Annotated in this window: 204 protein-coding genes, 7 tRNA genes and 3 pseudogenes (1 of these 214 running past the window's edge); 143 read left to right on the forward strand and 71 right to left on the reverse strand. The window is 57.3% G+C overall.

Annotated elements, in window-relative coordinates; genetic code table 11:
- Positions 1–46 precede the first annotated feature (46 nt).
- Positions 47–961 carry a DUF3824 domain-containing protein gene (locus tag HMPREF1627_RS07095; RefSeq protein ID WP_034502456.1) on the reverse strand — a complete coding sequence of 305 codons (915 nt, stop codon included), beginning with the start codon at positions 959–961 and terminating at the stop codon, positions 47–49.
- A gap of 246 nt (positions 962–1,207) precedes the next feature.
- Between HMPREF1627_RS07095 and HMPREF1627_RS07100 the strand changes: the two genes are divergently transcribed.
- Entirely contained in the window at positions 1,208–2,728 is a 1,521-nt protein-coding gene (locus HMPREF1627_RS07100; RefSeq protein WP_034502459.1) for an amino acid permease, read from the forward strand.
- 92 nt (positions 2,729–2,820) lie between these two features.
- Here HMPREF1627_RS07100 and msrA read toward each other — a convergent pair whose 3' ends face one another.
- The gene (gene msrA, locus HMPREF1627_RS07105; protein WP_034502461.1) at positions 2,821–3,615 is read right to left on the reverse strand and encodes a peptide-methionine (S)-S-oxide reductase MsrA; all 795 of its coding nucleotides are present in this window, start codon (positions 3,613–3,615) and stop codon (positions 2,821–2,823) included.
- Between the two features lie 152 nt (positions 3,616–3,767).
- Positions 3,768–4,031, reverse strand: a complete 264-nt coding sequence (rpsT, locus tag HMPREF1627_RS07110; RefSeq protein ID WP_034502464.1) for a 30S ribosomal protein S20 — start codon at positions 4,029–4,031, stop codon at positions 3,768–3,770.
- A 236-nt stretch (positions 4,032–4,267) separates the two neighbouring features.
- Here rpsT and lepA point away from each other — a divergent pair, with 236 nt between their 5' ends.
- The 14 genes from lepA to leuA all read left to right on the forward strand — a co-directional run bounded on the left by lepA (position 4,268) and on the right by leuA (position 21,293).
- Positions 4,268–6,181: a translation elongation factor 4 gene (gene lepA / locus HMPREF1627_RS07115; protein ID WP_052040925.1), complete on the forward strand. Its 1,914-nt coding sequence runs from the start codon at positions 4,268–4,270 to the stop codon at positions 6,179–6,181.
- A gap of 122 nt (positions 6,182–6,303) precedes the next feature.
- Positions 6,304–7,053: a tRNA (guanosine(46)-N7)-methyltransferase TrmB gene (gene trmB, locus HMPREF1627_RS07120; RefSeq protein ID WP_199805885.1), complete on the forward strand. Its 750-nt coding sequence runs from the start codon at positions 6,304–6,306 to the stop codon at positions 7,051–7,053.
- Between the two features lie 426 nt (positions 7,054–7,479).
- A complete protein-coding gene (locus tag HMPREF1627_RS07125) occupies positions 7,480–8,700 on the forward strand; it encodes a CynX/NimT family MFS transporter (RefSeq protein WP_234305282.1) in 1,221 nt (406 codons plus the stop codon).
- Positions 8,697–9,968: a radical SAM family heme chaperone HemW gene (gene hemW / locus HMPREF1627_RS07130; protein WP_034502472.1), complete on the forward strand. Its 1,272-nt coding sequence runs from the start codon at positions 8,697–8,699 to the stop codon at positions 9,966–9,968. The genes HMPREF1627_RS07125 and hemW overlap by 4 nt, the downstream gene beginning before the upstream one ends.
- An 87-nt stretch (positions 9,969–10,055) precedes the next feature.
- Positions 10,056–10,940 (forward strand): DUF3097 family protein, encoded by an 885-nt coding sequence (locus HMPREF1627_RS07135; protein ID WP_081940821.1) that lies wholly within the window; start codon positions 10,056–10,058, stop codon positions 10,938–10,940.
- Between the two features lie 112 nt (positions 10,941–11,052).
- Positions 11,053–12,069, forward strand: coding sequence for a heat-inducible transcriptional repressor HrcA (gene hrcA / locus HMPREF1627_RS07140; RefSeq protein ID WP_034502473.1), 1,017 nt, complete (start codon positions 11,053–11,055; stop codon positions 12,067–12,069).
- A 22-nt stretch (positions 12,070–12,091) separates the two neighbouring features.
- Positions 12,092–13,210 carry a molecular chaperone DnaJ gene (gene dnaJ, locus HMPREF1627_RS07145; RefSeq protein WP_034502475.1) on the forward strand — a complete coding sequence of 373 codons (1,119 nt, stop codon included), beginning with the start codon at positions 12,092–12,094 and terminating at the stop codon, positions 13,208–13,210.
- Between the two features lie 13 nt (positions 13,211–13,223).
- The gene (locus HMPREF1627_RS07150) at positions 13,224–14,054 is read left to right on the forward strand and encodes a 16S rRNA (uracil(1498)-N(3))-methyltransferase (protein WP_034502477.1); all 831 of its coding nucleotides are present in this window, start codon (positions 13,224–13,226) and stop codon (positions 14,052–14,054) included.
- 1 nt (position 14,055) lies between these two features.
- The gene (locus HMPREF1627_RS07155) at positions 14,056–15,063 is read left to right on the forward strand and encodes a PhoH family protein (RefSeq protein WP_052040884.1); all 1,008 of its coding nucleotides are present in this window, start codon (positions 14,056–14,058) and stop codon (positions 15,061–15,063) included.
- A gap of 3 nt (positions 15,064–15,066) precedes the next feature.
- The gene (gene ybeY / locus HMPREF1627_RS07160) at positions 15,067–15,516 is read left to right on the forward strand and encodes an rRNA maturation RNase YbeY (protein ID WP_034502481.1); all 450 of its coding nucleotides are present in this window, start codon (positions 15,067–15,069) and stop codon (positions 15,514–15,516) included.
- Positions 15,513–16,823: a hemolysin family protein gene (locus HMPREF1627_RS07165; protein WP_034502483.1), complete on the forward strand. Its 1,311-nt coding sequence runs from the start codon at positions 15,513–15,515 to the stop codon at positions 16,821–16,823. Before ybeY ends, HMPREF1627_RS07165 begins: the two co-directional genes overlap by 4 nt.
- 2 nt (positions 16,824–16,825) lie before the next feature.
- Positions 16,826–17,998 (forward strand): GTPase Era, encoded by a 1,173-nt coding sequence (gene era / locus HMPREF1627_RS07170; RefSeq protein ID WP_034502485.1) that lies wholly within the window; start codon positions 16,826–16,828, stop codon positions 17,996–17,998.
- 179 nt (positions 17,999–18,177) lie between these two features.
- Positions 18,178–19,470, forward strand: a complete 1,293-nt coding sequence (locus HMPREF1627_RS07175) for a threonine/serine ThrE exporter family protein (protein ID WP_034503572.1) — start codon at positions 18,178–18,180, stop codon at positions 19,468–19,470.
- A gap of 62 nt (positions 19,471–19,532) precedes the next feature.
- Positions 19,533–21,293, forward strand: a complete 1,761-nt coding sequence (gene leuA, locus HMPREF1627_RS07180) for a 2-isopropylmalate synthase (RefSeq protein WP_034502487.1) — start codon at positions 19,533–19,535, stop codon at positions 21,291–21,293.
- A 210-nt stretch (positions 21,294–21,503) separates the two neighbouring features.
- Here the strand turns inward: leuA and HMPREF1627_RS07185 are convergent, their stop codons facing one another.
- Positions 21,504–22,499, reverse strand: coding sequence for a Dyp-type peroxidase (locus HMPREF1627_RS07185; RefSeq protein WP_234305283.1), 996 nt, complete (start codon positions 22,497–22,499; stop codon positions 21,504–21,506).
- A 20-nt stretch (positions 22,500–22,519) separates the two neighbouring features.
- Complete coding sequence (locus HMPREF1627_RS07190) at positions 22,520–23,122, reverse strand: TetR-like C-terminal domain-containing protein (protein WP_034502489.1); 603 nt, start codon at positions 23,120–23,122, stop codon at positions 22,520–22,522.
- 162 nt (positions 23,123–23,284) lie between these two features.
- Between HMPREF1627_RS07190 and HMPREF1627_RS07195 the strand changes: the two genes are divergently transcribed.
- The 3 genes from HMPREF1627_RS07195 (at position 23,285) to HMPREF1627_RS07205 (ending at position 25,953) form a co-directional block, all read left to right on the forward strand.
- Positions 23,285–24,208, forward strand: a complete 924-nt coding sequence (locus HMPREF1627_RS07195) for a DUF5692 family protein (RefSeq protein ID WP_034502491.1) — start codon at positions 23,285–23,287, stop codon at positions 24,206–24,208.
- Between the two features lie 174 nt (positions 24,209–24,382).
- Positions 24,383–25,123: a DNA repair protein RecO gene (gene recO, locus HMPREF1627_RS07200; RefSeq protein ID WP_034503576.1), complete on the forward strand. Its 741-nt coding sequence runs from the start codon at positions 24,383–24,385 to the stop codon at positions 25,121–25,123.
- Positions 25,120–25,953, forward strand: coding sequence for an isoprenyl transferase (locus tag HMPREF1627_RS07205; RefSeq protein ID WP_034502494.1), 834 nt, complete (start codon positions 25,120–25,122; stop codon positions 25,951–25,953). The genes recO and HMPREF1627_RS07205 overlap by 4 nt, the downstream gene beginning before the upstream one ends.
- A 321-nt stretch (positions 25,954–26,274) precedes the next feature.
- Here the strand turns inward: HMPREF1627_RS07205 and HMPREF1627_RS07210 are convergent, their stop codons facing one another.
- The 6 genes from HMPREF1627_RS07210 to HMPREF1627_RS07235 form a co-directional block, all read right to left on the reverse strand.
- A complete protein-coding gene (locus HMPREF1627_RS07210; RefSeq protein WP_034502496.1) occupies positions 26,275–26,787 on the reverse strand; it encodes a membrane protein in 513 nt (170 codons plus the stop codon).
- A complete protein-coding gene (locus HMPREF1627_RS07215) occupies positions 26,784–27,179 on the reverse strand; it encodes a Fur family transcriptional regulator (RefSeq protein WP_034502498.1) in 396 nt (131 codons plus the stop codon). Before HMPREF1627_RS07215 ends, HMPREF1627_RS07210 begins: the two co-directional genes overlap by 4 nt.
- Positions 27,180–27,223: 44 nt before the next feature.
- Positions 27,224–28,156 carry a metal ABC transporter permease gene (locus HMPREF1627_RS07220; protein ID WP_034502501.1) on the reverse strand — a complete coding sequence of 311 codons (933 nt, stop codon included), beginning with the start codon at positions 28,154–28,156 and terminating at the stop codon, positions 27,224–27,226.
- Positions 28,153–28,920, reverse strand: a complete 768-nt coding sequence (locus tag HMPREF1627_RS07225) for a metal ABC transporter ATP-binding protein (protein ID WP_034502504.1) — start codon at positions 28,918–28,920, stop codon at positions 28,153–28,155. The genes HMPREF1627_RS07220 and HMPREF1627_RS07225 overlap by 4 nt, the downstream gene beginning before the upstream one ends.
- Before the next feature lie 91 nt (positions 28,921–29,011).
- Positions 29,012–29,998: a metal ABC transporter substrate-binding protein gene (locus HMPREF1627_RS07230; RefSeq protein ID WP_107066776.1), complete on the reverse strand. Its 987-nt coding sequence runs from the start codon at positions 29,996–29,998 to the stop codon at positions 29,012–29,014.
- Between the two features lie 33 nt (positions 29,999–30,031).
- Complete coding sequence (locus tag HMPREF1627_RS07235) at positions 30,032–31,048, reverse strand: LacI family DNA-binding transcriptional regulator (RefSeq protein WP_034503578.1); 1,017 nt, start codon at positions 31,046–31,048, stop codon at positions 30,032–30,034.
- 169 nt (positions 31,049–31,217) lie between these two features.
- On the opposite strand from HMPREF1627_RS07235, the gene HMPREF1627_RS07240 reads away from it, so the two are divergent.
- The 6 genes from HMPREF1627_RS07240 to HMPREF1627_RS07265 all read left to right on the forward strand — a co-directional run bounded on the left by HMPREF1627_RS07240 (position 31,218) and on the right by HMPREF1627_RS07265 (position 37,230).
- Positions 31,218–32,444, forward strand: coding sequence for a sugar ABC transporter substrate-binding protein (locus tag HMPREF1627_RS07240; protein WP_034502508.1), 1,227 nt, complete (start codon positions 31,218–31,220; stop codon positions 32,442–32,444).
- A 109-nt stretch (positions 32,445–32,553) separates the two neighbouring features.
- Entirely contained in the window at positions 32,554–34,140 is a 1,587-nt protein-coding gene (locus tag HMPREF1627_RS07245; protein WP_034502509.1) for an ABC transporter permease subunit, read from the forward strand.
- Positions 34,140–35,036, forward strand: a complete 897-nt coding sequence (locus HMPREF1627_RS07250) for a sugar ABC transporter permease (RefSeq protein ID WP_034502510.1) — start codon at positions 34,140–34,142, stop codon at positions 35,034–35,036. Before HMPREF1627_RS07245 ends, HMPREF1627_RS07250 begins: the two co-directional genes overlap by 1 nt.
- 192 nt (positions 35,037–35,228) lie before the next feature.
- A complete protein-coding gene (locus HMPREF1627_RS07255; RefSeq protein ID WP_034502511.1) occupies positions 35,229–35,618 on the forward strand; it encodes a GntR family transcriptional regulator in 390 nt (129 codons plus the stop codon).
- Complete coding sequence (locus HMPREF1627_RS07260) at positions 35,615–36,511, forward strand: ABC transporter ATP-binding protein (protein WP_034502512.1); 897 nt, start codon at positions 35,615–35,617, stop codon at positions 36,509–36,511. The genes HMPREF1627_RS07255 and HMPREF1627_RS07260 overlap by 4 nt, the downstream gene beginning before the upstream one ends.
- On the forward strand, positions 36,508–37,230 hold the full coding sequence (locus tag HMPREF1627_RS07265; protein WP_034502513.1) for a hypothetical protein: 723 nt from the start codon (positions 36,508–36,510) through the stop codon (positions 37,228–37,230). Before HMPREF1627_RS07260 ends, HMPREF1627_RS07265 begins: the two co-directional genes overlap by 4 nt.
- Before the next feature lie 94 nt (positions 37,231–37,324).
- Here HMPREF1627_RS07265 and HMPREF1627_RS07270 read toward each other — a convergent pair whose 3' ends face one another.
- The 3 genes from HMPREF1627_RS07270 to HMPREF1627_RS07280 are packed head-to-tail and all read right to left on the reverse strand — an operon-like array spanning position 37,325 to position 40,009.
- The gene (locus HMPREF1627_RS07270; RefSeq protein ID WP_034502514.1) at positions 37,325–38,284 is read right to left on the reverse strand and encodes a hypothetical protein; all 960 of its coding nucleotides are present in this window, start codon (positions 38,282–38,284) and stop codon (positions 37,325–37,327) included.
- A 19-nt stretch (positions 38,285–38,303) separates the two neighbouring features.
- A complete protein-coding gene (locus tag HMPREF1627_RS07275) occupies positions 38,304–39,092 on the reverse strand; it encodes a hypothetical protein (RefSeq protein ID WP_234305284.1) in 789 nt (262 codons plus the stop codon).
- Positions 39,092–40,009 (reverse strand): hypothetical protein, encoded by a 918-nt coding sequence (locus tag HMPREF1627_RS07280; protein ID WP_034502519.1) that lies wholly within the window; start codon positions 40,007–40,009, stop codon positions 39,092–39,094. Before HMPREF1627_RS07280 ends, HMPREF1627_RS07275 begins: the two co-directional genes overlap by 1 nt.
- A gap of 167 nt (positions 40,010–40,176) precedes the next feature.
- On the opposite strand from HMPREF1627_RS07280, the gene HMPREF1627_RS07285 reads away from it, so the two are divergent.
- From HMPREF1627_RS07285 to aroD, 3 genes are read left to right on the forward strand one after another with little or no spacing between them, the layout of a single operon-like run.
- Positions 40,177–41,571, forward strand: a complete 1,395-nt coding sequence (locus HMPREF1627_RS07285; protein WP_034502521.1) for a glycine--tRNA ligase — start codon at positions 40,177–40,179, stop codon at positions 41,569–41,571.
- Positions 41,572–42,894, forward strand: coding sequence for a tRNA dihydrouridine synthase DusB (dusB, locus tag HMPREF1627_RS07290; protein ID WP_420705312.1), 1,323 nt, complete (start codon positions 41,572–41,574; stop codon positions 42,892–42,894).
- Positions 42,895–42,919: 25 nt separating this feature from the next.
- Entirely contained in the window at positions 42,920–43,777 is an 858-nt protein-coding gene (aroD, locus tag HMPREF1627_RS07295; RefSeq protein WP_034502525.1) for a type I 3-dehydroquinate dehydratase, read from the forward strand.
- Between the two features lie 12 nt (positions 43,778–43,789).
- On the opposite strand, the gene HMPREF1627_RS07300 is transcribed toward aroD, so the two are convergent.
- The 5 genes from HMPREF1627_RS07300 to HMPREF1627_RS07320 all read right to left on the reverse strand — a co-directional run bounded on the left by HMPREF1627_RS07300 (position 43,790) and on the right by HMPREF1627_RS07320 (position 48,515).
- A complete protein-coding gene (locus HMPREF1627_RS07300) occupies positions 43,790–44,053 on the reverse strand; it encodes a hypothetical protein (RefSeq protein ID WP_034502526.1) in 264 nt (87 codons plus the stop codon).
- A gap of 138 nt (positions 44,054–44,191) precedes the next feature.
- A complete protein-coding gene (locus HMPREF1627_RS07305; RefSeq protein WP_034502528.1) occupies positions 44,192–44,647 on the reverse strand; it encodes a Dps family protein in 456 nt (151 codons plus the stop codon).
- Positions 44,648–44,824: 177 nt separating this feature from the next.
- On the reverse strand, positions 44,825–46,741 hold the full coding sequence (locus HMPREF1627_RS07310; RefSeq protein WP_034502530.1) for a helicase HerA-like domain-containing protein: 1,917 nt from the start codon (positions 46,739–46,741) through the stop codon (positions 44,825–44,827).
- Positions 46,742–46,773: 32 nt separating this feature from the next.
- Positions 46,774–47,349, reverse strand: a complete 576-nt coding sequence (locus tag HMPREF1627_RS07315) for a type II toxin-antitoxin system PemK/MazF family toxin (RefSeq protein WP_034502532.1) — start codon at positions 47,347–47,349, stop codon at positions 46,774–46,776.
- A gap of 53 nt (positions 47,350–47,402) precedes the next feature.
- Entirely contained in the window at positions 47,403–48,515 is a 1,113-nt protein-coding gene (locus HMPREF1627_RS07320) for a hypothetical protein (RefSeq protein WP_034502533.1), read from the reverse strand.
- Positions 48,516–48,565: 50 nt separating this feature from the next.
- Here HMPREF1627_RS07320 and HMPREF1627_RS07325 point away from each other — a divergent pair, with 50 nt between their 5' ends.
- A complete protein-coding gene (locus tag HMPREF1627_RS07325; protein ID WP_034502535.1) occupies positions 48,566–49,828 on the forward strand; it encodes a deoxyguanosinetriphosphate triphosphohydrolase in 1,263 nt (420 codons plus the stop codon).
- A 73-nt stretch (positions 49,829–49,901) separates the two neighbouring features.
- Positions 49,902–51,863 (forward strand): DNA primase, encoded by a 1,962-nt coding sequence (gene dnaG, locus HMPREF1627_RS07330; RefSeq protein ID WP_034502537.1) that lies wholly within the window; start codon positions 49,902–49,904, stop codon positions 51,861–51,863.
- An 8-nt stretch (positions 51,864–51,871) separates the two neighbouring features.
- On the opposite strand, the gene HMPREF1627_RS07335 is transcribed toward dnaG, so the two are convergent.
- Both HMPREF1627_RS07335 and HMPREF1627_RS07340 read right to left on the reverse strand, forming a co-directional pair.
- Entirely contained in the window at positions 51,872–52,354 is a 483-nt protein-coding gene (locus tag HMPREF1627_RS07335) for a hypothetical protein (RefSeq protein WP_034502538.1), read from the reverse strand.
- Positions 52,351–53,358 carry a hypothetical protein gene (locus HMPREF1627_RS07340; protein ID WP_034502539.1) on the reverse strand — a complete coding sequence of 336 codons (1,008 nt, stop codon included), beginning with the start codon at positions 53,356–53,358 and terminating at the stop codon, positions 52,351–52,353. Before HMPREF1627_RS07340 ends, HMPREF1627_RS07335 begins: the two co-directional genes overlap by 4 nt.
- A gap of 70 nt (positions 53,359–53,428) precedes the next feature.
- Here HMPREF1627_RS07340 and rimP point away from each other — a divergent pair, with 70 nt between their 5' ends.
- From rimP to infB, 4 genes are all read left to right on the forward strand, one after another.
- Entirely contained in the window at positions 53,429–53,899 is a 471-nt protein-coding gene (gene rimP, locus HMPREF1627_RS07345) for a ribosome maturation factor RimP (RefSeq protein ID WP_034502541.1), read from the forward strand.
- Between the two features lie 8 nt (positions 53,900–53,907).
- On the forward strand, positions 53,908–54,960 hold the full coding sequence (nusA, locus tag HMPREF1627_RS07350) for a transcription termination factor NusA (protein ID WP_034502543.1): 1,053 nt from the start codon (positions 53,908–53,910) through the stop codon (positions 54,958–54,960).
- Complete coding sequence (locus HMPREF1627_RS10240; protein ID WP_081940792.1) at positions 54,950–55,276, forward strand: YlxR family protein; 327 nt, start codon at positions 54,950–54,952, stop codon at positions 55,274–55,276. The genes nusA and HMPREF1627_RS10240 overlap by 11 nt, the downstream gene beginning before the upstream one ends.
- A 109-nt stretch (positions 55,277–55,385) precedes the next feature.
- A complete protein-coding gene (gene infB / locus HMPREF1627_RS07355; protein ID WP_034502546.1) occupies positions 55,386–58,268 on the forward strand; it encodes a translation initiation factor IF-2 in 2,883 nt (960 codons plus the stop codon).
- A 76-nt stretch (positions 58,269–58,344) separates the two neighbouring features.
- On the opposite strand, the gene HMPREF1627_RS07360 is transcribed toward infB, so the two are convergent.
- Positions 58,345–59,937, reverse strand: coding sequence for an aspartate:alanine exchanger family transporter (locus HMPREF1627_RS07360; protein ID WP_034502547.1), 1,593 nt, complete (start codon positions 59,935–59,937; stop codon positions 58,345–58,347).
- A 474-nt stretch (positions 59,938–60,411) separates the two neighbouring features.
- Here HMPREF1627_RS07360 and HMPREF1627_RS07370 point away from each other — a divergent pair, with 474 nt between their 5' ends.
- The 4 genes from HMPREF1627_RS07370 to HMPREF1627_RS07385 all read left to right on the forward strand — a co-directional run bounded on the left by HMPREF1627_RS07370 (position 60,412) and on the right by HMPREF1627_RS07385 (position 66,572).
- Positions 60,412–62,172 (forward strand): acetolactate synthase large subunit, encoded by a 1,761-nt coding sequence (locus HMPREF1627_RS07370; RefSeq protein WP_034502549.1) that lies wholly within the window; start codon positions 60,412–60,414, stop codon positions 62,170–62,172.
- Entirely contained in the window at positions 62,172–62,678 is a 507-nt protein-coding gene (gene ilvN, locus HMPREF1627_RS07375; protein ID WP_034502551.1) for an acetolactate synthase small subunit, read from the forward strand. Before HMPREF1627_RS07370 ends, ilvN begins: the two co-directional genes overlap by 1 nt.
- A gap of 2 nt (positions 62,679–62,680) precedes the next feature.
- Positions 62,681–63,706: a ketol-acid reductoisomerase gene (ilvC, locus tag HMPREF1627_RS07380; protein WP_034502553.1), complete on the forward strand. Its 1,026-nt coding sequence runs from the start codon at positions 62,681–62,683 to the stop codon at positions 63,704–63,706.
- A gap of 538 nt (positions 63,707–64,244) precedes the next feature.
- Entirely contained in the window at positions 64,245–66,572 is a 2,328-nt protein-coding gene (locus HMPREF1627_RS07385; protein ID WP_034502555.1) for an exo-alpha-sialidase, read from the forward strand.
- Between the two features lie 147 nt (positions 66,573–66,719).
- On the opposite strand, the gene HMPREF1627_RS10875 is transcribed toward HMPREF1627_RS07385, so the two are convergent.
- Together HMPREF1627_RS10875 and HMPREF1627_RS07395 are read right to left on the reverse strand one after the other, a co-directional pair.
- On the reverse strand, positions 66,720–68,345 hold the full coding sequence (locus HMPREF1627_RS10875) for an InlB B-repeat-containing protein (protein ID WP_034502558.1): 1,626 nt from the start codon (positions 68,343–68,345) through the stop codon (positions 66,720–66,722).
- A gap of 247 nt (positions 68,346–68,592) precedes the next feature.
- Positions 68,593–68,994: a hypothetical protein gene (locus tag HMPREF1627_RS07395; RefSeq protein ID WP_034502561.1), complete on the reverse strand. Its 402-nt coding sequence runs from the start codon at positions 68,992–68,994 to the stop codon at positions 68,593–68,595.
- 88 nt (positions 68,995–69,082) lie between these two features.
- Here HMPREF1627_RS07395 and HMPREF1627_RS07400 point away from each other — a divergent pair, with 88 nt between their 5' ends.
- On the forward strand, positions 69,083–69,595 hold the full coding sequence (locus HMPREF1627_RS07400) for a PH domain-containing protein (protein ID WP_034502563.1): 513 nt from the start codon (positions 69,083–69,085) through the stop codon (positions 69,593–69,595).
- A gap of 89 nt (positions 69,596–69,684) precedes the next feature.
- Here HMPREF1627_RS07400 and HMPREF1627_RS07405 read toward each other — a convergent pair whose 3' ends face one another.
- The 7 genes from HMPREF1627_RS07405 to HMPREF1627_RS07435 form a co-directional block, all read right to left on the reverse strand.
- Complete coding sequence (locus HMPREF1627_RS07405; RefSeq protein ID WP_081940793.1) at positions 69,685–71,442, reverse strand: DUF2075 domain-containing protein; 1,758 nt, start codon at positions 71,440–71,442, stop codon at positions 69,685–69,687.
- Positions 71,429–71,749, reverse strand: a complete 321-nt coding sequence (locus tag HMPREF1627_RS07410; RefSeq protein ID WP_034502564.1) for a nucleotide pyrophosphohydrolase — start codon at positions 71,747–71,749, stop codon at positions 71,429–71,431. The genes HMPREF1627_RS07405 and HMPREF1627_RS07410 overlap by 14 nt, the downstream gene beginning before the upstream one ends.
- 61 nt (positions 71,750–71,810) lie before the next feature.
- Positions 71,811–72,800 carry a nucleoside hydrolase gene (locus HMPREF1627_RS07415; protein WP_034502567.1) on the reverse strand — a complete coding sequence of 330 codons (990 nt, stop codon included), beginning with the start codon at positions 72,798–72,800 and terminating at the stop codon, positions 71,811–71,813.
- A gap of 2 nt (positions 72,801–72,802) precedes the next feature.
- On the reverse strand, positions 72,803–73,813 hold the full coding sequence (locus HMPREF1627_RS07420; RefSeq protein ID WP_034502569.1) for a LacI family DNA-binding transcriptional regulator: 1,011 nt from the start codon (positions 73,811–73,813) through the stop codon (positions 72,803–72,805).
- Positions 73,814–73,837: 24 nt separating this feature from the next.
- On the reverse strand, positions 73,838–75,193 hold the full coding sequence (locus HMPREF1627_RS07425; protein WP_034502572.1) for an MFS transporter: 1,356 nt from the start codon (positions 75,191–75,193) through the stop codon (positions 73,838–73,840).
- A gap of 267 nt (positions 75,194–75,460) precedes the next feature.
- Positions 75,461–76,051, reverse strand: coding sequence for a hypothetical protein (locus HMPREF1627_RS07430; protein WP_034502575.1), 591 nt, complete (start codon positions 76,049–76,051; stop codon positions 75,461–75,463).
- A 65-nt stretch (positions 76,052–76,116) separates the two neighbouring features.
- Positions 76,117–76,881, reverse strand: coding sequence for a hypothetical protein (locus HMPREF1627_RS07435; RefSeq protein WP_052040885.1), 765 nt, complete (start codon positions 76,879–76,881; stop codon positions 76,117–76,119).
- Positions 76,882–77,702: 821 nt separating this feature from the next.
- Between HMPREF1627_RS07435 and HMPREF1627_RS07440 the strand changes: the two genes are divergently transcribed.
- The 8 genes from HMPREF1627_RS07440 (at position 77,703) to HMPREF1627_RS07475 (ending at position 88,506) form a co-directional block, all read left to right on the forward strand.
- Positions 77,703–78,761: a 3-isopropylmalate dehydrogenase gene (locus tag HMPREF1627_RS07440; protein WP_034502578.1), complete on the forward strand. Its 1,059-nt coding sequence runs from the start codon at positions 77,703–77,705 to the stop codon at positions 78,759–78,761.
- 223 nt (positions 78,762–78,984) lie between these two features.
- A complete protein-coding gene (locus HMPREF1627_RS07445; RefSeq protein WP_034502581.1) occupies positions 78,985–80,136 on the forward strand; it encodes a branched-chain amino acid aminotransferase in 1,152 nt (383 codons plus the stop codon).
- Between the two features lie 291 nt (positions 80,137–80,427).
- Positions 80,428–82,035: an ABC transporter ATP-binding protein/permease gene (locus HMPREF1627_RS07450; protein WP_034502584.1), complete on the forward strand. Its 1,608-nt coding sequence runs from the start codon at positions 80,428–80,430 to the stop codon at positions 82,033–82,035.
- On the forward strand, positions 82,032–83,837 hold the full coding sequence (gene cydC / locus HMPREF1627_RS07455) for a thiol reductant ABC exporter subunit CydC (RefSeq protein WP_034502586.1): 1,806 nt from the start codon (positions 82,032–82,034) through the stop codon (positions 83,835–83,837). Before HMPREF1627_RS07450 ends, cydC begins: the two co-directional genes overlap by 4 nt.
- A gap of 98 nt (positions 83,838–83,935) precedes the next feature.
- Entirely contained in the window at positions 83,936–85,126 is a 1,191-nt protein-coding gene (gene manA / locus HMPREF1627_RS07460) for a mannose-6-phosphate isomerase, class I (protein ID WP_034502588.1), read from the forward strand.
- A gap of 68 nt (positions 85,127–85,194) precedes the next feature.
- On the forward strand, positions 85,195–85,875 hold the full coding sequence (locus HMPREF1627_RS07465) for a DedA family protein (RefSeq protein ID WP_034502590.1): 681 nt from the start codon (positions 85,195–85,197) through the stop codon (positions 85,873–85,875).
- Positions 85,876–85,948: 73 nt separating this feature from the next.
- Entirely contained in the window at positions 85,949–87,796 is a 1,848-nt protein-coding gene (ilvD, locus tag HMPREF1627_RS07470) for a dihydroxy-acid dehydratase (RefSeq protein ID WP_034502591.1), read from the forward strand.
- A gap of 20 nt (positions 87,797–87,816) precedes the next feature.
- Positions 87,817–88,506 carry a Pr6Pr family membrane protein gene (locus HMPREF1627_RS07475; RefSeq protein ID WP_034502593.1) on the forward strand — a complete coding sequence of 230 codons (690 nt, stop codon included), beginning with the start codon at positions 87,817–87,819 and terminating at the stop codon, positions 88,504–88,506.
- On the opposite strand, the gene HMPREF1627_RS07480 is transcribed toward HMPREF1627_RS07475, so the two are convergent.
- Positions 88,489–89,199: a YggS family pyridoxal phosphate-dependent enzyme gene (locus HMPREF1627_RS07480; protein ID WP_034502595.1), complete on the reverse strand. Its 711-nt coding sequence runs from the start codon at positions 89,197–89,199 to the stop codon at positions 88,489–88,491. The two genes, HMPREF1627_RS07475 and HMPREF1627_RS07480, sit on opposite strands and share 18 nt — an antisense overlap.
- A gap of 120 nt (positions 89,200–89,319) precedes the next feature.
- Here HMPREF1627_RS07480 and HMPREF1627_RS07485 point away from each other — a divergent pair, with 120 nt between their 5' ends.
- The 3 genes from HMPREF1627_RS07485 (at position 89,320) to HMPREF1627_RS07495 (ending at position 90,730) form a co-directional block, all read left to right on the forward strand.
- Positions 89,320–89,709 carry a YccF domain-containing protein gene (locus HMPREF1627_RS07485; protein ID WP_034502599.1) on the forward strand — a complete coding sequence of 130 codons (390 nt, stop codon included), beginning with the start codon at positions 89,320–89,322 and terminating at the stop codon, positions 89,707–89,709.
- A gap of 116 nt (positions 89,710–89,825) precedes the next feature.
- Positions 89,826–90,338 (forward strand): Cys-tRNA(Pro) deacylase, encoded by a 513-nt coding sequence (ybaK, locus tag HMPREF1627_RS07490; protein WP_034502603.1) that lies wholly within the window; start codon positions 89,826–89,828, stop codon positions 90,336–90,338.
- A gap of 179 nt (positions 90,339–90,517) precedes the next feature.
- Positions 90,518–90,730: a type II toxin-antitoxin system RelB/DinJ family antitoxin gene (locus HMPREF1627_RS07495; RefSeq protein ID WP_234305286.1), complete on the forward strand. Its 213-nt coding sequence runs from the start codon at positions 90,518–90,520 to the stop codon at positions 90,728–90,730.
- Positions 90,731–90,814: 84 nt separating this feature from the next.
- Here HMPREF1627_RS07495 and HMPREF1627_RS10940 read toward each other — a convergent pair.
- The 3 genes and pseudogenes from HMPREF1627_RS10940 to tet(W) form a co-directional block, all read right to left on the reverse strand.
- A pseudogene (locus HMPREF1627_RS10940) lies at positions 90,815–91,462 on the reverse strand (DUF4368 domain-containing protein); the annotation flags it as partial.
- Position 91,463: 1 nt separating this feature from the next.
- A pseudogene (locus HMPREF1627_RS10945) lies at positions 91,464–91,835 on the reverse strand (class I SAM-dependent methyltransferase); the annotation flags it as partial.
- 50 nt (positions 91,836–91,885) lie between these two features.
- The gene (gene tet(W) / locus HMPREF1627_RS07510) at positions 91,886–93,805 is read right to left on the reverse strand and encodes a tetracycline resistance ribosomal protection protein Tet(W) (RefSeq protein ID WP_034502607.1); all 1,920 of its coding nucleotides are present in this window, start codon (positions 93,803–93,805) and stop codon (positions 91,886–91,888) included.
- A gap of 713 nt (positions 93,806–94,518) precedes the next feature.
- On the opposite strand from tet(W), the gene HMPREF1627_RS07515 reads away from it, so the two are divergent.
- The 4 genes from HMPREF1627_RS07515 (at position 94,519) to HMPREF1627_RS07530 (ending at position 96,765) form a co-directional block, all read left to right on the forward strand.
- Positions 94,519–94,821 (forward strand): type II toxin-antitoxin system YafQ family toxin, encoded by a 303-nt coding sequence (locus HMPREF1627_RS07515; protein WP_081940795.1) that lies wholly within the window; start codon positions 94,519–94,521, stop codon positions 94,819–94,821.
- Between the two features lie 90 nt (positions 94,822–94,911).
- Complete coding sequence (locus HMPREF1627_RS07520) at positions 94,912–95,355, forward strand: bleomycin resistance protein (RefSeq protein WP_034502611.1); 444 nt, start codon at positions 94,912–94,914, stop codon at positions 95,353–95,355.
- A gap of 188 nt (positions 95,356–95,543) precedes the next feature.
- The gene (locus HMPREF1627_RS07525) at positions 95,544–96,107 is read left to right on the forward strand and encodes an NAD(P)H-dependent oxidoreductase (RefSeq protein ID WP_034502614.1); all 564 of its coding nucleotides are present in this window, start codon (positions 95,544–95,546) and stop codon (positions 96,105–96,107) included.
- 34 nt (positions 96,108–96,141) lie between these two features.
- Positions 96,142–96,765, forward strand: coding sequence for a TetR/AcrR family transcriptional regulator (locus HMPREF1627_RS07530; RefSeq protein WP_034502617.1), 624 nt, complete (start codon positions 96,142–96,144; stop codon positions 96,763–96,765).
- Here the strand turns inward: HMPREF1627_RS07530 and HMPREF1627_RS07535 are convergent.
- A complete protein-coding gene (locus HMPREF1627_RS07535; RefSeq protein WP_034502618.1) occupies positions 96,746–99,508 on the reverse strand; it encodes a DEAD/DEAH box helicase in 2,763 nt (920 codons plus the stop codon). The genes HMPREF1627_RS07530 and HMPREF1627_RS07535 overlap by 20 nt on opposite strands.
- Positions 99,509–99,668: 160 nt before the next feature.
- Between HMPREF1627_RS07535 and HMPREF1627_RS07540 the strand changes: the two genes are divergently transcribed.
- From HMPREF1627_RS07540 to HMPREF1627_RS07615, 14 genes are all read left to right on the forward strand, one after another.
- A complete protein-coding gene (locus HMPREF1627_RS07540; RefSeq protein WP_034502619.1) occupies positions 99,669–101,147 on the forward strand; it encodes an alanine/glycine:cation symporter family protein in 1,479 nt (492 codons plus the stop codon).
- Between the two features lie 27 nt (positions 101,148–101,174).
- A complete protein-coding gene (locus HMPREF1627_RS07545) occupies positions 101,175–101,942 on the forward strand; it encodes a fumarylacetoacetate hydrolase family protein (protein ID WP_034502621.1) in 768 nt (255 codons plus the stop codon).
- 79 nt (positions 101,943–102,021) lie between these two features.
- Positions 102,022–102,516 (forward strand): hypothetical protein, encoded by a 495-nt coding sequence (locus tag HMPREF1627_RS10025; protein ID WP_052040887.1) that lies wholly within the window; start codon positions 102,022–102,024, stop codon positions 102,514–102,516.
- 20 nt (positions 102,517–102,536) lie between these two features.
- Positions 102,537–102,866, forward strand: coding sequence for a hypothetical protein (locus HMPREF1627_RS07555; protein WP_034502623.1), 330 nt, complete (start codon positions 102,537–102,539; stop codon positions 102,864–102,866).
- On the forward strand, positions 102,866–104,389 hold the full coding sequence (locus HMPREF1627_RS10030) for a TNT domain-containing protein (RefSeq protein ID WP_052040888.1): 1,524 nt from the start codon (positions 102,866–102,868) through the stop codon (positions 104,387–104,389). Before HMPREF1627_RS07555 ends, HMPREF1627_RS10030 begins: the two co-directional genes overlap by 1 nt.
- On the forward strand, positions 104,376–104,900 hold the full coding sequence (locus tag HMPREF1627_RS07565; RefSeq protein WP_034502627.1) for a hypothetical protein: 525 nt from the start codon (positions 104,376–104,378) through the stop codon (positions 104,898–104,900). Before HMPREF1627_RS10030 ends, HMPREF1627_RS07565 begins: the two co-directional genes overlap by 14 nt.
- 13 nt (positions 104,901–104,913) lie before the next feature.
- On the forward strand, positions 104,914–105,462 hold the full coding sequence (locus HMPREF1627_RS07570) for a hypothetical protein (RefSeq protein WP_034502631.1): 549 nt from the start codon (positions 104,914–104,916) through the stop codon (positions 105,460–105,462).
- 49 nt (positions 105,463–105,511) lie between these two features.
- Positions 105,512–105,949: a glycohydrolase toxin TNT-related protein gene (locus tag HMPREF1627_RS07575; protein ID WP_034502634.1), complete on the forward strand. Its 438-nt coding sequence runs from the start codon at positions 105,512–105,514 to the stop codon at positions 105,947–105,949.
- Positions 105,946–106,470, forward strand: a complete 525-nt coding sequence (locus HMPREF1627_RS07580) for a hypothetical protein (protein ID WP_034502638.1) — start codon at positions 105,946–105,948, stop codon at positions 106,468–106,470. Before HMPREF1627_RS07575 ends, HMPREF1627_RS07580 begins: the two co-directional genes overlap by 4 nt.
- Positions 106,471–106,603: 133 nt before the next feature.
- On the forward strand, positions 106,604–107,086 hold the full coding sequence (locus HMPREF1627_RS07585) for a hypothetical protein (RefSeq protein WP_034502640.1): 483 nt from the start codon (positions 106,604–106,606) through the stop codon (positions 107,084–107,086).
- Entirely contained in the window at positions 107,083–108,651 is a 1,569-nt protein-coding gene (locus HMPREF1627_RS07590) for a TNT domain-containing protein (protein WP_034502642.1), read from the forward strand. Before HMPREF1627_RS07585 ends, HMPREF1627_RS07590 begins: the two co-directional genes overlap by 4 nt.
- Before the next feature lie 982 nt (positions 108,652–109,633).
- Positions 109,634–109,774 carry a hypothetical protein gene (locus HMPREF1627_RS10520; RefSeq protein WP_158705817.1) on the forward strand — a complete coding sequence of 47 codons (141 nt, stop codon included), beginning with the start codon at positions 109,634–109,636 and terminating at the stop codon, positions 109,772–109,774.
- 818 nt (positions 109,775–110,592) lie between these two features.
- Positions 110,593–112,056 (forward strand): purine-cytosine permease family protein, encoded by a 1,464-nt coding sequence (locus tag HMPREF1627_RS07610; RefSeq protein WP_034502650.1) that lies wholly within the window; start codon positions 110,593–110,595, stop codon positions 112,054–112,056.
- Positions 112,057–112,075: 19 nt separating this feature from the next.
- Positions 112,076–112,879 carry a purine-nucleoside phosphorylase gene (locus HMPREF1627_RS07615; RefSeq protein WP_034502652.1) on the forward strand — a complete coding sequence of 268 codons (804 nt, stop codon included), beginning with the start codon at positions 112,076–112,078 and terminating at the stop codon, positions 112,877–112,879.
- Between the two features lie 4 nt (positions 112,880–112,883).
- On the opposite strand, the gene HMPREF1627_RS07620 is transcribed toward HMPREF1627_RS07615, so the two are convergent.
- Positions 112,884–114,047 carry a MalY/PatB family protein gene (locus HMPREF1627_RS07620; protein WP_034502655.1) on the reverse strand — a complete coding sequence of 388 codons (1,164 nt, stop codon included), beginning with the start codon at positions 114,045–114,047 and terminating at the stop codon, positions 112,884–112,886.
- Positions 114,048–114,249: 202 nt separating this feature from the next.
- On the opposite strand from HMPREF1627_RS07620, the gene gltX reads away from it, so the two are divergent.
- From gltX to HMPREF1627_RS07645, 5 genes are all read left to right on the forward strand, one after another.
- Positions 114,250–115,758, forward strand: coding sequence for a glutamate--tRNA ligase (gene gltX, locus HMPREF1627_RS07625; protein ID WP_034502657.1), 1,509 nt, complete (start codon positions 114,250–114,252; stop codon positions 115,756–115,758).
- A 228-nt stretch (positions 115,759–115,986) separates the two neighbouring features.
- Positions 115,987–116,061, forward strand: a tRNA-Gln gene (locus HMPREF1627_RS07630).
- Between the two features lie 22 nt (positions 116,062–116,083).
- A tRNA-Glu gene (locus HMPREF1627_RS07635) sits at positions 116,084–116,156 on the forward strand.
- 53 nt (positions 116,157–116,209) lie between these two features.
- A tRNA-Glu gene (locus HMPREF1627_RS07640) sits at positions 116,210–116,282 on the forward strand.
- A gap of 88 nt (positions 116,283–116,370) precedes the next feature.
- Positions 116,371–117,504, forward strand: a complete 1,134-nt coding sequence (locus HMPREF1627_RS07645; protein WP_034502659.1) for a glycosyltransferase family 4 protein — start codon at positions 116,371–116,373, stop codon at positions 117,502–117,504.
- Here HMPREF1627_RS07645 and HMPREF1627_RS07650 read toward each other — a convergent pair.
- On the reverse strand, positions 117,501–118,241 hold the full coding sequence (locus tag HMPREF1627_RS07650) for an IclR family transcriptional regulator (RefSeq protein ID WP_034502660.1): 741 nt from the start codon (positions 118,239–118,241) through the stop codon (positions 117,501–117,503). The two genes, HMPREF1627_RS07645 and HMPREF1627_RS07650, sit on opposite strands and share 4 nt — an antisense overlap.
- A 95-nt stretch (positions 118,242–118,336) precedes the next feature.
- On the opposite strand from HMPREF1627_RS07650, the gene leuC reads away from it, so the two are divergent.
- The 5 genes from leuC to HMPREF1627_RS07675 all read left to right on the forward strand — a co-directional run bounded on the left by leuC (position 118,337) and on the right by HMPREF1627_RS07675 (position 123,616).
- On the forward strand, positions 118,337–119,755 hold the full coding sequence (gene leuC, locus HMPREF1627_RS07655; RefSeq protein WP_034502663.1) for a 3-isopropylmalate dehydratase large subunit: 1,419 nt from the start codon (positions 118,337–118,339) through the stop codon (positions 119,753–119,755).
- Positions 119,756–119,775: 20 nt separating this feature from the next.
- Positions 119,776–120,420 (forward strand): 3-isopropylmalate dehydratase small subunit, encoded by a 645-nt coding sequence (gene leuD / locus HMPREF1627_RS07660; RefSeq protein WP_034502665.1) that lies wholly within the window; start codon positions 119,776–119,778, stop codon positions 120,418–120,420.
- A gap of 94 nt (positions 120,421–120,514) precedes the next feature.
- Entirely contained in the window at positions 120,515–121,840 is a 1,326-nt protein-coding gene (gene murA, locus HMPREF1627_RS07665; protein WP_034502667.1) for a UDP-N-acetylglucosamine 1-carboxyvinyltransferase, read from the forward strand.
- 20 nt (positions 121,841–121,860) lie between these two features.
- Positions 121,861–122,829 carry a diacylglycerol/lipid kinase family protein gene (locus HMPREF1627_RS07670; protein WP_034503598.1) on the forward strand — a complete coding sequence of 323 codons (969 nt, stop codon included), beginning with the start codon at positions 121,861–121,863 and terminating at the stop codon, positions 122,827–122,829.
- Positions 122,830–122,893: 64 nt separating this feature from the next.
- Positions 122,894–123,616 carry a lysophospholipid acyltransferase family protein gene (locus HMPREF1627_RS07675; RefSeq protein WP_034502669.1) on the forward strand — a complete coding sequence of 241 codons (723 nt, stop codon included), beginning with the start codon at positions 122,894–122,896 and terminating at the stop codon, positions 123,614–123,616.
- A gap of 14 nt (positions 123,617–123,630) precedes the next feature.
- On the opposite strand, the gene HMPREF1627_RS10525 is transcribed toward HMPREF1627_RS07675, so the two are convergent.
- Entirely contained in the window at positions 123,631–124,251 is a 621-nt protein-coding gene (locus HMPREF1627_RS10525; RefSeq protein ID WP_034502671.1) for an AMIN-like domain-containing (lipo)protein, read from the reverse strand.
- Between the two features lie 63 nt (positions 124,252–124,314).
- On the opposite strand from HMPREF1627_RS10525, the gene HMPREF1627_RS07685 reads away from it, so the two are divergent.
- The 5 genes from HMPREF1627_RS07685 to HMPREF1627_RS07705 all read left to right on the forward strand — a co-directional run bounded on the left by HMPREF1627_RS07685 (position 124,315) and on the right by HMPREF1627_RS07705 (position 128,870).
- On the forward strand, positions 124,315–125,337 hold the full coding sequence (locus HMPREF1627_RS07685; RefSeq protein WP_034502673.1) for an NAD(P)H-dependent glycerol-3-phosphate dehydrogenase: 1,023 nt from the start codon (positions 124,315–124,317) through the stop codon (positions 125,335–125,337).
- Between the two features lie 49 nt (positions 125,338–125,386).
- Positions 125,387–126,523: a D-alanine--D-alanine ligase family protein gene (locus HMPREF1627_RS07690; protein WP_034503600.1), complete on the forward strand. Its 1,137-nt coding sequence runs from the start codon at positions 125,387–125,389 to the stop codon at positions 126,521–126,523.
- Positions 126,524–126,532: 9 nt separating this feature from the next.
- Entirely contained in the window at positions 126,533–127,450 is a 918-nt protein-coding gene (locus tag HMPREF1627_RS07695) for an ATP-grasp domain-containing protein (RefSeq protein WP_034502674.1), read from the forward strand.
- Between the two features lie 186 nt (positions 127,451–127,636).
- Positions 127,637–127,709, forward strand: a tRNA-His gene (locus tag HMPREF1627_RS07700).
- A 117-nt stretch (positions 127,710–127,826) separates the two neighbouring features.
- Positions 127,827–128,870, forward strand: coding sequence for an NAD(P)-dependent alcohol dehydrogenase (locus HMPREF1627_RS07705; RefSeq protein ID WP_034502675.1), 1,044 nt, complete (start codon positions 127,827–127,829; stop codon positions 128,868–128,870).
- 189 nt (positions 128,871–129,059) lie between these two features.
- Here the strand turns inward: HMPREF1627_RS07705 and HMPREF1627_RS07710 are convergent, their stop codons facing one another.
- Positions 129,060–130,304, reverse strand: coding sequence for a S8 family peptidase (locus tag HMPREF1627_RS07710; protein ID WP_052040892.1), 1,245 nt, complete (start codon positions 130,302–130,304; stop codon positions 129,060–129,062).
- A gap of 58 nt (positions 130,305–130,362) precedes the next feature.
- Complete coding sequence (locus HMPREF1627_RS07715; protein WP_034502678.1) at positions 130,363–130,902, reverse strand: hypothetical protein; 540 nt, start codon at positions 130,900–130,902, stop codon at positions 130,363–130,365.
- A gap of 151 nt (positions 130,903–131,053) precedes the next feature.
- Here HMPREF1627_RS07715 and HMPREF1627_RS10430 point away from each other — a divergent pair.
- Positions 131,054–131,158 (forward strand): annotated as a pseudogene (locus HMPREF1627_RS10430) (NAD(P)-dependent alcohol dehydrogenase); the annotation flags it as partial.
- Positions 131,159–131,242: 84 nt separating this feature from the next.
- Here HMPREF1627_RS10430 and HMPREF1627_RS07720 read toward each other — a convergent pair.
- A tRNA-Gly gene (locus HMPREF1627_RS07720) sits at positions 131,243–131,313 on the reverse strand.
- Positions 131,314–131,400: 87 nt separating this feature from the next.
- On the opposite strand from HMPREF1627_RS07720, the gene HMPREF1627_RS07725 reads away from it, so the two are divergent.
- The 10 genes from HMPREF1627_RS07725 (at position 131,401) to HMPREF1627_RS07770 (ending at position 139,816) form a co-directional block, all read left to right on the forward strand.
- Positions 131,401–131,474 (forward strand) — tRNA-Pro (locus HMPREF1627_RS07725).
- A gap of 164 nt (positions 131,475–131,638) precedes the next feature.
- Complete coding sequence (gene tig / locus HMPREF1627_RS07730; protein WP_034502681.1) at positions 131,639–132,985, forward strand: trigger factor; 1,347 nt, start codon at positions 131,639–131,641, stop codon at positions 132,983–132,985.
- A gap of 236 nt (positions 132,986–133,221) precedes the next feature.
- On the forward strand, positions 133,222–133,830 hold the full coding sequence (locus tag HMPREF1627_RS07735; RefSeq protein ID WP_034502683.1) for an ATP-dependent Clp protease proteolytic subunit: 609 nt from the start codon (positions 133,222–133,224) through the stop codon (positions 133,828–133,830).
- Positions 133,830–134,477, forward strand: a complete 648-nt coding sequence (locus HMPREF1627_RS07740; protein ID WP_034502685.1) for an ATP-dependent Clp protease proteolytic subunit — start codon at positions 133,830–133,832, stop codon at positions 134,475–134,477. Before HMPREF1627_RS07735 ends, HMPREF1627_RS07740 begins: the two co-directional genes overlap by 1 nt.
- A 196-nt stretch (positions 134,478–134,673) precedes the next feature.
- Positions 134,674–135,927: an ATP-dependent Clp protease ATP-binding subunit ClpX gene (gene clpX, locus HMPREF1627_RS07745; RefSeq protein WP_034502687.1), complete on the forward strand. Its 1,254-nt coding sequence runs from the start codon at positions 134,674–134,676 to the stop codon at positions 135,925–135,927.
- 8 nt (positions 135,928–135,935) lie between these two features.
- The gene (locus HMPREF1627_RS07750) at positions 135,936–136,262 is read left to right on the forward strand and encodes a chorismate mutase (RefSeq protein WP_034502688.1); all 327 of its coding nucleotides are present in this window, start codon (positions 135,936–135,938) and stop codon (positions 136,260–136,262) included.
- A gap of 92 nt (positions 136,263–136,354) precedes the next feature.
- Positions 136,355–136,840, forward strand: coding sequence for a hypothetical protein (locus tag HMPREF1627_RS07755; RefSeq protein ID WP_034502690.1), 486 nt, complete (start codon positions 136,355–136,357; stop codon positions 136,838–136,840).
- A 50-nt stretch (positions 136,841–136,890) separates the two neighbouring features.
- On the forward strand, positions 136,891–137,925 hold the full coding sequence (locus HMPREF1627_RS07760; RefSeq protein ID WP_420705316.1) for an efflux RND transporter periplasmic adaptor subunit: 1,035 nt from the start codon (positions 136,891–136,893) through the stop codon (positions 137,923–137,925).
- Complete coding sequence (locus HMPREF1627_RS07765; RefSeq protein WP_034502691.1) at positions 137,922–138,611, forward strand: ABC transporter ATP-binding protein; 690 nt, start codon at positions 137,922–137,924, stop codon at positions 138,609–138,611. Before HMPREF1627_RS07760 ends, HMPREF1627_RS07765 begins: the two co-directional genes overlap by 4 nt.
- Positions 138,608–139,816, forward strand: a complete 1,209-nt coding sequence (locus tag HMPREF1627_RS07770) for an ABC transporter permease (protein ID WP_034502694.1) — start codon at positions 138,608–138,610, stop codon at positions 139,814–139,816. Before HMPREF1627_RS07765 ends, HMPREF1627_RS07770 begins: the two co-directional genes overlap by 4 nt.
- 63 nt (positions 139,817–139,879) lie before the next feature.
- Here HMPREF1627_RS07770 and HMPREF1627_RS07775 read toward each other — a convergent pair whose 3' ends face one another.
- Together HMPREF1627_RS07775 and HMPREF1627_RS07780 are read right to left on the reverse strand one after the other, a co-directional pair.
- The gene (locus HMPREF1627_RS07775; protein ID WP_034502696.1) at positions 139,880–141,808 is read right to left on the reverse strand and encodes an AMP-dependent synthetase/ligase; all 1,929 of its coding nucleotides are present in this window, start codon (positions 141,806–141,808) and stop codon (positions 139,880–139,882) included.
- A gap of 4 nt (positions 141,809–141,812) precedes the next feature.
- A complete protein-coding gene (locus HMPREF1627_RS07780; RefSeq protein ID WP_034502698.1) occupies positions 141,813–143,651 on the reverse strand; it encodes a chloride channel protein in 1,839 nt (612 codons plus the stop codon).
- Between the two features lie 250 nt (positions 143,652–143,901).
- Between HMPREF1627_RS07780 and HMPREF1627_RS07785 the strand changes: the two genes are divergently transcribed.
- Entirely contained in the window at positions 143,902–144,891 is a 990-nt protein-coding gene (locus HMPREF1627_RS07785; protein WP_034502699.1) for a malate dehydrogenase, read from the forward strand.
- Between the two features lie 113 nt (positions 144,892–145,004).
- Here HMPREF1627_RS07785 and HMPREF1627_RS07790 read toward each other — a convergent pair whose 3' ends face one another.
- From HMPREF1627_RS07790 to HMPREF1627_RS07805, 4 genes are read right to left on the reverse strand one after another with little or no spacing between them, the layout of a single operon-like run.
- A complete protein-coding gene (locus HMPREF1627_RS07790) occupies positions 145,005–145,898 on the reverse strand; it encodes a metal ABC transporter permease (RefSeq protein ID WP_034502701.1) in 894 nt (297 codons plus the stop codon).
- Complete coding sequence (locus HMPREF1627_RS07795) at positions 145,892–146,764, reverse strand: metal ABC transporter permease (RefSeq protein WP_234305287.1); 873 nt, start codon at positions 146,762–146,764, stop codon at positions 145,892–145,894. The genes HMPREF1627_RS07790 and HMPREF1627_RS07795 overlap by 7 nt, the downstream gene beginning before the upstream one ends.
- Positions 146,733–147,485 (reverse strand): metal ABC transporter ATP-binding protein, encoded by a 753-nt coding sequence (locus tag HMPREF1627_RS07800; protein WP_107066771.1) that lies wholly within the window; start codon positions 147,483–147,485, stop codon positions 146,733–146,735. The genes HMPREF1627_RS07795 and HMPREF1627_RS07800 overlap by 32 nt, the downstream gene beginning before the upstream one ends.
- Positions 147,486–147,491: 6 nt before the next feature.
- Complete coding sequence (locus HMPREF1627_RS07805) at positions 147,492–148,661, reverse strand: metal ABC transporter substrate-binding protein (protein WP_034502706.1); 1,170 nt, start codon at positions 148,659–148,661, stop codon at positions 147,492–147,494.
- 264 nt (positions 148,662–148,925) lie between these two features.
- Between HMPREF1627_RS07805 and glyA the strand changes: the two genes are divergently transcribed.
- The 10 genes from glyA (at position 148,926) to HMPREF1627_RS07855 (ending at position 161,195) form a co-directional block, all read left to right on the forward strand.
- Positions 148,926–150,215, forward strand: coding sequence for a serine hydroxymethyltransferase (glyA, locus tag HMPREF1627_RS07810; protein ID WP_034502707.1), 1,290 nt, complete (start codon positions 148,926–148,928; stop codon positions 150,213–150,215).
- Positions 150,212–151,114 carry a bifunctional methylenetetrahydrofolate dehydrogenase/methenyltetrahydrofolate cyclohydrolase gene (locus HMPREF1627_RS07815; protein WP_034502708.1) on the forward strand — a complete coding sequence of 301 codons (903 nt, stop codon included), beginning with the start codon at positions 150,212–150,214 and terminating at the stop codon, positions 151,112–151,114. The genes glyA and HMPREF1627_RS07815 overlap by 4 nt, the downstream gene beginning before the upstream one ends.
- 306 nt (positions 151,115–151,420) lie before the next feature.
- Positions 151,421–152,644 (forward strand): arginine deiminase, encoded by a 1,224-nt coding sequence (locus HMPREF1627_RS07820; RefSeq protein WP_034502709.1) that lies wholly within the window; start codon positions 151,421–151,423, stop codon positions 152,642–152,644.
- Positions 152,645–152,698: 54 nt separating this feature from the next.
- Positions 152,699–153,709: an ornithine carbamoyltransferase gene (argF, locus tag HMPREF1627_RS07825; RefSeq protein WP_034502710.1), complete on the forward strand. Its 1,011-nt coding sequence runs from the start codon at positions 152,699–152,701 to the stop codon at positions 153,707–153,709.
- A 1-nt stretch (position 153,710) separates the two neighbouring features.
- On the forward strand, positions 153,711–154,634 hold the full coding sequence (gene arcC / locus HMPREF1627_RS07830; protein ID WP_034502712.1) for a carbamate kinase: 924 nt from the start codon (positions 153,711–153,713) through the stop codon (positions 154,632–154,634).
- A 246-nt stretch (positions 154,635–154,880) separates the two neighbouring features.
- Complete coding sequence (locus tag HMPREF1627_RS07835) at positions 154,881–156,008, forward strand: serine/threonine protein kinase (RefSeq protein ID WP_034502716.1); 1,128 nt, start codon at positions 154,881–154,883, stop codon at positions 156,006–156,008.
- Between the two features lie 224 nt (positions 156,009–156,232).
- Positions 156,233–157,249, forward strand: a complete 1,017-nt coding sequence (locus HMPREF1627_RS07840; RefSeq protein WP_034502717.1) for a DMT family transporter — start codon at positions 156,233–156,235, stop codon at positions 157,247–157,249.
- Positions 157,246–158,634 carry an MFS transporter gene (locus HMPREF1627_RS07845; RefSeq protein WP_052040893.1) on the forward strand — a complete coding sequence of 463 codons (1,389 nt, stop codon included), beginning with the start codon at positions 157,246–157,248 and terminating at the stop codon, positions 158,632–158,634. Before HMPREF1627_RS07840 ends, HMPREF1627_RS07845 begins: the two co-directional genes overlap by 4 nt.
- Before the next feature lie 175 nt (positions 158,635–158,809).
- Positions 158,810–159,412, forward strand: a complete 603-nt coding sequence (locus HMPREF1627_RS07850) for a TetR/AcrR family transcriptional regulator (RefSeq protein ID WP_052040894.1) — start codon at positions 158,810–158,812, stop codon at positions 159,410–159,412.
- Between the two features lie 223 nt (positions 159,413–159,635).
- Positions 159,636–161,195 carry an amino acid permease gene (locus HMPREF1627_RS07855; RefSeq protein WP_234305288.1) on the forward strand — a complete coding sequence of 520 codons (1,560 nt, stop codon included), beginning with the start codon at positions 159,636–159,638 and terminating at the stop codon, positions 161,193–161,195.
- Between the two features lie 131 nt (positions 161,196–161,326).
- Here HMPREF1627_RS07855 and HMPREF1627_RS07860 read toward each other — a convergent pair whose 3' ends face one another.
- The 3 genes from HMPREF1627_RS07860 to HMPREF1627_RS07870 form a co-directional block, all read right to left on the reverse strand.
- Positions 161,327–162,424: a hypothetical protein gene (locus HMPREF1627_RS07860; protein ID WP_034502720.1), complete on the reverse strand. Its 1,098-nt coding sequence runs from the start codon at positions 162,422–162,424 to the stop codon at positions 161,327–161,329.
- 132 nt (positions 162,425–162,556) lie between these two features.
- On the reverse strand, positions 162,557–162,979 hold the full coding sequence (locus HMPREF1627_RS07865) for a hypothetical protein (protein ID WP_034502722.1): 423 nt from the start codon (positions 162,977–162,979) through the stop codon (positions 162,557–162,559).
- A gap of 38 nt (positions 162,980–163,017) precedes the next feature.
- Positions 163,018–163,269, reverse strand: a complete 252-nt coding sequence (locus tag HMPREF1627_RS07870) for a hypothetical protein (RefSeq protein ID WP_034502725.1) — start codon at positions 163,267–163,269, stop codon at positions 163,018–163,020.
- Between the two features lie 541 nt (positions 163,270–163,810).
- Between HMPREF1627_RS07870 and HMPREF1627_RS07875 the strand changes: the two genes are divergently transcribed.
- The 4 genes from HMPREF1627_RS07875 (at position 163,811) to HMPREF1627_RS07890 (ending at position 167,327) form a co-directional block, all read left to right on the forward strand.
- Positions 163,811–164,092, forward strand: coding sequence for an HU family DNA-binding protein (locus tag HMPREF1627_RS07875; RefSeq protein WP_034502727.1), 282 nt, complete (start codon positions 163,811–163,813; stop codon positions 164,090–164,092).
- 267 nt (positions 164,093–164,359) lie between these two features.
- Positions 164,360–165,133: a glucosamine-6-phosphate deaminase gene (nagB, locus tag HMPREF1627_RS07880; protein WP_034502729.1), complete on the forward strand. Its 774-nt coding sequence runs from the start codon at positions 164,360–164,362 to the stop codon at positions 165,131–165,133.
- Positions 165,134–165,195: 62 nt separating this feature from the next.
- Complete coding sequence (locus tag HMPREF1627_RS07885; RefSeq protein WP_034502730.1) at positions 165,196–165,531, forward strand: DUF3039 domain-containing protein; 336 nt, start codon at positions 165,196–165,198, stop codon at positions 165,529–165,531.
- Complete coding sequence (locus HMPREF1627_RS07890) at positions 165,528–167,327, forward strand: DEAD/DEAH box helicase (RefSeq protein WP_052040895.1); 1,800 nt, start codon at positions 165,528–165,530, stop codon at positions 167,325–167,327. The genes HMPREF1627_RS07885 and HMPREF1627_RS07890 overlap by 4 nt, the downstream gene beginning before the upstream one ends.
- Positions 167,328–167,426: 99 nt before the next feature.
- Here HMPREF1627_RS07890 and HMPREF1627_RS07895 read toward each other — a convergent pair whose 3' ends face one another.
- Positions 167,427–168,758: a nicotinate phosphoribosyltransferase gene (locus HMPREF1627_RS07895; protein ID WP_034502731.1), complete on the reverse strand. Its 1,332-nt coding sequence runs from the start codon at positions 168,756–168,758 to the stop codon at positions 167,427–167,429.
- An 87-nt stretch (positions 168,759–168,845) separates the two neighbouring features.
- Between HMPREF1627_RS07895 and HMPREF1627_RS07900 the strand changes: the two genes are divergently transcribed.
- From HMPREF1627_RS07900 to HMPREF1627_RS07915, 4 genes are read left to right on the forward strand one after another with little or no spacing between them, the layout of a single operon-like run.
- Complete coding sequence (locus HMPREF1627_RS07900; RefSeq protein ID WP_034502732.1) at positions 168,846–169,136, forward strand: ATP-dependent Clp protease adaptor ClpS; 291 nt, start codon at positions 168,846–168,848, stop codon at positions 169,134–169,136.
- Positions 169,133–169,708, forward strand: a complete 576-nt coding sequence (locus tag HMPREF1627_RS07905) for a DUF2017 family protein (RefSeq protein ID WP_034502733.1) — start codon at positions 169,133–169,135, stop codon at positions 169,706–169,708. The genes HMPREF1627_RS07900 and HMPREF1627_RS07905 overlap by 4 nt, the downstream gene beginning before the upstream one ends.
- A 9-nt stretch (positions 169,709–169,717) precedes the next feature.
- A complete protein-coding gene (gene murI / locus HMPREF1627_RS07910; protein WP_034502735.1) occupies positions 169,718–170,560 on the forward strand; it encodes a glutamate racemase in 843 nt (280 codons plus the stop codon).
- On the forward strand, positions 170,557–171,366 hold the full coding sequence (locus tag HMPREF1627_RS07915) for an MBL fold metallo-hydrolase (protein WP_034502737.1): 810 nt from the start codon (positions 170,557–170,559) through the stop codon (positions 171,364–171,366). The genes murI and HMPREF1627_RS07915 overlap by 4 nt, the downstream gene beginning before the upstream one ends.
- 83 nt (positions 171,367–171,449) lie before the next feature.
- Here HMPREF1627_RS07915 and rdgB read toward each other — a convergent pair whose 3' ends face one another.
- Together rdgB and rph are read right to left on the reverse strand one after the other, a co-directional pair.
- Positions 171,450–172,085 carry an RdgB/HAM1 family non-canonical purine NTP pyrophosphatase gene (gene rdgB, locus HMPREF1627_RS07920; RefSeq protein WP_034502738.1) on the reverse strand — a complete coding sequence of 212 codons (636 nt, stop codon included), beginning with the start codon at positions 172,083–172,085 and terminating at the stop codon, positions 171,450–171,452.
- Positions 172,082–172,861: a ribonuclease PH gene (rph, locus tag HMPREF1627_RS07925; RefSeq protein ID WP_034502740.1), complete on the reverse strand. Its 780-nt coding sequence runs from the start codon at positions 172,859–172,861 to the stop codon at positions 172,082–172,084. Before rph ends, rdgB begins: the two co-directional genes overlap by 4 nt.
- Positions 172,862–172,921: 60 nt before the next feature.
- On the opposite strand from rph, the gene nudC reads away from it, so the two are divergent.
- Both nudC and HMPREF1627_RS07935 read left to right on the forward strand, forming a co-directional pair.
- Positions 172,922–173,902 carry an NAD(+) diphosphatase gene (gene nudC / locus HMPREF1627_RS07930; RefSeq protein ID WP_234305289.1) on the forward strand — a complete coding sequence of 327 codons (981 nt, stop codon included), beginning with the start codon at positions 172,922–172,924 and terminating at the stop codon, positions 173,900–173,902.
- Positions 173,899–175,980 carry an ATP-dependent helicase gene (locus HMPREF1627_RS07935; protein ID WP_034502744.1) on the forward strand — a complete coding sequence of 694 codons (2,082 nt, stop codon included), beginning with the start codon at positions 173,899–173,901 and terminating at the stop codon, positions 175,978–175,980. Before nudC ends, HMPREF1627_RS07935 begins: the two co-directional genes overlap by 4 nt.
- Here the strand turns inward: HMPREF1627_RS07935 and HMPREF1627_RS07940 are convergent.
- Entirely contained in the window at positions 175,977–176,759 is a 783-nt protein-coding gene (locus HMPREF1627_RS07940) for a hypothetical protein (protein WP_034502745.1), read from the reverse strand. The genes HMPREF1627_RS07935 and HMPREF1627_RS07940 overlap by 4 nt on opposite strands.
- A 134-nt stretch (positions 176,760–176,893) precedes the next feature.
- Positions 176,894–178,423 (reverse strand): zinc-dependent metalloprotease, encoded by a 1,530-nt coding sequence (locus HMPREF1627_RS07945; RefSeq protein WP_034502746.1) that lies wholly within the window; start codon positions 178,421–178,423, stop codon positions 176,894–176,896.
- A 143-nt stretch (positions 178,424–178,566) separates the two neighbouring features.
- Between HMPREF1627_RS07945 and HMPREF1627_RS07950 the strand changes: the two genes are divergently transcribed.
- Entirely contained in the window at positions 178,567–179,748 is a 1,182-nt protein-coding gene (locus tag HMPREF1627_RS07950) for a PDZ domain-containing protein (protein WP_234305290.1), read from the forward strand.
- A gap of 41 nt (positions 179,749–179,789) precedes the next feature.
- On the opposite strand, the gene HMPREF1627_RS07955 is transcribed toward HMPREF1627_RS07950, so the two are convergent.
- Entirely contained in the window at positions 179,790–180,335 is a 546-nt protein-coding gene (locus HMPREF1627_RS07955) for a PPA1309 family protein (RefSeq protein WP_034502750.1), read from the reverse strand.
- A 94-nt stretch (positions 180,336–180,429) separates the two neighbouring features.
- Here HMPREF1627_RS07955 and HMPREF1627_RS07960 point away from each other — a divergent pair, with 94 nt between their 5' ends.
- Positions 180,430–183,432: a UPF0182 family protein gene (locus HMPREF1627_RS07960; RefSeq protein WP_034502752.1), complete on the forward strand. Its 3,003-nt coding sequence runs from the start codon at positions 180,430–180,432 to the stop codon at positions 183,430–183,432.
- 135 nt (positions 183,433–183,567) lie between these two features.
- Here the strand turns inward: HMPREF1627_RS07960 and HMPREF1627_RS07965 are convergent, their stop codons facing one another.
- Positions 183,568–185,028, reverse strand: a complete 1,461-nt coding sequence (locus HMPREF1627_RS07965) for a sensor histidine kinase (protein ID WP_034503616.1) — start codon at positions 185,026–185,028, stop codon at positions 183,568–183,570.
- 123 nt (positions 185,029–185,151) lie between these two features.
- Between HMPREF1627_RS07965 and HMPREF1627_RS07970 the strand changes: the two genes are divergently transcribed.
- From HMPREF1627_RS07970 to HMPREF1627_RS07985, 4 genes are all read left to right on the forward strand, one after another.
- A complete protein-coding gene (locus tag HMPREF1627_RS07970) occupies positions 185,152–185,667 on the forward strand; it encodes a DUF2505 family protein (RefSeq protein WP_234305291.1) in 516 nt (171 codons plus the stop codon).
- A gap of 52 nt (positions 185,668–185,719) precedes the next feature.
- Positions 185,720–186,190 carry an OsmC family protein gene (locus HMPREF1627_RS07975; protein ID WP_052040896.1) on the forward strand — a complete coding sequence of 157 codons (471 nt, stop codon included), beginning with the start codon at positions 185,720–185,722 and terminating at the stop codon, positions 186,188–186,190.
- 85 nt (positions 186,191–186,275) lie between these two features.
- Complete coding sequence (locus HMPREF1627_RS07980; RefSeq protein WP_034502754.1) at positions 186,276–187,079, forward strand: thymidylate synthase; 804 nt, start codon at positions 186,276–186,278, stop codon at positions 187,077–187,079.
- 50 nt (positions 187,080–187,129) lie between these two features.
- Positions 187,130–187,684, forward strand: a complete 555-nt coding sequence (locus HMPREF1627_RS07985; protein WP_034502755.1) for a dihydrofolate reductase — start codon at positions 187,130–187,132, stop codon at positions 187,682–187,684.
- On the opposite strand, the gene rmuC is transcribed toward HMPREF1627_RS07985, so the two are convergent.
- Complete coding sequence (gene rmuC, locus HMPREF1627_RS07990; protein ID WP_034502757.1) at positions 187,637–188,869, reverse strand: DNA recombination protein RmuC; 1,233 nt, start codon at positions 188,867–188,869, stop codon at positions 187,637–187,639. The two genes, HMPREF1627_RS07985 and rmuC, sit on opposite strands and share 48 nt — an antisense overlap.
- A 124-nt stretch (positions 188,870–188,993) precedes the next feature.
- Here rmuC and HMPREF1627_RS07995 point away from each other — a divergent pair.
- Positions 188,994–189,067, forward strand: a tRNA-Met gene (locus tag HMPREF1627_RS07995).
- A gap of 139 nt (positions 189,068–189,206) precedes the next feature.
- Here the strand turns inward: HMPREF1627_RS07995 and HMPREF1627_RS08000 are convergent.
- Together HMPREF1627_RS08000 and HMPREF1627_RS08005 are read right to left on the reverse strand one after the other, a co-directional pair.
- The gene (locus tag HMPREF1627_RS08000; protein ID WP_034502758.1) at positions 189,207–190,247 is read right to left on the reverse strand and encodes a DUF11 domain-containing protein; all 1,041 of its coding nucleotides are present in this window, start codon (positions 190,245–190,247) and stop codon (positions 189,207–189,209) included.
- A 29-nt stretch (positions 190,248–190,276) separates the two neighbouring features.
- Positions 190,277–191,305 (reverse strand): hypothetical protein, encoded by a 1,029-nt coding sequence (locus tag HMPREF1627_RS08005; RefSeq protein ID WP_034502760.1) that lies wholly within the window; start codon positions 191,303–191,305, stop codon positions 190,277–190,279.
- Between the two features lie 191 nt (positions 191,306–191,496).
- Between HMPREF1627_RS08005 and HMPREF1627_RS08010 the strand changes: the two genes are divergently transcribed.
- Complete coding sequence (locus HMPREF1627_RS08010) at positions 191,497–192,216, forward strand: hypothetical protein (RefSeq protein ID WP_034502762.1); 720 nt, start codon at positions 191,497–191,499, stop codon at positions 192,214–192,216.
- A complete protein-coding gene (locus HMPREF1627_RS10045; protein ID WP_052040898.1) occupies positions 192,217–192,999 on the forward strand; it encodes a hypothetical protein in 783 nt (260 codons plus the stop codon).
- A 64-nt stretch (positions 193,000–193,063) separates the two neighbouring features.
- Here HMPREF1627_RS10045 and valS read toward each other — a convergent pair whose 3' ends face one another.
- The gene (gene valS / locus HMPREF1627_RS08020; RefSeq protein WP_034502764.1) at positions 193,064–195,823 is read right to left on the reverse strand and encodes a valine--tRNA ligase; all 2,760 of its coding nucleotides are present in this window, start codon (positions 195,821–195,823) and stop codon (positions 193,064–193,066) included.
- Positions 195,824–196,069: 246 nt separating this feature from the next.
- Between valS and HMPREF1627_RS08025 the strand changes: the two genes are divergently transcribed.
- From HMPREF1627_RS08025 to HMPREF1627_RS08050, 6 genes are all read left to right on the forward strand, one after another.
- Complete coding sequence (locus HMPREF1627_RS08025; RefSeq protein ID WP_034502765.1) at positions 196,070–197,428, forward strand: M20/M25/M40 family metallo-hydrolase; 1,359 nt, start codon at positions 196,070–196,072, stop codon at positions 197,426–197,428.
- 165 nt (positions 197,429–197,593) lie between these two features.
- Positions 197,594–199,183 (forward strand): ABC transporter substrate-binding protein, encoded by a 1,590-nt coding sequence (locus tag HMPREF1627_RS08030; RefSeq protein WP_034502766.1) that lies wholly within the window; start codon positions 197,594–197,596, stop codon positions 199,181–199,183.
- Positions 199,183–200,133 (forward strand): ABC transporter permease, encoded by a 951-nt coding sequence (locus HMPREF1627_RS08035; RefSeq protein WP_034502768.1) that lies wholly within the window; start codon positions 199,183–199,185, stop codon positions 200,131–200,133. The genes HMPREF1627_RS08030 and HMPREF1627_RS08035 overlap by 1 nt, the downstream gene beginning before the upstream one ends.
- On the forward strand, positions 200,130–200,996 hold the full coding sequence (locus tag HMPREF1627_RS08040; RefSeq protein WP_034502769.1) for an ABC transporter permease: 867 nt from the start codon (positions 200,130–200,132) through the stop codon (positions 200,994–200,996). The genes HMPREF1627_RS08035 and HMPREF1627_RS08040 overlap by 4 nt, the downstream gene beginning before the upstream one ends.
- Entirely contained in the window at positions 200,993–202,573 is a 1,581-nt protein-coding gene (locus HMPREF1627_RS08045; RefSeq protein WP_034502770.1) for a dipeptide ABC transporter ATP-binding protein, read from the forward strand. The genes HMPREF1627_RS08040 and HMPREF1627_RS08045 overlap by 4 nt, the downstream gene beginning before the upstream one ends.
- The gene (locus tag HMPREF1627_RS08050; protein ID WP_034502772.1) at positions 202,566–203,672 is read left to right on the forward strand and encodes a peptidase C39 family protein; all 1,107 of its coding nucleotides are present in this window, start codon (positions 202,566–202,568) and stop codon (positions 203,670–203,672) included. The genes HMPREF1627_RS08045 and HMPREF1627_RS08050 overlap by 8 nt, the downstream gene beginning before the upstream one ends.
- On the opposite strand, the gene HMPREF1627_RS08055 is transcribed toward HMPREF1627_RS08050, so the two are convergent.
- From HMPREF1627_RS08055 to proC, 3 genes are all read right to left on the reverse strand, one after another.
- Entirely contained in the window at positions 203,650–205,251 is a 1,602-nt protein-coding gene (locus HMPREF1627_RS08055) for an MFS transporter (protein WP_034502774.1), read from the reverse strand. The genes HMPREF1627_RS08050 and HMPREF1627_RS08055 overlap by 23 nt on opposite strands.
- Before the next feature lie 170 nt (positions 205,252–205,421).
- A complete protein-coding gene (locus tag HMPREF1627_RS08060) occupies positions 205,422–206,783 on the reverse strand; it encodes a Na+/H+ antiporter family protein (RefSeq protein WP_034502776.1) in 1,362 nt (453 codons plus the stop codon).
- 161 nt (positions 206,784–206,944) lie between these two features.
- Positions 206,945–207,790, reverse strand: coding sequence for a pyrroline-5-carboxylate reductase (gene proC, locus HMPREF1627_RS08065; RefSeq protein WP_420705317.1), 846 nt, complete (start codon positions 207,788–207,790; stop codon positions 206,945–206,947).
- Between the two features lie 145 nt (positions 207,791–207,935).
- On the opposite strand from proC, the gene HMPREF1627_RS08070 reads away from it, so the two are divergent.
- The 3 genes from HMPREF1627_RS08070 to holA are packed head-to-tail and all read left to right on the forward strand — an operon-like array spanning position 207,936 to position 211,230.
- The gene (locus HMPREF1627_RS08070) at positions 207,936–208,673 is read left to right on the forward strand and encodes a ComEA family DNA-binding protein (protein WP_052040900.1); all 738 of its coding nucleotides are present in this window, start codon (positions 207,936–207,938) and stop codon (positions 208,671–208,673) included.
- The gene (locus tag HMPREF1627_RS08075; protein ID WP_034502778.1) at positions 208,670–210,223 is read left to right on the forward strand and encodes a ComEC/Rec2 family competence protein; all 1,554 of its coding nucleotides are present in this window, start codon (positions 208,670–208,672) and stop codon (positions 210,221–210,223) included. The genes HMPREF1627_RS08070 and HMPREF1627_RS08075 overlap by 4 nt, the downstream gene beginning before the upstream one ends.
- A gap of 35 nt (positions 210,224–210,258) precedes the next feature.
- A complete protein-coding gene (gene holA, locus HMPREF1627_RS08080) occupies positions 210,259–211,230 on the forward strand; it encodes a DNA polymerase III subunit delta (RefSeq protein WP_034502779.1) in 972 nt (323 codons plus the stop codon).
- Between the two features lie 3 nt (positions 211,231–211,233).
- Here the strand turns inward: holA and HMPREF1627_RS08085 are convergent, their stop codons facing one another.
- Positions 211,234–211,815 carry a 1-acyl-sn-glycerol-3-phosphate acyltransferase gene (locus tag HMPREF1627_RS08085; RefSeq protein WP_034502781.1) on the reverse strand — a complete coding sequence of 194 codons (582 nt, stop codon included), beginning with the start codon at positions 211,813–211,815 and terminating at the stop codon, positions 211,234–211,236.
- Positions 211,816–212,011: 196 nt separating this feature from the next.
- On the opposite strand from HMPREF1627_RS08085, the gene HMPREF1627_RS08090 reads away from it, so the two are divergent.
- Both HMPREF1627_RS08090 and HMPREF1627_RS08095 read left to right on the forward strand, forming a co-directional pair.
- Entirely contained in the window at positions 212,012–214,576 is a 2,565-nt protein-coding gene (locus HMPREF1627_RS08090; RefSeq protein ID WP_034502783.1) for a bifunctional lysylphosphatidylglycerol flippase/synthetase MprF, read from the forward strand.
- Complete coding sequence (locus tag HMPREF1627_RS08095) at positions 214,569–215,831, forward strand: alpha/beta hydrolase (protein WP_034503626.1); 1,263 nt, start codon at positions 214,569–214,571, stop codon at positions 215,829–215,831. Before HMPREF1627_RS08090 ends, HMPREF1627_RS08095 begins: the two co-directional genes overlap by 8 nt.
- Before the next feature lie 38 nt (positions 215,832–215,869).
- On the opposite strand, the gene HMPREF1627_RS08100 is transcribed toward HMPREF1627_RS08095, so the two are convergent.
- On the reverse strand, positions 215,870–216,709 hold the full coding sequence (locus HMPREF1627_RS08100) for a D-hexose-6-phosphate mutarotase (RefSeq protein ID WP_052040901.1): 840 nt from the start codon (positions 216,707–216,709) through the stop codon (positions 215,870–215,872).
- Between the two features lie 113 nt (positions 216,710–216,822).
- On the opposite strand from HMPREF1627_RS08100, the gene typA reads away from it, so the two are divergent.
- Positions 216,823–218,745 (forward strand): translational GTPase TypA, encoded by a 1,923-nt coding sequence (typA, locus tag HMPREF1627_RS08105; protein ID WP_034502785.1) that lies wholly within the window; start codon positions 216,823–216,825, stop codon positions 218,743–218,745.
- Between the two features lie 50 nt (positions 218,746–218,795).
- On the opposite strand, the gene HMPREF1627_RS10805 is transcribed toward typA, so the two are convergent.
- Positions 218,796–219,176, reverse strand: a complete 381-nt coding sequence (locus HMPREF1627_RS10805; protein WP_234305292.1) for a 2-hydroxymuconic semialdehyde dehydrogenase — start codon at positions 219,174–219,176, stop codon at positions 218,796–218,798.
- Between the two features lie 52 nt (positions 219,177–219,228).
- On the opposite strand from HMPREF1627_RS10805, the gene fdxA reads away from it, so the two are divergent.
- Positions 219,229–219,561, forward strand: coding sequence for a ferredoxin (fdxA, locus tag HMPREF1627_RS08115; protein WP_034502787.1), 333 nt, complete (start codon positions 219,229–219,231; stop codon positions 219,559–219,561).
- The gene (gene dapC / locus HMPREF1627_RS08120) at positions 219,562–220,701 is read left to right on the forward strand and encodes a succinyldiaminopimelate transaminase (RefSeq protein WP_034502789.1); all 1,140 of its coding nucleotides are present in this window, start codon (positions 219,562–219,564) and stop codon (positions 220,699–220,701) included.
- 1 nt (position 220,702) lies between these two features.
- On the opposite strand, the gene HMPREF1627_RS08125 is transcribed toward dapC, so the two are convergent.
- Positions 220,703–221,386, reverse strand: coding sequence for a Maf family protein (locus HMPREF1627_RS08125; RefSeq protein WP_034502791.1), 684 nt, complete (start codon positions 221,384–221,386; stop codon positions 220,703–220,705).
- Between the two features lie 77 nt (positions 221,387–221,463).
- Between HMPREF1627_RS08125 and HMPREF1627_RS08130 the strand changes: the two genes are divergently transcribed.
- The 6 genes from HMPREF1627_RS08130 (at position 221,464) to HMPREF1627_RS08155 (ending at position 227,837) form a co-directional block, all read left to right on the forward strand.
- Positions 221,464–222,486, forward strand: a complete 1,023-nt coding sequence (locus HMPREF1627_RS08130; RefSeq protein WP_052040902.1) for an adenylate/guanylate cyclase domain-containing protein — start codon at positions 221,464–221,466, stop codon at positions 222,484–222,486.
- A gap of 96 nt (positions 222,487–222,582) precedes the next feature.
- A complete protein-coding gene (locus tag HMPREF1627_RS08135; RefSeq protein ID WP_034502794.1) occupies positions 222,583–223,263 on the forward strand; it encodes a response regulator transcription factor in 681 nt (226 codons plus the stop codon).
- A gap of 21 nt (positions 223,264–223,284) precedes the next feature.
- Entirely contained in the window at positions 223,285–224,610 is a 1,326-nt protein-coding gene (locus tag HMPREF1627_RS08140; protein WP_034502795.1) for a sensor histidine kinase, read from the forward strand.
- Between the two features lie 19 nt (positions 224,611–224,629).
- Positions 224,630–225,625 (forward strand): UDP-glucose 4-epimerase GalE, encoded by a 996-nt coding sequence (gene galE / locus HMPREF1627_RS08145; protein ID WP_034502797.1) that lies wholly within the window; start codon positions 224,630–224,632, stop codon positions 225,623–225,625.
- 3 nt (positions 225,626–225,628) lie between these two features.
- A complete protein-coding gene (locus HMPREF1627_RS08150; RefSeq protein WP_034502798.1) occupies positions 225,629–227,293 on the forward strand; it encodes a hypothetical protein in 1,665 nt (554 codons plus the stop codon).
- A 31-nt stretch (positions 227,294–227,324) separates the two neighbouring features.
- Positions 227,325–227,837: an NUDIX hydrolase gene (locus HMPREF1627_RS08155; RefSeq protein ID WP_034502800.1), complete on the forward strand. Its 513-nt coding sequence runs from the start codon at positions 227,325–227,327 to the stop codon at positions 227,835–227,837.
- 17 nt (positions 227,838–227,854) lie between these two features.
- Here HMPREF1627_RS08155 and HMPREF1627_RS08160 read toward each other — a convergent pair whose 3' ends face one another.
- On the reverse strand, positions 227,855–229,114 hold the full coding sequence (locus tag HMPREF1627_RS08160; RefSeq protein WP_081940800.1) for an LCP family protein: 1,260 nt from the start codon (positions 229,112–229,114) through the stop codon (positions 227,855–227,857).
- On the reverse strand, positions 229,114–229,715 hold the end of the coding sequence (locus HMPREF1627_RS08165; RefSeq protein WP_034502802.1) for an LCP family protein. The gene runs 664 nt beyond the window's last position; only the last 602 of its 1,266 coding nucleotides appear in the window; its start codon lies beyond the right edge, outside the window; its stop codon occupies positions 229,114–229,116. Before HMPREF1627_RS08165 ends, HMPREF1627_RS08160 begins: the two co-directional genes overlap by 1 nt.

Raw genomic sequence — 229,715 nt, forward strand, 5'->3', positions numbered from 1 at the left:
TTAAATTACAGAATGCTGAGTGGTTGCTGAATGCGCGGCTTGGGGGTTAGCCCTGCGGATACTGCCCAGGTTGTTGCCCCTGCTCGGGCGGCTGCCACTGTTGTTGCTGTGGATTGAACTGTTCTGGCTGTGGCGGAGGTGCTGCCTGCCACTGCTGCGGGGAAACTTGGCCCTGTGGGCGGAAGTATTGAGCGTCCAGGGGGTATTGCCCCGGTTGTGGCATAGGTTGCTGGGCGAAGGGGGCTGGGTATGTGCCTGGCGCAGGCATGGCCTCTAAGTGGGGTTTCTTCTGACCTCGCAGCACCAAGAAAATTGCGGTGCCGCCACCAATGATGATGAGGACAGCGATCGCGAGGAATATCCAGTTACTGTTCGAAGAGGAAGAAGTGTTAGAGCTTGGCGAGGAACTTGAGGAGGGGGTCGCTTCGGACGTAGCTGAAGCTCCTGCTTTGGTGGTTCCCTTGACCGTCACATTTCGGGTGATGTGTGTCCAGGTGACGGTTGTCTGTTTCTCATCGATTTTTCCGTCAAAGTCTGCGGTCTTTGCGACCCAACCTTTAGGGAAGGTCACACTGACTTCCTTAAAGGACATTCCTTCAAAAGTCTTATCGATCAAGACGGCAGTCATGGAAGTAAAAGTGAACTCTGAACCGTCGATCTTTAGACGTTCGCTGACTGCGTCATCTTTAATGACCTGAACAAGGTCGCAAATACTGTTGGTCCCTTGCACCCGGAAGTATGCCTGGGTGTAGTCTCCGGGTTCGCTCGTGCACTTGTCTTTGGTGATCGTTTGCCCGGTGGGGTCAATCATGCTGACAGTGTGTCCAATTTCAGTTGGAGACGTGATCTGGTAGCTGTCTTTTAACTCGTAGTATGGGTCGGCAGAAGAAGGGCTTCCTGCCAAAGCGCAAGTTAGAGCGATTGCAAGTGCGCAGATTGTTCCCAGCGTGCGTTGCTTCATCACAATTCCTTTTGTCCAAGGTGAGACTATTCAAAGAATAGGCATTAAAAAAGAGTGTGACGAATTTGAATGTTGTGTAGAAGAGCGGGCGGTGTGCTCGCGGATCCGCAACAGGGTTATAACTTTGCTCACACTCCTGTCCAAAAGGTAAACAAAGCGAAAAGCTCAGGTCATGTAATGGCACACTATGAGGACCAGAGTCGGCGGCGTCCGGCCGCGGACCGATAAACCATAGGAGAGTGCGGCATGGAAACGCCGAACCCACGTGCAATGGAAGTGAACCTTGAGACTGACCAGCAGGTACAGTCCAAGGGCAAGCCCCAGCGCACGGAACTCAAGCGTGGTTTATCAGCACGCCACATGCAGATGATCGCTATCGGCGGCGCAATTGGCACCGGCCTCTTCGTCGCCTCGGGCGCAACAATCTCAACCGCAGGCCCCGGCGGAGCCCTCACGGCCTACGCAGTCATTGGCCTCATGGTCCTCTTGCTCATGCAATCTCTTGGTGAGATGAGCGCACACATGCCCGTCGCGGGATCATTCCAGACCTATGCCACTCGCTTCGTGAGCCCCTCATTCGGCTTCGCAATGGGATGGAACTACTGGTTCAACTGGGCGATCACCGTCGCAGCCGAACTCGTCGCCTCGGGACTTGTCATGTCCTACTGGTTGCCGAGCGTCCCTTCCTGGGTCTGGGCAATCTCCTTCCTCTTCCTTCTTACCTTCCTCAACGCGCTGAGCGCGCGGGTTTATGGTGAGGCGGAATTCTGGTTCGCTCTGATCAAGGTCATCACCGTTGTCGTCTTCCTGATTTCAGGCACCCTGATGATCTTCGGAATCTTCAACGACTCCCCGGGAGTTCAGAACTGGACCGCTGGAGATGCTCCCTTCCACGGTGGATTCTTGTCCATCATCTCGGTCTTCATGATTGCAGGCTTCTCCTTCCAAGGAACTGAACTTGTCGGTGTTGCAGCAGGCGAATCCTCTAATCCTCGCCGCGACGTGCCCCGAGCAATCAAGACCGTGTTCTGGCGCATCATGTTCTTCTACATTGGCGCAATCGCCATCATCGGAACGCTGATTCCTTACACCGATCCGAACCTCTTGCGTGACAGTGCCGCAGACATTGCCTACTCGCCCTTCACCCTGGTCTTCGAACGCATGGGTGTTGCCGCTGCAGCAGCGGTCATGAACGCCGTCATCTTGACCGCAATCCTCTCCGCAGGAAACTCAGGCCTGTACGCCTCCACGCGAATGCTGCACTCGATGGCACTCATCGGGCAGGCACCTCGCTTCTTCGCAAAGGTGACGCGTCACGGCGTACCGATCTACGCAATGCTGGCCACCTCCGCCGTCGGCGCACTTGGATTCGTTGCCGCGCTGGTGAGTGAAGATACCGCGTACACATGGCTGCTCAATGTTTCGGGCCTGTCCGGATTCATTGTCTGGCTGGGTATTGCGGCCTGCCACTGGCGCTTCCGCAGGGCCTACGTCAAGCAGGGCCACTCCCTCGATGAGCTTCCCTACAAAGCACCCTTCTTCCCCTTCGGTCCGATCCTCGCCTTCGGTATGTGCTTGATCGTTCTGCTGGGCCAGAATTACGAGGCCATCTTCCGTGGACAGCTTCTGCAAGTCGCGTCCTCGTACATCGGACTTCCGGTCTTCTTGCTGATCTGGCTGGGCTACCACCTGGTGAAGAAGGATCGCACCGTGAGCTTGGATGAAATGGATGTTGAAGGCGTAACCGTTACGCCTGAGAACGCATAGTGGTGAGCTGGTAAACAGCGTTTTGGGGGAGGCAGAAACTGCCTCCCCCGAATTGTTTGCTCCCGCAGTGGAGTGTGCAAACCGATGAATGTCTACTTCGCTGGTTCGATGCTTACTTGCGCGGGTAAATTGAGGATCCCCACGGGGCAGGTCACCCCATTGGGGCCGTGATTGCAGTAGCCATCAGGGTTCTTCTCCAAGTAGGCCTGGTGGTAGTCCTCAGCGAGGTAGAAAGGGCCACCCGACTGAGCAAAGCACGCCCCGGCCTCGCCAATCGTCGTATAGCAGTGGGCTGTCGGCATCGCGCGCTCCAACTCGGCCACCCACGCCCCGCGCAGAAGTGACGCCACCTCGGCCTGCCTCGGCATCGTCACCCAAATTGCGCTGCGGTACTGCGTGCCCACGTCGTTCCCATGACGGTTGGGGCGGGTGGAATCGTGGTTCTCGAAGAAGGTTTTGATCAAGCTCGCTCCGCCCTCACCGGTCACGGAGGGATCGTAGACCACCGCGACAGTCTCGGCGTGGCCCGTTCGCCCCGTGCACACCTCTCGGTAGGTCGGGTTTGCGTTCCCGCCGCCCATGTAACCAACAGCAGTTGCCCACACGCCCTTTTGGCGCCAGAAGATACGCTCCACACCCCAGAAGCAACCCGCGGCAAGGTACAGTACCTCGAATCCGTCGGGAACCGGATCGGTTGCGCGCGTCCCATTCACCGGGTGAAGTTCAAGCTCGGCCAGGATTGGGTGCCTGCCACCCGGAATATCCGCAGGAAGAGTGCCCGCAGTGGGGGAGTCCAAGTAGCGCTCTGCCCCCTCCGATAGACGAGGCCACGCCTGGTGCTCTCCTGCAGCGTAGCGCTGGGTGGTGGGGGAAGGATTAGTGGCCATCTTTGGCTCCTTCAGTGTGTGGCGGGCGAGGTGCACTCTGCCGTGGATGGATGGGGTTATCTGTCCCCCGTATTCTATGGCGATACTTAAGCCTCGGCAGATAAAAATGTGGCCCCTGCAGTTTCCTGCAAGGGCCACATCAAGCGTTTAGATCAGCCGAGCGACTGGACGCGACGGGCAAGCTTGGACTTGCGGTTCGCGGCCTGGTTGCGGTGAATAACACCCTTCGAGACGGCCTTGTCGAGCTTGCGCGATGCAATGCGCAGAGCTTCGATTGCTGCTTCCTTGTCGCCAGCCTCGACGGCTTCGCGAGTCCTGCGCACCAGGGTCTTCAGTTCAGACTTGACAGCCAGGTTGCGCTGACGGCGCTTCTCGTTGGTGCGGATCCGCTTGATCTGAGACTTAATGTTCGCCACAGTCGGATTACTCCTTGGTCTTTCGTACGTACAGGTCGGTGAGGGCTGTGTCAGTGCCGGGACTGGGGCATGGGGACACCCGCAAACGGCTCTAACCAGACCCCCTGCCCGACCAGGCTGGGAGTCCGATCGACAACTCTACCAGAAAAATAGGCGCCTAACGACCCCCGGAATGCTCACATCTGCTTGATAAATGGTGAGAACGCACACCCTATCGGCGTGGAATTGGCATGCCCATGCCTACTAATGGGACGATAGACCAGACGTCACAATCCTTCCGGAGGTCCTGTTTGTCCCCGATTCCTACTCCCGAGCAGGCCAAGCTGATTCAGCCCTCGGCCACCCCGCAGGAACACATCCGCAATTTCTGCATCATCGCTCACATCGATCACGGCAAGTCCACCTTGGCTGACCGCATGCTTCAGCTCACCGGGGTGGTTGCAAGTCGAGATATGCGCGACCAATACCTGGACCGCATGGATATTGAGCGCGAACGTGGCATCACCATCAAGAGCCAGGCCGTACGTATGCCCTGGGCCTTCGAAGGGGAGCCTTTCGCTCTCAATATGATCGATACCCCCGGACACGTCGACTTCACCTACGAGGTCTCCAGGTCCCTGGCCGCCTGTGAAGGTGCAGTCCTTCTCGTCGATGCCGCCCAGGGGATCGAAGCACAGACCTTGGCGAACCTCTACCTAGCTTTAGAGAACGATCTGACCATCATCCCGGTCTTGAACAAGATCGATCTTCCGGGCGCGCAGCCCGAAAAATACGCACAGGAAATCGCTCAACTCATTGGCGTGGAACCAGATGATGTTCTGCGCGTCTCCGGTAAGACCGGTGAGGGTGTTCCCGACCTCCTCGACGAGATTGTTCGTCAGATCCCCGCACCTACGGGCAATCCCGAGGGGCCGACGCGCGCGATGATCTTCGACTCTGTCTACGACACGTATCGAGGCGTCGTCACCTATGTCCGAGTCGTCGACGGCATGCTCTCCACTCGCGAACGCGTGCGAATGATGTCTACCGGAGCAACTCACGAACTGCTCGAAATCGGTGTTATTTCACCTGAACCGACTCCTGCTCCGGGAATTGCTGCTGGCGAAGTTGGCTACCTTATTACCGGCGTGAAGGATGTTCGTCAGTCCCGCGTTGGTGACACCATGACCTCGGCTGTTCGAGGCGCTGAAGAACCTTTGGCTGGCTATCGCGACCCGCGCCCCATGGTCTTTTCGGGAATTTACCCCGTTGACGGCTCCGACTTCCCGGATCTGCGCGACGCTTTGGAACGCCTCCAGCTCAACGATGCTGCGTTGACCTTCGAGCCAGAATCCAGTGCGGCCTTGGGCTTCGGCTTCCGCTGTGGATTCCTCGGACTGCTGCACCTGGAAATTATCCGCGAACGCCTCGAGCGCGAATTCAAACTGGACCTGATCGCAACCGCACCCAACGTCGTCTACAAGGTCGTTGCAGAAGACGGAACCGAGGTCCAAGTCGATAACCCCTCTGAATTCCCCGAGGGGAAGATCTCCGAAGTCCGCGAACCCGTCGTGAATGCGACAATCCTGACCCCAACTGAATTCACAGGAACGATCATGGAACTGTGCCAAGATCGTCGTGGAACCATGCGAGGAATGGACTACCTCTCAGAAGATCGCGTCGAACTGCACTACCAGCTTCCCCTCGCGGAGATCGTCTTCGACTTCTTTGACCACCTCAAATCGCGCACTCGCGGCTACGCCTCGCTGGACTACCACGAGAGTGGCGAACAGGTCGCTGACCTCGTCAAGGTCGATATTCTCCTCAACGGAGACCGAGTTGACGCTTTCAGTGCGATCGTCCACAAGGACCAGGCCTACGCCTACGGTCTGCGCATGACGAAGCGCCTCAAGGAACTCATCCCCCGACAGCAATTCGAAATCCCCGTGCAGGCAGCTGTCGGCGCCCGCGTTATTGCTCGCGAGAACATCAGGGCTCTGCGCAAGGACATGCTTGCGAAGTGCTACGGCGGCGATATTACCCGTAAGCGCAAGCTGCTCGAGAAGCAGAAGGAAGGTAAAAAGCGCATGAAGTCCATCGGCCGCGTGGACGTGCCGCAAGAAGCCTTCATCGCTGCTTTGACCTCCGACGTCCCCACCGGAAAGAAATGACCGTGGCAGACCATAATGAGGCCGCGCTTGAGGGAGAGCCTTGCGCTGCTCATGAGGGTGAGCCGCGTCAAGGCGTGGGAGGCGGCCGCCGACCCGGAGACGTCCCAGAGGGGACCGTTTTCATGAGCCGGACGAAGTCCTTTACACGGCGTAGCCGTGAGCTCCCCGTCAACCTTGCGCGCACATGGGAAGCGCACGCCGGACGTTATGTCATTGAACCTCGACGAGGCGTTGGCTACACGACTGTTGCAGACGATTTCCACCTGGACGCTGAGGAACTTTTTGGCAGGCAGGCGCCGCTGACCCTTGAGATTGGTTCGGGGACGGGCGAACAGATCGTAGCCGCGGCAGCGGCCAACCCCGATTGCGATTACCTTGCACTCGAAGTGTGGGTGCCCGGGATCGCCAAGCTGATCTCCAAGGCAGTTGACGCGGGCGTCGATAACATTCGAGTCCTTGAGGCCGATGTTGCGCAGGCGCTTCCGATCATGCTGGGTGATGCCTGCCTTGACGAGGTCTGGACCTTCTTCCCTGACCCGTGGAGGAAAGCGCGCCACCGCAAGCGCCGCCTCGTCAGTGATGAGTTTGCGCTCCAAATTGCCCGAGTGCTCCGCGATGGGGGAGTGTGGCGTCTTGCGACCGACTGGGATGACTACGCCTGGCAAATGCGAGATGTGATCGAAGGCTGCCCGCTCTTTGAGAATCCTTACGTGGGGCAAAGGCCCGATCCCGAGGATCCCGAAGCAGAACGCGGTGGTTTCGCACCGCGCTATGAAGGACGCGTCGTGACTCATTTTGAAACTCGCGGGATCGATGCAGGGCGACGTGTACACGACATCGTCGGAGTCCGGCTTCCGCGTGAAAGCGCGTAGCCGCATCCAAGGCAGGCTTTGCTATGTTTTCCCACTTCGCAAAGAGATACAGGTGACATTTAGGGTGTTCGTATTTCACCCGGTTGACAATTTCTATATGCTGACTGTGCATTGAGATTTCACTTCAGCGTGAAACTCCGGCTTCCTCTTCGCGATAGGCGGATCTGCGAAGAGTGGAGATGCGTTCTGCTAGCAGAACGCACGGGGACGGGGCTTCCTCGATGAACCGAGAAAGCCCCGCCTCGGTCCGCAACGTGTGCCCGTCTTCCTCGTTAGAGGAAGACGGGCACAGCTTTATTTACACCAGAACACGAAGTGTCCTTTTTGAGCGTTTTATGGAAACATTGTGTAATCCATCCCACATTCATCAAGGAAGAAAGAACAGTGAAACAGGTAGCTTACGCGCGATATTTTCAGCGTAGGTTCGTGTGGATCCTCATCACTTTGTCCGCATTCGTGCTTCTAGCTGGATCCCTCAGAGGAACCATCACTGCACTGCCTCCCATCATCGAGGAAATCCAAAGAGACTTGGGACTTTCCTCGGCCGAGGCCGGATTAGTGACGTCAATCCCCGTATTCTGTTTCGGTTTCTTCACCCCATTTACCGCGCTTATCCTGCGAAGAATCCGCCTGAATCGTGCCGTCTGTTTGGGACTGTTAATCGTGATCCTCGGCGCCGTGCTCCGCTCGCTCGGTATGACCTGGTCGCTATTTGTTGGCACCTGTGTCATCGGCATCGGAACTACCTGCTCCAACCTGGTCGTCACTATGCTCATTGGTCGCGATTTTCGCCATCGTGCGGGAATCATGACGGCGGTTTACTCCACGATGATCGACCTCATGATTGCCGCCTCGACCGCCTTCAGCTTCCCGCTGGTCGCATACGTCGGATGGAGAGGCGCAGCGGGAGTATGGGGAGTCGGTCCAGCTCTGATCGCACTCGTGGCCTGTCTTGCAATCTACCCACTCAATCGCCCGGGAATCCGCCCCTTCTTCGCTCAAAAAGCCGGATGGACGATCCATACGGACGACTCAGTCGTAACGGCTGGTCCCGCCAAGGCGTCGGAAATCTATCGCTGGCCCATGGCATGGCTCATGGCTTTCGCCTTCGCTGTCAATACCTTCTGCTACTTCGGTGTCGCAGCTTGGCTGCCGAAAATCCTCGCGGACATGCTTGAGATGGGTCCAAACGATGCCGGTTTTGCGGCATCGATCTACCACATCGTGGGTGTTGCCGCGCCGCTGAGCATGATGGCCGTCCAGAAAATGATCCGCGCCCAGACCTCGACAATCCTCACGCTGGTCTCACTGTCGTGGCTTCTCATGCCGATCGGAATGCTTCTTCTGCCGGGAGGCTGGGCTTTGTGGAGTGCATGCGGGGGACTTGGTCAAGGTGCATTTTTCTCAATTACCTTTACGCTGGTCATTGAACGCACGACCAACATGGCTCAAACCCGCACGCTGTCTGCACTCGTCCAAAGTATTGGATATGGCTTTGGCGCCTTGGGGCCGTGGGTTTTGGGGCGCATGTACGACATGACGGCTAACTGGCTGTGGCCCTTCATCCTTTTAACAGTCCTGACAGGAAGCCTCGTCGTGATCTCCCAAATCGTTGCCCGCTCGACCTCGACCCCGCAGCCTCAATGAGCCCCCACCAGCCAGAAGGTCAGGCCTGGGATGAATACGGTCGTCTCCGAGCTGAACTTGCCGAAGCATGTGCAAAGCGCCCTTTAGCCATCTACGTACACGTTCCCTTCTGCCAGATTCGTTGCGGTTACTGTGACTTCAATACCTACACCGTCGGTTTCGGCCCCGGAGCTGATCGAGAGAGCTACGACCAAAGTGCCCTCGCTGAAATGCGTATGGGAGCAGGAATCCTCAGTGACGCCGGTATGCCTCAGCGCCCCGCATCGAGCATCTTCTTCGGTGGCGGCACCCCCACGCTCTTGTCCACTGACATTCTTGGACGTCTCCTTGCGGGGGTAGGTGAGAACTTTGGGATCGCGCGCGGTGCAGAAATTACCGTAGAAGCGAACCCCGAAAGCGTGGACGAGGCGGCGCTTGAACGCCTCGCCAAGACTGGCTTTACCCGCGTTTCTTTTGGCATGCAATCGGCCGTCCCCGAGGTCTTGCGCGTCCTCGATCGCCGTCATGATCCAGCGAAATTGCCCGGGTTGGTTGGCGCGGCCCGCAGACTCGGGATGGACGTCTCAGTCGACCTCATCTACGGAGCCCCCGGAGAAAGCCTGACGGACTGGCAGACCTCGCTTGAAGAAGTGATTGCAATGGAACCGGACCACATCAGCGCCTACGCCCTTGTCATCGAAGAAGGAACCAAAATGGGCGCGCAGGTCGCCCGCGGGCAACTTCCCATGCCCGACCCGGACGACGAGGCCTCGAAATACGAAATTGCGGATCGACTCCTCGGCGAGGCCGGCTACAGCTGGTACGAGATTTCAAACTTCGCGCGCAGGAAGGTAGGCGAAGAAGGAATTGTTTCCACCCGCCTGCGCCATGCCTCGAAACATAATCTTGCCTACTGGCGTGACTGGGACTGGTGGGGGATCGGTCCGGGCGCCCACTCTCACATCGGTCGCTATCGCTGGTGGAACGTCAAACACCCTTCGGCGTATGCGCAAAGACTACGAGAGGGACTTTCTCCCGCACACGCCGGTGAAATCCTCGACGCGCCGACGCGAGAAATGGAACGCATCCTCTTGGCTGTGCGCACCAGCGAAGGCGTTCGAGCTCCCGAGGAGGGGGAAGGGGACCGCGAGGCGTTTTACACCGCGCTTGGACCCCTGGCCTCGAAGGGACTGATCGACGCGCAGGCGGCTAAGGAGGGGCGGGCGATTCTGACTCTCCAGGGCAGGCTTTTAGCTGACTACGTGACGCGAGAGCTCCTTGGATATTGAGTTACGAGCCGCACACTTACACGGGAAAGAGTGTTGATCGGGGAATAGAGCGGCACGTCCTCATAGTGTGGAGCGGTGACTTCAGATATGTACGGGACCAATATCTTCGAATTCGACCCGCATCGTGATGGGCCGGGTGCGCGCAGGCCGCGCTCTGTTGAAGTTGCCATCGAGTACGGCATGGTGCTTGAGGATATTTCCAGCGGATGGGTTGGCGCGGTGACCCGCGTTGAAAAATCCGGGGGAGTGCACCTGGTTGAACTCGAGGATCGACACGGGCGCAAGCGTTCTTTTCCACTTGGTGGCGGGTTTTGGCTTGAGGGGAAGCCCATTGTTGCACTCCCTCCCAAGGCTGCACCCGCGCGTCCGACTCCCGGTTTGACTACTCCAGGCGGCCGAGCGGTCACAAACTCCGGATCGATTGCTGCTGAAAACCGCGTTGCGCGCGTCGCGCGAAAGTCTCGAATCTGGGTCGAGGGACGCCACGACGCCGAGCTCATCCAACACGTGTGGGGAGAAGACCTTGCCGATGTTGGAGTTGCCGTTCAGCTTCTTGAGGGCGTTGACCACTTGGAGGAAATCCTCGAAGTCTTTGGGCCCACCGAGAAAGTACGAGCGGGTGTACTTGTGGATCACTTGGTCCCCGGATCCAAAGAATCCCGCATCGCCGAGGCCGTGAGCGCGCGCTGGAAGGATGCGGTCCTCATTGTCGGCCACCCCTATGTCGATATTTGGCAATCAGTGAAGCCTCAGCGTGTGGGACTTGAAAAGTGGCCCGAAATTCCTCGGGGAGTGGATATTAAACACGGGACTTTGGAACACTTGGGCTGGCCCCACGCAACCCAGGCCGATATCGCGATGGGATGGAAACGGATCCTCTCCACGGTTCGCAACTATAAAGACCTCGAGCCAGCCCTTCTGGGGCGCGTCGAGGAACTGATTGATTTCGTCACTCAGCCCGGTTTGGAATGATCGCTCTTTCCCATTCGGCTCCGGGTAAAAACTGTTGATAACAGGGCGAATTGGGTATTTGCGGAGTAAACTGGCACTCAAATAGCGTGAGTGCCAGATTAGGGGAGGATGAATGAACGACCGTCGCCTAGACGTTCTACGAGCCATCGTGTCCCAGTATGTCCACACGCGTGAACCCGTGGGTTCCAAAGCCATCGCACAATCCGAAGATTTAGGGGTCTCTTCGGCAACCATCCGAAACGACATGGCTGTCTTGGAAGAAGCGGGGCTCATCTACCAGCCCCACACCAGTGCCGGCCGCGTGCCAACCGACAAGGGCTACCGAGTTTTCGTCGACCAATTGGCAACCCTTAAGCCCATGAGTGCCCCAGAGCGCCAGGCAGTCGAGAAATTCTTGGCCCGCGCCGAAGACCTCGATGACGTCGTCATGGCCACAGTGCGCCTGCTTGCACAGGTCACGCGCCAGGTTGCCCTCATCGAGTACCCCGTGAATGCTCGCTCAACACTGAGCCGCATCGAATTTGTCGATCTGAGTGACTCGCGCCTGCTCATCGTTGTCATCACCGAGCAGGGCAAGGTTTTTGAACGCCTGCGCGAGATGCCCCAAGACCTCGCCCAAGAAGATCTCTTGACGCTGCGCTCGGTCCTCAACGCCGCCTACCAGGGCAAAGACGCGGGAGAAGTTCGTGCCCATTACGAGGCCATGGCTGAGTGTCTGCCGCCAGCACTGTCTGGGTGCGCCGGAGACATTAGCGAAATCATCGCCAGCCTCCTCCAAGGAGAGCCTTCCGCGCGAATCGCTATGGCGGGAATGTCGAACCTTGCTCGAAGCGGTGTTGACTTCCGCGACATTGCACCGGTTTTAGACGCGCTCGAAGAACAAGTCGTTCTCCTGCGTCTCTTCGCCGAAATGGACGAAGGAAACGGCGACGTCCACGTCTCCATCGGTTCTGAAAACGGACACGATGCTTTCGTTGAGACCTCCCTCGTTTCAGGAACTTACGCTTCCGGGGGGAACTCAGCCCACGTGGGAATCCTCGGGCCCACCCGCATGGACTACGCCTCGACAATGTCCACGGTCCACGCCGTGGCCTCGTATCTGTCCAAGTACTTGAACTCAACACACTAACCGCAGCCGCAGAAGGATATTCGTGAACGATTACTACGCAATCCTCGGGGTCTCACGCGACGCCGACCAAAGCGAAATCAAAAAGGCCTATCGCAAGAAGGCTCGCGAATTACACCCGGACTACGGCGGGGACGAGGAAGCTTTCAAGGAGCTATCGGTCGCCTACGAAACTCTTTCCGATCCGGAAAAGCGCCGCATGTACGACATCGGTGGTGCAGACGCTGCCCGAGGCGGCGGATACGGCGGTGACTCCTTCGATTTCGGGGACATCCTCTCAACAATGTTCGGTGGAGCCTTCGGTGGCGGATTCGGCGGAGGCGGCGGCCCTCAGTCGCGCACTCGCCAGGGCCGCGAGCAGCTTACGCGCATTGAGATCACCCTGGAGGAAGCAACCTTCGGCGCGCATCGCGAAATTTCGCTCAATACCTACGTTGCCTGCGATGTCTGCCACGGATCAATGTGCGAGCCCGGGAGCGAACCGACAACCTGTGGGACCTGTAACGGCGCGGGCTATTCGATTCAAACCCAGCAGACCATGCTGGGAACCATGCGCACCCAAGTTCCGTGCCCCACCTGTCAGGGATATGGAACCGTCATCGAACAGCCGTGTCATGAATGCGCGGGCCAAGGACGCGTACGCACTCGCCGAAGCCTGACCATCGACATCCCCGCAGGTGCAGGGGATGGCATGCGCCTGCGCCTTGCCGGACAGGGTGAGGTCGGTCCAGGCGGCGGCCCGAATGGTGATCTCTATGTCGATATCGTCGAAAAGAGGCACCCCACCTTCTCGCGCCAAGGCGATGATCTGTACATGACCGTCACCATTCCCATGACTGCAGCAGCTTTGGGAAGTACTTTCGAGCTCGATACCTTGGATGGAAAACAATCCATCACGGTCAAGCCTGGAACTCAGCCCGGCGACGAACTGCGTCTGTCCGGCTTGGGTGTCGGACACCTGCAGCGTCCCGGCCGCGGTGACCTGCATATCGGCATCAACGTCGAGATTCCACGCAAGCTTGACGACCGTTCCCGTGAGCTCCTCGAAGAGCTTTCCGCTGTGCGCGGGGAAGAAAGCGCCCGTCCCGAAAAACAGGGTTCCTCCTTCTTCGACAAGCTTCGCGAAACCTTCACAGGCCAGTGATCGGAACACATCGATGACCCTTCCCGTTTTCATCGCTCCCGAGGCTGTCGCCCTCCAAGGCTGCGCTCTTGGGGATTCCTACACTCTGGATGGGGATGAAGGATTCCACGCCGCAACCGTTCGTCGCATGGACGTGGGGCAAATGCTCGACGTTGTTGACGGCGACGGATTGCGTGTCCGCGGGAGCGTGATTGAACGAGCGAAAAAGTCATTGACTCTTCGCGTTGAAGAGATCATCCACGAGGCGCCCCCGTCTGTACGCTTGATCCTTGTTCAGGCTTTGTCCACGGGTGGCCGGGATGAAATGGCCATTGAAATGGCAACGGAAGTCGGGGTCGACGCTGTAATTCCTTGGCAGGCTAATCGCAGTGAAGTGCGCTGGAAGGGTGAAAAAGCCGCGAAGGGCATGAAGAAGTGGGAGTCGACTTTAAGGTCGGCTGCGAAGCAGTCTCGTCGTGCCTTCATTCCTCGCCTCGAAGATGCCTGCACTTCCCAAAGACTTGCTCAGTGGATTGGCGAAGAAACCGCAGCAGGTGCGTGGGTGATCGTCTGCCACGAGAGTACGCAGGCCCCTTTGAGTATTCTCTTGCGTGAGCTGCGTGCTGCTGCAGAAAAGTCTTTGCCCGCCACTGTCGAGACCTCCGGAGAGGCTGTGCCGGGAACTTGCCTTCCGCATCGGATCAGCGTGATCGTTGGCCCCGAAGGTGGGGTTGACCCCGACGAGCTTTCCCTTTTCGAGGCCGCAGGCGCACGCGTGCATCTATTGGGGACGACCGTGTTGCGCGCTTCGACCGCGGGCCCGGTTGCCTTGTCACTGATCAGCGACGCAATTGGACGGTGGTGACATGGAGGCAAAACGGATCGAAATTCCTAGGGGCGTCGACCCGGTTGTCCTTTTCGGCACATCAGATCGCGTCTTGCGTTCCCTCGAAAAAGGATTCCCGCAGGTGCGTTTTTCTCTCCTCGGACGCACTCTGTCGTTGATCGGCCCCGAAGGCATTGTCGATATGGCTGTTCAACTGGTCGACGAACTGGTTGAACTTGCTAAAGAAGGACACTCTCTCGACGCCGACGGAGTCGAACAGGCAATCGCACTCCTCACTTCAGCACATTCGTCGACCGAGCGTCCCCAGGAGATTCTTCGCAGTCGGGGACGTTCGATACGCCCGCAGTCTGCGGGGCAAAAAGCCTACGTTGACGCCATCGAACGCTCGACCCTGGTCTTTGGCCTCGGCCCTGCTGGCACCGGGAAAACCTACCTCGCAATGGCGCAGGCGGTATCAGCTCTGCTCTCTGGTCAGGTTCGTCGCATCGTTCTCACGCGTCCCGCGGTCGAAGCGGGGGAGAATCTGGGTTTCTTGCCGGGAACTTTGACGGACAAGATCGATCCCTATCTACGTCCGCTCTACGATGCCTTGGGCGACATGATGGATCCTGATGCTCTTCCCAAGCTCATGGCCTCCGGTGCGGTTGAAGTTGCTCCTTTGGCCTATATGCGCGGCAGGACTTTAAACGATTCATTCATCATCTTGGACGAGGCGCAAAACACGACGCTGGCACAGATGAAAATGTTCCTCACCCGTCTGGGTTTCAACTCCAAGGTCGTCGTCACCGGCGATACCTCGCAGATCGACCTCGCGGGGGAGCGCAGCAGTGGCCTGCTTGTCATCGAAGATATTCTGGGCGGCATCGATGACATAGAATTTTGTCACCTGACAAGCGCCGATGTTGTGCGTCATCGACTTGTTGGCGAGATCATTGACGCATACGAACGCTGGGATGAGTCACTGGCACGCCTGAAAGCGCGCCGAGACCGCTCACTTCACTCCCGTTCCCGACACAATGGACATTAAGTCATGACTGAAGTTCTCAACGAAACCGACTACGAGATCGACATTGCAGAGTTCGTGCAATTGGCTGACTTCGTGCTCAGCGCGATGCATGTCTCAACCGAGGTCGAACTCAACATCATCTTCATCGACCCCGAACCCATGGAAGAACTTCACGTGCGCTGGCTGGACCTCGAAGGCCCCACCGACGTCATGAGCTTTCCGATGGACGAACTCCGCCCGGGTACCGCCGAGCACCCCACGGCCTCGGGAACTCTGGGGGATATCTGCATCTGCCCGCAGGTCGCCGAAAAGCAAGCCCGCGAGGCCGGTCACTCGACCGCAGAGGAAATGCTCTTCCTCGCTACCCACGGGATGCTTCACCTCATGGGATACGATCACGCTGAACCCGAAGAAAAAGAAGAGATGTTCGCCCTGCAACGCCAGCTCCTTTTGAGCTTCTTGGCGCAGCGATGATCGAAGCGGCAGTACCCGTCGCGGCGATGAGTATCGTCGCCGCGATTGCACTTCTCTTTGCGATGGCCCTTGCGACCAGCGAGTTTTCGCTCTCGAAACTGACTCGCGCCATTGTCGAGGACTTAATTCAAGAAGAGAGGAAACACGCCGGCGCTCTCATGGAGCTGGTGGACCAGCGTCGCGTGGTTATTTTTGTCCTTCGAGGCGTTCGTACTTTCACGCAGGTGGTCTTCGCCGTCTCGATGGCGACGATCGCGCTGCATCTTGCCAATCACTGGTGGCTCGCTGGATTGGTTACGATTGTGGTCGTCACCCTTGCGCAATTCCTTGCCAATAGCGTGATTGCAACGCGTTGGGCACAGCGCAACCCCACGGGTGCCGCACTGCTACTCACCCCGCTCATCACCCGCCTCGTGGGAATTGCGCGCTTCTTTGCCCCTGTTGCCCACAAAGCCCGCGCGGTCCTACCCCAGCCGGAGCGTACCGAAGCTGAAATGCGCGCAGAAATGGCTGATGAACTGCGCGAAATGGTTGACCAGGTTGGCGAAACCGAAGGTTTTGAAGAAGAAGACCGCCAGATGTTGCGCTCAGTCTTCGAACTTGGACACACCCTCGTGCGCGAAGTTATGGTTCCGCGCACGGAAATGGTGACGATCTCTTTCGATACGCCCGCGCACAAGGCCCTGCGTCTCTTCGTCCGATCGGGCTTCTCACGCATCCCCGTCACGGGGACAGATACCGACGATGTACGCGGAATCCTCTTCTTCAAAGACGTCGTGCAGCGGCTAGAGACCTACGAAGGTGACCACGAACTGCGCGCGGACCAAATGATGCGTCCTGCCGAGTTCACCATCGAAATGAAACCCGCCGATGACCTGCTTCGCCAGATGCAAGCCGAGCACTTCCACCTGGCACTGGTCGTTGATGAATACGGTGGGATTTCAGGCCTCGTCACACTTGAAGACATCATCGAGGAAGTCGTCGGCGAACTCACCGACGAACACGATCGCAACACGATCGAACCCGAAGAGATTTCCCCCGGCGTGTGGCGCGTCCCCTCTCGGTTCTCTATTTGGGAACTCGGCGAATTGTGGGGAGTGGAATTGCACGATGATGACGTCGACTCTGTGGGCGGTCTGCTGGCCAAAGCAATCGGGCGCGTTCCCCTCCCCGGAGCAACTGGCGATATGCTCGGCGTGCACATGGCTGCCGAAGAAGCGCGCGGGCGCCGCCGACAAGTCGGAACAATCGTGTGCTCGTATGTCCCCGAAGTTTCCTCCGACGACACCAACCAAAGCCAGGAGTAGCAATGCATTTTCCCAGCGATGACGAATTGATGGCTGGCCCCAACGCCTTTGAAGGGGTGGACATCGACTCCTTCGATTTCCCCGAGGAAGATGGTGATCAGGGTGTGGATGCGGCCGGGGAGGTGGATCTTGAGGGCTCAGACTTCGGTGATTCAGATCTTGACGAGGCCGACGAGGAGACCGCGCAGGACGTGGCCGATAGCGTTGACTCCTTGCGTCAACTGCGTGCCGAAACAAACGCGGCAGCGGACATCATCATCCCCGAGTTCCCCGACGATTTTCGAGCGGGTTTTATCTCGATCGTTGGGCGTCCTAACGTTGGAAAATCAACACTGACGAACGCCCTTGTCGGACACAAGGTTGCGATCACCTCGGGGCGCCCGGAGACGACTCGCCACAATATCCGCGGCATCGTTCACGGTGACAACTACCAGCTGGTCCTGGTCGATACCCCCGGATATCACCGCCCGCGAACCCTCTTGGGAAAGCGCTTGAACGACATGGTCCGCGAGGCCTTGGCCGAAGTTGATTGCGTGATCTTCTGCTTGCCTGCAAACCAGCGCATCGGACCGGGCGACCAGTTCATCGCGCGTGAATTGCGTTCCGTGCGCAGGCCGATTATTGCGGTCGCGACCAAGTGCGATAGCGTGCCTCGTGAGCGCGTTTTGGAACACCTCATGGCGATTGAAAAGCTGGGGGAGTGGAGCGCAATCGTTCCCGTTTCTTCCTTTGAGAACAAGGGAATCGACCGCCTTCGTGAGGTTCTGGCGCAGACGGTTCCTCTTTCTCCGCCACTGTACCCGCAGGACAACATTTCGGACGAGTCCCGCGAAACGATGATCGCCGAATTTATTCGCGAGGCCGCACTCGAAGGCGTGCGCGACGAACTTCCGCACTCTCTGGCCGTGCAAGTCGAAGAAATTATCGAACGACCCAAGCGCGAGGGCGATGACCGCCCGCCCCTGTTGGATATCCACGTCAATGTGTACGTCGAACGTGATTCCCAAAAGGCCATCATTATCGGTAAGAAGGGCTCGCGTTTGAAGGAAATCGGTACGCGGGCTCGGGCCAATATTGAAGAGTATTTGGGACGCCGGGTCTACTTGGATTTGCACGTACGAACCGCAAAGGATTGGCAGTCAGATCCGAAGATGCTCCAACGCCTCGGTTTCTGAGTGTTTCCCCCGCTTTCGATGTGAAAGTGGGGGATTCAACATCTCTGGCCTGACCAGGGTCCTGAGTTTTCACGGGTATTTCATGGCATGCTTATCCTGTGAGCGAAAATCCCCAAAACCCTAACGCTTTTGAGCTTTCATCGTTTGACCCGGACGACGCATCACTGACCGTGCACCGCATGGCTGCGCATGACCGTCTGGCCTACCAATCCCGAGTTGTTTTGCGCTTGGGTCAGATGCTTCTTGCAGCTGGTGCTGGTTCCTACCGCGTCAAGGCCTCGATGCGCACCTGCGCCGAGGCAGTTGGCATTGAAAAGCACCACGCTCAGGTGACCTTCACTGAGGTCGTTGCAACCGCCTATGCGAATGGTACTTTCCGTACCGAACTTGCTGAGCAGCGTCTCTTGGGTGTCAACGCTGACCGAATTGACCGCATCACAAACTACCTGGCGTCAATTGAAGGCACACAAGTGCTCGTCGAAGACGTCGATAAGGCTCTTGACGAGATTGAACGCGTCAAGCCCCTCTACGGCTGGCTCGCGAATGCTCTTGCTTCGGGACTTGCCTGCGCGGCCTTCGCATTCCTCAACGCTGGGGGATGGGTGGAGTGCTCGGTCGTGGCGATCGCAGCTTTCGTCGGTCAGTTCCTCCGCCGTCAAATGCTCAAGCGCCACATGAACCACTTCGGTGTGTGGATGGTGTGTGGAGGCGTCGCTGCAAGCGTGTACATCCTGTGCGTCTACTTGGCGCAAAAGTACATGGGGATTGAACCCACTCACCAAGCTGGATTTATTTCAGCGCTCCTCTTCTTGGTTCCAGGATTCCCGCTGGTTACCGGGATCATTGACCTAGTTCGTCACGATTTCGCCGGCGGTATTCAGCGCATCGTCTACGTCGCCATGCTGGTTGTCTCCGCTGGTGTTGCCGTGTGGAGTATCTCCGAGGCCTTTAACTGGTCTGTTACTCCCGAATACGTTGTTTCACTGCCTGCCTATATCCACTTCCCGCTGCGCTTCTTCACCAGTTTTGTTGCAGCCTTTGGCTTTGCGATGCTCTTTAATTCCCCGCCTAAGGTTTGCGCTGCTGCGGCTCTGATCGGCGCGGTCATCAACACCGGCCGTATCGCTTTGGCTGTTGAACTGGGAATGCCGGTGCCCGCGGCAGTGGGACTTGCTGCCCTGTGTGCTGGACTTTTGGCGGCTGCTGTTGCGGCGAAGACGCGCTATTCGCGTGTGACCTTGTCCGTTCCTGCCGTGGTCATCATGATCCCCGGTGTTCCGCTGTATCGTTCGCTCACGTACTTGAACAATGGCCAGACGTTGGAAGCCCTCGAGCAGCTGTCTACCGTTCTCTTCACAATTGTTGCGATTGGTATTGGTCTGGCGATTTCGCGAATGCTGACGGACCGTGCGTGGCTCATGGAATCGCCGACCGGTGTTCCTCGCCTAGAAGAGTCAATGAACGAGGCCTAAAAAGCGTGTCCACCATGTGCACTCGTCGTGCCCGGTGCCACGAGCCTTCATAGACTGAAGATGTGAAGACAACATCTAAGGTTCCTCGTCCTGTCGGTTCTGGAATGCCCACGGTCAAGTACCGCGCCTTCCTTGACACCAACCCGGTGGATCTTCCCGATCGCCAGTGGCCCTCCAAGCGCATTACCCACGCGCCCAGGTGGATGTCCACGGATTTGCGTGACGGAAACCAAGCGCTGATTGAGCCCATGGATTCCGCGCGAAAGCGCAAGATGTTCGATCTTCTCGTTCGCTTGGGCTACAAGGAAATCGAGATTGGCTTCCCCTCGGCGTCGCAAACGGACTTCGATTTCGTCCGTTCGCTTCTTGAAGACGATGCTCTTCCCGAGGACGTGACGATCTCGGTGCTCACGCAATCGCGCCCTGAGCTCATCGAGCGAACGGTTGAGTCCATCGTTGGTTTCCCGCGCGCAACAGTGCACCTCTACAACGCGACGGCCCCCGTGTTCCGTGAGGTCGTCTTCAAGGCTGACCGTGCGCAAACCGTTGAGCTTGCACGCTTTGGTACACGTGAGGTCATCGCGCAGGCAGAACGTCAATTGGGCGATGAGACCATCTTTGGCTTCGAATATTCACCCGAAGTTTTTATTGATACCGAGCGTGATTTCGCGCTGGAAGTGTGCGAAGCCGTTATGGATATCTGGCAGCCACAAGAAGGCCGCGAGATCATCCTCAACCTGCCCTCGACCGTTGAACGCGCGACCCCCAATGTCTTCGCCGACCAGATCGAGTACATGTCGCGTAACCTTTCCCGACGCGAGCACATTGCGCTGTCTGTTCACCCGCACAATGATCGTGGAACCGGTGTCGCCAGTGCTGAACTTGCACTCCTCGCCGGCGCAGACCGCATCGAAGGCTGCCTCCTGGGACAAGGCGAACGTACCGGTAACGTTGACCTGCTGACCTTGGGACTGAATCTTTTCAGCCAGGGAATTGATCCGGGCATCGACTTCTCGGACGTCGACGAGATTCGCCGGACGGTCGAGCACTGCACCCAGATGGAAGCATCGCCTCGTGCGCCATACGTTGGCGACCTTGTTTACACGAGCTTCTCGGGATCTCACCAAGACGCAATCAAGAAGGGCTTCGCAGCCCGCAAGATCAAGGTGGACGCGGCCGGAGGCGACGAGAACTCCGTGGTGTGGGAGCTTCCTTACCTCCCCATCGACCCGCACGACGTGGGGCGCTCTTACGAGGCCGTGGTGCGTGTGAATTCTCAGTCCGGTAAGGGCGGGGTTGCCTACCTCATGTCGCGGGCGCACAACCTGGAATTGCCTCGCCGACTGCAGGTCGAATTCTCGCGGATCGTCCAGCGTCACACCGACACCTACGGCGGCGAAATCAACGCCGACGCACTGTGGAAGATCTTCGCTGACGAGTACTTGCCCACCAGTGCTGCTCCCGGCCTGCAACCGTGGGGCCGCTTCGAATTGCGCAAGTCGCAGGTGGGAACTGTCGACGATGAACACGTTGAATTGCATGCAGAACTCACGGATAACGGTGTGCTGACCGCGATTGATGCAAACGGAACCGGCCCGATTGATGCCTTCGTGTCAGCCCTGCACCAATTCGATTTGGATGTGCGCGTCTTGGATTACTCCGAGCACGCAATGAGTCAAGGTCGCGACGCAAAGGCAGCTTCGTACGTGGAGGCCGCTGTCGACGGACAGATCGTGTGGGGCGTTGGCATCGATTCTTCGATTACCCGCGCATCCTATAAGGCTGTGATTTCGGCGGTTAACCGCGCGCTGCGCAACCAGTAAACACGAGGCGCGGCTTCAAGGACAAGCGAGTCGGTCGCTGAGGGCAGCGCATAGGTGAAGGGGGCATCGTTAAGATGCCCCCTTTTCTTTCCCTGCACTTCGGCGAGGGAAAACTCAGCCAAAAGTGAAAGGTTACGTGGCCTCGCGCTGCCGCCCTACTCGGCCTCGTCAGCGGGGAAAGCCCGCATCCCCGCCCCCGTACTGACCGCCCTACTCGGCCTCACCTGAGGGGAAATCGCCACCCGCAATCTCATCAAGAAGGTCCAGGGAAGGCACAAAGAAAACCTGGCCGAAAAGTACCTTCGAGAAGGTGAGAAGGTAGTCTTTCTTCGACACCATGTTGGTAAGCATTCCTTTGGTGACGCTCCAGCGGCCCGCATAACCGATGAAGTAGGTTCCGGTGATCCCGGATGCCGGGTCAGAGAAGGGAACATTCATTCGAATGATCTTGTTCTCTTCTCCATCGATGATGAACTTTGAAGTGACGTTGTGTGCATTGGGAGCTTTAGCCTCGTCATCAAGCTCGAGATCGGTGAACTGCTCGCGACCAATTGCTCGCTCTTGCTCGTGTGTCCCAAGGGAACGCCACGCATCCATGTCGTGGATCCACTTCTGCGCGAAGGCGTACGAACCGCCCGCGAACTGCGGGTCTTCACTGCCGACTTCGGCCCACATCGGCGCATCGATCCCGGTCGGGTTCTCGGTCCCATCAATGAAACCAATGATTGCGCGACCCTCGAGGTAACGGAAACCGTGGGTCTCATCCACAACCCTTGCAAAATCCTTGAAAGACAGGCGGTACTGTTCGGCGACTTCGTAGACAACGGCCTCGCGCTTGGCGCGAATGTGAAGGAAAAGGTCAGCATCGGCGCCGATTCCTTCGGGCATCGCGATGGAAGGGGTTTCTGCGTTGACGAGGCCCTTGAACTCCTCAAGTTCCTGCGGGCGGGCTGCACCCGGGAAAAGATAATCCCAGCCATTGCGGCTCACGCCGATGGAGACTCGCAGGTCGTCGCCCTGTGCGCGGATATTCATTGACCGATTGATTGCCTGGGAGGTGTCAGCAAAATCGCGGAAGGCATCCAACTCTGCGGCCTGATCCTGACGATTAAAACGCAAGTAAACGAAGAGAACGCATTCTCCCGCGTCCTTGTAAACGTCTTGGGGATGAGCGGACATGATGACCTCCATCGTGGGTACCTTCATGTTGATCATAGGTTGTGGAACTAGTGTTTGCCCTCGCGGCGGATGAGCGGGGGAGGGGCATCAGTCGAGTAACGATCAAGTGCCGTCGCGACCGAACCGCGCATGATGACCTCAATGTTTTCGGTCAAAATGAAGGGATCTGCTTGCATGTCCCGGTTGAGCCAGTGGAAGAGGTGTGCGACAACACTCAAGGTGAAGTGATCGATGATGAAATCACGCCGGGCTGGGTCAAGGGGAGCGCTTCCTTCTAATTCGGTGATGATTGCCCGCATCATTTCCCGGAAAGCACGGTAGAAAAATTCCTCGATTTCGCGGCGGCTGAGGGAAGAGACAACCGCATACGTTTGCTCGCGGTGCTCGCTCATGTACACCAAGAGATCACAGAACCCGTCGGACCACTCGCGGTAAGTCGCATGAGCCATGATGTGCGTGACGATATCGCGCTCGAAGACCCAGGTGGCCAAGGACATGACATCGGGGAAGTGATAATAAAAAGCCTGGCGCGTGACCCCTGCTATTTCGGTGAGGCGGCGAACCGTCACCTTGGTGAGAGGCGTGCTTCTGAGCTCTTCTTTGAGGGCGTTGCCGAGCCTCTCGCGGGTTAACTCTGCGTTGGTCGACATGAATGTCCTAGGTCGATAGTCCTGTGTGATGTCTGAACGGGAACACGTGGGATGTCGCGTTCTCTTGAGTATTAGACACTTTCGATTCGGTGTCCAATGACTCGCGCGAGAAGTGCCTCTTAGAGTGAGCGCATCATCTTGTTTCACAAAGGAGTTGGAGACATGTTCCTCTTCGAGTCGATTCCCTGGTATTCCTGGCTTGCCTGGTTCGGGGTCCTTGCCGCTTTGATCATCGGCAACGAGATCACCCGCCGCTGGAAGTGGGCAGGGATCGCAATCTTCATTGTTCTTCCCATTGTTCTGACCATCTTCGTCTGGCCGACAACAGCGGGTCCCGATTCCTCGACAGGAACCTGGTTCCACTGGGTCAAGGTCTACTCAGCCCTTGCTGGGTGCCTCGGTTTCATGGCAATCCGCTACATTCCCAAGTTGCAGACGAATCGTTGGGCGCTTGCTTTCCCGCCGGCGATCTTGGCAATTAATATCACCGAGGCCTGCATCCGTGACTTCCAAGTCGGTGCCATGGGCGTGCGTGAGATGGTCGATGGAGTCTTCATGGTTTCAGGCCCCTGGAACTACATGAACGGTATCGCCGGTTTGCTCAACCTGCTGACGATCTGTGGCTGGTTTGGAATCTTTATCTCTCGTGATAAAGAAAAGGACATGATCTGGCCCGATATGCTGTGGTTCTGGATTATCGCTTACGATCTGTGGAACTTCGCGTACGTGTACAACTGCGTGGGAGACCACTCCTTCTATGCCGGTGCAGCTCTGCTCATTTCCTGCACTATCCCCGCCTTCTTCATCAAGCGAGGCGCGTGGCTCCAGCACCGTGCGCACACCCTTGCGCTATGGATGATGTTCACCATGGCAGTGCCCTCATTCGTCACCTCGTCGAAGTTTGCAGTCAATGCCTCTCACAATGACGCGGCCCTCATGACCGTTTCTGCGATCGCACTCGCAGCTAACGTGGCTGTTGCGCTCTACCAGATCTACGTCATTGTCCGTGGACGTAAGAACCCGCTGCGCGATGAGCTCTACACCGATCTTGAGGCATACAAGAGCGTTCGCGAGGCCAATATCTGAGTGGTCGTCGCGCCACTATTCGCGATCTAGATCCTTCAGATACTCCACATCTATTCAGGCGATGCAGGATCTGTAATCACACAGGCCTATTGCGCTTGGGGTCACTTCGGCCCCAAGCGCAATTTTGTGTCGCGGCGGGCCTGCTCTGGCAGGGAATGTGAAAATAAGAAGGTGATCAGGAGTTACAGGGACGAGGCCGTGGTTTTGCGCACGCAAAAACTAGGTGAGGCCGACCGTATCATTTGGCTCCTGACCTCTGAACATGGCCAGGTACGTGCTGTTGCCAAAGGCGTGCGCCGAACAACATCGAAGTTCGGAGCACGCCTCGAACCCTTCTCTGTCGTCGATATTCAGCTTCATCGCGGGCGAAGCCTCGATACGATCATTCAAGTTGAAACGATTGCCTCCCACGGGGAACTGCTCGCTTCCGACTATGAACTCTACTCGCGGGCCTCGGTCATCGTTGAAACCGCAGACAAGCTATCAAGCGACGGCGACGACGGGACCCACCAGCAGTATCTTCTGCTGGTCGGAGCGCTCCACGCACTGTCTCACCGCCGGCACGACCCAGCCCTGATCTTGGCCTCGTACATGCTTCGCGCGCTAGCGATCGCAGGGTGGGCTCCCTCCTGTTTCGACTGCGCAGTGTGTGGAGCCGAAGGACCGCACGCTGCCTTTTCGATCACCGAAGGCGGTGCCGTGTGCGAGAACTGTCGCCCACCCGGTGCCTCTCTTCCGGCTCCTGACTCGATGGAGCTCATGGGATCTCTTCTAAGCGGTGATTGGCATGATGCCGATAACTCGCCGACATGGGCGCGCTCGGAAATGATGGGACTGGTTTCTAGCTACACTCAATGGCATATCGAGCGACGCTTAAAATCACTGCAACTCCTGGAAAGGAGCGCACACGGATGAGCCCTGAATTCGCGCAACTGACGCCCATGGATCGCGCGCCCAAAGACCCACGTCAGCCGGTCGCAGGACCGGGGCAGTGGCCTCGACAAGCACCCGAATTCGCGGCCGGGGAAGTACCTCGCCACGTCGCCATCATTATGGACGGCAATGGGCGCTGGGCCAACGATCGGGGACTTCCGCGCACCGAGGGGCACCGGGCGGGGGAGTATGCGCTTCTCGACACGATCGCCGGTGCCATCGATGCAGGAGTGCGTTATCTTTCCGTCTACACTTTCTCGACGGAAAACTGGAAGCGCTCGCCCGCAGAGGTCCGCTTCATCATGAGCTACGCCAGTGATGTCTTGGCTCGGCGAACGGACCTGCTGAACCAGTGGGGAGTGCACGTGCGCTGGAGCGGGCGCGAGCCGAAACTGTGGAAATCGGTCATTCATGCTTTGGAGCGCGCGGAAGAAAAAACGCATGACAACACCACTTTGGATTTGGTGATGTGCGTAAATTACGGGGGTCGCGCGGAAATCGCGGATGCTGCGCGCTCGATCGCACAAGATGTTGCCGCGGGGCGTTTGTCGCCGCGCGGGGTGAATGAGCGGACTTTTGCTCGCCACCTGTATCTGCCCGATGTGCCCGATGTTGACTTGATGATTCGGACCTCGGGGGAGCAGAGGCTCTCGAACTATATGCTGTGGCAGATGGCCTATGCGGAGTTCATGTTTAGCCCGAAACCGTGGCCGACTTTTGACCGCGAGGCGCTGTGGGACTGTCTTCTTGAATACGCCGGGCGTGAGCGGCGTTTCGGCGGCGCTCAGGACCTGGTGGCTGGCGGGGCTTAGGGACTCGTGACTGGCGGTGCTAGGGTGCTCCCTCGTAGCCGGGGTGCTCAGGGCCTCGTTGCTAGCAGAGCTGGCGACTAGTCGAGACGGGGTTTGTAGCGCTAGCCGTCTGGTTTTTGCTGCCTCATCCGCGCTCCACGCGTGCTCCGCGCTAGCTCCACATGAAGTCGGTGAATGTCACAGGCTATGGCGTGTGTCTTTTTGCGACTTCGTGTGTCTTCTGGAGGGCGGTAGGGACGAAGGCGCGGACGTCGTGTGTTATTCAGCGACTTCGTGTGTCTTTTGGAGGGAGGAAGCGGAGGAAGGCGCTCGTGCAGGTGCTCACCCGTGCTCGAGGCTCTGTTCGCTTCCGCGCCCGCGGCGTCGCTTGACCAGAACGAGCGTCGCGACAACCGCAGCAACCGCAAGCAGGCCAAGCCAAGCCCACACCGAACCAGCTGCCGCGCGCACAACCGCCATCCACACGGCAAGCATGCCCAGACCGTACATAATCGACCAAGCGATACAGCCCGGAATCATCGCGAGCGTGTACTTTTTCCACGACATTCGCACGACGCCCGCGCCGGCATTGACCGCAGTCTGAACGCCGACAGTGAGGAAACACAGGGGAATGATGACGATTCCCCACTGCTCAAGCAGCCGAGCACCGTATCTCGGAACAGGCCCCTCAAACCAAGCAGCGATCTTTCCTCGCAGGCCGTTCTTCCCCGCAGAGGCCAATGCGCCTTTTGCTGCGCCGCGTCCCAGCCAATAGGTCAGCTGTGCGCGATGAAAAACAACGAAAAACAGGAAGATAAAGAGCGGCAGTCCCGAGGATGCCCACGAGGGTGTCAATTATTTGCCTTTCGCGTGCAGTCGGCGCACAGGCCGAAGAGCTCAATCGAGTGCTCAATCTGGGTGTAACCGTGCGTCTGTGCAACCGTAGAAACCCACTTTTCAAGTTCTTCAACACCCAAATCCTCGGCTCGCCCACAATTGCGGCACACCAGGTGGTGGTGATGCGAGTGAGTATCGCACTTGCGATACAGGGCCTCGCCCTCGCTGGAGCGCAGGACGTCAATTTGATGGTCTTCAGCCAATGCCTGCAGGTTGCGATAAACCGTCGCCAAGCCGATCTTGTGCCCGCGCGAGGTGAGGTCCTCGAAGACCTTCTGCGCGCTGCGGAAGTCGCGGTGCTCACTGAGGTTGTCGAAAACCGCCTGGCGTTGCTTGGTCATTCGCTCCATGGCGATCCTTTCATTGACGAGGCCTATGTTCCTTTTTCGTTTCCCTAGCCGCGCGCGGTGGTGGCGTGGGCCTCGTCCGTGCGCGAGGCCTCGGGATGATCAGCGGGGGCGGATAGTGCGCGCATCCTCTGCTTGCGGCGGAAGTGGTCGCGTAGGCCTCGGATTCCGTATCCAACAGCATAGAGAGCAATCGCCCCAACAACAATTGTTGCGCCGGGGGAGAGGTCGACGTAGTAGGTCAGGGTTAAACCGCCCAGACATAGCACCGCTCCCAGGACCATCGCATACGCCATGGTCCGGCGGAAGGAATGCGCCCCCAATTGTGCGATCGCTACGGGAACGACCATGAGAGCCGAGACAAGGAGCGATCCAACGATTCGCATCGCGACGACAACTGTCAGGGCTGACAAAATCGCGATGAGCATGGTGAGTGCACGAACGGGAAGCCCGGTCGAGCGAGCGAATTCCTCGTCATTGGTCACCGAGTAGAGCGCGGGAAGCAGCCCGATACCGATCACGACAATGACAAGAGCCAGGAGACAAATCGACCAGACGTCACTGCTTGAAACAGTTGAAATTGAACCGAAAAGATAGGCGTTCAGCTGGGAAGATGTGCCGTTAGCCAGCCCGATGAGCAGCACGCCTCCGGCGATACCGCCGTAAAAGAGCATGGCAAGGGCGACGTCTGAGGAAGTTCGCCCGGACTGGCGGACAAGCTCGATGGTAACCGCGCCAAGTAAGGACACAACTAGGGCCCCGGGGATTGCCCATTGATCATGCGGCGTGACATTTGCGGCGGTCCCGGCAAGCCATCCCAAGGCGACTCCCGTCAAGGAGATGTGGCCGATACCGTCACCGAGCATCGCGAGGCGACGGTGCACCAGGTAGGTCCCGACGATCGGCGCGCATAAGCCGACCAAGAGCGCAGCAAGAAGCGATCGTTGCATCAAGGGCGATGCGAGCATATCGAAGATCATCGGCTTCCCTCCGTTTCGCGGTGGTCGGTCGTAGTGCAGTGGTCAGAGTGAGGATCACGCAAATCGCTTCGGGCAGGGCCGTCATAGGTAAAGTGTCCAGATCGGATGTGGAGTTCACGGTCGAGGACTGGGGCAAGTTCGCCTAACTCGTGGAGTACCAGCAGGATTGTGACCCCATCGTCCTTTGCGGCTTGGCAGATTTCGGCCAGTCTGGCGCGTGAGGATGCGTCGATTCCGGCCATCGGTTCGTCCATGATGAGGAGCTCTGGCTTGCGGACCAGTGCGCGCGCAATGAGCACGCGCTGTTGTTGCCCGCCGGAAAGAATGTGGAGTGGGTCCTTCGCGCGATGTGCGAGGCCGACGGCGCGCAGTGCGTCGAGTGCTTTGGTGCGGTCGCCGCGAGAGTGCCACCACTTGCGGGTGCCGAGGAGGCCGGAGAGAACAACTTCAATGCATGATGAAGAAATCGCGCCGCCTGAGGATGCTCGTTGGGGAACATAGCCGATCCGCTGCCATGGGATTGAGGAGCGCTTTTGGATGGAATTGCCAAAAAGCGTGATATCTCCCGAAGAAATGGGGGCTGTGCCAAGGATTGCTTTCATGAGCGTGGATTTTCCAGCGCCATTTGGGCCGGTTACGGCGACGCATTGTCCTTGGGGAATTGAAGCGGTGATGCCGTGAAGAATGAGGTCGTGTTCCCAAGCGACGTGGACATGGTCCAGTGCGATCACCGGGTCAGTAGAGATATTGAATGTCGTTCCCATTAGTGTCGAGTGTAGTCGTTGGGGCGGCATGGTTCACTGTGGAATCATGCCGCCCCAACGCGGAGATATCAGTTCAAATCTGGTGCGGTGTTTACTCGCAGCTCAGAGCCTTTTGCAGTGCTTCAAGGTTCTCGTTCATCACTGCTTCGTAGTCCTTCGAATCATCGGCCTGAGATTCGATCGGGTCGAGAACTGCAGTGGTGATTCCCAGATCCTTTGCCAGGGTTTCAGCAACCTTGGGGCTGAGGAGCTCTTCGGTGAAGATGGTCGTGATTCCCTTTGCCTTGACCGCATCGGAAATCTGCTTGAGACGTGCGGGGGAAGGGGTGGAATCGGGATCGAGGCCGGACAAGCCCAGCTGGGTGAGGCCGGTGCGGTCAGCAAGGTATCCGAAGGCCTCGTGAGAGGTCACAAATTCCTTGTGCTGGCACTTTGCAGTGCCGTCGACAAGCTTCTTGCTCAGGGCTTCCATCTGAGACTTCATGGAAGCAGCGTTCTTCTTGTAGGTTTCGGCGTTGGCCGGATCTGCTTGGGCAAGGGCGTCGCCGATTTGGGTAGCTGCGCTAGCCATGCGGGTGGGGTCGAGCCAGAAGTGAGGATCGGTTGAGCCGTGCTCGTGCTCATGTTCGTGAGCTTCTTCTGTCTTTTCGCCGTCGTCAGCGACATCTAGTTCGCTTTCATGCTTTTCTGCGTCAACCAGATCAACGCTGGTTGAGACGTCGATGACGGTCTTGGGGGCGTTGAGTTCAACGGCCTTGTCGACTGCGGATTGGAAACCCTTGAGGTAAACGACAGCTCCTGCCTGGGAGAGCTGCTGGACCTTTTGGTTCGACAATTCGAGGTCGTGGGGTTCTGCTCCCGGAGGGGTGAGGGACTCGACGCTGACCAGGTCTCCGCCGATCTTCTCGGTCAGGTACTGGAGGGGGTAGAAGCTAGCCATGACCTTCATGGGGGAAGTGGAAGCTTGGGAGCTTGAAGCGCTCGAGGAAGGCGAGGAAGCCGAAGAAGAACATGCGCTCAGTGCAAGCGCTGCGGCGGCGGTGACGGCAAAAACAGTATGTGAACGCGAAAAACTCATGATAATCATTATCAAGCGTATTGATAACGATTGTCAAAAGCGAACTCGTCCTGTGGACCCGCGTACAACAAGGTCGGGAGTAAACGCAAAATCCTGATGCTGCTGCGGTTTTTGCGAGTGAATCGCATCGAAGAGCGAAGACACGGCCGAATGTGAAATAGCTTCAACTGGCTGTCGGACCGTTGTGAGGGCGGGGGAGAGGTGGGGCACGAGGAAGGAGTCGTCAAAGCCGATGACCGAAATGTCGCCGGGAACGCTCATCCCCCTGGATTGGATGGTTCGGATCGCCCCCATTGCCTGGAGATCAGACCCGGCAATGATTGCTGTTATTCCCGTATCGATCAGGGAATGGGTTGCCGAGGCCGCGGCCTCGTAAGTGTAGAAAGTTTCCACAACCGTGGGGTCGGAAATCCCAAGTTCTTCGGACATGACCTGGCGGAATGCCTCGCCTTTGCGCAGTGCTGGGACGACGTGATGGCGCCCGCCGAGCATCGCAATCTTGCGGTGGCCTAGTTCTTTGAGATGTTGGATGGATGCGCGAATTCCTAGAGCATCTTCGGTTGAAAAGTCTGGTGCTTGAACCTCACTTCGAGCGCCATTAATGGTGACGAAGGGGAGATGGATTTGGGAAAGATTTGAGTAGCGGCTCAGGTCTGCTTGCAGATCTGCGTGGCGGCCGGAGACGAAGATGAGTCCTGAAACGCTGCGTGCAAGGAAAGCTTGAGTGTGCTCCTCCTCGCTGGTGGTGCCGGGGGTTTGCGAAGCAATAAAAGCTTGACCGCCTGCCCTGTCGACCTCTGTGTGGAGGGTGTGGGCGAAGGTGGCAAAAATGGGATTTGTCAGTTCTGGGACGATCACTCCGATGATGAGGCGGTTGTCATCGGCAAGCATACTGGGGCGTTCGTAGCCAAGTTCGTCGATCGCTGTGAGAACTCGGTATCGAGTGTCGTCCGAAACCTGTCCGACTCCATTAAATACGCGCGAAACGGTAGCGATGGAAACACCGGCATGTGAGGCAATGTCGGCCATGCGGGTGCGGTTCTTCGACATCGAAGGGCCTTTCAGAATGGGCATGCATGGTAGATGGGATGTGCCTCAAAGATATCATTTTTCTAACAATCCTGAAACTGCTTGCTGAAAACGATTTTCTGTGATTAGAGTGGTCTTAAGTGCAAAGTACAACTGTGTACGAGCAATACTCAATTGATCAGGAGTTGACATGCGACGAGGCATAGCAGTATGCGGAGTTTTGGCAGTTACAGCAACGCTTGCAGCGTGCTCGAATGGAGGCTCGAACTCTTCGGGCAGCCAGTCGGCATCCGCAAGCGCTTCTTCTTCCGTCGGTTCGCTGACGGTGTGGGCCGATGACACCCGTTACTCGCAGATCCAGGAGCTGGCCAAGGACTTCACTGCAGCCACCAAGGTGGACGTTCAGGTTGTTCAGAAGTCTCAGACCGACATGGGTCAAGAGTTCATCAGCCAGGTTCCGACCGGAAACGGCCCCGACATCATGGTTACGGCCCACGACGGGCTCGGCCAGCTGGTGAAGAACGGCGTTATTTCCCCCGTTGACTTGGGCGATGCAAAGTCAAAGTTTTCCGAGGCGGCAATCCAGGGCGTGACCTACGACGGCAAGACCTACGGCGTTCCCTACGCCGTTGAGTCTGTTGCACTGGTTCGTAACAACAAGCTCACTTCCGACTCCCCGAAGACCTTTGATGAAATGGTTGCCTCCGGTAAGAAGGCCGGTTCGGAGTACCCCTTCGTTGTTCAGATGGGCACCGACGGTGACCCCTACCACCTCTACGCTTTCGAGAGCTCCTTCGGCAACGAGGTCTTCAAGCAGTCCGCTGACGGCTCCTACACCTCTGATCTGACCCTGGGTGGAGCCGGCGCATCCGAGTTCACCCAGTGGCTCAAGGAGCAGGGTGCAGCAAAGACCCTCAACCCGAACATCACCTCCGACATTGCCAAGGATGCTTTCCTCAAGGGTAAGGCAGCCTACATGGTGACCGGCCCCTGGAATGTCACCGCTGCTAAGGAAGCCGGACTCGACGTCTCCGTCCTCCCGATTCCTTCCGCAGGCGGCAAGGAAGCCAAGCCCTTCGTTGGTGTTCAGACGTTCTACCAGAGCTCCAAGACCCAGAACCAGGTTCTGGTCAGCAAGTTCTTCCAGTACCTGGAGACCAAGGAAGCACAGTCCAAGCTGCAGCAGCTGGGTGGACGCGTTCCGGCAATGATCGAAGTTGCTGACTCGCTCACCGACGAAAACCTCAAGCAGTTCGCTTCCATCGCCGGAAAGGGCCTGCCCATGCCGGCAATCCCCGAAATGAAAGCCGTGTGGGATTACTGGGGCAAGACTGAGGTCGCCATTGTAAATGGTGCCGATCCCGCCTCCTCGTGGGAGACCATGGTTAACAACATCAAGACCACAATGAACAAGTAGTGAGGTCTCCCGGTTTTGCGGGCGCCCAAACCGGGTGCCCGCAAAACCCATCCCTGAGCATTTTTGCTCACGGTTCCCTAATCGCTGTTATAGGTAACGAAGGACCACAATGCCTGCAGCTTCTTCCTCGAGTACCGTTCAGAAGGACCGTACTTCGCATGCCCGTGATGTCATGCGGCCCGGTTTTATTGCGAAACTCATCATCATGATGCTCATTGATGCGCTGGGCATCTACGGAATCATGGCGGCATGGGCCGTCGATTCTTGGATCATCATCGGTGTGATGGCGTTCTTGCTCATCGTCATTAACTGGGTGTATTTCTCGAAGAGAGCGCTCCCTGCTAAATATCTTCTCCCCGGCATGATCTTCCTCTTGATCTACCAGCTCTTCGTCATGGGCTACACCGGGTATGTTTCATTGACCAACTACGGAGATGGTCACAACTCGACGAAGACGGATGCAATCGAAGCTATTTTGGCCTCGAACCGCCAGCGTGTTGAAGGAGCTCCAACTGTCCAGACCGCTGTCGTTGAAGATGGAAGCGAACTGGGCCTCGTTGTCGCAGACCCCGCGACCGGTGAACTGAAGCTTGGTACGGCAACCAAGCCTCTCCAGAGCGTCCAGGGAACTGTGACGGCAATGGGAATTACCGATGTCTCGGGCTACAAGATCCTTGACCTTGGTGATCTGGCCAGCCGCCAGACGGAAGTTTCTCAGCTGACGGTTCCCGTGAGTTCCAACCTTGACGATGGCTACTATGTCACGACGGACGGAACCTCCGGCTACCTCGCCAAGTCCACCTTCACCTACGACGAAGCTGCCGATACACTGACGAACACGCAAAACGGTGTCGTCTACAAGGCGAATAACCAAAAGGGTGTTTTCGAAGATAGCCAGGGTAACCAGCTATCCACCGGTTGGCGTGTCTTTGTGGGTACTTCCAACTACTCACAGATGTTTTCGGGTTCTGGAATTGTCAAGCCATTCCTGAATGCGCTCGTGTGGTCTTTCGTCTTTGCCATCGGATCTGTCCTGTCGACATTCGCTTTTGGGCTTATCTTGGCGCTGATTTTCTCCGACAAGCGAATCCGAGGCCGAAAGATCTACCAGTCCTTGATGATCCTTCCCTACGCATTCCCTGGCTTCTTGGCGACCCTGGTGTGGAAGGGCATGCTCAACGAGGAATTCGGCTTCATTAACAACGTGTTGCTTGGTGGGGCGCAGGTTCCGTGGTTGACCAATGGACTTATGGCGAAGGTCGCGATCCTCGGTGTGAACCTCTGGCTCGGCTTCCCCTATATGTTCCTCGTCTGCTTGGGTGCGCTTCAGTCGCTCCCGGGAGATGTTGAAGAAGCGGCAAAGATGGATGGTGCGTCTGGATTGCGAACCATCTGGTCGATCAAGCTGCCTCTGGTTTTGCAATCCACAACCCCGCTGCTGATTGCGTCTTTCGCGTTTAACTTCAACAACTTCTCGTTGATTTACATGCTGACGAAGGGCGGGCCGGACTTTGAAGGTGTGCCCTACGCCTTGGGTCAGACTGACATCTTGATTTCGATGGTCTACAAGATCGCCTTCGCGGGCGGCCAGTACAACTATGGTTTGGCCTCGGCAATGTCGATCTTCATCTTCGCTGTTGTTGGTGTGATCGCCTGGCTTGGATTCCGTCAGACAAAGGCATTGGAGGAACTGTGATGAGCGCACAAAGCAAAGAAAATGCACAGTTGACAACGCTCCGCGGCTCACGTTGGTGGAAGGAAGTCGGCTGGAGGCACATTGTGGGTATCGCAGTGATTATTTACTGCCTCATCCCGCTGCTCTACGTGCTTTCGGTGTCCTTTATTCCGAATGCGACACTGACCTCCGGTATCAGCTTCTCTGATGGACTGACCCTTGATCACTTCAAGGCGTTGGGGAGTGACCAGTACAGCATGTACTGGAAGTGGATTCTCAATTCTTTGGTCGTCTCGACGGTGACCGCCATTGGAACTGTCCTTATGGGCGCGGCCGCTGCCTACGCCTTCAGTCGTTTCCGCTTCCGGGGCCGTCGTGGGACGCTGACCTTCCTGCTTCTGGTTCAGATGTTCCCGCAGATGCTGGCTTTCGTGGCTCTCTTCCTGCTCTTGCTGGGAATTAAGGATATCTTCCCGGTTTTGGGCTTGAACTCGAAGCTTGGCCTGATCTGTGTCTACCTCGGTGGCGCGTTGGGTTCGAACACCTTCCTGCTCTTCGGTTTCTTCAACTCCGTTCCTCGCGAACTTGACGAAGCCGCAGAGATCGATGGTGCTTCGCATGCCCAGACCTTCTGGACCATCATCATGCCCTTGGTTCTTCCTGTTCTGGCAGTTGTTAGCCTGCTGAGCTTCATCTCCAGCTTCGGTGACTTCGTCCTTGCAAAGGTTGTTATGCAAACCCCCGATCAGTACACCCTGGCCGTGGGCATGTACAACTGGGCAGCCGATGAGCGTAACGCCCCGTGGGGTGTCTTCGCGGCTGGTTCGATCATCGCTGCAATTCCGGTGATCTTGCTCTTCCAGTACCTGCAGAAGTACATCGTTTCCGGTCTGACCTCCGGTGCAGTGAAGGGTTAAGCGCCCGCTTCTCGCTGACCGGCCCCGGCCTCGTTCCTCATTGTGGGGACGAGGCCGGGGTTCTTTTTGTGCGCGAAAGCCGGGGAGGGCGGTGCTTCGTAAGAGATTTTGATGGTGGACTTGACAGGCTGGTTGGTTATATGGTTCATTAGTCATGTAATGAACCACTGAAGCTGAAGGGAGGACTTGCGCATGGCACCCACGTTCGTCTCGGGGATCCCGATCTACGTACAGATCGCCGACGACATCCGCGCGCAGATCCTGCGCGGCACCCTGCGTGCCGGGGATCAGCTCACCTCCACCACGGAGTACTCCGCGACCTACCGCATCAACCCGGCCACCGTCGGCAAGGCCTTCGCGATCCTCGTCGACGAGGGGCTCGTCGAAAAGCGACGCGGCATCGGCATGTTCGTCGCTGAAGGTGCCCGCGATGCCCTCGTGGCCGACGGGCTTGCGACCTACGTGGAGGAGACCCTGAATCCCGCCGTCGAAGCGGGCCTGGCCCTGGGCCTCGATATCGACGCCATCATCGACCACGTCCGCGCCTACAGCGCTGACACGACTGCCAAGGAACGCTCATGATTACCCTCGACTCCATCAGCCACACCTATCCGGGGGAGGCGGCACCAGCCCTGCGCGATGTCTCGCTCACTCTCGGAGATGCAACCGTCACCGCCCTGGTCGGCCCTAACGGTTCGGGCAAGACGACGCTTATGCAGATCCTGGGCGGTCTGCTCCCGTCTTCGGCAGGAAACGTGTCCATAAATGGAACGAAGGTGAGCTCTAATGACCTGCTCGGATACTCGATCATGGTCTCCTCGGACAGGGACTTCGACAACTCCTCGGCCGCCGCGCTGGTTGCCTATGCATCGCTGCGCCAGACGTGGGATCAGAAACTTTTTGACCACTATGTCCAGCGTTTTGACTTTCAGCTGAAGGGCCGTAAGAAGTTGCGCAAAATGTCTTCGGGGCAGGCTGCCATCTTGACCGGTGCCGTCGCGCTGGCCTCGGGTGCTCCCATCACTATCCTTGACGAGATTCAGGCTCCCATGGACGTCCCCACCAGATACGCGTTCTACGAGGAATTGATCACTCTGGCAGCTGACATCATGGAAGGGCGCCGTCCCTGGCGCAGCTTCCTCATCTCTTCGCACATGGTGTCCGAACTTGAAAACGTTGCCGAAGACGTCGTAGCCCTCAAAAATGGGCGTCTGCTTGCCCATGAGAGCGTTGACGAGTTCACTTCGCGTATCTGTGCGATTACCGGTAACGCCGCTGACGTGGAACGCTTCCTGGCCGATCATTCCGATATCGCCGTCATTACTTCTCGCGCGCTTGGGTCCGCACGAGAAGTCATCGTGGACCTGCGTGGCCGTGGTGTCGCTGACCACGAGATTGCATCCCACTCACTGACCTCCTCACCCTGTTCTTTCCAGGACGCCTTCGCCTACCTCATCCAGGAGAACGACCAATGAACACCGCAACCCCAGACCTCATCAAATCCTCCCCCTCGCCCCTGCGTATTGGGCTTGTTCGCTCGCGATTTACTGTCGTGCTCTACCTGCTGGTTGTGGGCCTCCAGTTCCTCACCAACTTGGCGATCAACGGCATCGTCTACCTCTCAGTCTCCGACATCAACAAGAACGCTGAGCAGTCCGCCACAAACTCCGCTTTTGTCACGGGTACTTTCCTCTTTATCTGCGGGATCGTCAGCGCTACCGTCGACTTGCGCGCTTCTGCTCTTAGCGGTGGCTCGCGCACCGCACTCACCGCAGCGAGTTACGTGCATTCCATTGTCATCATTGGCTTGGGGTCTCTCATCTGGTGGCTTCTTATCGCAATCCATCCCCTGCTCTTCTTCATGGGACGTGGCTCCTTCCCGCTCGGCGTCGACACGTGGTTATTTGTTGTCTTCGCTTGGGTCGTCTGCGATGGGGCCGGACGTTTCATCGGAGGAGTTTCTCGTTGCATCGGCTCGACCTGGAAGAGGGCTTTCGCGCTCATGCTCGCAATCCCGCTGGGTATCTGTAGCATCGGCGTGCCGATCACTTGGGTGATTCTCACGCTTGTCCACAAGTCAGGCTATCTGCCCCCGATGAATCCGGCCTTTTGGCTGCTCGGCTTTATTTCGGCAGCAGTTGTCGTCGCGGGCTGGCCCCTGACGGCATCCGGTCACATCCGTCGCGTCGGCTGAAAGGCACATCGGCCAAATGAGTGTGGGGAGCAACTCAGGTTGCTCCCCACACTCTTAGTGCCAGTGCCCACGGGCGCGGCCTCGAAGGACAAAACTAGAGGTCGACCTTGAGCTTCGTGAACATCTTTGAAATGTCTTCCGCGACAGTCGCAAAGAGAGAAGAGGTCGTGGTTGCGGTTGCCGTGATCACAACGAAAGAATCCGCAGTCATGGGGATTCTCCACACCCATTGAATGACCGTGTATGAGTTCGCGGCATCGGAGTAAACGCCCTTGCAACGAATAGCTTTAGCGAAGATCGCTGAAGACTCGCCCGAAGGAGAGTAACGACCAGGTTCGACGTCTTCTTCTGCCAGAGTGCTCCAGCCCGGGAGTTTCGCACTCAAAACTGCAGAAAGCTCGCCGACTGAGGGGAGTGCATCGGTATCTCCAAGAGACGCAGTAACCGTGAAGGACGAGGGAAAACCTGACTGGGGATCTGAGGGGCCCTGGGCGACGATCAATCGAGAAGACAGGGGAGTTGCTGGGGAAGGCGGAAGCAGCTGAGACGGAGTGTCTCGAGGGAGCTCACGCCACTGCATAGACAGAGGAAGGCGTGCGCTCACAATAACAGCGCGCCCTTCAGTTAAGGCAAAACGCAGTGCCTCCCGAGCAGTTCTTCCGTATTTGCTGGTGATATTCCCGTTCTCGTCAACCAAATCGTGGCGCTTATACCATTGCCAATCCGCGTCCATCCACCGTGGAAGCGAAAAGGGAAAAGGGAACATAAAACCAGCGCCGACCAATAGCAGGGCTAAACACGCACAGAATAGGACCTCTGAAATAGGCCTCACTCCCCAAAGAGTCAGGAGCAAGAACGAAATACCGCCGCAAAGCGCCGCAACGGTCCAGATCAAGCGACGGGCAATTTTCCTAGCGGGAGCGAAACGAGTGGCGAAAAAACCGCGCATGATCTCAGCAAGGCGCGAATCGCTGTATGTTTCCAGCCACCAGGAAAACAAGAATACGGCGGGGAGAACTGTCCACGCGATGGCATACAACAACTGATATCTCATGATTTGCTCTCCACACTTCCTAGGGCACGACAAAAGGCGCGAGCTTTGCCCACAGCTCTGTTCGCGTGCACTTCTCCAAGTCTCCTACCGTGCCTGAAGTTTGAGCAAAATCTGGCGCATTGGAGGGCTGCGGCAGATAGCTCTCGGGAAGCGTGCGCGCACTCACCACGTATGCCGCCCAGGGAACGGAGAGAACAGTGTAGCTGCGGTGCACATGATAGCCCTGAGGGCTTCGCATCCAGCTTGTCCACACGGCATATTCCCAGTTCTTTTCCCTGACTAGGCGAGTAAAAGACGACCTCTTCTTCGATTTCTGCAGATCCTCTAGAAGAATCTCGTGCGCCCCCATGACGTCACCGGAATTTGCCGCATCGATGAACTCGATGGGCACGCGTTTGGGGCCATCGAATCGATTCTTGAGGGAAGGAAAGCTTGAAAACTCCGCGACGATCTGCGGTACATCGTGCGTTTCTGCAAGATAAACCTGGGTTGTTTCAGGTTCTTTCAAACTACTGAGAATGGTCGACTGTCCCGGAGCAATGAAGGCACACTGCCTGCGAACTCCGGAAGAGGCATAACGCGGTGACAGCGCAAATTGCGTGAGGGGAGTACTGTCCTCGCGGATCGGTGCGAGGAGCATCTGCGCTTGCCCGCTCAAAGCACCATCGGCCTCGAAAATCTTGTCGAGGCCAATCTGGGCTTCCGCCGACAAACCTTCCCGCGCGGACTCTTCGGGGCCCGCGAGAGCAATGAACGCGGGAACCGAGGCGGTTGGCAGGCTGAGGGGAGCGGAGAAAAAAGTGCTCATCATGCCACACTGATCTTCGTTACCATCTTGCCCATATCCTTGAAATGCTCAGGAAACATGCGCGTCGTTGTTGTTGCTGTGGCAGTGATCCTGACGAAGGTCGACGAGTCGAGTTTTTCAACCCACGACCATTGAATAGCCGTCAAGGAAACGCCCTCATCAGTGTAGGTTCCCGTGCACATGAGGGACGCTTTCGGCTTGCTCTGCGTGATCTCGTCGAGTGTGAACCACCCCGGAACCTGCCGCGCAATCGCCTCGCTTAAAGTTCCCAGCGGTAGACGTTGCTCGCCGCTGGCCGGAGTCGCGCAGATGGACAGCGTTGATGGCCTCAGGTTCTCGTAATCCATAGGGCCCTGGGCGAGCAGAACAACGGGGGCCAGAGGAGTAGGCGTGAGATAAGAAGGCATTCCCTCAACGCGCTGCCAGCCAAGAGGAAGGGCAATACGAGTCGAGAACTCTCTCTTCTGGCCGCCGCCGAGCGTGAGTTCTGTAGTGGTACGAACCGTGCCGCCGCGGGGGAGAAGGTTTCCTAATTCGTCAACAAGTCCTTTGCGGACACTGTCGTGCCACCGGGGATCCAGCCACGTCGGAAAATTCAGAGGGAGATGGCACAGGGGAATAAGAAGGACTGAAGCGATTGTGAGCCAGCCAAGGGCAAGAACGATATCCGTGCTAAAGCCGTGTTGCCGGGCAAAAACTGTCATTCCAGCAAGCAGTGCAAACAAAGCCCACGCGCACAGGCGCAGAAAGTTCGCCGGATCTAATGTGTGGACCTTCGTCAAGGGCCAGGCTCGCTGAGCTAAACGCGAGTTACTGAATGCGACAAAAAGCATGAAAACAAGACGCAGGGTAAAAGCGAGGACCCACACGATGACCATCCCGCGCGGGATCGTGTAGGCCAAGGTCGAAATCACCATGCGCACGCCTTGATGCTATGACAAGGGATATTGCAAAGCAATCTGCTGACTGTTCAGCAATTACTGGCTCGCGTGGCACTCTCCAAGCCACCCAAGCATTCACCGGCTAAAATATGCACAGACCACTGCGCCAGCCAGGTGCGGTGAGCCCTAATAAAGGAGTTTTCGTGGCACAGCCATCCACCTCTCGTCTTGATTCCGTTATCTCTCTTGCCAAGCGCCGCGGCTTTGTCTTCCCCTGCGGTGAAATTTACGGCGGTACTCGCTCCGCCTGGGACTACGGCCCGCTGGGCGTGGAACTCAAAGAGAACATCAAACGCCAATGGTGGAACTACATGGTTCGCCGCCGCGCAGACGTCGTCGGGTTGGACTCCTCGGTAATCCTGCCCCGCGAGGTGTGGGTTGCATCCGGACACGTCAAGGCCTTCACCGACCCGCTCATCGAGTGCCAGAACTGCCACAAGCGTCAACGCGAAGATCAGCTCATTGAAGAACTGGCTGATAAGAAGGGCGTTGACGAATCCTCCCTGTCGCTGGAAGACGTAGTTTGCCCCAACTGTGGTGTTCGTGGTCAGTGGACCGAACCCAAAGCATTCTCGGGCTTGCTTAAGACCTTCCTTGGTCCCGTTGATGACGAGGCGGGCCTTCACTACCTGCGTCCCGAAACCGCACAGGGAATCTTCGTCAACTTCGCCAATGTCATGACCGCGGCACGTAAGAAGCCGCCTTTTGGTATCGGCCAGATTGGTAAGTCTTTCCGCAATGAAATTACCCCCGGTAACTTCATCTTCCGTACCCGCGAATTTGAGCAGATGGAACTTGAGTTCTTCTGCGAGCCGGGAACTGATGAAGAATGGCACCAGTACTGGATCGACTACCGCAAGGCATGGTACGTGGGCCTGGGAATTGATCCCGAAAACCTGCGTGAATACGAGCACCCCAAGGAGAAGCTCTCACACTACTCCAAGCGCACCGTTGACCTGGAATACCGCTTCGGTTTCCAGAACTCCGAATGGGGTGAGCTCGAAGGTATCGCCAACCGTACCGACTACGACCTCGGTGTTCACGCCGAAGCCAGTGGTGCCAAGCTCGACTACTTCGACCAGGCGACCGGTGAACGCTGGACCCCCTACGTCATCGAGCCTTCCGCCGGCCTGACTCGCTCCCTCATGGCCTTCCTCATCGAAGCCTACCACGAGGATGAAGCCCCCAACGCAAAGGGCGGCGTTGATAAGCGCGTTGTCCTCAAGCTCGACCCGCGTCTGGCTCCCGTCAAGGTCGCTGTCCTGCCCCTGTCGCGCAAGGAAGAACTGACCGGACCGGCGCAGGCCCTTGCAGAAGAACTGCGCGACCTGTGGAACATCGAGTACGACGATGCCGGTGCCGTTGGCCGCCGTTACCGTCGCCAGGATGAGATCGGCACCCCCTACTGCATCACCTACGACTTCGATTCCGTTGAGGATCACGCCGTCACCATTCGTGAGCGTGACTCGATGGAGCAGGTCCGTATCCCGCTCGACCAGGTCAAGTCCTACCTGATTGAGCGCTTGGGAGTTTGCTGAGTGACCTCGCAGTCTCACGCTAGTGGCCCAGCCTGCTTGCAGGTTGGGCCACTGCGGCTGTTTACTCCCGTCGTCTTGGCACCGATGGCAGGAGTGACGGATGCCCCCTTCCGCCGCCTGTGTCGCATGTTTGGTGAAGAGGCCTTGGGTGGGCCTTCACCCCTGACTGGTATGCCCAGCCCGGCCGCTCTTCCCGGCGCTGCTGAGAGCGCTCGCCCAGCCGCGGCCTCGGGAATTGGGAAAGAAAGCGGCGCAGGCGCGGAGCTGACGCCCCACGTCGATGCGCCTGCGGGCCTGTACGTCATGGAGATGGTGACCTCGCGAGCCCTCGTCGAGGGAAGCGCGCGCACGATGGCGATGATTCGCCCTGACCCTGCTGAACGCGTGCGCTCCGTGCAGCTGTACGGCGTGAACCCGCAGGTCATGGCTCGCGCAACCCAGATCATGATCGACGGCGAGTACGCCGATCATATCGACCTGAACTTCGGCTGCCCGGTGCCCAAAGTGACGCGAAAGGGCGGGGGAGCGGCGCTTCCCTGGAAACGGGATCTGTACACCGACTTGCTGGGCGCCGTTGTCACGCAAGCACGCGTGAGCGGGGACGCGCGTGGCCGAGAGATTCCGGTGACGGTGAAGATCCGCATGGGAATTGATAGCGGACATGAAACCGGCCTCGAGGCTGCGCAGATCGCCCAAGAACTTGGTGCGGCGGCCGTGACGATCCATGCGCGCACCCAGACCCAGCATTACGCGGGCCAAGCGCATTGGGATTACATTGCGCGCGTCAAGGAATCCTTGGATATTCCGCTTTTCGGTAATGGTGATGTTTTCGAGGCCGCGGATGCGATCGCGATGATGCGCCAGACCGGGTGCGATGGCATTTCCGTCGGACGAGGCGCGCAGGGACGGCCGTGGATTTTCCGCGATATCGTCGCCGCCTACCACGGGAGGCCGGCTTTCCCGGCCCCTTCACTTCGCGAGGTTGCCGCCATTATTGAAACCCACGCGCGCTGGTGCGTGGAAGAAGAAGGCGACGAGGACCGCGCGATGCGCGAAATGCGTAAGCACATCGGCTGGTACCTGCGCGGTTTCAAGGTTGGAGGACCGCAGCGCCACGCGCTGGGGATGGTCTCCACGCTTGATGAGCTTAGCGAGCGCCTGGCTGACTTGGACCTTGATCAGGATTTTCCCGAGGCCGCACGTGGGCCTCGTGGGCGCGCTGGGGGAGAAAAGACCCCGCACCTGCCCGACGGCTGGTTGGAACACCGATACTTGACCGACGCCGAGCGGGCGTCGATTCATCATGCAGAAGTTGGCTACTAAAGGGTTGCTGAGCAGAGGGGACGTCATGGAGCCTGTTGTTATTGGACGCAGTGATTTGGGCGAGGCCTACGGCGCAGCGCCTTCGGGCGTGGGTGCGGGATTGCTGGACCCCGCGGGAGCTATTCCTCCTCGAGGCCGAGTGCTTCTGGGCGCCGGGCAGCCGGTAGTTTTCATTGTTCCCCTGACGGCGGGGGACGTGCGTGGAGTCGTTGAACAGATCGAAGCCGCCGCATCGGAGCCGCACGATATGTTCGAGTGGCGTGTGGACTACTTGGACGTACTTACGGGGCTTTCAGGTGAGGAACTGAGTGACCAGGCCCGCGAAGAGATTTCAAGGTCTGTGGCAGAGATCTTGGATGCTTCGGATGTACCCGTTTTGGCTACTGTTCGAACAGCTGCTCAGGGCGGGAAGGCTGAAGTTTCAACGCCGGTTTATGGCCAGATCGTTGAGCTGCTGGCCGGGTGCGGAATGGATGCGGTAGATGTGGAAATGGCTCCGGCTGCACCTTCATTGACCGAGAAGGCACACGCCGCGGGTGCGAAGGTCATCATGTCCTTCCATGACTTCGAGGTGACTCCCGAATCGGAGATCATGCGAGAACTTCTGGAAACCATGGCAGTTTTGGGCGCGGACGTCGCAAAGCTTGCGGTTTTGGCCAATTCGGAGCGTGACGCGCTCAATGTTGAATTGGTCCAGAGGTGGGCGTCCGAGTACGTGTCGGCCCCGTCAATCGTCTTAGCGATGGGTGAGTGTGGCCGCCAGACGCGTGCGACTCGACCTGAAGACGGGGGAGTCGCTTCTTTCGTGGCCGTGAGTGGGCGTGAGAGCGCGCCTGGTCAGTGGGGTGCGCGGGAATTGGCGGAGAGGCTTGGGCGAAACTAAGTTTCTCCGCGGCTAGATTGCGCTTCCGTAGATCAGGTCTCCCAGCGCAAGGACAATGAAGATCCAGAAGACTTCAATGAGCCCAAGCACTGCTGCAAGCCATGAGCGCCGATAAATTGCCCACACAAGTGTCGGAACGCCCAACATACACACCCAGATGACGGTCGCTCTGCCGGTGATCAACGAAAAGATGACGAGCGAGGCCGCAATGACGAAGGAAATCGCAGTCCCGATGTGGGTTGTTGTCTTTGATTTCGTGGCAGGAATTGTGGACATGGCGAGCCTCCATTGAGCTCCACTGAATCACGTACTCGATAGTTTAGTTTTTTCGTGTCTCAAGGGGAATAGACCTCAAGAGACAAAAGTGGGGGCGCCTCCGAAGAGGTGCCCCCACTTGAAGCGAAACTCAAATAATCAGTTGAGATCCTTGGTTGCTGCGCGCAGCATCCAGGCCTGCTTCTCCAGGCCGGTTGCAATGCCGGTCAGCAGGTCGTTGGACAGGTGATCGTGCTCGTCCACCGGATCCAGGGTTGCCTTGATGCGCTCGGCAACGCCCAGCAGGCGCTCCTCGTACTGACGAGCGGTCTTATCGGTGGGGAGGAAGCCGGGCTCCATCGGGTCAACCAGCGAGGTTGCTGCGACGGTCGCTGCGCGGCCATCAGGGGCAACTTCAATTGCTGCCATGCGCTCGGCGACATCATCAGCGGCAAGGCGAACCTCGTCGATGATCTCGTCCAGGTGCAGGTGGAGCGAACGGAAGCCGGGGCCTTCGATGTTCCAGTGTGCCTGCTTGCCCTGAAGTGACAGATCGGTCAAATCAACGAGAGCCTGCTGAAGAGCTGCTGCAACAACGGGGTGTGCCTGAGTCATATTGTTCTCCTAAAACCTATCTGTATATGCGCCCATGAGGGGCGCACCATTGCCATCACTTCTGACAACTCCATTTTTGTCGATTTCATTCCCTTTCGCGCCGTAAGGTGAAATATCCGACAGGGGTTGTGACAGTTCGTCGATAAAGTGTCGAGAAGTGCCAGAAAAACGTGGAATTTACTTAAACAGCGTCCCCAGAATCGAACGAGTGAGTGAACGAGCAGCGGTCGTTCCCACGGTCTTCACCGTGGACTCGATCACGCGTTGCGTTGCACGCTGGCGGCGCTCTTCGGCCTTCTCGGCCTCGCGCTGACGACGCAGGGCCTCCTTTTCCAACTCGCGCTGGCGGCGCTCTTCAGCCTTTTCAACCTCACGCTGCAGGCGCTCGAGTTCCTTCTGGCGCGCAGCTTCTTCCTTCGCCGCCTGTTTTTCGGCTTCCTTACGAGCCTTGGCCTCGTCAAGCGCACGCTGGGCTTCAGCGGCCGCCTGCTCGGCGGCCTGAGCTGCTGCGGCAAGTCGCGCTTCCATCAGCTCAAACGCCGATTCGTTGTCGACTGCATCGCGGTAGCGCGCGAGCAAGGGGGACGAGCTCACGATCGAGGACACGACCGAGGCCTCGGCCGGTCCCATGACCGCGGCGGGAGCATCCAGCATGGTGGGCGCGACCGGGGTCGGACGGCCTTTCTCATCCAAAACCGTCACGACAGCCTGACCGGTACCTAGGGAAGTCAGCACTTCAGCCAAATCCAGGGGCGAGGTGGGGAAAGTGGACACGGCCTTCTTGAGGTTCGCGGCATCATTCGGTGTGTGTGCACGCAGTGCGTGCTGAACGCGCGAGCCAAGCTGAGCCAAGACCTCATCGGGAACATCGGTGGGGGACTGGGTGACAAACACAATGCCCACGCCCTTGGAACGGATCAGACGAACCGTTTGCACAACCGCCTGGAGGAACTGCTTGGAAGCGTCGGTGAAGAGCAGGTGGGCCTCGTCGAAGAAGAAGACCAACTTGGGCTTATCCGGATTGCCCACCTCGGGCAGCGTCTGGAAAAGCTCAGCCAAGAGCCACATGAGGAAGGTCGAGAACAATGCGCCTTGGCTGCCCAAGTCGGGCAGCTCAAGGGAGGAAATCACGCCGCGACCGTCTGTGGACATGCGCATAAGGTCGGAAATATCAAAGGCGGGTTCACCGAAGAAAACATCGCCGCCCGAGGCCTCCAAAGCAGCCAGTTCACGCAAAATTACGCCAGCGGTCGCCGGGGAGACCCCGCCGATTCCCTTGAGTTCTTCCTTGCCTTCGTCGTTATTGGTCAGGTAGTCGATGACGGCGCGCAGGTCCTTCAGGTCAATCAGCGCGAGCTGCTGGCTATCCGCCCAGTGGAAGATCAACTGCAGCGCTGAGGACTGCGTGTCATTCAATCCCAGCACGCGCGAAAGCAGAAGGGGGCCAAATTCGGTGATAGTTGTACGGATCGGAACGCCTTCGCCGCGTCCGCCCAGAGTGAGCAGTTCCGTGGGGAAGGCCTTTCCTTCCCAGTTCTGTCCGATGCTTGCGCAACGAGCAAGGAGTTTTTCGGAAGAGCTTCCCGCCTGTGCTAGACCCGTCAGGTCTCCCTTGATATCGGTGACAAAAACGGGGACACCGGCCTCGGAGAGGCGCTCTGCCATGAGCTGCAGGGTTCGCGTCTTACCCGTACCTGTTGCGCCCGCAACTAGGCAGTGACGGTTCATCAAGCCCAGCGGAATCCCCACGGGCGCGCCGGGAACCGGGGTATCGCCATCCAAGAAAGCTCCCAGTCGCATCGAAGGCGCGGTGAAGGAATACCCTGCGCGGACCTGCTCCGCGTATCCTTGCAGTTCCCCTTCGCTTGCCGAGGCCACGGCGGGGGTGGCGGGTGTACTTTCCGCAGGTGCTGCAGGAGTTTCAGCGGGGGCCGCCTGCTGGGGCGCGGCCTCGATCTGGTTGCCCTGACTAGCCTGCGTGGCAAGAGCAGCGTCAAGTGCAGCCTGCGCAGCCTGTGCCTTAGCGGCAGCAGCTTCGGCGGCGGCCTGTGCGGCCTCGGCCTTCAGGCGAGCAATTTCAGCGGAATCAGTCATGGTTCGTCCTCGCAGTGTTATGGGGAGAAAACTTAGGCATTCCAGTGTGCGCGCAAGGCATCGCACACGGCGTTATAGGTTGAGTGATCGACGGTTGCACCTTCGCGGCGAACATCTGCAGGGGCGACGATGAGAAGGCGGTCCAAGCGCACCTGACTGGGACGTCCCTGCGAATCCCACGCGCCGGTGCCGATGGGGAACCAATAGCGTCCCCAATGTGCCTCTTGCTCGGCGTCCTTGCGGTGATCCTTAGAAGTGAGCTGTGCGACGACAAGGCCCTGAGATACTCGCGCAAGGACAACAACGGGACGATCCTTGCCTTGGCTGGGGTCATCTTCGTAGGAGACCCAGGTCCACACGACTTCGCCCGGATCCGCGTCGCCATCGGGATTGGGAGCGTATTGGAAAGGTGGCAAGCCAAGCGTGCGCACGTCCCAGACCTTGTTTTCCTTTCCCGAGGCCGTGCGAGCCTTGGGTGAATGAGCCTGAGTTCCTGCGCTGCGGGAAGAAGATGAGCGTGAGCGGCGCTTCGATGAGCGCGTTTCATCTTGGACGCTCTGGCCTGCGGCCTGGATGAAAATCGCGAGAAGTCGCTTAATGAAGTCCACGTAGTCTCCAGGTGTGATGGAACAGTGATTTAAGTGTACGGGCAGTCCAATGCTTATTCCGTGGCAAACGCGCGCGGGTGAATGCGTGCGGTTTCAAACCAGGCGCACTGGCCAGGGGCTAGTGGAGTATCAGACGCAATGGAAGTTGGCAGAACTCCCGTTGACACCAAGGGACGGTGTTCGGAAGGAACAAGAACGGTGGTATCTGATGTGTTGAAAACAACCAAAACCTGAGCACTCATGTGAACCAAGCAATCCGGACCAGCCCAGGGCAGGCCTCGTACATGGGCAAGAGAGCCCGTTCCCATTCCGTGCTCTTCGCGCGTACGCAAAGCTTGTTGGACCATCAACACAAAGGAACTGGAAATGGTGTCTTTTGACGGCGAATCGAAATAAGTAGCTCCCGGAAGGGCTAGGGCGAAAAGAGTGCGTGCACGATGAATCTCACTGTCATCGTAGGGAAGCGCAGGCCAAGCGGCCACGTGCCCCACAGGGTCGCGGTTGGCGAAAGTATTCGCGATAGCATCGCACAGCTGCGGGTTCTTCCACTCGATGTCAAGAAGAGTGTCATTACGCAGGTGATGGAACCAGGATTCTTGAAGAATCTCTTGCAAATCCGAGTCGTCCATGTGGGGCAAACTTGAAGTCAGAATAGGCAAGGTATCAGTGTTAGCTACCTCGGCCATGACCACGCGCAAGAGATGCATGAACTCTCGGCGTTCAACTGAATCCGGCCCATAGTGAATGAACGGCAGAGTCCCAAAGTCGATCCCGTCGACGCCTGCATCTACGCATGCTCGCACACGGCCAAGCAGAGTCGTCACCGTCTCATCGGCGGAGTAAGGACCGTTGAAATCGTAGGTATTCCAATCAGCTGAACCGGGAAGATGGACGATGATCTTGACACCGACCCTGTGAAAACGCTTGACCAGCGAAATAAGTTCTGGATTGACGCCCCAAATCATCTGGGGGATCGGAGAAAGCACGAGGGCATCAACGCCCACGCGAGCAAAGCGGATTGCCTCTTCGCTGAGCTGCTGAGCAAGATCATGGTCAACGCGCCGGGGAATGCGGCAAATGACCGACGAATACCACCACGGATGAGTGCCTTTCCGGGCAGCATGGACGAGGGTAGTCACCACCTGAGTCCCGTTCGTTGAATGCACAACACCATCTTATGCAATGAAAGCCTTCAACAAACAGTTAGGCTTATCATGTGAACACTTCCCCTGCCTACGTGCCCAGCGATTGTGAGCGTTTCGTCCCAGAGACAGCGAAATCCAGATCTCGGACAGATTTCGAACGCGACCGTGCGCGAGTACTTCACTCTTCGGCTCTGCGACGTTTAGGGGAGAAAACACAGGTCCTTGGGCCAACGTCGGATGATTTTGTTCGAACCCGCCTCACTCACTCGCTCGAAGTTGCCCAAGTGGGCCGCGAGTTAGGCAAAGAACTGGGCGCAGACCCGGATGTGGTGGACGCGGCCTGTCTTTCCCACGATTTAGGCCACCCACCCTTTGGGCACAACGGCGAACTTGCGCTCAACGAGTTGGCTCGTGAGATCGGTGGTTTTGAAGGAAACGCGCAGACCTTGAGAATCGTCGCACGCTTGGAACCCAAAGTTCTTGGCAAAGACGGGCCGGCAGGTCTGAACCTGACGCGTGCCACCTTGGATGCGATCTGCAAATACCCGTGGGCGAGGGGCGAAGGCCCAGACCCCGTTAAATCCCAACGTAAATTCTCCGTCTACGAGGACGACCGTCCGACTTTCGACTGGATGCGCCAAGGAATCCCCGCGGGCAGGCGCTGCCTCGAAGCTCAAATCATGGATCTTTCTGACGACATTGCGTACTCGGTTCATGACATGGAAGACGCTGTTGCAACGGGGAAGATGGACCTTGAACGCCTATGCAGCGATTCCCATACCCAAGGGGTCATTGAATCCACCATGAAGTGGTATGGCACATCGATCTGCGAAGACGATCTTTACCGCGCTTTCGAGCGTTTGGTGACCATGCCCGAATGGATGGGGTCTTTCAGCGGCTCCTACGCTGATTTGGCTGCCCTCAAGGACTTGACCAGCGAGCTGATCGGGCGCTTCTCCAACGCAACGGTCGCGGCGACCCGCCAGGTCGCAGGAGACCAGCCCCTGGGGCGCTACCTCGCCGAGCTCGTCGTCCCAGCCAATACTCGCGCGGAAATCCAGGTCCTCAAGGGCATGGCGGTCCACTACGTCATGAGTCCGCGCGAAAGCGAACCCGTGTACTACCAGCAGCGCACGCTCCTCAACGACCTGGTTGATGCTCTTGTCAATGCTGGCCCCGAATATCTTGAACCGCCTTTTGCCGCTCAATGGCGCGCAACCACGGACGAGGGACAACGCCTACGAGTCGTTATCGACCAAGTCGCCTCGTTGACCGATATCTCCGCCTCACGCTGGCACGCGCGCATGTGTGGAATGCTGTCCTCACAGCTCTGAGAAGCGAGATCGGGGTGGCCGACGCCATCCACATCTTTCTGCTAGAAAAGTGTCCACTCGCTAAACTGAACTCATGGCCGGCCTGATCCTCAAAGAAGACATCGCCGCCGTACGTGATGCTTCGCGCATCGAAGAAATCGTCGGCGAGCGAGTTGCCCTGCGCCCCGCAGGCGTCGATTCTTTAAAAGGATTGTGCCCTTTCCACGACGAACGCACGCCCTCGTTCCACGTCCGCCCCTCCCAAGGTTTTTGGCATTGCTTTGGCTGCGGCGAAGGCGGGGACGTCATCAGTTTCGTACAAAAAGTTGATTCTCTTTCCTTCACCGAGGCCGTGGAAGCCTTGGCCCTCAAAGCTGGGATCACTTTGCGTTACGAGGCCGCGGGCAGCGGAACCCTACGCCGCGAAGAACCCGGTCGCCGTCAGCGGCTCCTTGACGCGCACCGCGTCGCCGAAGAGTTCTACCAGGCGCAGCTCTCTTCCCCAGAAGCCCACGAAGGACGTCGTTTCCTTGGCCAGAGAGGCTTCGATGAAGCGACCTGTCGTCACTTCGGAATCGGCTATTCGCCCAGCTCATGGGATGCGCTTACCCGCCACCTGCGGTCCAAGGGCTTTACCGATCAAGAAATCGAGATTGCAGGACTTGCAACTCGCGGAAACCGCGGACTCTATGATCGTTTCCGCGGCAGACTTATGTGGCCAATCCGTGACATTACGGGTGCGACGATCGGCTTTGGCGCTAGGCGTTTGAACGATGAGGACAAGGATTCTCCGAAGTACCTCAACACCCCGGAAACCCCGATCTATCACAAGTCTCAAGTCCTCTATGGCCTCGATCTTGCGAAGAAAGAAATTACACGAAACCGCAAGGTCGTTATCGTCGAAGGCTACACGGACGTCATGGCTGCCCACGCCGCCGGTGTGGGATATGCGGTCGCAAGCTGCGGTACCGCTTTCGGTGAAGACCACGTAAAAATCGTCCGGCGCCTGTTGGGAGATAGCGCGGACAGTGCCGCTGGAGTTGTCCTCAGCAATGGGAAAACCCACGGCGGAGAAGTGATCTTCACCTTCGATGGTGACGCGGCGGGACAAAAAGCTGCGCTTCGTGCTTTCGAAATGGACCAGAACTTCGCAGCCCAGACTTTCGTCGCGGTGGAACCCAATGGCATGGACCCCTGCGAGCTCCGCATGGCTCAAGGAGAGCGCGCCGTTGTGGAGTTGGTGAACTCTCGGACGCCGCTTTTTGAGTTTGTTATCCGTTCGGTTCTGCGCCAGCTCGATTTGCGCACCGCAGAAGGGCGCGTGAAAGCCCTACGTGCGGCGGCTCCCGTAGTTGCTCGCATCCGCGACCACGCGCTCCAACGCGAGTACACGCGTTCGCTCGCGGGGTGGATCGGCATGGATATTTCCGAGGTCTCGCGTGCGGTTCGCTCAAGCGCACACTCGCGCCCGGCCTCGTACGGGGGAAGGGGAGCGCCCGTGGAAACTCCGCAGCCCGCTCCCGTGCGGCGAGGCCCCGAGGACCCGGTTTCTCGAATCGAGCGCCAAGCCCTTGAAGCACTCATTCAATACCCCATGTATGTGGTGGGGTCGGGCTTTGAAGAACTCGGGGGAGAGGCATTTTCTGTCCCCTCCTACCGTGCGGTTCACGATGCGATCCGCGCGGCAGGGGGATTGGATGCTTTTGTGAAGGTTCTTCGCCAAGCAGAAGAACACTTCGGGAAGGGCGCCAAGGCAGTCCAGGCAGCAACACGTGCCTTCGTCGATGATGTTCGCGCGCTCATGATTCCCGAGGTCGCAGCCGTGTTGGTGGAATTAGCAGTTGCGCCGCTCCCTCAAGACCGCGAGGACCAACTTCGCGCGTACTGCAGGGGAGCGATGGGTGCAATGGTCCGCCTCGATGTCACAAGGCGCCTGGCGGATGCGAATGCGAACCTTCAACGCCTGAGCGAAGATGATCCCCAATACACCCAGGCATTCCGAGAACTCATGCGCCTCGAAGAAGTGCGCCAGCGTTTCACCGAGCGTGCACAGTAACTCTTGGGCTACTCCAAACCGACGCTTTCACGCAGCTGTTTTTCAAGGGAATGTGCAAGCTCCATCGCCTCGTCATCAAGCCTTCCGCGTGCTGCAAGAACAGAAAACAACTCTCCATCCTCACGCTTGCGAATCTGCGCGGTAATCACCGCACCATTTGGAGCTTTCACGCTGCGAACCAGAACCTGAGTGCGATTGACCTTCTCGCTGATGTTTTCCATAAAAGGACGCATCGGAGAATGCGAAGAATGAACAACTAGAGGAGAACGTGCCGGATCAACCCAGTTCACGCTCAACTCCTGTTTTTCGCCCTCCCAGCGAGCGCTCTGAACCTCGTACCACATCGCCGAATCAGTGACTTCACCTTCACGGATCATGATCAAGGCATAGCGCCCCGAAACGAGGATTGCCCCGTCATCGAGCTCAATATGGAGCGCATCCGCGTCCCCGCGGGGGAGCAGATCACGATAATCGGCAAGTCCCGAGCTCATTGAAGCGTCACCACCGCCGGGAAAGTAACGGTCGGAGCACCAGCCCAGAGACGAAGATCGTCGAGGGCGGCTTGAACGCCGAAAAGACGAACATCTTGTGAGTCGGACTGGAGCAGGTTGACATCGGCGCGAAGGCTGGCCTGGGCAAGATCAGAAGGCGAGGTGTTCGTAAGAGAACAACGCAATTGGCGCGAATCCTTGCTCCCACGTTCCAGAGAGCGCGAGGCGCGATCAAGGAGAGCGTTCTCAATGGTCTCGGCCTCGTAGAAGTCGGCGGTGTGGACCGCAGACTTGGGCAGAGTCTGTGCGATGCAGTCCCAGCTCGCGGTAGAAGCGGCGGCCTCGTCGGAAGACGAAAAAGCAGAGGTTGTTTGCGAGACCTGGGGGAGCGTCAGGTCGGAGGAAGCGCCCTGGCGGACGAGCCAATTGGGGGAGGCGCCTGTGGCCTGGGTGAATCGTTGGGCGAGGGCATCAACGCCCTGATCGCCCGCATCTATGTCGATCGCGTAGGCCTGAGCCAATTGCACTGCCGAGGCGTAGCGTCCCAGTGCGACTGCGCTCAGTTGGCGCGATTGCTCAGGAGAGGAAGTCGTGGGGTTGCTGGCTGCACGCAGGTCCCGGCGAGCCGAGATCACGAGCCACGAAATGAATTCTTCGATCCTGTAAGGGGCTTCGGCAACCTCTTCAGGCTGGGGAAGATTGGCAGTGTTCTCCTGATCCTTCCAGGGGTCCCATACTCCACCGAGGAAATCCAAGCGTTGCTGCGAACTCTGCGCAAGGGCCTCAAGAGAAGACGCGCAGGAGGAACACTCGCTTGCAAGTGCAGCGAGGGAATGCGCACGCTGGGCCGCGGCGGCCTCGGTCCTTGCCGAAGCATCGCGGGAAAGTGCGAAACCGGTCAATGCGGGCAAATGGGTGGCGGAAGATTCCAGGTGGATTCCGCATGCCCCCAAGGACATGCTGAGGACAGCAATACACGCAGTGAAGAGTTTCGGGTGTTTCACAACAACATCATCCCATGGTCAAAAGACGAGTACGATTGCCTAGAATACCGTGTCGCGTGAAGGAGTGAAGGTGGCACCCACACAGATTGAAGAACAGGTCCGTGCGCTGGTCGAAGGTATCGTCACCCAAGCGGGGGCGCAGCTTGACGCGGTAACGATCCTCAAACAAAACGGGGATTTGGTGTGTCGTATCACCGTTGAAGAGCCCCTTGGTGCGGAGCGTCTGTCTTCTGATGCTCTTGCTGAAATCTCGCGGGCAATCTCCAAAGCCATGGATTCAGCGGACCCGATCTCGGATGCCTACATGCTGGAAGTATCTACTCCCGGTCTTGAACGAGAGCTGAAGAAGCCTGAACACTGGATGCGTCAGATCGGCGGACTTGTCAGCGTGAAATTGCGCAACGGTGACAAGGTCGTGGGACGAGTCAGCCAGGCGGACGAGAAAAGCGCTACTGTAGATACCGGCGCTGAAAGCCACACAATTGCATATGACGAGATCAAGAAGGCGCGTTCGCGCGTCGACTTCGGCTCGTGGGAATGAGGGACGCTATGGAAATCGATATGACCGCCCTGCGGATGGTCGAACACGAGAAGGGGGTATCGCTCGATACCCTGGTTGATGCCATCGAAGAAGCGCTACTCAAGGCCTACCACAACATCCCCGGTGCGATTTCAAAGGCTCGCATCGAAATTGATAAGCGCACCGGCCGCGTCACCGTGATGGCCACCGAAGAAGACGACGATGGTAACCCCATCGGAGAATTTGACGACACCCCGAAGAACTTTGGCCGCATCGCCCAGTCCACAGCGCGTTCGGTCATTATGCAGCGCCTGCGTGACGCCGATGATCAGCGCGTCCTGGGTGACTTTGCTGGCAAGACTGGCCAGATCGTTACCGGTGTCGTTCAGCAGTCCCGTGACTCGCGTATGACGATCGTGAAGCTGGCTGATGATTTCGAGGCCGTTCTTCCCGATTCGGAAAAGGTTCCCGGCGAGGATTACTCCCACGGCACCCGCCTGCGTGCGCTCATTGTTTCCGTCGAGCGCACTGACCGCGGTGCTCGCATCACCTTGTCGCGCACTCACCCCGGTCTCGTCAAGGGTCTTTTTGAGCGCGAGGTTCCCGAAATTCAGGAGGGACTGGTCCGCATTAAGGCGATTGCTCGCGAAGCTGGACACCGCTCGAAGATCGCTGTTTTGGCAACCCGTGAGGGTGTTAACGCCAAGGGCGCCTGCATTGGCCCCATGGGTTCGCGTGTGCGTGCAGTTATGAACGAACTGGGTGGGGAAAAGATTGACATCGTCGATTGGTCAGAGGATCCGGCGCGTTTCGTTGCTAACTCTTTGTCTCCGGCTCGCGTGTCCCGCGTGGTTGTTCACTCTGTTGAACAGCGCACTGCCACTGCGATTGTCCCCGACTTCCAGCTTTCGCTGGCTATCGGTAAGGAAGGCCAGAACGCACGCCTCGCGGCACGCCTGACGGACTTCCACATCGATATTCACTCGGACACCGAAAACGGTGAAGAAGCACTGGCGTCGCGTTCGTCCACTCCTGATGACGTGATCAGTCGCTCACAATCCGATGACTTGGATGAGGACTGACTCAGCTAAGCTTGAAGGCGTGTCTCAATCCACTTCTATGCTTCGCACCTGTGTGGGTTGTGGAATACGCGCGCAACGTTCGGAGTTGATCCGTGTCGTTGCCTCTACCGACGGACATCTCCACGTTGATGCCCGTCGTCAACTTCCCGGTCGGGGAGCGTGGTTTCATCCCGAAGCTCGCTGCCTAGACCTTGCTCGCACCAGGCGGGCGATGGGGCGTTCGCTGCGACGAACGGTCGACATGACCGACCAGCAGTGGAAGGCCTTGGGGGAGGCCATTCTGTCAGCGGCGCACAGGGCGCCGGACAACGAGTAGCGAAAGCGGGTTGAAAGCCCATGGGCACCCGATGAGTACCCAGCGATGAGCTGCCTGCAATATCAGTGATACGTCTCCGTTTCGGGGACGTTCCCGAACAAGGAGAAAAGTGGCAAAACTGCGTGTCCACGAGCTCGCGAAAGAGCTCGGAATCCCCAGCAAGGAATTGCTGGCCTACCTACGAGACAAGGGCGAATACGTCAAGGCTTCGTCCTCCGCACTTGAACCCCCTGTCGCGCGTGACGCGCGTGAACATTTTGAAAAGCTCTCTGGATCAGCCGCATCGGGTGATGCCGCCAAGAGCACGTCCAAGAAGCCCGCTGCCCCCAAGCCTCGTGCGAAGGCCAGCGCTGAGAAGCCGGCAGAGTCCGCTCAGGCTTCAGTGAAGGACGAAACCCCCACTCCCGAGGCCCCCAAGCCCGCGTCGCGCAAGCCTGCGCCTCGCGCACCTAAGGCTGAGGCCCCGAAGGGTGAAGCAGCTGAAAGCGCGAAGGAAACTCGCGCTCCCAAGCCAGCTGCTCGTCCTGCAAGCGATACTCACGCAGCTGCCCCCAAGCCGGGTACAGCTCCCAAACCGGGTGCACCTCGCGCACCCCGTCCCGCAGGCGGCGCAGCACCTAAGCCGGGCGCGCCTCGTCCCGGAGCACCTCGTCCCGGCGGTCCGCGCCCCGGAAACAACCCCTATGCATCCAGCCAGGGCATGCCTCGTCCCGGCGGTAGCCAGGGTGGCCGTGGGGGAGCGCGTCCCGCTCGCGGCGGCGCACAGGGCGGCGAACGTCCCCCGCGTCCTGCAGGCGCACAGGGCGGACGTTCTGGTGGTCCTCGTCCGCCTCGTGGTGGCGCACCTTCTGGTGGCGGTCCGCGTCCGAACCCGGGAATGATGCCCGGACAGGCAAACTTCGCTCGCTCGGGCGGTCCTGCACCTTCTTCTGATCGTCCTCGTGGTGGCCGAGGCCGCGGTACCCGTCCTGCTGGTGGCGGTGGCGCCCAGGGCGCTCCCGGAGCAAATGCCGGTGGCGGTTTCGCTCCGCCGCGTGGCGGCCGCGGTGGCGGCCGCGGCGCAACACCGGGCGCATTCGGTCGCGGTGGCGGCAAGAGCTCGCGCGGACGCAAGTCGAAGCGCGCAAAGCGTCAAGAGTTCGAACAGCAGAACGCACCCGTCATTGGTGGCGTGTCGATTCCTCGCGGCGATGGACAGCAGATCCGTATCCGCCAGGGTGCCTCCCTTGCTGATTTCGCTGAAAAGATCAACGTCAATCCCGCAGCGCTGGTCACCGTCCTCTTCCACCTCGGAGAGATGGCAACCGCCACGCAGTCGCTGGATCAAGACACCTTCGAAGCACTGGGCGCAGAGCTCGGCTACGACGTCAAGGTTGTCTCTCCTGAAGACGAAGATCGCGAACTGCTCGAGTCCTTCGACATCGACCTCGAAGCCGAAGAACTGGACGATGCAGAGAACATGCAACCGCGTCCCCCGGTCGTCACGGTCATGGGCCACGTCGACCACGGTAAGACCAAGCTCCTCGACGCTATCCGTCACACCGACGTCGTCGATTCCGAGCACGGTGGTATTACTCAGCACATCGGCGCCTATCAGGTGAAGGTCACCGCAGAGGACGGCACGCGCCGCCCGATCACCTTCATCGATACCCCCGGCCACGAGGCCTTCACCGCTATGCGTGCCCGTGGTGCGCAGGTTACCGACATTGCGATCCTCGTGGTCGCAGCTGATGACGGTGTCATGCCTCAGACCGTTGAAGCAATCAACCACGCGCAGGCCGCCGGCGTGCCGATCGTTGTTGCAGTCAACAAGGTCGATAAGGAAGAGGCGAACCCGGAGAAGATCCGCGCACAGCTCACCGAGTACGGCCTCGTTGCCGAAGAGTACGGCGGCGACGTCATGTTCGTTGACATTTCGGCCAAGCAGCGCAAGGGTATCCACGAGCTTCTCGAGGCCGTGCTGCTGACCGCTGATGCGGCGCTGACCCTGGAAGCGAACCCGGATACGGACGCACGCGGTGTGGCCATTGAAGCGAACCTTGATAAGGGACGCGGCGCGGTGGCAACCATGCTGGTCCAGCGCGGTACCCTGCGCGTCGGCGATTCGCTGGTTGTCGGTTCCTCGCACGGCCGTGTTCGTGCGATGTTCGATGACAGCGGTAACGACGTTTCCGAGGCCGGACCTTCGACGCCGGTTGCAGTGCTGGGCCTGACCTCGGTCCCGCGTGCAGGTGACTCCTTCCTGGTTGCTTCCGATGACCGTACCGCTCGCCAGATCGCTGACAAGCGTGAAGCTGCTGAACGTCAGGCCATGCTGGCCAAGCGTCGCAAGCGCGTCTCCCTTGAAGACTTCGATAAGGTCCTCAAGGAAGGCGAGGTTGATACCCTCAACCTGGTCATTAAGGGTGACGTTTCCGGTGCTGTTGAAGCTCTGGAAGATTCGCTGTTGCGCATCGACGTGGGCGAAGAAGTTGCTCTGCGTATCATCCACCGCGGTGTCGGTGCAATTACCCAGAACGACGTCAACCTGGCGACCGTGGACAATGCAGTCATCATTGGCTTCAATGTCCGCCCGGCAGAGCGCGTTCAGGAACTTGCCGATGCCGAGGGCGTCGAGATTAAGTACTACAACGTCATCTACTCGGCGATCGACGATGTCGAGGCCGCGATGAAGGGCATGCTCAAGCCGATCTACGAAGAGGTCGCACTGGGCAGTGCGGAGATCCGTCAGGTCTTCCGTTCCGGCAAGTTCGGCAACATCGCTGGTTCGATTGTCCGCTCCGGCACCATCAAGCGTGGAACCAAGGCTCGCCTGGTTCGCGATGGCGTTGTCGTTGCAGAGAACCTGGAAATCGCATCGCTTCGCCGCGAGAAGGACGATGTCACCGAAGTCCGCGAGGGCTACGAATGTGGTATCACCTTGGGCTACAAGGACATCGCAGAAGGCGACATCATCGAGACCTGGGAAATGCGCGAAAAGCCGCGTGACTGAGGTCTAGTTGAGTTAAAGCTCGTGGGCCCCGCACCTTGTCGGTGCGGGGCCCACGAGCTATGAGCACTCAGAGTGATTACATACCACCCATGATCTGAGCGACGAGGATCTTGCCGATCATGGCAACCGGGTAGACCAAGGCGTAACCCAAGGAGACGCGAGGATCCATATTCGTACGAGAGTTTGCGAAAGCCAGGACTGCAGGCTGCGTCTGAGCGCCAGCCAGAAGACCCGCGAGCTTCGTTCCACCCATCTTGAAAGCCCAACGCATGACGACGTAGAGGCCAATAGCCATGATCGAGGTCATGATGATGCCCAGCAAGAGGATCTGCAGCCAGGTGCCGGAGGTGAAAGCCTTTTCAATCTGTCCACCTGCGTTAGCGCCCGCTTGTGCGAGGAAGACCAGAAGGCCGAACTCTGCCAAGACCTGACCGGCCGTGAAAGGCATCGCAGTGACGATAGGGCCGATGCGACCCAAACGGCCAAAGATCAGGCCAACAATCAACGTGCCGGCGGCTGAACCAATGGAGAAGTAGGCTCCAGTCGGCGTAAAGATCGGAATCTCACCAATCAAAATTCCCAGCGCCATGCCAACACCCAAGCTGATCGGGTTGAGGTCAGACAGGCCTCGTGCGGAGTCGCCGAAGAACTTCGTAATCTCCCGCATCTTCGAGGTCGGTGCGACTACGCGGACGCGGTCACCCTGCTGAAGGACAAGGCCGGGTTCGGCGATCATGTCGACGTCGCCTCGGCGAACGCGGGAAACGGTTGCGGAGAACTTGCCCGCAAGGTCCAGCTCTTCCACGGTATGGCCCGCGAGCTTCGGGTTGGAAATCGTGACGCGACGGAAATCCAAGTAGGTGCGGTCCTCGATGAGGGAATGCGAGGAGGGGTGGCCCAATTCGGTTGCGACGCGGGCGACGAGCTCGCGCGGGCCGACGACGGTGACCAGGTCGCCCTTATCCACGGTATCGGTCATCGACGGACGCATGATCGGGCCGGTTTCGCCTCGGCGCAGGCGCGAGAAGGTGATCTTGGAACCCAGAGTCGTATAAATATCGCCCAAGCAGGGGTGATCGTCGCGCTCGACGCGGATCGTGCGGTTCGCCAGGGGAGAGGGGGCATCCTTGTCGCGCTTGCCGTAGGACAGGGCGGCGGCCGAGGCGATGAGCATTCCGATGACGCCGAAGAGGTAGGCAATCGAGTAACCGACGGTCGCCAAGTCCAACTTCCCCGAGGCCTGGCCAGCGGCGGACAGAGCCGGAGTGTTGGTCACTGAACCGGCGAAGGTGCCGGCGATGAGTGCGGGGTCCATTCCCCACATACGGCCAATGAATTCACCGGTAGCTGCGGCGATGGCGTAGAGGGCGACCATCGTGAGGATCGGGCCGATCGCGCTCTTGAGGTTGTGGAAGAACGAGGCGCCCGAATTCATACCGATTGCGAAGGTGAAAAGCGCCAAACCGAGAGTGCCCAATTCGCGGGTGACACGCAGGTGAATGCCGTAGGTTTCGGCCCAGGCCGACAAGATGATTGCAAAGAAGAGTACGGCCGCCGCGCCCAGTCCGATTCCCTTGATCTTCACGTGGCCGAAGGCCATTCCGATGCCGATCAGGAGGAACAGGAATAGGACAGGCTGATCAGCGAGCTTCGTAAATAAGATCTCCACTGTGATGGCTCCATTGTCTGGTGATCAGGATTTTCTGTATCCGCTTCTCAGTATCGTCGTACTCAAGAGAGGGGCCAAATGGATGAAGCGCAGAATTATGCAGATTGTGTCGAAAGGGACTCAATTGCTGTCTGACAAATTTTCGATTTTGAGGCCAAGGTCCCACATATTCCGGAGTGTGAGATTAAAAAGCCCATGGCGGCAAGAGGCTCTACGGTAGAAGCGTGATGAAGCTTCGCATTTCGGGAATTCTCGTCTCGGTCATCGTACCCAGGCGTGCGATTCCTGCCGTGTGAATTGTCGGATGGAACGCACGCCTCAATCCCCGCGCATATGCGCTACGCGTTCGCAAACACCTGAGTTTGCGCCGCGACCGCACCTGTGAAGGGGATTTTTTCATGCATGACACCCCATGATTCCCCAAAGGGCTCATGTCCTTTGAAGCGGAAGCGTAGACCGACTGGAAGGCTGATAATGACTGAAGAAACACGTCGGGTGATGACCGGCGCGCAAGCCATTGTGACCACTCTTGAAGCATTGGGCGTGACTGACGTTTTCGGCATGCCCGGTGGCGCAATCCTGCCCACCTACGATCCTTTGATGAGCTCCTCGCTCCACCACATCCTCGTGCGCCACGAACAGGGCGCAGGCCATGCGGCGCAAGGATACGCCCTAGCCAGCGGCAAGGTTGGCGTCGCGATCGTGACCTCTGGGCCGGGAGCAACAAACACTCTGACTGCGATTGCGGACGCAAACATCGATTCCGTCCCAATCGTCGTCATCTCAGGCCAGGTTGGCGCCTCCCTGATCGGCACCGATGCCTTCCAGGAAGCCGACGTCGTGGGCGCCTCAATGCCCCTAGCCAAGCACTCCTTCTTGGTGACGGACCCGCGTGAAATCCCCGCGCGCCTCACTGAAGCCTTCCACATCGCCAAGACTGGCCGCCCGGGCCCCGTCCTCGTGGATATCACCCGATCCGCACAGGTCGAAGAATTCGAATACATCTGGCCCGTGCCCATGGATCTTCCCGGCTACCAGCCCGCTTTCGAGCCCATTCCGCGCCAGATCGAGCGCGCCGCAGAGGAGATCGCACGCGCGCAGGCTCCTGTGTTCTACGTCGGCGGCGGCCTCGTCCGAGCGCGCGCCGAAAAGGAACTGCGCGAACTGGTGGCACTATCCGACGCGGCTGTCGTGACGACTCTTCCCGCTCGCGGCGCCTTCCCCGATTCGGATCCTCACAACCTGAAGATGCCCGGCATGCACGGCACCGTTCCCGCGGTGGGAGCTCTCCAGCGCGCGGATCTGGTCGTTGCGCTGGGCGCGCGCTTCGATGACCGCGTGACCGGAAAGTTGGATTCTTTCGCGCCTCGTGCCCGCATTGTCCACGTCGATATCGACGCCGCGGAGATGTCAAAGAACCGCTATGCCGACGTTGCAGTGGTTGCGGACCTCAAGCCCGCCTTGGCCGCGCTGAACGCCGCTCTTCCCGAGGCCTACGAACGCCTCGGCAAGCCTGACCTTTCGGGGTGGTGGCGTTACCTGAACCGCTTGCGCGAGACCTACCCGCTGGGATGGGTCGAACCCACTGACGGTTTCATGGCTCCCCAAGAGGTGATCTCGAAGCTGTCCTCGATCGCTGGCCCCGAGGCCATCTACGTCACCGGCGTGGGACAGCACCAGATGTGGGCCGCACAGTTCATCGAATTCGAAGAACCCTCGCACTTCATTTCCTCGTGTGGTCTGGGAACCATGGGCTACTGCATTCCCGCAGCCATGGGCGCGCAAGTGGGTGCACCGGACAAGGTCGTGTGGGCCGTTGACGGTGATGGTTCCTTCCAGATGACGAACCAAGAACTGGCAACCTGCTCGATCAACCGCATCCCGATCAAGGTCGCGCTGATCAATAACTCGGTGCTGGGAATGGTGCGTCAGTGGCAGACACTGTTCTATGGGGAGCGCTACTCAAATACAACGCTGAACCCGACCGAGGGTGAGCAGATCCCCAACTTTGAGATGCTCGCTAAGGCCTATGGCTTGGAGGCGCGCACCGTGCGTCGCGCCGAGGACGTCGAGGACGCGATTAAGTGGGCAATGTCGATTAATGATCGCCCGGTCCTCTTGGACTTTAGGGTTTCGAAAGACGCGATGGTGTGGCCGATGGTCGCAGCCGGAGTACCCAATGACGATATTCGCTACGCCCGCGATATCGCGCCCGACTGGGAGGTGGAAGACTGATGATGCACACGCTGGCTGTCCTGGTGGAAAACAAGCCTGGTGTTTTGACCCGAGTCTCCGGCTTGTTTGCACGCCGCTCGTTCAACATTAAGTCCCTGGCAGTGGGGGAGACCGAGCAACCCGGCATCTCACGCATGACGATTATCGTCGAGGCCGATTCTGCTCCCATCGAGCAGGTGAAGCGTCAACTTAATAAGCTCATCAATGTCCTCAAGATTGTTGAGCTCCACCCCGAAGAATCCGTCGAACGTCGTCTGCTCATGATGAAGGTTCGCGCTGATGAATCTCGTCGCACTGGCGTCTTGCAGGTCGTGGACTTGTTCCGTGCGCATGTTGTCGACGTTCAACCTGAGTCGGTCGTCATTGAGTCGATCGGTTCACTACCCAAGCTGGAGGCGCTGCTGCGGGCCATGGAACCCTACGGCGTCATCGAACTCGTCCAATCGGGTGCTGTCGCGATCGGTCGCGGTGAGCAATCGATTACGGATCAACTAAAGGAGAAATAAGAATGGCAGAGATCATCTACGACGACGGCGCAGACCTGTCGCTGATCCAGTCCAAGAAGGTGGCCGTTATTGGCTACGGTTCGCAGGGACATGCACATGCACTGAACCTGAAGGATTCCGGCGTTGACGTGGTCGTTGGCCTGCGTCCCGGTTCCTCTTCTTGGGCAAAGGCTGAGGCAGCCGGCCTCGAGGTGAAGGATGTTCCCGAGGCCGTGGCCGAGGGCGACGTTGTCTCTATCCTCCTGCCCGACCAGGTGCAGCGTTTCGTTTACGCCGAGCAGATCGCCCCGAACCTGAAGGAAGGCGCGGCCCTCCTCTTCGCGCACGGCTTCAACATTCGCTACGGCTACATCGAGGTCCCCACCGGTCACGATGTCATCATGGTTGCCCCCAAGGGGCCGGGCCACAAGGTCCGCGAGACCTACACCCAGGGCAAAGGCACCCCGGACGTTGTTGCCGTTGAGGTTGACGCTTCCGGTCAGGCTTGGGACCTGGTTCTGTCCTACGCAAAGGCAATTGGTGGCACCCGTGCAGGCGTCATCAAGACGACCTTCACCGAAGAGACCGAAACTGACCTCTTCGGCGAGCAGGCCGTTCTGTGTGGCGGTGTCTCTCACCTGATCCAGGCTGGTTTCGAGACCCTGGTTGCCGCTGGCTACCAGCCCGAGATTGCCTACTTCGAGGTTTGCCACGAGATGAAGCAGATCGTTGACCTGATCAACGAGGGTGGCATCACCAAGCAGCGTTGGTCCTGCTCTGACACCGCTGAGTACGGCGACTACATCTCTGGCCCGCGCGTTATCGGTGAATCCTCCAAGCAGGCAATGAAGGACATCCTTTCTGATATTCAGGATGGCACCTTCGCTCGCCGTTTCATCGAGGACCAGGACAATGGTGCTCTCGAGTTCAAGGCACTGCGTGCTGAGGAAGAGTCTCACCCGATCGAGGCCACCGGCCAGAAGCTGCGTAAGGCTTTCGGCTGGACCCAGGCTGATGAGGACTACACCGAAGGCAGCGCAGCTCGCTGAGTTGTCCTCATGTGTGGTTCGGTCGGCTATTTGAGCTGAGCTGAGCTGAGTTCGGGTTAAGACTGGTGTTTTGACCAAACGGCTGTGGGCCGGTGCATTCGCGCCGGCCCACAGCGTTTTTGTGTTCGCGCGCGGGTCTCCGCTGTCCTGTCTCCGTCTCGCGCTCGTCCGGCCTCGCCCTTCCTTCCCGAAAAGACACAGGAAGTCGGTGAATGCCATGCCTTATGACCTGTGTCTTTTGTTGACTTCGTGTGGAGGGGGGAGAGGCTGTGGGAGAGTCTGTGGATGAGGCCTTGGATAGGCTGTGCCAATTGAAGCTTTCCTGTGTCAAAGCCAGCTACACACGCACAGCACGACACTTACTCGCACGCGCGTCAACAAAATCGGTGGAAATATGCTGAAAGCCAGCGAATAGTATCCTGATGAAACTGTCTGAAGGTCCCGCGAATTTGTAAGATGACTTATGTGATGACTGAGACCTGACTCACGTGTCGCTTTTCAGTCTCGCATCCATATCATTCATTCAGAAGGACCAAAGATGACCCTCCGTCGATATGGGCGGGCCATGGCAGCCGTCTCAGGCGCAGCACTTTTGTGTGCGTCGTTCTCTCTGCCGGCACTGGCAACCCCCGAAAGTGACACCCAACCCGGCGACGCGGCCACGGCCTCGGCAATCGAAACAAGCCCAGCGCCGATCACCGTTACCGCAACGCGCACAGACACCCTCGGGGACAAGGTATATGTGGGGGACGTCCTCACCTTCACCTTCACCTACACGAACGAGACTGACAGTGCTCTGACCGTATTCCCGAAGGAATCAAATCTCGCGGGCGTCCTGACGACCGGCGCGCCGAACTGCCGCTGGCACAACCTCGCCGCGCACACGACCAAGCAGTGCAAGTCCGCGACCTACACGATCACCGAGGCCGACCTGACCGCCGGCTCCTTCACCCCCACCTCGACGTGGGCGGCGACCCGTGACCGCAACGGAAACGACGTCATCGCCGGTGGAATTACCGCCACTGCCGAGGCCGTCACCGTGCTCCCCGGTTCGCGTGCAGCTGAGCCTGACCCGGTGGAAACCCCCAAGGACTACGCGATTGGTGAGGTCGCGCGCCTGGCCTCGCCCGGGCTGAATGGATTCAAGTGCCATCGCATCCCCGCGCTGACCACGGCGACCAACGGCTGGATCATCGCCGCATGGGACGGCCGCCCCGAAACCTGCCAGGATGCACCCCAGGCGAACTCGATCGTCTACCGCATCTCGAAGGACGGCGGTAAGTCGTGGACCCCGATCCAAACCGCTCTTGCCGGAACCCCCGGCGCGAATAAGGTCGGATTCTCGGATCCTTCTTTCGTTGTTGATCGCACCACCGGGACGATCTTCCTCTTCTCGGTGAAGTCTTTTGACGCGGGTCTGTTCCAGTCGCAGTTGGGTACTGATCCCAACGCGCGAAACATCCTCCACGCACACGTTGTTGAGTCGCACGACAATGGCCAGACTTGGGTGAATCCTCGCACGATTACTGATCAGGTGACGCAGGGCAATGAAGACCAGTGGTTTACTCGCTTCGCATCTTCTGGAGAAGGTATCCAGCTGCGCTATGGCGCACACGCCGGTCGCTTGATTCAGCAGTACGCGGTCGCAAATACTGGCAGCACCTCGCTTATGGCTGTTTCTGTCTACTCCGATGACCACGGCGCAACGTGGAAGCCGGGCGCTCCCAGTGAGGGGAGTGCGGATGAGAACAAGGTCGTCGAACTCTCCGATGGGCGCCTGCTGCTCAACTCTCGCACGCAGGGCACCGCGGGCCAGCGCCTCGAGGCGATTTCCTACGATGGTGGCCAGACTTGGGGTCCTTTCCGCCACAACTGGGACCTGACAGATCCGCGCAACAATGCTTCGATCATTCGCGCATACCCGAATGCGCCTCAGGGTTCGGCGCGCGCACGCGTGCTGCTCTTCTCGAACGCGGATTCGTCGAGTGCCCGCGCGAATGGAACGATTCGCGTGTCCTATGACGATGGCTTCACTTGGAACGAGGGCAAGGTTTTCGAGAGCGGCGACATGGCCTACTCGACCCTGCATGCGCTGGGTGATGGAACCTGGGGTCTGCTGTATGAGACCGGTGGGTACAAGAACATTGATTTCATGCGCGTTGATGCCGCGTACCTGGGTTTGAAGGACCCGGGCGAGGACGTCGCGCCTACTCCGCAGCCGACGCCTTCGGTTGATCCGACTCCGGCGCCCACGCCGGCTCCGACGGTAGAGCCAACTCCGGCACCCTCCCCGTCAGTCGATCCGACGCCCGCTCCGCAGCCCACCCCTGATCCCGAGCCGACCCCGTCCCCTGATCCCACGCCTTCCGCAACTCCCGCGCACTGGGTGAACACCGGCGCCGGCTGGAAGTGGCAGCTCGAGGATGGCAGCTTCGCGGCTTCGCAGAGCGTGGTTATTGGCGATGCGACCTACCGTTTCAACGCAGACGGCATCATGGTCACCGGTTGGGAACAGCAGGACGGCAAGTGGAGCCACTACAGCTCGTACGGCGCCCGCACGAATGGCTGGCTCCAAGAGAACGGCAGCTGGTACTACTTCGATCCGAGCACGGGAGTCATGAAGACCTGGTGGGCTCAGATTGATGGCCACTGGTACAACTTTGGGCTTGACGGCCGCATGGTGACCGGCTGGAAGAACCTCGACGGACACTGGTACCGCTTCGGAACCGACGGCCATATGGCGACCGGGTGGCAGCGCATTGGCCTGTCCTGGTACTACTTCGGCACCGATGGTCAGATGCGTACCGGCTGGCAGACGATCGACGGTCGTTGGTACTACTTCGCTCGTTCGGGAGCGTGGATCTGAGCTGATCGTCTGGTTATCCGCTGATTAACGAGGCCGGGGCCGGGGAGCGCGATTATGCTCCCCGGCCCCGGCTGTTTGTATTGAAATGTGTTGGCAGCTCTAGGACTATTCCGCCGAGCGGGCCCTAGGTGCTTTCACCGCAGCGCTTCAGTTTTCGCCGCGGCGACGCGCTGCCGTGAGGATCGTGATTCCCATGCTCAAGAAGGCTGCCGAGGCAGCAAGAGCGACGGGCGACCACCCGGTGTGTGCCAGTGCTCGCGGAGCGTTTCCACCCTGCGTGCCTTGCTCAGGTGCAGGCTGAGCGGGCTGTGCCGGATCTTCTGTGCCAGGCTGAGCGGGGTTTCCGCCGGGCTGACCGGGGTCAGAGGGCTGGTTGGGAATAACCGGGGCCGGAGACTGAGGAGTGGAAGGCGTTGCCGGAGTTGCAGGCGTTGCAGGAGTGGTCGGCGCGACCGGGGGAGTAGAGGCCGAAGGCACAGGCGCCGGAGTGGTTACTGACGGAACTGGTGCCGGCGTGGTTACTGAAGGCGCCGGGGTCGTGGGGGTGGGGGTAGGAACAACGTTTTGCTCCCACTGTGCAACCAGCACGCGGTTCGGGTTCGCGGTGGTCAGCTCGACCGCGTCACCGGGAGTGAACTCCTCGCCACTTGCTTGGTCTTTCCAGCCCTTGAAGGTGTAGCCGTCGCGAGTGATTGCGTCAGCAGCGGTCTTTGTGACCGAAGGCTGCGTAACGTCACCGGTCTTGCGATCAACCTCGAAGTTGCCCTCAACGCTTGGTGGCGTCGTCGAGCCGCCGTTCGCGTCGTAGCGCAGAGAGTACTTCGGCGCCCACACTGCCTTAAAGGTGTTAGTTTCGAGCAGTTGCTCCCAGGTCTTCGTGGTGGCAGCGGTCGTCCATACGGAGACATTCGCGCCCGGCTTGTAGGTATAGGTGTAGGTCGTGCCGAGCAGAGTCGTGCTATTCGTCCAGTTCACGAAGGTGTAGCCATCGCGAATGGGCTCTTCAGTCAGGAGGCTCGTGCGCGTCGTAATTGAAGTACCGGTCGAGGCTACCGCGTCAGTGTAGGTTGCCTGTCCCTTGATGGTGCCGCCGTTTGCGTCATAGACGATGGGGGCGCAGTTCTTCGGCGCAACAACCTTTACGCGGAAGCCCGTATAGAACAGGTGATTCGTGTTTCCGCCGGTGTTGATGGGGGAGTCTGAGTTTCCCATCAGTGTGTGGTGGAAGTATGCGATGTAGGTCTTACCGACCTCGGCGCGATTCGTTGCCTTGAAAATGTAGGAGAGCTTGCCGCCGTTGTTTGCCTGCGAGATTGGGTCGGTTGAGGTGTTGATGACGCCGATCAGGTCGGGATCAAAATCGCCGCCAATCCCCGAGGGTGATGCAGCGATGATCGTTGTGTTGACGTTGAAAGTGCCGCCCAGAGGGCGCGAGGTCGTGTACTTGGAGAACTCGCCCGAAACAGTCAGTGTCGAGCCCTGTGCGATCTCAATTTCGCCAAAGCGGTCCGCTTCGTCGGTGGCAGTTGTGGCCGTCGGGTTGTGGTTGATGGTCAGTGAGTTGTCAACGTCGCCGTCGGGGGAGAATACGCTCTTGATGACGGTGTTGGGGGATTGGCAAACTTCGGGGCGTGTGATTGCCGAGGCCGTGCTTCCGTCTGCTGCCGAGGCTGCGTGAGTGGGGGCGAGCAGTGCTGCGCCCGCGAGGGGGACAGTGATGAGCGCTGCGGCCACGCCGAGCGCACTGCGCTGACGAATAATTGACAGGATCATGCAAACTCCAGAGAAAATTCAGGTCTTCTTGAGATATGTTTCCACTGTAACGCAGTGAGCCTGCGCTTCCGTACAGTTTTGCGAAAATGTGGGGATTATCAACGAAAATAGCTGAAAGTATGCTGGATGGGGGGTGTCTTGGTGTTTGCTGGTGTCTTGCCCGGCCGGCCGCATGCCACATGAAGTCAGCAAAAGACGCAGGCTATAAGGCATGACATTTGCCGACTTCGTGTGTCTGGAACTGGCGCTAGGCCTCGTCAGCGGAGGACTGGTCTTCTTCGATCGTCGCAAGCGCAACCTGGGTTGCACCTGCTCGCGCGTTCCAGCCGAGGACTCCGACGGTGAGCGCGCCCATCACAAGGAAAATCAGGCTGGTCGAGGTTGAGCCAGCGGAGTGCATGAAAGCCATAGCGATGACGGCGATTCCCTGCGCGGTGCCCAGGACTCCGCCCATGAAGAGGAGGACCCACACGGCTTGATGGCCGGCGTTCCAGGCGTGCGAGCCGACCGGGATATCTCGCAGATAGAGGCCGAGAGGCGGGCGAACCGCCTGGTTGCGGACCAAGAGCCCGGTCACGAAGAGGTGGAGGCCGACAACGACAACGATAAGTGCGGCGCAAACCAGAAGGATAGTGACCAGGGTGTTCATGTGTTTCCTCTCGACTGTTCCAGACTAGCAGGCTCGAGGGGAGTCGAAATTGTCAGAAGGGCGGGGCGCGGTCTGGCAGAATGAGGGTATGGGTTTGTCGAAAAAGCTCCTGAGCAAAGATGAAGTTGTCGTCCGCCATATGCACACGCACATCAAGGTGCTGCTGTGGAGGATCGTGGCGGTTGTGCTGCTGCTTGCTGCCGCGATTGTTGGATCGGTGTTTGTGCCTGTGGACTCGCGAAAGTGGGCGCTGCCGGCGATTTGGATCGTCTTTGTGATCATTGCGGTTCCACTATTTGTCGTGCCGTGGGCCAAGTGGATGGCTGCGACCTATACGGTGACGACGAAGCGGATCATTACGCGCTCGGGTATTTTCCAGCGCACGGGGCACGACCTGCCGCTCAGTCGTATCTCGGACATTCAGATGGTCAAGGACCTGAACGATCGCCTGTTCGGGTGTGGAACTCTGGCCTTACAGACCTCGGCCGATGACCCGCTGCTGCTGCATGATGTGCCGAATGTGGAGATCGTGCAGGTCGAGATCTCGAACCTGCTGTTCAATGACGTTCAAGGAGCGATCGACGCCGACCCGAATTCGTGAGGGTAGGACCGCTAGAACGTGTGCCCGAGAACTGACGATTAGTCGACAGCTCTCGGGCACAGTGCTTTTCGGTGACTTTTGACTGCGTTTTATGCGCCCTTTATGCGCTCGCGGAGTGTGCTTTCACCAGCATAGATATAGGTTCCACGGATTCCGCGGGTGAGCAAAACTCGGTAGCAATTGCGGATGTACCGAAGAAGATCATCATCAGTAGTCTGACGTTCTGAGGGCTCCAATGCGAGGCCGACATTCGCTTTTCCGCGCTTATCTGCGTAACGGCTGCGATTGGCCCTCAGGCAGCCATCGGGGCCAACCTCGATGTCGGGGCCGATAATCACTCCTGCATAGTTCAGGTCATATCCCTGAAGTGTGTGGATAGACCCGACTTCATCAGGGTTTCCTTTTCCGACCCAATCTTTGGTAGTGCTATTCCAAAAAAGTTCGCAGTCGCCGATGACAATATCCGGAGTCGCTTGATCGTCTTTGGAAACCCACTCCCATGCGTAGCCGGCAGCGAGTCGCGAAAGACCATATTCCTCATTTTTCTTACGAATCTCAGCGATCATTTCATTTAAATCTGTGAAAACGCGAAGTTCGTAGTCTTTAATATGCGGCACCTCGATGGGGGAACATGGCCCAACAGACAACAATTGATTAAGAAACTCTCCGTATTCTGCAGAGTCTCCTTGGATTCGCAGCTGTGAACGTAATGCGTGGATTCGTCCCATTGTGCGGCTTGACTCGATGCATGTGTTGATTTCTTTAGGCGTGAGATCCTGCGGGCGCACACTCTGCTCTGGGTCGAGAAGCAAAATCAGGTGATCACATTGTTTCCTCAGCCAGTCCAGCTGACTGTTTCCCGACTTAGGGTTACCAAAGAGGCGTTCATTGATTTCTCGATACTGTCTTGTCAACTTCCCAACTGCCTGTGCGGAATATCGATTTAAACGGTGGGCCTCATCGACAATGAGGATGTCGAAGCGTTCGTTAGACTCACCTACATCAAATGGTGTCAGAACCATGTTGGGGTCAAGGGAGGAGATCTTTGAGAAGACGTCTTTGACAGATGCGCGGAGCGATTGCTGGGGAACAACAAGCCCAATCCTCCTCCCCTCAAATAACTGTTTGTAACCTTCTTGGTAGTACTCATCAAAGACTGATTCACCGGTGGGTGCTTGGTCCGGGGTTCCCAGATCTGCGAGTAGCTTTGTCAGGAAGATGCCAACGACAGTTTTTCCTGTCCCCGCACTTCCTTGAACGACGTGGACTGATGATTCGCCTTCCTCAAGTGACTGCCACAGGTCATCAATAATTGCCTCGGTCACTTGGATTTGATCGTCATTGAGTGCCTTGTAGGGGGAGTACTTGAAGAGGTTACTGTTTCGAATGTCTAGGGCGCTCTGATTAAACAACCCTAAAATCCGAAGATTTTCGACAATCTGCTCGAAAGTGACCTGATAGTGCTCACGATCAAAGTAATCGCAGTCAGCGATTCCCGCATTGCTGTTAATAACCTCGTATTTTCCGTCTCCGGAGAACAACATGATCAGTTGGGACTCTAAATCCAAGCAGGTTGACTTGTTGAAGGTATCGTCAAGGATGACGCGAATTTCTCTCAAACCCTGTTTCTGTGGATTTTGTAGATGCTGACGGGTGCGACTGAGAAAATCGGTCGTTTCGCCGACATAGAGTCGTTTGTCATTATTGATGATGTAGACGACTGGCCAATTATGAAGACGGGAATTGGGATCTGTTTTTACATCGGTCGCACCATCATCGCTGAAAGAAAACTCGCGAATTTCGATATGTCTGCGCGCCTCAGCAATTTCCTCTTTAGAGCTGGTCATACTTCACGCTGCTCCCACGAGACTTTTCAACCGGATACTTCTGCGCCGTCACAGCAAGCTTTTCTAAGACGATCTGATCTGGCTCAAGCCCGACCTTCATTGCAAGGAAGTAACAGTAGGTGAGGACATCGGCTAGTTCTTCCTTGACTGCCTGAGGATCCCCATCGGAGGACCACTGGAAGCACTCTAAAAGCTCCGCGGCCTCGATAGAAATTGATTTCGCCAAGTTTTCGGGCGTGTGGAACTGGTCCCAATCGCGTTCCTCAGAGAACGCGCGTAATTTCTGTGCAACCGCATCGTCAAGCATGCTTTCACTTTACTGTGAAGCACCCTCATCTGCGGGCAGTTTGGCGCCGGTCAAACAAAACCTAGTTCCGGCCAGCGATCACTTGCTCCAAAGCTCCCAGCAAACCCTCGTTATCCACCGCGGTCACAACCCTCACCAGACGTCCGTCTGCACAACGCGTCAGTTTCCCCGCCTCGTCAACCGTGCAAAGTGCATCCTCAACCGCGACCAACTCGGGATTTGTCAGCGCAAAGAGTGTCACTAAGTCGTGGACCCACATGCCATCAACCGGGCGAGTCTGCTGAGAAAAAGCGAGCCACGGATTAATCCACTGTCGAAGGGAGTCGGCCAAATCCTTGTCCGTACAAGCCTTCAATATGCGCTCCCAGCGCTCCTGAGACATGTGAGTTGTTCGAGTCGTATCCAAAGGAACAACAGTTAGCGGGATCGCACTAGCGAAAACAATCTGTGCAGCCTCGGGGTCGACAGCAAAATTTGTATCGACAAGATCGCCGAAACCAAAGCATCCGCCCATCAACACAATCTGCTCAATAAGCTCGCGGCACTCCGGATGCGCAGTCAACAAACGCGCGATATTCGTCAGCGGACCAATCGCAACAATCGTTACCTTCTGGCTCGCCGACGTTGCCGCAGCGACCGATGCAGCGTCCGTAACATCGCGGAACAACTTCTCAGCCACGGCCTCGTCAATGGAAGAATTTCCATCACCCGCAACGGGGACGAGGCGCTCGTCTCCCCACGCGCTTACTCCCTCTGGGGTCGAGGCGTACTCCTTGCGCTGCTGATCCCAACGCTGCGTGCTCGCCAGCAAAGGACGGGTCGAACCCTGCTGAATATGCGGGGGAGCCTGGCCGGTAACCGCCGCACAGTCAACGATCTCGCGGGCACACTTCGCGCCTGTATCAGAAGGCGTGTTCCCGAAAACCGTCCACACGGCTCGGCAATCCAATTCAGGGTGGCGCAACGCATACACAAGAGCTAGCGCGTCATCAACATTCGCGCCCGGGATTCCATTTCCGGGATCGCAGTCGATAATGATCGGAAGAGACATCATCATTCCTTCGAAGAATACGAGCACCCGCAGCTTGCCCGCTTCGTTAAACGGGAAGTCACGCTCAGGTCGCGCGCGCGATCCGTTCCCGTGACAAAATCAGCGATCGCCTCGGCCTGCGAGCTCACTGGGACGTCCACGCTGGTCACTGGCGGCCACAAAAATTCAGACAATGCTGTTCCATTGAGGACAACAACCGCGATATCTTCAGGCACGGCGACCCCCGCGCGATGGAGTTCTCGCAACAAACCAGTAGCCTGTAATTCGTTCGAAACAACCACAGCGTCGGCACCTGAATCGATCAAGGCCTGAGCAGCCTGAACGCCACCGACGCGAGTAAAGGGCCCGTGAATGACCGCCCCCTCTTCGAGCCCGGCCTCGCGCAAAGCCAAACGCCACCCGCGGATGCGCTCGCGGGCATTGTGACGCCCCTTAGGACCAGCAACCATTGCCACACGAGTCCTCCCATGCTGCAGGAGGTGCTCGGTCGCCACGCGCGCAGCCTCCTGTTCATCAGCGACGAGGCGGGTGATCCTTGGGTGGTTTCCCATGCGGTGCCCGTCGGGTTCGTTGAGTAAAACCACCGGGAACGAGGCGTCCTCAAGAAGATCCAGAGGGAGCGGTTGGGTGACGCCGTACCAAGCGAGCCCCGCGATCTGCTGGCGACGGAAGGCCTCGAGAATCGTGGACTCGCGGTCTTGGTCATCATGAGAATCTCCGACAACCAAAACCATGTCCCTGCGGAAGAATTCTTCTTCGAGGCGTTGGGCAAGCTCGGCGAGGTAGGGGTTCGCGAGGTCGGGGACGAGGAGCGCAAAAAGGTCGCTGCGGCCTCGTGAAAGAGACTGGGCCGAGGCGTTCGGGCGATACCCCAATTGCTCGATCGCCTCGAGAACACGTTTACGGGTCTCGGGGCGGACATTGCGAGGCCCACCGTTGACGACGTAACTGACTACGGCAGTTGAGGTGCCGGCAAGTCGAGCGACGTCGTCGCGGGTGGGCTGCTTCGCCATGTCTATTCGCTCCTTTGGGAGGTATTAGATCGCGTCCTCAAGGAGAGTGAGGTCGCGGCCGCGGGTCTCGGGAGCAACGAAAGTGGTCGCAAAGCCAATGAAGGCCGTAACCGCAAAGTAGGTTGCCAGCGGGATCCACGAATTGAAGGTTGCAAGGAGCGCCGAGGCGACCATCGGAGCAGTGCCGCCCGAGAGGATCGAACCGAGTTCCTTGGCAACAGCCATTCGTGAGTAACGGTGCTGAACGCCGAAAAGCTCGACGCCGTAGGCCGCTTGCACGCCGAAGATGCCCAGCGACCCCAGTCCCATTCCGACAACAATAACGCAACCGACAATCCACGGGTCTTTAGATTGCAGAAGAGCAAAGGCCGGGAATGCGTAGAGAACCAGAAGCGCGCAGAAGACTCGGTAGGTGATGCGGCGGCCGAAATGATCCGAGAGCCATCCGGAGAAGGGGATGATTGCAAAACCGAGGAACGAGGCGACCAGAACAGCGGTCGTCGGAACGGCTTTCTCCATGGTCAGAGCCTTGACGACGTAGCCCACGAGGAAGGACTGCGCGATGTAGGAGGGGCCGTTTTCGCCGATACGCAGGCCGAGCATGACGAAGAATGCGCGCCAGCCGCCTTCGTGGGCGTCAAGGCCGGCTTCAACGACCGATTCCTGTTCGCGCTGCTTGCGCAGCTTGAATGCGGTGAACACGGGGCTTTCCTGCATGGAGCGGCGCAGGAAGATTGCAAAGAAAGCGATGAAGATTGAGATCAAGAAGGGGATTCGCCAGCCCCATGTCATGAGCTGTTCCTTCGGCATGGTCAAGACTAGAAGCCAAACTGAAGAAGCGAGGAGTGTGCCCGTGTTGGAGCCGACACCGATGAGCGAGGCGACCACACCTCGGTGCTTGACGGGGGAGAACTCGGCGAGCATGACTGCGCCACCAGAGAGCTCGGCACCTGCGCCGAACCCTTGGCAGAGGCGGAGGAATACGAGCAATGCAGGCGCAAGCCAGCCGACTTGGCGGTATGTGGGGAGCAAGCCCAGCGCAGTGGTTGAAACGCCCATGAGTCCGACGGTGATCACCATGATGACCTTGCGGCCGTGGCGGTCGCCGACGCGGCCCAAGATGATGGCGCCCAGCGGGCGAGCGAGGAAGCCGACGGCGTAGGTTGCGAAGGATGAAAGTAGTGCGATGATCGGGGTCTGCTCTGGGAAGAAGACATCGCCGAAAACGAGGCCGGCGGCGAGTCCGTAGAGGGCGAAGTCGACGTATTCCATTGTCGTGCCCAGCCAGACTGAAACGATGTTGAGCCAGAAGCTCTTGCGGCCCTCAGGGGTCTGGAAATTCAGGTCTGATGCCTGAAGTTCCTCATTCGATTGTGCCATTAGCTGCCTCCTCGCAGCGCGGATTGGTAGGTGAGCGTTCCGGGCGGTGTATCCGGTGACGATGGTCACGATTCTACGCGTGTAGATTCTTGGTGGTCAAGAGGCGCTGCCCGGCCGTATTTGGGACAAACTTGGAGGTCAGAGTGCATTCGTGGGAGCCGCAGTCGTTACCACCTGTTGTTCGGTTCATAGGTGGCTGTCCATGAGTCTTCGTGCCTGCCGACCACATCTGGGGGCGCGTGCATGAGTCTTCTACTCAAAGACTAGTTAGTATCTCTTCCTTCGTGGATTTCTGAACGCGTCCTCGCCATAGAAATCGATTTGTCTGTCGCCCCACCAGGCAAGAAACTTCTCAGCGGTTTCGCCGTTGTATTTTTCGTCAGATTCGCAGTCAAATGAGGCGATGATTCCTTCGGTTGCTTCAGCCAGAGCTGCACAAACCAAACCGTAACCGGTTGAGGCAACAGGAGGGCCATCAGAGTTATTTTCGTCAAACCAGTAGTGGTCCTGTGCCAGAATTTTTGAAAGTCGAGTTGGGGGAACAATATCTTCGAGCTCTTCGACGATGTACCGATCGTCAGCTTCGATAAAAGAACAACTAGGCCAAGAATCCGAATCCCAGATCCCATCAATCGAATATTCGAAGCCCAGATACAAATCTGGTGTCCACACCGTGTCGATTTCAACGTACTTAATTGGTATATCCGCTGAAGAGGGATAGAAAGCTTTAACCTCGATTGTTGAACCGATACCGTGACGGTTCAACAATGTTTGAAATAACTCTTGTGTGCGCCCACGAATCTCCTCAACAAGAGGCAGGGCATCTACTGTCGGATAAACATCAATGGTTGTCGACATGGGATTATGCTACTCAGTCCCACCTTCAATTCGTGCCGGTTTGACTTACAAGCGGAAAACAAATTTTAAGTCCAGCTTCCATCCGTCCCATTTGGCCAATGCGATTCATGGCCCCGAAAGCGCCGTCCTTCACCATCGCAACGCTCACTTGGAGGCTCCCACAACAGCGCGTAACGAGCGGGAATAGGCTTCGAGGCCACCCCGATCGCAGAGCTAATCCGACTGCGCAGCGCTTCCCAGTCGTTGAAATCCAGCCAGTTGACTCGGAGGAAACGCCAGCCCTGGTCTTGTAGCGCCTGTTCGCGTTGAACCCACAAGCGTTTCGCGCGGTCGAATTCTCCCTGTGTCGAACCCAGTTTCTCGATTCCATCGAACTCGATGATGAATTTGGTATGCGGAATTGCAATGTCGGCAAAGAAGCGTCGGCCACCTACTGAGAGCTCATATTGCGTCGATACTTCGTAGGGGCATAGCGTGCGAACCACCCAAGTCAGTGTGGCCTCGGCAGGATTGCTGCATCCGGGGTCGATTGTGGTCAGTATCCGTCGCGCGTGAGCATAACCTCGGCGTCCCTTCGCGTGTTCCAAGCGCGAAAGGAGCTTTTCGCGTATGACTTCGGCACGGCCTCGGCACGCATCTTGCGAGAAATTACTGAATCCAGACCACTTGTGGAGAGCGCTGCATCCCAGGGTGAAGGCTTGAAGCGCATCATCGTGCATCGCGCAGCGGATCAGCGCATCGTAAGGGTGCTCGGTAATTAATCCTGAAACCTGCATGCGTTCCGAGGTAATCGGGGGAGTGCGCCGATAGACTCGCAGGGTCGCGGGCACAGAAATTGTCCCGCATCTGCACGAAGGAATGAGCTGACTCGTCCGACGCTGCGGCTGATACAACTCAACGTTTGGGTTTGAGATCCAGCCTTGTACCCCCTGGAGTAGAAGCGATGAGCTGCCGACGACAAGTGGTGTCGTTTTTCCTTGCTGTACTGACGCAATGATTCGTGCCAGCGCAATTGACTCCCAGATTTCCCATGGCTTCGCCTGACTGAGGTCAAATGGCAGTTGAACGTAGGCGCCGCGGTGTAAGCGCAATTGCCCTTTGAGATGGGAACTTTTGGAGGAGCTCCCGCGATGGCTCAGGGTTACATGCGGCAGTTGCGTGCTCATAGTGGACAGTGTGAAGCGGGGGAGAAGGCTGTGCGTTTCCTGCCTGAAAACATGTGGATGAATCGTTGCAATCCTGCGTTGTGGAAAAGTTTGTTGCGTGCAAAGCGGGTATTTCGGGCTGTGTTGGGTTGGTTAAGTGCTGTTTCGTGCTTTGTGTGTGGTGTCTACGGCGGAATCCGGTGACTTCGACGCGGATTCACGCTGCTTGGAGTGGCTTGTGTCGGGTATTCACGGTGAAATCCGGTGTCGTCCGATCGGATTGACACCGGTTGGCGCGATTGACACCGTTTGGAGGACGGGCATTGCGCTTTTTGGGCTATGCGATGCCGCCAAGTAGCGTCAATGCCGCCAAGTGGTACCAATGCCGCCGCGTGGTGTCGATAGGGGAGGCGTGGGGCGCTGAGTTCAGGAACGAGGCCCCGCCCCCGCTCCCCGAAATATGGACACCTTCTGCCGACCTGCCGCCCCCGCGCAACAATGGCAGCATGACAAATCTGAAACTCGCAGTAATCCCCGGTGACGGCATCGGGCAGGAAATCGTCCCCGAAGGCATCAAGGCTCTGGAAGCTGTCATTCCCTCTGATGTCACACTGCAGTACACAGAATTCGATCTTGGCGCGCGCCGCTACCACCGCACCGGCGAGATCCTCACCGACACGGACCTCGAGGTCATCGACCAGCACGATGCCATCCTCTTGGGCGCGATTGGTGATCCATCGGTCCCCTCAGGCGTTCTTGAGCGCGGCCTACTCCTCAAACTTCGCTTCTCTCTGGACCATTACGTGAATCTGCGCCCCTCGCACTACTACCCGGGCGTTCCGACCCCGCTGGCCAACCCCGGCGACATCGACTTCATCGTCGTGCGCGAGGGCACTGAAAGCCTGTACGCCGGAAACGGTGGAACCCTGCGTAAGGGCACGATTCACGAGGTCGCACAGGAGATCTCCGTCAACACGGCCTTTGGCGTGGAGCGCCTGGTGCGCTACGCATTCGAACAGGCAGCAGCTCGTCCGACTCACCACCTCACCCTGGTTCACAAGCACAATGTTTTGGTCTTCGCCGGCGGTTTGTGGAGCCGGATCGTCGAGGAAGTGGGCCGCGAATACCCGCAGGTCCGCGTCGACTACTGCCACATTGATGCCGCAACGATCTACATGGTGACCGATCCGGGTCGCTTCGATGTGATCGTCACCGATAACCTCTTCGGCGACATCTTGACCGATGAGGCGGGAGCCGTCACTGGCGGTGTTGGCCTCTCGGCCTCGGGAAATATCAACCCTGAAGGCGCGCACCCCTCAATGTTCGAACCCGTCCACGGCTCCGCGCCCGACATTGCTGGTCAGGGCAAGGCAGATCCGACCGCAACCATTGCCTCTGTTGCGCTCATGCTCAATCACCTCGGATATGCCGATCAGTCGCGCGCGATCATGGACGCGATTGAAGAAGACATGCGCAACCGTGCGGCCGCTAACTCCGCTGGCGATCCTTTGGTGCGTACGACCGAGCAGATCGGCAATGACTTGGTCGCGCTAATTCGCGGCTGACGAGGCCATGGCCGGGCGTCGGGAGCCGGAAGACTCCCGACGCCCGGGGAGCAGAAACCAGAAGACCCACTCCGCCGGCACCGCTCACCCTAGAGGAACGCGAACCAGGCCCGGAGAGTGGGAACCAGAAGCTACCCTCACCGGGTCAGATGGCGGACCACCCCATGCTTGACCCCCGCAAGGGGAATATTCTGAAGCTACTTCAGCTTTTGAGGAGGACACGATGACAGAAACGCAGCATACTCCCACCGAATTGGAGCGATTGGGGGAGGAGCCTCTGCCTTCGGCAGACGAACTGGCTGGTCGTTTCCCGCTGACCCAGAACCCGAATCCGACCCCGCAGGCGGATTACGAAAAGGCCATGGAGGAACTGAACTTCGGAACAGTTTTCACCGATCACATGGCACACATGCGTTGGACGCCCGAAACCGGATGGGGCCAGCGTGAGGTCATTCCTTTCGGTCCTCTTGACTTGTCTCCCGCGGCCGCTGTCCTTCACTACGGACAGTCGGCTTTCGAAGGCATCAAGGCATACCGTCACTCCGACGGCAGCATTTGGACATTCCGTCCCGGTTTCAATGCCGCGCGTATGAACCACTCGAATTGGCGTCTCGCCATGCCTCAACTGGACCGCGAGGACTTCGTGGGCGCGCTCGTCAACTACGTGCGTGCGGACGAAAAGTGGGTTCCGGGTGCTGAAGGATCCTCTCTCTACCTGCGTCCCTTCACCTTCGCGTCCGAGCCCTTCCTTGGCGTGCGCTCCGCTCACCAGGTTGACTTCTACGTCATCGGCTCCCCGGTTGGTCCCTACTTCAAGTCGGGCACTCAGACTGGCGTGTCCATTTGGGTTGAAAAGCACTACCACCGCGCCGGCCCTGGTGGAACCGGTTCGGCAAAGGCTGGCGGTAACTACGCGGCCTCGCTACTCCCGCAGAACCTGGCCGCAGAGCGCGGTTTCAAGCAGGTTTGCTACCTGGATACCTACGAGCACAAGTACCTCGAAGAGCTTGGCGGAATGAATATGTTCGTCGTCATGGCCGATGGAAGCGTGCGTACCCCCAAGCTCACCGGCGTGATCCTCGAAGGTGGCACCCGTAGCGCGATCTGCCGACTGCTGCGTTCGCGTGGTGTGCCGGTAACCGAGGAATCCATTGCTCTTGCCGACCTGGTTGAGGGCATCAAGAATGGCTCGGTCGCTGAGATCTTTGCCTGTGGTACCGCTGCTGTCGTGACCCCGATTGCTCGCCTCGCCTCGGATGATTTCGACGTCGAGCTGCCCGCGGGTTCTGTCACCCATCAGATTTGGAAGGACATCACGGACATCCAGATGGGTCGCGCGGAAGATCCCTTCGGCTGGATGTACCGTCTGGCCTGACTCGATTGACGAGGCCGTGGCCGCCTTCCTGTGCACTTAAGCGTGGGCGTGCCCGCGAGTTTGCGTTGTAAACCTTAATAAAGGGGCGTTCGGAGTAATCCGAACGCCCCTTCGCGCACCCTTTTCTTGCCCGGACCTTCTATATGACTTTCTGTCATTAAGAAGCTAAGGTAGTCCTAAGTAGCGTCATAATGAAATGACGTCATATAGCCGAATGAGGAGAGCGAATCGATGGGACCGGAGCTCAACGCCTCGCCAAGAGCGCTACCGCAGCCTTTCCCGAAACAGCGGATGGCGAACGTCATCGAGATCATCAAAAATCTGCTGCCTGCGATGTTCCTGATCATTCTCTACATCGAGCTCGGTTTAGTCATTGATGCTCTCATCAGCGGCAATATCAGTCTCCCGTCACTGGGATACCTTTCACTCTTTGCCTTAGCAGCAGGAATGATGGCGTTTAGTGCCTCATTCTCGGGCGGTACACGCCTGCGCGCAGAAGAACCGCGTCTACGTCATGCCATGGTCGCCCAGGTTTTCCGCTTGGGTGTCAGCGAGCGCACGAAGGAACGTTCGGGTCGCATCGTCAACACTGCGACCGATGGTGTTGAGCGCAGCTCCAATTATCGAGGCACCTTCATTGCACCCATGCTGGCCTCGCTGATCACGCCGATCATGGTCGTTGCAGTCGTATTTACTTTTGACTGGGTATCGGCCGCGGTCCTGGCAATCTCCATTCCCGTTGTTCCCCTTACTGTCGGTGCTTTCCAAAGGGCATTTCGCCCGGTTTCCACCCGTTATCGTGCGTCCTCTCGCGCGCTTGCTGCTCAAGAACTAGACGCGATCCAGGGGCTTTCAACGCTGTCCTACATCGGAGCTGGAAAGCGCGTGGGCCGCACCCTTGCACAGGCCGCAGAAAATGTTCGCCGGAAAGTCATGCGTTACCTTGCGGGAAACCAGATGGTCCTGTTGGTTGTTGACGGTGTCTTTTCGCTTGGAATGATCACCGGCGCGACAGCTCTTGCTTACTGGCGTCTCAGCGATGGTTGGTTCACAATCGGTCAGGCTGTCACACTTGTCCTGCTCTCCTCGATCATGCTCGACCCTCTGGATCGAATCGGCCAATTCTTCTACATCGGCATGGGCGGTATCGCTGCGACCCGCGAAATTAAGCGCTTCACCAGCGAAACTCCTGAGGTCGTCGACCCGGCAGAAGATGGCGTTCTTGCTCCGACTTCACTTCCCATCCCCGGAGAAGTGCGCATCGACAGCGTCTCCTTCGCTTACGAGGCCGACACCCCGATCCTGCGCGGAGCTTCCCTTCGCGTCGCCCCCGGTGAGCACATTGCCATCACGGGTACCTCGGGTGCTGGAAAGTCAACGCTCTCAAGCTTGATCCAGGCGCACCACCGTCCCAGCGAGGGATCCATCTTCATCAATGGCGTTGATATCTCCCAGGTGCCCCTGCAGTGGGTCCGCTCGCAAATCGCTGTCGTCGAACAAACCACCTACCTTTTCTCTGACACTTTGCGCGCAAACATCCTGATCGCCAACCCCGCAGCCAGCGATGAGGACATCCTCACAGCATTGCGCACCGTCGGCCTCGACGATCTTCTGGCGAGGCTTCCCGAGGGCTTGGATACCCGCGTCGGCGATAAGGGATTGGCACTATCGGGCGGTGAAGCGCAGCGCGTCGCACTTGCCAGGGCATTCATCAAAGACGCCCCAATCCTTTTGCTTGATGAACCCACTGCACACGTCGATCTGGAAAGCGAAAGACAGATTCTTAACGCTATCGATACCGTCGCACGCGGGCGCACAACCATCACGATTTCTCACCGAGGAGCAACGATCGCTCACGCAGACCGCCAAGTTGAACTGAAGGAAGGGGAACTTCGATGAACCCCCAGAACTTCACGCGCATGGACCTCTCGCGCCGTCTGATCCGAGTTGCACGTCCTGTCCTTCCTCCTCTGGTTTTCTCTCTGATTGCTCGTATCATCGCCTTGATTTTGGGGATTGCGCTCTTTGCAGTGGGAACATGGGCATTGGGCTCCTATGCCGCGGATCCAGCATCAGTCACCCTGTCATGGGTGGTCTGGGCGCTGGTGATTATGTCTCTGCTCAAGGCCTTGTTCCGCTACCTCGAGCAATACGCGGGACACTATGTGGCCTTCCGTTCTTTGGCCCTCCTGCGTAACTACTTCTTTGATTCGCTAGAACCCCAAGCCCCGGCGATGACCGAGGGCGCAGACACCGGCGACTTACTCTCGCGAGTCACGAAAGACGTCGATCGCGTCGAGGTCTTCTTCGCACACACCTTGGTGCCGCTGGCGACAGCTGTGATTGTCCCGATTGGAACTGTCGTGTGGATGGGCGTGGCAATCTCGCCGCTTAACGCGCTTGTCCTTGCACCTTTCCTTCTGATCGCAGGCGTTTTCGTTCCACGCTTTGGCAGCAAGACAACCGATCAGGCCGCAAGAGTGCTTCGCGCAACTCGCGGCAAGCTCTCGCACCACGTCACCGACTCGGTTCAAGGCGTACGCGAAGTCATTGCTTTCGGTGCGCAGGAACATCGCATGAAGGAAATGGCTGACGAGCTGGAAGAGTACATTTTCCAAGCTCAGTACAAGACCTCTTTCTGGATTGCCGTTCGACGAGGCTTTAATCAAGCACTGCTTCCCCTGGCTGTTGTCGCTCAGATCCTTGTCGCCTACTCGGTTTACCCCTCGGGCAAACTGAGCATCGCGCAGGTCACCATGTCCTTGGGCGTTGCACTGGCCTCTTTTGCACCGGTTTTGGCGGTTGAGGATCTCACTGCGGATCTGGATCAGGCCTATGCTTCTGCGGCGCGAATCTTCGCGGTGACCGATCGTGAACCGTTGGTTCCCGATCCGGAAGCCCCTCACCCCATCGCTGGCAGCGGCGATCTTCAGATTATGGGCGTGGACTTTACCTACCCGCAGGTTGCTATAGCTTCAGGCCTTCAAGATGACTCAGAAGGATACGAGAACCATCGCCCCCAAGTCCTCCACGATGTCACCTTGACGATCCCGGCCGGCTCAACGACCGCAATCGTCGGTGCATCGGGCTCGGGTAAGTCGACGCTTGCTGCTCTGCTCGCTCGCGTGTGGGATCCGGACTCAGGTTCGATCCGCATTGGGGGAGTGGACCTGCGTGAAGACACGCAAGATCACATTCGTTCTGTTGTCACCCTGGCCCCGCAGCGCGCGCACGTCTTCAACGATTCAATCCGTGCGAACCTTCTGCTTGCACGCCCCGACGCAAGCGACGCTGAACTGAACGACGCACTGGAGGCGGTTGACCTCAGCGAGTGGATCGCCGCAGAAAGCGAAGGAATCGACACCAAGGTCGGCGAAATGGGCGAGCGCATTTCCGGCGGACAACGCCAGCGGCTGGCCCTTGCCCGCGCCCTCCTGCGCGAAACCCCCATCATCATCCTTGACGAGGCCACCTCCCAAGTTGATCGCGAAACCGAGGCACGCGTGCTGGCTGGGATTCGCAGGCGGACCAGTGAGAAGACCCTGATCGTCGTCGCACACCGCCTGGACACCATTCGCGATGTCGACCGCATCATCGTCATGGATTCGGGCCGCATTGTGGAGAGCGGAACCTGGGATGAACTCTACGAATCGGGTGGAGCGTTACGCGCTCTCGCTGAACGCGAAGAGCGGACACGCTAAACTTTTCACACATACCGAGCGTTTCGGAAAAACGTCGTCCACTCGTTGTTCTCCAACGACGCACGGACCTCGGTGTCATGGAAGGCTGAGGAGAGCAGATGGAACAGCTGCAGGGCTGGCGCAAGTTTGACGATTGGGGCTCACAGAGCGCAATCGCTGAATTCCTGGGTGAAACCCCAGGACCCAGGCCTGTTTCTGAGCTCTGGTTTGGCAATCACCCCGACGGCCCAACGCTCATCAATGACGGGCGAACTCTGGGTGACCTCATCGCGCAGGACCCGAAAAAAGCCCTTGGCTCGGGCATCCTCTACGCCTTTGGAACCAACCTGCCCTTCCTCATGAAGGTCATTGCACCGGACGAGACACTCTCTCTTCAGGTTCATCCCACCAAGGAAATTGCGCGTGAGGGCTACCTGCGCGAAGAAGTTCTCGGAATCGAGCGCACCGCGCCGAATCGCTCCTACCGGGACATGAACCACAAGCCCGAGATGCTCTACGCCTTGACCGATTTCGATGCGCTCATTGGCTTTAGAGTGCCTCGAAAGGCGCGTCGACTCCTCGAAGGGCTGGATGGGGAGCTGGCCGAATTGCTCCGCCGTCGCCTGAACCTCTCCACGGTTCGCGGGGGCTTGCGTTCCTTGGCCTCGTGGGTCTTCGATATCGATTCACCGGTAACTCCGCCGTTGGTGGAAGAATTTGTCGCCGCCTGCCGGAGCCGCCTCGAAGCGGGAGAATCGCCTTCGCTTCGCGCGGACCAACTGGTGTGTGAGCTCGAGGCCGCGCACGGCGGTGACGCGGGAATCATCCTGGCGTTCCTCATGAATCCTGTGTCTTTGCGTGCGGGCGAAGCTGCCTACATTCCGCCGCGCCAAATCCACGCCTACCAGCGAGGCCTGGGCGTTGAGGTCATGGCGGCCTCGGATAACGTTATTCGTGCGGGCCTCACCCACAAGCACGTCGACAGCGCGCAATTGGTGGAAATCGCTGAATTTTCGGCGCTCCCGCCGATTCGCCTCGCTCCCGAGCACCCCAGCCCGCACTCGGATCGCTTCCTCGCTCCCGCACAGGAATTCGAACTTACCGTGACGACCTGCACCCCTGAACTCACCGCTTTGCGTGTCCCGGGTGAGGGCCCGCGCATCGCTCTCGTTACCCGTGGTCGCTTGAGTTTGTCGACCGAAGCGGGGGAGTGCACGCTGGGGCAAGGCGAGGCCGTCTTCATCTCTGCCGCGGAACACCACTTGCGTATCGCGGGCGAGGGCGAGCTCGTTCAGTGCTCCGCCCCGTGATCGGGTTTCACAGCCCACACAAAGGGTGAGCAAAACTCTTCCATGCTTTGCGCCGCGATGCTACAGGCATGAGTAATCTTCTTGAACCTATTGTCCAAGCCGTTGTTTCACTTGTTGGCGCCCTTGGTGCACCCGGCGTAGGTATTGCTGTTGCTGCGGAGAACCTCTTTCCGCCCATCCCCAGCGAAGTGATCCTGCCTTCCGCAGGCTTTGCCGCGGCCTCGGGAAGTATGGGGTTGATCAGCGCAATTGTGTGGGCGACGCTCGGATCGGTTGCTGGTGCGCTGGCCCTGTATGCCTTGGGTGCATGGTTTGGCCGGGCGCGCTTCTACTCCCTGGCCGCGAAGATTCCTTTTGTTAAGGAGGCCGACATCAAGCGCGCGGAAGCATGGTTTGTGCGCCGAGGCCCGCTTGCAGTTCTCCTGGGACGCATCGTCCCCGTCGTGCGCTCTTTGATTTCGATTCCGGCCGGTATTGAACGAATGAAACTGCTGCCCTTCACCGTGTACACGGCAATTGGTTCTGCGGTGTGGAATTCGATCCTTATCGGTGCTGGATATGCGCTTGGCGCGAATTGGGCGCTTGTCGAAGAATGGATTTCGCGATACCAACTTATCGTTTTTGCCCTGGCTGGCATCGCTCTGGCCGTGTGGGCGGTCAAAAAGTGGACAGCTCGCAAAGCCTTAGTAAGCGCCGCAAAACCGCGCCACGTGGCGAAAAGTGTACGCAAGGCCTCGTCCATTTCCTGATCTGGGTGAGAACTAGCCCCCGTGCGGAACTAGGGTTGAAACAGTTACAAAAATGTCATTGGGGGAGTAAACGATGAGTAAGCCCTTGCGTTCAGCAACATCAACTCAAGGCCGCAACATGGCCGGAGCACGTGCGCTCTGGCGCGCGACCGGCATGGGGGACGGAGATTTCGGCAAGCCGATCATCGCGATCGCGAACTCTTTCACCCAGTTCGTTCCCGGCCACGTCCACCTCAAGGACATGGGCGAGCTTGTCGCCGGCGCAATCCGCGAGGCAGGCGGCGTCGCGAAGGAATTCAATACCATCGCCGTTGATGATGGCATTGCTATGGGCCACGACGGCATGCTCTACTCGCTGCCTTCACGCGAGGTGATTGCGGACTCGGTGGAGTACATGGTCAACGCTCACCGCGCGGACGCCTTGGTGTGTATCTCGAACTGCGACAAGATCACTCCCGGTATGCTCATCGCTGCCATGCGCTTGAATATCCCAACGATCTTCGTCTCCGGTGGCCCGATGGAGTCTGGTGCCTCTATTGAAGGCGTTGTGGAGCACCGTCTCGACCTGATCGACGCAATGGTCATGGCTGTGGATAATTCGATTTCGGACACCCAGCTTGCCCAGGTTGAGGCCAACGCTTGCCCGACCTGTGGATCCTGCGCGGGCATGTTTACCGCGAACTCCATGAACTGCCTGAACGAGGCTATCGGCCTTGCGCTGCCCGGAAACGGCACGACTTTGGCTACGCAGGTCGAGCGCAAGAAGCTCTTCTTGGAAGCAGGCCACCGCATCGTTGATATGTGCCGCGCGTACTACGACAACGATGATGATTCGGTTCTGCCGCGCTCGATCGCTACCAAGCACGCTTTCGAGAACGCGATGAGCTTGGACGTTGCCATGGGCGGCTCCACGAATACTGTTCTTCACATTCTTGCGATCGCTCACGAGGCCGGGGTTGATTTCACTCTGGACGACATTGATGCGATTTCGCGCCGGGTCCCTTGCCTCTGCAAGGTGGCCCCGAACTCGACGACCTACCACATTGAGCACGTGCACCGCGCTGGTGGAATCCCCGCCCTGCTTGGCGAGCTTAACCGCGCGGGCCTGCTGAACCGTGATGTGCACTCCGTCCATGCTCCTTCCTTGGAGGAGTGGCTGGGTGCGTGGGATATTCGCAGTGGCAGCGCCACTGACGAGGCCAAGCATCGCTACCTTGCAGCGCCCGGTGGCGTGCGCACGACCCACGCTTTCTCAACAGCGAACCTCTTTGAGTCCTTGGAAACGGATTCCGAGAATGGCTGCATTCGCGATGTCGAGCACGCATACACGAAGGATGGCGGTCTGGCAGTTCTCTACGGCAATATCGCCGAGAATGGCGCGGTTATTAAGAGCGCGGGTATTGACGAGTCGCTCTTCCACTTCGTTGGCCGTGCATTCGTTGTGGAGTCTCAAGAAGAGGCTGTTGAATCGATTCTGAGTAAGAAGGTTCAAGAGGGCGACGTCGTCGTCATCACCTACGAAGGCCCCAAGGGTGGCCCGGGCATGCAGGAAATGCTCTACCCGACCTCGTACCTCAAAGGACTGGGCTTGGGTAAGAAGTGTGCGCTGATCACCGATGGCCGTTTCTCCGGCGGTACCTCCGGTATCTCGATCGGTCACATCTCTCCCGAGGCCGCTGCAGGTGGCGCGATCGGTTTGGTCCGCACCGGCGATGAGATCGAGATCGACGTCAACAAGCGTCTGCTTCGAGTGAATGTCAGCGATGAGGAACTTGAGCGTCGCCGCGCTGAGAAGGGGGCCGCTCCGTGGAAGCCCTCCAAGCCTCGTTCGCGTCACGTTTCCGACGCCTTGAAGGTCTACGGAATGCTTGCCGCGTCTGCGGATAAGGGCGGCGTGCGCATTCTTCCCGACTGGGCATAGGACCAGTGAGAGGAAAGCAGATGACTCTGGCGACTGCTGGCCGTTGGGGCTATGCGCTTGTGGCAATTGCCGCGTGGCTTGGTGTCGTCCTCACCTTGGTTATTACCGCTATCGACGGGTATTCTCGCGAGGCCGTGGCCCGGCCTGGGATGTTCGGTGGAGCTCCCTTTGGCTGGGCCGGGTTCGGCCAGAGAATGATCGAATGCCTGTCTTACTTCACGGAGTGGTCGAATATTCTGGTTGCCATTGTCGCAACGCTCATCGCACTTCAAGGCAGTGAGATTGGCTCGTGGGGACGCGCGTTGCATTTATGTGCGCTCATGATGATCACGGTGACGGCCATTGTTTATCACTTCTTGATCCGTCCAACTGAGGTTTTGAGCGGCTGGTCTGTCCTGACAAACCCGCTCCAGCACGTCGTTGTTCCACTCCTGATGATCGTCGTTGCATTGGCATGCGGGCCGCGTGGAGGAGTCAGCGGTGGAGTCGTCCTTAAGGCTCTGCTCATTCCGATTGCGTGGATCATCTACACGCTGGTTCGTGGTGCCTTCGTCCACCAGTACCCTTACGATTTCGTCAATGTGACGGTCTTGGGCTACCAGCAGGTGTGCGTCAATATCGTCGCGATCTTGTGCGGTGCTCTGGTATTTCTTGGCGCGATCGTTGGGATCGATTGGATCGCTGGGAAGGCGCTATCCCCGCGCAGCTAAGCGCCGGGCCCCAAAAACTGCGGTTCCCACTCGAACGATTGTTGCCCCTTCTGCAATCGCCCATTCGAGGTCATTACTCATCCCCATCGACAGCTCAAGGGCGTCTGTGGGGAGGTTAAGCTCTTTGGCGCTGCGGTCGCGTAGCTGGCGCAGCTGGGCGTATCCGCGGCGCACATCTGTTTCGGCAGAGGAGTTGAGACCGACGGTCATGAAGCCTGCGAGGCTCAGGTGCGCCGAGGAGGAGACGGCCTCGATAAGAGCAGGGACATCGGTGGGGCTGCAGCCGTGTTTTGTGTCTTCGCCAGAGATGTTCACTTCGATGAAGATCGGGAGTTCTCGGCTCAGGCGTGAATCGATTTTCTGGACGAGTGCGGCAGAATCAATCGATTCAATTGCGTCGACGCAGGCCAGGGCCTGATTGATCTTGTTCGACTGGAGCGGGCCGATTAAGTGGATCTGTGCTCCCGGTACCTGTCTAATTGCCTCAACTGTTGTCGTGGCTTCCTGGACGCGGTTATGCCCCAAGAGGATCGGCTGTCCCAGATCGCTCAAGGATTGGGCTGCCTCGCGACATTCCTCGGGGGTGCGAGTTTTTACCGCGAGTTCTAAGGTGACGCGATCGCTGCGACCGGCGGCCTGGCGTGCGCGGTCGATGCGGTCAATGGCCTCGGCAATCGCTGAAGGAATAGTCATGGCATCAGTGTAGCCACACGACTCAGGGGGAAATCAGGGGAGAATCAGGGGAAAAGCGAGCGTGAATTGAGGGACTGCTGTGCGAGACTTGATGCAGTACAACTTGATGGAAGGAATGAAATGCGCTTCTGGCTCAATATTATTTGGCTAGTTTTCGGCGGTTTCGTACTGTTCTTGGACTACATCTTTTTCGGATTGCTCGCGTGTATTTTCATCGTGACAATCCCGGCAGGTATTGCCTCGTTCCGCATTGCGAGTTACATTATCTGGCCCTTCGGTAAACGAGTTGTCCCGATGCCTGGAGCTGGTGCTGGTTCGGCGCTGATGAATCTGATCTGGTTTTTCATTGCCGGTATCTGGCTGGCAATCGGACATGTCATCACGGCTTTCTTCCAGGCCATCACCATCATCGGTATTCCCTTGGCGATCGCCAATCTGAAGCTCATCCCGATCACCTGCTTCCCCTTCGGCAAGATGGTGATCGATGATCCGCAGGCGACCTTCGTCTAAAGTGCTGCTCCGCTATTTGCGGTGAAACTCAGGGCCGGGCTGATTTCCATCAGCCCGGCTGCTTTCTATTTTTGCTGAAACCAAAAGACTGTCTCCTTGGGACTTACACTGGGGGTATGGCTCGTAAAAACTCCAAAGATCACGCTTCAGGCCCCACTCACGCAATCGAGGAATTGAACGAGGCCGGGGTTCCTTTCGTTGTTCACGAGTACGAGCATGATCCTTCCGCGCGTGCTTACGGTGAAGAAACCGTTGAGAAATTGGGGATCGACCCGGCAATTGCTTTTAAGACCTTGATGGTCAAGCTTGAGCCGACGGGGGAGTTCGTGGTGGGGTGTGTTCCGGCGCTTGCGCACCTGTCAATGAAGCTCATTGCCAAAGCCGCCGGGGCGAAGAACGCGGCTATGGCTGACCCCGCTGTTGCGCAGCGCCGCACGGGCTATGTCGTTGGCGGGATTAGTCCTTTGGGGCAGACAACAAAACATCGAATCTTTATCGATTCCTCATGTTTGGATCATGAAACGATGCTGGTGTCGGGAGGCCGCAGGGGAGTGAGTGTGGAACTGAGTCCGCTTGACCTAGCGGAAATCGTTGGTGCCGAGGTCGTTGATCTTGCAGCACAAGCATAACTTTCCGGGTTTGTGCTCTGCTTCCTCTTAACGATCTTCGAATAACGTTATTTGGAATTAAAATTGCACGATTGTCTAATCGTACAGATCTCTTGTAATGACAAACCGCATCATGTGTCATGCGTTGTGCTGACGTTGTGAGATCGATGCTGTACATCTATTTGTCGAAGGGGTGAGTCATGAAGACTGCAACACTCAACATGCGTGTGGACCCAAGCGTGAAAGAAGAGGCTGAACGGGTGTATGCCCAGTTTGGGATGAACCTCACTGACGCTGTAAACGTGTTTCTGCACAAGTCGATCATGGAAGGTGGTTTGCCCTTCGAACTGCGCCAGCCTCGTTTCAATGCCGAAACTGAAGCTGCGATGCGTGAAGCCCGCGAGATTTATTGATGTGTGATAAAGAAGCAATAGAAGTGTAAAAAATTTTGCCGTTCCTATCCGGCACTTGCGCATTGTGTCGGATAGGTCGGGCGGTTATTCGGGCAAGTCCACCTTGCCAACAAAAGAATAATAAATCTCAATGTCCTGTCTGCGGGTCTTGTTCTCGTCATAGCTGCACTCATGCACAACAATTTTCTCTACAAACTCCCGCAGCAGAGTAGGGGTAAGTTCTTCAAAGCTGGTATGCCGCCGGACAACATTCATAAACTTTTCTGCGTTCACGGTGGCTTCCTGTGCTTTGGAAAGCTCCGCTTGGATAGCGGCGGCTCTTTCTTTCAGTTCCCGTTGCTCTGCTTCATAGTCTGCCGACAGCTCTGTGAAACGCTCGTCTGATATGCGCCCGGTCACGCTGTCCTCATACAGCCGCTTGAAGATAGCGGATAACTCGGCTATTCGTTTCTCGGCGGCTTCCAGTTCCTTTTTCTTGGCGGCGTTCCTGCGCTTGCCCCCGTCCTCGTTCTGCTCAATCAAGAGCTTCATAAACCGGGCTTCATGCTTTGCCGCATAGCTTGTCACTTTTCGCAGATTGGAGAGTACGCCAGCGGTCAAGAGGTCGGTGCGGATAAAGTGCGCCGTACAGTCATGGGTGCGTTTCTTGTAGTTACCGCAGATATAACAGTCCTGCTTGCGCTTGTCCGTCTGGTATCGCTGCTGATACATGACACTGCCGCAGTCCGCACAGATCGGTCGCATCCGCCACACAAAATTCAATTTGTTTTGCATATTGTGATTGCCGTCTTTTAGCCAATTCTATCATTTTTTTGCTGTAATCAAAAGCGACAACCGAAGCGCCTCTTTGTGCAAGATACGAAGAATAATTTCCATTGCCACACGCAATATCCAAAATGTAATCCGCAGGATTAGGAGATAGAAGTTCCGTTACTTTGGGACGCACTACCTCTCTGTGAAATTCATTAGATTCGTCACCCATTGCATTATCCCAAAATTGTGCGTTCTCCTCCCAGATTTTTTTACTTTCCTCTGTTCCCATGTTCTCTCCCACTCCCCAAATTTGCTTTTTTGCTTCCATTAAATCTTCCTTACTATATTCCATTGTTACCCTCCATAACTTCTGATTGTTGCCGTCTTGACGATTATGTATCTTTACATTACCTTCTGAAACATATGGCGCACCTTGTCCAGGCGGCTGTTTGGACGGCGGGGCTGGATGACCGGCTGACCGACAGCGGCCTGATATCCTTTCAGCTCTGTAAGGCATACGCTCCGCCCGTTGGTGTAAAAGGCCAGATCAGTACGGTATGCCTGTATACAGCGGGCGGGAATCTCGCCAGTAAAGACAACTTCATCCTTTTTTACCTGGGCCGTTTCGATGGTGGCACAGTATTTCGGTGCATCATGATAAGCCCTGGAAAGGTATTCCTGGGGCGCATAGAGGATGAAGGAGAGATAAGGTTCCAGCAGCTGCGTCCCCGATTCCTTCAATGCCTGTTCCAATACAATCGGGGCCAATGAGCGGAAGTCCGCCGGCGTGCTGACCGGACTGTAATAAAGCCCGTATTCAAAGCAAATCTTACAGTCCGTTACGTTCCAGCCGAACAAGCCCTGCTCCAGCCCGTAACGGATACCATCCCTGACAGCGTTTTGAAAACTCTGGTTCAAGTATCCCAGCGAAACCCGGCTCTCGTATTGTACACCGGAGCCAAGCGAGAGTGGTGTAACAGACAGTCCTATGGATGCCCAAAACGGGTTGGGCGGCACCTCGATATGGATGGTGTGGCTGGCTGCTTTGAGCGGCCGCTCCATATAAATGACGGAGGGTTCCTTTACCACTGTTTCAAGCTTGTATTTTTCCGACAGCAAAGCGGAAACAACCTCCAACTGCACCCGGCCCAAAAAAGAAAGAATGATCTCATGGGTGATGGAATCCACTTCGCAACGCAAAAGCGGGTCAGTATCCGCAAGTTGCGTAAGAGCGTCCAGCAGCCGTTCTCTTTGCGCTGCCGTTTTCGGCGCAATCGTCGTCCGCAGCATGGGGAGGGGGTCCTCGCGCCACCTTTTACGAGGGAGCCGGGTTTGGTCCCCTAATACATCGTTTAACCTCACGCTGTCGCTGGGAAGGATAACAATTTCACCCTGATAAGCGGTGTCTGTCCGAACAATTTCCCCTTTGGATGGAATACGCATCTCTGTGATTTTCAGCTTTTCTCTCCCGGCCAGGGCCACCGTATCCCGCAGGCGCAGCGTTCCGCTGTATAACCGTAGATAGACACGCCGCTGGCCGCAATCGGTGTACTCAACCTTGAAAACGCTGCCGCATAGGGCGGCGCCCCCCTGTTCCCCAATCGGTTGGAACAGCCCTGTCACCGCATCCATCAACGGTTGAATGCCAAGGCCATTTTTGGCGCTGCCATGATAGACTGGGAACAGGGAGGCGTCTTGAACCCGCTGCTGTTCCTCCCGCGCAAGTTTTTCCCGGCTGATTGGTTCTCCTGCGATATACTTTTCCAATAATTCATCGTTATTTTCGATGACCGCATCCCATGCTTCTATGTCGGTATTTTCCTCCAGGACTATTTCCGGGGACAGCGACACCGTCTGCTTGATGATAATATCGGCGGAGAGCTTATCCCGAACAGACTGAACCACGCTCTGCAAATCAACGCCAGCCTGGTTGATCTTGTTGATAAAGATAACGGTGGGAATGTTCATTTTCCGCAGGGCATGGAACAGAATACGGGTCTGGGCCTGCACGCCATCTTTAGCGGAGATCACCAAGATGGCCCCATCTAAAACAGCCAAAGAGCGGTACACCTCCGCCAAAAAATCCATGTGGCCGGGCGTATCCACAATGTTAACTTTACATCTGTGCCACTGGAAGGAAGTGACTGCCGCTTGAATGGTAATCCCACGCTGCCGCTCCAAAAACATGGTGTCCGTCCTCGTTGTCCCTTTTTCGACGCTCCCCGGTTCTGAAATGGCTCCGCTGGCATATAGCAGGCTCTCCGTCAAGGTCGTCTTTCCAGCGTCTACATGGGCAAGAATTCCAATATTGATTATTTTCATGTGATTGTCCTCCCTTTACAGCCCCAAAGGGCATAAAAATCCCCAGCAGTAAAATACTTTTACCACTGGGGATTATAAGTTGCGGACATACACATATACAGCATACACCTGTTTGTGATTGCTGTTTTTGGGGATATGTCAAAATTGATAAGGCAAAAGTATTCTTAAATTGGGTACAAAAAACTAAGCCCCTACAAAAGGAGCTATCATAATCCTTTGTTCCCACTATTTGATTATAGTTTTATTTAAGAATACCTTGCCGCATATTTTTTACTCCTTTTCTGGATTAAATCATTGTATCACATCAGTTTTAGGAAAGCAAGTACCTAAAAGAAATTTTTCTTCCCCTTATATGTAACAATCATACCGGCTTCCTAGCGTTCAGAATGTTTTCTGCTGTCTGCTGTGGTGTTTGGTTGGAATTGTCCAACCAAAAGCCGATCCGTGGTGTTGTCTGCATTTTACTAAATACAAATTCAATGTATACAGAAAGATATAAGGAGTGGGAGGGATTCCGCCGTAGTTGGCATTGTAGGAAAATCCAAAAGTTTAGATTTTCCCACAATGCTTATCTTTTGGTCTTTGGTTCGGAATAGTGTAGTGCTGGCGGTCTATCTCTTGTTTTCGGTTGCTTGCTTCCTTACCGTACATGAGCATTGCTGCCGGACGTGTCGCTGCTAGTCGCTATGTGTCGGCATCGCAGGCGTTCGCTGATGTCGATGACGAGTGAGTCTCAACAAGGGCGACGGGCCCTTGTGATGACTAGTCAGTTCAAGAAGGATTTGAAGCGGGCGCGTAAACGGGGGCTTCCTATCGGGGAACTTGAAGCGGTCATCGACGCGATCCTTGAAGGTGCAGACTTGTCTCCGAGACATCGTGACCACCTTCTGAGCGGCGATTATGCGGGGTTTCGCGAGTGTCATATTCAACCGGATTGGTTACTGATCTACCTAGATGAACCTGAGCTTTGCGTGGTGACAGCAATTCGTACAGGTTCCCGCTCCGACCTGTTTTAGTGGCACCCTGCAAACCGCTGGAATTGAAATTGCTCGACAGCCGTGACCGAGTTCAACTTGTGTATCCGAGCTGCCTGATAGAGTGTAGAAATGACCTGTGAACCCGGGCTTGTTCCTGAACTTTCCGTCACCGACTACGAGGCCTCCCGGCATTTCTGGTGCGATCTGGTCGGTTTTTCCCTCCGCTATGAGAGGCCCGAAGAGGGGTTTGGATACCTCGTCTTAGGTAATGCGCACCTGATGCTCGACCAGATCAACCAGGGGAGGACGTGGGCGACCGGTGCCCTTGAGCCACCGCTTGGCCGCGGGATCAACTTCGAGGTGCAGGTCGAGAACTTGGATGCCGCATTGTGGCGTGTCAAGAACGCAGGGTGGCCAATCTTTGTTGAGCCCGAAGAGAAGTGGTATCGGGCAGGCGACATTGAGATCGGTGTCCGTCAGTTCTTGGTTCAGGACCCCGACGGGTACCTTGTGCGTCTTCAGCAGGAGATTGGCGAGCGTCCTGTGGGGGAGAACGCGTCGCGATCTTTGTAGTAGTCAAGGCTGTCGACTAAGACTTATCCCCGCTCGTGATCCTGCCAGATCCTAGGCAGAATGCTGTTGTGTGCTCACTGAGCGTATCGTCATAGATACTCGTTTAATCCGTCTATACCCCCTAATGTTGCATCGGAACAGGCCCACCACTATGGTAGTAATCAACCGATTACAACAAGAGGAAAATGATGAAGATTCTCGTTATTCAGGGCAGTCCAGACGCTGAGAGCTACTCTCATCAACTTGCTTCCGCATACGCCGATGAGGCGCGCGTTGCTGGGCATGACGTGCGTATGATCGATCTGGCGACGGAGGATTTTGATCCTGTTCTGCGCTACGGATATCGCCAGCACATGGAAGATGAAAACGCACCTATGCGATACCAAGAGGACATCGCTTGGGCGGATCATCTCGTGTTCAGTTTCCCGATCTGGTGGTCAGCTGAGCCCGCAATTCTTAAAGGTTTCCTTGATCGCACTCTCACTCCCGGATTTGCGTACCGTTACATCGGTGCTAAGAGCCAGGGACTGCTGGAAGGTAAGACCGCAGCGCTAATCGTCACGTCACGTGCGCCATCGTTCATTTACCGGCTCTTCGGAGGTCCGATTTCGCGGTGGAAGCAGATGATTCTGGGATTCGTTGGGATTCGACTCACTAAAACTCTAATGCTCGGCCGGATCGAGCAGGACGTGGATACTCCTTCATACCGCGCTGCATTCGTCGAAAAGGTTCGTGCTTACGCTCGCGGATAGACTGTATGTAACAGTGGCACTGAGAGGATGAGACATGGTTGCGACGCGTATGCCTGCGAATGAGCGCAAGGCGCTCATGCTAGAAGCTGCAGTGCGCGTGTTCGCTCGGGTCGGCTACGCTGCGGCCACGACCGACTCGATCGCGCGTGAGGCAAGTGTCAGTCAGGCATACGTCGTGCGTTTCTTCAGATCTAAGGAGACGCTCTTTGAAGAGGCTGCTACACATGTGGTTGAACAGCTGTGCCAACGCTTCGTCGAAGCCCCGGTGTCGCCGGATGCAAGCGAATTTGAACGCCGACAAGCGCTAGGGGATATGTACGCGGAGATCGTGAGGGACCGCGACACATTCATGATGATCGTACGTCTCTTCATGATGGGATCCGACCCGCGTTTTGGCCAGCTCGCCCGCGAGAGTTTTGCTCGCGTGTACCGTCTGCTTCGGGATGAAGGCGGAATGGATTCAGCCCAGGCCCGGCTCTTTCTTTCTCACGGTTTGCTGATCAACCTGGTGCTTTCTCTTCGTCTATGGGAAGGCGAGAAAGAACTATCGGATGAGATCCTCGAATTCCTTGGGGATGGTCGCGTGGAAAGTATTTATTTACTTCACGAGGGCGACACCTTGCCGGGTGAGGGAACCCCTACCGCGCGTCGACCGTGAGCACGGTCAGAACCGCCAGCTTTTCCTTGTCAGAGGCAGCCAAGTCCACGAGGGCGGCAATACGCCAGTCCATATTGCCTTCCGGATCCGTGATGGTCTGAGTCGCCAACCAGACCGAACCGGCGGGAGCCTCATCGACAGCCCGCGCAAGGGCCTCGAAACGACTGCGCTGAATGGCGTTATCCCTGGCGGAGAAGGACATCAAGGCCAAGATGTCTTCGCCGCTGATCTGTTCTTCCAAGGCACAAAGCGCTTGGGAACGCGCGCCCTGATTGATATCGATCCAGTCATGTTCTGCCCAGTAGCGTTCCAAGGCATGATCCCAATCATCGCCGGTCCACGGCGCAGCCTCAGCAAAGAGCCCATCACTATCTGCGGCCTGCGCGCTTGCTCGCTCAAGCCCATCGACATCATCACGACTCATCAACTCAACAAAATTAAAGAGCGCCCGACGTACGGCATTGCGGAAAGCATGACGATTTGCCGTGAAAGCAATAACTCCGGACTCATCGGCTCCAAATGCGCGCTCAGCTCCAACGGTAGAAGAAACCTCTTCGGCCTCGGTCAATTCCTCCCCGTTCATCATTGCTTCCCACTCGTCCAGAAGAGAAGAATCAACGCTGCGGATCAGATCAGCCAACCACGAAATCATGGCTTCAAGTTCCTCAGTCATGATTTCTTCCGGGATCACTTGACGCATCATTCGATAGGCATCACTGAGATAGCGCAAAATGACGCCCTCTGAGCGTCCCACGTCGTAACGGGAGATGAGCTCGGTAAAGGTCATGGCGTTTTCAATCATTTCGCGGATGACCGACTTGGGAGAGAGTTCAAGATCTCCAACCCACGGGTTTGAACGCGCATAGACACTGAAAGCGGGGGAGAGGAGCTCTTCCAAAGGCTTAGGCCACGAGATCTCTTCTAGGGCAGCCATGCGCTCGTCATACTCCATCCCCTGTGCCTTCATGGACGCAACGGCCGCAGCTTTCGCCTGGTTTTCTTGCGCATACAGCAGGGGCCGGGGATCCTCAAGCACGGCCTCGACAATGGAAATCACGTCAAGGGCAAAGGTCGGCGAATCCGGATCAAGAAGCTCGAAAGCAGCCAAAGCGAAGGGAGAAAGCGGCTGATTGAGCGCAAAATCATCCGGCAAATCCGCAACCAACTGCAACCTAGAGACACCCAACTCCTGAGCCCGGGCACTGGAGAGATGCTCGACAACCCCGGCTTGGAGAAGAGAAGTATAAATGTCTGCAAGATGACGAATATGAGGGTTCGCAGGGAGCGGCGGGTCATCGTTGTGCAATGCCAAATCGACGAGATGCTCTGCAGGATCTCGCCCAGCATCGGCTGCTCCGCCCAACACGTTCAGAACCGTCGCGTGAGTCATCTCGAAGTGAGACTGCAATGCTTCAGGGGCAGCATCGCGCAGGCGCTCAAAAGTCGAACGCGACCAAGTGATCTGGCCTTCCTTCGGGCCACTGCGCTTCTTGGACGCCTTCTTCTTTGCCTTCTTCGCCTCGCGTTCATCGCGAGCGGCCTCCTGAGCAGCCGTTAAACGGGCGCGCTCGCGGGCCGTTTCCACTTCGTGCTCGGGGGCCAGAACTCGGACAAAACCAACGGTGTCAAAACCCGCACGCCCCGCGCGTCCTGCAATCTGGTGGAATTCACGCGAACGCAGGTGCCGCATCTTGCTTCCATCAAACTTCACCAAGGAAGTGAGCAAAACTGTGCGAATAGGGACATTGATACCGACTCCAAGAGTGTCAGTTCCGCAGATAACCGGGAGCAAACCCTGCTGGGTCAAGCGCTCGACAAGTCGGCGATACCTAGGCAGCATTCCCGCGTGGTGAACCCCAATCCCGTGAGTAAGAAGGCCACGCAGAGTCTGCCCAAAACCCTTTGTAAAGGACACAGAGGAAATCTCACGCGAAATCTGCGAACGAATTTCAGGAGAAATGAGCTTGCGATCACTCAGAGCAGAGGCCGTATCAACTGCATCTTTTTGGGAAAAATGAACGATGTAGATCGGGTGACGTCCCTCTGAAAGCAGACGCTCGACCGTGTCCTGAAGGGTGTCAACAACATAGTCGTATTCCAAGGGAACAGGACGCTGCGCATCGGTAATTTCCACCGTCGGCCGTCCCGTGCGATCCGTCCATTGCTTGCGAAAAACAGTCGTATCACCAAGCGTCGCGCTCATTGCAATGAACTGAGGACGCGTGAGCTCAAGGAGTGGAACCTGCCAAGCCCAGCCTCGTTGGGGATCGGCGTAGAAATGGAACTCGTCCATGACGATCATGTCTGCGTCTAAAGTCGATCCCTCGCGCAAGGACTGATTTGCCAGGATTTCCGCAGTACAGCAAATAATCGGAGCGTCCGCGTTCAAAGACACGTCGCCCGTCACCATCCCGACGTTTTCAGCGCCAAAAAGCGCCACTAAATCAAAGAACTTCTCTGACACCAGCGCCTTCAGGGGCGCCGTGTAATACGAGCGTCCACCATGAGCCATCGACACAAAATGTGCAGCCAAAGCAATCATTGACTTGCCAGAGCCCGTGGGCGTTGCCGCAATAACGTGGTTTCCCGACAAAATCTCAATGAGAGACTCATCTTGGTGACGGTAGAGCGGACGCCCCGTTGATGAAGCCCACGATGAAAATGCCTCATACAGGGCATCGTCGTCGGTCAATACACCGCGATCTTCCAGATCATCGAGGAGTTCATTTAGTGGCGCGCTCATGTTTCTATCTTCCCAGACGTCCCCTCATTTGCGTCCAGTTTTCGGCCGCGTTCAAAGAAAATGCGTAAAGACCTGTAAACTGCTGGGCACACACCACCCGCTCGGCCACCGCGCACTGGCGCGCCCGCGCACCACGGCCTCGTACGTATTGGAGAAACGAATGGCGAACCTCGCACAGTCCATCCAAAACATTGCTGACTGGATTACCCTGCACATCACAGTGTGGGTCCTCATCGGAACCGGTCTGTACTTGACTCTGCGCTCGCGATTCATGCAAATTCGCCAATTCCCCGAGATGATCCGATCGATCTCTGGCTCCCGAGGTGGCGCAAAGGGTGGAATTTCGTCCTTCCAAGCCTTCACGATCTCGCTGGCTGCGCGCGTGGGTGTCGGTAACGTTTTCGGCGTGGCCGTTGCTCTTCTCGTGGGTGGCCCGGGTGCAATCTTCTGGATGTGGGTCGTTGCCATCGTCGGCATGGCGACCGCCTTCTTCGAGGCCACGCTCGCCCAGGTCTTTAAGGTTCGCTCCGCTGACGGAACCTTCCGCGGCGGTCCCGCGTACTACATTGCCCGCGGTATGAAGAATAAGATTCTGGCCAGCATTTTCGCCATCATCACCGTTGTGACCTGCGCATTCGTCATCACTTCTGTGCAATCCAACGCCATTGCTTCGACCCTCCTCTCCGCTTTGAGCCCCTCGGCCCGTGAACCGATCGCGGGATTGGGAGGCCTGTCCAGCGCACACCTGGTCATCGCTGCGCTTCTCTTTGTGTTCTCCGCAATGGTGATCTTCGGCGGAATTAAGACCGTCGCTCGCGTGACCGAGTGGATGGCGCCGATCATGGCCACCGTCTACGTCATCATGGTTGCGGTGATCTGCGTAATGAACCTGCCTAAGTTCGGCGCTGTCATCGGTCAGATCTTCGCCGCGGCTTTCGCTCCGCAACCGACCCTTGCGGGCTTGGGTGGTGGAATCCTCGCCGCGGTCATCAACGGTACGAAGCGTGGTCTCTTCTCGAACGAGGCCGGTCAGGGTACCGCGCCCAACGCTGCGGCAACCGCGACCGTATCGCACCCCGTTCGTCAAGGTCTCATCCAGTCTCTGGGCGTTTTCGTTGACACGATCATCGTGTGTACTGCAACTGCTTTCGTCATCTTGATTGCCGGCGAGAAGGTTTGGTCCAACCCCGAGGCAAATCCGGCGAACCTGACAACCCTTGCGGTTGCCGATCAACTGGGACAGTGGACCATCATGCCCATGTCGATCCTGATCTTCGTTCTTGCCTACTCCTCCGTCATTGCGGCTTACGTCTACTCCGAGATCAACCTGTCTTTCGTTGTCAAGTCCAAGGCTGCAACCTGGGCGGTACGCATCATTTCCGTGGCCTCGGTCGTCATCGGTGCGCTGACCACCCTTGATCTGGTCTGGAACGCGGTTGATATCGCAATGGCCATCATGACCGTGACGAACCTGGTTGCCTTGATTGTCCTTGCCCCCTGGGGTTTGGGTGCGCTCCGCGATTATGAGTCCCAGCGCAAGAGTGGCATTGCTGATCCGGTGTTCGTTGCGAAGGATAATCCGCTCCTTCCTGGCGACCTTCCCGGCGATGTGTGGGATGGGGAGCCTACTTCGCGATAGGCTACTTGCGACACAAAGGAGGTCGTCATGCGTATCGCTCGTTTTTCTCAAGGAAGCTCGATTTACTACGGAGCTTTAGAGGATGAATCGACTCGAATCGTTGGCTTGAAGGGTGACCCGCTCTTTTCGCCCGTCGAACCCTCGGGCCAGATTTTCGAGCTGGACGAAGTACGGCTTCTCTCGCCTGTCATTCCTCGTTCCAAGGTTATTGGCCTGGGCGGGAACTACCCTGCTCCAGGTGCAGCTCCGAGCGATCCCCCTGCGCGTCCCAGCGTTTTCTTGAAGCCGAACACTACGGTGATCGGTCCGGATGACCCGATCGTCTTTCCTTCCTGGGGACAAGAAGTCTTTTACGAGGCCGAGCTTGCGGTGGTCATTAAAACCTTGGCCAAGGACGTGAGCGTTGAGGATGCGCCCTCGGTGGTGCTGGGCTATACCTGTGCGAACGACCTGACCGCAGCGGATGCTGCACGCGAGGACGGCGGTGCGCTTGGTCGCGCTAAGAGCTGGGATACCGCGTGCCCGCTTGGTCCATGGATCACGGTCGGTTCTTCTTTCGACCCTGATAATGCCCAGATCACGCTGCGCATTAACGGGGAAGAGCGGGGGAGTGGAAGCACCTCGCAAATGGGATATTCAATCGCTCAGATCGTGTCCTATGTGTCGGGAATTTTCACTCTACTGCCCGGTGACGTGATCCTAACGGGCACTCCTGCCGGAGGTCGCCTGAATTCCGGTGAACGCGTTGAAGTTGAGATCGAGGGCATTGGATCGCTGACAAACCTGGCGATGTGAACCTTATTACAGATCGCATAGTGACCCTTTTTCTCCATGGATTTTGCGCCCCGGGGGACGGCGGATGTAGCGTAAAAACATGGCAGATACGTCAGGCTTAGGTGGATTTGGTAAACACCACAGCAGTAGTACAGACGAGGGTGCCTTTGGCGGTGTTGATGAACTGCTAGCAGCAATCGACGCACAAGTCGATGAGTCTAATAAAGCTGCAGCAGGCGCCTTCGAATTCGTTGAACGCATGAGGGATATCCGCGGCGAAGGTGAATCAAAAGATCACGCGGTCCGCGTCGTCGTTGATTCCTCGGGCACTCCCATTGAGGTTCAGGTTCCTGACCATCCGGCTCTTGGCCACGCCTTCCTTGAGGCGTTTAAACATGCTCGTCAAGATGTCGGTGCTCGCGTAGCAGATGCTGCTGTCGATGCTTATGGAGATTCCTCTATTGAAGCTCAAGTGCTCGTAAAAACCTATGGTTCGCATCGAGAGCACGCTGATGAAAACGCTGGAGCTCATGCCGCATTCGATCATTTCGGTCGTCTAGATGCAGGAGCACTTCGCCACGGCGGAGACAAGTGAAGGTCATTTAAGGAGAAAAGATGAATGAAGTAGCCTGGCAGCCAGGTGACGCTGCACTTCTTGCAGGACGCATCGCATCTCAGGCGGGGGAAGTGAAGTCTTTGGCCAGTAAAGCCCGCGGTGGGCGTGTCGGCTCTAATGCTTTTGGCCTGATGATTTCCCCCTTGGTGACCCCAATCGCCGAACTCTTCCTGGACATCATGGGAACTGCAATCTCTCTAGCCGGGGAAGGTTGCTCTGATCTCTCATCCGCATTGAAGAAGGTCAATGCGAACTTCCAAGAGACGGAATCTGGCAACATTTCCGCTGTTCAAACTACCGGAGAGATGGCTAACGGAGGTGCTCGCTGATGGCTGCTCCTCACACTCCAGGGTCCACCGCAACAAAGCCCGCAGGCGGGCAAGCTGGGGCGTCGGCCTCGGCACAGGGAGAAGAAGATCCCTGGTACACCGGAGGCGGCGCGCTTGAAGATATCGCAGGGATTTCTTCTGCAGTTAGCTCAGGAAACTGGGTCCAGGGCGGTTTGAGCACTGCATCGCTGATTGCTGACACTGCATCGGCCTTCATCGATCCTCTGGGAACCGCCTTGTCGTGGGGAGCAGCGATCATCATGGATCACTGCCAGCCCCTTCGCGGGTGGCTTCAAAAGCTCGCCGGAAATAAAGACGATGTCCTTCAAAAGGCAAACTCGTGGCGCAGCGTGGCCTGTGCTCTGGAAGAAAACGCGACGCGCCTGAAGACAAACGTCACCTCTTTCACTCAGTATTCACGAGGCCAGGCAGCCGAATCCTTCGCGAAACGAGCTGGTGGAATCGGCGTCCTGATTGCGGGTGCGTCAAAGGGTGCGCACGCCCTTGCTGAGGGTATGAAAGTCCTCTCATCTGTCGTTGAAATCGTGTACTCGATGGTGCGAGACGCGATCGCGCAGATTGTTGGAACCTTCATCAGCGCGGTTGTTCAGGCATTCCTGAGTGCCGGGCTTGCCTTGGCGAAGCTCATTCCTGAAATCGTCATGCACGTGAAGAACTGGGCGACGAAACTTGCGAAGTCGGTCAAGGATTTGATTGCTACAGCGGGCAAGCTTAAAGACTTGTTCACTCACGGGCGTGAAGCAGTGTCCTCGATCATATCGAAGATCAAAGAAGGGATTGCTGGCCTGAAGTCCGGTGAACCCCACGTGCCTCATACCCCTGAGACGCCTCGAGAACACTACAGCTCGCCCGTCGAGGTTGACCCTTCCTCGGTGCGTACACGTGAGGATTTGCTGAGGGACGCTCCGAAGGATACCCGCGATCCCGGCCTTCCTGACGCAGTTATGCAGGAGGGACGCATTGAGGGCCTCTCCGGTGCTGATTTTGTCAGGAAACCCGATGATGTCTGTGGTTATGCACCCGATGGCACTCCGCGCAACTATGAGGGCTGGAATCGGGACAATCGTATTTTCTACGTTGATGAGGATGGGGTAGCGACAGAAGCTACTAAGTGGCCCGATCACGATGGCTATAAGGATGGGGTGCGAGAGTATTCAACTGCTGAAGGATATGCAGCTGAACACGGCCTCATTGTGGACCGCATTGGTAACCCTCGCGGCGGTTATTTGGGGGCTGTCGAAAACGGCCATGTCTCAACCTTTGAGGAACGTGCTTTGGCGCCTGGATCCGTCCATGAGCCCTACTACCAGTACCAAATCAACCCTTCCAACATGCCTGAAGGTTGGAAGATTGAACACGGTACTGCGGCGCCGTGGCAAAGCGAGGCAGGCGGTGCGCGTCAGCTTCGTATCCTCGATGCAAAAGGTAATTCCAAGAGCGTTGCGGACCTTCTCGATTTGGGTATTTTGCAGGGTGTGGAGGTTCCTGTTGGACTTCGTTGAGCGTTTCGCTCAAGCGGTGAGTGCCGCCTGGGGGGATCAGGTTAGGGGAAGTCTAGAACCAGGCGATTCCCTGGTGGTCTACCCGTCTTCCGCTGCAGCAGAACCATTTGGCGTGTATTTCGACGACAATACGTACTCCTTTTACACGCACGAGCGCGGTTCACGTATTGGTCCCGAGTTTCAATCTGACGATGTTAGCGTGATCCAACACTGCCTGACTTTGCGCGTGGGCAATGCACTTCGAGTTGCACAGGGCTTCGAGAAGCTAGCGTTGTACAACACCGCTCCAATCCGTTCGGGATGGACGATGGTTCGATCGGCATCGGCAGATAATCCGGGGTTCGCTGGGATTCGTTCAGATCGCGGTGTCTTCTATCCCTGTGCGTGGGCAAACCGTTGGTTGCTCGCGGGGCTCTCTCACGTGGTTGAGTATTCGCCTCTCGAGGTGTTGGAGTGCTATTTGCGTCCGGACGCTGCGCCGCTGCTCAGCGAATGGCTCCAGAAGAGATAAGTGAGCCTCAGTAATGAAGGCAGAGCTCGGTGGCAGCTTTCTCGATCGCTTAGCCCTGGCGCTTGACGACGCTTGGGGAATGAAAGTGAGCGGAAACTTTGCCGCTGACGGCTGTGTCGTCTTCAATGCAGGCGTTTTTGCTGCTCCTCACGAAGAGGCCTCTTACCAAGAGGGCGTTTATTCCTTCTACTACTGCGAGCGTGCCTCCAGAGGTGCTGCCTTGTTCCAGACGACTAATCGGCAGGTTTTCGACCACTGTGTACTTCAATACTATGGAAATCCTCTGCGCAGTCGATACGGTTTTCCCGAATTGACACTGGGAAACACTGCTTCAATCCGTTCGGGGTGGACAATGGTTCGCACGGGTTCTTCGCTTCGACATGATTACCTTGGAATTCGCTCAGATGATGGGAAATTCTATCCGTGTAAAACGGGCGATTTTCGCTTGCTTGCGGGACTCTCTCACGTGGTTGAGTATTCGCCGCTTGACGTGTTGGAGTGTTACTTGCGTCCAGATGCTGCGCCGCTTTTAACGCAGTGGCTTTCGAAGCCCGCAGGATGACATGTTTCGTGGCATATGATGGGGAATAGCTTGCGGAAAGGTGAAATACATGGATTCAACGACACCAGAGCCTAAGGAACCGCAGGGTCCTTGGCGTTGGCTGATGGACAGTGAAGAAGTCAGTTCTTCACTGGTGCGTTCCAGCATTGAGCAGTTCACCAGCCTGGAGGCCTACACCTCTAAGTTTGGCGATATGGTCGACATGATCGGCTACCCCTATCTTTCGCGCGTGTGGCAGGTTGATCCCAATGGCAAGCCTTATTCTTTTGAACAACGCTGCCTGGCAATCACCGATGTCCACTCGCCCTACTACGCGTACACGATTGCGAAGCTTCCCGTATATGCGTTGATTTCAACCGGAATTACCGCACCGAACTTCGGTATGGAAGGTGGCGCGCGGGAAGTGCGTTTCATCTACGGTGGTGAACTTTTGACGGTCGCCGAGTGCGTTGAACTGGGTATCTTGAAGGGACGGTCTCTGTCATGAGTACTACCAGTCAACTGATCCAATTCGCTAAATCCTCCGGTGCTTTCTGGATGAATCGCGGCACTGGTATTGCACTGACGTGGGATAGCGGTATTTACTGGCATAACTTGTGGACCGAACACGATGATCAGGGCACTTTGCTGTACAAGTATGGTCCCAGTGAGCGTTGGGAGGATCGCTCGACTTTCGTTGCTTCTCCCTTCGAGGATTGGACGGCGAAGGGCGCGATTATCCACGTGGGCGAGTTCGCCCGTAGCTATCTGGGTTGGGATCCGATCATCATTCCGCAGGTTGATTCTGATCCCGTTGCTCATCCTTACGTGTATTCGCAGTTCTTTCCGTGGGTTGGAGGGCTTGAGTTGGATGGAAAGGTCTTGCCTTTGACCGTGCGCACAATGTTCCCCACCCACCGAGAACTCACTGCCTTTGCGCATGTTGCCTCTGTTGATTCCCAATCGTTGCTGGATGCGTATATGTCTGAAGATGGCGGTGCCTTGCGGAATTGGGTTCGCCGTAGTTAGTTTCTCGATTTTCGAGGCCGAGGCAGCCGGGTGGACATGTTGAGTTCACCCGGCTGCTTTTTCGTCTTGTGAAGGTTTTCTGGCCCTTCTTTTGAATCTTGAGATTGTAGGGGCGTGGTTGTAGCGTGGGAGCATGGACGAGAGCTTTGGTTCGGACCGTGTTGAGGCGGCTCGGGCTGAGCTGCGCGAGGAAGTTGAGGCTGCGCTTGAACGAGGGAGTAAAGCGCAGGCTTTTCTTGACCAAATTGAGGATGTTCGGGGTGAGGGAGCGTCGAAAGGCGGTGTCGTTCGCGTGAGCGTCGACTCTTCGGGAATGCCCATTAGCGTCGTCGTTGACGGTTTTCCGAAGCTGGGTGATGCATTCATCGAGGCGTTTCAGCGGGCTGTGCAGGATCTGGGCGCAGGAATTGCTGACCGAGCGGCGGACTCCTATGGGGCCTCGTCTGTGGAATCGCGGGAGTTTCTGCAAGCTTTTGGCAGTAGACGTGAAATTAGTGCAGAACTTGAGGTAGCTGTTCGCGGTGGGTTTGACCGTTTTGGCTGTTTGCGCCCTGAAGGTGTGCGTCGAGCTGCTGCAGGCAGATCCGGTGACTTATCCAGGAGGGGTGTTCGGTGAGCGTTGTGGAAGACGTTGAAACTCCCAAATTATCGACGGGGAAACATCCAGATCCGAAGCTCACTGTTGTTCCGGATAGTCCGACTACTGCGGATCAGGCAGGTGGATATTCGTCTGGGCATCCTTGGTACACGGGCGGCGGCGCCTTGGAGGATATCGCAGGTATCGCAGGCGCGGTTGAGTCGGGGAGCTGGCTTGACGGTGGTTTGTCGGGCTTGTCGTTGGTTGCCGATACCGCGTCGATGTATTTCGATCCCTTAGGTACAGCACTGTCGTGGGGCGTAGCGATGATCATGGACCACTGTGATCCTTTGCGCAGCTGGTTGCAGAAGCTTGCTGGAAATCAGGACGACGTATCGGCTAAGGCTAATACGTGGCGCAATGTTGCGTGTGCCTTGGAAGAAAACGCTAAGCGGATGGATGCTAATGTTGCTTCATTTACGCAGTATTCCAGGGGACAAGCTGCCAATTCTTTTGCTGAGTCTGCTGGCGGCGTAAACGCGCTGATTGTGGGGGCCGCACAGGGAGCTCGCGTGCTGTCGCAGGGCTTGGAGATTCTTGCGGGTGTGGTCGAGGTCGTGTATTCAATGGTGCGCGATGCGATCTCTCAGATTGTAGGTACGTTTATTAGCGCTGTTATTCAGGCACTGCTGACGGCTGGTTTGGCCTTGGCAAAACTAATACCTGAGATCAGCGTGAAGGTTTCTGCTTGGGTATCCAAGCTGTGGGGGCATATCGATAGTTTGCTGTCCTCGGCCGGCAAACTTGTTACCTTGTTCAAGAGCGGTGGCGATCTCATCGCTTCAATGGTGAAGAAGATTAAAAATGGGCTGAAAGCAGGCATTGGTAAAGGGCACGCTCCCGCGCCACATGAACCCCGACACTCTGCGAAACACCCCAAGCGTCGGCAACCGCAGTCGCCCATTAAGGAAGACCCCAATTCTGTGCGTTCGCGTCAGGATTTACTTGACGATGTGCCTTACCAGCCCATGAATACAGGTCTAGACGAGTCGATTGCGAATATTGGACGGATCAAGGGCATTAAGGGTGTTGATCTTGTTCATAATTCAGACAACGTCTGTGGTTTCGGAAACGGCGGTAAGCCTCGGACCTATTCAGCGTGGCTCGATGAGCATAAAACGACGTATGTTAATTCGCAGGGACAGACGAAGATCGGGCACGACTGGCCGCCCAACGACGGGTATGCAGGCGAACGGAAACTCTCTTCGTTCGCGGAGTATGCGTCTGAGCATGGCGTGATCGTAGACCGCGTTGGAGATCCGGATGGAAAGTTCCTTGGCGCTGTTAAAGACGGTCGTGTTGCCTCTTTTGAGGAACGTGGGCTTCCCCCTGCCTCAGTGCATCAGCCTTACTATCAGTATGTCTTTACCGGCCATATGCCCGAGGGGTGGAAAATTGAGCACGGGATCGCTGCATCGTGGGAAAGCGAGTGCGGTGGGGTACGTCAGTTGAGAATTCTTGATGAGCTTGGAAGTCCGGTAAAAATCTCGGACTTGATTAAAAGGGGTGTTTTAAAAGGCGTGGAGGTGCCTGTTGGATTTTAGTGAGCGTCTTGGCCAGGTGATGCATGAGGTCTGGGGATGTGACGTGGTGGGTGATCTGGGGAAGGATGGTTATTTGGAGTTCTTTCCCACGGACACGGTCTCTGAACCGGAGGTAGTGCACTGCAAGGAAGGTTTGTTCGCCTATTACNAGTATGAGCGCGGCGATATCGGGGGACCGGTTTTTCGGTCGAGTAGTTTGCATGTGATGGAGCATTGTTTAACTCTGTGCTTTGGGAATCCTCTTCGTAAAAGGTTAGGGTTTCAGCCTCTTCGTCTTGTTCGTAATTTGTCTATGCGTCCGGGATGGTCGTTTGTTGCTGTGGATTCAAAGCCTTGGCATGGGTTTTTAGGTATACGAAATAGTGAAGGTGTATTTTTCTCATGTAAGACGCGGAATGATGATCTTCTTTCGGCGTTGTCGTATGTTGTTGAGTATTCGCCTCTAGACGTGTTGGAGTGTTATTTGCGCCCGGATGCTGGTCCGCTCCTGAGTCAGTGGGTTGATCTTGAGTGGACGCCTGAGGAGGATGAATAGGGCTTCTTTATTGAGGGGACAGTTTTCTCAGCGTGGAGGTGCCCGTTGGACTTTAGTGAGCGTTTCTCTCAGGCGCTTCAAGCGACGTTAGGAATGGAAATGCATGGGCAGCTTGGCGAACCTGGCCTGGTGCGTTTTTCCCCTTCGACGGTGACGTTTGGTACTGAGGAGCTTGAGTATAGGGGCGGTGTGTATTCGTTTTACCAATATGAGCGTGCGTCACGTGGCGGAGCTTCTTTTGAATCGAGTAGTTTGCATGTGATGGCGCACTGTTTGATCTTGCATTTCGGGAAGCGCTTCCGGATCTGGTCACATTACAGTTTTCTTACGCTGGACGAATGCTCAATGCCTCGCGTTGGTTGGTCCCTTGTGCCGGTTGGGGATGGGAGGCGACCTGGTTATTTAGGTATTCGTTCTGAGAGTGGAGTTTTCTATTCGTGTAGGACGATGGATGATGATCTTCTTTCTTCTCTTTCTTATGTTGTTGAGTATTCGCCTTTGGATGTGCTGGAGTGTTATTTGCGTCCGGATGCGGGACCGCTCCTGACTCAGTGGATCGATCGTGAGTGGAAGTCTGAGGAAGAGTAGAGCTTGTTGGTTGATGACTCTAGCTTTCTAAGCGTGGAGGTGCCTGTTGGATTTTAGTGAGCGTCTTGGTCAGGTAATGCATGAGGTGTGGGGATATGACGTGGTGGGTAATCTGGGAAAGGATGGTTATTTGGAGTTCTTTCCCACGGACACGGTCTCTGAACCGGAGGTAGTGCACTGCAAGGAAGGTTTGTTCGCCTATTACNAGTATGAGCGCGGCGATATCGGGACACCGGTTTTTCGGTCGAGTAGTTTGCATGTGATGGAGCATTGCCTTGTGCAGAACTATGGGAACCCCATTCGCAAAAAACTAGGTTATTTGCCACTGTCTTTGTATGGTTTTGTGTCCGCAAGAGAAGGGTGGATTTTAGCTAGGCGTGATCTACGTCTACGGCATGACTATTGGGGTGTTCAGAAGAACGGCAGTGCATACTATCCCTGTCAAACCCACGATCAATATTTGCTAGCTGCCCTTTCTTATGTGGTTGAGTATTCGCCGCTTGAGGTGTTGGAGTGCTACCTGCGTCCGGATGTGGGTCCGCTCCTGAGTCAGTGGGTTGATCTTGAGTGGACGCCTGAGGAGGATGAATAGGGCTTCTTTATTGAAGGGACAGTTTTCTCAGCGTGGAGGTGCCTGTTGGATTTTAGTGAGCGTTTCTCTCACGCCGACGCAGCATCTCTTCTTGTGAAGGTGTGGGCAATCCCTCGAATCAGTTTCATGAGCATCTGCCCTTCGTCTGCTTGCATTCCCTATAGTTCATAGTGTGGATTGAAAGCCACATGAACTGCGGTAACACGAATGCAGAGGAGCATTGTTCATGACTGAGACCACTCAGGTTTCGTCTGGTCTAAACATCGAGATGGCCGGTCTTGATGTGATCCCCGAATCCGAACGAAAAGGCACACCATCGTCCTTATTCATGCCTTGGTTTGCCGCTAATATCTCTGTCCTCGGTATTTCCTGGGGTTCGTGGGTGCTGGGTTTTGGCCTTTCGCTCACGCAGGCCATTCTTGTCAGCGTTGTTGGCGTTGCACTCTCATTCCTTCTGTGCGGACTGATCGCTATCGCTGGTAAGCGAGGTTCTGCACCGACCCTCGTGCTCTCTCGCGCGGCATTCGGATATAACGGAAACCGTATCTCTGCAGCAATCTCGTGGATCCTCACTGTTGGGTGGGAGACCTTCCTGGCCATCATGGCGGTTCAGGCAACTGCGACCGTCATGGGGGCGCTTGGTTTCAGCAACCACCTGCTTGCGCAGATCATCGCCTTGGTCGTCGTGGTTGTCCTTGCAGCAGGAGCGGGCATCCTCGGGTTTGAAGCGATCATGAAGGTCCAAACGTGGATCACCTGGGCGACGGCAATCCTTACGATCGTCTACCTTCTGCTCTCGGCCTCGACAATCAACTTCGCGGTCCTTTCCGCACGTCCCGCAGCTCCCTTCGCAATGCTCCTAGGTGCGATGTGCATGCTTATGGTTGGTTTTGGTTTTGGATGGATTAACGCAGCAGCGGACTATTCGCGCTACCTTCCTCGCAAGGCCTCAACCGCCGGCGTCGTCGGCTGGACGACCGCAGGTGCCGCACTGCCCGTCATCATCTTGGTGATCTTCGGCGTGCTGCTGGTTGGGTCCAACTATGACACCCTCTCTGAAGCCATCGGCAACGACCCGATCGGCGCGCTGACAACAATTCTTCCGACCTGGTTCCTCATCCCCTTCGCGATCGTTGCAATCCTTGGCCTTGTCGGTGGAATCGTTATGGATATCTATTCTTCTGGGCTCTCGTTGTTGGCAACTGGCGTCCCGGTTACCCGCCCCGTAGCCACCGCAATCGACGGCACCATCATGACCATCGGAACGATCGTCGTTGTTTTCTTCGCCGATTCTTTCCTCACTCCTTTCACCGCCTTCCTGACAACCCTTGGCGTTGTCATTGCGACCTGGGGTGGCGTCATGCTCGCTGATATTGCACTTCGTCACCAGGACTACGACGAGCCCTCACTCTTCACATCAACGGGACGCTATGGTTCCGTTAACTGGGGAGCTATCGCCACGCTGGCTGTGGGTTCCTTCGTTGGCTGGGGCTTCGTCGTCAATGCGAACGCCACGTGGCTTGCGTGGCAGGGCTATCTCCTTGGCCCACTCGGAGGCCGAGAGGGAGATTGGGCTGGTTCCAACATCGGAATTCTTCTTGCCCTTCTCGTGGGATTCTTGGGATATTGGCTGACCAGTGCGCGCCGTGTTCGTGCGCAGGAAGCCACCCCTTCCCACACGCTCGGCTAAACGTTGAGGAAGGTGTGCTTTGACAGCTGATCCCCGTTTCTCTTCTGTTCTTTTCGATCCCGAGGCCACTGCCGCCGCGGAGCAGATTCGTTCCCTTTGCGGGGGAGTGCCCTTCGCATTGGTCGTCTTGGGGTCGGGCCTAGCAGACGCGCTTAACGAGCGGTGGGGAGTGCCATCGGCCTCGCAGCCTTTGGGCTCACTTCCTGGTGTGAGCACCCCGGTTGCGGATGGGCACCGCAATGAACTTCGTGTCTACATGCGCGAATGCGGCCCCGTTGTGGTCGCAACCGGACGAACTCATCTGTATGAGGGACACGGGCCTCTTGCTGTCACCGCACTGATCCGTGCGGCTGCGTGCGCGGGTATTGAACGCGCAATTGTGACCAATGCAAATGGCTGCCTGCGCGACTGGTCGCTGGGTGATGTCATGGTTATTGCAGACCACATGAATCTCAGCGGTTCCTCGCCATTTGACGGGCCTCTGTTCGTCGATATCTCACAGGTTTGGGACCGTGAGATGAGCAAGAGGATGCGTGAGCACTGCGGTCGAGAGGGAACCTACGCCTTCCTTCGTGGGCCTGAGTACCAAACAGGTGCAGAAAGCCGAGCCTTAGCGCAATTAGGCGCTGACTGTGTTGGGATGTCGACCGTTCTTGAGGCAATAACCGCCCACGCACTTGGAGTCCGTGTCGCAGGTATGTCTGTTGTCTCAGACTTGTCTTTCGCTCAGGTGCAAACCGAGCCGCAGGACGTTGTGGATGCCGCGCGAAAGGCATCCACAACGGTCGTTGCCGGAATCGAGGCTGCGCTGGCTGCGGAGTGAAGGACTAAAGAACGTCCAAAACCCGCGAAAGCATCTCTTCGGCCACCTTCGGCGGGCACGCGAGGTTCATTCGTGCCCACTTCGAGTAATCCGCGCCCAGCGTGATCCCCGCATTAACCGCAATATGCGCGCGCTCAAGCAACACACTCGCGGGGGAGTCCCCAAACTGTGGATAGGCCTCGAATCCCCACCATGTCAGGTACGTTGCCTGCGGAGGACGGAAGTCGATCTCGGTGGGTGCCAGCGCCTCAGTAACGGTGCGGATATTGCCTTCGATGACCTCGAAAATCTCACGCTGCCACTCGTCGCCGTTCGTGTAGGCCTCGATCGAACCCAAGGCACCAATCGTCGACATTGAATGGGGGAGTTTCTCTTGACAGATGCTGTCCCAGCGCTCGCGAAGTCCCTCATCTGGAATGATGACCTGCGCATTGGGCAAACCCGCAATATTCCAGCCCTTCGTCGCCGCGGTTGCGGTAATTGTATGGGAAGCAAACTCTGCGCCCATCCGCGCATAAGAAACAAAATCGCGACCACCCAAAACCAAGGGGGAGTGGATCTCGTCAGAAAAGACCAGCGCGTCGTAGCGCGACACGAGCTCTTGCAAAGCTCGCATTTCCGCCTCGGTGAGGACGCGCCCCACCGGGTTCCACGGATTGCACAAGATGACCAAGCCAGCGCCGGCCTCGAGGCCCGCCTTAATTCCATCAAGATCCAGCGTCCACCCGCCGGGGTAGGCATCGCCATGGAGGGAAGGAACTTCAATGACGGAGTGGCCCAGCGCAGGTGGGATCGTCAAGAAAGGCATGTAAGCGGGAGTCGGGACAATGACCGGGGATCCTGGGCGAACCAAGTACTGAATCATCGCCTCCAAGGCTGGAAGAACCGCAGGAGCGACCCTCACCGCTTTCGGATCCAGATCCCAACCAAAACGCTTCTTCTGGAAAGCGGCGGTCGCCTCGGAAACTTCGGGGGCGAGCCACGTAGGGTTGTAGCCCAAAAGTCCGTCCTGAATCGCGGAAACCATGACCTTCTCAACGCAAGGAGCGGTGCCGAAATCCATTTCAGCAACCCATGCGCCCAAAACATCGCTGCCATCGGCAGGCTTAATGCCCGTCCACTTCAATGAGCCGATGCGACATAGCTCTTCAGCGCTACGAAATTCCATGCGACAGCTTCTTTCACGATCGTTCGAGGGAGGCCTCCAGACGAGGCCGGGAATGTGAGCTGGCTCCCATTGTATGGCTTCAGATTCATATTCGGAATTCGCCTTGGCGCTCAAAGGAAAGTGATGCACCTATCCCGCCACCAGCCTCGCCGGTCGGAAGAATGTGCACGGGGGCAAATTCTGGGAGCTAAACTTAGAAATTATGAGTGTGACTACCGCAAGTGGCGCCGATGTTCGCGTCCGATTCTGCCCTTCGCCAACTGGAACCCCCCACGTGGGAATGGTCCGCACCTGCCTCTTCAACTGGGCATACGCGCGCCATACCGGCGGCACCTTCGTCTTCCGTATTGAAGACACCGATGCTGCTCGCGATTCCCAAGAATCTTTCGATCAGATTCTTGATTCGCTGCGTTGGCTGGGCCTGGATTGGGATGAAGGTGTCGGTAAGGGAGGCCCGCACCCGCCGTACCGCCAAAGCGAGCGCATGGACATCTACCGCGATGTTGCCGCAAAGCTCCTCGAAGCCGGCTATGCCTACGAATCCTACTCGACTCCAGAAGAGGTCGAAGCTCGCCACATCGCAAAGGGTGAGGATCCCAAGCTTGGCTACGACGGCTTTGATCGCGATCTGACCGAAGAACAGATTGCCGCCTACCGCGCCGAGGGACGCAAGCCGGTTCTGCGCCTGCGTATGCCCGATGAAGACATTACCTTCACCGACCTGATTCGCGGCGAGATCACCTTCAAGCCCGGTTCGGTTCCGGACTACGTCATTGTCCGCGCCAATGGTCACCCGCTGTACACGCTGGTCAACCCTGTTGATGACGCGCTCATGGAAATCACGCACGTTCTGCGTGGTGAAGACCTGCTCTCTTCGACGCCTCGTCAGATCGTCCTCTACCGAGCGCTGGAAGAGCTGGGTATTGCCAAGTTCATGCCTCGCTTCGGCCACCTGCCCTACGTGATGGGCGAAGGCAACAAGAAGCTCTCCAAGCGCGACCCCGAATCGAACCTGCTCCTGCATCGCGAAGCTGGAATGATCCCCGAGGGCCTGAACAACTACCTCGCACTGCTGGGATGGTCGATCAGCCCCGATAACGATGTCTTCTCGATGGAAGAGATGGCCGCGGCCTTCGATATTTCCGACGTGAACCCGAACCCCGCACGTTTCGACCCCAAGAAGTGCATTGCGATCAATGCTGAGCATATCCGCCTGCTTGAGCCGGATGATTTCCGAGGCCGCATCGTCCCCTTCCTTCACCGCGACGGTTTGGTGTCGGCTGATTCCTTCGACGAGCTGACCGCTGACGAACAGAAGATCATGCAGCACGCCTCTCCGCTCATCCAGACCCGCATTCAGTTGCTCGGTGAGGCTCCTGGAATGCTGGGCTTCCTCTTCACGGAGGATGACGCGCTTGAGCTGGATGAGAAGTCCGTATCGAAGCTCAAGGAAAACGCTCCTGAGGTTCTGGACGCGACGATCCACTTCATTGAAAACTACGACGGCCCCTTCACAACCGAGGCTCTTGAGCACGCGTTGCGCGAGCTCATCGTTGAAGGCATGGATATCAAGCCGCGTATTGCTTTTGGTCCGATTCGCGTGGCAGTGACGGGACGCCAGGTGTCCCCGCCGCTGTTTGAATCCATGGAAATCTTGGGTCGTGAGAGTGTACTCAATCGTCTGCATTCATTGCGCAACCGACTGGGCTAAACTGGTCACCACCTGAGATGGCTGACGCCGAGCGTTAGCACCATAATCGGCCGCAGGAAGTGGGATGGAGCTGGAGCCTAAGGGCTCCGGTGGGGGACTCACTTCCTGCGGTTCTTCATGTATGCCGCACTATGATCAGTGCCACGTTCCTGCGATTTGGCAAGTAGAGCGCAGTTCGCTATTCTTTTCTCTTGTCGCCGCTTCGGTCTGACCGAACGGATTGCGCCATGGGGTATGGTGTAATTGGCAGCACGAGTGATTCTGGTTCATTTAGTCTAGGTTCGAGTCCTGGTACCCCAGCCATCGCAAAGGAATTTGCGAGAAGGCCCCCATCGTCTAGCGGCCTAGGACGACGCCCTCTCACGGCGTTAACACCGGTTCAAATCCGGTTGGGGGTACGATTCTTTTCCACGCTTTGTTGCGAAAAGAACAGCGCACGTTGTGGCGCGCCGCCCCCATCGTCTAGCGGCCTAGGACGACGCCCTCTCACGGCGTTAACACCGGTTCAAATCCGGTTGGGGGTACAACTCTTCGCAGGGCTTCGGCCCTGCTTTTTTGTTATCCAAAGATTGCCACCCAAGTGCCGCCCGTCAAGCATGCAAGAATGACACCATGCGCATTATTTTGGTCTCCGATACTTTCCGTCCCACCATGGGCGGAATTGAAACGCAGGTGGGTGCCCTTGCCGACCACCTCCACGCCCGAGGCCATGAAATCGTTGTTCTCACCTGCACGCCTGAGGATACGCAGGTCGAGCCTTGCCCCTATACGGTTCTGCGCTCGACATGGTCGAATCCATTTGACGCACCCGTCGATCCGAAGGCGCCCCGGCGCTTCCGTGACTTCATTACGCGTTTCCACCCCGATGTCGTTCACTACCACATGGGTGAACTCACGCCGGTCGTCCAATCCCTTGTGCTGCGCCTCAAAAATTCTGGGATTCCCCAGGTCGTCACCGTGCACTCTCTGTGGGATCCACGCCTGACAATTCCGAGCTTCACTGCCATCGCACGCAGAACGGGCCTTAATAGGGCTCCGATCATCTGGACGGGTGTTTCACAGCTTGTCAATGATCAGATTCGAGCGGTCATGGGGGAGGGCGTTCAGATCGGTACTTTGCACAACGGCGTTGATCTGGCTCCATGGCAGCGTCCACCCCTTGCTCACGAGGGAATCCTTGCTGTCACGGCAACCCGCTTTGCGCCTCGAAAGCGCGTGGATGCGCTCATCGATATCCTCGCAGAGACCTCTCGCCGCTGGAATTCCTACTATCGCCGAGGCGAAGCTTCCTCTTTCCCTCTGCGTGCGGTCATCGCGGGTGAGGGACCGCTTTTCAATGCCACTGTGCGCAAGGTTGACAAGTATGACCTGGGGGAGTGGGTTCTTCTTCCGGGACGTATGAGCGCCGGTCAGCTACAGGACCTGTATTCGCGAGCGGATATTTTCCTTGCCCCCTCGATCAAAGAATCTGCCTCGATCGCGGGACGCGAAGCCTTGGCATCTGGACTCGCAGTGATGACGCGTTCACAATCTGGGCTTGCTGAAGTGGTTGAGAACGGCGTGAATGGGTGGAGTCTTGACAGCGACGAGGACATGATTGAAACGCTCGTGGGCGTACTTGAGCGTCCTGAGTGCCTCACTGACATTCGTGCGCACAATATGAGCGCTAGTTTTCCCTTCTCGTGGGAGAAGGTCATTGACTCAACGGAGGAGTATTACCGGCGCGCGATTGCTGCCGTGTCTTAGTCTTCCATTCCCTCTGCGGAGCGGAGGAAATCAGAGAGCCTATTGGCTGCCGCAACCGCCGAGGGGCCGTGCTGGCGTCCCGGTTGGCGTCCCATGCGCTCGACGGGGCCAGAAATCGAGATCGCGGCCAGCACTCGGCCGGATGGGCCTCGAACGGGGGCGGACACCGACGCGACGCCAGGCTCGCGTTCTGCAACCGACTGTGCCCAGCCTCGGCGACGAACTTGCGCGAGCATCGTCGCATTGAAAGTCGCGCCATACAGGCCGCGGTGCAAGCGGTCGGGTTCTTCCCACGCAAGAAGAACCTGCGCGGCAGAACCTGCCTTCATAGTGAGGGTCGCACCAACAGGAATTGAATCGCGAAGCCCCATTTCACGTTCAGAGGCGGCAACGCACACGCGGAAGTCGCCTTGACGACGGAAAAGCTGGGTCGATTCCTTGGTGTGATTGCGCAATGCGATCAGAACGGGCATTGCGGCAGCAAGCAGACGGTCCTCGCCAGCAGAGGAGGCGAGTTCTTGGAGACGCGGCCCCAAAACGAAACGTCCCTGCATGTCGCGTGCAACGAAGCGGTGATACTCCAATGCGACGGCCAGGCGGTGTGCTGTTGGGCGTGCAAGACCCGTCGTTGCGACCAACTGTGCAAGGGGGGCCGGACCTGCTTCGAGGGCGCTCAAAACCAACGCGGCTTTATCTAGAACGCCAACTCCACTTCCAAAGGCTTCTGAGTCCTCCATGATGTTATTTTCACATCTCATTAAATGAGATATCAAGTCCAACTCCACCGTAAGTGTCAATCATGGGAAGAAAGAAGTCGAAGAAGGAGCGGGAAATGAGTGGAACGCTGGCCGAGAAGGTCTGGGCTGATCACGTAGTTGTACATGGGGAAGATGGCGCCCCGGACCTGCTCTACATCGACTTGCATCTGGTTCATGAAGTGACCAGCCCTCAGGCATTTGATGGTTTGCGCATGGCTGGACGCAAGGTGCGTCGCCCCGATCTCACGATCGCAACCGAAGATCACAACACCCCCACCGTGAACATTGATCTGCCGATCGCAGATATCACCAGCCGCACCCAGATCGATACTCTGCGCAAGAACGCGAAGGAATTTGGTATCCGCCTGCACTCCCTAGGTGACGCCGATCAGGGAATCGTCCACGTCGTTGGTCCTCAGCTTGGACTGACTCAACCCGGCATGACTATCGTCTGCGGTGACTCTCACACCTCGACGCACGGTGCTTTTGGCGCTCTGGCAATGGGAATTGGAACCAGTCAGGTCGAGCACGTCCTTGCTACCCAGACACTTCCCATGGCTCCTTTCAAGACCATGGCTATTACCGTGAACGGCTCTCTGCCCAAGGGCGCGACCGCAAAAGACATCATCTTGGCCGTGATCTCGAAGATCGGAACCGGTGGAGGACAGGGATACGTCCTTGAGTATCGCGGTCAGGCAATTCGCGAGCTTTCGATGGAAGGCCGTATGACCGTGTGCAATATGTCCATCGAGGCCGGTGCTCGCGCTGGAATGGTCGCCCCCGATGAGACGACCTTCGCCTACCTCAAGGGACGTCCCCACGCTCCTCAAGGTGAAGACTGGGATCGCGCCGTCGAATACTGGAAGACACTCCACTCAGATGAAGATGCGGTTTTCGACGCCGAGGTCATCTTGAATGCCGAAGACCTCGAACCCTTCGTAACCTGGGGAACCAACCCCGGGCAGGGCGTTCCTCTGTCTGGTCAAGTTCCCAACCCCGAAGACTTCACCGATGAGACCTTGCGTGCGGCCGCGAAGAAGGCTCTGGACTACATGGGCCTCGAGGCCGGCACTCCGATGCGCGATATCAAGGTCGACACCGTCTTCCTGGGCTCATGCACGAACGGCCGCATTGAAGACCTGCGCGCGGCCGCCGAAATCATTCGTGGCCACGAAAAAGCCCCGGGACTGCGCATGCTGGTTGTTCCCGGTTCGGCGCGTGTTCGTCTTCAGGCCGAGGCCGAGGGCCTGGATAAGGTCTTCACGAATTTCGGCGCGGAGTGGCGCAATGCCGGTTGTTCAATGTGCCTGGGGATGAATCCCGACCAACTGGCACCTCAAGAACGCTCCGCCTCGACCTCGAATCGTAACTTTGAAGGCCGCCAAGGAAAGCTTTCGCGCACACACTTGGTTTCCCCACTGGTCGCAGCAGCAACCGCAATTCGTGGAACACTGTCCTCGCCCGCCGACCTGGATGAACCGGCTCAGCGCTGATACACACCGAAGGAAAACTCATGGAAAAGTTCATTTCGCACACGGGTATTGGCGTCCCGCTCCGCCGCTCAAATGTCGACACCGACCAGATCATTCCGGCCGTCTTCTTGAAGCGCGTTACAAAGACCGGCTTCGATGACGCGCTGTTTTACGCATGGCGCCGCGAGCCTGACTTCATTTTGAATCGTGAACCCTACAACCAAGGATCGGTCTTGGTTGCTGGGCCAGATTTCGGAACCGGTTCATCGCGCGAGCATGCGGTGTGGGCACTTCGTGACTACGGCTTTAAGGTCGTCCTCGCCCCCAAGTTCGCCGATATTTTCCGCGGAAACGCGGGTAAGCAGGGCCTCGTTACTGGGATCATCAGCCAGGACGACTGCGAAAAGCTCTGGGAACTGCTCGAAGCTGATCCCGGCGCACAAATCACGGTTTCTCTGGAAGATAAGACCGCGCGCCTCGGTGATTTCACCTGCACTTTTGAGATCGATGACTACGTGCGCTGGACGCTGATGGAAGGTTTGGACGATATCGCCTTGACCTTGCGTCACGAGGCAGAAATTACCGCCTACGAAGAGCGCAGGCCGTCCTTCAAACCGAAGACACTTCCTGCAAAGACTCTTCCCCTGCAACTGGTTGTTTCTGCACGTCCCGTTGACTCTGAGTAGTTCGCCACCCGCAAAAGCTGCCCGAAGCGCACGCAGATGAGGGCGAGCTGCTCTAAAGTGGTCACAGAAAGTCGACAGCTAGGAGACCAGCAAGATGTCCTCGATTCTGCGAGTTGAAGGTGGCCACCCGCTTCAGGGCACCATTACCGTGCGCGGAGCAAAGAACTTTGTTCCCAAAGCGATGGTTGCATCGCTGCTGGCCGACACGCCCTCAGAGCTCTACAACGTCCCTCTGATTCGTGACGTTGACGTGGTCTCTGACCTCTTGTCCCTGCATGGGGTCAAGGTTGATTACGATCAGGAGCGCGGCGAATTGCGTATGGATCCCGCGAATGTTCGCGTGGCCTCGCGCTCTGATATTGACACTCTTGCGGGAGCTTCGCGCATTCCGATCCTCTTCTGCGGGCCTCTTCTCCACCAACTTGGTGAAGCATTCATTCCGGAACTGGGTGGCTGCGCTATCGGTGGCCGTCCCATCGACTTCCACTTGGAGACCTTGCGTAAGTTCGGCGCGATCGTTGAAAAACAGCCCGATGGTGTTCACATCAAGCGCCCGTCCTCCGGGTTACACGGCGCAATCATTGAGCTTCCCTTCCCCTCCGTTGGCGCGACAGAACAAACACTGCTCACGGCAGTGCGCAACGACGGCATCACGACCTTGAAGGGCGCGGCAATCGAGCCCGAAATTATGGACCTCATCAATGTTCTTCAGAAGATGGGCGCCATCATTTCCGTCGATACTGACCGCACCATCCGCATCGAAGGCGTGCAAACCCTCAGCGGATACCGCCACACCGCTCTTCCTGACCGCATCGAGGCCGCTTCCTGGGGAGCGGCGGCCCTGGCCACTCACGGTGACATTTACGTCCGAGGCGCACACCAGCCGGATATGACGACTTTCCTCAATACCTTCCGTAAGGTTGGCGGCGCTTTCGATATCGATTCAGAAGGTATTCGCTTCTATCATCCCGGCGGTGAATTGCATTCCATCGCTTTGGAAACCGCCGTTCACCCCGGTTTCATGACGGACTGGCAGCAGCCCCTCGTCGTTGCTCTCACTCAGGCCGAAGGCTTGTCCATCGTCCACGAAACCGTGTACGAAAACCGCTTCGGTTTTACCTCTGCGCTGCGCCAAATGGGTGCAAATATTCAGGTTTACCGTGAGTGCTTGGGTGGAACACCGTGTCGTTTTGGCCAGAAGAACTACTATCACTCAGCTGTTATCTCGGGGCCGACTCCTCTTCACGCTGCAGACATCGTTGTTCCTGACCTTCGCGGTGGCTTCTCGCACCTGATTGCCGCACTGGCCGCCTCGGGAACCTCAACCGTTTCGGGAATCGATGTGATTTCGCGCGGATACGAGCATTTCATCCGTAAACTGCGCGAGCTGGACGCGCGCGTCGAATACGCCGACCGCTGAGCTTTCCCCAAGTGCCTTTCGTGGACCCTTCAGCGCCCTCCTTACAGCTCTTCGTCTCTGCTCTTTCTGGCCGAGGCCGAGCGCTGCGCCTCGCACCCCAAGCTGCTGCGCTCCTGCGTGAACGCGGATGGGAAGTTGAGGTGGTTGTTACTCATCGTGAGGACAATCCAGGCCAGCTTGCTGCCGCGTCGACGCACCAGTGGGTCGGAGTCTTTGGTGGCGATGGGTATATCGCTCACATCGCCTCTGAGGTTGGGAAACGAGGCGGGACAGTGATCCCTCTTCCCGGTGGGCGGGGCAATGACCTGTGCCGCTGTCTAGGGATTGGGACGGATGCGTTGGCGCATATCCGTAAGCTTCCCCAGGCCTCGGAGATCGTTTCGTCGCAGGCGGGCACCATTGGGCGTTTTCGCGATGTGGATGCTATGAGGGTCGCGCCGCTTGCTCATGCAGGCGAAGCGCAGAATTTAGACGCACAGGGTGCGCGCTCCAGTGAGGCGTCGCAGGTTCTTGGCTTAGTTTCTTTTGGTCTTGATGCACTTGCCAATCAGATTGCCAACGAGTCGCCTTTTAGCTCCGGGACGCTTGCATACGCGTGGGGAGCGGTATGCGCGCTGGCCAGGTTCAAGCCTCGGACCATGGAAATCGAGGTCGATGGCCAGGTGCGGCGTATCCGCGGGTGGTTGGTTTCCGTCTCAAACTCGGGATGGTTTGGCGGTGGGATCAACATCGTTCCCACGTCCAATCCCAGTGACGGCAAGCTTGAGCTTCTCACCGTTGACCCGGTGCCGAAACACCAAGCGATCCGCGTTTTGGCGCGGGTACTTACTACTCGGCGCGTCGATGACCCGATTGTGCATGTGGAGACCGTAAGCCGAGTCAAAATCCTTGATAGCGCCGGACTGATCGCGATGGGAGACGGCGATCAGGTTGCTCGCGGGTCCGTTGAGATTTCGGTTCAACCTGGGGTTTTTCGGGTTTTCGCATAGAAAAACACGTGCCGGGTGGGGAGCAGCGTTTTTACCCGCGTGCCCGCTTCGTTAGACTACACGCATGACTCACCGGCTCACAGGTTTCTACCGTTTCGCGCGAGGCGTCTTCCGTACCTTCATGGTTCCGTGGACAAAAATCGACGTGGAAGGCCTCGATAAGCTTCCGCGCGAGGGCGGTTTTCTACTGGTGTGCAACCACCTGTCAAACATCGATCCGGTTTGCCTGCTGTGGGTAATGATGAAAGCCGATATTCCCGTTCGAATCATGGCGAAGTCTGAGCTTTTCAAAGTGCCACTCCTAGGCGGAGCGATGCGCCAGATGAAGCTTCTGCCGGTAAACCGACGCGCCAAGGACCCGGGTGCCATTCTTGCTTCGGCAGCTCAGGCCCTTCGCGAGGGCGAATGCGTGGCCATTTATCCGGAAGGCACGCTGACTTTGGACCCCGATTTGTGGCCGATGCGGATCAAGACCGGTGCTGCACGACTTGCTTTGGACACGGGCGCGCCGGTGATTCCCTTTATTCACTGGGGAGAACAGAAGATCATGCGCTCGGGTTCTGCACTCATTGACTTCCGTCCTCGCAGGCGAGTCTCGGTGCGTATCGGTGATCCGATTCCCCTTGAGGACCTGTGCCGCGAATCTGGCTCAGCCGACCACGAGGCCGTCGAAGAAGCAACCAAACGGATTCAGCGCGTGATGATCGAGGAAGTCGCCGCCCTTCGCGGGGAAGAAGCTCCCACAGGCGTGTGGGATCGCAAGCTCAAGGAACGCGTCGACTACTAGCGCCGAAGCCCTTGTTACTTCGCGATGTCGATGACGACTCGCGAGGGACTGCTGAGCGCACTCAAGGTGACCTCACGCTTTCGGTCCATTCCGATGACAATGTGAGTATCGGCCTCAAAAGTTCCGTTCTCGAGTACGCGTATCGGCCCGATATCAAGGGTTTTGGGTCCCTTATAGTAGTTGGCTGCTAGTTCCTCGCTCACGGGCATAGCCCCGCCTTGAAGATTGAGATCAAGATAGACAGGCGTTCCCAAATCGATGGGATCTCCCTTGCCCTGGGTGAGCGGGGAGGTCGTCCACCCTCCGATCCATCCCACGTCATCACTTCCAGTGAACTCAACGACAACGCGGTAAAAACCGTCGTGGTCTCCCACGCGCATATCGTGGAAGACCGGTGCGTGGTTGGCGTCTTCTTTGCCAAGGGATTGCTGTGGGAAGCGGGGTTCAATGCTCTCCCACGTACTGGGAGTCGCCGATGTACTTGCGCTGGCACTAGGGGCAAGCGACGGGGATTGGCTGCTTGCCGAGGCCGTGGGCGCGCTTGAAGCGTCGCTTTGCGATGGGGTGGGGGAGCACCCGCACAATACAGCTGTCGTCACAAGAACGAGGGCAGATAGGGCTGTGCGTTTAGACATGAGCTCCTCCTTGGGCACGTCGCGTGTCTTTATCCTAGTAGGGTTGAGGCGGATGGGAGAGGAATGACAATGATGACACGAATGAGCGTGCTGGGCACGGGCGCGTGGGGAACCACTTTTGCCCAGGTTCTTGCAGATGCTGGACACGCTGTCACTATGTGGGGACGCAATCCAGAGATCGTCTCCGCGATCAACTCGCATGAAAATCCTCGCTATGTTCCCGACCTGGTTCTCTCCGAGTCGATTAGCGCGACCTGTGATCTGCGCCAGGCCGTTGATGGCGCAGATCTTCTCATGGTTGCAATCCCCGTCAAAGCGGTACGCGCGACTCTCGAGGCAGCGCGCCCCAGCCTCGGAAATGAAACTGCGCTACTCTCACTGGCCAAGGGCCTTGAGCTGGGCTCGCTCAAGCGCGTGGATGAGGTGTTGAGTGAAGCTTCTGGTGTGGGACACGATCGGATCGCGGTTCTTTCCGGGCCTAACCTCTCGCGTGAAATTGCGGTGCACCAACCGACAGCAACCGTTGTCGCCTCGAGCAACCTTGAATTAGCCAAGGAAATTGCGGGAGTCTGCCACAACTCTTATTTCCGCCCCTATCTGTCCTCGGATGTGATTGGCACTGAAATTGCCGGCGCGACGAAGAACGTTATCGCCGTCGCGATTGGTGCGGCGGAGGGGCTTGGTTTAGGAATTAACACCCGCTCGACCTTGATGACGCGTGGCCTCGCAGAAATGACGCGTCTGGGCACTGCCTTGGGCGCAGATCCGGCAACCTTTGCGGGGCTCGCAGGAATTGGCGACTTAATCGCAACCTGTTCGACCACGCTGTCCAGAAATTTTTCTTTCGGACATCGAGTTGGGACGGGCATGAGCGTTGAGGATGCTCTTGCTGCTTCTGCTGGCGTCGTGGAAGGCGTGGCCTCGGCGATTCCAATTCTGCAGCTTGCCCAATCGATTGGCGTAGACATGCCGATTACGACAGCAGTTGTTGAAGTTGTTGAGGGGCGCGCGGGAATTAACGACATGGGGAACATGTTGCTCTCGCGTCCACGAAAGATGGATGGGTGGAAAATTGAGCTGGTCTGAAGGCGCGCACAGTGCGGGCAAGGTCGATTCTCGCGGTAATCTTGACCCCATGAGTGAAGTCAAACGTCCTCGCGTCCTCGTTGTTTTTGGTGGACGCTCCAGCGAACACTTGGTCTCTTGTGCGACGGCTGCCGGTGTTCTTCATGCTCTTGACCGTGAGCGCTTTGATGTCCTTGCCGTTGGAATTACGCGCGATGGGCAGTGGGTGCGAGTGGATGATAAGCCGGAGTTGGTGGATCTTCGCACGGCCTCGGATACGACGATTGTGCCGGGATTGAGCCGCGTGAGCCTGCTTCCCGGCCTTGCCCGCCTTGTTGAAACGACCTACGACCGCTCTCCTGAAGATCACAATGCCCAAATTGTCGGAGTTGAAGATTTGGGCGTGATCGATGTGGTCCTGCCTCTCTTGCACGGTCCTTACGGCGAAGACGGAACAATTCAGGGCCTCTTCGAGATGTCCGATGTGCGCTACGTCGGTTGCGGCGTAACTTCAAGTTCGGCCTCGATGGATAAGCACTTGACGAAGACGGTCCTTGCCGAGGCTGGAATTTCGGTTGGTCGTTGGGAATTGGTCACCGAGAAACAGTGGTCGAAGGACCCGCAGGACGTGCGTTCGCGCATTGATGCTTTGGGATACCCTGTCTTTGTTAAGCCCACGCGTGCAGGCTCCTCAGTGGGTATTTCTCGCGTTGATTCGCCCGACCAGCTGGACCTTGCAATTAAGGAAGCCGCCGCGAACGATCCGCGCATCATTGTCGAGGCCATGGCCCATGGTCGCGAGATTGAGTGCGGTGTGCGCGTGCCTGCCGGTGGCGAGGCAATGGCCGCACCGCTGGGGGAGATCGGTGTTCCCGAAGGCGAGTTCTACGACTACGCCCTCAAGTACGTTGACACTGATGCGATTTCCTTGATGTGTCCGGCTGACATTCCCGCCGAGGACGCGCAGAGGATCCAGAGCATTGCCCTGAAGGCTTTCGAGGCCTTGGAGTGTGAGGGGCTGGCGCGCGTCGACTTCTTCTACAACGATTCAACTCACGAAATCATCGTCAACGAAGTGAATACCATGCCCGGATTCACTCGCCTGTCCCTCTACCCGCGAGTGTGGGCCGAGGCCGGGATGAGCTACACGGAACTGGTGACCTCGCTGCTAGAAGAGGCTCTCAGTCGCCCACTGGGACTAAGGTAGGATATCTTCATGACGAAAACACCCAAGGTCACCCTTGTTACTTCCGCGAATATGCCGGGACTCTTCTCCGATGAAGGCGGGCTTCCCGATGCGCTAGCTGAGCGCGGAATGGATCCCCAGATCGCGGTGTGGAATGACCCTTCCGTTGACTGGGATAAAGCTGGACTGTGCGTCCTTCGTTCGGTTTCCGACTATGCGACGCAGCGCCAGGAGTTTGTTACGTGGGCGCAGTCGGTTCCACGCTTGCTCAACAACGCCGATATTGTCGAGTGGAACACCGATAAGCACTACTTGAAGGACATGGAAGAACTCGGCCTCCCCGTCATTCCGACGACGTGGCTTGAGCCTTCGCATGGATTCTCCAAGCATCAGGTGCACTCGCGTTTCCCTGCTCTTGGTGACTTCGTTGTCAAGCCTGCTGTGTCTTCTGGTGTCCGCGATATCGGTCGCTACACGGCAATTGACACTCTCCAGCGTCAGGCCGCTTTGGCGCAGACGATCGACCTCTTGAACGAGGGGCGTTCCGTCATGCTGCAGCGTTACTTGGAGGACATCGACGTGCACGGCGAAATTTCCCTGGTGTTCTTCAACGGCTTGCTTTCGCACGCAGTCGAAAAGCGTGCGGTACTCCATCCTTCCTCCGTCACGGATCCTTCTATGCACGAGGCCGTGGTTACCGCGCGTCCCGCAGATGCTGAGTCGTGGCAATGGGGCGAGCAGATTCGTCAAGTTCTACACAAGTACATGCGTGCACGCTTGGGACGCGACGAGCTTTTGCTCTACAACCGCGTGGACCTGGTCCCGGACGGTGAAGGTTCCTTCCGAGTTATGGAAGTTTCAGCGACCGATGCTGATCTGTACCTTTCTGCTACACCTGAGGCTTTGAACAACTTCGCCGATGCGATTTCGACTCGCGCTTTCTGGTGAGTGAGAGCGCGGTAAGGACGCGTTCAACATGAATTCCGGCTCTCCTACCTGTGCGGTGGGGGAGCCGGTTTTACGTATCGAGGGGAGTGAACTTCGTGGTAAGTGCCACGCTTATCGTTTCTGATTTCTCACTTTGCCTGCACTGATGTTAGAGTTTCCCCGTTGCGTTTTTTGCGGCGCTCAATGGTGGCTGTAGTTCAGTTGGTAGAGCACCTGGTTGTGGTCCAGGACGTCGCGGGTTCGAGTCCCGTCAGCCACCCGGATAGAAAAGTCCCGAAGCCTTTGGTTTCGGGACTTTTCTCATGTTGCGGTGCTAAAGTTTCGGCAATGCGTTGATGCGCAGTCGGCACACGTAGCGTTGACGAAGGAGTTCACGATGCCCAAGGTTCGCGCATATGCCTGCGATGACCCTCGTTCGATTTATCACCCAACCGTCATTGATATTCGCGAGCCGGGTCCCGGAGAAGTGCTCTTTGACATTAAATATGCCGGAATCTGCCACTCGGATATTCACACTGCACGCAGTGAATGGGGACCGATCCCGTATCCCTTCGTTGGTGGACATGAGATCGCTGGCGTGGTGACCAAGGTCGGCGAAGGAGTTACGAATTTCAAGGTAGGGGACAGGATCGGCGTCGGTTGTTTGCAGGGCTCGTGCAGGCAGTGCGAGTACTGCGCCGACGGGCACGAGCAGTTCTGTAATAATCCTCATGCCTACTGGACTTTCCGTGCAGGTCCTGACGGGAAGCCGACCGCTGGAGGCTATGCCCAGGCGATGACGGTACGTGCAGATTTTGGCTGCCATGTTCCTGATGAAATGGAGCTCAGCGATGCCGCGCCTTTGATGTGTGCGGGAATCACCATGTACTCGCCGCTGCGCCGCTGGGGCGCGGGACCGGGCAAGAAGGTCGCCATCGTTGGCATGGGCGGCCTGGGACATATGGGTGTCCAGATCGCAGCCGCGATGGGCGCGGAAGTTTCGGTGATCTCTCATGGGCGTTCCAAGGAAGAAGATGCACGTCGTTTTGGCGCCACTGCCTTCTACGCAACCTCGGAAGAGGGCACCATCGAATCTTTGGCCTCGTCCTTCGACATCATTATCTGCACGGTGAGCGCGGACGATTTGGATTACCCGGGACTTGTCCGTGCACTCAAGCCCTTCGGTGTCTTCGTTGACGTGGGCCTGCCGGAGAATCCGATGGTGATCCCCATGCGCGCCGTTGTTAACGGAAACAAGGTTGTTGCGGGATCCCAGATCGGCGGCATTGCTGAAACTCAGGAAATGCTGGAGTTCTGCGCCCAGCACGGCGTGCGTCCCGTGATTGAGATCATCGACGGTGATTCCATTACCGAGGCCTACGACAAAGTGGTGGCCTCGAAAGTGCGCTACCGCTTTGTGATTGATACTTCGACGTTCTAGGCCAGTTGCGCTGAGGAGTGTTCTAGTAAGTATGCGAAAGGAGCCCCGGAAAACCGGGGCTCCTTTTTCGGAGCGAAGGTGATCGCGGTGAAAACACGCGCCCCCTCGGGGCGGCCTGTAGTGTCACAGATCCAATCCACAGCAAAAGACGCGTGACTCATACGGGAACACCCTGTCATCCACGTGTGCCTACTTCCGGTGGTAGCGGGGGCTGGTTCCCAGGTGGACGGTTTGGGCCCCGCGGAGGTGGATGGCTGCTTCGTTAGTTCCGCGGTAGACGTAGGTGTCGGGGAAGGAGGCTATCTGTAGGGATCCTGCGACTCCGTCGATGTAATCCTGGACGTCCTGCGCGGTGGGTTCAGAGCCCCCCGGCTTTTGGATGATGGGGTTCTCGTCGGGGTACTGCGAGGGATCTGTGTTGACCAGTGCGCCACCATCGATGGCGCCGTAGCCCGTGTACTTGTTCCAGTCGTGATTGGGGTTCAGGCCGGTGTGGACCAGGAGTTGGAGGATCTGGTTGGCGGTGGCGTCGGGCCACTTCTGGCGCGCGAGGGCCAACATGCCAGCCACGAGCGGGGCAGAAATGGAGGTGCCGTGAACGGTGACCGGCTCCCCTGTGTTCACGTCGTAGGTGTTGTACGGTCCGCCGAAGGCGGCGGTGACCATGCCATTGGCCGAGTTGGAATAGGAGGCGAAGGTACCGTCACTGTTGATGGCGGACACGCCGACGACACCGGAGTACCTGCCCAGCGCTGTTATGTCGTCTTGGAGTGCCTCGTTTCCGGCCGAGGCGACGATGATGACGCCCTTGGTCATCGCGTTGGTGATGGCCCATTTGAGCTCGAAGGAAACTTCGGAGACGCTTTGGGAGATCGAGATGAATTGGGCGCCGTCTTCGACGGCCTGGTTAATGAGAGCGGCAGTGGTGTTGAGCTCTCCCTTCTTGGAGTCGCACGAGCCGTTCGATATTGTCCCAGCGGTGGAGGACTGGTAGGTGTACAGGGTTGCGTCGGGTGCCACGCCCGAGATGGGGGAGACCAGGATGATCGCCATGTCAGTACCATGGCGGATCCCCTCAGGTGAGTCTTGGATGGTGCAGCGGCTCTTATCGGTGATGTTCGCCCCCTTGAGGGCCGGGTTACTCGTATCGACCGGACCGTCGATGAGGGCAATCGTGACACCCTTACCGGTGTATCCTTTCGCGCGTGCGGTGTCGAAGTGGTAGTAGGAGAAGTACTCCTGTGAGGGCACCGCGCCATCCGCGTGGGCCGGGGCCGGCACCAAGGCGAGGACGCCAGCGGCTAGGGCCAGGGCGGAGGCGACGGTGGTCAGGGCGCGCGCGGCGCGCCTCGCCCTCCCTACGAAAGAGAAGTGAGAACGGGGCGCGGCTTTGTGCTGCTGGTCGTCGTATCGAACTCCGGAGTAACCGGTCATTGCTAGCTCCTAATAAGTGAATGAGGAAAATGAAGAGCGTGTCGATGCGCCGGGACGCTTACTTACCGGCCTTGAAGCGGCGGACCAGCGGCTCCTTAGGCTGATCGTCACCATCGACCTTCAGGGTCCATACGTACGTCAGGTCAGCACCTGACCCCTCCACGTCTACCGTCCACGACGAGTAGTACTCGCAGTCCTGCTCCACGCACAGGTCGTAGGTGTCCTGGCCCAGACGCCAGTAATCGGTGGCCGACATCCTCTGGTAGATCTTGTCGTCCTTGTTCACCACGGTCTGGCCATTCGGATCCAACTTGAAGGTCTCGTCAATGATCGGCGGGGGATCCACCCCTACCAGCTCCGTTCCCACCATCTTGCTCAGGGCTTTTGCCTTTGCGGCAATCTCTTGCTTCTCCGAACCTGACGCAGACTGCATCTGGCTGATTAACTGTTGCTTTTGTCCCTCGGGAATGTTGGGCAACTTGGAAATATCGACGGAACCTTGCAGGCCACCCAGGATACTGCAACCGGACAGCGCGACAGTGGCGAGCAGAACGGATGCGGTAGTCGCATGCATGCGGGGAAACGTGACAGGGGACATAGCCTTCTCCTATTTTTAGACGGATATTAATATGTCACGAATAAGTCGCCGCTTCAAATAATGCTGATACTGGTGGGGAGGCTCGATACGAGTGACGTGGTAACGGTACTCGGTTTACTGTGAACGCTCATGTCCGCGCAATTGTGTGCGTCCCGTGATTGAGATCATCGATGGTGATTCCATTACCGAGGCCTACGACAAAGTGGTGGCCTCGAAAGTGCGCTACCGCTTTGTCATTGATACCTCGACGTTCTAGCGCGCATCTTGGCCTAGCGATCCTCTGGTCAAGAATGCGCGGCAAAACGAAAGGAGCCCCGGAAAACCGGGGCTCCTTTTTCAGAGCGGATGACGGGAATCGAACCCGCACCATCAGCTTGGAAGGCTGAGGTTCTACCATTGAACTACATCCGCGTGCGGATCGATACTACCTGATTGTTTGTGCGATTGCGAAATTTAGGGTGAAGTCCCGTATTATGGGATCCGCAGACGACAGTCTCACGGGGTGTAGCGCAGCTTGGTAGCGCATCTGCTTTGGGAGCAGAGGGTCGCAGGTTCAAATCCTGTCACCCCGACTTTTTATTGCCAGCCCGGCCACGGCCTCGTCAATTGGCCAGCTTCTCGCAGGCGAAAAATGTGAAGCCCACAGCCAGCTAGCAGCTTTGGCGGGTGCTGTCGTAGACTAGTTCAGTTGAAATACGCCGTTTTGGCGTCCCAAGAAAAGACCTGGAGAATCCACGTGAAGAGCACTGTAGAGACCCTCGAGCCCACCAAGGTTCGTCTGACTGTTGAAATCCCCGTTGAGGAACTGAAGTCAGAAATGGACAAGGCGTACAAGAGCATCGCCAATCAGGTGTCCATCCCCGGCTTCCGTAAGGGTCACGTTCCCGCTCGCATCATCGACCAGCGTTTCGGCCGTGCCGCCGTCATCGAGCAGGTCGTCAATGAGGTTCTTCCCGGCCAGTACTCCGCTGCCGTGTCCGAGCACGAACTGCGCCCCATGTCCCAGCCCGATGTCGAGGTCACCGAGATCCCCTCGACCAGCGGCGAACTGACCGGCCAGGTCGTTTTCACCGCAGAGGTCGACGTCGTTCCTTCCTTCGAACTACCCGAGTACGGCAAGGACACCGTCATCGAGGTTGACTCCGTTGAGGTCACCGATGAAGACGTTCAGGCTGAGCTGGATGCCCTGCGTGGTCGTTTCGCTTCCCTCAAGCCCATCAAGCGTCAGGCAAAGACCGGCGACTTCACCACCATTGACCTGGTTGCCACCATCAACGGTGAAGAGGTCGACTCCGTTTCCGACGTCTCCTACGAAATCGGTTCGGGCACCATGCTCGACGGCCAGGACACTGCGCTTCGTAAGACCCACGCGGGCGACGTTGTCACCTTCACCTCCACCCTCAAGGGCGGCGAGCACGAAGGTGAAGAGGCCGAGGTGACCATCACCGTCAAGTCCGTCAAGGAGCGCGAGCTTCCCGAGGCCGACGACGATTTCGCGCAGATGGTTTCCGAATTCGACACCATCGATGAGCTCATGGAAGACCTCAAGAAGCAGGCCGCACAGACCAAGACTTCGCAGCAGGCACTTCAGGCGCGTGATCGCCTCGTTGATGAGCTGCTCTCCCACACCGAGATCCTCCTCCCCGAGTCCGTGATCGAGCTCGAGCTCAACCACCGACTGGGCGCTGACGCTTCCGCGAAGGAAAAGAAGGAAGCTCGCGCGGCGATCGAGAAGGAATACCGCACCGAGATTCTCGCCGAAGAGCTCGCCAAGAAGAACGAGGTTCAGGTTGGCCAGCAGGAGCTTTTCGACTACGCCATCCAGATGTCCCAGAACTACGGCATGGACATCAACCGCCTGTTCTCTGATCCCCAGCAGATCTCCGCAGTGGTCGCCGATCTGGGCCGCGCAAAGGCCCTCATCGAGGTTCTGCGTGAGGTGACCGTGAAGGACACCGAGGGCAACCCCGTCGACCTGAGCGAATTCCTTGGCCTTGAGGATGAAGCTGCTGCTGAAGAAGCCGCAGCCGAGACTGTCGCCGAGGTCGAGAAGGCCGGCGAAGAACTCGCAGACGAAAAGTGAGTCGCTGATTTAAGCGCAACTGAGTTCTTCGCAATGCGAAGCTCATGACTTGGTGTGGGTCGGAACCTGAGGGTTTCGGCCCACACGTCATATCTGTATGAGATCGCCGTGGTCTTTCCATGCGCCGTGAGCGAAAAGCGCTAGTTTAGAGCGCCAACTGGTGTCAGAACCGATAAGTTTGGATTCAGTGAGGTTCCATTACGGGAACCGGACCCTGAAATTGAAGGAGAGCGTGAATGGCTATTCAAGCCTCGGGCGGAAATGAAACGCCCATGGGACTGGGAGATTCGGTCTACCAGCGCCTGCTCAAAGAGCGCATCATTTGGCTTGGCGGCGAAGTGCGAGATGATAACGCAAACGCGATCTGCGCACAGCTCCTCTTGCTGGCTGCTGAAGACCCCGATCGTGATATCTACCTGTACATCAACTCTCCGGGTGGATCGGTGACCGCGGGCATGGCCATCTATGACACCATGCAGTACGTCAAGCCCGACGTCGTGACCGTCGGTATGGGTCTTGCCGCATCGATGGGTCAATTCCTGCTCACCGCAGGCGCTCCCGGAAAGCGTTACATCACTCCTCACACCCGCGTTCTGCTGCACCAGCCCCTGGGTGGTGCCGGAGGCAGCGCGACGGATATTCGCATTAATGCGGATCTGATCTTGGGCATGAAGAAGGAACTGGCACAGATCACCGCATCGCGTACCGGTAAGTCGGTCGAGCAGGTCGAGGCGGATGGTGATCGCGATCACTGGTTCACCGCGCAAGAGGCTTTGGAATACGGCTTCGTGGACCGTGTGATTGATAGCCCGCAGGAAATTGGCAACCGTGGAGGAGAAAACTGATGAGCACTCAGCCCTATTTCGACGCAGTTGCCCGTCAAATGCCCCAGGCTCGCTACGTTCTTCCGAACTTTGAAGAGCGCACTGCCTATGGCTTCAAGCGTCAAGATCCCTACGCAAAGCTCTTTGAAGACCGCATTGTCTTCTTGGGCGTGCAAGTTGACGACGCAAGCGCCGACGACATCATGGCTCAGCTCCTCGTCCTTGAGTCGCAGGATCCGGATTCGCTGATCACTATGTACATCAACTCGCCCGGTGGTTCCTTTACCGCAATGACGGCGATCTACGACACCATGCAGTACATCAAGCCCCAGGTCCAGACTGTCTGCTTGGGACAGGCTGCTTCAGCTGCCGCCGTTCTACTGGCTGCGGGCTCTCCTGGAAAGCGTTTGGCACTGCCGAACGCTCGAGTCCTCATTCACCAGCCCGCAATGGAAGGAATGCAAGGTCAGGCCTCGGATATCCAGATTATTGCCGACGAGATCGATCGCATGCGTCTGTGGCTCGAGGAGACGCTTGCTGCTCACTCGGGCAAGCCGGTCGAAGAGGTTCGTCGCGATATCGAGCGCGATAAGATCCTCACCGCCGCTCAGGCTGAAGAATACGGTCTGATTGACCAGGTTTTGGCTTCTCGTAAGGCTCACAGCTAGTGAACAACTGCGTGACTTTACTGAGTCGCTGTTAAGGAAGTGCGGGGGAGAGCGTTTTGGCGCTCTCTCCCGTTCCTATTGAATGACCGGTCTTACACTGTGCATCCCGCGCGTCAATTCGCTGTATACCACCGGGTGAATTAGGCTAGATTTCAGTAAAAGACCCGATTTGGGTGAAGTTTTTCAGGAGGCATACGTGAGTCGATTGACCGACGGAGCTGAGGCCCTCAAGTGCTCCTTCTGCGGAAAGAGCCAGAAGCAGGTCCGCAAGCTCATTGGGGGATCCGGCGTTTACATTTGCAACGAGTGTGTCGACCTGTGCAATGAAATTATCGCCGAAGACGCTGAACCTCAGAGCGCACCCTCGGGTCTTCCTCTCCCAAAGCCTCGTGAAATATTCGAATTCCTCGATTCCTGGGTGATCGGTCAGGACCGCGCCAAGCGTGCACTTTCTGTCGCCGTCTACAACCACTACAAGCGCGTGCGTTCGCGCGAAGCGGGCAATGAGGAAGATATGTACGGCACTAAGTCGAATATCTTGCTCTTAGGGCCCACGGGAACCGGTAAAACTCACTTGGCGCGCTGCTTGGCTCGACTTTTGGATGTTCCCTTCGCCATCGTGGATGCGACAGCCTTGACCGAGGCCGGCTACGTGGGTGAAGACGTTGAGAACATCTTGCTCCGCTTGATCCAAGAAGCCGGCGGAGATATCAAGAAGGCCGAGCGCGGAATCATCTACGTTGACGAAATCGACAAGATTGGCCGCAAGGGTGAAAACGCGTCGATTACTCGTGATGTTTCAGGTGAAGGCGTGCAGCAGGCTCTTCTGAAGATTATCGAAGGAACGGTGGCCTCGGTGCCTCCGCAGGGCGGCCGCAAGCACCCGCATCAGCAATTCCTTGAGATCGATACCTCGGGAATCCTCTTCATTGCTGCCGGCGCATTCGCAGGAATTGAAGAAATCGTCAAGGCTCGTCTGGGCCAGCGTTCCACCGGTTTCGGTTCGGAATTGAAGTCTTCCGCTGAGATGGGCGACCTCTACGAGTCCGTTACCGCTGAAGACCTTCACAAATTCGGTATGATTCCGGAATTTATTGGTCGTCTTCCCGTGCTGACCTCGACTAAGGAACTTTCTGAGGAAGATCTGGTTCGAGTGCTGACCGAGCCCACGAATTGCTTGGTTGCTCAGTACCAGCACCTCTTTGAGCTTGATGGCATTACCTTGGAGTTCACTCACGAGGCCTTGCTTGCCATTGCGGAGCTGGCGAACAAGCGTAAGACAGGGGCACGAGGCCTTTCTTCCGTTATGGAAGCAACTTTGTCAGATTTGATGTTTGACCTTCCCTCGCGTGATGACGTCTCCCGTGTCGTTGTCACTCGTGAGGCTGTGCTTGGGCAAGGGAGCGCCGAGTTGTACGAGGTCGATCCTGCAAGCGTCCAGAGCGCCTAGGGGGAGTCATGTCGGACACGTCTTTGCCTCAAGAACTGATCGAAGCGCGCAAAACAATCGACAACATTGATGCTGCCCTGATTCACATCCTTGCCGAGCGTTTTCGCTGCACTCAAAAGGTCGGGCTCATCAAGGCTGTCCATGAACTTCCCCCTGCGGATCCTGCTCGCGAGAGCGTGCAGATTGCGCGCCTTCGCTCACTAGCTACAGAGTCTGGTTTGGATCCTGATTTTGCCGAGAAATTCTTGAACTTCATGGTGCGCGAAGTGATTCGTCACCACGAGGATATTAAGGCCGCCTATGATCAGGCGGAAGGTGTGCCTGAATCATATTAATGGAATTGATTCTCGATAACTTCTGGGTATAGAATGTTATCAAGTCGTTATCAAAAGATATCGAATTGTTATAAATTCTCCCAGGAGATTCGATGAAGAATCGCTCGTCACGCACCCTCGTAGTCGGCGCACTCACGCTGGTCTTTGCGCTTAGCGCTTGCTCGCAGGGAACGTCATCCTCATCGTCAGCATCGGCACGGTCAAAAGCCACCACTTCGAAGAGCGCAGCCCAGGCCTCGGGATCAAAAGACCCCAACATCGCCTTCGGACAGTGCATGCGAAACAAGGGCTTCGACGTGCCCGATACGGGTCTGACTCCCGATCAATTCGCCAACGCCACCGACGCCTTCAATTCCGCTGTCAATGCGTGTATGGAAGAGGTTTCCTCACTCGTTGGAGAAGAGAACGACCTGACAAACGATCCGCACGCACGTGAGCTTTTAACAAAGGGGACTCAATGCCTGCGCGACCTGGGCTATGACGTTCCTGATCCGGGACAAAATGGCGTCGTCGACGTTCGGAATGTCCCCTCTGAAGCAGTCAATAAATGCTTCGGAAGCGTCGGAGGCAACAAGTGACCACTCGTGAACGCAGCACATACCGTCGTATAGGTGCGCTGGCTGCATCAATGGGGATGATCGTCTGCTCTCTTGCAGCGTGCTCAAGCAACAGCGCAGAATCAAATGACGCCAAGGAATTTAGCGGTGCAAGCGCGGAGATTACTCGCGGAGACCTTGTCGGTGAGACAACCGTCCAAGGAACCTTGCACTACGCCGACTCCTACACTCAGAAATCGAGCTTCGATGGTGTCATCACAGCTCTTCCAACTCCCGGTTCTACCCTCAAACAGGGGGAGAAGATCTACACGGTGGGCGGCGAAAGCAGCTATCTTCTCCACGGTTCTACCCCCGCATGGCGCAGCTTCGAAGCGGGGATGAGCAACGGAGAAGACATCCACCAACTCGAAGAGGCACTGTCTCAACTTGGCTATTTTGACGGGCAAGCGGATACCCATTTTGACTGGCGCACCCAGGCTGCCATCAACAAATGGCAAAAAGAACGGGGGCTGAGCCAAGACGGTACGCTTCCGCTTGGGCGTGTGCTTTTTGCTCCCGAAGACTTGCGTATCGGTAGTCTCAAAGCCCGCGTCGGCGACGCTGTTTCCCAAGGGGGCGATCTCTTCTCGGCCTCGTCCTCCAGGCAGATCATTTCCGCAAACCTCAAGCTCTCCGACCAATCTCTGGGAGTCGTCGGTACCAAGGTGACCATCCGGCTCCCCGGTGCTCAAACAACGAAGGGCACGATCTCGTCCGTTGAGCCTCCCAAGGAAAAAGCAGGTGCTGAAGGCTCAAGCGACTCACAGGCAACCAAGGATCGCATCATCCCCATCACCGTCACCCCTGATGACGCTGCCGCAACAGAGAAACTTCAAGAGGCATCTGTTTCGCTGGGTATTACCTCCCAGACGAAAACGAATGTTCTTTCAGTGCCTCTGGGGGCCCTCGTGGCGATCACTCCCGACCAATTCGGTGTGGAGCTCGTTGGTGAAGATGGGAAAGTTACGCGAGTCCCGGTGCAAACCGGCCTCTTTGCTGGAGACAGGGTGGAGATCTCCTCCGATGAACTCCACGAGGGACAACTTGTGGCGGTGCCGAACCGATGAGCCCACTACTTGAACTTCGCGAGGTTCGTCGCAGCTACGGTTCTCCGCCCGTCACTGCCTGCGATGGAGTGAGTTTGAGTGTTGAACAAGGAGAATTCGTCGCCATCGTCGGCCCATCAGGATCGGGGAAGTCAACCCTCCTTAACCTGATTGGTACCCTGGATCGTCCGGACTCGGGAGCGGTCATCATTGAAGGAATGGACGTCAGTGCTCTAGGTGACGCAGAACTGTCCGGGGTGCGTGCGTCCCTCATTGGCTTTGTCTTCCAGCAATTCCACCTCTCGCCGGGAGTTACCGCCTTGGACAATGTCGCCGACGGACTGCTCTACCGGGGTGTCCCGCGCGCGAAACGGCGCGAGAAAGCGCGAGAAGCTCTTGAAAAGGTCGGGCTTGGACACCGAATCGAGCACCGTCCGCACCAAATGTCCGGCGGTGAACGCCAACGCGTGGCTATTGCTCGTGCGTTGGTCGGTTCGCCGGCGCTGCTCCTCGCTGACGAACCCACTGGTAACCTCGACTCGCGCTCAGGAGAAGCGATCGTATCCCTGTTACGCGAACTCAATGATTCGGGGACGACGATCATCGTCATCACGCACGACAATGATCTCGCGGCCTCGCTTCCGCGCCAAGTCATGATTCGTGATGGGAAAGTGGTTTCTGACTCTGCAAGCGAGGTGAGCCAATGAGCCTCGATAGGGAAACAATTACCCACGCCTCGTGCCTGCGTGGCAGTGACGTCGCGCGCTTGGGGGTAAGTGGCCTTCGCGCGAGGCCAATGCGCGCAATCCTTTCGGCCTTGGGAATCGCGATTGGTATCGCCGCCATGGTCGGCGTTGTCGGGGTGTCGGCCTCGTCCCAGGCACGTCTTCATGAACAGCTCCAAGCGCTGGGAACCAACATGCTCACGGCTCGCTCAGGTGCTGATCTTTCCGGTGCAAACCTGATCCTTCCCGAAGATTCAGTGGGACGCATGCGGATGATCCCGGGAGTAACCGATGCTTCCTCGACGTCCACTTTGTCAGGAGTTTCGGTGTACCGCTCGCGTTTGATTGATCCAAATGCAACGGGTGGCATTTTGACGATGGCTGCGCCAACGAATCTGTTGGATGTTGTTTCGGCGAAAGTTGCGCGTGGAACCTGGCTGAACGAGGCGACATCACGGTATCCGGGTGTCGTATTGGGATCGAAAGCTGCGGATCTTTTGGGGATTACCACTCCGGGAACCCAAGTATGGCTGGGGAATACCTCCTTCACCGTGCTCGGGATCCTTGAACCCTCACCCCTTGCCGAAGAACTCGATAACTCCGCTTTGATCGGAATCCCGGTGGCTTCTCAGCTTTTCGGGGCAGGACAAGCACCAACGACGATTTATGAACGATCTTTGGATTCTGAGGTCGAAAACGTTCGAGAACTCATTGGTCCAACCCTGGCTCCTCAGGGAGCAACCGGTCTGAAAGTTTCACGTCCATCGGATGCGCTGGCTGCAAAGAACGCGGCCGATCAGACTCTGACAACCCTTCTGGCAGGCGTTGGCTCTATCGCCCTGCTGGTCGGTGGGATCGGAGTCGCAAATACGATGATCATCTCCGTCCTTGAACGTCGCCGTGAAATCGGACTGAGGCGTTCCCTGGGAGCCAAACGGGGACATATCTGCATGCAATTCCTTGCCGAGGCTCTGCTCCTCTCCTTCCTTGGCGGATGCGTGGGATGTGTTATTGGCGCGGCGGTCACATGGGGAATGTGCCTTGCATACGGATGGCCCGTCACTATCGCGTGGTACGTCATCGCCGCTGGCCTCGGGGCTCCCTTGGTCATTGGAGCAATTGCAGGTCTTTACCCGGCCCTGCGGGCGGCACATACGCCGCCAACTGCTGCTTTGGCCTCGCAATAAAAGAAAACCCGGTGCATCGTCGTGGTGAGCGATGTACCGGGTTTTCTTTGCAATTAGTCTTGCTTAGCCGTTTTGAACCGGACCTCCGTAGATGTCATCGATAACGTCGGCGTAGCGCTCAAGCACAGCCTTTCGCTTGACCTTGAGTGAAGGCGTTAACAAACCATTGGCTTCCGTGAAGTCGGTGGTTAACACGCGAATCTTTCGGATCGATTCTGCGCGCGAAACATGCTCATTTGCGCGATCGACCGCACGCTCCAAAGCTGAGAGAACCTCGATATTAGTCGCGGCCTCGCCAATCGACATCGGCGGTAGACCGTGGTTCTTCAGCCACAGTTGCAGCATCTCTGCATCCAAAGTGATCAGCGCGGAGATGAAGGGACGCTTATCACCAACGACGACGACCTGCGAGATCAGGGGATGGCCACGCAAGGGGTCTTCCAAGGAAGCGGGCGCAACATTCTTTCCGCCCGCGGTGACAATAATGTCCTTTGCGCGACCAGTAATGCGGACGTATCCGTCGCGGTCAAGAGAACCCAAGTCTCCGGTCTTGAACCAGCCGTCTTCAGTGAAGGAGGCGGCAGTGGCCTCGGGATTGTTGTGATAACCGCGGAAAACCGAGGGGCCTTGAATGAGAATTTCACCTTCGTCGGAGATCCTCACCGACAGAGGAGGAAGAGGCGGACCAACGGTTCCAATCTTGGACAGCCGGGGAGTGTTAACCGAAAGTGGGCCAACCGTTTCGGTCAAGCCATAACCTTCGAGAAGGGGGAGTCCAAGTCCCGTGTAGAAATGTGCCAGCCTGGTCGAAAGGGGCGCACCACCTGAAATGATGAAGCGCGCGTTTCCGCCAACCAACTGAATGATCTTCGAGTAAACCAAGTGCGACGCTGCAGCGTGCTGCATCTTCAAACGCCTTGAGGGGCCTTCAGGGGTTTCAAGTGCCTGAGAATACTGAACCGCCACATTGGCTGCCCAACGGAAGATCTTCTGTTTACCGCCACGTCCGGCCTTCGCGTCGGCTGAATTGTAGATCTTCTCAAGAACTCGAGGAACCACCAGGAGGTATGAGGGCCTGAAAGTCGCAAGATCAGGAAGGAGATTCTTGGTGTCGGGAGTGTGTCCCAAAATCCCTTCGCCGCTGAGCTGGAAAACCTGGAGGAAGCGCGCGAATACGTGGGCAAGGGGGAGGAAAAGCAAGAGACGTGAGTCTTTGCCCATCGCGACCTCAGGCATCCACGCGTGGGCGTTGAGCGCGAGCTCGGTGAAATTCCCATGCGTGATTTCTGTGCCCTTGGGGCGTCCGGTTGTTCCCGATGTGTAGACGATTGTCGCCAGATCATCGGTTGTCAGTGCTTGAGTGCGCTGGGCAACCATTGTGCGCGGGATCGTGACCCCCGCATCACGGATGGTTTGCATCGCCTCGGCATCAAGGGAAAGCAGTGTGATGTCGCTGCGTCCGAGGCGGCGGCACGCTGATTCTGCGAGCTCGCGTTGAGTCACGGTTTCGGTGATCACTGCCCGGACGTTTGCGTCTTGAATGATGTATTCAATCTGCTCGCCTGAGGAAGTTTCGTAGATCGGGACTGGAAGGAGCCCCGCGCACCACGAGGCGTAATCCAGAAGCGTCCATTCGTAGCGGGTGCGCGACATGATCGCGAGCGCATCGCCTTGTTCGAGGCCTAGCCCGATTAATCCCGCTGCCGTTGCCTGAACGTCTTCGTAGAACTCCGCGGCGGTCATGTTCTGCCAGGTATCGCCCATTTCGAGTTTGCGGGCAATCAAAGGGCGGCGCGCCGAACGCTGGACGCGGCGTGCAAGAAGATGGGGGATTGTTGTGTTTTCGTCGATTCGCACCAAAATGGGTGCGTGCCACTCAAGTGCCTGAGTTTCGCCATCAATTTCAAGCGATTCTCCGGACTCGGGGGAGGAAATGGAAACCGAGGTTTCGTCAGCGGGCAAGGCCAGCAGCTCAGGATCTTCGTCGGACATGGTTTTAGTTTACGTGTCGAGAGGCGCGAGGGTGGCGATCTTGCCAGCGAGATCCCCAAGACGAGAGGTGCCCGGCGGCAATCGCGCGCCCCTGCTGCGCGGCAATTTCCTTCACGAGGCCCTGCTGGGTCACCCATCCCAGGAAGTGCGGCGTGGGGGAGTCCTCGTCGATGACCGCGAGTGCCCAGGGATTATCAGGAGCACTCAGGCGAGCAAGGACTTGAGATGGACGAGCTGACTGGGAGATCGAGGAGGACTCATCCAAAGCAAGAGAACTGATCTGAGTATGTGGGGGAAGACCTCGAGAAAGATAGGAAGTGAGTTCGCTCAAGGTGAGCATTCCGAGATATCGAGGCAGTTCTTGGTAACGGTCCTTTGCTGCGATTACAGGAAGGCAGGGGACGGGACTTGACTGGAAATACTCCTGTGCCTGCATCAATGTCATGTCCTCGGTCAAGATGCGGCTGGGCGCGGTCATGAGCTGGCGAGCACTTCGGCGTCCGAGCAAGGTGTCGTCGACGGGTTCGTGGAGGACATCGCCTCGGCGGCGAAGCTTTTCCGTGTAAATCGTTGAGCGAGTGAAGAACCGCGAAACAAATGTTGCGATGATGACGGCCAACATCATGGGCATGATCAGGGAGTATTGTCCGGTCATTTCAACGATGATGAGGACCGCTGTCATGGGGGCGCGTGCGGCACCGGCAAAGGCAGCTCCCATTCCGATGACGCCGAAGATCGCGCTTTGTGAGGCGGCCCAAGGATCGACAAGCTGCCCAAAGATCATTCCGGTCATTGCGCCCATGAACAAGGTTGGAGCAAAGACTCCGCCCGATCCGCCAATGCCGATGGTGTAGGAGGTGTAGAGGATCCGACCGAGAAGCAAAAGAGCGAGGAAGGGAATCGAGTAAGAGCCAAAGATCGCTGAAATTTCGATTGGATAGCCCGAGCCGTACATGTATGGGAAACAGATGAGAGCTCCGCCAAGGGCAATGCTCAAAACCGCTGGTCGAGACCAATTGGGAAGCGGAATTCGAGCCCAGAAGGCATCGATCCAGTCTTCGCTGAGGTAGAGGAACTTCGAGAAGGCAAGGCCAACGAGGCCCGCAATAATTCCGAGGATCGCAACCCATCCGATATCGGGGAGGGACTGCAAGGGGAAAGTTCCGCCCAAATCAATGAGGGGATGATCTCCACTTGCTGCGCGTGCAACTAGGGAAGAGAGGACAGAAGAAACGACGACGTAGCCAAAGGCCTCGGCAGTGAAACGCGTCAAGATCACTTCAAGAGCGAAGAAAGCGCCGGCAAGGGGAGCATGGAAAGTCGCCGCGATTCCCGCAGCGCTCCCGCAGGCAGCCAGCATGATCACGCGCTCTTTGGGTAGACGGAGCGAAGCGGCGAATGAAGAGCCTAATGATGCGCCAACTTGAACGATTGGGCCTTCGCGCCCCGCTGAACCTCCGCCGCCGATGGTGAGAGCAGAAGAAATCAGTTTGACGACCGCGACTTTGGAAGGGATATAACCGCCCTTTTGCTGGACCGCGAGCATGACTTCGGGGATCCCGTGTCCCTTCGCAGAAGGTGCGAAGCGGGAGATGAGAGGCCCGTAGATCAGCGCCGAGATCACTGGGGCGAAGAGAAGGAAGATCCACGCTGGGATGGGGAGATGGCCATGAGGGCTGCCAATGTGCTGTGTGTAGTCCCAATAGCCTGTCGTTACCCAGGTCCATGCGCCAATCATGGTGTTAAAAAGGACGGCTGCGGCGCCGACGATTGCTCCCACAATGGCTGCGACAACGGCGAGCAGTGATCGGTGGGCTGCGCAGACGCGTCCGATGCGTGTCATGAGTCCGGGTTGAGGAGAGGCCTTCTTTTCACTCACCCAAACATGGTAGTCCCGGTGGCTTGCACTTCAGCGGGACTTAAAAGACCCGCACTCGTGATGGACATCACAAGCAAAAATGGGGTATTCGAGTCCCACTTGGGACTGCTGACACCGCGAAGATCAGGGGAGAGGCAATAGGCTTAAGGGGTAACGATCATCAGATCGTCGCGGCGCTGTGCGTCGCACGAAATAACTGAAGGAGTGCCCAATCATGGCAGAACCTCGTATTGTCACCGTCACCGGTGCAGCCGGAAACATCGGTTACGCCCTTCTTTTCCGCATCGCCTCGGGAGCTGTCTTCGGACCCGATACCCCCGTTAAGCTCAACCTGCTTGAGATCCCCCAGGGCGTGAAGGCTGCTGAAGGCACCGCAATGGAGCTGGATGACTGCGCATTCCCGCTGCTCGCTGGTGTCGATATCTTCGATGACGCCACTGCAGCATTCCAGGGAACTAACGCTGCCTTCCTCGTGGGCGCAATGCCTCGCCGTGCAGGCATGGAGCGCGCCGATCTGCTCGAGGCAAACGCCGGTATCTTCGGTCCTCAGGGCAAGGCCATCAACGATGGTGCAGCTGAAGACGTGCGCGTCCTGGTCGTTGGCAACCCGGCCAACACCAACGCCACCATCGCTGCTCACGCAGCAGGCGACGTTCCCGCATCGCGCTTCACCGCCATGATGCGTCTGGATCACAACCGCGCAGTGTCGCAGCTGGCACACAAGACCGGTGCTGCTGTGGCCGACGTGAAGAACCTGGTTGTTTGGGGTAACCACTCTGCTGACCAGTACCCCGATGTCTCCTACGCGACCGTTGGTGGACAGGCTGCGTCCGGTCTTGTTGACGAGGCCTGGCTCTCGGATTACTTCCGTCCGACCGTTGCCAAGCGTGGCGCGGCCATCATCGAGGCTCGCGGCGCATCCTCGGCCGCTTCCGCAGCGAACGCTGCAATCGACCACATGCGCGATTGGGTTCTGGGAACCCCCGCGGGTGAGTTCACCACTGCCGCCATCATGACTGATGGAGAGCACTACGGTGTTCCCGCCGGCCTGTGCTTCGGCTTGCCCGTCACCTCTGATGGTGGCGAGTGGCAGGTTGTCGAGGGCCTGGAGGTTTCTGAGGCAACTCGCGCTGGCATCGATCACAACATTGCTGCCCTCCAGGACGAGTACAACACCGTCAAGGAGCTCGGCTTCATTAAGTGAATCTCGCCGAAACTTACGGTTTGACTAAGAGTCGGTTCGCCTGACTTTCTTGGTCTAACGGCTTGAGGGGCGCCGCATTGCGGCGCCCCTTTTGTCTACTCACGTGCTGCTTTCTATGCCTCACTTCTCTGGCGGATAACGCGCTGCCGCGCTGGGGTTGAGCCGGCTTTTGGCCTCGAGGCCAGAGCCTCCCAAGCCACGCACCCGCAGAAGAAAAGTCCGGAAGCTAAGGCAATGCATCCACCCGAGGACAGCTCAGTCAGAAGAGAAAACCCAAAACCGAAGGCGCACACTGCAAGGGCTGCGCATGCTGAGGCTGCCATTAAGACTCCGGGGCGGGAAATGAATCGCATCAAACCGGCGCTCGGTGCAATCAGTAAGGCCAAAGGGAGCAATGTTCCCACCGCGGGAATCATGACAATGACACAAACCGTGATAAGAGCGGAGATAAGCGCGTCGGTTAACGCAAAGGCGCTGGGGGAAGAGCGGAAAGCTGCTCGGTATCCCTGTTCATCGAAAGACAAGAGGAGAATGTGGCGTCCGCGTAGCGCGAGAAGAGCGAGTGCGCCAAGCGTTGCTGCAGCGGCCAAGGCAATATCCATTGGAGTAACAGTCATGATTGACCCCGTGAGGAAGCTCGAAATCTGCAAGGGCAAGGGGGCAAACCATTTCGAGAGGAAATAGCCTAAGGCAAAACTGAAGGTCAAGACGACCCCGGCAGCGGCCCCGCCTGAGACTCCGGGGATTCGTGCCAGAGCGCTCATCAACGCGGAAAGAGGCAAGCACAAACCCAGTGCGCCCAAGAATACACAGAGGGCAAGAATGCTGTGATCCCTGGTGAAAGCGGATGCACACACGACACCGATCACTGCGCCCGGAAAGGCTCCGTGCGTGATTGACTCAGCAAAGAACACGCGCCCGCGCAGGACAGTCATCGTCCCAACGATCCCGGAGAGAATTCCTAGCAGCGCCAGTTCTAACAGAGGAAGGATAAGGATCGCTAACATGTCGTCACTCGCTTTCGTGCGCCGTGTATTCCGACGATGAGTGCGCATAGAGCCACTTGGGTCAGAGCAACCGAGGCTTGGGGTGAAGTAGGCCGGGAAAGAGGAATCAAAAGAGTCACCATCCCCAGCGCACCACCCGCGCAGGAAAGAAGTACCGAATAGGCCAGCATCTGCCTCGGCGATGAGGAAAGAAGTCGGGCGGCGAGTGCGGGGACAATGAGGTACCCGACGACCAAAAGAACACCAATTGCCGAGGCCCCCGCAACGACGATTGCGCACATCGAGGCGTTGAGGCAGACATCGCACAGCGTTGTGGGTACTCGCGCGGCACCAGCTCCCGCACTGTCAAATGCGCACATGAGCTGAGCACGCCACGAAAGAACGACTAGGACGCAAGCGAAAAGACAAAACACGAGGGAAATCACCATGCGCTGGGGAGTAACCTCCAGAAGTCGGCCAAACATCAACGCCTCCATTTGTCCTGACATATCGCCTTTTTTCAGCGAAATAATGACGCCGAGCGCGAAGAAGGAGGTCAGGACAACTGCCGCAGCGGCCTCGTGCGCGCGGTGTCGCATCGCCCAGGTCAATGCGGCGGCAACGAATATCGCGCAGATTCCTCCGCCCGCGGGGATCCAATCGATACCGCCGAAAACCGCGCCGACGACGATCCCGGGGAAGATCGAGTGGACCGAGGCCTCGGCGCCGAATTGCCAGTTGCGCAGATTGACCAGGGTTCCAACCACGCCTGCTGCAATTCCGAAGAAAAGAAGGAAGAGCAGGGGGCGGAGGAAAAATGGAGACTGCCACAGGGGGAGAGCATGTGCGATCGCGTTAAACACTGTGGATCCCGCCGAAAGCTTCATTGATGATCTCTGGACGGAAAACCTGGGAGGTTGGCCCATAGGCAACCTGGCGCCCGGCCACAATCAGGCTCTCATCGCACACTTCGGTTGCGACCCGATAGTCATGGGTTGAAATCATGAACGCAGTTCCCTGAGCTTTTGCTTGGCTGATGAGCGAGAGAAGAGCTTCGCGGTTGGGCTCATCCAAACCGTTGAAGGGTTCGTCAAGCAATACCAGACGAGGCTTGGCAACCAAGGCGCGCGCGACCAGAACGCGTTGGCGTTGGCCGCCGGAGAGGGTCCCAAAGCGCTCGCGGGCGCGTTCGGCTAAGCCAATCTGTTCTAATGCTGCGCTGACCTCTTCTTTCTGTTCACGGCTGAGTGGACGCAGAGGCTTTGTCTTGGGGTACATTCCCATTTCGACGACCTGACGAAGGTTGATTGGGAAACTCAGGTCGATATCACTGTTTTGTGGGACGTAGCCGAGGAAATCCAGCGGGCAGCTCAGTTCTCCGGAGATGAGTTGGGCGCTTCCCAAGAGCGCTCGCATGAGCGTTGTCTTTCCCGATCCATTTGGGCCGATCAAAGCGAGGGCATGTCCTGGGCTGAGCGAGAGGGTGATTCCCGTCAGGACCGGTGTCTGGGAGTAGCCGATGCTGGCATTTTTGGCTGAGAAGACAGTGACGCCAGCATCGCGGCCCTCGTCAGGCTCCGAAAACATATGAGCGTCTGCGTTCATCATGCTCGCCTAACGCGTGAGTTGCTCGGGCAGGGGAGCAAGCGTTCCGTCCCAGGCTTTTGTCATGGTTGTGACGTTATGGATGATCGAGCCGATGTAGGTTTCTCCTTCGCTTCCCACGGGGCCAAGTGAATCCCCGTAGAGTGCGTCGTCGCCGATGATGGCCTTGACTCCAGCGGCGCGCGCAATCGTTTCAATCGACTTTGAGTTATTGGAGTTCTCAGCGAAAATCGCGCTCGCTCCGGATTTCTTCACTTCCTCGGTTGCCTTTGCGATGTGCTCAGCGGTTGCATCCTGCTGTTCGTTGAAATCAGACAGTGCAGCACCGATAAAACGAATGTCGTAGCGTTTCGACAAGTATCCGAAGGCATCGTGGGAGCTAAAGAGGACGCGCTTATCAGCGGGAACGCTGTCAAAGCTGGCCTTCGCCCACGCATCGAGGGAATCGATACGCTTTGCGTATTCTTCGGTTGCCGTGCTGTATGCCTCGGCGTGATCGGGGTCCGCCGCTGAGAGGAATTCACCGATGTTGCGGACCTGCAGGGCTGCGTTCGCTGGAGAGGTCCAGACGTGAGGATCGTAGGCGAACTCCGGCTCGCTCTCTCCTTCTTCCGGTGGGAAAGGCCAAGGTGCGGCCTCGACAGTGTGCGTGCCACGGGAAACGGAATAGGGGAGTTGCTTGTCGCGCTGTTCCTGGCCCTGGGGATCCTTGAGATCTGCGGCAGTGAGAATTCCCGAGGTCACTCCCATCGTTCCCTTGAAACCAGAGGCGCTCACGGCCTGATCCAGGAAGTGCTCGAGGTCGACGCCCGAGACAAGCAAGACTTTCGCCTGAGAGAGTGCTTGCAATTGCTGGGGAGTCATTTCGTGCTCGTGTGCCGAGGCGTTGGGGGCAAGCAGGCACGTGAGCTGCACTTTTGCGCTGGCTTTCTCAGCGGGTGCCCCGATATGGGATTGCGCTCCCGAGGCATCAGTTTTATCGAGCGATATGGAGTTTTGAGCCGAGGGCTGCTGCGCAATTTGGGTGACGTAGTCACAGATCTGGGTGGTGCTTGCAACCAAGGTGAGTGAGGGGGTGCCTGACTGTGAAGACGCAGTTGAGCACGAGGCGAGAGAAGTTGCGCCCAGTAGGCAGACCGCTGCGGCGGCTAGAAATGAACGCGAGTAAGCGACGGACATTGAAGTTCCTCTTCATTGGGGTGATGTTTACTTATATCTTTATCGAAGTTCGTACGACCGAACTTTGATAAAGGTTATCGCAATTCGTGGAAGTTAGGTAGGCCTTTGTTCCCTGAGGTGGGAAAGTACATCACCCCTCAAGGCGCTCAGCGCCCGCTATGCACGTCATTTTTGGGCGTGATCTTGCCAAATTGGCGCTGTGGGGTAAGGTTGATCCAAATTCGCCGGGCACGCGTGGCCCCCGGACTTGCAGAAGGACTGAAGATGGATACGCTCAACGATTTGCCACTGCGCCAACTCGACCCTGAAATTCAAGCGGTTCTGGATCAAGAGCTGGAACGCCAGCAGAGCACGCTCGAAATGATCGCCTCGGAAAACTTTGTTCCGCGTGCGGTTCTTGAAGCGCAGGGATCTGTCCTGACCAACAAGTACGCCGAGGGCTACCCCGGTCGTCGCTACTATGGTGGATGCGAGTTCGTCGATGTTGCGGAATCCCTTGCGATTACGCGCGCGAAGGAAGTTTTTACCGGCGCGGACTACGTCAACGTCCAGCCTCACTCGGGTGCGCAGGCGAACGCGGCGGCTCTCATGGCAATGGCGAACGTCGGTGATACTCTCCTCGGTCTCTCCCTTGCCCATGGCGGCCACCTCACTCACGGCATGCGCATCAACTTCTCGGGTAAGAACTACCACGCTGTTGGTTACGAGGTTGATCCGCAAACCATGCGCATTGAGCCTGAGCAGGTTCGCGAGGCCGCGCTTCGTGAGCGTCCCCGCGTGCTGATCGCGGGATGGTCGGCCTACCCTCGTCACCTTGACTTCGCTGCGTTCCGCGAAATTGCGGACGAGGTCGGTGCGGCGCTGTGGGTCGACATGGCGCACTTTGCTGGCTTGGTTGCTGCAGGCTTGCATCCCTCCCCGGTTCCTCACGCCGATATCGTCACCACGACCGTCCACAAGACTTTGGGCGGGCCTCGTTCGGGAATGATTCTGTCCTCGCGCGGTGAACAGTGGGGTAAGAAGCTTGACAGTGCGGTCTTCCCTGGTCAGCAGGGTGGTCCGCTGATGCACGTCGTTGCGGCGAAGGCGATTTCCATGAAGGTCGCTCAGACCGAGGAATTCAAGGATCGTCAGCAGCGAACCCTTGATGGTGCGCGAGCGATTGCTGAGCGCCTCTTGGCGCCCGATGCACAGGCAGCGGGAATTCGCCTTGTCACGGGTGGTACCGATGTCCACCTCGTCTTGGTGGACTTGGTGAACTCCTCCCTGGATGGCCAGCAAGCCGAAGATCTACTCCACGAGGTTGGTATCACGGTCAATCGTAATGCGGTGCCTTTCGACCCGCGTCCCCCAAGGGTGACCTCGGGGCTGCGCATTGGAACTCCCGCGCTGGCAACGCGCGGTTTCAGCATTGCTGATTTCGAAGAAGTCGGCGACATTATTGCGACTGCTCTCATTCAGGGCACAAGCGGGAGTGTTGATGTCGATGGATTGCGTGCACGCGTGCGCGCTCTCACCGATGCTCACCCCCTGTACGCGGGGCTCAACCAATGAGAGCTCCGTGGGAAGGCGATGCTCGCGTTCTGGATGGTACGGCGTGTGCGGCTCAGATCAAAGATGAGCTTCGAGGCCGAGTCCAGGCCTTGCGTGAAAAGGGAGTAGTCCCGGGCCTTGGTACCGTCTTGGTGGGGGAGGATCCCGGTTCGGTCGCTTACGTAGCGGGTAAACACCGTGACTGCGCAGAAGTAGGTATTGAATCGATTCGCGTCGATTTGCCTGCCGAGGCTTCGCAGGAGGAAATCCTTGCGGCAGTCGAAAAGCTGAACGCTGATCCCGCTTGTACGGGTTTCATTGTTCAGCTGCCACTTCCACGTGGCGTTGATACCAATCGAATTCTCGAGGCGATCGATCCGGATAAGGACGCCGATGGGCTGCACCCGACAAATCTCGGGCGACTCGTGTTGCGGGGGAGTGAAGCTATTACCTCTCCTCTGCCATGCACCCCGCGCGCTGTCATCGAGTTGATCGAGCGCAATGGGATCGATCTCAATGGCGCGGACGTATGCGTTGTCGGGCGTGGCGTGACGGTTGGGCGATCAATCGGGCTTTTGCTCACGCGCAAGGATGTCAATGCCACAGTGACTATCTGCCATACGGGGACCCGTGATTTGGCGATGCATACCCGAGCTGCGGATGTTGTTGTCGCAGCAACAGGCTATGCGGGGCTTGTTACTCCTGATATGGTGCGACCTGGCGCGGTGGTTCTTGATGTCGGTGTCTCTCGCGTGGTGGACCCAAACACTGGGAAAGCGCGTTTGATGGGAGATGTGGCTGATGGTGTTGATTGCGTCGCTGCTTGGCTCTCCCCTAATCCTGGGGGAGTGGGGCCGATGACGCGCGCCCTCCTTCTGATGAATGTTGTCGAGGCCGCGGAGCGCTGCGTGAAACGCTGAGCATTCGCCTCGTCGATGTCTTCACACTGAAAGCCTGGGTTGTCCCCCAGGCTTTCAGTGTGTTCTGTGTCACATGTGACGAATATTTCAGGAATATATTCTTTTGTTTACTTATCGGACAAATTCGGCCGCTCTACTCTGGTCGATATATTTCGCGGCAATAAGGGATTTTCTTCTGCATATTTATGCAATCTGAGAATTTTCACAGCTTTGGATAAGTGATTTTTCTGAAACGAAGTGGTACGCTTGTTCCATCTCCAGGTGATCTAACTCATGATGCGATGAAGCAGAAGAGGACCACAAGAAATGCAACCAAGTGTAACTTCCGAGATTGGGCGCTTGCGCCAGGTGATTATCCATCGCCCCGGACGCGAAATGCTGCGCCTGACCCCGTCGAATATGGAACATCTCCTTTTCGATGACATGCTTTGGCTTGAGCACGCTCAAGCAGAGCACGATGACTTCGCGAACTCTCTGCGTACTCAGGGAACGGAGGTCCTCTACTTCCAGGATCTGCTGGCCGAAGCAATGGATATTCCTGCTGCTCGTCAGCATGTGCTGACCTCGGTATTCACCGAAGAGAGCCACGGCGTTGCGATCGCTGAAGCGATGCGCGCTTACGGCGAATCCCTTACGGGAGCTCAGCTTGCAGAACTCATGGTCGCAGGCCTGACCAAGGAAGAATTCGCCGAACTCAAGCTCGGCCCCATCTCTTCCGTGATCTACGACGCAATGGGTCCGACCTCTTTCATCGTCGCACCTCTGCCGAACCACCTCTTCACTCGCGACACCTCCTGCTGGGTTTACGACGGTGTTGCAATCAACTCGATGCGCAAGGAAGCACGTCGCCGCGAGACCATTAACTACGAGGCAATCTACAACTACCTCCCTCGTTTCCAGGACCCCTCGATCAAGAAGTGGTGCAATGGCAACGAGGCAGGCCCGGCAACCGTCGAAGGCGGAGACGTCCTGGTTATCGGAAACGGCTCTGTGCTGGTCGGCATGAGCGAACGCACCACCCCCGCCGGTGTTGAGCGCATGGCTCGCCGTCTCTTCGGCAACAGCGAGGTCAAGCAGGTTATCGCCTTGGATATGGCCAAGGAACGTGCACAGATGCACCTCGATACAGTCATGACCCAGGCTGACTACGGAGTCTTCACGAAGTACGCAGGCATGGGAATGGTTGAATCCATGACTCTGACCTCCGACGGTGAAGGCGGCATTAAGGTCGCAGCCCACGATCCTCAGGACATGCACAAGGTCATCGCACACGCACTTGGCCTCGACGATATCAAGGTCCTGACTCCTCCGATGGACGCCCTCGCAGCAGAACGCGAACAGTGGAACGACGGTTCCAACGTCCTCGCTGGCGCCCCCGGCGTTGTCTACGCCTACGAGCGCAACATCACCACCAACGACTTCTTGACCGAAAACGGCATCACAGTGATCACTGTCCCAGGCGATGAGCTTGGCCGAGGCCGTGGTGGCCCGCGCTGCATGTCGTGCCCGGTCGTGCGTGAAGCGGTCTGAGCGGCCTGCCCTCCACGCGGAAGAAACAACAAAACTCTCTGAAAGGAAACAACAATGGAGTTCCCCCTGCACGGACGTCACTTCTTGAAGGAAACCGACTTCACCGTTGAAGAGTGGCTCTACCTTCTGGATCTGGCAGCCGAACTGAAGGCCGCAAAGAAGGCCGGCCGCGAGGTTAAATACCTCGTTGACAAGAACATTGCGCTGATCTTCGAAAAGACCTCGACCCGTACCCGCTGCTCCTTCGAGGTTGCAGCATACGACCAGGGCGCACACGTCACCTACCTCGATCCCACCGGCTCCCAGATGGGCCACAAGGAATCCGTCGCCGACACTGCTCGCGTCCTCGGCCGCTTCTACGACGGCATCGAGTTCCGTGGCAAGAAGCAGGCACACGTTGACGAGCTCGCCGCTCTGTCCGGTGTGCCGGTGTGGAACGGCCTCACCGATGACTGGCACCCCACCCAGATGCTCGCTGACCAGCTGACCATGCTCGAAGCCTCCGGCAAGAAGCCGAACGAAATCAGCATCGCTTACGTGGGCGACGCCCGCAACAACGTCGGCAACTCGATCCTCATCTCCTGCGCCATGATCGGCATGGATGTCCGCATGGTTGCCCCCAAGGAACTCTTCAACTCTCCCGAGGTCGTTGCAGCTGCTGAAGAGCTCGCAGCAAAGTCCGGTGGCAAGGTTCTCGTCACCGACAACATCGAAGAGGGCGTCAAGGGCGCAGACTTCATCTACACCGACATCTGGTTGTCGATGGGTGAAAGCAAGGAAAAGTGGGATGAGCGCATCGCTCTGCTCCGTCCCTTCCAGGTCAACGCAGAGCTCATGGCAGCAACCGGCAACCCGGATGTCAAGTTCCTGCACTGCCTGCCTTCCTTCCACGACATCAACACCACCGTTGGCCAGGACATCTTCGAGAAGACCGGCATGGGCAACGGCCTGGAAGTGACCAACGACGTGTTCGAGTCGCCCGCTTCGATCGTCTTCGATCAGGCTGAGAACCGCATGCACACCATTAAGGCCGTCATGGTCGCCACCCTCGGAGAAGAAAAGTAACATGCGCATCGTAGTTGCACTGGGCGGTAACGCCCTCCTCAAGCGCGGCGAAAAGCCGGACGCTCGCAACCAGATTGAAAACGTCAACCTGGCAGCAGAGCAGCTCGCTAAGCTCGCAAAGGACCACGAACTGGTCATCACCCACGGCAATGGCCCGCAGGTTGGTGTCCTGGCACTGGAATCCGCATCCGATGCTCGTCTGTCCGAGCCCTACCCCTTCGATACGCTGGGTGCAGAAACCCAGGGCATGATCGGCTACTGGCTCCAGCAGGGTGTTAAGAATGCTCTCCCCAGCGCCAATGTCATGGCTTTGATCAACCAGACTCTGGTTCTGGCCGACGATCCCGCCTTCGCGAACCCCACCAAGTTCATTGGCGAGGTTTACTCGAAGGAAGAAGCTGAGAAGCTTGCCGCAGAGCGCGGCTGGGTTGTCAAGGCAGACGGCGAATACTTCCGCCGCGTCGTGGGTTCGCCCAAGCCGCAGCGCGTGATTGAAACCCCGCTCATCAAGGTCCTCCTTGATGCCGGTGCCACGGTGATCTGTGGCGGTGGCGGCGGCGTTCCGGTCGTGCGCAATGGCGAAGGCAAGCTCGAAGGCGTCGAGGCTGTTATCGACAAGGACCTCACGGCAGCTGTCATGGCAGACTCCCTCGAAGCGGACATGCTGATCATCCTGACCGACGTTGATGGTGCACAGCTTGACTACGGCACCCCCAACGCCCGTCGCATTGATCGTGCAACCCCGGCCGAGATGCGTGGATACGGATTCCCCGCTGGCTCAATGGGCCCGAAGGTCGAGGCCGTGTGCCGTTTCGTCGAGCTGACCGGCGGCGTCGCTGCAATCGGTCGCCTCGAGGATGCCACGAAGATCATCGCCGGTGAAGCCGGCACGATCGTGACGCCCGACGGAACCTACAACGCCTGATAAGGCTCAATAGCACTTCCGCTTCCCCCTCACGCTCCACACACCTCCCGAGGGGGAAGCGGACCCAAGGGCCACAGCGCCCTCGGGAACCAAGCTTCTTCGGGGAACCGAAGAAGGGCGGGAAAACCCGCCCACTTGGAGATCGTCAACTTCGGTTGGCAACTGTTTCGAGAGCGGTTTTCTCCGCCATCCCTCAAAGAAATTTGGGGATAAATTAACAACACACTCACAAGGGAGTGAAACAAAATGACGAAGATCGTCAATTCGTGGAACGATTTCGATCCGCTGAAGCATGTTATCGTTGGTCGCGCGGACTTCTCCGTAATTCCGCCCGAAGAGCCCGCAACCTCCGAAAAGGTTCCGGTTGACTCCGAGATGCGCGGCATGTGGGGACCCCGTCCCACCGCCACCGTTGAAGCAGCTAACGAGCAGCTCGACAACTACGTCAAGATCCTCGAAGGCCTCGGCGTCAAGGTTGACCGCCCGACTCCTCTGCAGTGGAACCAGGAGATCAAGACTCCCGACTTCCGCACCGAGTCCGGCATGACCCAGATGCCTCCTCGTGACATCCTGCTCACGATGGGCAACGAGATCCTTTCTTCAGCAAACTCCTTCCGCTGCCGCTACTTCGAGTACCTGGCCTACTGGCCGCTCATGAACGAGTACTTCGAGCAGGACCCCGAGTTCCTCTGGACCCAGGCTCCCCGTCCTCGTCTGACCGACAAGTCCTACAAGCACAACTACTACGATGAGCGGATCTCCCTCGAGGAGCGCCTCGAGCGCACCGCAGCCAAGGACTTCGTGACCACTGAAGTTGAGCCCATGTGGGACGCAGCTGACGTCATGCGCGTCGGCAAGGACCTCTTCATCCAGCACGGCCTCACCACCAACCGTAAGGCCATGGAGTGGTTCAAGCGCTACTACCCCGATTTCCGCGTTCACGCTGTGAACTTCCCCGGTGATCCCTACCCGATCCACATCGACGCGACCTTCGTGCCGCTGCGTCCGGGCCTGATCATCAACAACCCCCACCGTCGTCTGCCCGAAGAGCAGCGCAAGATCTTCGAAGCCAACGATTGGCAGATCGTTGACGCCGCAGATCCGGCACACACCACCCCGCCGCCGCTGTGCTACTCCTCGGTGTGGTTGTCCATGAACTGCTTGGTCATCGACCACAAGACCGTCTGTGTTGAGGCCTCTGAGGTCCACCAGCTGGAGCAGATGGACAAGCTGGGCATGAACGTCATCCCCGTCCCCTTCCGCGATGCTTACGCATTCGGCGGCGGCCTGCACTGCGCGACCGCTGACGTTTACCGTGAAGGCGGCTGCGAGGATTACTTCCCCAACCAGGTCGACGATCCCACGCTGGTCTGACGATCTAAAGGCTAGGCCCCCCCGATTCCTCCAATTCTGTATCGGGGGGGCCTAACCCCTATCTGCACAAGAATTCCCCGGTGGTGAAATGTCGTGACTATCCGGGGGAGTAACGGGGACGTGGTTGCCCAATCGGGAACGCTAATCGAGCTTGTTGTTCCCCTTAGCCCGCGGACCTGGTTCTGCTGAAGCATTAACACTTCCAGGTTTTAGAAAGGACGAAGATGTCCACACAATCTAGCTACAAAATGAACGACAAGCTCGGTGTCATCGCGATCCTCATTGCTGCTACCGGTATGGCAATGGTTGGTACCTTCTCTCGCGGTGCCACCAAGGGGCTCCTTCCCGAAGACAAGGCAGTTATTGGTTCGTTCCTCTCATGTGGTCGTATGACCACCGCGATGTTCGGCTTCCTGATCATCGCGATTATCCAAGGAAAGTTCCACGATCTGTGGAAGGCTAAGGTTTCCTTCTCGGTCATCATGGGTGGCGTGAGTATTGGCCTGTCCCTTGGCTTCTACATTTCGTCGACGCTGATGACGTCGATTGCAAACGCAGTCTTCTTAATCTACACCGGCCCGCTCTTCTGTACGATCTTGGCTCGAATCTTCCGTAAAGAGCACATCAGCCTTATGGCCGGCGCATTCCTGGCGATGGTCTTCATCGGCATGCTCTTGACGATTGGCGTCATCGATTGGACTGACGGCCACCTGAAGTTTGGTCTTGACCTTTCGGGTGCAACTGCTGAATACCCGCAAAAGCCTCTTGGTGACCTCTTCGGCTTCTTGTCCGGTGTCTTCTACGGTCTGTCGATGTTCTTCTACGGCTACCGCCGCGATATGGACTCCACCGTTCGTGGATTCTGGAACTTTGTCTTCGCAGCCAGCGCTGCACTCGTCATGAGCATCATTCTGCGCCCCTGGCACGGCGTTGCCTCCTTCACCGCTTCGAACTGGAGGTGGGCCGTTGTTCTCTTCATCGTCTGTGGTTTGATCGCCCTTGGTTCACTTGTTATCGCTGGCCGTAACCTTGTCGCTGTGAAGATCTCGACGATCTCCTACTGGGAATGCCCGGTTGCAATTGCCCTTGGCATCTTCGTTTGGGGCGAAAGCATGACCGTTACGGGTGCAATCGGTGGTCTGCTGATCATCATCGGCGGCATCGGCCCGATCTTGTTCAAGGATAAGACCGCGGCTCCCGTAGAGGAGGGGGATGCACTTCAGGAGGTCGAGGCACGATGAGTGGTCAAGCACAGTCTGATAGTGGTAGCGAACACCACACACTCCTCCATCACGAGATGAGCGCCGAAGAACACGAGAAGCTTAAGACTCTCAGACGCGCTGCCGGCGCTTCGTTCATCGGTAATTTTATTGAGTGGTTTGACTACGCCTCGTATGGCTACCTGGCAGCTGTCATCGGCATCGTCTTTATCCCATCCGAGGATAAGAACATCCAGCTGATTTCAGCATTCGCAATCTTCGCAATGTCCTTCATCCTGCGTCCCGTTGGTGGTCTCATCTGGGGAATTTGGGGTGACAAATATGGTCGTCGATCGGCCCTTTCCTGGTCGATCCTCATCATGTCGGGCTCGACATTCCTGATTGCGTTCCTGCCAGGACATAAGACAATCGGTCTGGCTTCGGCCATCTGCCTCCTCGTCCTGCGTATGATCCAGGGCTTCTCGGCCTCGGGCGAATACGCTGGAGCGGGAACATTCCTCGCAGAATATGCGCCGCCGAAGAAGCGCGGTATGTACACTGCACTGGTTCCCGCATCGACTGCAGTTGGTTTGCTGGCCGCGTCGTTCTTGACCGCTTGCCTCTTCCACTTCCTCTCGGATGCACAGATCGAATCGTGGGGATGGAGAATTCCGTTCCTGCTCGCAGGTCCCCTTGGAATGATCGGTCGCTACATCCGTCTCCACTTGGAAGACTCGCCAACCTACATCGCGATGAAGGAAGCGATCAGTGGTGGACAGAAGCAGAGCGTTCCAATGTCGAAGGTCCTCAGGGACCACACCCGTACGATTTGCGTCTCCTTCGGCGTAGCATCGCTGAATGCAGTCGCCTTCTACCTGTTGCTGAGCTACATGCCGACCTATGTTGAGCAGGAACTTGGCTTCTCGTCAGATTTGGCGACGGCACTGTCGACCGCACCGCTGATTGTCTACATCGGCTCGATCATGGTGATGGGACACCTGTCAGATACTCATGGACGGCGCAAGATGCTACTAATTGCATCAGTTGCCTTCATCGTCCTGACAGTTCCGATCTTCATGCTCATGGGAACTCGTAACGTCTGGGTCGTCCTGCTGTGTGAAATTGCATTTGCAATCATGCTGACGATCAACGACGGTACACTGGCGACCTTCCTCGCTGAGTCCTTCCCGACCGAGGTCCGCTACACCGGATTCGCGTTGTCCTTCAATACGGCTAATGCGCTTCTTGGCGGAACCGCTCCGACAATCGCCACGGCACTGATCCAGTACACGGGTTCGTCCCTGGCACCGGCCTACTACCTGGCGTTCATTGCGTTCCTGGCGCTCACTGCCATGCTTGCGATTCCACAGCACGCGACAAGTGCTCTCGATCGCGAGCAAGCGGAAAGCGCCCAGTCTCAGGGGTAACAGGAAAATAGAACTCGGAACCTTTGCACGGTGTTGCGACGGCTAAGGTTCCGAGTTCTTTTTCTCACCTATTTCAATCAGCAAAAGACATAGGTGGGGGATAGTATGACCGTTAAGCGCATAACCCTGAATAAATGAGATTTTTTAGGACGCTCGTACTAGAAAGGGGACCCAGATGTCTGCTGGCGCAATCTCGCACACTGCAAGTACGCGAAAAGGCTTCGATAAGCGCCAGCTGATCATTGACGCTGCTGCCACCTTGCTCCGTGAAGGTGGACCCGAAGCGGTTTCACACCGTTCCGTTGCGCGGCTTGCCGGGTGCTCTTTATCCGCAACAACATACTATTTTGACGGCCTTGAGGATCTTCTTCACCAAGCGGGCCTGGCTAACATGAGCCGTTGGTCTGAGCGTGCCGAACGCGCTGCTTTCAGAGCTCGCAAGCTCAAGAGTGACGCTTCGGTAAAAGAAAGGATTGATTTGATCCTTTCTGCGACACTTCCTGATGATGAAAATCTTAAGGGGCACTATGAGCAGCTTGTCTCCGCGGGTGGGGCGGCGCTTGTGGCCAGTGCATATCAATTCGGTCGTGTTCGACTCAATATTGCGGTAACAACTGTTTTGTCGGCGGTCGGGGTTGACCTTCCGGCTGAAGTCGTTATTGCGCTTGTTGATGGTGCGGCCGTATCTGCGCTTTCTGAAGGTCGTGATGTTCGCGCCACCGCCTTTGAGCTTCTTGATAGCGCACTACATAAATATTGGAAAATAGGCATAGTTTAAGCGCGTGAATCTGCCCAAGCGGTGAGTGCTTCCCGCAAACTTTGCCCGCTTGTCCAATTAATGGGATCGTAAAAAGAAAGAAAAGTCCGCAATCTTGCCATTTCTGCTGCAAAATTTCTGCGATTGCGCTGGGAATGAATAGTATTGGCGATGCATAGTAGTACACTCGTACCACTAACTTGAGCCTTGGCTCAGGTCACAAAAGATTCGTAGGAGAATCATTATGTTCTGGTCGCAACCTCAAATAAAAGAAGATTCTGCAGGCCTCGATGCGCAGCAATGCGGCGGTTGCGGGAAGGTCGCTGAGCGCACAGATCTCAAGCGTGGTCTGAGCGGTCGACACATGCAGATGATCGCCATCGGCGGTGCGATCGGAACCGGTCTCTTCGTCGCCTCGGGCGCTACGGTTTCAACGGCCGGTCCGGGGGGTGCGCTCGTCGCCTACACGGCGATCGGCCTCATGGTACTTCTCCTGATGCAGTCGCTCGGTGAAATGAGCGCACACATGCCGGTTGTTGGCAACTTCCAAACCTATGCCGCGCGCTTCATTAGCCCTTCCTTTGGCTTCGCGATGGGGTGGAACTACTGGTTTAACTGGGCCGTAACGGTCTCAGCTGACCTTGTCGCCTCGGGAATCGTCATGTCCTACTGGTTCCCGGACGTTCCGGGGTGGATGTGGGCAGCGGGATTCCTTGTCCTTCTCACCGTTTTGAACGCGCTCAGTGCGCGGGTTTATGGCGAAGCCGAGTTCTGGCTGGCAACCATTAAGGTCGTGACCATCATCGTCTTCCTGGTCTCCGGTGTTGCCATGATCTTCGGCATTCTGGGCAACGGCTCGCCTGGCTTTGCGAACTGGCGCATTGAAGACGCGCCCTTCCACGGCGGATTCTTGCCGATCGTCACGATCTTCATGATCGCCGGCTTCTCATTCCAAGGAACCGAGCTTGTCGGCGTCGCTGCAGCAGAATCGGGCAATCCTCACCGTGATGTGCCTCGCGCCATTAAGTCGGTCTTCTGGCGCATCATGTTCTTCTACATTGGTGCTATCGCCATCATCGGCACGCTGATTCCGTTCACTGACCCGAATCTGTTGCGCAGCAGTGAATCAGATATCGCGTACTCGCCTTTCACCTTGGTCTTCGATCGTTTGGGCATTGCAGCGGCTGCGGCCGTGATGAACGCGGTTATTTTGACGTCGATTCTTTCGGCGGGTAACTCGGGGCTCTATGCTTCTTCGCGAATGCTGCACTCGATGGCTCTCATTGGCCAGGCTCCCCGCGTTTTTTGTCACGTGACGAAGAGGGGAGTCCCGCTCAATGCGATGCTCGCTACTGCCGCTGTTTCGGCTCTTGGTTTCTGCACGGCGCTGGTTGGCGAGGGAACGGCATACACCTGGTTGGTGAGTATCGTCGGTGTCTCGGGAATCTTTATGTGGCTAGGTATTGCGGCGTGCCATATTCGTTTCCGTCGTGCCTACCTGCTCCAGGGGTACAAGCTTGAGGACCTGCCGTATCGCGCGCCATTCTTCCCCTTCGGACCGATTTTGGCTTTCGGTATGTGCCTAATCGTTTTGCTTGGCCAGAACTATGAGGCGATCTTCCTTGGCCAGCTGTGGGAGATTATCTCGGCATACATTGGTGTTCCGCTCTTCTTGGGAGTCTGGCTGGGATATCACCTCATCAAGAAGGACCGCATGACTCCGCTTGCTGAACTTGATGTTCGCGGAGTAACTCGCGAGCAGATCGAAGAGGATATCGAGCGCACCAAGCACTACGATGACTGATTCGATACAAACTAGCGCCGAGGTCTGAAATCCATGTGGGGTTTCGAGGCCTCGGCGCTCGCGTTTATTCAGTATTCCGCGGCCGCTAGCTTCTGTGCGTGAATTGATTGCCGAGGCCGGGGTGCGTGAGGTCAGCGGCCACCTTCACTCCAGCGTCCGTTCGGGTTGCCGTTAGACCACTGACCGTCCTTATAGATTTCCTTGCCGCTATTGTCGTGGCAGGTGGTAGAACCGTTGGTTTTGAGAGTGCAGTTGTAGCCGAGGCTGGGGTCTGATTCTTCGGTGTATGTCCAATACGATTCTCCGGTGGAGCCGCCCTGAGAACCACCAGCGGAACCGGCTGACTGTGAGGCGGAGCCGCCACCGTTAGAACGTGAATGGGAAGAGGAAGCGCCGGTCGAGCGAGAAGCCCCAACGCTGGACGAAGCAGCAGAGGACTGCTCGGCTTCCCATTGGCCTCGTGAATCACGAACCTGATTCGACTTCTCGTTCAAAGCGCTCACAGCATCGGTGAGCTTCTTTTCCTCATCGACGTTCCACTTGCGGTCATCGCCCACGTGCGAGCGATTCTTTACCGCTTCGCGTGCTTCGTCAATAGTTTTAGCGGTGTCGTCGATGGTGGACTGTAAGCCGTCGCGGGTCGCATTGTCCTTGACTTTCCCATCGGTTTCACCCATAAGATTCTTCGCGTCATTCACGGCTTGATCTGCCTTGTTGGCAGCCTCATCAAGCTTCTTAACGGTCAGATCGTCGAGCTCACCCGCAATGGGGGCTAGAGCAGCGTTGAGCTTGTTGGTCGAGGTCTTAGCCTGATCGAGGACCTTCTTCAGCGACTCAATCTTCCCCTTGCTGGCCTTCGTATTGTTGGGAGCCTCAGTCAGAGCGGTAACAGTCGCGTCCGAATCAGCGTAAGTAGCTTTAAGTGCGGTTACGTTCTCGGAAGCGAGACCGTATTCGTCAGCCAAAGCGATGGAAGCCTGTGCAGAGGCGCGGGCAGTGGTGAAGTCGTTTTCTGCATCGACCAATTGAGCTTGAACATTCTTCACAGCCGCGGCAGTTGAATGCGCGGTAAAGGCATAAGCTCCGCTCGCCACAATCGCGATGACAATCACCCCGGAGAGTGCAAAGAATCCACGTCTCCGGTTGGGTGAGGTCGTTGCTTGCTGGTCAGGCGAGGGGGTGGGAATGGAATCTGTTGAATCAAGTTCAGTGGAAGAAGTTGAGCGCACGGGAGGGCATCCTTCAAATTGAAAACTGTATGTGTTGGGATATTTTCAGTGTATGCTCAGCAGTTTTTGATGTGGTGAACTTGTTGTGTGATTTCTTCCCCTTCTTGGAGTTCGAGGACTGAGGCGTCCACTCTATTTGTGATGGCGCGGCTTTGTGTGCTTTTGAGTTCTTCGTCCAGGAATGAATTTATCGAGAATCCAGATGATGCCGCTTTGGACGAAAGAAACCTCTGTCACGATGTAGGCAATGGTCGCAAGCGTGGGGAGAAAGAAGAATACGATAGCGACATTAGATACGCGAAAGGTGCACTCTGAGGCACAAAACAAGAGTGCTTTCGCGTGCGCTAACGAGTAGATACTCAGTGCAGTGTAGGGGAGGAGTCCCCACTTATTGACAAGGTTCTGTTTCTTTTGATCGGAATAGTCTGTCTCTTTGAGAGCCCAAAAAATAAAGCGCTTGAATGCTGCAATGCCCAGAAAACCAATGAAAATCACCACGAGTACGATGCTTGAATCGTGGGATAAGGATGATGGCGAGAGAGCAAACGAATTCATGATTCAAGCATAAGTCGCTGTCGCAGTATGGGGTTTTCCTAGTTCTCGTCTTGGGATGGGAGTGTTTGGCCGGGCGGTAGGTGTTTTTTGGCGTTGTCGAGCAGATTGGGGTCGGGGGTGAAGCAGAAAGTGATTGTTTCTGGTGAGTTGCCCCAGCGTGAAAGAGTGATGCCAATGAGCTCGAAGGTCCCAGTGCCGGGGATTGTGACAGGCTCTCCTTCAATGAGGTCACCGTTATAACCAGGTAGTGGAGGATCGTATGCCCACCCGCCATCTAGAGTTGTTTTCATTCTGCCGTTTTCAATCCAGGCTCCTGAAAAGACAAAACTCGGATCGATGCTTCCTCGGACTGGGTGGAAGACGGCGTTGGAATGTACTGCTGCGGCTCGGCAGGGTTGTGACATGGGTTCCTTCACTTCGTAATGCTGTGTGCATCCGCCAAGTAAAAGTGGAATTGTGAGAGTGCTGCTCAGAAGCAGGGCTGTTGGGTGTCTCTTGACCATTACGGAATTTCTCCGATCGTGACATTGAGAACTCTCATGGCAGTCATCCTCCAAGCGGTCTTCGTCGACTAGTTCGCACACTACCTATCTATGCGCCGCTTCGAAGACGTTTTTCATCAATCGTCATCGAACTGCGATCAAGCCGTAACTGAGGTGCAAGAAGAGCGATTCTGTGTCGCTCGACACAAAAAGCGCCCAAAAAACTCCAAAAAATTAAGACACGCCCCGAAAAGTCGCGGAAAAGCTGACAAAACTGGGATTCATTCCCTAATCTGTTCCCTGAAGCCACCAAAGTGGCATCCATAACCGACAAGAATGAGGTTTTTCTATGTCCGTCAACCGCACTGAACTTGTTGCCAAGATCGCCGAGCGCGCCAACATCTCGAAGGTCCACGCTGACGCCGCCCTTGCTGCGTTCCAGGATGTCCTCGTTGAGTCCCTCGCCAAGGGCGAGACCGTCAAGGTGACCGGCCTGCTCTCCGTCGAGCGCGTTGAGCGTGCAGCCCGCACCGGCCGTAACCCCCGTACCGGCGAAGAAATCAAGATCCCCGCAGGCTTCGGCGTCAAGCTCTCCGCTGGCTCCACCCTGAAGAAGGCTGTCGCCAAGTGACCTCAGCTCTGCGCTGAAATGCGTTGACGCAATCTTTTGCGTCCCAACGCACGCGTGAATAGTGTGCCCCGGTCTTCGTGATCGGGGCACAACTGTATCTTGCACAGATCACACCCGCCTATTTCTCCTCGCTCCAAAGCTGGGTGTAAGCTGAAGGTGCACAAACTGTACACACAGGCGTGTTCGTTGCTTGGCCTCGTAACCCCATACTGAAGCGGCCACAGCCTCTCCCACGCCTTGCGATCCCAACATCAATGAGGAGTTTCAATGCGGATTGCCATCCTGCCCACCCCCGAAGATATTGCCGTCGTCGCAGCCGACCGCATCCAACAGCTCCTCGCGCGCAAGCCCGCCGCTGTTCTCGGCCTCGCAACGGGATCGACACCTCTTCCTCTCTACGACGAACTGACCAAGCGCTGTGAAGCGGGCCAAATCTCCTTCGCCCAGACCCAGTCCTTCAACCTCGACGAATACGTCGGCCTGCCCGAAGACCATCCCGAAGGCTACGCGAACTTCATCCACCGTTTCCTTGTTGACCGCGTAGATTTCCCCAAGGGAGCCGCGCACGGCCCCAACGTCTGGACCGGTGACAACGATCAGGCCGCCGCAGACTACGACAAGGCAATCCGCGACGCTGGCGGTATTGACCTCCAGATCCTCGGAATCGGCGCAGACGGACACATCGGCTTCAACGAACCCGGTGGCTCCTTCGCCTCGCGCACCCACGTCGATGTGCTCACCGAGCAGACCCGCCGCGACAACGCGCGCTTCTTCGACGGAGACATCACCAAGGTTCCGACCCACTGCATCACCCAGGGCCTGGGAACCATCATGGAATCCGGCGAAGCACTCTTGATCGCCACCGGTGCCGGTAAGGCCGAGGCCGTTCGTCAGCTGGTCGAAGGCGCGATTTCTGCACGCTGGCCTGCGACGATCCTCCAGATGCACCCCAACGCGGTCGTCCTCCTGGACGAAGACGCAGCAGTCGGCCTGGAACTGGCCGATTTCTACCGTGAAGTCTGGGCTAAGCACCAAGCGTAATTCCAGTATTCGCGGCCGTTTCTGATCCACATCGGGAGCGGCCGCGTCATACAATAGGGCACATGTCTTTTCTCGATGAACCCCAAGGACCTTCCGCGCCGCAGGGCCCGCAAACCCAGTCTTCGACAGGTCTGCTTGAGCGCACCGAGGTTGAACAAGAGAAAAGCCCCGGCGACGGCGATCGTTTCGCTCACTTCGTACGCCGCGACAAGGCTGATTCCTCAATGATCACGGGGCAACCCGTTGTTGCCCTCTGTGGCAAGGTCTGGATTCCCACCCGGGATGCCTCCAAGTACCCCGTGTGCCCCACATGCAAGGAACTTCGCGATTCCATGGGCAAGAATGGGCGCAATTGGCCATTCTCTGATGGGGGAGATCAGGGAGGCAGTGCGCAGTGACTCCCGCCGCGCAAGGCCCCTCGCACGCTTCTTCTTCCGCAGTCAGTTCTCTTCCTCCCGCTTTTCCCCGGCGAGCCCCCTGGGGGACCGCGGGTAGCCTTCGAGCGTGGCAGGCTGCAGCCTTAGAACAGTACATGGCTGCCTCTCCCAAGGATTTCCTTGCCGTTGCAACGCCGGGAGCGGGTAAAACGACCTTCGCTCTGCGCATTGCGGTCGAGCTGATGGGCGCCGGAGTCGTTGAGAAAGTGACGATCGTTTGCCCGACCGAACACCTCAAGAGCCAGTGGGCCGAGGCCGCTGGCCGCGTGGGAATCCACATCGACCCCGCATTTTCGAACTCTCAGGGAATGGCGGGCTCGCACTTTGACGGTGTGGCGGTCACCTACGCGCAGGTTGCCTCTAATCCCATGGTTCATGCCGCGCGCACGCGCCTGCACCGAACGCTGGTGATCCTCGACGAGATTCACCACGCGGGAGATTCCCTGTCGTGGGGCGATGGCGTTCGCGATGCTTTTGACGAGGCCACGCGCCGACTTGCCCTCACCGGCACTCCTTTCCGCTCTGACACTTCCGCTATCCCATTCGTTCGCTACGAAGAAGACGAGGAAGGGATCAAGCGCTCTAAAGCCGATTTCACCTACGGGTACGGCGATGCTCTGCGTGACTTCGTTGTGCGTCCGGTGCTCTTCATGTCCTACTCGGGACAGATGTCGTGGCGAACGAATGCGGGAGATATCTACACCGCGCGCCTTGGAGAACCTCTCACGAAGGACCTCATGAAACAGGCGTGGCGAACCGCTTTGGATCCCAAGGGAGAATGGATGAGCGCCGTTCTCCAAGCGGCTGATCAGCGCCTGGAAGAAGTGCGTCGCCAAGTCCCTGACGCCGGTGGTCTGGTGATTGCCTCCGATCAAGAGAAAGCTCGCGCGTACGCTCGCCAGCTGCGTGCGATCACCGGGCATCGGCCAACCGTTGTCCTCTCTGATGACGCCGATGCCTCCGAGCGCATCGATGAGTTCCGTCAATCGACCGATAAGTGGATGGTTGCGGTGCGTATGGTCTCCGAGGGCGTGGACGTTCCCCGACTGAGCGTGGGGGTGTACGCAACCAACGCCTCGACCTCCTTGTTCTTTGCGCAGGCGGTTGGGCGTTTTGTGCGCGCCAGGCGCCGAGGCGAAACCGCGACGGTTTTCATTCCTTCGGTTCTTCCTCTACTCAGTTTGGCTGGGGAAATGGAAGTTCAGCGCGATCACGCGTTGAATCGTCCGCCCTCGAAAGAGGGGGACTTGTGGAACCCCGAAGACGCCATGGTTGCTCAGGCGAACAAGACCGAGAGCGCCTCGAGCGATCTTCTCAACCAATTCGAGGCCTTGGGCGCGGACGCACAATTTGATTCCGTCCTCTTTGACGGCGCGGCTTGGGGGACCGAGGCCGATGTGGGCTCTGTGGAAGAGCAGGAATACTTGGGGATCCCGGGTCTCTTGGAACCCGAACAGGTAACGACTTTGCTTCGAGCGCGCCAAGAAGAACAGCTTGCCACCCAGCGCCGTGAGGCCAGTGCGAGGCGTGCGCGCGAGGACAACGCGAATATCCCCGCTCACCGCGTGCGCGCGGCAAAACGCAAGGAGCTCTCTCGCCTGGTTTCTTCATGGTCGAGGCGTTCAGGGCAAGCTCACGCGACGATTCACGCGGAACTGCGCAGGCGAGCCGGCGGCCCCGAGGTCGCTCAGGCCACAACCGAGCAGATTGAAGCCCGTATCGCGCTCTTGCGTGAGTGGTTTGTCGGGCGCGGGTAGGCGCTTTATCCGAGGCTAGCGGACTTTGAGACGATAGGCGGCTGTGGGGTGCGGTGAAAGGATTCACCGCACCCCACAGCCGCAAAGAGCGCCGATTCCTTAGACGTAACGCGTTGGAATAGCAGGTTCGCCTTCGGAGAGGCGCCATGCTTGGTAAGGCAATTCATTGCGCGAGCGCAAGTGACGAGCCTGTGCCTGAGCCAGAGCCTCAGAGCTCCATCCTTCCTCCAAGATCTCACCGTCAACAATGAGCGGAACCTGCAGGGGACGCGCGCCGTTTTCTTCAAAGAAGGCTGCAGCTTCTTCAGCGCTTCCCGTCACCAAGACTTCCTCGCTGGCGTATCCGTCTTCGTCGTAAAGACGACCGGCATACTTCTTACCAGCAACGGTGTTCTTCGAAGCAGACTTCTTCGCAACACCAACCATTGTGCCCTCGTGGTTCTCACGAGAGACGAGCTTGTAGACCAAAGCAGCGGTCGGGACACCTGAACCTGTGATCAGTCGCGTACCCACGCCGTAGGAGTCGACGGGCGCAGCTCCCAGAGCTGCAATAGCGTACTCATCCAAATCGGAAGTCACAGTGATCTTCGTCGAAGTTGCACCCAAGGAATCCAGTTGGCCTCGAACGGTGAAAGCCTGGGCAACCAAGTCGCCACTGTCCAAGCGCACGGCTCCGAGCTCTCCACCTGCTGCGCGTGCGGCCTCGACAGCGGTCTTCACGCCCTCGGTGACGTTGTAGGTATCGACCAAGAGAGTTGTCGAGGGACCAAGAGAAGCGATTTGTGCGTCAAAGGCCTGGCGTTCGCTGTCGTGAAGGAGCGTGAAAGCATGTGCTGCAGTACCGATCGCGGGGATTCCATAACGCTTAGCGGACTCGAGATCCGAGGTTCCCGCGAAACCTCCGATGACGGCGGCGCGTGCCGCTGAGACCGCCGCGCGCTCGTGGCCTCGGCGTGCCCCCATATCGAGGCAGGGACGCCCGTGAGCGGCAATCGTCATGCGCGAGGCCGCAGAAGCAACCGCACAATCGTAGTTGTAGATCGACAGGAGGAGGGTCTCGAGGAGGGTGCATTCCGCGAAAGTGCCCTCAACTGTGAGTAGGGGGGAGCCGGGGAAATAGCATTCGCCTTCCGCGTAGCCCGAAATCCTACCCTTAAAGCGGAAATCGGAAAGATATTCCAGCGCGGTGTCTGAGACGATTTTCTTCTCAGCCAGCCACTGGATCTGTTCGGGGGAGAACTCGAAGCGCGCCATGGCCTCGAGAACGCGACCGGTCCCCGCAACGACGCCGTAGCGGCGGGTGGTGGGAAGGCGGCGCCCGAATAATTCGAAGACGCAATGTCGGTTGGCAGTTCCCGACTTCATCGCGGCATCGAGCATGGTGAATTCGTACATATCCGTCAGAAGCGACGTTTCAAATGATGCGGGCATACCTTAAATCTAATCGCCTTCGTGGAAATATGTGCAAGAAATGCCAAAAATGCAGACAGGAGGGCATTTCATGCGTAGGCTTAAGGTATGTCGGGCGTTCCTGTGACGGCGAAAAATCCCAATGTCGGGACCGTAAAAGCGTCGGTGCCGAGGTGGAACCTCATTGTCTGGGATGACCCGATTAACTCATTGGACTACATCGCCGAAGTCCTTCACCGGCACTTCGGTTACCCGCGTCCTACGTGCGAAGCACTGACTTTGCAAGTGCACAGTGATGGAAAGGCCATCATCGCCACTGGGCTACGTGAACGCGTCGAAGCAGACCTACAAACACTTCATGACTACGGAGTGCAATCAACATTGGAGCGTGTCACGTGATCGGCCCGTTTACCGTCTCACGACGGGGAATCAGCGCACCGATTGGAAGGGACTACAACCTTCTGATCCAGCAGCTGATTCACGAAATACTCGTGGTCTTAGACGACCCGGGGGATTTCCCTATGTTCTTATCCGCTGCAACTGGACTCGAAAGCGAACGCGCAGCGGCTATCGATCCTGCCCTCGACTTCCTTCTTCCCCCCATGAGCGCAGATCCTCAGGAGGCTGCGCGGCTGCGCGCACTGACCGAAGACACCCTGCGTTCACAAAAGTCTGCGCGCCTGCGCACCGTGTGTAACCAACTCAACGAAGTGCTGGTCGATGGGACGAACTACCTTGTTCTCGATGAAGAATCGACGTGGAATTGGCTGGGTGCTCTGACCGACATGCGCCTTGCTTTGGCCGGAGAACTCGGGATTCACGACGATTCAGACTTGATCCGGATTGAGACAATTGCTCAGGAAACACCTGAGGGAACACGCGAGCAAAGTGCAGCAGCCATCTACCTTTTGGTGACATGGTGGCAAGAGTCACTGCTCAAATCAGTGCATCTCCAGGGTGAAGCGAGTTAGTTTCATTGTATGGATAACGCGCCGATTGGTATTTTCGACTCTGGCCTGGGTGGGCTGACGGTTGCGCGTGCCATCATCGATCAACTTCCAGATGAAGACATCGTCTACCTGGGGGATACGGCTCACGCTCCCTATGGCCCGCGTCCGATCGCTGAAGTTCGCCAATTGACGCTGTGGGGCCTTGATCGCCTCGTCGAGGCCGGGGCGAAGGCTCTGGTTATTGCCTGCAATACTGCGACCGCTGCTGCGCTTTCTGATGCCCGCGAACGCTACTGGGTAGGCCAGCGCATTCCCGTCATCGAAGTTGTGACCCCCGCCGCGCGCGCTGCTGTCGTTGCAACACACAATCGCAAAATCGGCGTCATTGGAACTCAAGCAACTATCCAGTCGGAAGCCTATGTCAATGCTCTTGCTGCAGTTCCGGGTCTTCGAGTCTTCCAGCAGGCCTGCCCGCTTTTCGTCCAGTACGTCGAGGCCGGACAAACAGCAGGTCCCGAATTGGAAGGAATCGCCCGCGAATATCTTGCTCCCCTGAAAGAAGAAGGCGTCGATACCCTGATTCTGGGATGCACCCACTACCCGCTTCTTACCGGAGTTATCGGTCGAGTGATGGGGGATAACGTTCGTCTGGTAACCTCCTCGGCCACAACGGCGAATGTTACCTACAACGAGTTGGTTGATCGCGATTTGCTCCATGCGCCGCGCCGCGGTGCAGGCGATGAACCGCAGCACCAGTTCCTCACCACCGACGCCTCGTCACGCTTCCCGATCCTTGCCCGTCGTTTCTTAGGCCCCGAGGTCCAAAGCGTGAGTGAAGTTCCCGCCCTCCCCCTAGAAGGAGGCGCTCAATGAGGCTTCGTATCATTGGCTGCACGGGTTCAATGTCAGGTCCAGATTCGCCGGCATCGTGCTACCTGCTTCAAGCTCACGGTCCCGATGAAAGAACTGGGAGGCAGCGAACCTGGAACCTTGTCTTGGACATGGGGCCGGGGTCTTTCGGTGAATTGTGGCGCTACATCGAGCCAACCAATATCGATGCAGCGATCTTCTCGCACTGTCACGCGGACCACATGGGGGATGTCATTTCCCTGCACGTCTACCGGCGCTGGGGTCCTGGTGCGTATTGCGACCCCATGGTTCTTGCGGGGCCGGCATGTTTGCCTGGCCGTGTTCGCCAGATCGACGGTGCTGACGAAGATGAAACCTATTCGACAGAGTTTATTTTCAAGGAACTCGAAGACGCAAAGAGTTGGTCTTTTGGTCCCTTCACCGTGAGTGCAGCGCAGGCATGGCACTCTGTACCAGCCTTCGGTGTTCGCATCAGCGGCCCTTCTGGTTTTTCAAAAGACGATACCTCTGGATCGCGCAGCGCTTTCTTCTACACCGGCGATACTGATCTGTGTGACAGCATCGTTGAAGGCGCTCGCGGGGTAGATCTTCTTCTCAGTGAAGCAGGTTTTACTGAGGAAGACACCGTCGAGGGCATTCACATGGATGGCACCCGTGCAGGTACCCTTGCCGCGCGTGCCGAAGTTGGCCGTGTCATTCTTACGCATATCCAACCGTGGAATAATCCCGAGGGCGCGCGATTCCAAGCGAAGCAGGTCTACAGCGGGAACGTGGAGCTTGCGACGACCGGTATGTCTGTCGATTTCTAGAACGCGTAGGTACACCGATTCCGGGAAAAAGAAACGCGTAGCCGGAATCTCATCATCCGACTACGCGTTTTCCTGTGCGTTGCTTAGTTGCCTGCTAGAACCTCAATAATTCGCGGCGCAAGCGCGCGAAAAGCAATCCCGCGGTGGCTGATTGCATTCTTTTCCTCTGCAGTGAGCTGTGCTGCAGTGCGATCCATACCCGAGGGAATAAAAATTGGATCGTAACCAAATCCCCGCTCGCCTTGCGGAGCGGTCGTCAGGTGTCCTTCGACGCGTCCGAGCTCAACGAACTCAGTGCCATCGGGCAATACTAATGCTGCTGCGGAAACAAATGCAGCGCCTCGTAAGTGAAGCGGGACGTCGCTGAGCTGAGCAAGGAGCAACTCAAGGTTCGCGTGGTCGTTCCCGTGAGCCCCACTCCAACGGGCAGAGAAGATGCCCGGTGCGCCGCCCATGATGTCAACGCACAGACCGGAATCATCGGCGAGCGCAGCGATTCCGGTTGCTGCGCACAAAGAGCGAGCCTTGATCAAAGAGTTTTCGGCAAAAGTAGCGCCGTCTTCAACGGGCTCGGCGGCATCGAAGTCGCTCATCCGTGCGATTCGACCGGCTCCCTCGGGGAGGAGGGGAGCGATGATCGCCTCGAGCTCTGCAACCTTGTGTGCATTTCCGGTAGCAAAAACCAGGCGAGGCGCATCTGCGCTGCGTACGGAGCTCACAGTGCGGCCTCGGAAGAAACGGTGACTCCTGGATCCGCTGCCAACGCGCGTGCCTGGAGGTCGCGAATCTGAGCATTTCCTGCAGTCGCCAAGTCGAGGAGCTCGCCGAGCTCGGTGCGGGAGAAGAGCGCGTGTTCAGCGGTTCCCTGAACCTCAACGAAAGAACCCGAACCAGTCTGGACGACGTTCATATCCGTCTGCGCGCGCACATCTTCAACGTAGGGAAGATCGAGCATGGGGGTGCCATCGATGATGCCGACGGAAATTGCGCTTACCGAATCAGAGAGGACCTTCTCAGGAGAAGAAGCGGCGATGATCCCCTTTGAGATCCCCCAAGAAATCGCCTCGTAAAGCGCAACATAGGCGCCGGAAATTGACGCGGTTCGGGTACCACCATCGGCTCGCAAAACATCGCAGTCAAGGACCAGAGTGTTCTCTCCGAGGGCTTTGATATCAACGATCGCGCGAAGCGAACGGCCGATGAGACGTGAAATTTCGTGGGTGCGGCCGCCGATCTTTCCCTTGACGGCTTCGCGCTGGGAGCGTTCGGAGGTAGCGCGCGGAAGCATCGAATACTCTGCGGTCACCCAGCCTTCTCCGCTGTCGCGCTTCCATCGCGGCACGCCCTCGGTGAGCGAAGCAACGCACAGAACGCGCGTGTTCCCGCATTCAATCAGTGCAGATCCTTCGCCGGTTCCTGCCCAGGAACGGGTAATGGACATGGGGCGAAGCTGAGAAGGGGTGCGCCCATCGGCGCGAAGCTGAGAAGTAGTCATGGCTCCAGCCTAACGCGCATTTGCGTTGTGACTGAAGCGAAGGACAGCTACGGTTACATCATGCCCCTTTTCGACACGATCAATGGTCTTCCCTTCGCCGACGAACAACTGTTTTTTCCGCGTGAACTTAGTGCGTGGACCCGACGCTTGAGCGCGCCCGGAGGCTATAGCGCGCTGCGCGATGAACTCGACGAACATGCACAAGAGCTTCACATTCTCGCGATGACGCCTGAGGGTAAGGTCGCGGTGCTGCCCGCGGACAGTGGGCATTATGAAGCATGGGACATGGGTGCAGCAGTTGAAGACTGTGATCGCGTGTTCTTTGCCGGGGTAGATTCGTGCGGCGTTGTGCGTTTTGTTGCGATCACATCCGAAGAAAGCCTGACCTCCATGCACGGAAAGTGGGAGGTGCCGGTGGAGGAACTCTCCTGGCTCTCCTTGCGTCACGAGGCCGCGCAATTGGATAGCGCAGATTGCACCAGTGCGGGACGGGCGCTGGCATTGTTGCGCTGGCAAGAAAAAACCCAGTATTGCTCATGCTGTGGCGGGCAGATGCACAGCGAAAACGGGGGAGAGACCCAGCGATGCGTGCAGTGTGATCGTTTGGAATACCCGCGCCAAGATCCTGCGGTGATTGTTTTGATTACCGATGAAGAAGACCGGATTCTTCTTGGGCACAACCGGTCGTGGACACCTGCATTCATGTCGCTCATCGCGGGATTCGTGGAAGCAGGAGAAACCCCCGAGCACGCTGTCGTTCGCGAAGCAAAAGAAGAAGCAAATCTCGACGTCGAAGACGTCCGCTATTTCGCGACTCAACCCTGGCCATTCCCGCGCTCGGTCATGATGGGCTTTACCGCCTCGGTGAAAGGCACTCCAACTCCTCAACCCGATATGGACGAAGTCGATGCCATGCGTTGGGTGACTCGCGATGAACTAATGGCCCTTGTCGAGTCGGGAGAACTCGAAATTCCCACTCACACCGCGATCGCGCGAAAGATGATCGACATGTGGCTCCATCACCTTGGACGTGCTTCGTGAGCGCCCGCGACGAATCCGCAGCCGAGAAACTTCTGGAGGCTCTCGACCCGGATCAACGTGCGGTCGCCCAGTATGCGGCCGGTCCCATGGCCGTACTCGCGGGAGCCGGGACAGGAAAGACTCGCGCAATTACCTATCGCATTGCCTACGGGGTTGCGCGCGGAATTTATGATCCCGCCAATGTCTTGGCCGTAACCTTTACCAAACGCGCGGCCGTTGAAATGCGCGAACGTTTGGCAGCTTTAGGTGTTCCCGGCGTCCAAGCACGCACTTTCCACTCGGCGGCACTGCGCCAACTGCAATTCTTCTGGCCCAGCGCGATTGGTGGGTCGATGCCCCCGCTGATCGAGCACAAGGCCTCGTTGATCTCATCGGCGGCGGCGCGCTTAGGGATCCGTGCGGATAAGGCGCTGGTTCGCGATCTTGCGGCGGAAGTTGAGTGGGCGAAAGTCTCCATGCTTGACGCCGATGCTTATGCCGATGCCGTTCGCACGAATACTCGTACCACGCCGGGGGATTTGAGTGTGGATGACGTGCTCTCTGTGATGGATGCCTATCAGATCGCCAAGGAAGAGCGAGGCGTCCTTGATTTTGAGGATGTTCTGGTCCTTACCGCGGGGATTATGCAAGATTACCCGGCGATCGCCAAGAGGATCCGCGAGCAGTATCGCTATTTCGTCGTCGATGAATACCAGGACGTGTCGGCCTTGCAACAGCACTTGCTCAACTTGTGGTTGGGCGGGCGCCACGATATTTGCGTCGTCGGAGATGTTGCGCAAACAATTTATTCTTTCGCCGGTGCTTCTCCTCGCTACCTCCAAGATTTTGCCGAGATCCACAAGGGCGCGCGAGTTGTTGAGCTTGTGCGCGACTACCGCTCAACCCCGCAGATTGTCAGTGCTGCCAACGCTTTGATGAAGGGAGAGCATTCTTCGGTGCTCAAGGGAGCAGTGAAGCTGGTATCCCAGAGAGAAGACGGCGTTCCCGTCAGCTATCGCAGTTTTGACGATGACGCGGAAGAAGCACGAGGCATTGCGGAAGAGATTCGTCAACTGCACGAGGCTGGTGCTGCGTATTCTTCGATCGCAATCTTGTACCGCACCAATGGGCAGTCTGAGTCCTTTGAAGCACAGCTTGCCGAGGCCGGGATTCCTTTCATTGTCCACTCCGGAATGCGCTTCTTCGAACGCGAGGAAGTACGGCGCGCAATGTATCTGCTCAAGAAACAGGCGACCATGTTGCGCAACGAAGGCAAGGATGAGAGTGATCTCGTCCAGTTGGTCGAAGACCTAGTGGGGATTGCCGGGTGGAGTGCGAAGGCGCCCAGCGGGCAAGGAGCCCTTCGAGAACGCTGGGATAACCTCAACGCAATCGTTGAGATGGCGCGCCAGAGAAAGGACGCGTCTTTCGTAGCTTTCGTCGCTGATCTTGCCGAAAGAGAGGTCTCGCAGGCCGCACCTGCAACACAAGGAGTGACTCTCTCAACGCTTCATGCCGCCAAAGGGCTGGAATGGGACAAGGTTTTTGTCGCGGGAGTAAGCGAGGGACTGATCCCGATTTCCTTAGCCCAAGGAGAAGACGCGATCGAAGAAGAAAAGCGCTTGCTCTATGTGGGAATGACGCGCGCCCGCGATCGCCTCTGTGTCTCGTATTCGCGTTCTCGTCATGGCGGTAATGGAAAACGCAAGGCCTCGCGTTTCTTGAAGGATCTGTGGCCTCGGGACGACAAGAGCCGCACCCGGGTGGGCCGAGGAAGTGCGCTTGAAGGAGGTCGCTCCAAGAAGAACGCCGCGCGAGCGGCCCGTGCGGATTTTGAAGAAAACAATTCCCCGGAAGTCATTGAGCTCTTTGAGCGCTTGCGCGCATGGAGAAAAGCCGAGGCCGAGGCGCGTTTGATCCCCGCGTTTGCGGTCCTCACCGATAAAACCCTGCGCGATGTTGCAATCGCTCAGCCAAAAACCCTTGTTCAGCTCCGCGTCATCAAAGGAATCGGCGAAGTTAAGATCGACTACTTCGGACCCCAAATCCTGGCGATTATTCGAGGCGAAGAGGTCACAGTCGATACCGATCCTGCTTAAGAAGCCAGGGGAAAGCGAAGATTGTGGCTCAGGAGGTCAAACTCGGTATGCGGCAGTGAAGCGAGGCCGTGCAAGCCTGTGGGGGAGGGAACTTCACAGATGGGTTCCGACACACGGGGTGCGTGCTTCGACGCCGCGCCGTGACAGCCGCAGTCAGGGTTGATACTGAGTTCGTGCCACGAAACATCACCTGAAGCCGAGATTCGGAGAAAACGATTCGTGCAGGTGGAGTGTTCACAGCCAAAGCGCGCAAAGTCGTAGATCATCAAAGAAAGCCACGAGGCCGCCATATGTGTGAGCCAGGCAAGTGGTGCCTCGAGGCGCCACAGAGCAATGCCTCGTCCTTTTGAAGGGCTACGTTCTTCCGAGGACGAACCGATGCAGCGAGCACAGCAGGTGAGTCCTGGAATGACAAGAGGGCCAATATCCCACCAGCTCTCACTCTGACAGCTCAAGATGTGGGGAATGTCTTCGAGCATGAAAGAATCGCTTTGCTCAAGGTTATGAGCACCTTGAGAAGACACGATTGCCAGATCGACGGGCGAATACGAATTGCAATAACGCAGATCAGGGTAACGCTGCTCAAGATGAGCACGCATTGCTTGAGAACGACGCGGAAACGGGTGCTCACCTGGGAATAAGCGCGCTAATTCTGCACTGAGCCGCCGAGAATCGACCAAGCGCATTCTGGTGCTTGGCAGGGTCTGAACGATGAGGTCGACCGCGGCGACCGTGACGGGGTCAATCCCGTTAATTTCAAGGCTGAGAGAGTTCGTCATTGTTCCTCCGCACTGTCATGGATAAATTCCATTGTGTACGCAAGGACACTTCGTGCGGGCACGTCGGCGCAATCTGTGGAAAACGCCGAAGGCCCGCGCACCCTGTGGACGAACTCGGTACTTGCCTGTCAGTATCAGGAAAGATCGCTGTCGGATCCGCTTGGCGGTTCCTCTGAGGAATCATCCCCCGAATCTGTTGGATGAGCGGCCTCGTCTGGCTGCCCAATCTGGTACCCAGCCTTACGGAGGGTATCGGCCTCGGGATCCATTGAGGGATCAAGGCCCTCGGCCCACCCCATCGAACCGTCCAAGAGAGACTCCAATGCCTGGTCCATATCGGCGCTGGCCTCAGCTTCGGCATGGCGAAGAGCGACGAAGGTTTCCGGGGAATCAAGCTCATTACTATTGGGGATCAGATCCGGGTGCGCCCACAAATCCTCACGCGCATGGGTTCCGCCGTCTTCAAACACCAACTGGAAGAGCTTTGCGGCATCTCGCGCGCGGCGCGGACGCATTTTCAACCCGATGAGACTACCGAGAATCTTCTCAACTGGACCGCCCAGTGCGCGCCGGCGACGCATGAGTTCACGAAGCTGTTCAAGGTGAGGCAAGTAGGGGAGGGCCGCCTGAGCAGTGACGACATCAACCCACCCTTCAATGAGGGCAAGGAGGTTCTCTACTCGCTCCATTGCAGCGATCTGCTCGGGGGTGGGGGCAGCTGCGAAGATTTGCTCGTTGAGAGTGTCTTCGGTGAATTCACCGTTTTCCGGGTCGAAATGTGCTGCGGCTTCGGCGACTGCCTGTGAATCGATCGCAATGTGCTGGGCATAGCGCTCAACCGCGCGGGTCAGATCCCCAGAAAGCCACGGGACTCCGGAGAAGAGGCGGCGGTGTGCGCACTCACGCAGGGCGATGAATTGAAGAACTTCTTCGAAGGGGATGTCCAGTTCGTCGGCGAAATCCTCAACATTGCGCGCGACCAGAGCAGTTGTCGAACCATTGGTCAAAGGAATACCAACATCGGTGGATCCCATGGCGCTCTGCGCAATTTTGCCAAGGGCGACACCGATCTGGCTTGCGAAAAGGAAAGAAGACATCTTCGGCAAAATGCTGCGCGTTGAGTTGAGCAAACTGGCGATATCAGGCATGTCTTCTGACGTTGAGGGATCAAGTTCGGGCAGGTGCTGTTCTTGCTCGTTGAGCACGTCCTCAAAGGCCTTGGCAACATTAGCCGCAACCGGCTCGCAGATCTTCTTCCATACCTCAGCGGTTCCGTCGATCCACTCGGCGCGAGTCCAGACCTGACGGTTGACGGGGCCGGGAGAAAACTCGACGGTGGCATCCAACCACAGATCTGCAACAGTCATCGCCTCACGGGCACGCTGCGCCTGCGCGGCAGTCACGGCAGTTTCTCGTGAATCCCATGCCTTCGACTGAGCGAGCTGAAGGGCGCTCTTCCAATCCACCGGTCCAACCGAAGGACCATTCATCATGATGGAGAACTGAGTCAATGCCTGCCGCATGACCTCAGGATCGGGGAATTGGCTGTTGAGACTTTCGGGGTCAATCCCGCGAGCGCGCATGGATTCCATTGCCGCTCGGGCTGCCTGCTCGCCGAGCAGGTTACGGAGAAACTCTTCCATGTTCGATTCGTTGTCGCTCATGTGTTGAGCCTAGCTGTGAGCTGGGCCGCGTTCTAGCTCAATGCCCAGTTTGGAACGAACTTAGCTCACAGCGCAATCGTCTTCACATACTTGCACATACTTCCGACTCACGAATGCTTCCATGCTGAGGGACAATGACAGGTATGAATGAACTCCATGACGATCCCAAAGTGAGCGAAGAAGATGCGCAGTCCAATGCTCGAAACCTGCGCTGGCTACGTAGACTAACGGTCACGGTTGTCGTCATGAGCATTCTGGGTGTGGCTGCCGCGGTTGTCCCACTGCCCTACGTCGCACGCCTCCCCGGGCCGACGGTGAATATTTTGGGGGCCGCGGCAACGAAAGATGGCACTGAGGAGCTTCTCTCCATCACAGGGACCAACCCCCTGACGGGTGAAGAAATCAAAAACCCAGATCCTTCGACCAACGCGGACAGCGGCCAATTGCGGATGGTGACGGTCTCTGAGATGGGCGGGCCTGGGCGCAGGCTCAACGTCTATGGGTGGATTCAAGCGGAACTGACCCCGGCCTCGGAACTGGTTCCCTATTCGAAGGTCTATCCCGATAACGTCACCCGCGAGCAGGTTGATAACGCCAACAAAGCGCAAATGACGGGGTCGCAGTCGACGGCGAAAGTCGCGGCCTTGATGGAGCTCGGCTGGAAAGTCCCCGCGACGGTCAAGATTACGGGCACCGTCGAGGGCTCCGACGCACAGGGGAAACTACGCGAGGGCGATATTCTCCAATCGATCGAAACCCCCGATGGGGTCCTTCACACAATCGAAACCCCAGCTGATCCTTTTGCCATCATGCGCAAGGTCGCTCCCGGCTCGACGCTCAAAGTCACGGTGAAAAACGGTGAGGATCAACGGACAGAAACAGTTGTTTCTGCTGCCTCTGCCGGAGAAACAGAAGGCTCAAAGCTTGGGATCTACCTGGATGCGCAGGTGAATCTTCCCGTAGATATTCATTTCTCCTTGGAGAACATCGGCGGTCCCTCCGCAGGAATGATGTTCTCGCTGGGCATCATTGACCGCCTCAGCGAAGGAGACATGACGGGCGGGAAGTCAATCGCCGGAACCGGGACCATGTCCTATGACGGCAAAGTTGGTGCAATCGGTGGAATTGCACAGAAAATGCAGGGTGCAAAACGCGACGGAGCCAGCTGGTTCCTTGCCCCTGAAAGCAATTGCGATCAGGTCATTGGGCACGTCCCGGAGGGATTGCGGGTCGTGCGTGTGTCAACCCTTCATGAAGCTCACGAGGCAGTAGATGCGATTGCCGCAGACCGTGGGGATTCCCTTCCGACCTGCGAAGCCAAGTAAGCCAAAGAACGTCAGGGGCAGGCGCGCGCCTCGTCGATTCCTTAGGAAAGCGAGGCTAAGAGCGCGTCCGTTAGCCCGGGGACCAATTGCGAACCCTGACCGACCTTGTCATCGCTGTCGAAAGTACGCGCGCGCAGAGCGCTCCACGTCTCACCGCTGCGCAGGGCTCCCGCTGTAATGCGAACATCGGTAGCCTTGGGATGATTCGAAATGAAAGCAAGAGCTTCATCGGGATCTTCCGGAGCCTGTGCTTCCACCTCGGGGGGAACAATGACGCGTTCGAGGCTCAGCGCTGCACCGACGACCGAAGGTGGCCACGCGAGGTGGGCGAGCATCTCTTCGAGGTCTTCCCCCTGGAAGTCTTCTTGGATGATTGCACTCAAATGAGTATCAGTGCCGTCCCATTCTTGGCGCAGGGCGTCTTTGAGTTCTTCAGGAAGATCAGGCTGTTCGAGAAGAGTCGCTGTGTGCACCAGAGCATAAAGGGAAGGCGCATGATCCCAGCCAACCAGTGATGCCGCTTTTTCAATGTCGAGAACGACATGAGCGAGGGCGAGCTGGTCGGCGGTGGGGGTGAGTTCATTCATGCGCTCATTTTCCCACAGGCACTTGGCGCACGCAGATGCATGCGCGGCTGGCTAGAATACACATATCGTGATCATTCTTTAGAGAGGAAGCTTTGTGAGCGATTCTCCCTTCTCCATCGGCAATAACCCCATCCAATTGCCCAAGATTGAGTTCCGTCGCCCCAAGATCGGCCCCGGAGCCATCACCGTTGTGGTTTTGGTGCTCGTGGGGCTTTTTGTCTACGCTGCTTCATCGTTCTGGACCGAAATTCTCTGGTTCCAGCAGATGCATTCGACTCGGATCATTTTGACCCGGTGGGGAGCTATCGCTGCGCTGGCACTCATCGGTGCGGTGATTTCAGTAGCTCTCTTGCGCACGATGATTGGTCTGGCTCATCGTCATCGCGTGCCATCGGGCAGGGGAGAAGCAGGCGCGAATCTTCGCCAATACCAAGAAGCGATTGAGCCCCACAAGAAGGGGCTGGCCTGGCTGGTTGCGCTGCTGATCGGTATCCCCGTTGGAATCAGGCTCGCCGAAGGATGGCAGACTGTCCTCACGTGGCTCAACGCGACACCCTTCGGGAAGACCGACCCGATTTTTGGGTGGGACGTTTCATTCTTCGTCTTCACTCTTCCCTTCCTTGAGCTGGTCGTCTCGTTCCTCATGCGCCTTGTTCTTCTATCCCTGGCGGTCTCGCTTGCTGTGTCCTACCTCTACGGAGGACTGCAACTCACTCCGCGCCCGCACGCTCGGAAAAAAGTGCGACGCCACCTGGGGATCCTCGCAGCCGTGGCCTCGGTGATCATCGGCGCAAACTACTGGATCGGACGCTATTCGCTGCTCACTCAAAGTGGGGACAACATTGACGGCGCAATGTATGCGGACGTCAATGCCACCCTTCCCGCGCATTCGATCCTCGCGGTAATCTCGCTCGCGGTTGCAGTTCTCTTCCTTATTGCCGCTTTCCGAGGCACCTGGCGCCTTCCCACGATCGGCGTCGTTGTCACCGTGGTTGCCGCATTGGTCATTGGTGGCGCCTACCCCGCGCTCATCGAACAGTTCAGGGTCCGCCCGAACGCGCGTTCTCTAAACGCTCCCTACATCCAGAACAATATTGACGCGACTTTGAGTGCCTATGGTCTGGATGATTTGGACTACACGACCTACGACGCAACGACTAGCGCTCAGCCCGGTCAGTTGCGCGAAGACTCGGAATCGACCTCGCAGATTCGACTGCTCGACCCGCAGGTGATCCGCAAGACTGTTCAGCAGCTTCAGCAGTCGCGTCCCTACTACTCCTTTGATTCCGGGTTCTTTGTCGACCGATACACCATCAATGGTGAACGTCGTGACACCGTCATCTCGATGCGTGAACTCAACCTTGCTGGACTCTCGCAAGAACAGCAGACCTGGGTCAACCGGCACACCGTTTACACCCACGGTTTCGGTGTTGTCGCTGCCTACGGTAACACCATCACTTCTGATGGTCTTCCCGCCTACTGGGAGCAGTCCATCCCCTCGACGGGTGAAATGGGATCCTACGAGCCTCGCGTCTACTTCTCTCAGTCGGCGCCTGATTACTCAATCGTTGGTGGCCCAGAGGGCACCGCGCCCCAAGAACTTGACTACCCCGACGACAACGCTCCCGGTGGTCAGGTCTCCACAACCTTCACCGGCAACGGTGGTCCCTCGGTTGGGAATGTGTGGAATAAGCTCCTGTACTCGATCAAGTTCGGGTCAACGGATATCTTCTTCTCCTCTCAAACGAATGAAGAATCCCAGATCCTGTATGACCGTGATCCCTTGCTGCGAGTGGCAAAGGTTGCACCTTACCTGACTTTGGAACAGAAGGCTTACCCGGCGGTTGTTGATACCGATGGAGATCCTTCGACCCCGAAGCGTCTGGTGTGGGTTGTTGATGCCTACACAACCACGGATTCCTACCCTTATGCCCAGCACCAATCGCTGTCCTCCAGCACGGTCGATTCGCGCTCACAGTCGGTGGGAGAGTACATCCAAGGAAACTCCATCAACTACATGCGTAACTCGGTGAAAGCCATCGTCGACGCCTATGACGGATCAGTGCGTTTGTTCCAGTGGGACGATAACGATCCGATCCTCAATACCTGGACGAAGATCTACCCCGGAACCGTGGAACCCAAGGCAAACATCTCTGCCGACCTGATGGGACACCTGCGCTACCCGGAGGACATGTTCAAGGTTCAGCGTGAACTTCTCACGTCCTACCACGTGCGTGATGCCGCTGATTTCTACACCGGTGGCGACCGCTGGCGACTGGCAGAAGAAACCTCGACTGCTGCAACAGCCAATGGCTCAATTCAGACCATGACTTCCTCGCAGCTGCAAGCGATCCGAGTGCAGCCGCCCTACTATCTGACCATGCAGATGCCTGGGCAGGACTCCGCAGAGTTCTCCCTCACCTCTGTGTTCGTCCCCGGTGGCGAGTCCAAGCGCGAGGCCATGGCTGGCTTCCTCGCAGTCGATTCGGAAACGGGAAGCCAAGCTGGGCAAGTTCGCGAGGGATACGGCAAGCTGCGATTGATCGCGCTGCCTTCCTCGACGACGGTTCCTGGCCCCGGACAGATCCAAAATGCCTACGACACGAACCAGACAATTGCCTCGCAATTGAACGTGTTGAACCTGTCGGATTCAACGGTCATTAGGGGTAACCTCTTGACCCTGCCCGTGGGTGGAGGCCTTCTCTACGTCCAGCCCGTGTACATTCAAGGATCGGGCGGCGCGAACTATCCGGTGCTGCGTTTCGTCTTGACGGCTTTTGGTAATCGCGTTGGATTCGCCCCGACTTTGCAAGAGTCGCTGGATCAAACCTTCGGCGGGGATTCAGCTGCAAAGGTGACGGGTAAGGACACCTCCAGCAAGGATAAGAACCAAAATACCGATACGAATTCTGAGCCCTCACAGCAGCTCGCCTCTGCTCTGCAGGACGCTAATCAGGCCATCCAAGATGGCCAAAATGCCCTGAAGAACAATGACTGGGCAGCTTATGGTGAATCGCAAAAACGCTTGAACGATTCCCTTGCCAAGGCTATTGAGGCTCAAAAGGCACTGGAAGCACAAAAGGGTTCCGGTTCCTGATGTGCTGAAACATGATTGATGTCGTTGGGGGCGGGAGGATTTCAATCCTCCCGCCCCCAACGACATTCACATCACAAGCGTTGTATCTAGACCCCTCCTCATTAATTCTTCAAGGAAGGATGTGGGTACAAACTTTCAGTCGGATAAACGGGCCTTCAACGTGACGACGGTTCCGCCGCCTTCAGCAGGCTCCCAATCGATGCTGCCTCGAAGTTCGCCACGAACCATCTGATTAACGATCTGGGTCCCCAAACCCGTCATCGCCCGACCGGGCTGGATTCCTGCACCATTGTCAGTGACTGTAACAATGAGCTGGTCACCGTTGCGCTGCGCGTGGACGCGGATCAGCCCGTCCTTATCCGCAAGACCGTGCTCAACCGAATTCGATACAAGCTCGTTGAGAACAGTCGCCATAGCCTGCGCTTGTGCTGCTGCAAGGCTGCCGAACTCACCGCTGGTCGTCACATCGACCGCATGATCGGTTGAGGCAAGCGTTCCGGCCATTCTCACAATCGTTCGCGCGACATCGTCAAAATCGACCTGCTCATTGACGTCTTGCGAGAGGGCCTCGTGAACAGTCGCAATCGCCTGGACTCGCCGCTCGGCTTCCTTGAGTGCGGCCTGAACGCTTTCCAGATCAGAACGGCGAGACTGAAGACGCAGCAGAGCCGACACCGTCTGCAGATTATTCTTCACGCGGTGGTGAATCTCGCGAATCGTTGCGTCCTTTGTCATGAGTTCTTGTTCGCGTCGACGAATCTCGGTGATATCACGCGTCAAGATGACAGCGCCCAGACGCTTATGACCATCGACAAGCGGAAGCGCACGCAAGGAGATCGTGACCCCTTGAACCGATAGTTCGACGCGCCAGGGGGCGCGTCCCATCACGACGACTGCCAAAGACTCCTCAACGCTGTTCTCATCGCTCACAGCATCTGTGATGCGTTCGGCCAAGACTTCGCCAAATACGGAATCTTGACGGATTCCAATGCGACGCAGACACGACATAGCATTGGGGGTCGTCTGAAGGACCTTTCCATCTTGATCGATGAGGATCGCTCCGTCTTGGACGCGGGGAACACCATGTGCGGAAGCTGTTGGAGCAGACTTGTAGGGGTACTCGCCCCGAGTGATCATCTCGCAGATGATGTCCGCCGCGTCACTGGTCCAGGTATCAAAGTTTTGAGCAAGACGAGGCGAGGATAGGTTCGTTTCGCGCGTGAGCACCGCGATGACTTCGCCCTCGTAGGGGATCGGAACACAAACTTCAAGAACCGAGTAGGTACCGGCCCAATGCGGCGAAGTCGGGCGCACGACCTTGCCGGTTCTCATCGCCTCACGCAGCTCGGCCTCGCGAGCAAGAGGAAGATACAGGCCCCGCGGATCGTCAGCGTGAACGGTGATCGAGGTTGAGGGGCGGCAATTCTCGGCGGCGAAGAAGCGGTCATCGTCTGTATGAAGCCACAACACCAAGTCGGCAGCCGCAAGGTCTGCAAGAACCTGCCAATCAGCCAAGAGCTGGTGCAAATGATCGTGAGCTCCCGGGGACAGCTTAGGAGTGAATGAGACTTCTGCAGATTGGGCAAAGCTTGACATGTCCGACATGTCTTCACAATAGCGGCACTCGCCTCATTGTGAGAATCAACGGGCGGCAAGGATACAATCACTCCTGTGGACTTCGCTTCAACATAGGGGCGGAGCAGACAAGAAGATGGGACAATGATGCAGGTCAATGGGGATGCGCAGTATCAATGCTCGCCGGAGGCATTCGTCGAAATCAGTACGAACGGGGATTTCGTTCAGACGCGCTTTGGGGATTTTATTCGCGAGGCCGTGGTGGAGTACCCGCAGGCAGGCGCGGTGAGCGTTCGTGGACAACTCAACCCCGAGGCCCTTCCCGCGCGTGCGCGCTCGGCGGTCGAAAACCAAGTCCTCATCGAATACGACGAGGTGTGGACGCAGGTCGCTCCCAGGCACTTTCAAGCGAGATGCACCCTGAATGCTGAGGCGGTCTCTGTCAGTGCGCATCTGACTCAGAGCGTGAGCCCCGTGGAGTGGGATCTCAATCAGTGCCAGTGGGCGCTCAATGGCGAATACAGAATTGCAATTCCTCTTATTGGACGCATGGTCGAGGCCACGGTGGCCTCTCATTTCGACGACTTCTTCAAACGAGAGCACAAAATCGTCGATACATGGCTCAAGAGACATGCGGGCGAGTACTACATCGCGGAATAAAACCCTTTCACTTCGGGTTGTGAACTGATAAAGAACACGGGAAGGACACATCATGTCTGAAGAAATCAGCGAAACAACAGAGTCTGTAGCGGCTGCGGGTGGCCCCTCACGGCCTCTGTACTTGGAACGGACAGGAGTGCGTCAGTACGTCGCTCGTAATGCTCGCGGAGCTGAGGTTCTGGTCGGTGACGGCCCGGGACGCTTCACCCCGGGTGATTTGCTCAAGCTTGCGCTCGCCGGTTGCAATGCAATGTCCTCTGATGCGCGTTTCGCCGCAGTCTTGGGCGAGGACTTTGCGCAGATTGCCGGCGTTTCCGCCGAATACGACGAGGCCGCCGATCGCTTCACTTCCATGGAAGTTGAGCTTCTGCAGGACCTCTCTTCGCTCAGTGAAGAAGAGACAACAAATCTTCTTCGTCGTGCTGGTTCCGCTATTGAGCGCAATTGCACGATCGCACATAGCCTTTCTGAGCCGCTGCCTCACACCTTGCATATCGCCTCTGAACAGGTTCGCGAATCTTGAGAGTTGTTGCCTCTTTCGCCAGCGTGTGCCACTAGGCTTGTAGGCGCTGGCGAAAGAGGCAGAACAAAGCCGGAAGGGAAATGTAATGAACCAGGTTGATAGGCAATACGAAGACCTACTGGCAAAGATTATGCGTGAAGGTGTGGAAAAGACCGACCGCACGGGTACAGGCACGCGTTCCCTTTTCGGCGCACAGCTCCGCTATGACCTCTCACAGGGCTTTCCGCTCATTACGACCAAGCGCGTCCACATGAAGTCGATCATTGGCGAGCTCTTGTGGTTCCTCAGCGGGGATTCGAACGTGCGGTGGCTTCAAGAAAACGGCGTTCGTATCTGGAATGAATGGGCCGATGAAAATGGTGACTTGGGGCCCGTTTACGGTGTCCAGTGGCGCCGCTGGAATGCCGGGGATGGTCGTCAGATTGACCAAATCTCTCAGGTTTTAGAGACGCTGAAGACTAACCCTGATTCCCGTCGCATGATTGTGTCGGCTTGGAATGTTGGGGATCTTCCGCAGATGGCTCTTGAGCCTTGCCATGCGTTCTTCCAGCTCTATGTCGCCCAGGGGCGTTTGTCTCTACAGCTGTATCAGCGCAGTGCCGACATGTTCCTTGGTGTTCCCTTCAATATCGCCTCTTATTCCCTCTTGACCCACATGTTTGCCCAGCAGGCTGGCCTGGAAGTAGGCGACTTTATTTGGACCGGGGGAGACTGCCACATCTACTCGAACCATGTTGAGCAGGTGAATGAACAGCTCTCGCGTGAGCCCTATCCCTTCCCAACTTTGAAGCTGCGCCAGGCGGATTCGATGTTCTCTTACGATTTCGACGACATCGAGATTGAGGGCTACGAACATCACCCGACGATCAAAGCACCGGTGGCCGTGTGAACCACGGCGGAGGCGCTGCCCGGGAAATGACGGTTGGGGAGGAACCGCACGTGCAGCATCGATCGGTCCCTCTTGCCTCGATTTGGGCCCAAACGGCTGATGGCCTGCTGGGGTCGGGGACTGAAATGCTCTGGCGGGTTCCCGCGGATTTTGCTCACTTCAAGGCCGCAACAATGAACTGCCCGATTATTATGGGTCGTTCATCATGGGACGCCTTGGGGCGTCCCTTACCTGGTAGAACGTCCATTGTCATCACCCGAAACCCAGATCTGAAACTGGATGGTGCGCTGGTTGCGCATTCCTTGGATGAAGCAGTGCGACTTGGACAAGAGGATGCACGCGAGCGGGGCAGTGAGCGCGTGTGGATCACGGGCGGCGCACAGATCTACACGCAGTCAATGCCGCTGGTGGATGAGCTTGTCGTCTCTTTCTTAGAACTTGACGACCCCTGTCTTGAAAAGATCAAGGGCAGCGAACATCATGTGTATGCTCCAGAGATATCCCCTGAAGAGTGGGGACTTGACCTGAGCCGCAGCGATGAGGCCTGGCGTCCCGCCTCAGGAGATGCCCTCCGCTGGAAAGTCGAGGTTTTCCGTCGCCTGTGACAAGGGCGTCGTGAGAGTCTTTGCCTCCACGTGAACGCGCTCGAGGGGTTCGGGACTGAGATGAATTCCTGAGAGCTTCCGAGCGCTGACTAATGCTCGTGATTCAAAAGAACCGAGGAAAGAATTCCACGACTGCGATGCATTGTTGAGTGCGACGGAGACTTTCGATGCGTGTTTTCCAAGTGTTTGGAGCCGTTCGTAGAGTTCTTGAGAGAGCTGAATAATCTCTTGAGCCTGTGTGGATAGGCTTTGTTGACGCCAAGTGAAAGCAACTGTGCGCAGAATCGCCCATAGGGACGTGGGGGAAGCAAGAACAACATTCATATTCAAGGCGTCGTGCATGAGTGAAGGATCGGTATGCAATGCTGCAGAGAGAATCGATTCGCTGGGAACAAAAGCGATGACATAGTCAGCGGCATGGGGGAGTTCTTTCCAATATTCCTTTCGGGAAAGTTCACTGACGTGGCGGCGCAAGGACTTCGCATGCTGGAGCATGAGCTGCTCGTATGTGAGTGTCTGATCCGAAGGATCCTCGCCATCAAGATGCAGGGGAGTGTCTTCGCTTTGGGCGCGCAAATAAGCATCCAGTGGGACTTTCGCATCAACTGGAATGCACTTATCTTGAGGGAGGAGGACGATCATGTCAGGGCGTTTGGATCGGCCTGCCGTTGGTACTTGGGTGTCAAAGTGAACGTGCTCGATAAGCCCGGCAGACTCAACGAGGGAACGTAGCTGGGCCTCTCCCCAAGTCCCGCGAAGAGGAGCGTGAGAGAGTGTGCGCGTGAGTTCTTGGGTGGACTGCCGGAGTAAATCTTCCGATTCTCGTGTCCACTTTAGTTGCTGATCAAGTGCGCCGATTTGCGCGGCCTGCTGTCGTTCTAAAGAACTGACGGAGGTTTGAAGGAGCTTTAAGCCTTCGTTGATCGGAAGGATTGTCTGCATAAGGTGTTGGTGCTGTGCAGATTCAAGCTGTGCTGTTTGGGATTGAGAATCGGCCAGGAGACTTTGGAAGGTGTGTTCTTGCGAGAGGCGTTCGCGCAGCTCTGCCACCTGGGCTTGGCTGCGTGCGAGGTCTTGTGAAAGTTCGAGGTGCGCGTGGAGTGCCCCACTGCGTTTACCCAGTGCCCACGATAAACAGGCTAGGGCTGCGCAGAGGACGAAGAAGAAAAAGTTCTGAGGTGTCATGGGAGGATGTTAAAACTGGGCACTTTCATCTGCGTCCACTTTGAGCGTGTGGATCTGCATGACCCATGTCACCCGACTCGAGTTGTGCTTTTGGGCCAAGACAGGTACCTTTTATAGGTACCGACGCGGGGTGGAGCAGTTCGGTAGCTCGCCGGGCTCATAACCCGGAGGTCGCAGGTTCAAATCCTGTCCCCGCTACTAATAACCCGGTCTCGAAAGAGACCGGGTTTTTGTATTTCTGCGCGCTTATCTGAGAAGACTCGCGTATTAAGCTCTCCGTTCCAATAAAAAATTGCGGCCTACGCTTCGCGTAGACCGCAATTGAGTGGAGGAACTTCTAGCCGCGCTTGCGCTTGCGCAATGCAGCGCCTGCACTTGCGCTCAGTGCCGCTGCTCCAGCAAGGAAAGCAATGGGGCCACCCGTGCGCGCGAGCGTCGGCTTTGACGGGGTCGAAGCACTAGTCTGTGCCCCTGCCGAACTCGTGCTTGGGCTTACCGAAACCGTCGTTGACTCACTAGCTGAAGGAGATGCAGCGCTTGTACTCACCGAAGCCGTCGGAGTGCTTGTGGTAGGTGTCGTTGAACTAACCGAAGGAGAAGGCGAGGGGGTGGGCGTTACACACGGCGAGGGGTCGAGGATTGGATCGACTTGTGTTCCAGCAGTCAGCGGAGCGACGGTGATATTGGCGGTCCAAGAGTCTGCGGAGGACTGTGCATTAGCGCCGGTGAATCCCGTGAGCGCCGCGGTGTTAGAGATGGTTGTTCCCGCGCCCTTTTCATTCACGCGTCCGAGCACGTGCAGCGTCGTGTAGTTCATGAAACCGAGCTGCCCTGCGCCGCCGTCCCAGATTCCAGTGCAGTGATCATAGGAACCAAAAGTCTTGGCATCAGTACAGGGGAAGGTGAAGTCTCGAATGAGGCCGTCGTCTGGGTTCGGATCAAAGTCGTGTCCTTCCCGGACCCAGAGGTGATCGACCGGAGGATAGGCAAGGATCTCGTTATTGCACAGTCGAGTCCACGAGTTTTGGTAGGTGATTCCCTCGGGCAGTAGGTCTTTCACATTGATGTTTGTCACTGTGCCAACGCCACGGTTAAGAATGTTGACGCGGTAAAGAACATAGTCGCCAACGTTAAAGTTCCCAATCGGGAAGTTAGCCGTCGAATCAAGAGCGATGGGGAGTCCGTTTGCGCCATAAACAGGCTGAGCGCCAGACATCTGGACGTGGGCCGCATCCTTCAAGACAATAAGATCAGCACCCTGGTTTGGATCAGCGCTGGCCTGGAACTTGGATGCTGAAACACCGACAATTCCCAGGGCAACACAGGCGCTGAGGAGTGCTGCACACAAACTGCGGCGTCGAGAACGATGGAGTGTCATGGTTTGTCGGTCCTTCTGTAAACGGGGGTTTAATCGAGCTTACGCCTGCTCGAGACGAAAGATGATCCTGCAACAGTGGTGAGCACCGCTATCCCCCCAAGGAGTGCGAGGGGAACACCCGTACGCGCGAGTGTGGTTGTCTGCGGTGTGCGAGAGGCTGCTGTTGCGCTTGTCATTGCCGAGGCCTCGCTGGTGGTGGGCGTGGTAGTGGGGGCACTTGTGGTTGTGGAAGGAGCAGATGTACTCACCGAGGGGGAAGCCTGCGAAGACGTGGGGGAATCCGAAGGTGTCGGTGTTGAGCAAGGTGAGGGATCCGTGATCTCCTCAACCTGTGCACCGGTAGCAAGAGGTGCAACCGTAATATCTGCGGTCCACGAATCAACGGAGAGCTTTGAATTTTGAGGAGCGACATCCGCCAATCGAGCAGTGTTGGAAATTGTCTTTCCTGCGCCCTTCTTGTCGACACGTCCAAGGACGAACAAAGTTGAATATGAAGCGTATCCAAAATACTCAGTGCTACTCGTCCATGTTCCGCTGCAGTGGTCATAGGTCCCTGAGGAATATTCCTCAGGTGCGCGACAGGGGAAAGTAATCGGGCTGTCTGGGTACAGACTCTCGTCGGGATTCACGCTTTGGCTTTCGTGAACCCACAGGTGGTCGGTAGGAGCTATAACAATGTGTGTGCACCTGCGTGTCCAGGAGTTCTGATAGGTGACCCCTTCGGGAAGGAAATCCGAAACAGTAAAGCTGTTCACGTCAGCATAATTGCGATTCAGGACATTGATACGGTAGACAACGTAGTCGCCGACCTCGAACTGTCCAATGGGAGCATCTGCGGTCGAATCAAGACCAATCGGGAGGCCGAATTCATCGTAGACGGGCTGCCCGCCCGACATCTGGACGTGGGCTGCATCCTTCAGGAGGATCAAGTCGGGGACGCGTTCTTCATCTGCCTGAGCCTGAAGTTGTGCGGTGGAGACCCCCGCAATACCCATTGCAACGCTAGCGGTGGCGAGGGTAGCAATGATGCTCCACCCGCGCTGTGAACGCTTCAACATAACGTGCCTCCAAAACCTTAAAAACTCAGCAAGCTGTCTGAGCACAATACCGAGAAATGCTATCTGTAAGTAGCTGTTCAGTTCAAGAAAAACTGCCAGTTGTGCCTTAAAACTCATATGTTCTGAGCGAAAGGTCCTCGCTCACAACAGTTGTAGTATAAAAATGTTGAAACACATTTGAGGAGGACAAAATGAGTGAACCGACGATGCCGCCGAGCCTGCCGCCCATGAGCGGACAGTCAATTCCGCAGGGAAGCGTGCCAGCAACCGGCAGGATTGAAAACGGTGACTACTATTTTGATAAGTTTGATGATCGTCCGATTCCCACAATGGTGAACCGACTGATCATTGAAAAAGGCTCGTGGACGAAAGCAATCGTAGCCTTCGTTTTGGGTGGAGTTTTTCTCCTTGCATGTGTCAATTCCGTGCGCACTGAACAGTCAGTTGCAGCGATGATTCTTTGTTTCTTGATCGGGGCTCTCTTGATTGTCGCTGGGCTTGTCATGATGCCCCGCAAAGACTACATCGACTACCAGGGCTTCTATGTCACGAGCATTTTTGGCTCGAAGCGCTTCCCCTGGCCTCATTCGCGTACTAGTTTCTACGTCCGTAACACGCGGGCTGGAAACGCCGCTTCGGCGAGCGCTCGGATGACACAGACCTTCGACGTGAAACTGATCAGTGCTGAGGGAATGCAGATTCCCTTGGGGATTGTCTTCACCGGTCCGAACTCCGATGAATTGGAATGGCGAGGCGTCGTTCAGTGCTCGCGTATTTGGGATTGGGGCGTTGCAAGGGGCTACACCGTTGAAACGGGGGAGTATATTCCTCTTTCGGGAGTTGGAATTCACCAAGCACTTCGTCAGTCTCAGGAAGAACGCTACGGTCTTCGCCAGAACTTCAATCAATAAATGAGTAATCTCCACGATCCTCAGCCTGCTGAGGATTCTTCTCGAGTATCACTTCCTCCCGCTGCTGGGGAGCGCATCGAGCCTCAGAAAGAAATTGCCTCGAAGATCGGGACGGTTGTAGACGGTGACTACTACTACGACCAAAACGACGAGAAGCCTATTCCTCTTGAAGCAGAGAGAATAGTCTTCGAAAAAGGCTCGACGTTTATGGTGATTTTGTCGTGGTGTTTAGCGCTCTTTCTCTCTCTGCCGTTCCCAACGATGCTGACCGAAGGAACAGACGCGGTCATTGACACGGATCATCCATTGATCTGGTCCTTCATGCTAGGGGGCGATCTGCTGATCATCGTCCTTCTCATTATTCATGGTTTCCTTTATTTCCCAAGTACAGATTGTCTCGACTCCCAAGGGATCACCCTGTCGATCTTGTCAAGGAAAATACAGATTCCGTGGCCGCACTCGCGAACGGGTTTGTATGTTCGCCTTGTGAACCAGATAGGTCGAGGTCTTCAGACAGCTGAAGTGAAGGTGATTCGTCCAGACGGTTCCTCCGCGTTACTTCCTATTACCTTCAGGGGAGTGGATTCAGTCAAAACTGAACGAAATGCTGTCATCCAATGCTCGCGGATCTGGGGCTGGGCGGTGGCAAAGGGCTATACCCAAGAGAGTGACGAGTACATTCCTCTTGCGGGACTAGGGGTTCAGCAGTCTCTTCGCCGTCGCCAGGAAGAACGCTACGGCCTTCGTGCCCATGTGAACGACAACCAGGAAAACCTCCAATAGGTCTTTCCTTCGTATAAAGGTGTGGGCCCGGCAGCTGCCGGGCCCACACCTTTATACCTAGAACTTAGTTCTTCTTCTTAGCCGGGGCTTCGCCCAACTCGAAGGAAGCGACACGGATGGTGCCTTCATCTTCGGTAGAGTCTGCCGAGGCCTCGAAGTGAGCGGGACCCTGGATCTTCGTCGCGGCTGCAAGGTCTTCCAGAACTTCCTCAAGCAGGGGGATCATCTGCTCGGGAGCAGACACCGTCACCTCAAGGAAGGGGGTCCTGGGGGAGACTTTTGCTTCGGACTTCACGCGGCGAAGGACCACGAGTGCCTCGGAGGCAACGCCCAGCAACACGCTGGAAGCGTCCTCGATCGCGCCCTCAATACTCCCATCAGGGGTGACCTCAAGGTTGGAGGTGGTCGGCCATGCAGCCTGGTGGACGCTACCTTCGCGATACCAGCTCCACACCTCTTCGGTCACGAAGGGCAGGTAGGGAGCAAGCAAGCGAACGAAGGTATCGATGGCGATCGCCAGCGCTGCGCGGGCAGAAGCCGAAGCCTGATCACTCCACTTGCCCTCGCGGTTGTAGGCGCGTTCCTTCACGAGCTCCAAGTAGTCATCACAGAAGGTCCAGAAGAAGGACTCGGTGACTTCCAGTGCACGCGCGTGCTCGTAATTTTCCAGAGCCGTGGTCGCAGAAGAGACAACCTCGCGCAAAGCGGCAAGCATCGAACGGTCGAGGGGCTGGACAACGTGCGTGATATCCAGATCCAGATCTGCGTCTCCACCCATCGTGAGAGCGAACTTCGAAGCGTTGAGTACCTTGATGGCCAGGCGGCGGCCAATCTTCATCTGTGATTCGTCGAAAGCAGCATCCAAGCCCAGTCGAGCCGAAGCCGCCCAGTAACGCACCGCGTCCGAACCGAACTTCTCGAGCAGACCCATGGGGGTGACGACATTTCCCTTAGACTTCGACATCTTCTTGTGATCCGAGTCCAAGATCCACCCCGATAGACCGGCGTGTGCCCAGGGGAGTGCGCCGAATTCCAGATCGGCACGCACGACCGTTGAGAACAGCCAGGTTCGGATGATGTCCTGACCCTGCGGACGCAAGTCCATCGGGTAGGTACGAGAGAACAAGTCCTCGTCCTCAAGCCAACCGCAGGCAATCTGCGGGGAAAGTGAAGAGGTCGCCCAGGTATCCATGATGTCGAGTTCACCGATGAAACCACCGGCGACTCCGCGCTGATCCTCGGTGTAACCGGGAGCCGTATCCGATGAGGGATCGACAGGAAGCTGATCTTCGCTGGGGGTGATGATCTGGGTGTAATCGACTTCGCCACGGTCATCGACGCGGTACCACAGGGGGAAGGGGACGCCGAAGAAACGCTGGCGAGAGACCAACCAGTCGTTGTTGAGGCCACGTACCCAGTTCTCGTAGCGCACGCGCATGAAGTCCGGGTGGAACTCCAGTTCCTTACCGCGCTCGATGAGTTCCTGGTTCAGGTCCTTGCCAGTAGCAGGATTGACCCACGGCTTGCCACCGTTACGGATGTACCACTGACGCGAAGTCACGATCTCTAGGGGCTTGTCGCCCTTTTCGAAGAAGTTCGTCTGGCGCATCGTCTTCTGAGGTTCACCGCGCATCTCGCCGCTTGCCTCGAGGCGTGCAACCAGTGCCTCGCGAGCAGAGAAGGTTGTCTTCCCCGCAAGCTCAGCGAAGGCCTCGCGACCCTCAGCGGTGGTGATCCACTCGGGGGTTTCGGTCTGCAGGCGGCCGTCCTTGCGCAAAACGGTGCGCAGCGGAAGGTTCAGGTCACGCCACCAATCGATATCGGTCGTGTCACCGAAAGTACAGCACATGGCGATACCGGCGCCCTTGTCCATCTCTGCCTCGGGGTGGGGAAGAACAGGGACCTCAACACCGAAAACAGGAGAGGCAACCGTGGTGCCGAACAGCGGCTTGTAGCGCTCATCGTCGGGGTGAGCAATCAAGGCCACGCACGCGGGAAGGAGTTCGGGACGAGTTGTCTCAATGCAGACATCAACACCGTTCTCAACCGGCGCACCGGCTGCAGCGGCCTCGGCAGCGCGCGCGGGGTCGGTGATGTGGAAGGCGAGGCGGTGGTAGAAGCCCGGGTATTCGCGGCTCTCAAGCTCGGCCTGGGCAACCGCGGTCTGGAAGGTCACGTCCCACAGGCCAGGAGCCTCAGCCTGATAGGCCTCGCCGCGCTCGAGATTGCGCAGGAAAGCAGCCTGGGCAACCTTGCGGGCGCGAGTACCGATGGTCTGGTAGTTCTGGGTCCAGTCAACCGACAGGCCCAAGTGGCGCCACAGATCTTCGAAGTGCTTCTCGTCCTCGACGGTCAAGCGCTCGCACAGCTCCACGAAATTACGACGCGAGATCGGCACCTGATCGCGAGCCTTGATGGACTTGCCTTCGCCGCCAACATGAGGGGGCTCGAAGTTCGGATCATAGGGGAGGGTCGCATCGACGCGAACCCCGAAGTAGTTCTGAACGCGACGCTCGGTAGGCAGGCCGTTATCGTCCCAGCCCATGGGGTAGAAGACCGATTTTCCCAGCATTCGCTGGAAACGTGCGACGACGTCGGTGTGCGTGTACGAGAACACGTGGCCGACGTGAAGTGAACCCGAAACCGTGGGCGGGGGAGTGTCGATCGAGTAAACCTCTTGGCGGGGGCGGCTTCGATCAAAACGATAGGTTCCCTGATCTTCCCAACGCTGGTTCCACTGGGCTTCGAGGCCTTCAGTGGCGACCTTGTCCGGCACCTGGGGTGCGGGCAGCGAGGTTGGTTCGGCCTGGCGCTGAGCGCTCATACATATTCTCCATCCGAGTCGTGGACTTATTACCGTCCAAGCCTACGTTTCATCGGCCCTCCGGTCTAGCGAGAACGCGCCGATGAGTCGCTCACAGTGGGGACGACACGGGAGCAGGCAGCGCCAAGCGCGTGACGTGTAATAAGACGTGTTCGTTACATCCGCTCATCGAGCGGTCTGCGCGAGCGAAGAAGGAGAGCCTGAGTAGTCTGGATTAAGGATCGCTCACACTTGAAAAGGAGAGTCATGGCTGCGGTGCACACACGTGATATCGGAGAAGAAACCCTCGATCTTCTTCGACGGCTGATCGCCTTGCAATCGGTCAATGACCTTACCCCAGATTCGGGACAGGAAATCAAGGCTGCCAATCTTTTTGAAGACTACTTTGCCGACCTTCCCGTGACGTGTGAACGCATTGAAGCCCATCCGGGTCGAACGACCTTAGTCGTCACGGTTCCCGGAACGGATCCCAGTTGCGAAGCTCTCACCCTTCTGGGACACACCGACGTTGTCCCAGTCGATGAAAAGCACTGGACGCACCCTCCTTTTGAAGGGGAAATCAGCGATGGGCAAATTTGGGGCCGAGGGAGCGTGGACATGCTCCACCTCACCGCTGCTATGGCTGTCGTCACTCGCCGCATCGCCCAAGAAATTGCCGATGGTGGCGCACGACCACGAGCGACCCTGACTTTCGTCGCTGCTGCGGATGAAGAAGCACGAGGCGGACTGGGAGTTCCGTGGATCGGTGAGCATCGCCCCGAGGCGTTCTCGTGGGATGCTTCGTTATCTGAAATGGGAGGCGCGCATATTCGAGGCGCCCGGGGCCGAGATAGCGTCGTTGTCATTGCCGGAGAAAAGGGAGCCGCGCAACGGCGTCTTCATGTACGCGGGGATGCCGGTCATGGATCGATTCCCCTTGGCCGAGTGAGTGCCGTCGAGATGCTAGGCAGGGTTTCGCATGCTCTCGCTCAAGCCCAATGGCCCCATGCCAGCGATGAAATCTGGGCGGGTTTTGTTCGCGCCTTCGAGTTCGATGCTCTTCTTGAAACTTCTTTGCTTGAGGGGAGCTACACCGGTGACTACAGCGAATTTGGTGATCTTGCTGCATACGCTCACGCCGTTTCGCATATGACTGTTGCGCAAACCGTTGTCAGGGCCGGAGGTCCGATTAACGTTCTTCCTTCCTCTGGCTACATTGAACTCGATATTCGTACTTTGCCTGGGCAAAGTGACGATGACGTCGATTGCGTGATTCTCGAGGCCTTGGGGGAGCTGGCCCCCCGCGTCCAGATCGAGCGCTTGCTCAGCGAGCCAGCCACGGCCTCGTCAATTGAGACGAAACTCTACCGAACAATCGAAGAAGTTTTTCGCGAAGCGCACCCCGGCGCAGTCGTGGTCCCCATCCTCTTCCCGGGAGGGTCAGACCTCAGGGTCGGCAGGCGCAAGGGGGGAGTGGGCTACGGTTTTGGATCATGTGCTTCCGGGGCGACACTCGGAGAGGTCTATTCGCAACTTCATGCTCACGACGAACATATGCCCATTGAAGACGTTGCCTCGACCGCGCGTGAGCTAGAACGCCTTGTTCGCCTCTATATTGGCGAATAATTCCAGCACGTTTGGGGAATTTCTGCGCTTTGACTCTTGCCCAGTGAATGTGAGATTTGCTGTTACAAACGACCAGTACGTGGCACAACTCGCCAAGGGACCTGTTGACCCATATCGTTATATTTGTGCACGTCCGTGCGCGCCAAAGGAACAAAGGAGAATTGGATGCCAGCATCACGCATCACCATGAAAGCAGCCGCTCTTGTCTCAGCCGCTGTCCTTATGTGTACCTCGCTGGCAGCCTGTGCGCCGAAGAATGCCTCTTCGACGCAATCCTCGAGCAAGGCAGGGACAATTACGGTCGGTCTCCCGGGTTCTTTGTCGACCCTGGATACTGCCCACGAAACCGGAATTATCAACTACTACGTTGCACAGGTGACCTCTGAAGGTCTGCTCGCTGTCGATAAGGACGGCAAGCTGGTTCCGGCAATTGCGACGGCTTACCACACGGATGATGCGAAAACCTGGGTATTCCAGATCCGTCAGGACGCGAAGTTCCAAGACGGCAACCCCGTGACCATTGAAGATGTTCTCTTCTCGATCAACGTCGCGAAGGATCCCGAAAAGTCGCCTTCTTCGGCCGTGTACTGGACGGCAGGAATTGAAGCGGCGCAGACCGGAGAGTGGGAAATTACCATTACCCTTCCTTCTCCGGCCGAGAATTTCGGGTGGACCGTGACGGCAAACGGTGGCCTGTGGATTACTGAGAAGTCCTTCTACGAGGCCGCGCAGTCCTATGGTTCCTCCAAGGACCTGATCATGGGGACTGGCCCTTACAAGGCAACCTCGTTCCAGCCCGACTCGAAGGCAGTTTTCGAGAAGAGCGGAACCTGGTGGGGTGGAGATACACCCGCGCAGACCATCGAGTTTGATTTCTTCTCTGATGAAAACTCGCGTCTTCTTGCTCAGCAAAGCGGTCAGATCGACATCTCGACTCAGCTCCCGACAGATCAGCTTTCTCAGTTTGAATCGATCAACGGAGTGAAGGTCCTGACCGAATCCGACCGTTCCTTCGTGGGATTGACCTTCGATGAAGGCGTTGCTCCCTTCGATGACATTCACGTCCGTAAGGCAATCGCTCACGCTGTCGACCGAAAGGCCATCGTCGACTCGATCCTCAAGGGCCGAGGCGAAGTTGCGACCGGAATCGAACCCAACGATCAGTTGGGCAGCGAGATCGGCGTCGATAAGGCTCGTGAACTCCAAGCCAATCTCCCCGTTGACTCCTTCAACATGGAGCAGGCTCGAGCAGAGCTCGCTCAGTCGAAGGTCCCCAACGGTTTCGACACCGAACTGACCTACCCGGCCTCGATTCCTGAAATGGGATCCGCAGCACTCGCTATTGCGGAGAACCTCAAGCAGATCGGAATCAACGTCACGGTGACTTCGAAGCCCATCGAAGAGTGGGTTTCCAAGGTGGGAACGGGTGAGTACGGCCTGTACTACATGAGCTACACCTCGACGACCGGCGACCCCGCTGAAATCGCCGGCTGGCTGCTCGGTCCTAGTAATCCCGCACGTTATGTGAATGAGGAAGTTCAAGGTCTCATCGCCTCGTCGAACCAGGAGACGGATCCTCAAAAGCGCGCCGAACAAATTGTCGCTGCTGAGCGCATTGCCCAGCAGAACACGATTTACTCGCCGATCTGGTGGGGCAAGACTTCAACTGCTTTCTCCAAGACCGTCACTCCCAATAACTACACGTCCTACTTCTTCATGACCCCCTGGGCCGCGTCCCTGAACGTCACGAAGTGATGGTGCGTTTTCTTGCTCGACGCCTCGCGGGTTTCGCGGCGGTACTGCTAGCCCTGTCTTTCATCATCTTCTCCCTCTTGGACATGGTCCCGGGAGATCCGGTGAAGATCTTGGTTGGCACCCGCCGCCTGACCCCCGAGGTTCGTGCTGCCATTACGCAAAAATACGGCCTCGACGAACCCTTTTTGATTCGTTATTGGCACTGGCTCAGCCGCGCGCTCACGGGCGATTTTGGCGATTCGGTGCGCTCGGCGACCCCCGTCACGGACGTCCTCGCCGGGCGCGTCGGTCTGACAGCAACCCTCACGCTCATGTCCTTTATCATTGCGATCTGTGTCGGTGTGCCCCTGGGGATCTGGGCGGCACGCCGCGCAGGAAGCTGGGTTGATCGCTCCATCGTCGGATGGAGCGTCGTTGGCATTTCCGCTCCCGGTTTCGCCCTGGGACTTGTCCTCCTCTACGTCTTCGGACTCATGCTCGGATGGTTCCCCATCTTCGGGCAGGGGGAGGGACTCCTCGATACCCTCTGGCACCTTGCTCTTCCCGCGCTTGCACTGGCAACGGGGATTGGAGCGATGATCGTGAGGATTACGCGCGCCGCGGTCATTGCAGAACTCAAGCAGGACTACGTGACTTTCGCGCGCTCTCGCGGCTTGGCCTCCAGGCGCATCACCCGCATGTACCTGCGCGCGGCCTCGCTGCCGATCATTACTTCCGCGGGACTGATCCTGGGTACTCTTTTCGGCTCGACTGTTCTTGTCGAGGAAGCTTTTTCTCTTCCCGGACTGGGGCAACTCCTTGCCGACTCCATCACCTATAAGGATGTGCCCGTCGTTCAGGCGATTGCTCTCTTGGTCGCGGTGGTGATCATCGCCGTTACTTTCGTTGTGGATGTCGCCGCTTTTGCGATCGATCCTCGTCAGAAGCTCGAAGAAGGGGGTGCCGCGTGAGCAGCGCTCAGCCTACTGATCGTTTCCGTTCGACTTTACGAGGCCTCGGCCACTTCGCGCGCACCATCCCCGGTTCCGTCGCCCTCTCCTTTGTGATCCTGGGTCTGGTTGCGGTCTGCGTGTTCTTCTCTTCGCTGTTGGCTCCTAATGCGCTGGGTCAGAACGTGAGCTTGGGCGTGAGCCCCGCCGGGACGGTGAGCCACATTTTTGGAACCGATAAAGTCGGTCGAGATATTCTGGCTCTCACTATTGCGGGGACTCGATCGGCGGTCCTTGGCCCCATCGTCATTGCCGGCGGCTCAATGGTATTGGGCTTGCTCTTTGGAATGACTGCCGCTTGGTGGGGAGGCTGGTGGGACACACTGGTTTCTCGCTCGTGCGAAATCCTGCTTTCTATGCCGGTCACCTTGTTGGCGATCGTCGTTGCAGGCGTGATTGGAGGCTCCTACTGGGTGACCGTGGGCGTTTTGATCATCTTGTTCGCGCCCTCAGATATCCGCATGATCCGCGCAGCGACGCTCCAGCAGAAACCACAGCCCTATATTGAATCTGCACAGGTTCTGGGATTGTCTTCTCCGCGTATCTTGGGCATCCACATTCTGCCCAATATCACCCCGATCGTGTGGGCGAACCTCTTTGTCAACGTGGCTTTTGCTCTTGTCTCTCTTTCAGGCCTGTCCTACCTTGGTTTTGGCGTGGGAGCTCAGGATGCAGACTGGGGACGCCAGCTTGCCGATGGACGTTTTATCCTCGCTCAAAATCCGGCCGCCTGTGTGATCCCCGGTCTTGCCATCATCATTACCGCCACCGCAATTAACATCGCTGGCGATTGGTGGAGTGAAAGGCAGGAGGTGCGCTCATGACGACTGACGATATGGGTTTGTTGGCCTCGGGTATCAGTGTCTGGGCTGCTGATGGCCGCAGCCTCGTCGATGACGTGACGATTCAAGCGCGTGCAGGTCATACCCTGGTGATCGTTGGTGAGTCTGGTGCAGGCAAATCCATGCTTGCCCGCACGATCTGTGCCCTTACCCCGCATTCTCTTCGCGCTCAAGGACGCGTCGCCCTGCAGGGACGTGAATACGACATCGTGCGCAACGCGCGGGCCTTCAAGGACCTTCGTGGCCAAGGCATTGTCTGGCTTCCTCAAGACCCCTTCACTTCCTTGTCGCCGACTCAGCGATGCGGAGATCAGATTGTTGCCGGGCAGCGTCTTTCTCAGCGTGAACGTCGCGAGCGGATCGGGGAGCGTTTGCGCGAAGTCGGTCTTCCCGAGCGAGTCGCCCGAGCCTATCCGCATGAACTCTCCGGTGGCATGCGTCAACGCGTTGCCATTGCGGCTGCATTGGATTCTTCTCCTGCGGTCTTTATCGCCGACGAACCAACAACCGCTTTGGACGTGACGACTCAAAAAGAAATCCTTGACCTTTTGAGCGAACTTCGTTCGAGCCGGGGGATGGCGCTGGTTCTTATCACTCACGATTTGGCTCTTGCACGCGAGTATGGGGATGAAGTTGTTGTGATGCGCCATGGGCGCGTCGTCGAATCGGGCGCTGTTGCAAAGGTTTTCGCTCACCCAGAAACTCCCTATACGCGTGAGCTCGCTGCCGCCGAGCCTCGCCTTGATGGTCCCAATCCTCGCCCTGAGAGTCCCGCTTCCACCGCGCAAACTGAGCTTCCTCCGCTTGTGGAAGCTCGTGACCTGGTCAAGGTTTTTCGCGGCCACGGGCGCGGAGGAAGACATGTCGCTGTCGATGGCGTTTCTTTCGCGATAAAACCACAAGAATCAGTGGGCATTGTCGGCGAATCGGGTTCGGGAAAGACAACGCTCGCGCGCCTGATCATTGGATTGGAAAAGGCTGATTCGGGCAGCGTGAGTATCAACGGTGTCGAGCGAGGACCTCGTCGCACGCGCGCCGGGGGACCGCCGCCGATTGGCATCGTCTTCCAAAATCCCTACTCCGCTCTCAATCCTGCTCGAAGCGTCGGCGCGACCCTTGCCGAGGCCTTGCGCGTGGGCGGCCGCGAGGTCAGTGAGGTAGCGCAGCTTCTTCAATCAGTTGACCTTCCTGCTTCCTATGCGGATCGCTACCCTGCGCGTTTGTCGGGCGGCGAGCGTCAACGCGTGGCGATTGCACGCGCCTTGGCAACGCATCCCCAGCTTCTGATCTGCGACGAGGCCGTTTCCGCCCTTGATGTTTCTGTACAGGCATCCGTTCTGGAGCTTCTGCTTCGCCTGCAACGCACAGAAGGCTTCGCCTTGCTCTTCATTACGCATGACCTTGCAGTTGCACGCCAGATGTGCGACCGGTTAATTGTCATGAAAGATGGAGTCATCGTCGAAGAAGGGCCTACGGAAGATATTCTGCATTCTCCGCGCCAGGACTACACTCGCGCGCTTCTTGCTGCCGTTCCCGGACAAGAAGGCCACGATGACTAAGGATATTTCGCGGATTTCGATTGAACCTGGTGACAATGGCTACGAGCGTCTGATTGCTCTAGGAGTCTCGCAAGAGCGTGCGAAAGACTGGGCGCGCCTTGGGCCTAAAATGCATGGAACCCTGTGGATCAACGGCCCCGTGGCGGTGTGGGAGGTTCACCGTGAACTGTCAGCACATTTGCGCATCGCGGGATGGACTTGTCTGTGTGGCGCCCAAGAAGTAGATGAAGACGCGCAAGCGATTCTCTTGCGTGAAATCGTGGAAGAGCTCTGCGATGACATGCGTTCACGGGATTTTCCCCTGATTAAAGCCGATTCATGGGCTGATGAAGGGGTTTTTATTGATGTCCTCCGCTCGAGTGGTTTTGAGCAGGTAACAATCAACGGGAACCCGCATCCCATTGAGAATGATCGAGACTACTCGCATAGCGGTTGGCTGTTGTGGAATCCCGAATACGCGTCAGAAACCACGAATTTGGCGATCCCCGCATACGAGCACCAAAAGACGGAATTCACCTGCGGTCCCGCTAGCGCCCTGATGACGCTCGGCGAGATTGAAGGCGACCCGCACACTGATTTTGTCAATGAGCTCAACCTTTGGCGTCAAGCGACCTACTCAGGGGGAGTGGGACACTTCGGCTTGGCCTCGGCACTAGCGGACCACGGCGCACAGGTGGAAGTTCTTGTATCGACCACCGAGCCCATCGTGGGAATTTCTAAAACCACGATGCTGGGAAAGCGGGCGCGGATCGCTCTTCACTGCGAACATATGGCGCGCGCACGCGAATTGGGAGTCGCCTCCCAGGTAAGGGAGTTGTCTATAGAAGACATCACCTCGGCCCTGGATGCGGGCAGACACGTCATTGCCTTAGTCGACCTTGCTCCGCTCAACGGGGAAGATACCCCGCACTGGCTCCTCATTTGGGGACGTGTTGGAGACTTCCTTCTGATTCACGATCCCTGGTATGACGAAGAGTTCGGTGAAACCTGGGTGGAAACCTACGTCCAGCCCCTGCATATCCGTGACCTGTGGGAAGCTGCGCAGTGGGCTGACGACACCCACGAGCGCGCTCTCCTTAGCGTCCGTACTTCTCGCTGAAATTCTTTTCAAAGGTTTCCAGCGATACTCCGCGTGTTTCGGGAACGATGAAAATGTAGAAGCACAAGGAAACAACGTTGATGAGACCAAACACGGCGTAGGTCCACGTTGCTCCCAAGTGCGTAATCATAACCGGGAAAACCCAGGTAACAACTGCATTCATCAACCAACCGCAGCCGACAGCGAAACCTTGTGCCACGCCTCGGATCTTGGAAGGAAAGATTTCCGAAACCAAAACCCAGTTGACGGTTCCGGACTGCTTGGCGAAGACGAAGAGTGATACCAAAACCACGACCAGCCAGGGCAGATATGTCGGGACTGATTGCGAGATTGTTCCATCACTTTGAACGTAGGGAGAGATCCCGAAGCCAAAGACGATCGCCAAAGCAAAAAGAGAAAGAGTCACGCCAGTTTCTTGGTAGATACCGACATGACGGCGAGCAAGACGCGACACCAGATAGAGGCCAAAACCGGCTCCTACGCACGCCACAGCACCTGTAATGACGTTCAGAGTAATGGAATCTGCTGCGGAGAAACCTGCTGCGGCAAGGATCTTGGGCAGGTAGTACATCGCGGTATTGATACCTGTGAGTTGATCAAAGCAGGCAAGACCGACGCCAATAACAAGTAAACGCCGAGTCCACTTGACCGACACCGTACGGCGCAGTGACCACTGTCCTTGAGCGTGCTGATCATGCTGAAGTGCCGCGATCTGTTCGATTTCTTCACGTAGGTTGTCGCGCTTGGGGTCGCGGATACGCTTGAGCGCGCCGATGGCCTCGTAGTAGCGGTCCTTGGAAGCGTACCAGCGCCCAGACTCAGGCATGAGGCGCATTCCCAGCCATAGGCACACGGCCGGGATCGTTGCAAGTACAAGCATCCAACGCCATGCCAAGCCATCACCACTGGTCACGACTGCGGTTGTTACGTGCTGGACTTGATCCCAGGGATACCATTGGCCGCCGCTCAAAGTACCTGAGGGGTCCTCGGAAACAAAGACCTGTGGTCCGCCGTGTGCGCTGGAAAGGATTGCGTTCATCGAATAGGCGAGAAGCTGGCCGAAGACGATCATGAACTGGTCAAGCGCAACCAGAGAACCCCGGACGCGCGTTGGGGCAGACTCTGCGAGGTAAACGGGAACAGTTGCCGAGGCGCCACCGACGGCAAGCCCCAAGATGAAGCGGAAAATGTACAAAATTGCGACATTCGGAGCGAAAGTACACCCCAGCGTTCCGAGAATGAAGATTCCCGCCAAAAGGAGAATATTGTGGCGGCGCCCGTAGCGATCAGATAGTCGGCCACCGACGATCGCTCCCAGCGCGGCACCGAGGGCCAGAAAGGCGCCGACCAGCCCTTCTTCGAATTCATTGATGGCAAGGCCTCCGGCGCTGCGAGGCATATACATATAGGGCAGCGCGCCGGCGATGACTCCCGTGTCATATCCGAAGAGCAGGGAACCGAAGGTAGCGACTCCTGCAAGGAACGCGATGGAGCGCTTTGGCCCCGAAGCTGGAGTGTCTCGAGTCAGATCGTCGAGTTCCTTTTTGCTCAGCGCAGGAGGCGTTGAAGAATGAGTCATGGTCTCTATTGTGCATCCCCTCTTCATTGCTCGTGCACATATTTGGTGAATTGTTCATGTGTTCTGGGGAAATGAACAGATGCTCACTGTGTCCCATACATAGGCCGAGGCCGGAGCCGGCACGCCACGCGCACCCAGCCCCGGCCTCGGGAATACAGATTGTGAACTGCTCAGAGGACCATCGCAGCAACCCAACCGCCAATCAAGAGCGGAACGTTGTAGTGCAAGAAGGTCGGGATCACAGTGTCCCGCATGTGGTCGTGCTGACCATCGACGTTGAGTCCTGCTGTCGGACCGAGCGTCGAATCCGAGGCCGGTGAACCGGCGTCACCCAGTGCTCCAGCTGTGCCGATGATCGCCACCGTCGCCATGGGGGAGAAGCCGAGCGTGAGACACAGAGGGACGTAAATCGCCGAGATGATCGGCAGGGTCGAGAAGGAGGAGCCGATACCCATGGTGATCACGAGGCCGACAAGGAGCATGATGATTGCCGCGAGGACCTTTGAACCGTTGAAAAGAGCTGCGGTTCCATCAACCAAAGGCTTAATCTGGCCCGATTCGTTGAGGACCGAGGCGTAGCCCTGCGCGGTAATCATGATCAAGCCGATGAGGCTCATCATCTTCATGCCGCCACTGAAGACATCGTCGGCCTGCTGCCAGGGAACGACTCGCATGAAGAGCATCATGCACAGACCCACCAAAGAGCCAACGAGCAGCGGATCGGCTTCGGAATCCATTCGCGTGAGCACGGTCTGAATGACGAAGCAGACAACGAGAGCAGCGACTGCGGCCCAGACCTTCTTCATGTCAATCGGCTTGTCCTCGGATGAAGCGAAGGACGAGTCGCGTTGCTCGTAGGTGCGCGGCTTACGGTAGGAGAAGAAAAGCGCGATCGCACAACCGATTGCCATTGAAGCCGCGGGAATTGCCATTGCTGCCATGGGGTTGACAGAAGAGACATCCATGCCGGCGTCGTTGATGTTCTTGTAGAGAATGTCGTGCAGGAAGATTCGCCCGAAGCCGATGGGGAAGAACATGTAGGCAGTGACGATACCGAAGGTAATTGCACAGGCAATCATGCGGCGGTCCATCTTGAGCTCGTTCATCACGCCAATGAGCGGCGGAATAAGGAGCGGAATGAAGGCGATGTGAATGGGGATCAGGTTTTGGCTCATCACACCCATGACGAGGACGCCACCGACAATTCCCCATTTGGCGCCGCGAGCAACTCGTGCGGAGCTCGCTGCATCCGCATTGCGCATGCGGTTCACAATTGCGCGCGCAAGCAGGGCCGGCAGACCTGAGTGAGCGACAGCCATGGCGAAAGCGCCGAGCAATGCGTATGAAAGGGCAATCTTTGCGCCTCCGGCGAGGCCGGTTTGGAAAGCGACCATCGTGCCAGAGATTCCCATTCCGGCGACAAGGCCGGCGACAACAGAGGCCACAAAGAGAGAGATAACGACGTGCACTCGGGCGAGGCTGAGCGCCAGCATGACGATGACCGAGAGGACGACTGCATTCAACAAAAGCATGTGTATTCCAAGAGGTTGCGTGTGTGTTTAAAACTGACGTGGATAAGGAGCAAAAGCTTCAGTCGGGTGCGAAGTAAGATGGAATGCGTGAGCTTTATGGATAAGCTCCGACGAATCTTCGCGGGCGCGGGGGATTATCCTGACGGCGTCTCGTGACGACGTCAGCCAAGATGATGGTCGCGCTCAACAGCAGCGTCGACCGCCGCGACAATCGCGGAAGATAGACCCGCGTCTTGGGCGGCGAGGAGACCAGCAATGGTGGTTCCGCCCGGGGAAGAGACCCGGTCAATAAGATTTGCGGGTACTTGCCCATTGTCGAGGCCATTGAGCATGAGTTGCGCGCTTCCCAAGAACGCTTGGGCGACGATGCGCGTCGAATCGGCCTTCGTGAGGCCGTGGTTTACGCCGGCCTCGGCCATCGCATCGATCATGCGGAAGATCCATGCCGGGGAGGAAGAAGCGATCGCTGTAAAAACAGGGAAGTACTTCTCACCCAGCACGATCGTTTGGCCGACCGAATCGAGGAGCTTGCGTGCCGCAGCGAGCTGTTCATCCGTTGTCCCCATGGGGCACAGGGCACTCATCGACTTGCCGATCTGCGCATTGACATTAGGCATGACGCGGACCAGGGGAACAGCAGCCCCGAAATCAGTGTAAATCTGATCGACTGTGCGACCTGCAGCAATAGAAATGACGCAGAGTTCCTTGGCGCAAAGAACGCTCTCGCGGATCTCGCGAATGACCTCTGACTGGACATTTGGTTTCACTGCAAGGACCAGAAGGTCGCTCTGCTCGGCGACCTGGCGGTTTGACGCGAGTGCAACGCCTCCCAACTCATCTGCCAAGTCCTCGGCGGCCTGGTGGTGCCGATCAGCGAACATCAGATCCGCGCCGCTGAAGCCAGCGGCCACGGCACCGCGCGCAATAGCTGAAGCCATTGCACCTGTCCCGATGAAGCCGATACGCATGACAGTCCTTGAGTGAGAAGGTGTGTATGTTGGCGTTATTTTAACCACACTTTACGTGTTGATTGCAACAAGGTCTCATCCTGCGTCCGGCAAAGTTATCCACAGAAACAGAGTGCAGACGATTCATCCACAGATTGACGCATCGGGGGAGCGCTGAGGGGAGAGAAGCGAGCACACTGCATGAATGAACACTGACACGCAGATGCGCCGAAGACGTCACCTTCAACAGATAGTGCTCTCCACGGAAACGCATGGCCTTGATGAGGAAGAACGTGACAAACCAGCGTCGCTTTCTCCTTTGCGCTGGAAACTGCAGTGGAAAACAGCTGCGGTCGTGCTTGCGGTTTGTGGAGTCTTCGCTGTGCTTGGGGTTGTGTTGGCTCCGTGGAAATCAGGAAGCGCGCCTCATCCTCCTTCAATCGACGAGGCCTTGGCTGAGGAATCCGCCTCCGCGCAGCCCGCGCCATCGGAATCCGCCAGCGATCTTTCGCATAGCATCGGTCCACAGATCGTCCTCCACGTGACGGGGGAAGTGCGCCGCCCCGGAGTGATCCGCCTCGTCAAAGGGACGCGAGTCATGGATGCAATCGAAGAAGCTGGTGGTTTCACCGAAGACGCCGATACACAGAGCATCAATCTTGCGCGAGTCCTTGTTGATGGTGAGCAGCTCAAAGTGCGCTCACTCAAGCAGGCGCAGTCTTCTCAGGCAGAAGGAAACGAAGCGGCTCCTCGAACGTGCGTTGATGTCGCAAGCGCCGATGCCGCTGGACTTCAGAATCTCGACGGTGTTGGGCCATCCCTTGCCAATCGAATCATCACCTATCGCCAATCTCATCCCATCAGCGGCGTTGAGGATCTTGATGCTGTACCGGGGATCGGGCCATCGATTCTTGAAAAAATTCGTCAAGGTGCGTGTCAATGACGCGAAGGCCAGTCGATATTCGCTTGCTTCCCATCGCTCTTGCAGTGTGGTCGTCAACCTATGCATTCCTCAACGGTCGCTATGTCCTTGGCTGGAGCAGCGTAGCGGGGACGATCCTCTTCACTGCCTACAGCGGATTGGGGTTGCCTGGGCGCGCATGGCTGCTGCGGTGGAGCGAATGCGCTGCCACGATGAGCGTCATTGTGTGCCTAGGTGCAGCGTGTTTTTGGCTCGCAACAACTCGGGCTGCTGCTTGGGAAGAAGAGAGCACGCAGATCAGTGCGCATGGGCTGAATCTGCAGGGTTTTCACGCACGGCTCGTGAGTGAAGTGAAAGAAAGCCTTCCTCCAGATGAAGGACACACAACGAAGAAAAAGCAACGCGCTCGTTATTTCGCGAGGGCGCAGTACGTCATGGGGCGTCAGCCCATGACATTCCTGCTGTCCAGTGAGACAGTGCGATTTACTCACCTTCGACGCGGGGATGTCATCGCGCTCGATGGGAGGCTAGATCTTACCTGGTCCCATAGCATTCCCAACGTCGGGTCCATTCGTGTCAAAAAATGGGAGAATCTCCCATCAACGGATCGATGGTCACAGTTTTCGCGAGCATTTCGTGGCAATCTCGAGCAAGTAGTCGCTTCTCTTCCGCAGCATGCGCGCGCTTTAATTCCGGGCATGTCACTAGGGGATGATCATCAAGCCAGTGCCCAGATGCGCAATGACATGAAGACAGTGTCTTTCGCTCATCTCACAGCTGTCTCTGGCGCGCATATGTCGATCTTGTTAATGACCATTGGTCTTCTAACGCCACGAAAGAAGACATGGAAATTGGTCGTACAACTGGCGGTTCTTCTTCTCTTCGTCGCGTTGGTCGGTCCCCAAGCCTCGGTTCTACGCTCTTTCGGGGTCAGCATCATTGCCTTTGGGGGAATGTGGCTGAACCGTGAAGGAGGAATATATTCATCGCTGAGTACCGTCGTGATAGCGGCCTGTCTGCTTTCTCCCTTCGATGCGTGTTCACTGGGTTTCTGTCTCTCTGTCCTTGCCACCTGGGGAGTGAGCGTTCCCGCCCGGTGGATTTCGCATGCAGGAGAAAAAGCTGGGGTAGCTGCCGAAAACGCATGGATCCCTCGAATGAGCGCATTGCTGGCGATCCCACTTGGAGCGCAAATTGCCACGCTCCCCGTCATGATCTCCATGAATTCATGGATTGGACTGTGGTCGATCCCAGCACAAATTCTGATCTCTCCATTTGTCACTCCGGTAACCATCGCGTCTTTCGCAGCCGCTCTTAGCGCGCAGCTATACGCCCCTATTGGTTTCGTCTGTGCGTGGATTGCCTCGTGGGGAACTGCATGGATCGCAGGTGTCGCCAGACTCTTTTCTTCCCTCCCCGGAGCTCGAGTCTCGCTTGGAAATACCGCTGGAATCTTTGCTGTGGGCGCAGGCATCGCTGTTGTTCTCATCGCTGCTGATCGCCTCCGGCGCTTCACGACGTCGAGTCCCCTCGAACGTGTCACACTAGGAGGGAAAAGCTTGCATATGTGAATGGACGAGTACGACACGGAAGGGGAGCGTGGCCTATGGCAGCGAAGACTCAGGCAGCACCGGTCACCCCTTGCCTTGCTCCCGTTGTCTTAATCAAGGGCAGCGAAAGCTTACTTGCAGATCGAGCGATGAGCGAGCTGCGACGCCTCGCGCACGAAGTCGATCCCAGCCTTGAGCGGACAGATCTTCCTGCGGGAAGCTACCAAGCAGGCCAACTGGACGTTCTCACCTCGCCTTCTCTTTTCGGTGAAAGTCGGATGATCATCATCTCCGACCTGGAGAACATGACGGATGCCCTTGCCACCGACCTGCAGGCATACCTGAGCCAACCCGCTGCCGATGTATGGATCTTCCTGCGTCACCCGGGCGGCAACGCCAGAGGAAAGAAACTCCTCGACGCGATTGCGAAAGCCGGATTCCCGGTGATTCCGGCAGAACCGCTGAAAAATGATCGCGATAAATTGGACTTTGTTCGCTCCGATGTACGCAACGCACACCGAAAAATTGAAACAGAGGCCGCGCAGGCCTTGGTCGATGCGCTAGGAAATGACCTCAGTGCACTCGCGGCAGCTGTTGCGCAATTGCTCAGCGACGTCCAGGGGACCATCACTCATAATGCGGTTCGCCGCTACTACTCCGGGCGAGTCGAGGCAACGAGCTTCGAAGTTGCCGATGCAATCGTGGGTGGACGCAGTGCACAGGCACTGACTTTGGTCAGGCACGCATATGCGACGGGAAGCGCTCCCGCTCAACTGGTTGCGGCAATCGCAGTGAAATTCCGGGCGATGGCGAAAGTTTCCTCACCCGCGGGACGGAAGAACCTCGGGATGTCTCCGTGGCAAGCCGAGCATGCACGCAGGGAACTGCGTTCATGGCCTGACCCTGCCTTGGCCTCGGCAATCACTGCAATTGCTCAAGCTGACGAAGACACAAAAGGGGCGTCGAAGGATCCTGAAGGAGCGGTGGAGAAGCTCGTCATGACATTGTGCCGCCTCCACCGCGGCTAAAAACTAGCTCCCCGCCTCTTCACTGCGCAGACGAGGAACGCAGGTCTTCTCGGGATGAATCCCAATAATTCCCGCATAAAACGCGCGGATAGCATCCATATCCTTGCTCTGATTCCCACTGAGCTCGATAGGGGCTCCCCAGCCATAGCGGCGTTGCCCGCCATCGATGAATCCGGGGACCACAGGCAAATTCGCACCCTGAGCGATGCGATAAAAACCAGATTTCCAATAGGGACGAATAGAACGCGTGCCCTTGGGAGCAATGACAAGGACAAAAGTTTCACTGGACTGAGCTAAAGCGATGACTCGCTCCACCAAATGGCCGGGATTTTCGCGGTCGACGGGGATCCCACCAATTGCCTGAACAAAACGGCCAATCACGGGCACGTCCGTGAGGTTCTTTTTCACCAAGAAATAGAAGGGACGTTGCAGCGCCCACATGGCAACAACCATGTAGAAGCCATCCCAATTCGAAGTGTGGGGTGCTCCCAAAACGACGCAGCGCTCGGGAAGAGGATGCCCGGGCGTAAAAGTCCAGCGTGACACTCGCATGACCAAATGAGCCAATGCCTTACGCAATCCCATGTTGTTCCTCTCCCGGGTTGAGCCGTCACACAGTGTACGTGGAATCCTGGCCGCAGCGCTCTTCAATGTGGGATTGACCCGGAAATATCCCTGATTGAACCCTGAAATGAGGGACTTCGAGTTGAGCTGTCGGAGCACTGTTCTAAGATCGACTTCGGGAGGAGCAGGGCGTTCCTCTGCCTGCGAAGGAGTTCCAGTGAGTTCAAGCCCATCCGCAAGGAGCGACGAACATACAGTCGTATCGCTTTCTACTCGCATTGCGCGCCGGTGGAGCGAATTGGTACGCATCCTTGGACAGTGGCTGCGAACCGCTCCATGCTCTGTATTCCTCTCACTTCTCATGCTGATTGCCGCCTGTGCGTCGCATCTGACTCGCGCGAGGTGGATGCACGATCTTGCTGCTCAGGGCGGACACGTGCAACCCCTTCACACCTTCACCACTGTTTTGTGGGCTCCTTCAACGGGCATCATGATCAACCTGATCCTCATGATGCTCATCGTTGGCGGACTACTTGAACGCTTCCTTGGCTCAAAAGTCTGGGCGCTCTCGGCCGTCGTTTCACTTCCGCTATCACTCGCGGGATTGTGGGCCTGCGCTGCCCTGGCTCATAGTGCCTCGTTAAATTGGGCATTTCCCATGGTCAGCGGCCCGGTGAGCGGTTCCATCCTCATCTTGACCTCCGCTTTGGGGACCGCCAGCGCGAAAATGAACCGCTTGTGGGCATGGCGCACGCGCATCGGTGTCCTTGTCATCCTCCTTGCGCTTTTCGCCTTCAGCAGTAGTGCAGGCTCGCTGGCCCGACTTTTCGCTTTCGTTTCCGGCTGCTTGGTCGGCGGCTTTGCGATTGGTTGGTCGACAAGGAATCGTTCAATGCTGGGCATCGGCGATCCCGTTCGCCACGTGATCCCCCTGGTCATCACCGCCTACACTCTCGGTGCGGTCAATGCCATCTGGACTTTTACAAGCCATGGACTCTTGGCCTTTGATCGTGCGGCTTTTTCTCCCGAGCTTGCCGAGCAGCAGTACATGTGGGCCCTGTGCCAGCAAAATGAGGCACCCATGAGGTGTTTGAAGGAGGTCTACGGCAACTCCCTGATGCTCTACGCCCCTGTCGTTCTTGCTTCGATTCCTTTCCTCGTGCAGTTGGTCCTCGCCTTTGGACTCTTCCGAGGCCGCCGTGGAGCTTGGGTGGGAACGATAGTTCTTCAAGGCGCGCTGAGTGTCATCGGCGTTGCCCAGACGATCCTCTTCTTGGCATCGATTTCGGGTAGTGCAGAGGAAGTTCCTGAGGGATATTTCGCCGTCAATATTCCCACAATGAAGCTCTTGGTTGGTGTGGCCTTCCCGTTGATAGCAATGCTGCTCACCGCGTGGAATGCCTCTGCCTTCCAAGTCCGCGCGCCAAAGTCTCGCTGGAAGCGCGCGGGGATCATCTCCCTTGTTTCTTTCCTTGCTGGAGGTATTGTCGCCCTTGCTGTTGGCATGTCGATGCCCTACTACTTTGTTCCTGATGCCACACCACTGAACCTTTTTGAAGCGTATGTGAGCGCATATGCCCCAGCGGGCGCGCAATGGCTCTTTGACACCCCTTTGTATGCGACGACAGTGACGGCGGCGACTGCAACCGTCTGGATTCCCGTTGCGGTGTGGGTCATCAGTTCTGTGAGCTTGTTGAAGGTCTTTTTGGCCCCTGTTGCTGTAAGCCACGAGAAACAAGACGAGCTCCTGTCTCTGGTCACATCGCAAGGCGCGGGTTCCTTGGGATGGATGCTCACCTGGCAAGGAAACTCAACGTGGATTAGTCCCGATCGCACCTGCGGCGTTTCCTACCGCCAAGAATCCGGTGTGGCCTTAACTCTCACGCAGTGCAGCGCCGATGAGGAACGCATCTCCTCTGCGATTTCGGAGTTTGCGACTTTCGCGACTGACGCCTCTCTTATTCCCGCCCTCTACTCAGTCCATGAAGAGTGGGCCAAAGAAGCGCACCGCTTAGGTTGGTCAACGGTCAAGGTCGCTGAAGAAGCAATTATCGACCTGGGAGATCTCGAATTTAAGGGGAAGAAGTTCCAAGACGTGAGGACTGCCTTCAACCATGCCAAGCGTGAAGGAATCCGTGCACAGTGGGCGTCTTACCCGGATCTTGACGAGGCCTCGAAGGAGCAAATCCAGGCGATTTGCCAAGCATGGGCTGATGAGAAGGCTCTTCCTGAAATGGGCTTCACCCTGGGTGGTTTGCGCGAACTCGATGATCCGCAGACACGTCTCTTGCTTGCGGTCGATGAAGAAGACCATATTCACGCAGTGACGTCATGGATGCCTGTCCACTCGAAGGGCAGCGTCATTGGATTGACTCTGGACGTGATGCGGCGAGACGATCAAGGCTTCCGTCTGGCCATTGATTTTCTCATCGGTCAAGCTGCCCTCCTTGCGCAAGAAGAAGGACTACAGTTCATTTCCCTCTCCGGTGCGCCCCTGGCCGAGTCGGGCCAGTGTGAAGAGCCGGAAGACCTTCGCGATTCACACTTTGCATTCGCTCCGGTTTTGGATGTCATGGGTAATGCTATGGAGCCCGTTTACGGCTTCCGTTCGCTTCTTGCCTACAAGAAAAAGTTCCAAGTTCGTTTTGTTCCCCTGTACCTCGCGATTCCCGATATCGCGCAGGCTCCCGCTGTCGGATTGGCAATTGCTCACGCGTATCTGCCTGGAATGAGTGCAGCAAGTGCCGTCTCCTTGGCTGCAAAGCTGGTTTCTCGTGATTAGCATCCTTCACTATGTCCCACTCCTGCGTGTCTGGATTCCCTTCGTTGCCGCAGCACTGATCGCGGCTAGCCTTGTCTGGATCTGGCTGAAAGTCATGCGTCCACTGTCGATCAAGGCGCGTTCGATGAGTGTTGTCGTGGGCATCATCCTTGTCGTTGTCGTCCACCAACTTGTCGAGCATGTATGGCATCCCGTCGCAGAAGGACTGGGGCGAGTGACATGGCTGTGGGCATCGCCGGCTTTAGTTGCTGCAGTGATGGTTTTTGCTGGCTTGACCAGACGCAAGCAATGGTTGCGTCGTTTCTGTGCTGCACTGTGCGCGTGGTTACTGATCGCTGCCGGCGCAGCTTTGGGAATCAATTACCACTTCGAGGCCTATCCGACCATGGCCGAGGTCGTGGGCGGGGGAGTGCGCACCATTTCCTGGGACGAATTGAAGAATCCCGATGAAGAAGCGCGAAGCGCACGCGTCGCGGAGGGAGCGGTGGTCCGTGTTGATATTCCTTCTTCAGATTCAGTGTTCAAGCCACGCCAGGCCCTCGTGTATCTCCCGCCGTCCTATTTTGCCGATCCGCAGGCAACTCTTCCTGTGATTACTCTGCTCACTGGCCAACCTGGCACTCCCCAAGATTGGTTGGTCTTGGGTAAGCTTCCTCAAACCATGGAGCAGTTCGCCGCAAGTAGAGGGGGGCGTGCTCCAATCGTCGCGGTTGTCGATGCCTTTGGAAGTCAGACAGCGAATCCCCTGTGCTCGGATACCTCTCATGGGAAAGTCGCAAGCTACCTGGAAGTGGATGTCCCGAAGTGGCTGCGGGAGAATTTCCCTGTTTCAACAGACGCCGGTCAATGGGCAATTGCCGGATTGTCCTCTGGCGGAACCTGTGCTCTTCAAGTAGCCACACGCGCTCCGCAGACATACCGCAGTTTCCTTGATATGTCGGGCGAGGCCCACCCCCAGCTGGGTAATGAAGAACGAACCATTTCTGAAGGTTTTGACGGAAGTCGCGAACTCTACGCGGCGAATGACCCAGTGCAGGTGATGAAAACACGTCGCTATGACGCTACGGCGGGGATTATTTCCTGGGGGAGCGACGATACATCGTTTAAAGAGGGACTGATTGAGGTCGATGAAGCGGCCAAGGCCTCGGGAATGACGGTTGAAACACGCTCATACCCGGGGGGACACAGCTGGAAAGTCTGGAAGGCAGCATTTGAAGACCAGCTGCCGTGGCTCGCAGAGCGTTTTGGACTCTGAGGCCACGACAGCCGGTTTACCGCTACCTGTGGTAGGGGTTAGTTCAGTTTTTCTACAGTGATTGTCAGGGAAATTGTGTGCGATTGGCCCGGCTGGAGGAAAACCGCGTTGTGGCGGACATTACCCACCTCAACACACACGAAGTGTTTCCAATCCTCGTGGTGCATATCTGCAGCCTTTGCCTCGGCGGGATTCCACACGATGGTCGACGCCGAGTTCTCCTTCTCGATGACGATACGACGGCCAAAACCCGGGTCAAGGATTGAAACGGTCCCCGCGAAATCGAAGATCGAGTCGACCCGTCCCTGAGTGAAGGTCACGTCGCCTTTTTGAACAGAGTGCTCATTTGTCACCGTGCACAGCTGTTCGGCTCCGTCCAGCCCCACAACGCTGATCTCGCGGACATCTGAGACGTTGAAGTAGGGGTGCAAGGCCTCGTCCACGTAGAAAGCTTCCTCATCGGCGTTCGTCATTGTGAGCGCCAGATGAAGATGCTCCCCGAAGGTGGCATGAAGCTGAGCAGTAAAACGATGCGGGAACTTCGCCATCTCCGTCTTTGTCGTCGGAGCATAGGTGAAGGAAAGAATCGCACTGTCATCAGTGCGTTCAACCAGTTCCCACGTTGCATTCCTTAAGAAGCCGTGATTCTGAGCCTCGGATCCGGGTGCTGCCAAAGAAGCAGTCGCAACGCCGAACCACGGTGCACAAATCGGGACGCCGCCTCGTGCAGGCGTCGATGCCCACGGAAGGGAACGCTCGGAGAGCCACAGTACCGGCTCGGTGCCCGCAGGAGTCCATTCAAGGAATTGAGCACCGGAATCTGAAAAACTTGCGTCGCAGCGGTCATTGCTGGCGCGATAGACACGTCGGTTTGCCATTGGACAAGGATAGCGCGAGTAACGCCTCACACATAGTCCCTCGGAGAAGGGAATTCTGAAAAAACGGCGATAAGCTTTCTGTGGAAGCGAATCGGTAAGTAATAGGGAGTCTTATGACCATCCGCGAAGATCTACGTAATGTCGCGATTGTTGCACACGTTGACCACGGCAAAACTACTCTGGTTGACGCCATGCTGTGGCAGTCAGGCGCATTCAATGAGCGCGATACGGTAGAAAAAACCGGCGAACGCGTCATGGACTCCGGTGATCTGGAACGCGAAAAAGGCATTACGATCTTGGCCAAGAACACCGCGGTTCACTACCGTGGTCCCGCCGCCCAGAAGCTGGGCCTCGAAGGCGGTGTGGTCATCAACGTGATCGATACTCCCGGGCACGCCGATTTCGGTGGCGAGGTTGAACGAGGCCTGTCCATGGTTGACGGCGTCGTTTTGTTGGTTGACTCTTCCGAAGGCCCGCTCCCGCAGACCCGCTTCGTCTTGCGTAAGGCTCTTCAAGCGCAACTTCCCGTCGTCATCGTCGTCAACAAGGTTGACCGCCCCGATGCCCGCATCGAAGAGGTTGTCTCTGAAACGCAGGACCTTCTTCTTGCTCTGGCCGAAGATCTAATGAGCGAAGGCGTCGACGCAGATGTGGATTCCCTGCTCGACGTTCCGGTTGTTTACGCCTCGGCAAAGGCCGGAAAGTCCTCGCTCACCAACCCCGGTGACGGCAATATCCCCACCGAGGACCTCGAGCCCCTCTTCGAAACGATTCTTCACCGCATCCCCGGTCCCGAGTACGAAGAAGACGCACCCCTTCAGGCTCATGTGACGAACCTGGACGCCTCTCCATTCTTGGGACGACTCGCGCTGCTGCGTATCCACAACGGAACATTGCGCAAGGGTGAAACCGTGGGACTTGCTCGCCACGATGGAAGCATTAAGCCCGTTCGCATCACCGAGTTGCTTCGAACCGAAGGCCTCGAACGAATCCCGGCCGAAAGTGCCGAACCCGGCGATATCGTTGCAGTCGCAGGTATTGAAGACATCACCATCGGTGAGTCTCTGGTCGATCTCGATGATCCGCGTCCTCTGCCGCTGATTACCGTTGATGATCCGGCAATCTCCATGACGATCGGAATTAACACTTCGCCCATGGCCGGCCGTGTCAAGGGAGCAAAGGTCACCGCACGCCAGGTGAAAGACCGCCTTGATCGCGAGCTCGTCGGTAACGTTTCGCTGCGCGTGCTTCCCACCGAGCGCCCCGATGCATGGGAAGTCCAAGGGCGTGGTGAGCTTGCTTTGGCAATCTTGGTCGAGCAGATGCGCCGTGAAGGTTTCGAGCTGACCGTTGGTAAGCCTCAGGTCGTCACCAAGACCATCGATGGCGTGCGCTCTGAACCGATGGAACGCATGACTATCGACATTCCCGAGGAATACCTGGGATCGGTCACTCAGCTCATGGCCCAGCGCAAGGGCCGCATGGAAACGATGGCGAACCACGGTTCGGGTTGGATCCGCTTGGAATTCATTGTTCCTGCTCGCGGTCTGATTGGTTTCCGTACGCGCTTCCTGACGGAAACTCGCGGAACGGGTATTGCTTCGTCTATCGCCGAAGGCTATGCACCCTGGCAGGGAGCGATCGAACAGCGCCTCACCGGTTCGCTTGTTGCAGACCGCGCGGGACAGGCAACGCCCTACGCTATGACAAACCTCCAAGAGCGCGGTTCTTTCATCGTTGAGCCCGGCTCAGAGGTCTACGAAGGCCAGGTTGTCGGCGAGAATCCCCGCGGTGAGGATATGGATGTCAATATCTGCCGCGAAAAGAAGCAGACGAATACGCGTAGCGCGACCGCTGATGTGTATGAGTCACTGACGCCATCACGAAAGCTGACTTTGGAAGAATCCCTTGAGTTCGCCGCGAATGATGAATGCGTTGAGGTGACTCCCGAGGCCGTGCGCGTGCGCAAGGTCGTTCTGGATGCGCAGGAACGCTTCAAGATCGCTGCGCGTGAGCGTCGTCAGAACAAGGACTGATCAGCAAAAGGTTTGCCCCGCGCGAGAAATAGCTCGCGTGGGGCTTTTCCTTAAATCTGCGGCGGGGGAGGGACCTGCTTGCCGGTCACCATGGTCCGCGCGTCTACCTTCACACGGCCTCGCCTGGTGTCAATCACCACGTGGGTCGGTGCCTTTTCGAGCAAGATCCCAAGGGCGTCGTGGAGTCCATCTTCCAAGCGGTAGCGAACCACCACGCGCGAGCCGAGCTCAAGGCGCATCCAGGGTAAACGGGCGATCGCTGCCGCTAACTGATCGTTTCCCGCAGGAGCAGCGGTGGCCTCGGCGCTGGGGTCGCCTGGAATTGCGTGCGAATGGTGTGGCGTAATACCCGGGCTCGCCTCGCTGGGGGGAGCGCCTAAAATTTGCCCACTATCAGCTGAAAAGTGCTCGGGATTCGCGTCAGGTGTCATGTTGGCGATAATAGAATGAACTGTTTGTCGGACCCAGTCCAAGGAGGAATACATGACGTACGTCATTGCCCAGCCCTGTGTTGACGTCAAGGACCGGGCATGCGTTGATGAGTGTCCCGTCGATTGCATTTACGAGGGGGAGCGCACCTTGTACATCCACCCCGATGAGTGCGTGGATTGTGGCGCCTGTGAGCCGGTGTGCCCGACCGAGGCAATTTTCTACGAGGACGACCTGCCCGGCGAATGGTCTGACTACTTGCAGGCAAATGCTGACTTCTTCGTCGACCTGGGTTCTCCCGGCGGTGCACAGAAGACAGGTCCTCAGTCCTTCGATGTCCCGTGGATTAGTGCCCTTCCTCCGCAAAACGAGGACTGGGACAAATAAATGAGTCGTCTTCCGCGTCCGCTTGATCTTCCCGACTTTCCTTGGGATAAGCTCGCGCCCTACCGCAAACGTGCGAATGAGCATGCCGATGGAGTGTGTGACCTCTCTATCGGCACGCCGGTCGATCCAACGCCCGAGCTCATCCAAGATGCCCTTAAAGACAGCTCGGACGCTCCGGGCTATCCGACGGTGATCGGAAGCGTCGAGCTTCGCCGTGCAATCCTCGCTTGGGGCAAGCGTCGCAATATGGTGGACGTGGGAGTGACAGGAGTTCTTCCCTCAATCGGATCGAAGGAAGCTGTCGCGTGGCTGCCATTCCTTCTGGGCGTGCGCCCTGGCGACACTGTCCTTTTCCCGCGGGCCTCGTATCCGACCTACGACATCAGTGCTCGTTTGGTAGGCGCCACTGCCATTCCGGTGGATCCCACGCACCCGGATTCTTGGCCGCAGGCACAGCTTGTCTGGCTTAATTCCCCGGGGAATCCTGATGGGCACGTTCTTTCACTTGAGCAGCTTCGAGCAGTTGTTCGGTGGGCGCGAAGCAACGATGCCATCGTCATTTCGGACGAGTGCTACGCGGCCTTGGCGTGGGAAGAACCCTATGTGAGTCACGGCGTTCCCTCGCTCTTGGATGAGCGTGTGTGCGATGGGGACTCCAGTTCTTTGATTGTGCTGTATTCCCTGTCGAAGCAATCGAATGTGGCCGGATACCGAGCCGCATTGATGTATGGGGATCCGAAGCTTTTGGCTCCCGTGATTGAGGTTCGCAAGCATGCCGGAATGATGGTGCCCGCGCCTGTCCAAGCGGCGATGCAGTGTGCTTTGGGGGATACCGAGCATGTCCAGGCGCAGCGTGAGATTTATGCGCGCCGCCGAGCCCAGCTTGTCGACGCGGTCGCGGCTACCGGTTTGGAGCGTGACAGCGACTCCGCTGCGGGCCTGTACCTGTGGGTGCGCGACCCGCGTGGCGTGATGAACTCTTGGGACCTCGTTGGTGCTTTTGCCGAGCGCGGCATTGTTGTCGCCCCCGGCGACTTTTACGGCGAGGCCGGGGTGGGCTTTGTGCGCATCGCGCTGACCGCGAGCGATGAACGTATTGCGGCGGCTTGCCAGCGCCTGGTCGCGGAGCCGGTTGTTTAGACTAGTTCGAGGCCTGTGGGTTCCAGTGCTCCCATAGATCGGTCCATTTGAGGCCCAAGTCCGCCATCATGGTGCGCACGAGCGGGATTGAAATACCGATAACGTTGTGGTGGTCGCCGTGGATTTCTTCGATGAAGGCTCCGCCGAGGCCGTCGATCGTGAAAGATCCGGCGACTTCTAGAGGTTCACCTGAGGCAACGTATGCGGCTGCTTCTTCTTCGCTAATCGCCCCGAAACAGATCTTGGTTGAGCAACTGTGAGCACTATTTGCAAGGATCTCCCACCCTGCAGTGTTTTCACGTAGGTGGACCAGGTAGTGTCCGCTCCACAGGGTTGCTTGGGACATCGACAGTTCTTTGACTCTTGTCAATGCAGTTTGAGAATCGTGGGGTTTGCCCAGCAGTTTGCCTCCGGATTCCAGCATTGAGTCACAAGCGACCAGGACGCATTCTCGCGGGAGCTTGCCTGCTTCGGGAACGTTAATCCTTCCCTCCACGATTGCCGAGGCTACGCAGTGGCCTTTCGCTGTGGCTAGGGCGCGCACTTTCTCTTCGGCGCTGGCGTAGGGGATAGCCTCGAGGACTGCATCTTCGTCGACCTCGGAGACGCAGACGATGGGATCGATACCGGCTTCTCGAAGAATTCGGAGTCTGGCGGGGGATTGTGAGGCTAAGACAAACTGCATACTCAGCATTTTCTCGTGCAGGAGGAGGTTTTCTTCACTAGAATAATGTGCGTTAGACCACACCTGTGGAGGAAGATGTGAAGGACGACGTAGGAAACACTCGCGATTTTTCGACCGTGCATACCAACACATCTTCGCTTTTGGGTGGCCCGCAAACGCTCACGATTGAAGACGTTGCCTCCATGGCGGGCGTGACTATTGAGGAAGTGCGGGATTTTTGGGTCGCAATGGGCTTCCCCTCCCCGCGAAGCGAAGAAAAAGTCTTCACCGAAAATGATGCGAAGCTCTTCCTTCAATGGTCGAGATTCATGGCTTCAGGTGCGATTGATACTGCAACGGCGCGTTCTCTTCTTCGGGCGAACTCTCACCTGGCCGATCGCCTTGGCCTGTGGCAGGTTGAAGCGCTTGTTGAAGATACGATGCGTCGCTTTGGCCTCGATGATACGGCTGCGCGCATGTATGTCCTCGACCATATCCGAGAGCGCGTTGACGTCCTTGAAGACGTCTTGCGTCACTCATGGCGACGTCAGTTGGATGCTCTTCTTAAACGAATGGATCATGAAATTTCGACTCGCGGCCATGAGGGCTTACAGCCTCGTTTTCCTCTCAATCGTTCCTTGGGCTTCGTCGATATGGTCTCCTACACGTCTTCGTCGGCAATTTTGGGTGGAAAACTAGTCGATCTCATCGGCCGCTTTGAGCAATTGTCCAGAGATGCTGTTACTGATGCCGGTGGGCGCGTCGTCAAGATGATCGGCGATGCGGTCATGTACATCGCAGATGACTTGGAGACGGGGCTTAGAGTAGCCGTGTCTTTGATTGAGCAGCTTGGAGCGGATGATCAGATGCTTCCCGTGCGTGCGTCATTCGTACGCGGCGATGTGTTTTCTCGTTCGGGCGATGTTTTTGGGCCGACGGTGAACCTGGCGTCTCGATTGGTGGATATTGCTCCTGTTGGCAAAATCTTGATGGATCCCACAACTGCGGCCGCAATCGCTGCGGGTAAAGCGGGAATGGAATACGACGTTGAAGAGTTCCCAAGTGCAACGCTGCGGGGTTTTGGAACGATTTCCCCCTATTTGCTGACATATCGTCGCTAAGACGCTCTCTTAAGGTGTTTTACCTGATCTTGTGATTTCATCCCATTTTGGTCAAGAAATCTACAAGAAATACCTGAAATCCGGTATGCTATTACCGTGACTACAGTGCTTCTCGTTGAAGATGACCCGGCTATCGCTGGCCCCTTGACTCGTGCTCTCGCGCGAGAGACCTACGATGTGCGTGCGCACGATCATGGCCGGAGTGCACTTGAAGATCTTGATGGCATTGACTTGGTTGTTCTTGACCTGGGATTGCCCGATATGGATGGTTTGGACGTCGCTAGGGAGATCCGTTCTTCCGGCAGTGCTGTTCCGATCCTGATTCTGACTGCCCGTGCAGACGAGGTGGACATGGTTGTCGGCCTCGATGCTGGAGCTGACGACTACGTGACGAAGCCTTTCCGCCTTGCAGAATTGCTGGCTCGCGTGCGCGCTCTCCTTCGCCGCGGTGGTGGAGAAGTTGCTGACGGTGATCTCGTTGTCCAGGACGTTCGCATTGATGTAGCAGCGCATCGCGCATACGTCAGCGGTGTTGAGCTCTCTCTTACCGCAAAAGAATTTGAACTTCTGCGCGTTTTGGTGCGTGAAGCCGGAAACGTTGTGCCCCGCGATACTCTCATGCGCGAAGTGTGGGGGAATGGTCTGAGCGGCTCAACCAAGACCCTCGACATGCACGTCTCGTGGCTGCGTCGCAAGCTCGGAGATGACGCTGCATCACCGCGCTATATCACAACCGTTCGTGGAATGGGTTTCCGCTTCGAAAAGCCTTCCGCCTAGATCAAGATTTAAGGGCTCGCTATGCGTAAACGCGCTGCGCGAATGATTGTCACCGCAGTTGCGGTTGTGGCACTGCTGCTGGGAGTTCCCGGCGCGATCGCCTCGTCGATCTTGGTCTGGAATGCGCAGACGAGTGCATTGGATGCTCGTGTTCAGACTGTTCAAAGCGCCCTCGATCGGCGCATGGCAAGCAGCGGATTATCCGAAAGCTATGCGCGTGCTTGGGCACAAACACTGGTGACAGGTGGCGGCCCCACCTATGTGGAAGTGACTCTGCCTCAAACTCCCACTCCCATCACAGTCGGCCAGCCTCTGCGAGGACTCACGATTTCTCGCACTGCGTGGTCAGCCAATGGAGTGCGCGTCTCCATCACTGTTTCAGCGCGAGACGCGATCCGGGGAATTGCTCAAGTCGCCGGGCTCTTTTCCTTAGGAATCGTTGTCTCCTTGGCAGTTGGATGGGCCTTGGCCTCGCGTTTTTCACGGCGCCTATCCGCTCCGTTGATCTACCTGTCTGCACAGGCAGAACAAATCGGATCAGGTCAGGTCCGTGCGCGCGTCAAACCTTCAGGGATCGAGGAAATCGACCTCGTCCAAGAAGAACTTCAGCGCACCGGCGAAAAAATGGCGCGAAGGCTCGCAGCTGAGCGCCAGCTAGCTGCAGACGCCTCGCACCAACTGCGTACTCCACTGACGGCACTGTCCATGCGCCTCGAAGAAATCGAAATGATTTCAACGGAAGAAGAAGTCCAAGAAGAAGCCCGTTCCTGCCTCGAGCAGATTGAACGACTAACCACCGTCGTCACCGAGCTGCTGGATACGAACAAGCGCCAATCCGCGGCAACAGAGGCAATCGATGTCCTCGAGGTCTTCAATACCCAGCGTGAAGAATGGGAAGAAGCCTTCGAGAAAGCCGGTCGAGTTCTACGATTCACCGACGAAGCCGGTACTCCGATTTTGGCCGATGAAGCAAAGATCGCTCAGGTTTTGGCAACTCTGATCGAAAACTCCCTGCGATACGGCGCTGGAACAACGTGGGTTCATGCGCGCAATAGCGCAAATAATCGCGGAGTCGTCATCGAAGTCTCAGACGAAGGAGAAGGAGTCGAGGCCGACTTGGCCCCGCATATTTTCGAAAATGGCGTCTCCGGACACGGATCGAGCGGTATTGGACTAGCTCTGGCAAAGGACCTGATCGAAACGATGGGCGGGCGCATTGAACTTTCGCGCACTGTCCCGCCACTTTTCACTGTCTCATTAGCTGCGATTCCTGCAACCTATGATCCCGGGCGCATCATGCCCGAAGGCGCTCTCGTTTCCATGGGGCGACGCTCGCGACGCTTTTAATTGCCGTACACTGAACAACATGAGCATTCTTGTTACCGGAGGCGCCGGTTACATCGGCGCGCATGTTGTCCGTCTTCTGCTGGAACGAGGCGAAAAGGTTGTTGTCGTCGACAACCTGACCACTGGGGCGGCGAATCGTATTGGCGACGCAACCCTGATCAAGGTCGATGTTGCTCGCGATGAAGCGCTCCCGAAGCTGACCCAGGCAATGATCGACGAAGACGTTACCGGTGTCATCCACTTTGCTGCACAAAAGCAGGTCGGAGAATCTGTTGAGCGTCCGGCGTGGTATTACCGCCAGAACATTGGTGGTCTGGCCAACGTCCTCTTGGCAATGGAAGAGGCCGGAGTGAAGAACATGATCTTCTCTTCCTCCGCAGCCGTCTACGGAATGCCTCCTGTCCCGGTGATCCCCGAAGATATCGAGAAGAAGCCGATTAATCCCTACGGTGAAACCAAGCTCATCGGTGAGTGGATGATGGCTGATGCTGAACGTGCGTGGGGACTGAATTGGATTGGCCTGCGCTACTTCAACGTCGCCGGAGCCGGATGGAATGACCTGGCGGACCCCGCGTGCTTGAACCTGGTTCCGATGGTCTTGGACCGCCTTGCTCACGGCGAAAACCCGAAGATTTTCGGAACTGACTACCCGACTGATGATGGCACGTGTATCCGTGACTACATCCACGTCAAGGACTTGGCAGACGCACACATTTACGCTCTGGATGCTCTCAATCGTGGCGTTCCCGCGCACCGTCAATTCAACGTTGGTACCGGACTTGGAACCTCCGTTCGTGAAATCATCGATGGTCTGCGCGCCGTCTCCGGTTGGGATTTCCCGGTTGATGAGCTTGACCGTCGCGCCGGTGACCCGCCGATGCTTATCGGTGATCCGCAGTCGATCGCGGTGGATTTGGGTTGGAAAGCAAACTACGGCGTGGCCGAGATTCTTCAGTCGGCATGGGATGCATGGCAGGCAGGTCCCCGCGCGATCAAGGTTCCAACTCAGTCGTGAACAATGCCTGACGCCAACGGCCTTCAATCGCCTGCCCGCGTGAACTGGACTGCATCGACTGTTTCGATCAGTGATTTCGACTCACTCGAGCAGGCGATGGCTTGGCGTCGCTTTGGACCAGAAGCTGCCATCCACCGTTTCATCATGAAGCTGCGGATGGCGCTCTTGAGTGCGGATTACGTCTACGTTGACCGCAACCAACTCCTCGACGGCATTTGTTTCCTTTCGCTTGGCCCCGATGGGATTGCCGAGGCCTTGGGTGTCCCGCGATTTCAGGATCTTCCCTTAGTCGTGGGCTGCGAGGCGCCAACTCCACCCGCGGGTGGCTTTGCCCGTCCGGGGGATGCTCAGGAGAGAGCGCAATGGATTGCCCTTCAACGCAGCAGAGTTGAAAGTGAAACATTCGTCTCGGCCGCTTATGCTGCCCTCAACGCTTCGGGCGATACCGAGGCGAGTGCGGCCTCGGCTCGGCGTGCTCAACTGTGCACTCTGCTCGCGGACCTTGAGGAATGCGACTCAGAGGACATCGACTCCTATCCAGCGTATGTTCGCGTTCCTCGCCGCAGGCGCGAAGCTGAGGCGCTGGTAGCAACCGGAAGAGACCAGTGGCAAAGCGCAATGGAATCTCTGCGGGTACACCTGATCTCGTGGCCTCGCACCCCCAGCGTCGAAGAAATAGAATTTTGGGAGCGTCACGGCAGGATCGAAGACCTCGAAAATCCAGAGGCCCGCTCGATTGCTCTGACTCTTCGAGCTTGGCTCCCAGAATGGATTCGCAGCAACGGGGGACATGTCGCCCGCCCAGCTCGCAGGGGAGATGTCGTTGCTCTGCTTGCTCACTGGATGAACAATGCTGCGCCGCAAGATCTTGAGGTTCCTGGCGGACAGGTGTACTCAGGTTCCTTGACCGCCCCGCATGCGCGCTGCGCGTTGCGCTGGTTTTCTCTGCTGTACGAGGATGCTGCGACGCGGAAAAGACTTGCTCTTCTTGATGCACCGAGCTCGCGCATGAGCTTTACCATCGTTGCGACTGACTCGGGCGATGATGATCCAGAAACGCGTGCACAACGGCAGTGGGGAATGTGCGTGCGCCCGCTCAGTCGGGGTCAGATGTGGCGTGCGCGCCTGCTCGATAATGCGCGTCTAACCCTTGCGAGCTTTGGCGTCGCATTGAGCAAACAAGCACTTCGCGAAGTCGGTGCGGCACGCGGCTTGAGCGTCAATGGTGAGATTACCGAGGCCATGGCGACGTTGACGCCAGAACAATACCAGCGAGTTCTGATCCACCCCATGACAAAGCGGGCCCGGGATGCGCAAAAGGAGCTCACTGCTGCCTCGGGAGCTTCTCCCGCCCAAGAAATTCGCGCGAAACGCTTGACGCGCAATTCTTGGCGTTCCCTTGCTCTTTTTATTCGTGAGTTCGCTATTGAGCCTCTCGAGTGGCGTAAACGAGTGATGGGCGGCGTCCTTCGCTGCCTCGCGGTCACGGCGCTGGCGTTCATTTTGACCGCGCACGATTCGGGCTGGTTCGGTCCAGATAGCTTCTGGATGAATGTCGTGTGGACGGGGATTGCTTTCCTCGCGTCCTTCCCATATTCGGATATTCATGAATTACTTGAGCTTCGCCCCTCGCGGATGATGTCGGAAATTCGTTTAGCCGAGGCATAGAAAGCGCTTGACGCATATGAAAGGGCACAAGATGCAATGGACGCAGCTGTGGCATGCACAGAGCTTCCCCCTGTGGGTGGAAGGAAACGACGCGACCCCTCGAATGCATCGGGTGATGATCGGGGGAGACAGGGCCGGAGCCGTTGTTGTTGCTCGCAATGATCAGGGTGCCTTCGCACTTGTTCGTCAGCGTCGCCTCGCAATTGAACGCGACCTGTGGGAGTTCCCGCGCGGAATGAGCGAAGAAAGCGACGCGGATGGAATTGCAACCGGCCTGCGCGAGCTCCTTGAAGAAACCGGTTTTCATGGAGAAAACGGTATATCTCTGGGTCAGATCTATCCCGATTCGGGGATCCTTGGCGGGCACATCGAGGTTATTGCATGCACCGTGCCCGAGCAGAAACGCTGCGAGATTGATGGTGAAGTCGACGCATTGCAATGGGTGAGCCTCGCTGAACTGCGCTCGATGATCGTTTCAGGCGAACTTCAGGACTCGATTTCGCTGGCTGCATTCACGCTGTGGAAGACTCGCGACGAAGCCTAGGCGAGGCCTCGGCAGACTCAGAGCTTAGGAGTGAGATCGTCTTTCGTCAGTGTTCCCGCGCGGAGCTTGGCGAAGAAGTCGGGGGCGGTCGTGTCTTCCAAGAGGACAGCACTGCCCGCCGAGGTCGAGTATCCCAAGTCCTCAATTGGAGGAACACCGGTCATTCCAGAGTTTTGAGCACTGCGGAAAGCCAAAACAAGCTTGCCGACGTCGAGGACAGAAGAATCTTCGTCGACGGTAAAGGCTGATGCTCCCGCACGCTCGACGCGCAAAGCGCTCGAAGGATTGATCAATGTTGCCGGCTGCATGGCCTTCGATACGGTCTTCGAGACGACCTGGCGCTGGCGCTGAGCGCGTCCAATATCACCGAGCGGATCGGAGTAGCGCATACGCGCAAAGGCAAGGGCGGTCTTGCCATCTGCATCGTGGCAGCCCGCTTCCCAATTGAGTTCGGAGCGCTCGTCATTGACTGTCAAGTCGTAGCAGAGGTTCACTCCGCCGACGGCATCGACGATGTTGGAAACTCCACCCATGCCGATCTCTGCGTAGTGATCGATCGTTAGTCCCGTGAGTTGTTCAACGGTTTGAACGAGGAGTGTGGGACCGCCGTAGGAATACGCCGCGTTGAGTTTGTCCCACCCGTATCCGGGGATTTCAACGTAGGTGTCTCGGGGGAGCGAAATATTGCTGGTCTGCCCATTGGGAGCAACGTGAACCAGCATGATGGAGTCCGCGCGTTGTCCTTCGGTGTCGTCTGGAACTGAACCGTCGCCACGCGAATCAGAACCTGCAAGAAGATAGGTGGTTCCCGAGGTGCCCGCGGCGCCGGAAAGTGCATCGATTCGCTTGAGATGCGAATTTGCGTCGAAAAGGAGGTACGCGGGCCACGCAGCGATCAGGAGAATCACGACGAGGGTAACCAGCGGCCAGCGTCGCTTCTTCTTTCGACGAGGCCGCGGGGACACTGGCGTGCCTGCGGGGGCACTGGGAGGCGCTTGAACGGGCTGGAAGTGAGGCCTAGACGGTGTTGCCGCGCGCGGAAGCTCGGTTGCTGCAGGAGAAGACGGAGTAAAGCTCGGCGCCGAGGCTACGCGTTTGGCGCGCGGTGCAAAAGAGGGCGGCATGACCGTTTCTTTGGGCCCTGCCTGGGGAGCAGATTCTTCGACTCCAGGGGAAACAACACCATCGTCTTCGCTGTTAACAGAAGAGTTCTGAACCTCGGAGAGGCGCGGGCGCCTACGCGAGGGGTCGGGCTGAAAAGAAGGTGGTTGAGTCATCAGCGTTCCGCCGGGCAAGCTGCGGTGGGGCTTGCGCTTGCAGATGCGCTTGCCGAGGGTGACGTACTCGGGGTAGCCGAAGCAGACGCGGAGCTGCTTTCAGAAGGCGAGGCCGAGGCACTCGGTGAGGCATTCGTCTGGCCTTCTTGGCCGCTACCGTTGGTGAACTCAATTGCAGCGGGGAAAGGTTGATCCTTGCGGATTGCCTCCCAGGCCTGGCTGAACTGTGGCTCCAGATTGATGACGCGGTTGGGGTCAACGGGGGAGTACTGGTTCGGCGAGGTAATAAACTGAATATTCGCGCGGTCAATCGAGGACAGGGAGAGCAAAAGACCCACGTCGGTGTTGATATTCGACAGGTTTTGTGAAGGTTGGAGTGCGGATAGTCCCTGCTTGGTGAAGGACAAGAGCGAAGGAAGATCCGACACGAAGTTCTTGGCGAGCAATTCACGCATAATCGCCGCGACCAGTTTTTGCTGATTTGAAATACGGCCCAAATCTGAACCGTCACCCACGGCATAACGCGTACGGGCATAGGCCAGAGCCGTTTTACCGTCGAGTTTTTGACATCCCGCCTGCACATGCAAGTCCGAGCGGGAAT

Source organism: Actinomyces sp. S6-Spd3, from assembly GCF_000758755.1.
Lineage (GTDB): Bacteria > Actinomycetota > Actinomycetes > Actinomycetales > Actinomycetaceae > Pauljensenia.

Excerpts from the sequence above, each read along its gene's own strand:
- HMPREF1627_RS07095 (WP_034502456.1), bottom strand. The coding sequence starts at position 961 with ATGAAGCAACGCACGCTGGGAACAATCTGCGCACTTGCAATCGCTCTA.
- HMPREF1627_RS07100 (WP_034502459.1), top strand. The coding sequence starts at position 1,208 with ATGGAAACGCCGAACCCACGTGCAATGGAAGTGAACCTTGAGACTGAC.
- msrA (WP_034502461.1), bottom strand. The coding sequence starts at position 3,615 with ATGGCCACTAATCCTTCCCCCACCACCCAGCGCTACGCTGCAGGAGAG.
- lepA (WP_052040925.1), top strand. The coding sequence starts at position 4,268 with ATGCCTACTAATGGGACGATAGACCAGACGTCACAATCCTTCCGGAGG.
- trmB (WP_199805885.1), top strand. The coding sequence starts at position 6,304 with ATGAGCCGGACGAAGTCCTTTACACGGCGTAGCCGTGAGCTCCCCGTC.
- hemW (WP_034502472.1), top strand. The coding sequence starts at position 8,697 with ATGAGCCCCCACCAGCCAGAAGGTCAGGCCTGGGATGAATACGGTCGT.
- HMPREF1627_RS07135 (WP_081940821.1), top strand. The coding sequence starts at position 10,056 with ATGTACGGGACCAATATCTTCGAATTCGACCCGCATCGTGATGGGCCG.
- hrcA (WP_034502473.1), top strand. The coding sequence starts at position 11,053 with ATGAACGACCGTCGCCTAGACGTTCTACGAGCCATCGTGTCCCAGTAT.
- HMPREF1627_RS07150 (WP_034502477.1), top strand. The coding sequence starts at position 13,224 with ATGACCCTTCCCGTTTTCATCGCTCCCGAGGCTGTCGCCCTCCAAGGC.
- HMPREF1627_RS07155 (WP_052040884.1), top strand. The coding sequence starts at position 14,056 with ATGGAGGCAAAACGGATCGAAATTCCTAGGGGCGTCGACCCGGTTGTC.
- ybeY (WP_034502481.1), top strand. The coding sequence starts at position 15,067 with ATGACTGAAGTTCTCAACGAAACCGACTACGAGATCGACATTGCAGAG.
- HMPREF1627_RS07165 (WP_034502483.1), top strand. The coding sequence starts at position 15,513 with ATGATCGAAGCGGCAGTACCCGTCGCGGCGATGAGTATCGTCGCCGCG.
- era (WP_034502485.1), top strand. The coding sequence starts at position 16,826 with ATGCATTTTCCCAGCGATGACGAATTGATGGCTGGCCCCAACGCCTTT.
- HMPREF1627_RS07175 (WP_034503572.1), top strand. The coding sequence starts at position 18,178 with ATGGCTGCGCATGACCGTCTGGCCTACCAATCCCGAGTTGTTTTGCGC.
- HMPREF1627_RS07185 (WP_234305283.1), bottom strand. The coding sequence starts at position 22,499 with ATGAAGGTACCCACGATGGAGGTCATCATGTCCGCTCATCCCCAAGAC.
- HMPREF1627_RS07190 (WP_034502489.1), bottom strand. The coding sequence starts at position 23,122 with ATGTCGACCAACGCAGAGTTAACCCGCGAGAGGCTCGGCAACGCCCTC.
- HMPREF1627_RS07195 (WP_034502491.1), top strand. The coding sequence starts at position 23,285 with ATGTTCCTCTTCGAGTCGATTCCCTGGTATTCCTGGCTTGCCTGGTTC.
- HMPREF1627_RS07205 (WP_034502494.1), top strand. The coding sequence starts at position 25,120 with ATGAGCCCTGAATTCGCGCAACTGACGCCCATGGATCGCGCGCCCAAA.
- HMPREF1627_RS07215 (WP_034502498.1), bottom strand. The coding sequence starts at position 27,179 with ATGGAGCGAATGACCAAGCAACGCCAGGCGGTTTTCGACAACCTCAGT.
- HMPREF1627_RS07220 (WP_034502501.1), bottom strand. The coding sequence starts at position 28,156 with ATGATCTTCGATATGCTCGCATCGCCCTTGATGCAACGATCGCTTCTT.
- HMPREF1627_RS07225 (WP_034502504.1), bottom strand. The coding sequence starts at position 28,920 with ATGGGAACGACATTCAATATCTCTACTGACCCGGTGATCGCACTGGAC.
- HMPREF1627_RS07230 (WP_107066776.1), bottom strand. The coding sequence starts at position 29,998 with ATGAGTTTTTCGCGTTCACATACTGTTTTTGCCGTCACCGCCGCCGCA.
- HMPREF1627_RS07235 (WP_034503578.1), bottom strand. The coding sequence starts at position 31,048 with ATGTCGAAGAACCGCACCCGCATGGCCGACATTGCCTCACATGCCGGT.
- HMPREF1627_RS07240 (WP_034502508.1), top strand. The coding sequence starts at position 31,218 with ATGCGACGAGGCATAGCAGTATGCGGAGTTTTGGCAGTTACAGCAACG.
- HMPREF1627_RS07245 (WP_034502509.1), top strand. The coding sequence starts at position 32,554 with ATGCCTGCAGCTTCTTCCTCGAGTACCGTTCAGAAGGACCGTACTTCG.
- HMPREF1627_RS07250 (WP_034502510.1), top strand. The coding sequence starts at position 34,140 with ATGAGCGCACAAAGCAAAGAAAATGCACAGTTGACAACGCTCCGCGGC.
- HMPREF1627_RS07255 (WP_034502511.1), top strand. The coding sequence starts at position 35,229 with ATGGCACCCACGTTCGTCTCGGGGATCCCGATCTACGTACAGATCGCC.
- HMPREF1627_RS07260 (WP_034502512.1), top strand. The coding sequence starts at position 35,615 with ATGATTACCCTCGACTCCATCAGCCACACCTATCCGGGGGAGGCGGCA.
- HMPREF1627_RS07265 (WP_034502513.1), top strand. The coding sequence starts at position 36,508 with ATGAACACCGCAACCCCAGACCTCATCAAATCCTCCCCCTCGCCCCTG.
- HMPREF1627_RS07270 (WP_034502514.1), bottom strand. The coding sequence starts at position 38,284 with ATGAGATATCAGTTGTTGTATGCCATCGCGTGGACAGTTCTCCCCGCC.
- HMPREF1627_RS07275 (WP_234305284.1), bottom strand. The coding sequence starts at position 39,092 with ATGAGCACTTTTTTCTCCGCTCCCCTCAGCCTGCCAACCGCCTCGGTT.
- HMPREF1627_RS07280 (WP_034502519.1), bottom strand. The coding sequence starts at position 40,009 with ATGGTGATTTCGACCTTGGCCTACACGATCCCGCGCGGGATGGTCATC.
- aroD (WP_034502525.1), top strand. The coding sequence starts at position 42,920 with ATGGAGCCTGTTGTTATTGGACGCAGTGATTTGGGCGAGGCCTACGGC.
- HMPREF1627_RS07300 (WP_034502526.1), bottom strand. The coding sequence starts at position 44,053 with ATGTCCACAATTCCTGCCACGAAATCAAAGACAACAACCCACATCGGG.
- HMPREF1627_RS07305 (WP_034502528.1), bottom strand. The coding sequence starts at position 44,647 with ATGACTCAGGCACACCCCGTTGTTGCAGCAGCTCTTCAGCAGGCTCTC.
- HMPREF1627_RS07310 (WP_034502530.1), bottom strand. The coding sequence starts at position 46,741 with ATGACTGATTCCGCTGAAATTGCTCGCCTGAAGGCCGAGGCCGCACAG.
- dnaG (WP_034502537.1), top strand. The coding sequence starts at position 49,902 with ATGGCCGGCCTGATCCTCAAAGAAGACATCGCCGCCGTACGTGATGCT.
- HMPREF1627_RS07335 (WP_034502538.1), bottom strand. The coding sequence starts at position 52,354 with ATGAGCTCGGGACTTGCCGATTATCGTGATCTGCTCCCCCGCGGGGAC.
- nusA (WP_034502543.1), top strand. The coding sequence starts at position 53,908 with ATGGAAATCGATATGACCGCCCTGCGGATGGTCGAACACGAGAAGGGG.
- HMPREF1627_RS10240 (WP_081940792.1), top strand. The coding sequence starts at position 54,950 with ATGAGGACTGACTCAGCTAAGCTTGAAGGCGTGTCTCAATCCACTTCT.
- HMPREF1627_RS07370 (WP_034502549.1), top strand. The coding sequence starts at position 60,412 with ATGACTGAAGAAACACGTCGGGTGATGACCGGCGCGCAAGCCATTGTG.
- ilvN (WP_034502551.1), top strand. The coding sequence starts at position 62,172 with ATGATGCACACGCTGGCTGTCCTGGTGGAAAACAAGCCTGGTGTTTTG.
- ilvC (WP_034502553.1), top strand. The coding sequence starts at position 62,681 with ATGGCAGAGATCATCTACGACGACGGCGCAGACCTGTCGCTGATCCAG.
- HMPREF1627_RS07385 (WP_034502555.1), top strand. The coding sequence starts at position 64,245 with ATGACCCTCCGTCGATATGGGCGGGCCATGGCAGCCGTCTCAGGCGCA.
- HMPREF1627_RS10875 (WP_034502558.1), bottom strand. The coding sequence starts at position 68,345 with ATGATCCTGTCAATTATTCGTCAGCGCAGTGCGCTCGGCGTGGCCGCA.
- HMPREF1627_RS07395 (WP_034502561.1), bottom strand. The coding sequence starts at position 68,994 with ATGAACACCCTGGTCACTATCCTTCTGGTTTGCGCCGCACTTATCGTT.
- HMPREF1627_RS07400 (WP_034502563.1), top strand. The coding sequence starts at position 69,083 with ATGGGTTTGTCGAAAAAGCTCCTGAGCAAAGATGAAGTTGTCGTCCGC.
- HMPREF1627_RS07405 (WP_081940793.1), bottom strand. The coding sequence starts at position 71,442 with ATGACCAGCTCTAAAGAGGAAATTGCTGAGGCGCGCAGACATATCGAA.
- HMPREF1627_RS07410 (WP_034502564.1), bottom strand. The coding sequence starts at position 71,749 with ATGCTTGACGATGCGGTTGCACAGAAATTACGCGCGTTCTCTGAGGAA.
- HMPREF1627_RS07415 (WP_034502567.1), bottom strand. The coding sequence starts at position 72,800 with ATGTCTCTTCCGATCATTATCGACTGCGATCCCGGAAATGGAATCCCG.
- HMPREF1627_RS07420 (WP_034502569.1), bottom strand. The coding sequence starts at position 73,813 with ATGGCGAAGCAGCCCACCCGCGACGACGTCGCTCGACTTGCCGGCACC.
- HMPREF1627_RS07425 (WP_034502572.1), bottom strand. The coding sequence starts at position 75,193 with ATGGCACAATCGAATGAGGAACTTCAGGCATCAGACCTGAATTTCCAG.
- HMPREF1627_RS07430 (WP_034502575.1), bottom strand. The coding sequence starts at position 76,051 with ATGTCGACAACCATTGATGTTTATCCGACAGTAGATGCCCTGCCTCTT.
- HMPREF1627_RS07440 (WP_034502578.1), top strand. The coding sequence starts at position 77,703 with ATGACAAATCTGAAACTCGCAGTAATCCCCGGTGACGGCATCGGGCAG.
- HMPREF1627_RS07445 (WP_034502581.1), top strand. The coding sequence starts at position 78,985 with ATGACAGAAACGCAGCATACTCCCACCGAATTGGAGCGATTGGGGGAG.
- HMPREF1627_RS07450 (WP_034502584.1), top strand. The coding sequence starts at position 80,428 with ATGGCGAACGTCATCGAGATCATCAAAAATCTGCTGCCTGCGATGTTC.
- cydC (WP_034502586.1), top strand. The coding sequence starts at position 82,032 with ATGAACCCCCAGAACTTCACGCGCATGGACCTCTCGCGCCGTCTGATC.
- manA (WP_034502588.1), top strand. The coding sequence starts at position 83,936 with ATGGAACAGCTGCAGGGCTGGCGCAAGTTTGACGATTGGGGCTCACAG.
- HMPREF1627_RS07465 (WP_034502590.1), top strand. The coding sequence starts at position 85,195 with ATGAGTAATCTTCTTGAACCTATTGTCCAAGCCGTTGTTTCACTTGTT.
- ilvD (WP_034502591.1), top strand. The coding sequence starts at position 85,949 with ATGAGTAAGCCCTTGCGTTCAGCAACATCAACTCAAGGCCGCAACATG.
- HMPREF1627_RS07475 (WP_034502593.1), top strand. The coding sequence starts at position 87,817 with ATGACTCTGGCGACTGCTGGCCGTTGGGGCTATGCGCTTGTGGCAATT.
- HMPREF1627_RS07480 (WP_034502595.1), bottom strand. The coding sequence starts at position 89,199 with ATGACTATTCCTTCAGCGATTGCCGAGGCCATTGACCGCATCGACCGC.
- HMPREF1627_RS07485 (WP_034502599.1), top strand. The coding sequence starts at position 89,320 with ATGCGCTTCTGGCTCAATATTATTTGGCTAGTTTTCGGCGGTTTCGTA.
- ybaK (WP_034502603.1), top strand. The coding sequence starts at position 89,826 with ATGGCTCGTAAAAACTCCAAAGATCACGCTTCAGGCCCCACTCACGCA.
- HMPREF1627_RS07495 (WP_234305286.1), top strand. The coding sequence starts at position 90,518 with ATGAAGACTGCAACACTCAACATGCGTGTGGACCCAAGCGTGAAAGAA.
- HMPREF1627_RS07515 (WP_081940795.1), top strand. The coding sequence starts at position 94,519 with ATGTCGATGACGAGTGAGTCTCAACAAGGGCGACGGGCCCTTGTGATG.
- HMPREF1627_RS07520 (WP_034502611.1), top strand. The coding sequence starts at position 94,912 with ATGACCTGTGAACCCGGGCTTGTTCCTGAACTTTCCGTCACCGACTAC.
- HMPREF1627_RS07525 (WP_034502614.1), top strand. The coding sequence starts at position 95,544 with ATGAAGATTCTCGTTATTCAGGGCAGTCCAGACGCTGAGAGCTACTCT.
- HMPREF1627_RS07530 (WP_034502617.1), top strand. The coding sequence starts at position 96,142 with ATGGTTGCGACGCGTATGCCTGCGAATGAGCGCAAGGCGCTCATGCTA.
- HMPREF1627_RS07535 (WP_034502618.1), bottom strand. The coding sequence starts at position 99,508 with ATGAGCGCGCCACTAAATGAACTCCTCGATGATCTGGAAGATCGCGGT.
- HMPREF1627_RS07540 (WP_034502619.1), top strand. The coding sequence starts at position 99,669 with ATGGCGAACCTCGCACAGTCCATCCAAAACATTGCTGACTGGATTACC.
- HMPREF1627_RS07545 (WP_034502621.1), top strand. The coding sequence starts at position 101,175 with ATGCGTATCGCTCGTTTTTCTCAAGGAAGCTCGATTTACTACGGAGCT.
- HMPREF1627_RS10025 (WP_052040887.1), top strand. The coding sequence starts at position 102,022 with ATGGCAGATACGTCAGGCTTAGGTGGATTTGGTAAACACCACAGCAGT.
- HMPREF1627_RS07555 (WP_034502623.1), top strand. The coding sequence starts at position 102,537 with ATGAATGAAGTAGCCTGGCAGCCAGGTGACGCTGCACTTCTTGCAGGA.
- HMPREF1627_RS10030 (WP_052040888.1), top strand. The coding sequence starts at position 102,866 with ATGGCTGCTCCTCACACTCCAGGGTCCACCGCAACAAAGCCCGCAGGC.
- HMPREF1627_RS07570 (WP_034502631.1), top strand. The coding sequence starts at position 104,914 with ATGAAGGCAGAGCTCGGTGGCAGCTTTCTCGATCGCTTAGCCCTGGCG.
- HMPREF1627_RS07575 (WP_034502634.1), top strand. The coding sequence starts at position 105,512 with ATGGATTCAACGACACCAGAGCCTAAGGAACCGCAGGGTCCTTGGCGT.
- HMPREF1627_RS07580 (WP_034502638.1), top strand. The coding sequence starts at position 105,946 with ATGAGTACTACCAGTCAACTGATCCAATTCGCTAAATCCTCCGGTGCT.
- HMPREF1627_RS07585 (WP_034502640.1), top strand. The coding sequence starts at position 106,604 with ATGGACGAGAGCTTTGGTTCGGACCGTGTTGAGGCGGCTCGGGCTGAG.
- HMPREF1627_RS10520 (WP_158705817.1), top strand. The coding sequence starts at position 109,634 with ATGGATGATGATCTTCTTTCTTCTCTTTCTTATGTTGTTGAGTATTCG.
- HMPREF1627_RS07610 (WP_034502650.1), top strand. The coding sequence starts at position 110,593 with ATGACTGAGACCACTCAGGTTTCGTCTGGTCTAAACATCGAGATGGCC.
- HMPREF1627_RS07620 (WP_034502655.1), bottom strand. The coding sequence starts at position 114,047 with ATGGAATTTCGTAGCGCTGAAGAGCTATGTCGCATCGGCTCATTGAAG.
- gltX (WP_034502657.1), top strand. The coding sequence starts at position 114,250 with ATGAGTGTGACTACCGCAAGTGGCGCCGATGTTCGCGTCCGATTCTGC.
- HMPREF1627_RS07645 (WP_034502659.1), top strand. The coding sequence starts at position 116,371 with ATGCGCATTATTTTGGTCTCCGATACTTTCCGTCCCACCATGGGCGGA.
- HMPREF1627_RS07650 (WP_034502660.1), bottom strand. The coding sequence starts at position 118,241 with ATGGAGGACTCAGAAGCCTTTGGAAGTGGAGTTGGCGTTCTAGATAAA.
- leuC (WP_034502663.1), top strand. The coding sequence starts at position 118,337 with ATGAGTGGAACGCTGGCCGAGAAGGTCTGGGCTGATCACGTAGTTGTA.
- leuD (WP_034502665.1), top strand. The coding sequence starts at position 119,776 with ATGGAAAAGTTCATTTCGCACACGGGTATTGGCGTCCCGCTCCGCCGC.
- murA (WP_034502667.1), top strand. The coding sequence starts at position 120,515 with ATGTCCTCGATTCTGCGAGTTGAAGGTGGCCACCCGCTTCAGGGCACC.
- HMPREF1627_RS07675 (WP_034502669.1), top strand. The coding sequence starts at position 122,894 with ATGACTCACCGGCTCACAGGTTTCTACCGTTTCGCGCGAGGCGTCTTC.
- HMPREF1627_RS10525 (WP_034502671.1), bottom strand. The coding sequence starts at position 124,251 with ATGTCTAAACGCACAGCCCTATCTGCCCTCGTTCTTGTGACGACAGCT.
- HMPREF1627_RS07685 (WP_034502673.1), top strand. The coding sequence starts at position 124,315 with ATGACAATGATGACACGAATGAGCGTGCTGGGCACGGGCGCGTGGGGA.
- HMPREF1627_RS07690 (WP_034503600.1), top strand. The coding sequence starts at position 125,387 with ATGAGTGAAGTCAAACGTCCTCGCGTCCTCGTTGTTTTTGGTGGACGC.
- HMPREF1627_RS07695 (WP_034502674.1), top strand. The coding sequence starts at position 126,533 with ATGACGAAAACACCCAAGGTCACCCTTGTTACTTCCGCGAATATGCCG.
- HMPREF1627_RS07705 (WP_034502675.1), top strand. The coding sequence starts at position 127,827 with ATGCCCAAGGTTCGCGCATATGCCTGCGATGACCCTCGTTCGATTTAT.
- HMPREF1627_RS07710 (WP_052040892.1), bottom strand. The coding sequence starts at position 130,304 with ATGACCGGTTACTCCGGAGTTCGATACGACGACCAGCAGCACAAAGCC.
- HMPREF1627_RS07715 (WP_034502678.1), bottom strand. The coding sequence starts at position 130,902 with ATGTCCCCTGTCACGTTTCCCCGCATGCATGCGACTACCGCATCCGTT.
- HMPREF1627_RS07735 (WP_034502683.1), top strand. The coding sequence starts at position 133,222 with ATGGCTATTCAAGCCTCGGGCGGAAATGAAACGCCCATGGGACTGGGA.
- HMPREF1627_RS07740 (WP_034502685.1), top strand. The coding sequence starts at position 133,830 with ATGAGCACTCAGCCCTATTTCGACGCAGTTGCCCGTCAAATGCCCCAG.
- HMPREF1627_RS07750 (WP_034502688.1), top strand. The coding sequence starts at position 135,936 with ATGTCGGACACGTCTTTGCCTCAAGAACTGATCGAAGCGCGCAAAACA.
- HMPREF1627_RS07755 (WP_034502690.1), top strand. The coding sequence starts at position 136,355 with ATGAAGAATCGCTCGTCACGCACCCTCGTAGTCGGCGCACTCACGCTG.
- HMPREF1627_RS07760 (WP_420705316.1), top strand. The coding sequence starts at position 136,891 with ATGGGGATGATCGTCTGCTCTCTTGCAGCGTGCTCAAGCAACAGCGCA.
- HMPREF1627_RS07765 (WP_034502691.1), top strand. The coding sequence starts at position 137,922 with ATGAGCCCACTACTTGAACTTCGCGAGGTTCGTCGCAGCTACGGTTCT.
- HMPREF1627_RS07770 (WP_034502694.1), top strand. The coding sequence starts at position 138,608 with ATGAGCCTCGATAGGGAAACAATTACCCACGCCTCGTGCCTGCGTGGC.
- HMPREF1627_RS07775 (WP_034502696.1), bottom strand. The coding sequence starts at position 141,808 with ATGTCCGACGAAGATCCTGAGCTGCTGGCCTTGCCCGCTGACGAAACC.
- HMPREF1627_RS07780 (WP_034502698.1), bottom strand. The coding sequence starts at position 143,651 with ATGACACGCATCGGACGCGTCTGCGCAGCCCACCGATCACTGCTCGCC.
- HMPREF1627_RS07785 (WP_034502699.1), top strand. The coding sequence starts at position 143,902 with ATGGCAGAACCTCGTATTGTCACCGTCACCGGTGCAGCCGGAAACATC.
- HMPREF1627_RS07790 (WP_034502701.1), bottom strand. The coding sequence starts at position 145,898 with ATGTTAGCGATCCTTATCCTTCCTCTGTTAGAACTGGCGCTGCTAGGA.
- HMPREF1627_RS07795 (WP_234305287.1), bottom strand. The coding sequence starts at position 146,764 with ATGAAGCTTTCGGCGGGATCCACAGTGTTTAACGCGATCGCACATGCT.
- HMPREF1627_RS07800 (WP_107066771.1), bottom strand. The coding sequence starts at position 147,485 with ATGATGAACGCAGACGCTCATATGTTTTCGGAGCCTGACGAGGGCCGC.
- HMPREF1627_RS07805 (WP_034502706.1), bottom strand. The coding sequence starts at position 148,661 with ATGTCCGTCGCTTACTCGCGTTCATTTCTAGCCGCCGCAGCGGTCTGC.
- glyA (WP_034502707.1), top strand. The coding sequence starts at position 148,926 with ATGGATACGCTCAACGATTTGCCACTGCGCCAACTCGACCCTGAAATT.
- HMPREF1627_RS07815 (WP_034502708.1), top strand. The coding sequence starts at position 150,212 with ATGAGAGCTCCGTGGGAAGGCGATGCTCGCGTTCTGGATGGTACGGCG.
- HMPREF1627_RS07820 (WP_034502709.1), top strand. The coding sequence starts at position 151,421 with ATGCAACCAAGTGTAACTTCCGAGATTGGGCGCTTGCGCCAGGTGATT.
- argF (WP_034502710.1), top strand. The coding sequence starts at position 152,699 with ATGGAGTTCCCCCTGCACGGACGTCACTTCTTGAAGGAAACCGACTTC.
- arcC (WP_034502712.1), top strand. The coding sequence starts at position 153,711 with ATGCGCATCGTAGTTGCACTGGGCGGTAACGCCCTCCTCAAGCGCGGC.
- HMPREF1627_RS07835 (WP_034502716.1), top strand. The coding sequence starts at position 154,881 with ATGACGAAGATCGTCAATTCGTGGAACGATTTCGATCCGCTGAAGCAT.
- HMPREF1627_RS07840 (WP_034502717.1), top strand. The coding sequence starts at position 156,233 with ATGTCCACACAATCTAGCTACAAAATGAACGACAAGCTCGGTGTCATC.
- HMPREF1627_RS07845 (WP_052040893.1), top strand. The coding sequence starts at position 157,246 with ATGAGTGGTCAAGCACAGTCTGATAGTGGTAGCGAACACCACACACTC.
- HMPREF1627_RS07850 (WP_052040894.1), top strand. The coding sequence starts at position 158,810 with ATGTCTGCTGGCGCAATCTCGCACACTGCAAGTACGCGAAAAGGCTTC.
- HMPREF1627_RS07855 (WP_234305288.1), top strand. The coding sequence starts at position 159,636 with ATGTTCTGGTCGCAACCTCAAATAAAAGAAGATTCTGCAGGCCTCGAT.
- HMPREF1627_RS07865 (WP_034502722.1), bottom strand. The coding sequence starts at position 162,979 with ATGAATTCGTTTGCTCTCTCGCCATCATCCTTATCCCACGATTCAAGC.
- HMPREF1627_RS07870 (WP_034502725.1), bottom strand. The coding sequence starts at position 163,269 with ATGAAAACAACTCTAGATGGCGGGTGGGCATACGATCCTCCACTACCT.
- HMPREF1627_RS07875 (WP_034502727.1), top strand. The coding sequence starts at position 163,811 with ATGTCCGTCAACCGCACTGAACTTGTTGCCAAGATCGCCGAGCGCGCC.
- nagB (WP_034502729.1), top strand. The coding sequence starts at position 164,360 with ATGCGGATTGCCATCCTGCCCACCCCCGAAGATATTGCCGTCGTCGCA.
- HMPREF1627_RS07885 (WP_034502730.1), top strand. The coding sequence starts at position 165,196 with ATGTCTTTTCTCGATGAACCCCAAGGACCTTCCGCGCCGCAGGGCCCG.
- HMPREF1627_RS07895 (WP_034502731.1), bottom strand. The coding sequence starts at position 168,758 with ATGCCCGCATCATTTGAAACGTCGCTTCTGACGGATATGTACGAATTC.
- HMPREF1627_RS07900 (WP_034502732.1), top strand. The coding sequence starts at position 168,846 with ATGTCGGGCGTTCCTGTGACGGCGAAAAATCCCAATGTCGGGACCGTA.
- murI (WP_034502735.1), top strand. The coding sequence starts at position 169,718 with ATGGATAACGCGCCGATTGGTATTTTCGACTCTGGCCTGGGTGGGCTG.
- HMPREF1627_RS07915 (WP_034502737.1), top strand. The coding sequence starts at position 170,557 with ATGAGGCTTCGTATCATTGGCTGCACGGGTTCAATGTCAGGTCCAGAT.
- rph (WP_034502740.1), bottom strand. The coding sequence starts at position 172,861 with ATGACTACTTCTCAGCTTCGCGCCGATGGGCGCACCCCTTCTCAGCTT.
- nudC (WP_234305289.1), top strand. The coding sequence starts at position 172,922 with ATGCCCCTTTTCGACACGATCAATGGTCTTCCCTTCGCCGACGAACAA.
- HMPREF1627_RS07940 (WP_034502745.1), bottom strand. The coding sequence starts at position 176,759 with ATGACGAACTCTCTCAGCCTTGAAATTAACGGGATTGACCCCGTCACG.
- HMPREF1627_RS07945 (WP_034502746.1), bottom strand. The coding sequence starts at position 178,423 with ATGAGCGACAACGAATCGAACATGGAAGAGTTTCTCCGTAACCTGCTC.
- HMPREF1627_RS07950 (WP_234305290.1), top strand. The coding sequence starts at position 178,567 with ATGAATGAACTCCATGACGATCCCAAAGTGAGCGAAGAAGATGCGCAG.
- HMPREF1627_RS07955 (WP_034502750.1), bottom strand. The coding sequence starts at position 180,335 with ATGAATGAACTCACCCCCACCGCCGACCAGCTCGCCCTCGCTCATGTC.
- HMPREF1627_RS07965 (WP_034503616.1), bottom strand. The coding sequence starts at position 185,028 with ATGTCAAGCTTTGCCCAATCTGCAGAAGTCTCATTCACTCCTAAGCTG.
- HMPREF1627_RS07970 (WP_234305291.1), top strand. The coding sequence starts at position 185,152 with ATGATGCAGGTCAATGGGGATGCGCAGTATCAATGCTCGCCGGAGGCA.
- HMPREF1627_RS07975 (WP_052040896.1), top strand. The coding sequence starts at position 185,720 with ATGTCTGAAGAAATCAGCGAAACAACAGAGTCTGTAGCGGCTGCGGGT.
- HMPREF1627_RS07980 (WP_034502754.1), top strand. The coding sequence starts at position 186,276 with ATGAACCAGGTTGATAGGCAATACGAAGACCTACTGGCAAAGATTATG.
- rmuC (WP_034502757.1), bottom strand. The coding sequence starts at position 188,869 with ATGACACCTCAGAACTTTTTCTTCTTCGTCCTCTGCGCAGCCCTAGCC.
- HMPREF1627_RS08000 (WP_034502758.1), bottom strand. The coding sequence starts at position 190,247 with ATGACACTCCATCGTTCTCGACGCCGCAGTTTGTGTGCAGCACTCCTC.
- HMPREF1627_RS08005 (WP_034502760.1), bottom strand. The coding sequence starts at position 191,305 with ATGTTGAAGCGTTCACAGCGCGGGTGGAGCATCATTGCTACCCTCGCC.
- HMPREF1627_RS08010 (WP_034502762.1), top strand. The coding sequence starts at position 191,497 with ATGAGTGAACCGACGATGCCGCCGAGCCTGCCGCCCATGAGCGGACAG.
- HMPREF1627_RS10045 (WP_052040898.1), top strand. The coding sequence starts at position 192,217 with ATGAGTAATCTCCACGATCCTCAGCCTGCTGAGGATTCTTCTCGAGTA.
- valS (WP_034502764.1), bottom strand. The coding sequence starts at position 195,823 with ATGAGCGCTCAGCGCCAGGCCGAACCAACCTCGCTGCCCGCACCCCAG.
- HMPREF1627_RS08025 (WP_034502765.1), top strand. The coding sequence starts at position 196,070 with ATGGCTGCGGTGCACACACGTGATATCGGAGAAGAAACCCTCGATCTT.
- HMPREF1627_RS08030 (WP_034502766.1), top strand. The coding sequence starts at position 197,594 with ATGCCAGCATCACGCATCACCATGAAAGCAGCCGCTCTTGTCTCAGCC.
- HMPREF1627_RS08035 (WP_034502768.1), top strand. The coding sequence starts at position 199,183 with ATGGTGCGTTTTCTTGCTCGACGCCTCGCGGGTTTCGCGGCGGTACTG.
- HMPREF1627_RS08045 (WP_034502770.1), top strand. The coding sequence starts at position 200,993 with ATGACGACTGACGATATGGGTTTGTTGGCCTCGGGTATCAGTGTCTGG.
- HMPREF1627_RS08050 (WP_034502772.1), top strand. The coding sequence starts at position 202,566 with ATGACTAAGGATATTTCGCGGATTTCGATTGAACCTGGTGACAATGGC.
- HMPREF1627_RS08055 (WP_034502774.1), bottom strand. The coding sequence starts at position 205,251 with ATGACTCATTCTTCAACGCCTCCTGCGCTGAGCAAAAAGGAACTCGAC.
- HMPREF1627_RS08060 (WP_034502776.1), bottom strand. The coding sequence starts at position 206,783 with ATGCTTTTGTTGAATGCAGTCGTCCTCTCGGTCATCGTCATGCTGGCG.
- HMPREF1627_RS08070 (WP_052040900.1), top strand. The coding sequence starts at position 207,936 with ATGAACACTGACACGCAGATGCGCCGAAGACGTCACCTTCAACAGATA.
- HMPREF1627_RS08075 (WP_034502778.1), top strand. The coding sequence starts at position 208,670 with ATGACGCGAAGGCCAGTCGATATTCGCTTGCTTCCCATCGCTCTTGCA.
- holA (WP_034502779.1), top strand. The coding sequence starts at position 210,259 with ATGGCAGCGAAGACTCAGGCAGCACCGGTCACCCCTTGCCTTGCTCCC.
- HMPREF1627_RS08085 (WP_034502781.1), bottom strand. The coding sequence starts at position 211,815 with ATGGGATTGCGTAAGGCATTGGCTCATTTGGTCATGCGAGTGTCACGC.
- HMPREF1627_RS08100 (WP_052040901.1), bottom strand. The coding sequence starts at position 216,709 with ATGGCAAACCGACGTGTCTATCGCGCCAGCAATGACCGCTGCGACGCA.
- typA (WP_034502785.1), top strand. The coding sequence starts at position 216,823 with ATGACCATCCGCGAAGATCTACGTAATGTCGCGATTGTTGCACACGTT.
- HMPREF1627_RS10805 (WP_234305292.1), bottom strand. The coding sequence starts at position 219,176 with ATGACACCTGACGCGAATCCCGAGCACTTTTCAGCTGATAGTGGGCAA.
- fdxA (WP_034502787.1), top strand. The coding sequence starts at position 219,229 with ATGACGTACGTCATTGCCCAGCCCTGTGTTGACGTCAAGGACCGGGCA.
- dapC (WP_034502789.1), top strand. The coding sequence starts at position 219,562 with ATGAGTCGTCTTCCGCGTCCGCTTGATCTTCCCGACTTTCCTTGGGAT.
- HMPREF1627_RS08125 (WP_034502791.1), bottom strand. The coding sequence starts at position 221,386 with ATGCAGTTTGTCTTAGCCTCACAATCCCCCGCCAGACTCCGAATTCTT.
- HMPREF1627_RS08140 (WP_034502795.1), top strand. The coding sequence starts at position 223,285 with ATGCGTAAACGCGCTGCGCGAATGATTGTCACCGCAGTTGCGGTTGTG.
- galE (WP_034502797.1), top strand. The coding sequence starts at position 224,630 with ATGAGCATTCTTGTTACCGGAGGCGCCGGTTACATCGGCGCGCATGTT.
- HMPREF1627_RS08150 (WP_034502798.1), top strand. The coding sequence starts at position 225,629 with ATGCCTGACGCCAACGGCCTTCAATCGCCTGCCCGCGTGAACTGGACT.
- HMPREF1627_RS08155 (WP_034502800.1), top strand. The coding sequence starts at position 227,325 with ATGCAATGGACGCAGCTGTGGCATGCACAGAGCTTCCCCCTGTGGGTG.
- HMPREF1627_RS08160 (WP_081940800.1), bottom strand. The coding sequence starts at position 229,114 with ATGACTCAACCACCTTCTTTTCAGCCCGACCCCTCGCGTAGGCGCCCG.